Raw genomic sequence first — 230686 nt, forward strand, 5'->3', positions numbered from 1 at the left:
ATTGAGCACTGCAAGGCGAGCATCCGCGCCAAGGTGGAACACCCGTTCCATGTGATCAAGAATCTGTTTGGCCACCGCAAGGTACGCTACCGGGGCATGGAGAAGAATCAGGCCCAGCTGTTCAGTCTGTTTGCGCTGGCCAATCTGGTATTGGCAAAGCGGTGTTATGCAACGACTGATGGGGTTATTGCGTCTTGAACCCCTGTAATGGGGTGAAAACAGGCCAAAATGGCCGGAATTGAAGGCGATTTTTGGGGCATTGTCGCCAAGAACAGGCTGGTTGCATCAAAAACTCAGTTGATCGGCGCGGGTGATGCGCAAATCTGATTTGATCAGCGTTTCCCTAATCTTTGTTCAATCGCACGGTAGTATTGGATTGGCTATTGCGGTCATTTGTGTCGAATGGCTACTGGCGCTTAGTGCGGTACTATTAATAGGCATTATCTCACCCTATTCGCTTAACCCTGACGAAGGAGTCGGGAACAATGACCAATAACCCCCCTCCCCGTCAGGCGCATCTGGCATTTCTGGATACCGTGCGCACCTATGAGCTGGATGTTGCCAGACAATACTTTCCAAACAGCCTGATTCAAGGTGAGCCATGTCAACTTCTGGAATTGGGAGCCGGGACCGGAGTACAAGCATCAAGATTATCTGCCCTCGGTTACAAGGTTTCAGCTCTGGAGGTCCAGGGTAGCAGTTATCGAGAAGTACGCTGCTTTGACATAGTTGAATATGATGGTGTGCATATTCCATTTCCCGATCAATCACAGGATGTCATATTCAGTTCGAATGTTCTCGAACATATTGTTGAACTGGATCAAGTACTCAATGAAACATATCGAGTGCTGTCACACAATGGCGTATGCATTCATCTGGTGCCAACGTCATCATGCAGGGCATGGACACTGCTGGCACACTATGTCTGGCTCATCCGACGAGCAATACAAAAGCTATTGGCGACCAGAAGCTCACTTGCTGCCAAGGAAGATGTACCGCGTATGCCGGATTCCACACGAGCATGGTTTTGGACACTGATCCCCATGAGACATGGTGAGCGTGGCAATACAGTGACCGAGATCTACTATTACTCACGCCATTTCTGGTCAAAGAAATTTAAAGATGCCGGCTTTGAAATTATAAAAATTGACTCAAATAGTATTTTCTACACCATGGCCAATGGGCTTGGATTACATCTAGGCATGAAACACAGGCGTTTACTATCAAGAATAATTGGCGGATCCTGCAATATTTACGTATTGAAAAAAAAGGTCAAAAACTGATGAATTATTCTTTGGGTTCATTTTTTTTCAGAAGCTTGAGGCGCCTTGGTATATTCACGTCCTTTGATGGTCGAATAAACATCTTCAAGTCTATCCTTCGGCGTACATTCAGACTGATCAATAAAGAAGTAACTATAGACGATTTTGATGGATCACTTCATATGCGGCTGAATCTTGCAGAGCACATGCAGCGACGAATTTTCTGGATGGGCTACTACAGTACCGATATTGTTAATCTGCTGAAAAAGAGTCTTTGGCCTGGGATGGTAATTATAGATATTGGCGCCAATATCGGTGAAATTACCATGGTAGCTGCCCGGCGGGTAGGGCCTGAAGGCAAGGTTATAGCCTTTGAGCCAGTAAGCGTGATTGCAGAACGCCTCTCCGAGCACGTTATAACCAATAATCTGACGCAGGTAATTGTAAAAAAAGAAGCATTGGGTACGGAGACTGGCAGGATGCCAATTTATCCGTCATGCGGCCAATATGTAGCTGATGAGAATCAAGGGTTGGCTAGCTTGTATGGAGAAAAATCTCAGCAGCAACCAATAGAATATGTTGAAGTTAACACATTGGATAAAGTAGCTGAATTGCATGATTTTTCACGGATAGACTTGATAAAAATTGACGTTGAAGGTGGAGAGTTAGCCTGTCTGCAGGGCGCCATGAATGTGCTACAAAAATTCCGGCCTATGCTGATTGTTGAGATTCAGGAATTCTCTGCTCATCAGGCTGGCTGGGAGGTGAACGAGCTCTTCGACTATCTCCGTGGGTTCGGCTATGAGTTCTTTAGCATTGGCAAGAAAGGTCGCTTGAGTCCATTGAACTTGAATGCTTTGGCAGACTTTCAGAATGTGTTCTGTAAGGCTCAAGGAGCCTGAGGTGAATAATCCCAGCGTATGTTTTCTCCTGTCCCGTTTTGCGGCAGGAGGGCTTGAGCGTGTGCAGACACACATTGCCGCAGGGTTTGCAAATACAGGGATAAATATCGAAGTGGTGGCGCGGGCAGTGGAGATTGAGGCATGCTCTCTTTTCAGGCCAGAGGTGCCAGTACGTGAGCTCGGTGGTGGGCGATTTTGCTTCGTATACAGACTGTTACGCTGGCTCCACAAGGTTCGACCGAATGTAATAATCACCAGTGCCAACGATATTGGCTGCCTTGTCTTACTATTACGCCGCCTGCTCTGGAAAGACAGCAAAATAATATGGACACAGCACCTGTCAATTTCTGGCCCACTTCGTAGCGCAAACACAACAAGAAGAATACGTCTATTTTTTGAGAAAGTAATGATGCGTTACCTGGTCCGACATGCAGACAGTGTAGTAGCTGTCACCAGATCAGTTGCCGATGATATGAGGCGCACGCTCGATCCAAACTTGTCTATCAGGGTTATATATAATCCGGTTATTGATCAGTATTTTGATACTCGAAGCAAAGAAGAGATCAACTGGCCGTGGGAGCCCAGTGAAACTCCTGTTGTTATTTTTGTAGGTCGACTGGCACGGGTCAAACGGCTTGACCTCCTGCTTCAAGCGTTTTCACTTTGCATTAAAAAGACACCAATAAAGTTACTGATTGTCGGTGAAGGCCCGGAGCGCGGGATGGCAGAGAAGCTTGCAAAAGAGCTTTGTTTGGGAGCGTCCTGCCAGTTTATTGGCCATAGTGACAACCCGCTGCCATGGATTCGTCAGGCTGACATACTGGTTTTGTGTTCAGACTCTGAGGGCTTTGGGCTGGTTCTGGTCGAGGCAATGGGCTGCGGCACACAGATAGTTGCTACAGACTGTCCAGATGGACCAGCTGAGATACTGGAAGGCGGGCGATATGGAAGACTTGTCCCAGTAGACAATGCTGTAGAATTGGCAGCAGCCATGCAAGAAGCCCTGCACTCCCCTTTAGCTGCGGAAGCAGAGCTAATGGCACGGGCCGCTGAGTTCAGCGTAGATGGTGCTGTGACACAATACCTGGATTTGATTGACCAGCTGACAAGGAAATAACTTGAATATCATCTTCGTCTGCAAGCGCTACTATACCGGCAAAGACGTCATCAGGCACCGTTTTGGTCGCTTATACGAAATCCCTACTCAGCTTGCACGCTTAGGGCACGATATACTGGTGCTCTGTCTTGACTATCGTAACAAAAACCATCAGGAAGGCTTCACAGAACAGTTTGGTTCTGGCTCGGTAAAATGGATAATTGTGCCAATTCGGAATATCCTTAATTTTGAATTCACAGCAAACTATAGAACAATAAAAAGCATGCAAGCCACGCTAATAATAGGCTCATCTGACATACCTTGCCTTTGGCTTTCTCGACACCTATCAAATTGCCTTGGCGCTTACTACATTGTTGATTTATACGACAACTACGAAAGCTTCGGACAAGCTCGCATTCCATGGTTCAAGCGCTCATTAAGGGCCAGCATTAAAGCAGCGAACGCGATTATCGTAGTCAGCTCAACTTTAAAAACAAAGATCATGAGGGATTATTCACCAACCGGCTCAGTTCTCGTTATGAATAATGGCATTGATGCAGGCAGTTTCTCTATAGGGGATCGTCTGGAGGCACGTATTTCATTAAGGCTGCCACTCCAGGGCAGATTGATTGGCACCGCTGGCAATCTGTCCCGGATGAAAGGCCTGGATACTGTCTACGATGCTTGGCATGAACTCCAAGAAACCACTGAAAATACTTATCTCGTACTTGCAGGAAAAACTGACCCTAAGCTTCCACTACCAACTGGGGAACGTGTCATTTATCTTGGAGAAATTCTGGAGAACGAGATTGTTCAGCTATTCCGAGCACTTGATGTTGGAATTGTTCCCGGACATGATTCCGCATTTGGCCGCTATTGTTTTCCGCAAAAGCTCTTCGAGATGATTGCCTGTGGTTTGCCAGTGGTGGCTGCCAAAGTAGGAGCTATTGAAGATGCACTACATATGAATCCAGCTATACTTTTCGCCCCCGGCGATCATAAAATCTTAGCGAAAACTATAAACTTACAACTAGAATATCCTCAGCTTCCAAATATCAAGCCCATGCAATGGAATGAGCTCATTCGAGATATTGAATCAATAATTAAGAATTTAATTTAATTTAATTTAACTATAAACTAAATCATTTCAGCCACCACGCCTTTCCCAAACTCGTCCCAAGCAAATCTATTTGCAAAGCCTTGTATTTTTATTTTTTCTTCAGGCTCTCTGATTAACCTCAAAACGCACTGACCAAGTTGTGTGTAATTTTTTTTGCTCACCAAATAACCCGACACTCCACAGCTAACTGCATCTACAACACCGCCTGTAGCAAATGCAACTGTCGGCAACCCATGTGCCGCAGCCTCTATGGCAACCATCCCAAACCCTTCCGGATCATCTGGAATATGGCGCACTGGGAATACATGCACATCAGCGGCTTCATAGACTGTCGCCAGCAGTGTTTGGTCGGTAATCACGCCCAAAAACCTGATGTTATTTGCAACACCGGATTTTTCTGCCTGTTGCTGAATGCTTTCGACAGTCTGAATCCCGGCCCCGAGAGAGTCCTTGGGTGCATCGCCAACAACCAGCAAAATCGCATTGGGCTCTGCCTGAACTATGGCTGGCAGGGATTTTTCCACAAACTCTCTGAGCCCCTTGCGGGTCGTCAGGCGGCCAACGGACAGCAGGATCTTCTTGCCGGTCAGACCGTGCTGTTCTTTGAATGCATTGATACTTTCCGCAGGCTGGGGTGCTTCAGGCAAGCTGACGCCAGGATAGACAATCGCAATCTTGCGTTCAGGTACACCCGCTACAAAAGTCAGCCCCTTGGTGGGTGTGCTATTGACTATTACCCTATCCATTCGCTTGAAAAACGGCACCCACAGGTTCTGGTAGAGTTTGCTACGCACTGTTATGTCAAAGCCATGCAAATATACCACCGCTTTGGCACCACAGAGCCTTGCGCTGAGCCAGGCCAGCGGTGCGGTAAGGCCGCTACCAGCAAGAACTACATCGGGGCGCCATGACAGGGCCAGCCAAAGCGCCTTGAGCATGGAAACCAGCAGGAACAATGGTAGCGGCCTGAGTGGCGCCTCTGTCAGCGCGACCTTTTCAGGCTTGATTGCTTTTGCCCCCCTGGGGCCTATAACCCTTACTTCAGAATATTTGGCCAGTTCATCCGCCATGTGCCAGTTAAGGCGTTCCATTCCCCCAACCAGTGGCGGCAAATTACGGGTAATCAGCAGTATTCGCCTGGGCTTTGCGTTATTCATGCCAGCACCACATTATTGCCGCCTGTAAAACGTCCTCGAGTGTCGACCAGCAGCCGTGCATGGCTGTGCAGCATTTCATAATCAAACGCATCATGATCAGTTGCTATCACCAGACAGTCAAAATGCCTGATGCTTTCCTCACTTAACGGCACTGACGCAAGGTCAAAGTGATAGTCGCGCTTTCTTGGGAATTCAGGCACATGCGGGTCCGAGTAAGCTACTTCCGCGCCCTTCTGCTCGAGCAATGACATAATCTCCACCGCTGGCGACTCCCGGGTATCGTCGATATTCTTTTTGTAAGCCAGCCCCAGCACCAGAATCCGGCTGCCTTTGACAGCCTTGCCCTGCTCATTCAAGGCATCTGCCACCTTTTGCACCACCCAGTGCGGCATATAGTGGTTGATCTCGCCGGCCAGTTCGATAAAGCGGGTATTGATACCGTATTCCTTGGCCTTCCATGTCAGATAGAACGGGTCGATAGGAATACAATGCCCGCCCAGTCCTGGACCGGGGGTATAGGGCACAAAGCCAAAGGGTTTGGTTGCTGCCGCCTGAATCACCTCATGGATGTTGATTCCCATGCGATCGGCAACAATTTTCATTTCATTGACCAGGCCGATATTCACTGCCCGGTGGATGTTCTCCAGCAACTTGCTCATTTCGGCTACCCGGGTGCTGCTGACCGGCACCGTGGTATTGATCGCCTTGCCATAGAGAGCCTGCCCCAGTTCCAGACAAACTGACGTGGTACCACCGATGACCTTGGGAATGTCTGCGGTTGTGTAGTGCGGGTTGCCAGGGTCTTCGCGTTCCGGCGAATAGACCAGTGCACAGTTATGGCCCGGAACAAATCCCCTGCTGCGCAAACGCGGTTCAATAATTTCCTCAGTGGTACCCGGCCAGGTTGTGCTTTCCAGGCTGAGCAACTGGCCTTCGCGAAAATACGGCAGTATCGCTTCCACCGTATTGATGACGTAGCTCAGGTCAGGTTGGTGGTGTGCGTCCAGCGGTGTGGGAACACAGATAATCTGTGCGTCCAGCCCTACTGTCAGAGAAAAATCTGTCGTGGCCATAAAGCCGGCCTTAAGTGCTGCCTGGATTTCAGCAGGTGTGATGCGCTCTATATAGCTGTTGCCGCTGTTCAGCAGTTCGGTCTTGTTGGCATCGATGTCAAAGCCGGTAACCTTTATTCCTGTTTCGGCAAAGCGCAGGGCCAGTGGCAGACCGACGTAGCCCAAGCCGAAAATGCCGACATGTGCTGCGCCCGCTTCCAGCCTGGAGGCCAGATTCTTTAGCAAAGGCGGCATTATTTGCATGCGCTCCGAATCCTGATTGGCGCTGGCTGTAGTGGGCATGGCAGTCCTTGCTGATGTTCATGTTTGCCGTGGATGATTACAAAAAAGACAGTGCTGGACAATAATGAAGACAGCTGCCTGATCCGAAGCAGGTACAAGGGTTTTTGCGCCGGCGGGGTGACCACAATACCGTGCATGTACTATAGTCGGCACAATAAACCTATAACACTGATGAGCAAGCGCGCATAACCCATGGATACCCCTGCCCTTTCCGGACTGGCCCAGCGACTGGTTGCAGCGCAATTGCTGGATCAGCCAACAGCGCTCAAGGCCAGCCAGCAGGCCAGTCAGGACAAGATTCCGCTGATTACCTATCTGGTGCAGCACAAGCTGACCAATGCCCGTGACCTGGCCATGCTCTGTGCCGAGGAATTCGGCTACCCCTATATGGACATTGGCATTCTGGACCGCGAGGCCCAGCCAGAGCGCGACCTGGTCAGCGAAAAGCTGATCCGCAAACACAATGTGCTGCCGCTGTTCAAGCGCGGCAGCCGTCTGTATATCGGCTTTAGCGACCCGACCAACCAGCAGGCCCTCAGCGATATCCAGTTCAATACCGGCCTGATTGTCGATGCCGTGATAGTCGATGAGGACAAGCTGGCCGTCACCATAGACCGATTTCTTGACGGCCCCTCTGGCGGACTGGGGGATGTTGGCGATGCCAGCCTGGATGATCTGGATATTCAGGCCGAGGACGAATCCGGCCCCAAGGAGGCCGAAGGTGATGGCGCGGACGACGCCCCCATTGTGCGCTTCGTCAACAAGATGCTGCTGGATGCCATCAAGATGGGCTCCTCCGACTTGCACTTCGAGCCCTATGAAAAACTCTACCGCGTGCGCTTTCGCACCGATGGCGTGCTGCACGAGGTAGCCAAGCCGCCGGTCCAGTTAGGCGTACGGATTGCCGCGCGCCTCAAGGTAATGTCGGCAATGGATATGGCCGAACGGCGCAAGCCGCAGGATGGCCGTATCAAGATGAAGATTTCCAAGAACAAGGCCATCGACTTTCGCGTTAACACCCTGCCCACCCTCTGGGGCGAGAAGGTGGTGCTGCGGATTCTGGATGCCGACAGCGCCAAGATGGGCATCGACGCCCTGGGTTACGAGGACGACCAGAAAAAAATGTACCTGGATGCCCTGGCCAAACCCCAGGGCATGATTCTGGTAACCGGCCCTACCGGCTCCGGCAAGACGGTATCGCTGTATACCGGCCTGAATATCCTCAATACCCATGAGCGCAATATTTCCACCGCCGAAGACCCGGTAGAGATCAACCTGGAGGGCATCAACCAGGTTAACGTCAACCCCAAGCAGGGGCTGGACTTTGCCCAGGCGCTGCGCGCCTTCCTGCGCCAGGACCCGGATATCATCATGGTCGGCGAGATCCGCGACCTGGAAACCGCCGAAATTGCCATCAAGGCGGCGCAGACCGGGCACATGGTATTGTCGACCCTGCACACCAACAGCGCCGCGGAAACCCTTACCCGTTTGCGTAATATGGGTGTACCCTCATTCAATATCGCCACATCGGTCAACCTGATCATTGCCCAGCGCCTGGCCCGGCGCCTGTGCAAGCAGTGCAAGCAGCCGATGGATGTACCCCGCGAGACCTTGCTGGCCGAGGGCTTTACTGAGGCCGACCTGGACGCCGGCCTGAATATCTATGGCCCGGTTGGCTGTGACCAGTGCAAGGACGGCTACAAGGGGCGGGTGGGCATCTATGAGGTGGTGAAGATCACCCCGGCGATGCAGCGCATTATCATGGAGGACGGCAATTCCCTGCAGATTGGTGCAGTGGCCGAAAGCGAAGGGTTCCGCACCTTGCGCCTGTCGGCCCTGCTCAAGGTTAAGCAGGGAATGACCAGTCTGGCTGAAGTCAACCGAGTGACCAAGGATTAAGTCATGGCCCAACAAACCGCTGCCAAACGCAAGCCGGCTGCGCCGCGCAAGGTCAAGCAGGTAAAGACCGTTCCCTTCAAGTGGGAAGGCAAGGACCGCAAGGGTGCCAAGTGCGGAGGCGTTATCGAAAGCACCGACGCCGCACTGGTCAAGGCCCAGTTGCGCAAGCAGGGCGTCAACGTCACCAAGGTGGCGCGCCAGTCGACCCTGTTCAGTAAAAGCAAGCCGATCAAACCACTGGACATTGCCTTCTTTACCCGCCAACTGGCTACCATGATGGCTGCCGGGGTACCCATCATCCAGGCCTTTGACATCATTGCCGAAGGCACCGAGAACGGTAACCTCAAGCGCTTGGTCAACGAAATCAAGACTGACGTAGGCGCTGGTAATACTCTGGCAGAATCCCTGCGTAAGCACCCCAAGTACTTTGACGACCTGTTCTGCAGTCTGGTCGAATCCGGCGAGCAATCCGGTCGACTTGAATCTCTACTTGACAGGATTGCCACCTACAAAGAAAAGACAGAAGCACTGAAGAAAAAAATCAAGAAAGCTCTGACCTACCCCATTGCGGTTGTAGTTGTAGCAGTAATCGTAACTGCCATTTTGCTACTCAAGGTCGTTCCGCAATTTGAGAGCGTGTTTGCAGGCTTTGGTGCTGACCTGCCGGCCTTTACGATGTTGGTAATTGCAATATCTCATTGGCTTCAGTCTTGGTGGTTCATCATCTTGATCGGATTGATAATTGTGGGTATTGCGTACAAGCAAATACATTTGCGATCCAAACCTTTTCGTGATGCCCAGGACCGAGCTCTGTTGAAGTTTCCTATCATCGGCCAAATCATTTATGAAGCGGCTGTGGCGCGTTTTGCACGCACATTAGCAACTACCTTTGCTGCCGGTGTACCTCTGGTGGATGCGCTGGACTCAGTGGCCGGAGCTGCCGGCAATGTGGTGTTCTACAATGCCACCATGAAGGTCAAAGAAGATGTCTCGGCTGGCTCGCAGCTGAACTTCTCCATGCGTACCACCAATATCTTCCCGGCACTGGCCATCCAGATGACCGGCATTGGTGAGGAGTCCGGCTCGCTGGACGACATGCTGGGCAAGGTTGCTGATTATTATGAGGCTGAGGTGGACAACAAGGTCGATAACCTGACCACCCTGATGGAGCCAATGATCATGGCCGTACTGGGTGTACTGGTAGGCGGCCTTATTATCGCCATGTACCTGCCGATCTTCCAGCTGGGTTCAGTCGTCTGATCCATGGAAATTCTGGCATATCTGGATACGTACAATCTGCTGCTGGTTACCCTGTGCGGGCTACTGGGCTTGGTGGTCGGCAGCTTTCTGAATGTGCTGGTGCACCGCCTGCCGCGCATGCTGGAGCGCGACTGGCGACAGCAGGCGCTGGAGTTCCTGTACCCGGAGCAGGAACAACCGGCGCAGGACACCTACAACCTGGTACTGCCGCATTCGCACTGCCCGCACTGCAACAGCAAGATCAAGGCCTGGCAGAACATTCCGCTGCTCAGTTATGTGCTGCTCGGTGGCCGTTGCGGCAACTGCCGCGAGCGGATCAGCCTGCGCTACCCGCTGGTCGAGGCGCTGACAGCGGCCCTGAGTATGCTGGTGGCCTGGCAACTGGGGCTGGGCTGGCCACTACTGGCGATGCTGCTGCTGACCTGGACGCTGATCAGCCTCAGCCTGATCGATGCCGACACCCAGTTGCTGCCGGACGTGCTGGTGCTGCCGATGCTGTGGCTGGGGCTGCTGCTGAACGCACAGGCGCTGTTTACTGATTTGTCCTCGGCAGTATGGGGCGCAGCCTTCGGCTATCTGAGCCTGTGGTCGGTGTACTGGGCATTCAAGCTGCTGACCGGCAAGGAAGGCATGGGCCACGGCGACTTCAAACTGCTGGCGATGATAGGTGCCTGGGGCGGCTGGCAGGTATTGCCGCTGACCATTCTGCTGTCGTCACTGGTGGGCGCGATACTCGGCATCATCATCCTCAAGGCCCGCGGCCAATCCAACAGCACCCCCCTGCCCTTCGGCCCCTACATAGCCATTGCCGGCTGGGTGGCCCTGCTCTGGGGTGATGTGATTACCCGCAGCTATCTGCAATTTGCCGGTTTTTGAGACGCACCACCGTTGTTGAGCAATCAATACCCGGTGGCATCAGGATCAGCAATAAACAGCCCTTCCGGCAGTCGTTCGACTGCGGTTTCGATACGGCCATCCGGGTACAGGCGCAGCCAGCGGTAGCCGGGGGACAGGGTGTCGGTGGCGAAGTCGTGACTGTGGGCGGCAAACTGCACACAGGTTGACGGACTGGCCAGCAGGCGGACATTACCGCGCAGGCTGTCGTGCTCCTGATGCACATGCCCCCAGAGCACGGCACGCACCTGGTTGCTGGCGTCTATGCGTGTCCAGAAATCATCGCGGTTCAACAGGCCGATCGGCTCCATCCAGTCACTGCCAATCACCACCGGATGGTGGTGCAGCATGACCAGCACATGGCGCTCGCCGGCAGTCGCCAGCGCCTGCTCCAGTCGCTCCAGCTGATCCTGCTGCAACAACCCCGGTACTGCGCCCGGGATACTGGTATCCAGCAGCACCAGCCGCCAGTTACCCAGATCTTCCCAGGCCGGCCATAACGCCCCGGCATCAGGCAGGCGCTGCATCAGGCGGGCATCGTCATGGTTGCCTGCCAGCCAGCGGCAGGGCGCTCCGAGCACGGCAACTTCCTGCAGAAAACGGGCATAGGCCTGCTCTGTGGCATCCTGGGCTATGTCACCAGTCGCCAGAATGCGGTCTACCTGGGGCTGTTGCTCACGCACCAGCCCCACCACGGCACGCAGACTGGCGCAGGTATCCATGCCAAGCAGGTCAGCGCCCGGTGTGGAATACAGATGGCTATCGGTGAGTTGTATCAGCGTCAGTGGTTCATACTGACTCAAGGGTGCGCCGGACATCCAGACGGCTCCATATTCTGGCAATGCCGCAATAATGACAATTGCTTCCGTTACAATCCAGTAACGATGTCACATTGCAGTGATTTTTTTGTACAAACCCAGCGCACGGCTGCGCCGTGCTGGCCGACTGAAGTCGGCGCTCCCAGAGGGCCGTGCCGCCAGCCAGCCCCACGCAGACACGGTGGTTTGCTTTTTGGGACCGCCGACTTGAGTCGGCAAAGCAGCCCACAAGGCTGCCGGTTTGGCTCTTTGGGCACGCCGAATTCATTCGGCAAAGCAGCCCGAAGGGCTGCCGGGGTTGGGACTCAGCGCGGCATCAAACAACCCCAGCGCACGGCTGCGCCGTGCTGGCCGACTGAAGTCGGCGTTCCCAGCAGTTGCGCTATGAGTTGCCGGCCTCAAGCACGACAAACTTGGGGTTCGCCGCCAACTGGCGCACCTGACGAAAGATTTTCTGCAGCGTCAGGTGATAGCCCAGATGCCGATTGCCGACCACCAGCAGGCGTCCCCCCGGCACCAGCGCCCGCTGGCTCTGGCGGAACAGGCGGCGGGCGATGCGGTCGCCAACCACCTGTTGCTGGTGGAACGGCGGATTGCACAGAATAAGGTCGCAACTGGCGGCGGTTGCCTCGCTAAGGCCGTCGCTAACGATAAACTCGGCTGTCCGGTCGGGGAAGGCTGCTTGAAAGTTCTGCCGCGCCGAAGCCACCGCGGCCCAGGATTCGTCAATAAAGGTCAGCCGCGCCTGCGGGTTGCGCCAGGCGGCCATCAGCCCGAGGGCGCCATTGCCGCAGCCCAGATCGACCACCCGAGCCTCTCCAAGGTCCGCTGTAATGCACGGCAGCAACACACGGGTGCCGATATCCAAGCGCTCCCGCGAGAACACGCCGGGGTGGTTGTGCAGGGTCAGTGGCGTGCCTTCCAGCGGGTAGCGGCTGTCCAGCGGCTTTGCGGCCGGTTGCAGCGCCGGATCGCGCCGGCATTGCAGCAGGCGGGCCTTTTTCCAGGCCAGTGAGGCCTGATAGGGCCCGATCTGCGCCGCCAGCAGATCACCGGCAGTTGGTGGCAGGTGCTTGAGCATGCTGCCGGCCAGCAGCAGGGCATGGTCCTGCAACTGCGGACGCAATCGCTGCAATTGGTCCTGCAGCAGGCTCAGGCTCTTGGGGATACGCAGCAGCACCTGGGCGTAGTGCTGGTCGGGTATCTGCTGGCTGTTGAAGAACTGCACCGCCTCTGCCGCCAGCCCATTGGCCTGCAGGTTGTGCTGCAGCGCCTGCCAGGCCATCCAGGAATCACCCCAGCTATGCACCTGCCGGCCTTGCAATGCCAGGGCGGTGGCCAGGCTGCCAAAGTTGTCATTGATCACCAGCAGCGGCGTGGCGGCGGGTTGCTCCTCGGCCAGCCGCGTCAGCAGGTACTGGTCGGCAGCATCAAAGGCCAGCAGGGTTGGCTCCTGGGTCGCTGGGTAACGCTGCAGGGGCAGTTCGGCAAGCTGGATCGGGGCATTTGACATGGCAGGGTCTGCGGCACGGGAAACGCGCAGTATAACAATGCGCCGACCGGCGGGCATTGGTCGGGCTGGTCGAGGCATGCGGGCTGGGCTATGCTGCCACTTCATCTTGACGGGGTGCCGTGAAAGTCGGCTGAGATTACACCCGTTGAACCTGAACCGGTTAGTACCGGCGTAGGAATCGAGATGCGTGTCTGCTGCGCGGCTGCCCTGCGCAGTGACCCCGCCGCTTCGGTTCCCTGCCTAGTTGCCATGCAGTGGAGCATAACAATGACCAGCAAGTTGCCTGATACCGCCATCGCCACCTCCGGTGCCGACAGCGCCGCCACCAAAGCCTTCCCCAATTCACGCAAGATCTATCTGACCGGCTCGCGTCCGGATATCCGCGTGCCGATGCGTGAGATCAGCCTGGCCGATACCCCGACCGACTTTGGCGGCGAGCAGAATGCCCCGGTGCTGGTCTATGACACCTCCGGCCCCTATACCGATCCGACGGTGCAGATCGACCTGCGTGCCGGTCTGGCCGATGTGCGCAGTGCCTGGATTGACGAGCGTGGCGATACCGACATCCTGCCGGGCCTGAGCTCCGAGTTCGGTCGTGCGCGTCTGGATGATCCTTCACTGGACCCGCTGCGTTTTGCCCATGTACGCACCCCGCGCCGGGCCAAGGCCGGGCGCAACGTGACGCAGATGCACTATGCACGTCAGGGCATCATTACCCCGGAAATGGAATACGTCGCCATTCGCGAGAACATGAAGCTGCAGGAAGCCCGCGAGGCCGGTCTGCTGGCTGCACAGCACGCCGGTCACAGCTTCGGTGCCAGCATCCCCAAGGAGATTACCCCCGAGTTCGTGCGCGAGGAAATCGCCCGTGGCCGGGCGATCATCCCGGCCAACATCAACCACACCGAGCTGGAGCCGATGATCATCGGCCGCAACTTCCTGGTGAAGATCAACGGCAATATCGGCAACTCGGCGCTCGGCTCCTCGATCGAGGAAGAGGTCGAGAAGATGACCTGGGGCATCCGCTGGGGCTCGGATACCGTCATGGACCTGTCCACCGGCAAGAACATTCACGAAACCCGCGAGTGGATCATTCGCAACTCGCCGGTACCGATCGGCACCGTACCTATCTATCAGGCGCTGGAAAAGGTCGACGGGATTGCCGAGAACCTGACCTGGGAGATCTTCCGCGACACCCTGATCGAACAGGCCGAGCAAGGCGTTGATTACTTCACCATTCACGCTGGTGTGCTGCTGCGTTATGTGCCGATGACCGCCAAGCGGGTCACCGGCATCGTCTCGCGGGGCGGCTCGATCATGGCCAAGTGGTGCCTGGCGCACCACAAAGAGAATTTCCTCTACACGCATTTTGACGACATCTGCGAGATCATGAAGGCCTACGACGTGTCTTTCTCGCTGGGTGACGGCCTGCGCCCCGGCTCGATTGCCGATGCCAACGACGAAGCCCAGTTCGGCGAGCTGGAAACCCTTGGCGAACTGACCAAGATCGCCTGGAAGCACGACGTACAGGTGATGATCGAGGGCCCCGGCCATGTGCCGATGCAGCTGATCAAGGAGAACATGGACAAGCAGCTGGAATGCTGTGACGAGGCGCCGTTCTATACCCTCGGCCCGCTGACCACCGACATCGCCCCAGGCTATGACCACATCACCAGCGGCATCGGCGCGGCGATGATCGGCTGGTTCGGCTGCGCCATGCTCTGTTACGTGACGCCCAAGGAGCACCTGGGGCTGCCGAATCGCGATGATGTGAAGACCGGTATCATCACCTACAAGATCGCTGCCCACGCAGCGGACCTTGCCAAGGGCCACCCGGGTGCGCAGATCCGTGACAATGCGCTGTCCAAGGCGCGTTTCGAATTCCGCTGGGAAGACCAGTTCAACCTCGGTCTCGACCCGGACACCGCCCGCGCCTTCCATGACGAAACCCTGCCCAAGGAATCGGCCAAGGTCGCGCACTTCTGCTCGATGTGCGGGCCGAAGTTCTGCTCGATGAAGATCACCCAGGAAGTCCGTGAGTATGCCGCTGAACAGCGCATCGAGGCGGTTGACCTAGCGGTCGAGGAGGGCATGAAAGCCAAGTCCGCCGAGTTCCGTCAGGCCGGGTCGCAGCTGTACCAGAAGGTGTAAGGCACCGGTGGCCCGCGCTGGCGGGCCACGGGCCCCACCCCCTCCGTCATTGCGAAGCCCACAGGGCTGAAGCAATCCATGCGGATTGCAAGAGTGACTGTCGCTTGCCCCACCCCCTGCCTTGCTTGTAGCTTGTAGCTTGCCGCTTGAGAAAGGAAGTTGCCGTGACCTTCACCACCGCCGATGTCGAGATCATCCAGCGCGATACTGCCTTTCAGGGCTTTTATCGGCTGGATGTGTTGCGCCTGCGCCATCGGCTGTTTGCCGGAGGCTGGGGGCCGGAGTTGCGGCGGGAGTTGTTTGTCCGGCATGACGCTGTCTGCGTACTACCCTATGACCCGGTTCGCAACAGCGTGGTGTTGCTGGAGCAGATGCGTATCGGTGCCATCGACAAGTGTGATAACCCCTGGATGATCGAACTGGTCGCCGGCCTGATCGACACCGACGAGCAACCGGATGAAGTGGCGCATCGTGAAGCCGAGGAAGAGGCTGGCCTGCAGCTGCGCGAGCTGATCCCGATTACCCGCTATTTCCCCTCCCCCGGTGGCAGCAACGAACGGGTCCACCTGTACTGTGCACTGGTCGACAGCCAGGGGGTTGGTGGCATCCATGGGCTGCAGGAAGAAGGTGAAGATATCCGTGTCAGTGTCTGGCCGCTGGATGAGGCATTGGCGGCGCTGGAGCAGGGGCGTATCGACAATGCCGCCAGCATCATCAGCCTGCAATGGCTGGCGCTGCATGCTGAGCGACTGCGTCAGGCTGCCGGTGTCGGGCAATGAAACGGCCACGCCATCAGATTGACCTGAGGGGCCTGCAGGCCAGCTGCGAGGCCAATTACTGGCGCCTGTTGCGCCTGCTGCCTGCCGCGCCCGGGGTCAGCCGGGTTGTTGATGCCGAACAGTCTGGTCAGCGCAGCCGATTAGTGCTCGAAGTGCTTGAGCGATGCCCCTACACCACGCGGGTTCGGCTGCAGTCGGAGCAGTCCCACTGGTTCTGTACCTTACCGATGGAGGTGTGCCTGTACCACGACGCCGGTATGGCCGAAGTGGTTCCGGCAGCCGGTCGCCGGCAATATGAAGGCAGTTACCCCTATCCCAACCGACAGATGCTGCAACCCGACGAAAAGCTCCAACAGAACCGTTTTCTGGGTGAATGGCTGGGGTTTTATCTGAGTCATGGGCTGGCCGCCGAAAGTATCTGGTAACACCCTCAGCGCCCTTAAACCCCGGCAGCCCTCTGGGCTGCTATGCCGAATGAATTCGGCGGTCCCAAAAAGCCAAAGCGGTTAGCGCTGGGCTGCCGGTGTGCACGGTCCTCTGGGACCGCCGACTTTAGTCGGCCAGCATGGCGAAGCCATGCGCTGGGGGGGGGGGGTAGCCGGAGCGCTGAACCCCGGCAGCCCTGCGGGCTGCTATGCCGAATGAATTCGGCGGTCCCAAAGAACCAACTCGGCAGCCCTCTGGGCTGCTTTGCCGAATGAATTCGGCGGTCCCAAAGAACCAACTCGGCAGCCCTCTGGGCTGCTTTGCCGAATGAATTCGGCGGTCCCAAAGAACCAACCCGGCAGCCTCTGGGCTGCTTTGCCGAATGAATTCGGCGATCCCAAAGAACGAATTCGGCGTGCCGAAAAACCACTGGGCTGCCGGTGTGCACGGTCCTCTGGGACCGCCGACTTTAGTCGGCCAGCATGGCGAAGCCATGCGCTGGTGTGTGTTGGCCCCTCACCCCCGGCGATCGCGGAAGAAGGTTTTCAGCAGGTCGCTGCACTCCTCCGCCAGCACCCCGCCATCGACCTCTACCCGGTGATTCATCCAGGGCTGCGCCAATACCTGGGCACGGCTGACCACGGCACCGGCACGCGGCTCACTGGCACCATACACCAGGCGGCGAATACGGCTGTGCACCAGCAGCCCGGCACACATGGTGCAGGGCTCCAGGGTCACATACAGCGTGGTATCCGGCAGACGGTAATTGGCATCAGCGGCGGCGGCCGCACGCAGGGCGACCATTTCAGCATGGGCGCTGGGATCATGACTGCTGATTGGCTGATTGAATCCGCGACCGATCACCTGACCATCGCGCACCAGCACAGCACCCACCGGCACCTCGCCGAGCGCTGCGCCCTTGCGGGCTTCGGCAATGGCTTCACGCATAAAGTCGATATCGGCCGGCTTCATCGGGGTATTCCGCAGCGCCCCGGCCCGTGCAAGCACAGGCCGGGGCAAGGGCTCAGATCAGCGAACGCTGGCGCAGCAGCTCAATCACCTGACTGACGCAGCTGTCCAGATCCTGCTCAGCGGTATTCAGCAGCAGATCAGCATCGGTCGGCGCTTCATAGGGGTAGGACACCCCGGGAACCGTGCCCTCCACATTCGCCGCATACAGCCCGGACGGATCGCGGGCCTGACATACCGACAGCGGTGCATCCAGGTGCACCAGCAGGCAACGGTTGCCGAGAATATGCCGGGCAACCGCACGGCTTTCCTCGGTCGGCGCGACAAAGGCACCCAGCGCAATCAGACCCGCCTCATTCATCTGCCGGGCAATACGCGCACCCTTGTGCAGATTCTCGGCACGCCCGGCAGCGTCCTGACTCAGCCCCTTGGACAGGTCCTGACGCAGCACCTTGCCGTCCAGTACATAGCAGGCACGGCCGGTATCAAACAGCTTGCGTTCAACCGCATAGGCCAGGGTGCTCTTGCCACTGCCGGACAGACCGGTAAACAGCACGGTCACAGGCTGCTGGCCAAAGCGTTCGGCACGCTCGGCGGCGGTCACATGGGCCGAGGTGCCGTGCTTGCTGCCGGTGTTCTGGCCGATCAGGCCCTTGGCGACGATCATCCCGGCACCCACGGTGCCATTGGTCATGCGGTCGATGACGATAAAGGCGCCGGTGGTCCGGTTGCTCTGGTAGTCATCAAAGGCAATCGGCCGCTCCAGCGACAGCTCGACCCGGGCAATCTCGTTCAGTGCCAGCTCACCGGCACTCTGCTGTTCCAGGGTGTTGACGTCGATCCGGTGCACGATACGGGTAAAGGAGCCCGGACTGTAGCTGGTGGCCCGCTTGATATCGTACTTGCGGCCCGGCTGCATCGGCTGCTCGGCCATCCACACCAGAGTCGCCTCGAACTGGTCACCCAGCACGGCACGGTTGTCCACATGGGTCAGCAGATCGCCACGGGAAATGTCGATCTCGTCTTCCAGGGTCAGGGTGACTGCCTGACCGGGGCCGGCACTCTCCAGCTCGCCGTCGTAGGTGACAATGGATTTGACCCGGCTGCTCTTGCCCGAAGGCAGCGCCACCAGCTCATCGCCCTTGTGCACCACGCCAGAGGCGATGGTGCCGGCAAAACCGCGGAAGTTCAGGTTCGGTCGGCTGACCAGCTGTACCGGAAAGCGCAGATCGGTGAGATTGCGGTCAGCGGCGATCTCGACGCTTTCCAGAATCTCCATCAGGGTCTGGCCGGTATACCAGGGGCTGCGCTCGCTGCGGTTGACCACGTTGTCGCCCTTCAGCGCCGACATCGGCACGAACTGCACACTGTTACCGTCAAGCAGCTCAAGCCCCTTGGCGAACTCCCGATAGTCGGCGCAAATCTGCTCGAATACGCCCTGATCGAAGTCCTTCAGGTCCATCTTGTTGACCGCAACCACGATATGCTTGATACCCAGCAGTGAGGCGATAAAGCTGTGACGCCTGGTCTGGGTCTGCACGCCATAGCGCGCGTCGATCAGAATAATCGCCAGATCACAGGTCGAGGCGCCGGTGGCCATGTTGCGGGTGTACTGCTCATGGCCGGGGGTGTCGGCAATGATGAACTTGCGCTTGGTGGTGGAGAAATAGCGGTAGGCCACATCAATGGTGATGCCCTGTTCGCGCTCGGCCTGCAGGCCATCCACCAGCAACGCCAGATCCACCTCTTCACCGGTGGTGCCGACCTTCTTCGAATCCTTGGTAATCGCCTCCATATGATCCTCGTAGATCATCTTGGAGTCGTGCAGCAAACGCCCGATCAGCGTGCTCTTGCCATCGTCAACGTTGCCGCAGGTAAGAAAACGCAGCAGCTCCTTGCGTTCGTGCTGGGCGAGGTAAGCGAGAATGTCTTCGCTGATCAGTTCAGATTGGTGACTCATGTAATTCTCTCCGGCCGCATGCCGCGCTTAGAAGTAGCCTTGACGTTTCTTTTCTTCCATCGACCCGGCGGAGTCGTGGTCGATCACCCGGCCCTGACGCTCGGAGGTCTTGGCCAGCAGCATTTCCTGAATGATCTCCGGCAGGGTGTCGGCGCTGGATTCGACGGCACCGGTCAGCGGGTAGCAGCCCAGGGTACGGAAACGCACCATCTTCTTCTGGATGCTGGCCTTCTGTTCCGGCGTCAGGTATTGCAGGATGCGCTCGTCATCGATCATCACCAGAGCACCATTGAGTTCGACCACCTCGCGCTCGGCGGCGTAGTACAGCGGTACGATCGGAATGCTTTCCAGATAGATGTATTGCCAGATGTCCAGCTCGGTCCAGTTCGACAGCGGGAACACACGGATGCTCTCGCCCTTGTGCACCTTGCCGTTGTAGATATTCCACAGTTCCGGGCGCTGGTTCTTCGGGTCCCAGCGGTGGTGCTTGTCGCGGAACGAGTAGACGCGCTCCTTGGCACGGGACTTCTCTTCGTCGCGGCGTGCGCCACCAAAGGCGGCATCGAAACCGTACTTGTCCAGCGCCTGCTTCAGGCCCTGGGTCTTCATTACGTCGGTGTGCACCGCGCTGCCGTGGGTAAACGGATTGACGTTCTGCGCCAGCCCTTCGGGGTTCTGGTGCACCAGCAGGTCAAGGTCCATTTCCTCGACCATCTTCGCGCGGAACTTGTACATTTCCTGGAACTTCCAGCCGGTATCCACATGCAGCACCGGGAACGGCAGCTTGCCGGGATAGAAGGCCTTGCGCGCCAGATGCAGCATCACGGCGGAATCCTTGCCGATCGAATACAGCATCACCGGGTTCTGGAACTCGGCAGCCACTTCACGAATGATGTGGATGCTCTCGGCTTCCAGCTGCTTGAGGTGGGTCAGTTTTTCCAGCATGACGATCTCACTGAAGTAGGCGGACACAGGGGCCCGGAAAGTCGGCTCGCGGCATTGTAGCAAAGGCAGTTGCTTATAATAAGACGGAAAGATAGAACCTTATGGCATATGAATATATGGAAACGGCGGAGGCCGGGGCCGCTGATCGCACCCCGAATTATTGCGCCTGACTGCCACTCAAACCGGATTATCAATATCGATAAAGCGGTGTTCGATGCCGAACTGCTGCGCCAGGTGCTCGCCCAGTGCCTTGACGCCGTAGCGTTCGGTGGCGTGGTGGCCGGCGGCGAAGAAGTGGATGCCGTGCTCACGGGCCAGGTGCACGGTAGGCTCGGAAACCTCCCCGGTGATGTAAGCGTCTACCCCCAGCGCGATGGCCCTGTCGATATAGCCCTGGGCAGCGCCGGTGCACCAGGCGATGCGCCGGATCGGTCGATCGTTGCCAGGAATATGCAGGGGTGTGCGCTGCAGACGCTGGGCAAGCTGTGCGGCCAACTGCTCGCCGCTCAGCGGTGCTGACAGCCGTCCCTGAAGTCCAACCGAGCGCGGGTTGTCCGGCTCCAGCCCACCCTCAATCTGCCAGTCCATCAGTTGTGCCAGCTGCACGTTATTGCCCAGCTCGGCATGCACATCCAGCGGCAGGTGGTAGGCGACGAGATTGATGTCATGCTGCAGCAACGCCTTGATGCGCCGCTGCTTGATGCCGGTGAGTGGCGACGACTCGCCTTTCCAGAAGTAGCCGTGGTGCACCAGCAGCAGGTCGGCTTGCGCGGCAATCGCTGCATCGACCAGTGCCTGACTGGCGGTCACCCCGCTGACAATGCGCCGAACCCGCTCACCGCCCTGTACCTGCAGGCCGTTCGGGCAGTAGTCGGCAAAGGCTGCCGAATCCAGCAAACGGTCACAGTAATCCAGCAGCTCACGGGTATCGATCATCAGGCACCTCTGTCAGTCACCAATCAACGAACGTAAATGATCTCCGGACCATCCTCGTCGTCGCCATCATCCTGGTCATCCTCTTCCTCGTCGTCCTGCAGCAGCCCCTGCTTGCGCAGGGCGCGGCGGTCGTCGAGGGCCTGGATGTGGGCGCGAGCTTCCTCTTCAATGGCCTTGTCGAGGGCTGCCACTTCGGCGGCGTATTCCTCGTCCTCGACCATACGCAGATCCCGCTCGTCCAGCCAGTTCATCACCGCCTGTGCCAGCTCGTCAGTGCCCTGACGTTCGGCCGCAGAAATCACGAATACCGGCCCTTCCCACTCCAACCGCTCGACCACGTCATCCAGCACCGCCTGCTGCTCATCCTCCAGCAGCTGGTCGCACTTGTTCAGTACCAGCCAGCGCTCGCGCAGGGTCAGTGCCGGGCTGAACTTGCCCAGTTCATGGACAATGGTTTCCACCGCCTCGACCGGGTCGCCCTGATCCAGCGGCGCCATGTCTACCAGGTGCAACAGCAACCGGGTGCGCGACAGGTGCTTGAGGAAGCGGGTACCAAGACCGGCGCCCTCGGCAGCGCCTTCGATCACGCCAGGAATGTCGGCGATAACAAAGCTGCGCATGCGCCCGACATCCACCACCCCCAGGTTTGGCACCATGGTGGTAAAGGGATAGTCGGCCACCTTCGGCTTGGCGGCTGATACCGCGCGGATCAGCGTGCTCTTGCCGGCATTCGGCAGGCCCAGCAGGCCCACATCGGCCAACACCTTGAGCTCCAGCTTGAGGTCTCGCAGCTCTCCCAGGCTACCCTGGGTCGTCTGCCGTGGCGCGCGGTTGACGCTGGACTTGAAGCGGGTGTTACCCAGCCCGTGCCAGCCGCCCTGGGCAACCCGCAGACGCTGGCCTGCCTCGGTCAGATCACCAATGACTTCCTGGGTGCCCGCGTCAATCACTGTAGTACCGACCGGAACGCGCAGGGTCATGTCCTCACCCTTGGCACCGGTGCAGTCCTTGCTGCGGCCGTTTTCGCCACGCTGGGCGTTGAAACGCCGGGTATAGCGATAATCCACCAGGGTGTTCAGGTTGGCATCGGCTTCCAGCCAGATCGAGCCGCCATCGCCGCCGTCACCGCCATCGGGACCGCCCTTGGGAATGAACTTTTCGCGACGGAAGCTCATGCATCCGTTGCCGCCATCACCGGCCTTGACCGTGATGGATACCTCATCAACAAATTTCATTGCTCTCCCCTCCCTGACGGGATGGGTTTATGGAAGAAGGCCTGCACCCTTGCGGGCAGGCTACAAACAAAAAAGCCCCGTCGCAAGACAGGGCTTTTTTCGATCGGGGCGGATCAGGCAGCTACGATGTTGACGTAGCGACGACCGAACTTGCCCTTCACTTCAAACTTAACCACGCCGTCAGCCTTGGCGAACAGGGTGTGATCCTTGCCCATGCCGACGTTTTTGCCGGGGTGGAACTCGGTGCCGCGCTGGCGAACAATGATGTTGCCGGCAGCAGCAGCCTGGCCGCCAAACATTTTGACGCCAAGTCGTTTGGATTCTGAATCGCGGCCGTTACGCGTGGAACCGCCTGCTTTTTTGTGTGCCATGGATATCTACTCCTGAATCGGCTTAGGCAGAGATGCCGGTAATCTTGATTTCGGTGAACCACTGACGGTGGCCCTGACGCTTCATGTGGTGCTTGCGGCGACGGAACTTGATGATCCGGATCTTGTCGCCACGGCCATGGGCGCTGATTTCAGCAGTCACCTTGGCGCCTTCCACGACCGGTGCACCGATCTTTACGTCATCACCGTTGCCAACCAGCAGAACACGGTCGAACTCGATGGTGGCGCCGGTTTCGGCATCCAGCTTCTCGACCTTCAGGTATTCGCCTTCAGCGACCTTGTATTGCTTGCCGCCGGTAACAATCACTGCGTACATGTTGCTTTCTCCGTAATCCTGCTCACCCGGCACTTAGGTATGGTGGTTATTGGCCGGCATGGCTGCAAGTGTACCCGCCCATCGGGTGCGACCTTGCCATTGTCAAAACAGGGATGCTGTCAATCGGTTTTCAAGGCGGAGGATTCTACGCAAAGGGATGCAGCAACGCAAGACTGCAACAGGCAATTCTGCAGACTGACAAAGCCCGTGCAAAGCGCGATAAAACCCCACTGCAACAGCGGTTTTCTTGACACCGGCAGACCCGGCCCATAGCATGCCGGCAATCTTAGTGAAAGTGTGCGGCCAATGACTACCCTGCCTTTTTATACTGCCGTGAAGGATGACTTCGAGTCCGTCAACCAGCTGATCATGGACCAGCTGCACTCGCGCATCCCGCTGGTGGAAAAAATCGGCAACTACATTATCAGCGCCGGCGGCAAGCGCCTGCGTCCGCTGGTGGTGCTGCTGGCCAGCCGTGCCTGCGGCATGCATGATCCGCGTCAGCACCTGCTGGCAGCGATCATCGAGTTCCTGCACACCTCAACCCTGCTGCACGACGACGTGGTCGACACCTCCGACCTGCGCCGCGGCCGTTCCACCGCCAATGCCCTGTGGGGCAATGCCCCCAGCGTGCTGGTCGGCGACTTCCTGTATTCCCGCTCGTTCCAGATGATGGTTGACCTGGGCGACATGGACATCATGCGCATCCTTGCCCACGCCACTACGGTGATTGCCGAAGGCGAGGTACTGCAGCTGACCAAGGTGCGCGATGCCAGCACCGACGAAGCGACCTATATGAATGTCATCCGCAGCAAGACCGCGATGCTGTTCGAGGCCTCCAGCCACAGCGCTGCAGTACTGGCTGGTGCTGACGCCGAACAGACCGAGGCGCTGCGCCAGTATGGCAACGCCCTCGGGATCGCCTTCCAGCTGATTGATGACGTCCTGGATTACACCGGCGATGCAGCAACCATGGGCAAGAATGTCGGCGACGACCTGGCTGAAGGCAAGCCGACCCTGCCACTGATCTACACCATGCGCGAAGGCACTGCCGAACAGGCGCAACTGGTTCGCCAGGCCATCCAGAAAGGCGGCCTGGACGATATCGGACTGATCCAGCACGCCGTACGCGAGTGCGGCGCGCTCGATTACACCCTGCAACTGGCGCGTACCGAAGTGGACGAAGCGGTCAGACTGCTCGACTGCCTGCCCGCCTCCGAAGCCCGCGACGCCTTGCAACAACTGGCGCGCTTCGCCATAGACCGCACCCACTGACGCTGCGAGCTTTCAACTACCTGCTCGCAGCCCCAGCTGGCTGCCTTGTCACATTACCTTCAACAACTCGATATCAAACACCAGCGTGCTGTGCGGCGGAATGGAGCCGGCAGCACGAGCGCCGTAGGCCAGCTCGGACGGAATGAACAGCCGCCACTTGGCCCCTTCCTGCATCAGTTGCAGTGCTTCGGTCCAACCGGCAATCACTCCGCCCACCGGGAATTCGGCTGGCTGGCCACGACGGTAGGAGCTGTCGAACACTTCGCCATTGATCAGGGTGCCCTCATAATGCGTCTGCACTGTAGAGGATGCGCCCGGCGTAGCGCCTGTTCCGGCACTGATCACTTCGTACTGCAGACCGGACGCCAGCGTCACTACACCGTCACGACGGGCATTCTCGGCAAGAAAGTCAACACCGGCCTGACGTGCCGCCTGTGCTTCCTGCTCGGCCGCCTCCTGCATTCTTGCCTGCAACTGCTGGAAAGCTGCCTGCAGCGCCTGCTCATCAACCTGACTCGGGCGGCCGGCAAAGGCATCTTTCAGACCACTGGCCACCGCATCCAGATCCAGATCGGGGATGTTGCTGTTGGACAGCTGGTCGCCCATCTGGCGGCCGATGCCATAGCTGACGCGCAGCGCGTCATTGTCAAAGGACTGGGTCATCTCGGGTCTCCGTATAAAATTGGCGCTACAGCCTGACACAGTCATCCGGCAAATTCACTACACGCACGGCTTTTCAGGTAAAATGCCCGGCTTTTCCCGCCCACCTGCACGAGAATCCGTCATGCTGGAAAAGCTGTTCCAACTCAAGGCCCACGGCACCACTGTCCGCACCGAAGTCATTGCCGGCCTCACCACCTTCCTGACCATGGCCTATATCATCTTCGTCAACCCGATGATGATGAGTGATGCCGGCATCGACCCGGGCGCTGCCTTTGTCGCCACCTGCCTGGCCGCTGCCATTGGTTCACTGATCATGGGCCTGTGGGCCAACTACCCGATCGCCCTGGCGCCGGGCATGGGCCTGAACGCCTTCTTCAGCTACACCGTGGTCGGTTCCATGGGCTACAGCTGGGAAGTGGCGCTGGGCGCGGTATTTCTCTCGGGCTTCCTGTTCTTCCTGCTGAGCATCTTCAAGATCCGCGAGTGGATCATCAACAGCATCCCGATGGCGCTGCGTTCGGCAATTGCCGCCGGTATCGGCCTGTTTCTGGCGTTGATCGCACTGAAGAATGCCGGCCTGGTGGTTGATCATCCGGCGACCCTGGTCACCCTGGGCGACGTCACCCAGCCGGCACCGCTGCTGGCTGCACTGGGCTTTGCCATTATCGTAGCCCTGGCCTACCGCCGCGTTACCGGCGCGGTGATGATCGGCATTCTGGTGATCACCCTGATCAGCCTGGTGGCCGGTCTGACCCAGTTCACCGGCGTGGTCGCGGCACCGCCGAGCCTGGCACCGACCTTTATGCAACTGGAGCTGCGCGGCGCACTGGAAATCGGCATGATCAGCGTGATCTTCGCTTTCCTGTTCGTTGACCTGTTCGATACCTCCGGCACCCTGATCGGTGTTGCCCAGAAGGCCGACCTGGTCGACAAGGACGGCAAGCTGCCACGCCTTGGCCGCGCCCTGCTGGCCGACTCCACCGCCACCATGGCCGGCGCCGCACTGGGCACCTCGACCACCACCAGCTATGTCGAATCCGCTGCCGGCACCGCTGCTGGCGGACGCACCGGCCTGACTGCCTGCGTGGTCGCCGGCCTGTTCCTGCTGTGCCTGTTCTTCTCGCCGCTGGCTGGCACCGTACCGGCCTTTGCCACGGCGCCGGCGCTGTTGTTCGTTGCCGTGCTGATGACCAGCGGCCTGGTGCAGGTGGACTGGGATGACCTGACAGTGGCCGCGCCTGTGGTCGTTACCGCACTGGCGATGCCACTGACCTTCTCGATTGCCAACGGTATTGCGCTGGGCTTTATCAGCTGGACAGTGATCAAACTGCTGGCCGGCCGTGCCGCTGACCTGAACCCCAGTCTGTGGGTACTGGCCGGCCTGTTCGTCATCAAGCTGGCGCTGTTCAGCTAATGGGCCTGGCCTTTGCACCCGAGCAGTATCAGGCGCAACTGGATGCCAAACGCCAGCGCCTGATCGAGCTGCTGGCTCCCTTTGGCGCACCGGCACCCGAGGTGTTCGATTCGCCACGCGAACACTTTCGCCTGCGCGCCGAATTTCGCCTGTGGTACGAACAGGGTGTGCCGCACTACGCCATGTTCGAGCAGGGCGACAAGCGCAACCCGGTACTGATAGACCAGCTGCCGATCGCCAGCCAGCGCATCAATGCACTGATGGGCCCGTTGCTGGCGGCCTGCAAGGCCGACCCGCAACTGGGCAGAAAGCTGTTCCAGGTCGAGTTTCTCACCACCCTGTCCGGCCAGGCCCTGGTCACCCTGTGCTATCACCGGCCGATTGACGAGCAATGGGATGCCGCCGCCAGCCAGCTGGCCGCGCAACTGGATATCCGCCTGATCGGCCGCAGCCGTGGCCGCAAGCGCGTACTGGGCGACGACCATATCACCGAAACCCTGCAGGTAGACGGACGCGACTGGCATTACCAGCAGGTTGAGGGTGGCTTTACCCAGCCCAATGGCGAGGTCAACCGCAAAATGCTCGGCTGGGCACTGGATGTAGTGGGCGACAACCCGCAACAGGATCTGCTGGAACTCTACTGTGGCAACGGCAACTTCACCCTGCCGCTGTCTACCCGTTTTCGCCGGGTGCTGGCCACCGAACTGGCAAAACGCTCGGTACAGTCGGCGCAGGCCAACCTGGCGATGAACGCCGTGGATAACGTCACCCTGGTGCGCCTGGCCAGCGAGGAAGTTACCCAGGCACTGACCGGCGTACGCGAATTCCGTCGCCTTCAGGGTATCGACCTGAGCGGTTTCGAGTTCGGCACAGTCTTTGTTGACCCGCCGCGCGCCGGCCTTGACCCGGCCACCCTCGAACTGGTGCGCGGTTACCCGCGCATCCTGTACATCTCCTGCAACCCGGAAACCCTGGCAGCCAATCTGGCCGAACTGCACAGCACCCACCGCATCAGCCGCTGCGCACTGTTTGACCAGTTCCCCTATACCCACCATATGGAATCAGGGGTGTTGCTGGAAAGGCGTTGAGGGCTTCCAAGCCACCTGTCACTCCAGTTTTACCTTCTGTCCAGAGAAAGCTGTCTCACCGCGCCTGCTTGGCTATTTTGTACGAACCAGAAATCGCCGGAGCCCTTCATGAAACACGGCCACCAAGCAGGTGTCACGCTGCTGGAACTGATGATCCTGATCGCCATAATAGCCATCATAGTGACCATTGCAGTTCCAAATCTGAGTTCAATGACCAAAGATAATGCAGTACAGGCACAAGCCGAAGAATTCAATGCCCTGTTGCAATATGCCAGGAGCCATGCAGCCACCAATCGCAGGTCTACCGATGTGGTGATTGATGCGGCCTCAGGCAAACTGGATGTGATGTCCGGAACTGTAGTGTTACGCACGGCAACATTAAATACTGGTGGAGTAAAACTCAATCCGAGTGCAGCCAAAGTGACATTCCGTACCAATGGAACCAGTCTGACTGGTGCATTCCGGGCCACCGTATGCAGCGAGTCAGAGGCAAGCCGTGGATTCGTAATCAGTGTTCTTGCAAGTGGCAGGACAACGCTGCACCCACGGGGCAAGGATGAAAATGGCAACAACCTGGGGGGCTGCTGAAATGAACAAATGCAAAGGCTTTACCCTGCTGGAATTAATGGTAACCATCATCATCATATCGATAGGCTTGTTGGGAATGATGGCCATGCAGGGACGTGCTATCCAGTACAGCACCGACACACTCAACCGAACCCAAGCGATGATGCTTGCCAATGAAATGGTTGAAATCTTGCGTTCTCAGCCTACCAGAATGACTGCCACTGCCCCCTTGTTTACCGGCCTTCCTACCAACGGAGCCGGTAGTTGCACTGAAATTTCTGGCACTGACGTAGTTAATCAGCAGATTCAATGCTGGGGTGACCGTGCTCGCCAGTTGCTACCAGGCGCATCCACCGCAGATATCGCATCTCAGTTTTATGCCTGCCTGAGCACATCAGACGGCATCTGTGGTGCTGGCTCCGCTGTAGAAATTCAAATCGCTTGGCGTGGCACCGGTGAAGAATGCATGCTTAGTAGCGTTACAGATACAGGCATCTGCACCTATCGTGTGAGGACACAAATATGAATTCCACGGTAAAAACGCAGCAAGGCCTTACACTAATTGAACTGCTTATCAGCCTGTTAATCGGCACCATTCTAATACTAGCGATTACTCAAGTATTTATCGACAACAGGAACAATTACCTATTTCAGCAGGGGCAGTCGGACAACAATGAAAATGCACGATATACCTTGCTGGTTTTTGAAGAAGAAATAAGAAGAACAGGATACAGAATCAGCCCTGACATACCCTTTGACCAGAGCTTTCGACCAGTCACCTCAGGTAGCTGTGTCTTTGCTCGCGGACAAACTATAACATTTGACGGCACTAGCAATCGCCTGTGCCTACGTTACCAGCCGCATTTACCCAGCACACTGGCCTGTGACGGTGTTGTACAAACAGGCCCCAGCGAACCTTACTCGACTGGAAGCAGCGTACCGGAAGTTATTGTCAGGATTGAAGTTATCAACAACCAGATTCAATGCAACGGTATACCAATAACAGCTGATCTTGCGGAATTTCAGTTGGAGTTCGGCATCAGCAACAATGAATCTAGAGAGTCTGATGAGTTCAAGCTTACCCCTACTGCCAGCGATAATATTCAGTCGATCCGATATGCCGCACTTCTCAGAAGTCGTTCCAGCAATTTAACTGACTCCACCACAAGCTCAGCCTATGCAACCTGGCATAAGGTTCGTAATGGTGTAGATGGCGTAGAAGCCCCTGATCGCGCCCTCTATCTTATGACTGAAAGCACAATCAACCTGAGGAATCTATCACGATGAAAAACAACCTCAGCATAATCAGACAACAGGCAAGCCATAAGAAGCAACGGGGGGCTGCCCTTCTGCTCGGTCTGGTTTTTCTTGTGATTCTGACTGGCCTGGCCGTCACCAGTATGCGCGAAGTCGCTCTGGATGCACGAATAACCGGCAACTTGATCGGTCAGAAAGATCGCTTTCATGCGGCTGAGGCCGGCCTTAGGGATGGCGAATACCGTATTGCCGGAAAACTGGCTGTTGAAGCCCCTGGGCAGTATCCGATCATTCCCTTAACGCGTTACAGCGACAAAGTTGCGGCTATATCACGCCCTGATGCAAAAAAAGAATGCCCCGCCAGCCTTAAATTTGACGATGTTTGCGTAATCGATAAAAACCCCATTTTCGCGCAGGATTTTACTGAGGCGAAATCTTATTCACCGGACAACTCCAACACCAGCTTTACTGAAATCATTGAATGGTACGCCATTCCATATTTTGGAGGCGCCAGCGATGCAGCGTCTGAGGTACCTGAATATGGCGCAGCGGCTGCCAGTATTGGGCCTGTCAGGCATGAAATCAATGCACGAGCCTCCGACGGAACAAATGAAGTACGTCTGCGCTCGACCGTAGTACGCATCTACTACTAATGATCAGGACAAACGCCATGAGTATTAAAAACTTCTTTAAACAAACCATTTTAAGCAGCCTGGCCTTTGGTATGTGCCTGCAGGGGGCAACCGCCTACGCCTCATTGGATGTCAGTCAGCAACCACTTATGCTGGTAGACTCGGTGCCACCCAACCTGATTCTTACCCTTGACGATTCAGGCAGCATGCGCTGGGCATTTGTGCCAGACTCAATGGGTACAAACAACAACAGCATAAGAAACGCAAGAAGGAGCAAATCTTCCTCATACAACCCGATGTATTACAATCCGGCAATTGATTATCTTCTACCTGTAAAAATCAAAAGCGACGGGACAGTAGACAGCACAGGCTACACGACAAATTTTACCGCAGCCAAACATAATGGATTCAATGATCTTGGTGTAAGAAACCTATCGTCAGACTACCGAGTCTCGTGGAATGATAACATCAACGTTGCCCAAAGCTATACTTATGATAGTTCTACTGGTTATGCATCACCTACTGGCACAATTTTTAATTTAGCCAGGAACCCTGAGAGCGACTTTAGGGCCCAATGCTCAAGAAACAACGATGGTGCCTGCCCTACAATAACTACAACTGGTGGCATGATATTCAACATTTCCAGAACCAGTAGCGGCTGTACTGCAACGGCAACATTCCCTGACGGTGGATCAATAGGCGGCGTAAACTGCTCCCGGAGTGGGAGTACGATGACCGTAGACCTTACAGGACGTGGGGTACCGGCATACTACTACCGCCTGAACGACACAGCCGCCTGCCGAGCAAATCCGGATAACGACAACTGCTATACGTTGGTGCGTGTAAGCAGCAACTCAGGCGTGGCAGGTCGTGACGAGCGGCAAAACTTTGCTATCTGGTACTCTTTTTATCGGAACCGTGCTCTGGCAACCCTGAGTGCTGCGAATCTGGCTTTCAATGAGTTGCCACCATCCATTCGATTCACCTGGCAGAGTCTAGGTAACTGCACCACGCTCAACAGTAGTGGCTGTAACACAAACCGTTTCAGAGCCTATAGCGGTCAGCACAAATATAATTTCTTCGAGTGGATGAACAACCTGAATTTTGACCAAAGCACCCCACTGCGTGCCGCGCTGGATCGTGCAGGCAAGTTTTTACAGGACAATTCAACAGCCTGGGCGTACAACCCAAACCCTATTGGCGGCACCACCGTTACCAATCCGGTACTCGCCTGCCGCCCCAGCTATCACATTATGATGACCGACGGCATGTGGAACGGTGCAGACGGCAATCCATCCGGAACCTTCCGGCATGATGCACGGTCCTTTACCCTGCCCGACGGGACATCATACAGCGGCAGCAGAAACCCTTACTATGGCGCTGCAAGCAATACACTTGCTGATCTTGCCATGCACTATTGGGCAACCGATCTGCGCCCGACAATCGACAATGATTTGAAACCATTCACTCCCTTTCCGTCTGCGAACAAGACCAATGAATATTGGGACCCGCGAAATAATCCCGCTGACTGGCAGCATATGGTGAACTTCATGGTTGGTCTTGCGCTGACCAACTCGATGCAACAACCGGGGATTGAGTGGGCTGGCGGCACTTTCGAGGGCACGGGATACCAGAATCTTGCCAACGGAACTAACGATTGGCCCGTGCCCTCTGCAAACAGTGAAAATAACGTCTATGATCTTTGGCACGCTGCGATAAACTCCCGCGGCGAGTTTTACAGTGCTGACAGCCCTGAATCACTCGTACAATCCTTCAAGGACATCATCGGCAGGATTGCAGAGCGTAGCTCAGTTGCCAGCAAGCCGGGGGTGTCATCCTCGGTATCCCTTGACCCTGGCCTTGACCTATCTACAGCCACTATTCAGAACAGGATTCTCGAAGCCAAATATGACAGTCAGTCTGGCTGGTCAGGCGACCTTATCAGACGAGATGTATCACGCTTGACCGACGGAAGTATTATTTCAACACAGGTATGGAATGCAGCAAGTCAACTAACCAGTGACGCCGGGCGCACCATATTAATGGCCGGCACCAGTGCAAGCGGATTGAAAGAGTTCAATTGGAGCAACTTGAATACCGCTCAACGGGCGCCTTTCAACATCAACCCAGATGGGTTGGGAACTGTAAATGATGGCAAGGGACAGGATCGCGTCAACTTTGTACGTGGCAGCCGCGCCCTAGAAGGCACTTCAAACACAAGCTTCCGTGAGCGAGGCACCACTGTACTGGGTGATATCATCAATTCAAGTCCCGTTGTTGTAGGTCGCGCGGAAAATGTCCCATTCTTGATGGATAGGATTGACGGCTCCAGCGGCGACTATCTCCAGTATATGGACGCAACAGTCACCAGGCCTGAACTGGTATATGTAGGCGCCAACGATGGTATGCTACATGCATTCAACCTCAGTGACGGGTCAGAAGCCTTTGCCTTTATTCCAAGTGAAGTACTGCCGAAACTTCCCAAACTTTCTGGTAAAAGCTTTGTTGGTGGAGGTCACCAATTCTACGTCGATGGCACTCCGGTAGTTCGCGACGTCTATTTTGATGGCGCATGGCGAACAGTACTTATTGGTACATTGCGTGCCGGTGGTCGCTCTGTATTTGCCCTTGACATCACAGACCCAGGCGTCAATGGGGCAGGTGTAAAACTACTTTGGGAAATCAGCAACACGGACACAGACTATGCTGATCTCGGTTACAGTTTTGCCCGGCCTGAAATTGCCCGCTTGCATTCAGGCCAGTGGGGCGTATTACTTGGAAATGGCTATGACAGCACTGACGGCAAAGCAGTCCTCTATGTGATAGATGTAGCTACAGGTACACGATTGAGCCGTCTGGAAGTGGATAATGGCTCCTCCGGCGACAACGGATTATCAAGCGTTCGCGGCGCTGACAATAACAGTGACGGTATTGTCGATTACGCCTATGCGGGTGATCTTAAAGGCAATGTATGGCGCTTTGACCTGGTTAACACCGGGACATCGATAGCAGCTCAGCCTGACCCCTTTTCCAGGACAGTGCAAACTGGCATATCACCTTCCTCTTTCAAGGTGTCTTTTGGTGGTAATCCCTTGTTCAAGGCAAGTGCCGCCGGCCAACCACAACCCATCACAGGGCTACCATCGTTGGTAAGACACCCAACAGGGCGCGGCTATCTGGTGATAGTAGGCACAGGCAAATACTTTGAAACATCTGACGCCGCACCAGACACAAGCAAACCCAATACTGTCTACGGCATCTGGGACCGACACACTCGCGGAGAGAACACAAGTGCGGCCCTGGCATCTGCTACGCTCGCCAATATGGAACAACAAACCATCACACAGCAAACAAGTATGTCCGTAGCAGGAACCACACAAACTGTAAGAACTTTAAGTGATAACAGTATCAACTGGTATACAGCTGGCACTACTGCTGCACAGGAAAACAACGAATCCAGAGTAAATCGGCGGGGCTGGTATCTTGATCTAGCTGTCAGCGGTGTTCTGGAGGGCGAGATGCTGATCAATGATATGCTCGCGAGGGGTGGTGTTCTTCTCTTCAGCACTATTACACCAAATCAAGATCCCTGCGCTGATGGCCTTAACAGCATGTTGTATGCAATCAACGCCAATACAGGTGGACGCCTTCCAAGGGCTACATTTGATGTAAATCGCGATGGGAAAATAACTGAGGATGACTATCTGCCCGGTGAAACTCCCCCTTCAGCACTGGATGTTTCAGTACCTGGCGGTGTACCACTGACTAGAGATGGTTTGATCTGTGACAACACTGGCCTCTGTATAAGTTTCGAGGTACCTCCATCCGATCAGGGCCGCACCAGTTGGCAACAATTACCTGCCCCCGGCGAGGAGTAACCGATGAAACCATTCTGTAGATACAACGGTTTCACCCTGATCGAAATCATGATTGTGGTGGCTATTATCGGGATAATTGCAAGCATCGCTTATCCTTCGTACGCCGAATATGTCAGGGACGGCAAGCGAGCCGAGGGGAAGACACTGCTGGTGGATGCTGCCGCAAGACAGGAAAGATTCTATGCTCAGAACGGTAGTTACGTGACCACTAACGCCACATTGAGCCAACTTAACCTGCAGAAGGTTGAACACTATAACCTCACTGTAGCCAAAGTTGCGGATGACGGTGGTTACAGCTTAACCGCCACACCGGCTTTCAGTGATCCAAAATGCGGCAATCTGACGCTGACTGCTAACGGCACCAAGGGCAACAGTGGGACAAAAGATGCTAATTACTGCTGGTAAGGTGTAGTTCGTTCAGCAAACAAGGGGCCAATTTCTGGCCCCTTTTCTTTATCTTCAGAATTTGCATCTAAACTAGTAGCAGCTTCGGTCCGCTGATTCAGGTACGGACCAGCCGACTTAACAGGGAGCTGCACCGTATGGAAACTTCAACCAACAACGGTTTTACGCTGATAGAACTGCTGGTAGCTCTGGCCATACTCGGCCTTGCACTTGGCATAGGTTTGCCGTCACTGGACCGTCAGATCGAGCAGCGGCGGCTGGATGTCAGCAGTACGCTGCTGCAGGGTGATCTGGCCTTTGCCAGGCAGCAGGCGCTGGCGGATAACCGTGCGGTCACCGTTGGAGCTGCAGGTGGCTGGCAGGATGGCTGGCGGGTGTTTGTGGACAGGGATGGAGACGGTCGGTTTGGCAGTGGTGACCTGCTGCTGCGCAGCCAGTCAGCGCAGCCGGTGCACATCACCGGGAACAGCTCGGTGGCCGGCTATGTACGCTACAACGGCCTGGGTGAATCACAAACCTTCAGTGGCGCCTTTCAGGCCGGCACCCTGCTGTTGTGCCCGGCGAAGGAGGCAGTGGCCGGGCGCAGCCTGGTGATCAACCGCAGTGGGCGGGTACGCAGCGAGCGACTGCCCGCTGGTGATCCGCGCTGCGCCGGCAGCTGAAAGACTTCAGGTCCGATACTCGGCATTGATCCGCACATACTCATGGGACAGGTCGGTGGTCCACAGGGTTTCACTGACACGGCCACGATTGAGTTCAATACGGATGCTGATTTCCGCCTGCGCCATGACCCGCGCGCCCTGCTCTTCGGTGTATTCCTCGGCACGTCCGCCATGGCGGGTGATACAGACGTCGTCCAGGTAGACGTCGATCTTCTCGACATCCAGATTTTCGACACCGGCGTAGCCGACTGCTGCCAGAATGCGTCCCCAGTTGGGATCGGAGGCGAACAGCGCGGTCTTGATCAGCGGTGAGTGGGCCACGGCATACGCCACGTCGAGGCATTCGCCCTGCGTGGCGCCACCGTTGACGCGGATGGTGACGAACTTGGTGGCCCCTTCGCCGTCACGCACAATCGCCTGTGCCAGCTCCAGCATTACCGTATTCACCGCCTCGGCCAGCTGCCGGTATTCGGCACTGTCGTGCTCGGTGATTTCCAGCATATCGGCCTGACCGGTGGCGATCAGCATGCAGGAGTCGTTGGTACTGGTATCACCGTCGATGGTGATGCGGTTGAACGACAGGTCAGCGGCGGTGCGCAGCATCTGCTGCAGCAGCGGCTGGGCGATCTTGGCGTCGGTGGCGACATAGCCAAGCATGGTCGCCATGTTCGGGCGGATCATGCCGGCACCCTTGGAAATACCGGTGACCGTAACCTGGGCACCGCCGATGCTGACCTGCCGGCTACAGCCCTTGGGCAGGGTGTCGGTGGTCATGATGCCTTCGGCGGCGACAGCCCAGTGGTTTTCATCCAGGTCAGCCAGCGCCTGCGGCAGTACTGCAATGATCTTGTCGGCTGGCAGGATTTCGCCAATCACTCCGGTGCTGAATGGCAGCACCTGCTCCGCCTGCACGCCGGTCAGCTCCGCCAGCGCCTCGCAGGTGCGCAGCGCTGCCTGCATGCCCGGCTTGCCGGTGCCGGCGTTGGCATTGCCGGTGTTCACCAGCAGGTATTGCGGCGCATGCGCCAGGCGCTGACGGCACAGGGTTACCGGTGCGGCGCAGAAGGCGTTGCGGGTAAACACCCCGGCAATGACCGAACCCGGCGCGGCCTGCATCACTACCACGTCCTTGCGCCCGGCGCGCTTGATGCCGGCCGAGGCAATACCGAGACGAAAACCGCGAACCGGATGCAGAACAGGCAAAGGGCCGAGACCAACGGGCATGGGATGACTCCTGGAATTGGGGTGGTATCAGATCTGCCCGTGACAGTGTTTGTATTTCTTGCCCGAGCCGCAGGGGCAGGGGTCATTACGACCGACCTTGGGGCCGTCGCGGGTGACCGGAGCGCTGGGGGCCGGGGCGGCTTCGGCGGCTTCCGGCTCGGGCTGCGTCATGGCGCTGGCATCTTCGTGCTTGAACTGCATCCGACGGGCCATTTCCTCGGCCTGACGGCGCATGCGTGCCTCTTCCTCGGCTGGATCCTCCTGGCGCACCTTGACGTGGCTGAGGATACGAATGGTGTCATGCTTGATCGAGTCGAGCATTTCCTCGAACAGTCCAAGGGCTTCGCGCTTGTATTCCTGTTTCGGGTTCTTCTGCGCGTAACCGCGCAGGTGGATGCCCTGACGCAGGTGATCCATGGTCGCCAGTTGTTCCTTCCAGCGGTCATCCAGCACCCGCAACAGCATCTGCTTTTCGAACATCCGCAGATTATCGGCGCCGGCCAGCTCTTCCTTGGCCTGATATTCCTTGATCAGCTCAGCCAGAATACGCTGACGCAGACCTTCTTCGTGCAGACTGTCGTCTTCATCCAGCCACTGCTGCAACGGCAGGTGCAGGGCCAGTTCGCTGGTCAGGTGCTGCTCCAGCCCGGCCACATCCCATTGTTCGGGCAGGCTTTGCGGCGGAATGTACTGGCTGATGGCGGCGGCGACCACATCCTCGCGCAGACCCTGGATGCTGTCTTCCACGTTATCTGCGGCAAGAATGGCATTGCGCTGGCCATACACCACCTTGCGCTGTTCATTGGCCACATCGTCATATTCAAGCAGTTGCTTGCGGATATCGAAGTTGCGGCCTTCGACCTTGCGCTGGGCTTTTTCAATGGCGTTGGTAACCATGCGGTGTTCGATGGCTTCCCCCTTCTCCATACCCAGTGCCTTCATAAAGCTCTTCACCCGGTCAGAGGCAAAGATGCGCATCAGGTTGTCTTCCAGCGACAGGTAGAAGCGGCTGGAGCCTGGGTCACCCTGGCGGCCGGCACGGCCACGCAGCTGGTTGTCGATACGCCGTGATTCATGGCGCTCGCAGGCAATGATGTGCAGGCCGCCGGCTTCCAGCACCTGCTGGTGACGTTGTTTCCAGTCAGCCTTGACCCGGGCAATCTGCTCCTGGGTGGGGTTTTCCAGTGCTGCCACTTCGGCTTCCCAGTTACCGCCCAGGATGATGTCGGTACCACGGCCAGCCATGTTGGTGGCGATGGTGACTGCACCGGGCCGGCCGGCCTGGGCCACGATTTCCGCTTCCTTTTCGTGGAACTTGGCGTTCAGTACCTTGTGTTCAATACCTTCCTTTTTCAGCAACGCCGATACCGCTTCGGAGGATTCGATGGTGGCAGTCCCCACCAGCACCGGTCGGCCACTGGCCATGCAGTCCTTGATATCGGTAACGATGGCAGCAAACTTTTCCTCGATGGTGAGGAATACCAGGTCGTTGTGGTCCTTGCGCGCCATCGGTTTGTTGGTGGGAATCACCACCACGTCCAGACCGTAGATCTGGCGGAACTCGAAGGCTTCGGTATCGGCGGTGCCTGTCATGCCCGACAGTTTGTTGTACAGGCGGAAGTAGTTCTGGAATGTGGTGGATGCCAGTGTCTGGCTCTCGGCCTGGATATTCAGACCTTCCTTGGCCTCGATGGCCTGGTGCAGGCCTTCGGACAGTCGACGGCCCGGCATGGTACGACCGGTGTGCTCGTCAACCAGCACCACCTGGTTATTCTGCACAATGTATTCAACATTGCGGTGGAACAGGGTGTGGGCGCGCAATGCAGAGTGCACGTGATGCAGCAGGTTCAGGTTCTGCGCGGCATACAGGCTATCACCGTCCTTGAGCAGCCCCTCGCGCACCAGCAGTTGTTCGATATGCTTGTGGCCCTCTTCGGTCAACTCGACCTGACGGGCCTTTTCGTCGATCACGTAATGCCCGGTGGCTTCGCTCTGCCCTTCTTCCGCCGGCTCGCCACGGGTCAGGCCGGGGATCAGCTTGTTCATGGCGATATACAGCTGCGAGCTGTCTTCGGCCGGACCGGAGATGATCAGCGGGGTACGCGCCTCGTCGATCAGGATGGAGTCGACTTCGTCGACCACGGCAAAGTTCTGCTCGCGCTGGAACTTCTCTTCCAGGCTGAACGCCATGTTGTCGCGCAGGTAGTCGAAACCGAATTCGTTGTTGGTGCCGTAGGTAATGTCGCAGCGATAGGCCTCACGCTTTTCCGTCGGGTCCTGCATCGGCACCACCACGCCAACGCTGAGGCCGAGGAATTCGTACAGCGGGCGCATCCAGTTGGCGTCGCGGCGGGCCAGGTAGTCGTTCACTGTGACCACATGCACGCCCTTGCCGGACAGCGCATTCAGGCACACCGGCAGGGTCGCTACCAGGGTCTTGCCTTCGCCGGTCTTCATTTCGGCAATCTTGCCTTCGTGCAGGGTGATGCCGCCGATCATCTGCGCATCGAAGTGGCGCATACCCATGACCCGCTTGCCGGCCTCGCGCACTATGGCAAAGCATTCCGGCAACACTGCATCCAGCGTTTCGCCCCCCTGAACCCGCTCGCGCAGCTTGAACATGGCTTCGCGTAACTGGTCGTCGCTGAGGGCCACCATTGCCTCTTCATGGGAGCTGATCGCGCTGACGATCTTGCTCATGCGCTTGAGTTCGCGTTCGTTCTTGCTTCCAAACAGTTTCTTGATCAGTGGCGCAAACATAATGCTTCAGGTATCCGTTGACTGGGGGGCGGCGGCGGTCATCCCGACCGGACATGAATCACGCAAAGCGGGCATTCTACTCTGATTTTGACGCGGCAATAAACCACGCTGCCGGATCAACCGGCAGCTCAGTTGGAAGCCAGATAGCGTGCCGGATTGACCGCCATGCCGTTGCGGCGGATTTCAAGGTGCAGATGTGGCCCGGTTGAGCGTCCGGTTGAGCCCACGGTCGCGATCTGCTGGCCTTTTTCCACCAGATCGCCTTTTTCCACTTCAAGCGTGTGGGCGTGGGCGTAAATGCTGGTGTAGCCCCCGGCATGGGTGATTTCCAGCATGTTGCCGTAAGCACGGTGATATCCGGCAAAGCTGACCACACCATCACCTACGGAGTGAATGGGTGTGCCACGGGGCGCGGAAAAGTCCAGACCGGTATGCATGCTGATGCGACCGTTGAACGGATCGACACGCCGACCAAAGCCGGATGAGCGCAAACCCGCGGGTACGGGCAGGTAGTCCAGCGTGGTATTGCTGTCGATCTGCTGGGTCACCAGCAACTGCTCAAGAACCCGCATCTGCTCAAGGCGACTGTCGATACGCAGGGTCAGGCCATCCAGCAACTGCTCGATATCCGGCAGCTCGGGTGCCATGGCGGCATCGTCACCGGGGCCACCAACTGCCGGCTCATTGATAAAGTCAAACTCGCCATCATCCATGCCGGTGAGCTCGGTCAGGCGCTCGCCAAGGGCATCCAGTCGCGCCATGCGGGCCTGCAGTCTGGCCAGTTGGCGCGCCATGTATTCAACCTGTTGCTGGCTTTCCTGCAACTGGCGCTTGCTGGCGGTCTGTTCCAGCGCAGCCTGGTAGGCACCCTGCTGCTGCAGGGCGGCACTGCTGCCATCCAGCATCAGCCAGACCAGCACAGCGCCAAGTAACGGCAGGCTGACCACCAGTGCCAGCAGCGCGAACAGCGCCGTTCGGCCCAGCGTGATGCTGCGCGCAGCACCGTGCGCTGCGGTAAGTATGATTACGTTCAAGCAATTCCCCCTGGAGGATCGGTCGTGGCGGCTGTTCGCCCTGTCGATCTGTCCGTGTACACTGCGCTCTGGGCCGGTGGTTTGTTCACCGGCAGCGTCTTGAGGTCTCCGATGTCCTTCACTCCGCTGGACGCACGACGTCCCGCCGATCTGCTGCTAAATGGCAGAACGCTGAAGTCGCTGGTCAGTCAGGCGCGCCAGTTGCAGCGCCTGCAGACGCTACTGGAAACGCGTCTGGAGCCGGCTGCCCGCGAACACTGCCGGGTTGCCTCGCTGCGCGATGGCGTATTGCGGCTGGTGGTCACCGACAGTCACTGGGCAACCCGCCTTCGCTATCAGCAAAAGCGCCTGATTCGTGACCTGCAGGCCTTTACGGAGTTCGGCACCTTAAACAAAATCCAGTGCAAGGTACAACCGCCACTGATCAGAAAACAACCACCCGGGCCGGTGATGCGGCACTCTGCCACAGCCGCCGACAGCCTGCAGGAGACCGCCGAGCAGATCAGCGACCCGCAATTGCGGGCCGCCCTGGAGCGTCTGGCACGGCATCACCGCGAAGGCTGACCCTCAGCGCTGCAGTATCTGTACGATGGCTGGATCCTTGAATACCCGCGTCAGCGCATCGTTCATTACTTCGGTAACCAGACGGGTGTTGGTTGCCTGATTCGGTGCATAGCCGAAACGGTGCTGGGCCGATGCCCCGTAACGCCCCTGATACTGCTGGCTGCTGCTGCGCGCCTCGGCGACGAAGGCGGCACTGATGTCGGCCTGGGTTACATAGGCGCCATCCTTGGGCGACTGGTAACGCAGCTCGGCCAGACTGACCGTCAGCCGGTTGGCGTTCGGCGTACCCTCCGGCACCACGCTGAAGCCGAGCTGGCGCACTGCGCCTTCTACCTGCTGGCGAATCAGTCCGATGCTCTGTTCGCTGATGGTGATATTGCTCGACTCAGGATAAATCCCACCCCGAGTACCCAGCACCTTCGACGGCCGGGTGTCCTGTACCACCACCACCACCGGCTGGCGGGAAGCCACCGGATTCAGCGGTACCTGCACCTGCGGCTGCACATTCAGTTGCTGCGGACTGTGGGCACAACCGACCAGCAGCGCCGAGCCCATCAACAGCGCGGCCATAAGCCCCTTGCGAATACCCATGCAAATGCACCTCTCTGATGCCTGATTGATAATTGATCGTCGGCTTTGACCTGCCAGACGCCAAGAGTTCACGTAGCTGTCACGCCTTCGCAACAGCCTGCCGCGATTATTGCTGCCGGAAATGACCGGGAGATCACCAGCATGTTGCAGTCACTCTGGAATCGCACACCAAAACGCCACTTTGCCCTGCTCGACAACCAGGGCCGCTGCCTGGGCCTCTGGCAACTCTGCGAGGCGCCCCGCGGTCTGGCCTGGGTCGAGGTCAACGCCTGCGACCCTCGCTGGATCGGAAAGCCTTTGCCGGCCAGCGCCTGCGTTTCGTCGAATAGCCCGCCCGTGCGGCTGGTTCAGCGCGCGCCAGCCGCTTCCAGTGCCGCGATGTAATCCTCGGCCAGGCTGTGCTCGCGCAGTTGCTGCAGGAAACTGCGGCCCTGGGCGTCCGTCTGGTTCAGGTCGTGCCCGGCAGCTTTGAACATGGCCAGGAAGCGTTCGAAATCGTGAGCCCGTAGCCCCCGGTAGGCGCGGGTCAGGATAAACAGATCGACCGGCTGATCGTCGACCGGGCGGGCCTGCAGAAAGACGGCCACCTGCTCGTCACTGATCTCCTCGCCAATCACCTTTTTCTTGTCCTTGCGCATCTGTGTCGCCCTCACTGGTGCAAAAGTGCGGATTGTACCTGTGCCCTGCAATGCCCACCAGCGCGACAGCGGCTTGGCCACAGGCCGACGGCGGGCGTACACTCCCGGGGGTTACGCCAGCCAGTTGCAGGTATCCGCACGGCGGACCTGCCTGCCGCAAAACAACTCTTCCACGACAGACTCTGACTGACGCCGATCCTCCATCTGCATTCCCAGCCTAGGAGTTGCCATGGCCAGATTCAGTCTGCCGCTGTTCACCGCCCTGCGTGCCAGCCTACAGGGCGGTTATGGCCTGCACGACCTGCGCGGTGACCTGCTGGCCGGCCTGACGGTCGGTATCATTGCCATCCCGCTGGCCATGGCACTCGCCATCGCGGTCGGCGTGGCACCCCAGCACGGGCTCTACACGGCAATAGTCGCCGGCCTGCTGATCGCCCTGTGCGGCGGCTCACGCTTCAACATTTCCGGCCCTACCGCCGCTTTTGTGGTGATTCTGCTGCCGATTACCCAGCAGTACGGCCTTGGCGGGCTGCTGCTGGTGACCCTGATGTCCGGGGTGATCCTGATGGCTATGGGCATGGCACGCCTCGGCAACCTGATCCAGCTGGTGCCCTACCCGGTGGTGCTCGGCTTTACCGCCGGCATCGGTATTGTCATAGCGCTGCTGCAGGTCGGTGATCTGCTCGGCCTGCAGGATGTCGGCCGGCACAGCCATATGACCGAGCACGTCGCGGCGCTGTTTCAGGCGCTGCCCGGTATCCGGCTGGGCGATACGCTGGTCGGACTGCTGACGTTATTCACGCTGATTTTCTGGCCGCGCCTGACCCGGCGCATTCCCGGGCATCTGGTGGCGCTGCTGTTTGGCACTCTGGTGGCGCTGCTACTGGGTACGCTGGATATCGAGGTCGCCACCCTCGGCTCACGCTTCAGCTACCAGCTGGACGGTGTCGAGCATGCCGGTATCCCGCCGCTGGCGCCGCACTGGCTGCTGCCCTGGCAGCTGCCCGGCGCCGACGGCCAGCCGCTGCCGCTGAGCTTCGCGCTACTGCGTGAGCTGCTGCCGGCCGCGCTGGCGGTGGCCATGCTGGGCGCCATCGAGTCGCTGCTGTGTGCGGTAATTGCCGATGGCATGACCACTACCCGGCATGATCCCAACGGTGAACTGGTGGGTCAGGGGCTGGGTAACCTGATAGTGCCGTTCTTTGGCGGGATTACCGCCACCGCGGCGATTGCCCGCACCGCCGCCAGCATCCGCAGCGGTGCCCGCAGCCCGATTGCCGCAGTGGTGCATGCCGGTGTGGTGCTGTTGTCGGTGGTATTGCTGGCCGAGCTGTTTGCCTGGCTGCCGATGGCCTCGCTGGCAGCCATGCTGCTGATGGTGGCGTGGAATATGAGCGAGGCACCGCACCTGCTACGCATGCTCAAGGTAGCCCCCCGCCCGGATGTCGTGGTGCTGCTGACCTGTCTGCTGCTGACGGTGCTGTTCGATATGGTGCTGGCGGTGGCGGTTGGCCTGCTGCTGGCCTCGGCGCTGTTTATCCGGCGCATGGCCGGGCTCAGCAGTGGTCGCTCGCTGCCGCTGCAGCAGTCAGCGGAACTGGCCGCACTGCCGGACAGCGTGGCGCTGTACCGGATTGAAGGCCCGCTGTTCTTTGCCGCCGCCGACAAGGCGCTGGATGCGCTGGGGCGTTATGACGAGAGCATCCGCCATCTGGCGCTGGATATGCGCGCGGTGCCGAGCATGGACATGACCGCGCTGATCCTGCTGGAGAAGGCCCTGCATGGCCTGCAGCAACGCGGCGTGCAGGTCTGGCTGATTGGCGTGCGCAGTGAGCTGCGGCTGAAGCTGAAACGCGCCGGGCTGGGTGCCGTACTCAACCAGCGCCACTACTGCCGCAGCCCGGAACAGGCGGCGCGGCTGATTGAGCGGGCGCTGCAGAAAGACTAACCCCGGCAGCCCCGCGGGCTGCTTTGCCGACTGAAGTCGGCGATCCCAAACACCAGTCCGCGGTCGAGCGCGCCTTTCAGAGTATGCACGGCCACTGGGAGCGCCAGTTCAATGCCCTTTCAGGGCGAAGATGCCGGCGGCGTTGCGCCAGTAGCCCTTGTAGTCGAGGCCGAAGCCGAAGATGTAGCGGTCTTCCACATCCAGCCCGGTGAAATCGGCACGCATGCCGGCGTAGGCCTTACGATCGTGCTGCTTGTCCAGCAGTACTGCCGTCAGCACCTGCTCGGCACCGGCGTCCCTGCAGTATTCGACGATGGCTGCCAGGGTGTGCCCCTCGTCCAGAATATCGTCGATGATCAGCACGGTTCGCCCGACCAGCGAATGCTCGGCGCGCGCCTTCCAGAACAGCTCGCCGCCGGACAGCTTGTTGCGATAGCGGGTGGCATGCAGGTAGCCAACTTCCATTGGGAAATCCAGACGGGTCAGCAGCTGGCCGGCAATGATCAGGCCGCCGTTCATCACGCTGTAGACAATCGGGTTGCTGTCACGCAACTGCTGGTTGATTTCAACGGCCATGCGATCCATCGCTGCCTCGACCTGTTCACGGGTAAACAGGCAATCGGCTTCATCCATTACCTGGCGGACATGTTGCAGATCGATCGACATCGGAGCCTCCGGGGCAGCGGAAAAAGGGGCGAAAAATACTGATCCTGCCGCGCAAAAGCAAGTTTTGCACGGCTTTGCCGACGAACTGGCGGGTGACCGCACCCCCTTTGCTGGTTTACCCTATGCCGGTTTTGTCTGCCGCCCGCACGAGAGCCGCCACCATGAATGTCCAGGAAATCCGTCATCCGCTTATCCGCCACAAACTCGGCCTGATGCGTCGTTCAGACATCAGCACCAAAAACTTCCGCGAACTGGCCCAGGAAGTCGCTGCACTTCTGACCTACGAAGCCACCAAGGACATGCCGGTGGAAACCCACAGCATCGACGGCTGGTGCGGCAAGGTCGAGGTGGAAAAGCTCTCCGGCAAGAAAGTTACCGTGGTGCCTATCCTGCGAGCGGGTCTGGGCATGCTCGATGGCGTGCTGAGTCTGGTGCCAAGCGCCAAGGTCAGCGTGATCGGCCTGGCCCGCAACGAGGAAACCCTCGAAGCCGATACCTATCTGGAGAAGCTGGTCGGCGAGATGAACCAGCGTATGGCGCTGATCATTGATCCGATGCTGGCCACCGGCGGTTCCATGATTGCCACTATCGACATGCTGAAAAAAGCCGGTGCCCGCGAAATTCGCGCACTGGTACTGGTCGCTGCGCCCGAGGGTATCCAGCGGGTCAACCAGGCGCATCCGGATGTACAGATTATCACCGCCTCGGTGGACCAGCGGCTGAATGAGCACGGTTACATCATTCCCGGCCTTGGCGATGCCGGCGACAAGATTTTCGGCACCAAGCAGAAGGACGTCCACTGATGCAGGACCTCGACACCCGCGGCTGGCGTGGCGCGCTGGCCGGTTCGCAAATGCTGTTTGTCGCCTTCGGCGCACTGGTGCTGATGCCGCTGATTACCGGTATGGACCCCAGTGTGGCGCTGTTTACTGCCGGTATCGGCACGCTGATTTTCCAGTTCACCACCCAGCGCCAGGTGCCGATCTTCCTCGCCTCCAGTTTTGCCTTCATTGCACCGATTCTCTACAGCAACCAGACCTGGGGGCTACCCGCCACCCTTGGCGGTCTGCTGGCCGCCGGCATGGTCTACATCCTGCTGAGCATCACAGTGCACCTGCGTGGCCCCGGCTTTATCCAGCGCCTGCTGCCGCCGGTAGTGGTTGGCCCGGTCATCATGGTGATCGGTCTGGGGCTGGCCTCGGTGGCAGTCAACATGGCAATGGGCAAAAGCGGCGACGGCAGCACCCAACTGATCGACTATCACCTGGCGATCCTGATTGCCATGGCGTCACTGATCACCACCATTGTGGTTGCCGTGTTCGCCAAGGGTCTGTTCCGTCTGGTCCCCATCCTGGCTGGCATTCTGGTGGGCTACACGCTGTCCTGGCTGCTTGGTGTGGTGGATTTCTCCAGCGTCAACGAAGCCAGCTGGGTATCGGTGCCCGGCTTCGTGACACCTGAATTCAAGCTGGCGGCCATCCTGTTCATGATTCCGGTCGCCATTGCCCCGGCCATCGAGCATATCGGTGATGTGCTGGCAATCGGCTCGGTCACCGGCAAGGATTACATCCGCAAACCCGGCCTGCAGCGCACCCTGCTGGGTGATGGTCTGGCCACCTCGGCAGCCGCCATGCTCGGCGGCCCGCCGAACACCACCTATTCGGAAGTCACCGGCGCGGTGATGCTGACCCGCAATTTCAATCCCAACGTGATGATCTGGGCCGCCGTGATTGCCATGGTGCTGGCCTTTGTCAGCAAGTTCGGGGCGATTTTGCTGAGCATGCCGGTACCGGTAATGGGTGGCATCCTGTGCCTGCTGTTCGGCTCTATTGCGGTGGTCGGCATGAACACCCTGATCCGCCACCAGATCGACCTGTCGCAACCACGCAACCTGTGCATCGTTTCGGTGACCCTGGTGTTCGGCATCGGTGGCATGGTGGTCGGCAGCGGCGACTTCACCCTGCAGGGCATCAGCCTCTGTGGCGTTGTGGCTATCCTGCTGAATCTGGTTCTGCCGCAGGGCGCTGCGACTGAGCAATCGCACTAATGTAGCCAGCAGCCCGGCAATCCGGGCTGCCGTTGCCCCAGGTGATCCAGACTGAACGGGCCGCAGCGGTCACCCTGCATACGACCCTGCGGCTCGGCCAGCAGGCGGTAGCCAGCGGGGTCCACTTCCAGGCTCAGGCGATAACTGCCTGAGTCCAGCACACCCAACTGCAACGCCTGTAGCCCCTCGCGGCGGTATTCGCCATGGCGCAGGCGGCCCTGCTCCAGCCACCAGGCATTGTCCTGCAAACGGGTAAGCATGTCGGCCCGTTGTGCGCGCCGCAGGTGCTCGTCGTAGCTGGGCCAGGCAATGGCGCAGACAATCGCTATAACAGCCAGCACCAGCAGCATTTCGATCAGACTGAAACCGGCCTGCCTCATAACAGTTGTCGCCACTGCAAACGCTGCCAGCGGCAACTGTCGGGCAACTCCAGCAGTTGCTGGCCGCCGAGCTGTCGCAACAACAGCGGCGTTGCCGGCTGGCAAGCAGGCAGGCGACCCGAGGGCCGGGTGGATGACGCCAACGGCGTGCCCGCAGCCACCGGTAACAGCCGGTGATGGGCCGGCGTTCCGGTCGCTTGCAGCAAGGCGGCTGCCGAGTCACTGCCGGCAGTCAACACGCCCGGCAACACCCCGCCACTCCAGCCGTCCAGCAACCAGACCCAGTCCTGCCCGCTGCACCCGTCAAGGCCCATCTGCCGGGTTTGCAGCAGCAGTCGATGCCCCTGCAGCTGCGGGGTCTGCACCAGCTTCTCGGCGCGTCCGCCAACCACCGGCAGGTTCAATTGCCAGCCACGCCGGGATGACCAGTCCAGCAGCTGCTGTTCTATGTGGCGCACACCACCCTGGTCACTCAGCACCTGCGGCTGTAGCTGGCTGCGCTGCAACGGCCCCTCACCCGGTTTGTCCCAGATACCGAAGACCGACTGCGGGGTTGCGTCGTCAAAGTCCGCCGCTTCCAGCCAGCGGCCGGTACCAAACAGCAACATATGCCCGCCATGCGGGTGCGGCAAGACTTGCGCCGCCTGGGTTATCGGCTGTTCCCTGCCGGCAGCAAACAGTGGCTGGCCGGCAAAGGCAACATGCCATTGGGCGCTATCCCCGGCGAGTTCGAAACGCCACAGGTTGCCGTGCAGATCGCCGGCCCAGGCCGCCTGCAGCTGACCCTGCGCATCCAGCAGCAATTGCGGCGCAGCCAGACCGTTGTCGCCGGCACGCCCCACCGGCAGTTGCCGGATCAGCTCACCCGTGGCGGCGTCGGCAATTATCAGCATGGCCTGACCATCGCGACTGCCAAAACCGTTGCCGGTGATCAACAGCGCCCGGCTGCCGTGCCAGGCTATCCGTGGTGCTGTGTGTATGTGGCCGACCGACTCCCAGCCCTCACGCTGCGGATGGCCTTCCCAGAGTGGCGCCGGTCGTGCCCCGAGGGATGCATCAAAGAGCCGTAACACAAAGAGCCCCTTGCCGCCGGCGCCAGCACTGCCGACCACCAGCGTATGCCAGATGCCACCCAGTGGCAGATCGACCTGCATCAGCTCACCCTCGATGCCCGCTATTGCCTGATGAGTAACGACCGCCTGTGCCCTTTCCATCAGACGTGCCTGCTGGCTGGCCGGCAGAAAGGTCTGCCAGACGTCTCCGGCAGTGAGCACGCCCTGATTGCCCGCCGAGAACGCCCACAACAAGCCATGCCCATCACCAGCCAGCACCAGCGCGGGAAAGTTTTCACGCTGGCGCTGCCAGTCCGCGTCATCCGGCGATCCAGGCAGGCTTGCCGGAATCTTTGGATGGACCAGCAACAGGCTTCGGCCAACCAGTACACCCGGTCGGGACAACGCGGGCAAGTCGGCTTGCGGTTCACCACGCAGCCAGTCAAGCAGCTCCGGTATCGGCCTGCCGGTATCCTCACCCGAGGCGCGAACCGGCCACAGGTGCAATTGGTCGGCTGACAGCGGCGGCAGATCGCTGCTGTGCCACAGCTCGCCGCCGATGCCACCCTCATCGTTCAAGGCAATAGCCGTCAGCCGGCCTCGTCCTGCCGACGGGTCGCTCTGTACTGTCAACTGCACTGCGTCGGCGGCAAGCAAGCCTGGCTGCAGTGGCAGGCTGCCCGTCTCCAGCATGCCTGCGCAGGCATCCGCCATGCCGTGCAGCAGGCTAACCGGCTGATGGGCCAGAACGGCTGTCGATGCCAACAGACACAGCGACAATTGCCATCGCATCAGTTTATTGACGTATACGTGCATGCTGCACCTCCAGCAGACTGCGGCTGTTGCCGCTGATGCCCAGCGCCTGCAGCCGGTAGATGTCGGCACCTGCGCCGCCAATCATGGCTTCACCCTCGGGGATGATCCGCCAGGCCATACGCTGGGTTCCCTCGACACGGCTCTGCCAGTCACCGGCATCCTGCAGCCAGGCCCACAGATCGGTGGCATCCAGGCTTGCCAACTGTGCTGACAAGCCAGTTGCCGGTTGCCCGTCCGCCATCGGCTCCGGCGCATCGGAGTGCACCTGCCGTTTCGCCAGCATCAATGCCTGTTCGGCGGCCAGCAGACTCAGTCGCTGCAGTTGCAAATTGGTTGCGGCACGCTGTTGCAACAAGGCCGAATGCATCGCCACACTGCCGCCTGCCCCCAGCATCAACAGCATCATCAAAGTCATCAGCAGTGCCGCGCCGCGCTCACGGGGTGTCATGTTCAGCCTCCTGGGCGGCATTGCGCAGTGCGGTTACCAGTACATGCCGCTGGGCTGCGGCTCCCGGCTGGGGCCCGGGCGGTGCCTGCAGTGACAATTGCACACGGACGCTGTGCGGTAAGGCCGTAGACGCCAGTGCCGGGTGATATTCGGGATGGCCGCCGGCAGCGCCGACAACACCAAAGTCCACGGCAAAATCTGCCACCCCCTCAATCAGGCTGACCGGCGTTCCGGCGCCATTGATACGCACCTGCAAATCAGACCCCTGCCAGCGATATTCCAGTTGCCGCAGCGCCATTACCCAGTCCCCGGGCGCGACCGCCAGACGACCACCCCCCTTGTGCTGATCCAGCCACTGCTGTTGGCCACGACAGTCTGTCACCACCACCCAGCGCGCGGCATGCTCGGCAGTACCGGCGCTGCCTTGCAGCGGGCCGGCCTGGTTTACCGCCAGCGTCAGCAGCGACAGCCGCAAGGGTGGCCCAGGGTCCAGGTTGACGGGTTGCAGTAATTGCTCACGAAGATTTTGCGGGAGCGTGGGCAGGTGCAGGCAGCCCGGACTGGCTGTCATGCGTAACTCGCCAGCCAGGCGCTGCAGGACAAATCGCGCATCCTCCTGCATGCGTGCCGACTCCTGCTGCAGACGCAGCGACTGACTGCCACCCGGCAGCAACTGCACAGCGGCCATCAGCAGCCCCACGCTGAGCAGCATGGCCACCATCAGTTCGACCAGGCTGAAGCCGCGATTGGCAGGGCAGGTAAAAGGGTCAGGGAGAGAGCAAGGTTCGGGCATGGAGTTCCATCTCCGGTTCATCGGTATGCAGGCGCCGGGCAGACCAGCTCAGGTCTGACTGCAGGTAACCATCATCCACCTGCACGCGTAATCGGGCATGGGGAAGGCGGCAGGTCACAGCCTCGGTTAGATCGGCCAGATCCTGGAGCAGTCGCGCTCCATGCACTGTGGCGTGCTGGCAAGGGCCGGAAATATCAAAGCGGTAATCGGACTGCTGCCGGGGATTGGCGCGAACCCGCTCGCTGGCGTCCAGCATGATCAGGCTTGCCTGCGCGGCATGGCCGGCGGCCTCGGTCTGGCGCAGTGCAGTCAGTTGCATGGCCGCCACGCCCAGTACGCCGAGGCACAGCACCAGCAGGGCAACCAGCGCTTCAATCAGACTGGCGCCGGATGAACGGCCGGCAAATAATGGAAAGACGGCGGGCAGCATGGCTCGACTCCGGTTGAAATCGGGCTTCCGACTGCGGTACGACACGGAAAGCACAAGGGGTTCTGTTCGCCAGGAACACGAACATCAATCAACCGGCGTCGACAATTACCCTAGTCGGCGCAAAAAAAACCGGCAAGCCTCAATGCAGCCTGCCGGTGTGTTTTGTGACGCAGCACTCAGGCCTGGGCAGGCTCGGTGCGACACCAGTCGGCCAGCGTCTCTACCCAGCGTGGGTGATCGTTCAGACAGGGCACCAGCACCAGTTCCTCGCCGCCGGCTTCGATAAACTGCTCGCGGGCGCGGTCGCCGATTTCCTCAAGGGTCTCAATACAGTCAGCCACAAAGGCCGGGCACATCACCAGCAGGCGCTTGACCCCCTGGGCGGCCAGCTCGTCGATGCGTGACTCGGTGTAGGGTTCGATCCACTTGTCGCGGCCCAGCCGTGACTGGAAAGCCTGCGACCACTGGTCATCGCGCAACCCCATCCGCTCGGCAAAGGCCTTGCTGACTGCCGTGCACTGAGCACGGTAACAGGTGGCATGGGCTGGCGAGGGACGCTCGCAGCAGTCGGCACTGGCCAGACAGTGACAGCCGGTCGGGTCAGCCTTGCGCAGATGCCGCTCGGGCAAGCCGTGGTAGCTCATCAACAGATGATCAAAACCCTGCGCCAGATGCGGCTCGGCACTGGCCACCAGGGCGTCCAGGTAACCGGGGCGATTGTAGAAGGCCGGAACCACGGTCAGACGGATTTTCAGGCCATGCTTGCTGATCACCCGTTCGGCCTCGCGCACCGAGGTGGTTATGGTGCTGTCGGCATGTTGCGGATACTGCGGCATGAACAGCACCTCGCGTACACCCGGACGCTGCGCCAGCGCCAGCAGGCCGCGTTCGATGGACGGCTCGCCATAACGCATGGCCAGTTCAACCGGCATGTCGAGTTGCTGTTGCAATGCCTGCTGAACCCCGCGACTGATCACCACCAGTGGCGAGCCTTCCTCCCACCAGATCGACCGGTAGGCTTCTGCCGAGGCCTTTGGTCGACGGATCAGAATCAGTGCCACCAGCAGGCGACGCAGTGGCCAGGGCAGATCTACCACGCACGGGTCCATCAGAAACTGGTTCAGATAGCGGCGCACATCGGCCACTTCGGTACTGGCCGGAGACCCCAGATTGACCAGCAATACCGCCCTGTCAGACATGCACAGACTCCCTTGGTTTCAGTGTTTTTTCAGTACGGACGCCAGTGCGGCATCCAGATCGCTGTAATGGAATTGATAGCCGGCCTGCTGCAGACGCGCGGGCAGCACCCGTTGCCCGGTCAGCAGCAGCCGGGACATTTCTCCCAACGCCAGCTTCAACAGCGGCGCCGGCAGAGGCAAGACGGCGGGTCGATGCAACTGCTTGCCCAGGGTGCGGGCAAACTCGCGACTGCTTGCCGGGTTGGCCGCGCTGGCATTGTATGGACCGCGGCACTCGGGATTGTCCAGCAGAAAGCGGATGATGCCCAGCATGTCATCAATATGAACCCAGGACAGATATTGCTGGCCGTTACCAATCGGGCCACCCAGCCCCATCCTGAAAGGTGGCAACAAGCGCTTGAGAAAACCGCCGTTCGGCGCCAGTACCAGGCCGGTTCGCAGCAGACAAACGCGGATACCATAGGATCCGGCACGACGGGCAGCAGCTTCCCAGGCATCACAGAGCATGTGTGTGTATTCACCGTGCGGGGAACTGGTTTCATCCACCACTTGCTCGCCCTTGTCACCGTACCAGCCGACTGCCGAACCGCTGACCAGGACAGACGGACGCTGCTCGCGCTTGCCCAGCCAGTCCACCAACTGCTCCGTCAGTGTGACCCGGCTGTTCCACAACTCGCGCTTGCGTGCCTCGCTCCAGCGTGCATCGGCAATGGGCGCACCGGCCAGATTGATCACCGCATCCAGAGGCTCGCGGTCAAGTTCTGCCAACTGGCTGACACCGCGTACTCCGGTCCCGCACAACCCGGCCACCTTGGCTGGCTGCCGGCTGAGCACCACCAATTGATGTCCCTGTGCCGACAGTTGCCGACACAGCGCGCGGCCAATCAGGCCCGTACCGCCAGTCAATAATATGTTCATGTTCGACTCCTCCCGTCCATGGTGAAACCGGGACTGCGACAGGCAGTCCTGCACTCCTTCATTGTCGACCCCAGACGAACGAGAGGCAATGCTCTTGCCGCCTTGCATGGGACGCGCGAATCGGCAATGCTATACAGACCACAGCACATGTACAAGTTGATATCCATGCCCAACACACTTTCCATTGCCATCATCGGTGCCGGCCTTGCCGGCATCAGTGCCGCCCGCCACCTGAGCGAAGCCGGGCACCAGGTCCAGCTGTTCGACAAGAGTCGTGGCAGTGGTGGCCGCCTCAGCAGCAAGCGCACCGAGTTCGGCGATCTGGACATCGGCGCCCAGTACTTCACCGCCCGCGAACCGGGCTTTCGCCGCGAACTGAAACGCTGGCTGGAAGCCGGCTGGGTGGCAGACTGGGAACCGCAGTTGTACCTTTACGAGAAGGGTCAACTACGCCCCTCCGAGGACGACCAGCAGCGTTTTATCGGCATGCCGCGCATGACCGGCCTCAGCCGCCAGTTGCTGGAAGGCCTTTCGCTGACCAGCAGTTGCCGCATCCAGCGGCTGCGCCGTGATGAGCCACACTGGTGGCTTGAGGATGATCAAGGCTCTGAGCACGGCCCCTTTGACCGGGTTGTGGTCGCTGCGCCGGCGCCTCAGGCTGCCGCCTTGCTGGAACCTGCAGTGCAACTGGCTCAGGCTGCCGCTCGCATCAACATGCTGCCCTGCTGGGCGGTTGCACTGGTGTTTGAACAGCCGCTGGACACCCCGGTGCAGGCCTGTTTTGTACGTGACGGCGCGCTGGACTGGATCTCCCGCAACAGCAGCAAGGCCGGGCGCAAGGGGCCAGACAGCTGGGTGATCCATGCCTCGACCGACTGGAGCGCTGCGCATGTGGATGACAGCCCGCTACAGGTGATCGCTGCGGTGCAACAGGCACTGGCGCAGATACTGGGTTGCGATCTACCGGAACCCGTGTTCAGCCATGCGCACCGCTGGCTGTACGCCCGCCCGGCCGAGGATTGCCAGTGGGGCGCGCTGGCTGCACCCGAATTGGGCCTGTATGCCTGCGGCGACTGGTGTCTGGGCGGTCGCGTGGAAAATGCCTGGCTGAGTGGCAGGCAGGTTGCACGGGCTCTGATGGGCGCTGGTTGAATCTCTCGGGCTTACAAAATATGTACACAAAATTACGCTTGTACAATTAAAGCACTGGTGTACACTCTTTCTTGTACGAAAACGTTTTCGTGTACAAGAGAGGTGTACAGCATGCACAGCCCGCAACCTGAATTGATCCCAGTCGGCATCAGCCAGTGCCTGATCGGCGACCCGGTGCGCTTCAATGCCGGGCACAAGCATTCCACCCTGTGCACCGGCGACCTTGGACGACTGTTCCAGCTGGTGCCCTTCTGCCCGGAAATGGCCATCGGTCTCGGCACGCCGCGCCAAACCCTGCGTCTGGTCGGTGACCCGCAGGCCCCCGAAGTACGCGGCAGCCGCAATCCCGAGCTGGAAGTAACAGAACCGCTGCAGGCCTACGGCCGCGAGGTAGCTGCGCAAAACAGCCAGCTGTGCGGCTTTATCGTCATGCAGAAATCACCCAGCTGCGGCATGGAGCGGGTCAAGGTGTATGGCGACAACGGCTATCCGGTCCCCGGCGGCGGTCGCGGCGCCTTCACCGCCAGCCTGATGCGCAGCAATCCACTGTTGCCGGTGGAGGAAGAGGGCCGTTTGCATGATCCGGTGCTGCGCGAGAATTTCGTCACCCGGGTGATTGTCTACCACCGCTGGCAACAGCTGTGCCAGACCGGCCTGAGCGCCGCCGCGCTGCTCGACTTTCACAGCCGCCACAAGTATCTGCTGCTGGCGCATCACCAGTCGGCCTACCGCGAGCTTGGACGGCTGTTGGCAAAACTCGACAACAGCTGCCTTGACAGCCTCGGCCAGCGCTACTTCAGTCAGTTGATGCAGGCACTGGCCAAGCCCGCTCACCGTGGCAGCCACGGCAATGTGCTGATGCACATGGCCGGTTACTTCCGCAAACAATTGAGCCAGCCGGAGCGCAGTGAACTGGTACGCATCATCAAGCATTATCGAGAAGGCCATCTGCCTTTGGTGGTACCGATCACCCTGCTGCAGCACCACCTGCTGCGCTTCCCGCAGCCCTACCTGGCCGGCCAGGTCTACCTGCAACCGCATCCACTGGAGATGAGTCTGCGCAATGCCCTGTAACGGCAGCGTGCGACAAGGAGAATCGGGATGAACCGCGTGCAACTCTGCTGGCTGCGCAATGATCTGCGCAGCCATGACAACAAGGCTCTGAGTCGCGCCCGCGAACAGGGGCCGGTGGTGGCTGTATGGCTGGTCAGCGAGCAGACCTGGCGCGAGCATCTGGATGCGCCGATGAAAATCGACTTCTGGCTGCGCAACCTGGCCAGCCTGCAACAGCGCCTGCAGCAACGGGGCATACCACTGCGCATCCTGCACTGCCCGCGCTGGCAGGACGCCGCCGATTGCCTGTTGCAGCTGGCCGGCGAACTGCAGGCCGCCGGCCTGCATTTCAATGCTGAATACGGCATCCATGAACAGCAGCGCGATGATGCCTGCCTGATTGCCTTCCGTCAGGCCGGGCTGCAGGCAGACAGTTACCACGACCAACTACTGTTTCCGCCGGGCAGTCTGCTGACCCGCAGCGGCAGCATGTTCAAGGTTTACAGCCAGTTCCGCAAACTGGCGATAGCCACCCTGCACCAGCGCTTGCCGCGCTGTCTGGCCGAACCCGAGCCGCAGCCGCCGCTGGCGATCAGCAGCGATGCGATCCCGCAGCTGCCCGGGCTGGCCGATGCCAGTGCGTTACAGCGGCAACTCTGGCCAGCCGGCGAGGCCGCCGCACAGCAACGCCTGCAGCAGTTCTGCGAGGACAGCCTGCACGCCTACAGCGAGCAACGTGACCGCCCCGATCTGGATGGCACCAGCCGCCTGTCGCCCTATCTGGCCAGCGGCGTGATTTCCGTGCGCCAGTGCCTGCACGCTGCCATGCGCTGCAACCAGGGTGAGCTGGACAGCGGCAATCGGGGCGTCCAGACCTGGGTCAACGAGCTGCTCTGGCGCGAGTTCTACAAGCACATTCTGGTTGCCTACCCACATGTTTCCCGGCACCGCGCCTTTCGCCCGGAGACCGAGGCCGTGGCCTGGCGCAACGACCCGAAGGCACTCGAAGCCTGGCAGCAGGGGCGTACCGGATATCCGATCATTGATGCAGCGATGCGCCAGTTGCTCGCTACCGGCTGGATGCACAACCGCCTGCGCATGCTTAGTGCGATGTTCCTGACCAAGAACCTGCTGATCGACTGGCGCGAGGGCGAGCGCTGGTTTATGCAGCACCTGATTGATGGCGATCTGGCGGCGAATAACGGCGGCTGGCAGTGGAGCGCCTCGACCGGCACCGATGCCGCGCCCTACTTCCGCATCTTCAACCCAGTCACCCAGGCACAGAAGTTTGACCCCAATGGTGATTTCATTCGCCATTGGCTGCCGGAACTGGCCAGCCGTCCGACCAGCCTGATCCATCAGCCGCTGCCAGCTGCCGACCTGTTCGGCGCCAGCGACTATCCACCACCGCTGGTCGAGTTGAGCGCCTCGCGCCAGCGGGCACTGGATGCCTTCAAGAACCTTGGAGAAACCCGATGAGCAGGGAACATCTGCAAGCCTTCTGCAGCGGTTTTGCCGCGCTGAATGCCGGCAACCTCGGCCAGCTCGGCCAGCTCTATCACAGCGACATGGAGTTCCGTGACCCGCTGCACCAGTTGTACGGCCTGCAGGCGATGCACGACTACTGCGCCAACCTGTACCAGAACGTCAGCAGCCTGAATTTCCGCTTCCACCAGCAGGACATGCTCGACGAGCAACGTGGCGTACTGCGCTGGACCATGCGTTTCAGCCATCCGCGTCTGGCCGGTGGCCAACCGGTAGAGGTCGAGGGTTGCAGCTTTATCTGGCTGCGCGACGGCAAGGTTTACCGGCATATCGACTATTACGATGCCGGCGCCCTGCTCTACGAACATATCCCGCTGCTCGGCCGGATTATTGGCTGGCTGAAACGGAGGCTGGCATGAGCACACCCCTGCGCATCTGGCTGACCGGCGCCTCCAGCGGCATCGGCCTTGAACTGGCACGCCAGCTGGCTGCTGCCGGCCATCAGCTGGCACTCAGCGCCCGGCGCGCCGAACCGCTGCAACAACTGGCGGAGCAATATCCCGGACAACTGTTGGTGCTGCCCGCCGACCTGACCGATGCTGCCAGCCTGCAACGCGCGGCGCACGACATTGGCGCACACTGGGGCGCGCTGGACTGGCTGATCCTGAATGCCGGCTGCTGTGAGTATGTCGAGGTCGATGAGTTTGACCCGGCACTGTTCCGTCGGGTGATGGATACCAACCTGCACGGCAATGTCGAGTGCATTGCTGCCGCCCTGCCGCTGCTGCGCCAGGGCAATCAGCCGCGACTGGCCGCAGTCGGTAGCAGCGTGACCTTCTGCCCGCTGCCGCGCGCCGAGGCCTATGGTGCGTCCAAGGCCGCGCTGCGCTACCTGCTGCAATCGCTGGAACTGGATCTGGCCCAGTGGGGCATTGGCGTCAGCCTGATCAGCCCGGGCTTTGTCGACACGCCGATGACCGCCGTCAACGACTTTCCGATGCCGATGCGCATCGACGGCCAGAGCGCCGCCCGCCGCATCATCCGTGGCCTTGAGCGCGGTCAGCGGGAAATCCGCTTCCCCTGGCTGTTCACCCTGTTCCTGCGGCTGCTCGGCAACCTGCCGAACGGTCTGCGTTTTGCCCTTACCCGTGGACTGGCCCGACCGGCCAGCAACAAGGAGTCGTCCTGATGCGTATTGCCATTGTCGGCAGCGGTATTTCCGGCCTGGTCTGTGCCTGGCTGCTGAATCGCCAGCACGAGATTACTGTTTTCGAAGCCAGCGACTGGATTGGCGGCCATACGCACACCGTGGATATCGAACTGCAGGGCCGCCAGTATGCGGTGGATACCGGTTTTATCGTGTTCAACGACTGGACCTACCCGAACTTCATTCGCCTGCTGGATCAGCTCGGGGTCGACTCGCAGCCGACCGAAATGAGCTTTTCAGTACACGACCCGAAATCCGGCCTGGAATACAACGGCAACAACCTCAACAGCCTGTTTGCCCAGCGCAGCAACCTGCTGTCGCCGGGCTTTCTCGGCATGCTGCGGGATATCCTGCGCTTCAACCGCGAAGCCACCAACGAGCTGCAACAGGGCCAGATCGCCGCCGATATCACCCTCGGCGAATACCTCGCCCGTGGCGGCTACGGCCAGCGCTTTATCGACCACTACATCATCCCCATGGGCTCGGCGATCTGGTCAATGTCGCTGACACAAATGCTCAGCTTTCCGCTGGAATTCTTTGTGCGCTTCTTCCGCAACCACGGCCTGCTGTCGGTGAATGACCGGCCGCAATGGCGTGTGGTACGGGGTGGCTCGCGCAGCTACGTCAAGCCGCTGACCGCCAGCTTTGCCAAACGAATCCGCCTGCAGTGCCCGGTCACCTCGATCCGCCGCGATGCCGAGGGTGTGACCCTGGTCAGCGCCGCCGGCGAGGAGCGCTTTGACCAGGTGGTGCTGGCCTGCCACAGCGACCAGGCGCTGGCGCTGCTGGAGCAGCCGACCGATGCCGAACGCAGCATTCTCGGCGCCATCGGCTACGCTGACAACGAGGTGGTTATGCACACCGACACCCGGCTGCTGCCCACCCGCAAACTGGCCTGGGCCAGCTGGAATTACCGACTTGGCAATGACCCGGCTCGACCGGCAGCGGTGACCTACAACATGAATATCCTGCAGGGGCTGGCCGCCCCGCAAACCCTCTGCGTGAGTCTCAACCAGACCGAAGCGATTGATCCAAAGACCATTCTCGGACGCTTCACTTACGCCCACCCCCAGTTCAGTCTGGCCGGCATGGCCGCGCAGGCACGCTGGCGCGAGCTGCTGGGGGCCAACCGCACCTGGTACTGCGGCGCCTGGTGGGCCAACGGCTTCCATGAGGACGGCGTGGTCAGCGCACTGCGCGTGGCCTCGGCCTTTGGCGAGGAGCTCTGATGAACAGTGCCCTGTACAGCGGCTGGGTCAGGCATCGCCGGTTTGCGCCCAAGGCGCATGACTTTCGCTACCGACTGACCCTGCTCTGGCTGGACCTTGCGGAAATGCCCGAGGCCTTCAGCCAGAGCCGTCTGCTGTCGACCCGGCGCGGCTCGCCGATGCGTTTCCGCGAAGGCGACTACCTGGGCAAGCACCGCCAGCCTGGCGAAGGCCTGGCTGACTGCGCACGACGTCTGGTGCAGGAACAACTGCAGATCGACATTGACGGCCAGATCTGCCTGCTGACCCAGGTACGCAGCTTCGGCCTGCTATTCAATCCGCTGTCACTGCTGTATTGCCACGACCGTGATGGCCGCCTGCAGGCGATCATCGCCGAGGTCAGCAATACGCCCTGGCTGGAACGCTACGCCTATGTGCTGCGTTGCGACCAGACACAGGATAAACAGCACTTCCGCCTGCCCAAGGATTTCCATGTATCGCCGTTCCTGCCGCTGGCAGTGGAATACCGCATGCACTTCACTCGCCCCGCCGAGCAGATGCTGGTGCATATCGAGGACTGGCAGGGCGATGACAAACTGTTTGACGCCACCCTGACCCTGCAGCGCGAGCCACTCAGTCGCAGCCAGCTGCGCCGCCATTGCCTGAGCTTTCCGTTCATGGTGGCCAAGAGTGTTGGCGGCATCTACTGGCAGGCCCTGCGCCTGCTGATCAAACGCATTCCGCTGTTCGACCATGGCCCGCAGCTGCGTGACCGCTCGGCAGCCGACCCGCATTCAGCCAAGGAGTAAAGGATGAAAGAGTCCCACAGCGAATCAACTGCCTGTCTGACCTCAGCCGAGAGCCAAAGCGGCGAGAATGCCGGCTGGTACGCCGCCCTGTGCCGGCGGCTGGTGCTGCGTCAGCTGCAGGCGCTGCAAATGGGCACCCTGACCCTGCACGAAAACGGCGAAACCCTGCTGTTCGGCCAGCCGGACACAGATGGCCTGCATGCCGAACTGCGGGTGCACGACGCCGCCGTCTGGCCACTGGTTGCCACCCAAGGCAGCGTCGGTTCCGGCGAGGCGTATTTTCTCGGCTACTGGAGCAGCCCGGACCCGACCGCGGTGACCCGGCTGTTCGTGCGCAACCTGGATGTGCTGGACCAGATGGAAGGCGGCCTGGCACGCCTCGGCCGGCTGCCGCTGCAGTGGCTGCACCGCCTCAACCGCAATACCCTGCAAGGCTCGAAGCGCAATATTCGCGCCCACTATGACCTGGGCAACGATCTGTTCGAGAACTTCCTCGACCCGACCATGATGTACTCGGCCGCCCTGTTCCAGAGCGCCGACGACAGCCTGGAGCAGGCCCAGCTGAACAAGCTGGAACGCATTTGCCAGCGCCTGGAACTGACGCCAGAGGATCATCTGCTGGAAATCGGCACCGGCTGGGGCAGCATGGCCATTTATGCCGCCCAGCACTACGGCTGCCGGGTCACCACCACCACCCTCAGCCATGAGCAGTACCGGCTGGCCGACCAGCGCATTCGCGAGCTGGGCCTGCAGGACCGCATCACTCTGCTGCTCAAGGACTACCGTGAACTGGAAGGCCGCTATGACAAGCTGGTGTCCATCGAGATGGTCGAAGCGGTTGGTCATGAATACTTCCGCACCTATTTCGAGACCTGTTCACGCCTGCTGCGCCCGCACGGCCTGATGCTGCTGCAGGCGATCACCATGCGTGACCAGCGTTACCAGCAGGCGCGCAAGAGTGTCGACTTTATCCAGCGCTACATCTTCCCCGGTGGCTCGCTGCCCTCGGTCAGCCTGATTGGCGAGCTGACCCGCCGGCATACCGACCTGGCGGTGCTGCAGGTCGACGATATCGGCCTGCACTACGCCCGCACGCTGCGCCTGTGGCACGAGAACCTGAAGACCGCGCGCAGCCACCTGCAGCAACTCGGCTATGATGAGACCTTTTTCCGGCTCTGGGAGTTTTACCTGTGCTATTGCGAGGGTGGTTTCATCGAGCGATCAATCAGTACCGTGCAGATGCTGCTGAGCAAGCCGCAGGCACGTCCGCAACTGGGTCTGCCGCCGCAAACCGGAGGCTGACATGCCGCGCCTGCTGGTAAATGCCGTGCTGTTCCAGCTTGGCTGGCTGGCCTGTGTACTGGGTGGCAACGGCCTGTGGCTGCTGGTGCCGGTGGCTGCCTTGCTGGTGCATTTTTTCTGGACCAGCAGCTGGGCCGAGGATGGCAAGCTGGTGGTCAGTGTGTTCCTCGCCGGCTCGGCGCTGGACTCCTTTCTGCTACAGATGGGCGTGTTCAGCTTTCCCGGCGACTCGCCGCTGATCCCGCTGTGGCTGGCGCTGCTGTGGGCGCTGCTGGGCACCACGCTGAATCACTGCCTGCACTGGAGCGGCCGGCGCTGGTGGCTGGCGGCACTGGTCGGCGGCATCGGTGGCCCACTGGCCTACTTCGGCGGCGCCAAGCTGGCCGATGTTGGCCTGCCGCTGGGCATGTGGCCCAGCCTGTTGCTGCTCGGACTGATCTGGCTGGCGGTACTGCCGATCCTTCACGGTTTTGCCCGACTGTATCGCGAACAATACCGCCTTCAGGTGGCCGGCAAGCGTTGAGCAATGCTCTCTGGATTCCCGCTTTCGCGGGAATGACGGAGTACACTGCCGACCCACTGGTGATCGTCATTCCCCCGCGAAGGCGGGAATGACGGAGTACACTGCCGACCCACTGGTGATCGTCATTCCCGCGAAGGCGGGAATCCAAAAGACCTTTAATCTCAGAAATACCGGGTGTACTGCAGCGTGGTGGTTTCAATACCATTGTTCGGCTGTTTCAGTCCGGCGTTCGAATAGTGATACCAACGCAAGCCCAGTTCATGCTGCCCGGCAAAGCGCACACCCAGGCCGACCCTGTCCTCGAACTGGAATCTGGAGCCCAGGTCGGTGCGTCTGTCCAGGTTGGTACGATTAAACAGGGCCACACCGATAGCCCCTTCCAGATAGGGCGTCCACCCCCCCTGATCAGCAAACTCCAGCCGGAACACCGGTGACAGGCCAAGGTTGGTAGCGCTCTTGCCAGCCCAGTGCACTATTCCTGCGTCCCAAAAGCCTTTGAGTTTCACTGCGCCGGCATCCGACTGCCACAGGGTCTTGCCGAAGTCCCATTGCACGGCCAAACGAAAACTGTTGCTCGACTCACCGGTGCGCCCGGCTTCCAACGTCAAACCATCCGCTGCTTGGGCCGGAGAGGCACAAACCAGTGCGCCACTCAGCAACAATCCGGAAAACAGGGTGTGCTTCAACATGCGTGATTCCTTGTGTCACGTTTGATCTATCCCACTGCCGGTTTTATACCGGCAACGGCAGTACCTCGACGGCTTCACCCCAGAGTATCGGCAAGCGAGTATGCATCGCCTGCGGATCACCGCTGCTCCAGAAGCGGACCGGCGCCGGACGGTTGTCGAGCGGTGCCAGCAACTGCTGTTCCGCCAGCCGCGCCTGTAACTGGCGAGCCACTGCGGTGCCGGTATCAATCAGCACCACCTCGGCCGGCACCAGCCGCTGCAGCAGCGGTTTGATAAAGGGATAATGGGTGCAGCCGAGAATCAGTGTATCGCAGCCTGCAGATAACAGCGGCTCGACCAGCCGGCGCAGTAGCGCCTCGGTGGCAGGCGACGCCAGCTCACCGCGCTCGATGCACTCAACCAGCCCGGGACAAGGCTGGGTCAGCACTCGGGTGGTGCCGGCGAAACGATCCAGCAAGGCGGCGAATTTGGCGCTTTGTAGGGTACCTGTGGTGGCCAGCACGCCAACCACGCCGCTGCGAGTGGCGGCGGTGGCCGGCTTGACTGCCGGCTCCATACCGATCACCGGCAGATCGTATCGGCTGCGCAGTTCGTTGACCGCCGCCGCAGTAGCGGTATTGCAGGCCACTACCAGCGCCTTGGCGCCCTGCCCCAGCAGAAAGTCGGCAATCGCCAGGCTGCGGCCGCGAATAAAGTCGGTGGAGCGTTCGCCATAGGGCACATGCCCGCTGTCAGCGACATACAGCAGACTCTCGGCCGGCAACAGGCGGCGGATCTCGCAGAGTACCGAGAGCCCGCCCAGCCCGGAATCAAACACCCCGACCGGCGCCGTGCTCACGCCGCCGGCCTCGCGCCGCAGCAGCCACAGGCCGGGTCGCGGCGTACCTTCATCTCGCGAAAGCGCGTGCCCAGTGCATCCACCAGCAGCAGCCGGCCCACCAGCGGCTCACCAAAACCGGCCAGCAACTTGAGCGCCTCAAGCGCCTGCAAACTGCCGACCAGCCCGACCAGCGGGCCAACCACGCCGGCCTCGCTGCAGCTCAGTGCGGTTTCCTCGCCGGCCCCGTACAGGCATTGATAGCAGGGACTGTCGGCCCGGCGCAGGTCGAATACGCTGAGCTGGCCTTCCAGACGGATTGCCGCGCCACTGACCAGCGGCTTGCCGGCAGCAACACAGGCGGCATTCACCGCCTGGCGGGTGGCAAAGCTGTCGCTGCAGTCCAGCACCAGATCCACCTGCGGCAGCACCCGCGCCAGCGCTTCGGCATCCAGCCGCTGTTCCAGGCAGTGCAGCTTCACCTCCGGGTTGATCGCCTGCAGACGGTCAGCCGCGGAAGCTACCTTGGCCCGGCCAATGTCGGCCTGGTGGTGAATGATCTGCCGCTGCAGGTTGCTCAGGTCCACCTGATCATCGTCCGCCAGCCACAGCTCACCAACCCCGGCCGCTGCCAGATAAAGTCCCACCGGCGCCCCCAGCCCGCCCAGCCCGACAATCAGCACGCGGCTGTCGAGCAGGCGCTGCTGGCCCTCGATATCGATCTGCGCCAGCAATATCTGCCGGCTGTAGCGCAACAGCTGCTGATCATCCACGCCAGCACCCTCCCGTTACCCGTTGATGGCCACCCAGGTCCTGCCATGACTGTACCTCGCTAAAGCCTTGGTCGCGCAGCAACTGCTGCACCGCCGACGCCTGCTGCCAGCCATGTTCCAGCAGCAGCCAGCCGCTCGGCAGCAGATGCGCAGGGGCCTGCGCAACTATCTGGCGAATATCATCCAGCCCGTCGGCACCACTGACCAGCGCACTGTGCGGCTCAAAGCGCAGGTCCCCCTGCTGCAAGTGCGGGTCATCCTCGGCAATATAGGGCGGATTGGACAGGATCAGTTGAAAGCGCTGCTGGCCCAGTTCGGCAAACCAGTCGGATTGCCGGAACTGCACATTGTCCAGTTGCAGGCGCTGGCGATTGCGCTCGGCCAGCGCCACGGCCGCAGCGATACGGTCACAGCCGGTGACCTGCCAGTGCGGACGTTCGGCGGCCACGGCCAGCGCAACGGCACCGCTGCCGGTGCCCAGATCCAGTACCTGCACGGGTTCGGCCGGCCCCAGTTGCAGCGCCAGCTCGACCAGCCGCTCGGTGTCCGGGCGCGGAATCAGGGTACTTGGTTCAACCTGCAGATCCAGACTCCAGAAACCGCGCTGGCCGAGCAGGTAGGCCACCGGCTCGCCCTGCCGGCGACGTTCCAGCAGTTCCCGGTAGCGTTGGCACTGGGCCGCTGAGGGCTGGTGTTCCGGCCAGCTGCGCAGGTAACTGCGCGGCTTACCCAGCACCTCGACCAGCAGCAGTTCGGCATCCAGCGCAGGACTCGGCGAGTCGACCAGCCCGGCCGCCTCAGCCAGCAGCTCGGCGATCGAGCTCATGCCTGGTCCAGTGCCGCCAGCTGATCGGCCTGATATTCGCGCAGCAGCGGCTCGATCACGCCGTCCAGATTGCCCTGAATTACCTCATCGAGGCTGTACAGGGTCAGGTTGATGCGGTGATCGGTGACCCGACCCTGCGGAAAGTTGTAGGTACGGATGCGTTCGGAACGGTCACCGGAACCGACCAGTTGCCGACGGGTATCGGAGATTTCCTGTTCCTGCGCAGCCCGTTGCTGGTTGGCCAGCCGCGATTGCAACAGGCTCATGGCACGCGCACGGTTCTTGTGCTGCGAGCGCTCTTCCTGGCACTCCACCACCAGGCCGCTGGGAATGTGGGTAAGGCGGATCGCCGAATCGGTCTTATTGACGTGCTGGCCACCGGCCCCCGAGGCGCGGTAGGTATCGACGCGCAAGTCGGCCGGATTGATCTCGATGGCGGCCTGCTCGTCCATTTCCGGCAGGATCGCCACGGTGCAGGCCGAGGTATGGATACGGCCCTGCGATTCGGTGGCCGGCACCCGCTGTACGCGGTGCGCGCCGGATTCGAATTTCAGCTTGGCGTACACCGACTGCCCCTCGACCCGGGCAATCACCTCCTTGTAACCGCCATGCTCACCCTCGTTTTCCGAGAGAATCTCGACCCGCCAGCCCTGACGCTCGGCATAGCGCGAATACATGCGGAACAGGTCGCCGGCAAACAATGCTGCCTCGTCGCCACCGGTACCGGCGCGCACTTCGAGGAACACGCTGCGCTCGTCGTTGGGGTCCTTCGGCAACAGCAGCCGGTTCAGTTCCACCTCCAGCTCGGCGAGGCGCTGGCTGCCGCTGGCAACGTCCTCTTCGGCCATCTCGCGCAGATCCGGGTCGCTGTCCTTGAGCAGGCTGCGCGCCTCGTCCAGATCACCCTGCACCTTGCACCACTGCCGGTAGCTGTCGATGGTCGGTTCAAGTTCGGCATATTCGCGGGAATAGGCGCGAAAGCGCGTCTGTTCGCTGATCACCTCGGCATCGCTGAGCAACGCCGAGAGCTCCTCGAAACGCTCACGCAAGGTATCCAGTCGCTGCAACAGGGAGGGTTTCATGATTGACCTTGTGAACTGTCCTGCTCCGGAGCCAGCAGCTCGCGGGCCAGTACCAGGGCCTCGTTGCGGCCCTCGGCACTCATCTGCTTGAGCCGCACGCTGGGACCGTGCAGCAGTTTGTTGGTCAGGCCGCGGGCCAGTTCGGCCAGCACCTGCTCCGGCTCGGCACCCCGCTGCAGGCGCGCCATCGCCTTGGCCAGCTCCTGGTCACGCAACTGCTCGGCATCACTGCGATACTGGCGCAGCAGATCCACCGAGCCCAGCGCGCGCAACTTCTGCATGAACTCGACAACGCCATGATCGATCATCCGTTCGGCGGCATCGGCGGCGCCCCGGCGCGAGCGCAGGTTCTCCTCGATCACCTCGTGCAGGTCATCCACGGTATACAGATAGACGTCCGACAGCTCGGCGACTTCCGCCTCTATGTCACGCGGCACGGCAATATCGACCATGAACATCGGCTTGTGCCGGCGCTGTTTCAGCGCTCGCTCCACCGCGCCCTTGCCAAGGATCGGCAGCGGACTGGCGGTAGAGCTGATGACTATGTCGCACTGACCCAGTACATCAGGAATCTGGTTCAGCAGCACCGCCTGACCACCAACGGTCTCGCTCAGCTGCGCGGCCCGTTCCAGCGTGCGATTGGCCACAATCATGTGCTTGACGCCCTGCTCACGCAGGTGCTGGGCAACCAGGGTGATGGTCTCGCCGGCACCGATCAGCAGCGCGGTACTGCGCTTGAGGTCGGCGAAGATCTGCCGGGCCAGACTGACGGCGGCAAAGGCCACCGATACCGGATTTTCGCCAATACCGGTATCCGTGCGCACCTGTTTGACCGTGGCAAAGGCATTCTGGAACAGCCGGTCAAGTTGCGAACCCAGGGCGCCAGCATTACGCGCCGACTGCCAGGCATCCTTCATCTGGCCAAAAATCTGCGGCTCACCGAGCACCATCGAATCCAGGCCGGCAGCCACCCGCATCAGATGCCGTACCGCTGCAGCATCCTGATACATATAGGCACAGCGACGCACCTCATCGGCGGGCAAGTTATGGAAAGCAGCCACCCAATCGATCAGTTCATCGGCATCCGGCTGCTCGCTGCAGCAATAAATCTCGGTGCGGTTGCAGGTCGACAGAATGGCCGCCTCGCGGTTGCCGGTTTCACTGCGCAAGCGAGACAGCGCGCCGTCCAGCAGGTCGGGGCCGAAAGCCACCCGCTCACGCACATCCACCGATGCCGTCCTGTGATTGATGCCGAATGCGAGAAAGCCCATTGTGCCTCGTTTGTGCCCTGCTCAGCGGAACCCGGAAGGCGGGTTCGCTCTCGTATGACGTGCAATTGTCCTATGCTGGAACGCATCCCGCAATTCCCAGCATGTCGCAGATGGGTTTGCCCTTTGACTTGTGTCATGATTAAGCCATTGCAGCAACCGCACGGATACCCATGAAGGCCGCACTCTCGCTACTCGCCCTGTCCATTGCCAGCCTGCTGTTGAGCGGGTGTGCCGGCTCACTGCAACCTGACTCGCAGGCCGTCAGCCAGCCCCCGGCAACACCAATCGCCAGCGAACCGGACACCCAGCCACCCGTCGTCTACGGTCAGTTCAGCAAGGACACCCTGTTCTCGCTGCTCAGCGCCGAGATTGCCGGCCAGCGCAATCACTTCGATCTGGCCCTGCGCAACTATCTGGTTGAGGCACGCAAGACCCGTGACCCCGGCGTGATCGAACGCGCCCTGCGGGTCGCCGAGTACCTCGACGCCCAGTCGCAGGCACTGGAAATGGCTGTGCTCTGGCAGCAGCGCCAGCCGGACAACCCCGAGGCCTTGCGAGCGGCGGCCCTGCATCTGGCACGTGCCGGCGAATTGCAGCAGTCAATGGCCATGATGCAGCGGGTACTGGAGGCACGCGGTGAAACCAATTTCGACTTTCTCGCCCTGGCCGCCACCGACGCCGATGCCACAACCCGTGCGACCCTGCTGACCGCTACCGAAAAGTTGCTGGGCAACAACCCGGAGAACCCCCAACTGGTTTTCGCCAAGGCGCTGCTGATGCAGCAGCAGGAGCGCAGCGAAGAGGCACTGGCCTGGCTGCAAGAGCAACCTCAGCAGGCACTCAGCACCCCGTCATTACTGTTACAGACCCGCCTGCTCGGCAGCCTGGGACGCAGCAATGAAGCAATCCCCGCCTTGCAACGGGGCGTTGTCCAGCACCCTGACGACCAGCGCCTGCGCCTGTTGCTGGCACGCCTTCTGGTGAGCAGTGGCCAGCACAGCGAAGCGGCCGAACAGTTTGCCATTCTGGCAGCAGCCAACCCGGATGACAGCGATCTGCAACTGTCGCTGGGGCTGGTAATGCTGGAAGCCGGAGAGCCAGCACGTGCCGCCGAACACTTGGGCCAGGTACTCGACAGTCAGCCTGACAACGATACCGCCGCCTACCACCTTGGCCTGGCGCAACAACAGCTTGGCCTTGACGAAGAGGCACTGATGACCTGGCTGGGTATTGCCAGCGGCCCCGAGTACCTTGGCAGCCGCCTGCAGATCAGCCAGATGCTCAGTGCCGCCGGCCAGCCGGAACGGCTTGACGAGATTTTCGAACTGGAACGCCATGCCAACCCCGGCCTGCATGTCGAGCTGTTCCTGCTGCAACTTGAAGCCCTGCAGCAACAGCATCCGGAACAGGCCATGGCGGTCGCCAATCGCGCCCTGCAACAACTGCCGGGTGACAGTCGCCTGCTATACAGCCGCGCCATGCTTCACGAGCAACAGGACAACCTGTCGGGTCTCGAAGCCGACCTGCGCCGGATACTTGCCGATGACCCGCAGAATGCCATGGCCATGAACGCCCTCGGTTACACGCTGGCAGACCGCAACCTGCGCCTGGAAGAGGCGCTGGAACTGATCGAGCAGGCGCTGGCACTGGCCCCGGAAGATCCGGCCATCATCGACAGTCTGGGCTGGGTACATTTCCGCCTGGGCAACCTTGAACTGGCCGAGGAACTGCTGCGCCGCGCCTATGCCGCCTTCCCTGACCAGGAAGTTGCTGCCCATCTGGGAGAAGTCCTGTGGATGCTTGGCAAGCGACGCGAAGCGCGCGAGGTCTGGGATGCCGCATTGCGTAACGATCCGGACAGCCCGCAGGTCAGGGAAACGCGCCAACGATTGGAGCAACGCTGAGTGACCCGCGCACTTCGACTCCCGGCCCTGCTGCTCTTGCTGCTGGCACTTTCCGCCTGCAGCAGCTTCCATCAACGCGAAACCCTGGAATTCGGGGGTGATCCACGTGCCTGGCAGGCCCACCGGGCCAGTGTCGAACCACTGACTGACTGGATCCTGCAGGGCAAGCTGGGCGTTCGCGCCCCCCGTGAGTCCGGCAGCGGCACAGTGCTCTGGCTGCAGGATCAGGGCAATTACGATATCCGCCTGTCCGGCCCTCTGGGGCGCGGTGCAACGCGCATCCTTGGCGACCGCCACGGTATCCTGCTGGACATCGCCGGCCAGCCAATTCAACAGGCCGACTCCCCGGAAGAATTGCTGGAACAGCAGATCGGCTGGCGTCTGCCAGTCAACAACCTGCTGTGGTGGGTACGCGGCCTGCCGGCACCGGACAGCCCGAGCCGGCTGCAACTGGATACCGACAGCCGTCTGGCCCGACTCAGCCAGTCCGGCTGGACAGTCGAATACAGCCGCTACCAGCAGATTGACGGACGCATGCTGCCGCAGCGCCTGCAACTGTCCGGCCACGATGTACTGCTGACACTGGTGATCACCCAGTGGGAGACGCGTTAAGGGCATGCACACACTGACCCTGCCGGCGCCGGCCAAGCTCAATCTGTTCCTGCACGTCACCGGACGCCGCGCTGACGGCTACCACCAACTGCAGACGCTGTTCCAGTTCCTCGATATCAGTGACACCCTGCACTTCCAGCGGCGTGACGACGGGCAGATACGCCTGACCCCGGAGCTGCCCGGCGTGCCGGTCGAAAGCAATCTGGTTGTACGCGCCGCGCACCTGCTGCAACAGGCCAGCGGCACTTCCCTTGGTGCCGACATCCGACTGGAAAAGCGCCTGCCAATGGGCGGCGGCATCGGCGGCGGCAGCTCGGATGCCGCCACCACCCTGCTGGGACTCAACCATCTGTGGAAAACCGGTTTAAGCCTGGAACAACTGGCCGTACTGGGTTTGCAGCTGGGTGCTGACGTGCCGGTATTCGTGCAGGGTCGTGCCGCCTGGGCCGAAGGTGTCGGCGAGCAACTGACTCCGGTTGAGATCGACGAACCCTGGTATCTGCTGGTGGTACCCGACTGCCATGTGAGTACCGCTGAAATTTTTTCGGATGAGAGGTTGACGCGCGACACCTCACCCATTACATTGCAGGCCTTCCGTGAGCACGGCGGTCGGAATGATTGCCTTCCGGTGGTCACAACGCGTTACCATGAAGTTCGTAACACGTTGATCTTGCTAAACAATTATTGTGAAGCTAAGATGACCGGCACTGGCAGTTGCTTGTTTGGGGCCTTCCCAAACGAATGCGAAGCTGATAAAGTTCGCGCCCGGTTGCCAGCCACACTGCAAACCTTTGTTGCAAAGGGATGTAACGTTTCACCGTTACATATCCAGCTCGACAAAGCGGCGTATTAAAGGATGCAACCGTGCATCCGGACAGTTGTTACAGGGGCGTAGCCAAGCGGTAAGGCAGCGGGTTTTGATCCCGCCATGCGTTGGTTCGAATCCAGCCGCCCCTGCCATTTTCTCTCCGGCAGCAAATCAAGACATCGCGAGACCGAGTGATTCGGCGGATGGCTCTTGCCGTTGCCTTTTCCTCGTTCTGCATCGCATCGGCCACTACCCACAAAAGGTACTGCAGCGTGTCCAAGATGATGGTCTTCACGGGGAACGCCAACCCCGATCTGGCACGACGCGTCGTGCGTCAACTGCACATTCCGCTCGGCGACGCCTCCGTTGGCCGCTTCAGCGACGGCGAAGTCGCTGTCGAACTGAACGAGAATGTGCGCGGCAAGGATGTCTTCATCATCCAGCCAACCTGCGCACCGACCAACGACAACCTGATGGAACTGGTGGTGATGGCTGACGCCCTGCGCCGCTCCTCGGCCCATCGCATCACCGCCGTAGTCCCCTATTTCGGCTACGCCCGCCAGGACCGCCGCCCGCGCTCTGCCCGTGTGCCGATCAGCGCCAAGGTAGTGGCTGACATGCTTGACGTGGTGGGCGTTGACCGCCTGCTGACCGTTGACCTGCATGCCGACCAGATCCAGGGTTTTTTCGATATCCCGGTCGACAACATCTACGGCTCGCCGGTACTGGTTGACGACATCATCAGCCGCCGTCTGGACAATCTGATGATCGTCTCCCCGGACATCGGCGGCGTGGTTCGCGCCCGTGCGGTAGCCAAGCAGCTGGGCGTGGACCTGGCGATCATCGACAAGCGCCGGCCCAAGCCGAACATGTCGGAAGTCATGCACATCATCGGTGAGATTGAAGGCCGCAACTGTATTCTGGTGGACGACATGGTCGACACCGCCGGCACCCTCTGCCATGCCGCCAAGGCACTGAAAGAGCACGGCGCGGCCACGGTTTCTGCCTATTGCACCCACCCGATCCTGTCGGGCAAGGCAATGGACAACCTGAACAACTCATCCCTTGATGAGCTGGTAGTGACCAACACCATTCCGCTGTCAGCCGCCGCCGAACAGTGCGCCAAGGTTCGTCAGCTGGACATGGCGCCGATCATTGCCGAGGCCATGCGCCGTATCAGCAACGAAGAATCCATCAGCGCCATGTTCCGCTAAGGAACAGGCGCCGGTAATACAGCCCGGAAACGGGTTTCATCAATACCTGCCGACGCACTGGTCGCAAGAGCCCGGCAGGTCATCCAAGGAGACTACAATGGTCGACTTTACTCTGAATGCGAAAGCCCGTAACGACCTGGGGAAAGGTGCGAGCCGCCGCCTGCGTCGTAACGCGGACCTGGTACCTGCCATCGTCTACGGTGGCGACAAGGCCCCGCAGAGCGTTGCTCTGGAAGCCCGTGAACTGAAGAAGGCGCTGGAAAACGAAGCTTTCTACGCCCACGTGATCAGCCTCAACGTTGACGGCGAGAAGCAGGACGTTCTGCTCAAGGCCCTGCAGCGTCACCCGGCCAAGTCGTACGTGATGCACGCTGACTTCCTGCGCGTGGTTGCCGGTCACAAGGTCACCGTTCAGGTGCCCCTGCACTTCATCAATGAAGACGTGTGCGTCGGCGTGAAGAAGGGTGGTGGCAGCATCTCCCACACCCTGTCCGAAGTTGAAGTCAGCTGCCTGCCGAAGGACCTGCCGGAGTTCATCGAGGTCGACATGGCCAAGGTGGAGCTGGGCCAGATCCTGCACCTGAGCGACCTGAAACTGCCGCTGGGTGTGAAGCTGGTATCCCTGGCTCTGGGCGACGACCACAACTTGCCGGTTGCCAACGTTCACGCTCCGCGTGGCGCCAGCACCAGCGAAGGTGAAGCGGCCGAGTAATCGAACCGCCGAACCACGAGGGCGCCCGTTGTGACGCAGGGAATCAGATTGCTGGTGGGACTGGGGAATCCCGGTCCCGAATACGAGCTGACCCGCCACAACGCCGGCGCCCTTTTTGTTGAGCGCCTGGCGGCACGCCACAATGTGCCGCTGCGTGCCGACAGCAAGCTCTTCGGCCTCTCCGGCCGCCTGACCCTCAAGGGCCAGGACATTCGCCTGTTGATCCCCACCACCTTCATGAACCGCAGTGGCCAGGCAGTAGCCGCACTGGCCGGTTTCTACCGCATCGAACCCGAGCAGATCCTGGTCGCACATGACGAACTGGACCTTCCGCCGGGCGTGGTCAAATGCAAGAAAGGTGGCGGTCACGGTGGACACAACGGCTTGCGCGACATTATCGCGCAACTCGGCAACAACAACGGATTTCATCGCCTGCGACTGGGTATTGGCCACCCCGGCCACAGTTCACAGGTCACCGGCTTTGTACTGGGCCGCGCCCCACGTGCCGAGCAGGAGGCACTGGATGCCTGCATCGACGCCGCGATTGACGAGCTGCCCGGCATGCTCGATGGCGACTGGACCCGCGTGATGCAGCGCCTGCACAGCTTCAAACCCTGATTCATTTTTAGCCGGCAACGGTAGAGGACATCTCCATGGGATTCAATTGCGGTATTGTCGGACTGCCCAACGTCGGCAAATCGACCCTGTTCAACGCCCTGACCAAGGCCGGCATCGGTGCCGAAAACTTCCCGTTCTGCACCATCGAGCCGAACAGCGGCATTGTCCCCATGCCCGACCCGCGGCTGGATGCCCTGGCGGCGATCGTCAAGCCGGAAAAGGTCATCCCCACCAGCATGGAGTTTGTCGACATCGCCGGACTGGTTGCTGGCGCCTCCAAGGGCGAAGGCCTGGGCAACAAGTTCCTGGCCAACATCCGCGAAACCGACGCCATCGCCCATGTGGTGCGCTGCTTCGAGGATGACAACGTGATCCACGTCTCCAACAGTGTCGACCCCAAGCGTGACATTGAAATCATCGATCTGGAACTGATCTTTGCCGACCTCGACAGCTGCGAGAAGCAGCTGCAGAAGGTCACCCGCAACGCCAAGGGCGGGGACAAGGAAGCCATCGCCCAGAAGGCCCTGCTGGAGCGGCTGATTCCGCATTTCAGCGAAGGCAAGCCGGCGCGCTCGCTGCTGAAAAGTCTCAGCCCTGAAGAACGCCTGCTGGCCAAGGGCTTCCACCTGCTGACCAGCAAGCCGGTGATGTACATCGCCAACGTCGCCGAGGATGGCTTCGAGAACAACCCGCACCTCGACGTTGTCCGCGCGATTGCTGAGGAAGAAGGCGCGCTGGTGGTGCCTGTGTGCAACAAGATCGAGGCGGAAATCGCCGAACTGGATGACGACGAGGAAAAGCTCATGTTCCTCGAAAGCATGGGCATGGACGAGCCGGGCCTGAACCGGGTGATCCGCGCCGGCTACCAACTGCTCGACCTGCAGACCTACTTCACCGCCGGCGTAAAGGAAGTACGCGCCTGGACGGTCAAGGTTGGCGCTACCGCGCCGCAGGCAGCGGCAGTCATCCACACCGACTTCGAGAAGGGCTTTATCCGCGCCGAGGTGATCAGCTACGCCGACTTCATCCAGTACAACGGCGAAGCCGGTGCCAAGGAAGCCGGTAAGTGGCGTCTGGAGGGCAAGGAGTACATCGTCAAGGATGGCGACGTGATGCATTTCCGTTTTAACGTCTGAACAGAAACTTAGATCCTCTCGGATCTTAATGGACACTAAACCCCTTGAGGAATGCCGCCTCAAGGGGTTTTTCTTATCCAGCAGCGTCCATCAAACCTCTATGCGATCTACTGAACAACCGGGTACGCTACCGGGTACAGCGAAAACGTACCCACCCCATTAACCGGGTACAGCTAGAAAGGAGCAGTCATGCCGCTTACTGACACTGCGTGCCGTACCGCAAAGCCGAAGGAAAAGCCCTACAAAATGACTGACGGAAATGGGCTCTACCTTGAGGTGAAGCCCAACGGGGTCAAGGCATGGCGCTATAGATTCGAGCTAAGCGACGCTGGTGCCAAGAAAGAAAGCGTGTTCGCCATCGGGGATTACGTGATCGCTCCAAAGGGCGAAACGCCTGAGCAGACGGAGGACCGCCGCAAAGGGCGTCGATTTACTCTTTCGGAAGCCAGAGAAGAGCGCATCAAAGCACGCTCACTGGTCGTACAAGGCATCAATCCAGCCCATCACCGCCAGCAAGAGCGAGTCAAACGCGACTACGAAAAGGCCATCACCTTTGAAGCGGTCGCGAAAGAGTGGTTGGCTCTGAAGGATTGGGAGGACATCACAAAATCCAGGCGACTCAGAATGCTGGAGCGAGTTGTCTTTCCAAAGATCGGCAGCCAGCCGATCAAGGCCATCACCCCCGCCCACATTCTTGAGGTGCTCAAAGGAGCAGCCCAGGACAATGGGCCGTCCGTTGCCGCTGAGGCAAAGCGAACCATGACTGGCGTGTTCGAATTGGCGATCTCGACGCTGCGCGCCACCAGCGACCCTGTGCATCCGGTTCGCAAAGCGCTCCCAGCCAACAAGACGCAGCACAAGCGCCCACTATCCACAGATGAAATTGGCCAGCTACTGCACGATGTCGAATCCCACGGCGGGCGCCACGAAACGCTCTGCGCGTTCCGCCTTATGTGGCTGACTCTGTGCCGCCCAAGCGAAGCAGTAGAAGCTCAATGGTCGGAATTCGACCTAGAAAAGGCGCTTTGGAAAATCCCTGCCGAGCGGATGAAAAAGCGCAAGGAGCATACGAATCCCCTGCCCCAGCAAGCGGTAGAAATGCTGCGAGGCCTTCATGCCATTACCGGAAAATACACCCATGTCTTTCCGCACCGAGACGTACGTACTCGGCCAATGGTTTCCGCATCATTTCGCCAGATGCTCAACGTCTTGGGCTGGGCCGGCAAGTACAGCCCGCATGCCACGCGCACGACAGGCAGTACCCGACTGAATGAAATGGGCTTCTCAGCTGACTGGATCGAAAGGCAGCTCGCCCACATCGAACCCAATGCAGTTCGCCGCACCTACAACCATGCTGAGTACCTAAGTGATCGGGCAGAAATGATGCAGAAATGGGCTGACATGCTGGATGCATGGAAGAAGGCAGCACTAGCTACATCGAATGCTGCCGCTCAATAATGACAGACGGAACAAGTACGTTTTAGACGACTGCTTCCGGCCGATTCTGTTGAAAAAGTCCCTCTACGATTTCTGCGTGCGAAAGTAGGCCGCTGACGTTGAAATCTGAAGCAGCTCCGCACCGAGTCTGCTTCAGAATTCGCGTAGCAACGCCAAAACCGTGCGTTTTTTGAACGATTGAAAGCGGCTCCAGCAAAGACCGCCTTTTTCAACAGAATCGGCCAGAAGCTGCCGTTCACGACAAAGCCCCAACTAGCACCATGTGAAAACTCATTTCGTCGCGGTACTCAAGCCTCCAGCAGCGATGCTTTTTAAAAGAGGTGAAAATCGCTGCTCTAACTAGCATACTCTGTATCTCATTCGCCCTGCGCTTGAAGACTGGTGTACCTAGTACGAATCTAAGTTGTTCAAGACGTCGCCCTCTAGCAGCTTCAGCGCGTCGCTTGGAAAAAACCAGTCCCCTTTTCTGAACAGTACGCTCAAATTTAGGTCGGATATTGGAGAGCCTGTATGGACAGTTATTTCAAAAAGATGTTGAAGCCAGCAGTCTGGCTTTTGGGTAGTTTCTTTCTATGGTTGGGGGGCCTTTTATTAGTTATTTCATTCCCATTGGCGATTGCATCTTTTTTCGTGGCTGATCTTTCTCTGCCACTATGGGAAAGCATCCTGAGTGGAGCTCTTGGTCTCGCGTTTGCGCTTCCTGGATGGTGGTTGGTTAAAAATTCGACCGCAGTCTCCGAGAAGCTTTGGAATAGCGCCGAGAGACAGCAAACCGCGGGTTTTCGGCGGCTAATGAAACTCGAGGAATCAACCAAAATCGGAATGAAGAAGGCCTTAAATGCTCATTCTAATATGAAGTCAAAAGCTGCTAAGCAACAGCTTCTTCTTGAGGATATCGCTGCCCGAAGTAGCGGTCGCGACCTGAAGGTTGTTGTTCAAGGGGGCAGCGGCTGGGAGCAGCTTTCGGGTAAGTCGCTGGTGCTTAGCTTGGCCACGGACATCCTGTATCTCACCGATCTTGATGAGCTCCAGGAGTACTTGATTCCATATGACAGTATCACTGATCTCGGCATAAGCGGTCCTGGAACCCTCACGAAAGGAGGTGGAGCTATGGGAGGTGGCTTTGGCGTTGAAGGTTTTCTGGCAGGTGCAGCGGCAGCTACCATAATCAACATGCTCACTACTCATACCACCACTAAAACCATTGTTAGAATTTCTAGCAACCGACAAGAGCTATTCTTGTTGTCTTCTACTAAAGATCCTGAAGAGATGCGGCAGTACTTGTCTCCAATATATACCCGCTTGCCCCCAGCTGATTCGAGACCCTATTTGACTGGTAAGAGTAATGTTGTACAAGAGTTGATAAACCTGAACGAGCTACGCCAGTCTGGAGTCATCAATGAAGATGAGTTTGCCGCATTGAAAGGCCGTCTGCTTCAATAGATTGCAGCCCTTTCGTTATCGAGAGCATTGGCAGGCTCTGATCTTTCACCGGAATTCCCCCCCGGCTCAATGATATTTCTCACGTTACGCCGCCCTTCGAGCGACCTCAACTAGCGGCAAGTAGTTCAGTGAGCTGTGCGGTCGAACTTGGCTGTAATTTTCCCTCCATAAATCAATTTCCGCCCGGCCCTCATCCATCGTTCTGAACCAAGACCGATTTTTGACATTTGAATCGCTCCTAGCTTCGTAAAAAAATCCGAGCTAAAAGTGCAGACATGTTGTCATGTCTGCTTCTGGCCGACTCCGGCCCGTTGCTCCATTTGATACGCGCCTGAAAGCCGGCCATTCGATTCAAAAAAATCTCACCCACACATTACTCCAATGACATCACCACCAAGAAGGTCCACCTCATGTCATTGCAATGCCCTCGCTGTCGCTCACCCAAAGTCGCTTCCTTCCACCACGCCATGAAAATAGCCGCTGCTGTCGGCACGGTCGGCGGTGCCGCTCGTGGCATCAGTGCTGCGCTGGCTGGCGGTCAAGCGGGGGCGGCTATTGGCGCTATTGCCGGCCCTGTCGGCATTACCGTCGGCTCAATCTCCGGGGCCATCCTCGGCGGACTGGCCGGCGGCGTCGGTGGCTGCGCCCTCGGCGCTCAGCTTGGCCACAAGCTTGATCGCCACGTCCTGGCTAACAACCTTTGCCTGCTCTGCGGGCATCGCTTCAATCTGCCGACCTGATCAGGCGGCTCCACTCTCTTTCTTTTCTCTGACTCCCAGCCGGTGCTGCGCTCTGCGCAGCGCTTTATGCCGGCGCGCACCCAAAGGAATCGTTCTCATGGCTCATCTCATCGAAACCATGGCTTATGCCGGAGCTACCCCTTGGCACGGTCTGGGCAACAACCTGCCGCAAAAACAACCCATTGAGGTCTGGCAACGTGAAGCTGGAATGGACTGGCAAATCCTGGAAAGCCCCGTTCATTTCAAATCGGACGCCATCGGCCACCTCGGTACGATTCATTCCTTCCCTGAGCAGAAGGTGCTCTATCGCTCGGATACCAAAGCCCCGCTGTCAGTGGTCTCCAAGCGTTATCACACCGTGCAGCCACGCGAGGTACTGGAGTTTTACCGGGATCTAACCGAGGTCTCCGGCTATGAGCTGGAGACAGCCGGCGTGCTCAAGGGTGGGCGCAAGTTCTGGGCGCTTGCACGCACTGGGCAAGGCACGGCGATCAAGGGTAACGACCAGGTCAACGGCTACCTGCTATTGGCTACGTCATGCGACGGCACCTTGGCCACCACCGCAACGCCGACCACTGTTCGCGTGGTGTGCAACAACACCCTGACCATCGCCCTGGACGGAACCAGCCGAGCCATCAAGGTGCCGCACAACACTCGCTTCGATCCGAATCTGGTGAAGAAGCAGCTCGGCATCGCCGTCTCGCAATGGGACGACTTCATGTACCGCATGCGCCATCTGGCTGAGCGCAAGGTGCAGTGGCATGAGGCAATGGGCTTCTTTATGAACGTCATGTGCGAGGTCAGTCCGACCGGCCAGCTTCCTGAACAGCTACCCAACGAACGCGCCCTGCGCAAGGTTCAGGAGCTGTACGAAGGCCGTGGCCGGGGCAGTCAGCTGGAATCGGCAAAGGGCACCGCCTGGGGCCTGCTGAATGCCGTGACCGAATACGTAGATCACGAACGGCGTGCACGCAGCACCGAGTACCGGCTTGATTCAGCCTGGTTCGGCCAAGGCGCACAGATCAAACAACGCGCCCTGGATACCGCTCTTCAGCTCGCTGCCTAACCCCCGTCACCCCATCTCAACCGTATCGCCCGGTCAGCTTCGCGCTGGCTGGGCGTTTTTATGTCTGCAAGGTGAACAGCATGAAAGCAACCTCATTGAACCGCAGTACCAGCAAACCCCGTCCGGCTTTGCGTCTGATCAGCACCAAGGAATTGCCTCGCGAAGATTGGCTGGCAGTCCGCAAGCAAGGCATCGGCAGCTCCGATGCAGCCGCTGCCGTCGGCCTCAACCCCTACAAATCGCAACTGGAACTGTGGCTGGAAAAGACCGGGCGAGATACCGGATTGCCGAAGACCGATCCTGATGATGAGGACAGCCCGATGTACTGGGGCAACGTCCTAGAGCCCATCGTGGCCTGGCATTACAGCAAGCGCACCAAGAACAAGGTCCGCCGAATCAATGCCGTGCTGCAGCACCCGGATCCAGAGCTGCCCTGGATGCTAGCCAATATCGACCGAGAAGTAATCGGTGCCGACGACGTGCAGATCCTCGAATGCAAGACAGCCGGCATAAACGGGGCACGCCTCTGGAAAGAGGGCGTGCCCGAATATGTACAGCTACAGGTGATGCACCAGCTCGCCGTCACCGGGAAGCAGGCTGCTGATGTGGCGGTTGTGCTCGGAGGGCAGCATCTGGAGATCCATCGCATAGAGCGGGATGAGCAGATGATTGCTCGCCTGATCGAGCTCGAACGGCGCTTCTGGCAGTACGTGGAAACCGATACCCCACCCCCCGCCGACGGCACAGCTTCCGCCGAGACCGCCCTGCGCTGCCTTTTCCCAACGGATTCGGGCGAGACCGTGGATTTCAGCGGTCATGCTGGATTGTCAGCGGCCTACATTGAGCTCAAAGCACTGCGCCAAGCGATTGCCGATAAGGAAAAGCGTGAAGCCCAGCTCAAGCAGATGCTGCAACAGGCCATGGGCGAGGCCAGTCGGGCTGAGTTCACCAACGGGTACATCAGCTGGCGTAAAGCCAAAGACAGCGTCGGCTTCGACGTGGCCCGGCTACTTCAGGAGAGACCGCACCTGAAAGCCAAATACTCGCTGGTTAAACCCGGCGCACGGCGCTTCCTGGTCGGCTGATTCCAACCTCATTTCATCACTCCCTCCCCTTGGCCAGCCCATGCAGTTCGCGCTGCGTGGCTGGCCTTTTTTCATTTCCAGGAGAGCAACCATGCTCAAAGGTCTGGCTATCACCCCGCCTGTGCTCGGGCGGATTTCCATCGGCAAGGTCATCGAGAAAAACGGCAAGCGCCTGCCGGAAAAGGATGATCAGTTCACCATCACTTCCCAAGTACAGAGCCGCGACGGATGGCTGGTGCATCCGCTCAATGATGAGCTGCGCCAAGGCAAAGACAAGCTGCGCAGCATCCCAGTACGGCTGCTATTCAACGAGCCGGAACTGAATTTCCGCGCGGATTACACGCTGTTCGACCGGCAATCGGGTCGCCCTGTTTGCGTAGGCAATGGCGAGACCTGCAAGCGGGTTACCCAGGACGGCATGCAGTCTCTGCCCTGCCCTTCACCGGACGCCTGCCCAATGGCAAAAGGCGGTGCCTGCAAGCCCTATGGCCGACTGAACGTGATCATCGGCGATGAGGATCCGCTGGGCAGTTTTGTGTTTCGCACCACTGGCTTCAACAGCATCCGCACACTGGCGGCTCGCCTGCATTACTTCCAGGCCATATCGGGTAACCGCCTGGCCTGCCTGCCGCTGGAACTGCGTCTGCGTGGCAAGTCCACTCGCCAGAGCCACGGCACACCGATCTTTTACACCGACCTGACGGCACGTAGCGGCATGGACATAACTGAGGCGCTGCGCTTGGCCAGCGAGCTCGATGAACAGCGGCAAGCGGCGGGCTTCGATCAGAACGCGCTAGACGAAGCGGCAAAGCGCGGTTTCGGCAACGGCGCCTTCGAGGACAGCGAGGAAGACGTCGGCGCCATCGTCGAGGAGTTCTTCCCCGCTGAAAGCAGCAGCGATGAGCACCGCTCTAGATCCACCACTCACCCCTCGGGCAAACCCAGCCTGGCTGAAAAGCTGGAAGCCCAGCACCAATCCCTGAATGCCTGAGCTGACCACCCTGCCAAAGGAGCTGATGATGAGACTGCACAAAATCAAAGCCGGCGAGACCGCTGGCACTTACCTGATCGAATCACCGGTCACCGAAGCCGACATCCTGCTGATTGCCAAACAGCTGGCCAGCTTGCGCCTACGCCGGGGACGACAACTGACCGCACCACGGGATGTATTCAGCCACCTGCAGGCCTTGCTGGAGGCCTATGAATACGAGGTCTTCGCTCTGCTGATGCTGGACAGCAAGCACCGGGTCATTGCGTTCCACGAGCTGTTCAGGGGCACCTTGGATGGTGCAAGCGTCTACCCCAGGGAAGTCATCAAGATTGCCTTGGAGCACAACGCCGCCGCCATGATCCTGGTGCACAACCATCCCTCCGGCGATCCCGAGCCCAGCCAGGCGGATCGTACGCTGACCAACAAACTGAAGGAGGCCCTGGATCTGGTCGGAGTGCGGACGTTGGATCACATCATCGTGGGCCATGAAGGCTGCGTGTCGCTGGCGGAACAGGGCTACCTGTAGGAGACGAACAAGATGAAGCTACTGCTACGAACCTTCGTTGCCGTGTTCGTGTTTGCCGGCATCCTCGCGGGTTGTCTGGCGATGTTACTGCTGGTGATTCTGATGGTGCGTTTTCCGCCGCTGCTGATCGCGGTGGTGCTGGCGTGCTGGATCCTCAGCAGGCTGCTATCACCCAAGAAAATCCATCACCATGAACCCAAATAAAAACAGCATGAGCAGTCTGAGACTGCTCATGCCGTTGGTTCGCTCATTTCTTTTTTCTCTCTCAGCGTCAAACCAGTCCGAAATAGCGTTCGAAAAACACTGCCAGCTTGCCCAGCACTGTCTGTTTCTTGGCTGCATGACCATTGCCCTGCGAGAACCGCGATACCGGCGGCAGAATCTTGGTGATAGCCGTGCCGGCCGTGGGGATGGAGCCGTCACGGAACGCCTGTTCGACGAACTCGCGCGCCGCTTCGCCGTTGAGGTTTTCCTCCGTGATGATGCGCTCCAGTTCCTCGGTCTTCTTGGCCGCCATAAAGCTCTGCCATTGGGCGTCCACCTTGGCCCTGGTGTTCACCGACTCCACGAACTGAACGATGAGATCCTTCTTGTTGCGCAGGCTGGGGCTGGCATTGATGGCGCGCTCGATGGTGGCGCGGATTTCCTTGTCGTCGCCCGAGCCCTTTTTCTTCAGGTACTGCTCGACCAGCAGCAGGATGTAATCGACGTTGATTTCCACCTGCTTGATCAACTCGATCTCGAAGACAACGTCGTCGTTGATCGATTCCTTCTCCGCTTCGGACGTGGTGCGGAACTCGGCATACAGGTTCAGATAGACGCTCTGGTAATCCTGATACTGCCGCTCGCTGAGAATCTCGTTCCCGGCAAAATCGTCGAAGGCCGTCAGGATATTTTTCAGCCGCAGGATCGAACCAAATAGCTTGATGAATGCCTTCTGCGCCGCTTCGCCGACGATGGCCTGCCCCAGCGGGAATTTGTCGAGCAGCTCGCCGACTCGGGCCTGGTATTCAGCGTAATACTCGGCATAAGGCTTCAGCAGCACGATGCCCTTGGCGTCCTTGTTGCCGAACAAGGCCAGCGCATCGTTGGTTTCCTGCTCCAGGTTGCGGAAGGAAACGATGTTGCCGTAGGTCTTGACCGAGTTGAGGATGCGGTTGGTGCGCGAATACGCCTGGATCAGGCCGTGCGCCTTGAGGTTCTTGTCCACCCACAGCGTGTTCAGCGTGGTGGCGTCGAAGCCGGTCAGGAACATGTTGACCACAATGACCAAGTCCAACTCGCGCTTCTTCAGACGCTGCGACAGATCCTTGTAGTAGTTCTGGAACTTGTCCGCCGAGGTGTCGAAGCTGGTGGCGAACAGCGCGTTGTAATCCTTGATCGCGGCATCCAGAAAGTCCCGCGAGCTCTGATCCAGCCCCTCAGCCTCGAACTCCTCCTCGCCAAGCAGGCCGTCTTCGTCGTCCTCGTTGGCGGCAAAGCTATAGATCAGCCCAACCTTGAGCCGCTCAGCATCAGGCAGCCCCTGCTGCTGCGCAGCAAGTTCCGCGTAGTACCGCTTGGCCGCATCAATCGAGGCACAGGCAAACAGCGAGTTGAAGCCCGCCACCCGCTTGCCGTCATGGCGATAGGTGCTGGCGCGCTTGGTCTTCTGATCGAAATGCTCGCGGATATAACCGACGATCTGGCTGATGCGCTCCGGCGCCAGCAGGGCGCGCTCGGTGTCGATGGCCGAGACCTGCTTGTCCTTGATCCGCGCCTGCATCTTGAGGGTATTGATGTAGTCGATGCGAAACGGCAGGACATTCTTGTCGTTGATCGCATCGACGATGGTGTAGGTGTGCAGCTTGTCGCCAAAGGCCTGCTCGGTGGTGCGACGCAACGGGTTGCCGCCGGTTCCCGAGTTCTTCGCAAAGATCGGTGTGCCGGTGAAACCGAACAGGTGGTAGCGCTTGAACACACGGGTGATTTCGCTGTGCATGTCGCCGAACTGGCTGCGGTGGCACTCGTCGAAGATCACCACCACATGCGCGTCGTACACCGGGTGCTTCTTGTTCTTGGCCACAAAGCGCGAGAGCTTCTGAATGGTGGTGATGATGATCCGCGCGTTTGGGTCTTCCAGCTGCTTCTGCAGCACCGAGGTCGAGGTATTGGAGTTGGCCGCGCCTTTCTCGAAGCGCTCGTATTCGCGCATGGTCTGGTAGTCCAGATCCTTGCGATCCACCACGAACAGCACCTTGTCGATGTCCGGCAGGCCACGGGCGAGCTGGGCGGCCTTGAAGCTGGTCAGCGTCTTGCCCGAGCCCGTGGTGTGCCAGATGTAACCACCCGCCGCCACAGTGCCCAACTGGCGGTGATTGGTTGAGGTGGCAATGCGCTGCAGGATGCGCTCGGCGGCAACGATCTGATAAGGGCGCATCACCAGCAGTTTGCGATCCACATCAAACACGCAGTACTTGGTCAGCACGTTCAGCAGCGAATGCTTGGCGAAAAAGGTCTTGGTAAAGCCCACCAACTCGGTGATGGGCTGGTTGCGCGCGTCGGCCCACCAACTGGTGAAGGAAAAACTGTTGGAGGTTTTGCTTTTGCTGCGCTTGCCGGACTGCTCCTTCAAGTGCCCGTCGCGCACGGTGTTGCTGTAGTACTTGGTCAGCGTGCCATTGCTGATCACAAACAGTTGCACGTACTCGAACAGGCCGCTGCCCGCCCAGAAGCTGTCGCGCTGGTAACGGTTGATCTGGTTGAAGGCTTCGCGGATGTCCACGCCACGGCGCTTGAGCTCGATATGCACCATCGGCAGGCCGTTGACCAGCACCGTTACATCGAAGCGCGTGGCGTGCTTGCCGCCGTGCTCGCCGGTCGGCGTTTCATACTGGTTGATCACCTGCAAGACGTTGTTGTGGATATTGGCCTTGTCGATCAGATAAATGTTCTTGCTGCTACCATCATCGCGCTTCAAGACCTGGACGTGGTCCTCCTGCAGGCGCGCGGTTTTTTCCAGAATGCCGTCATTGGTGCCCGCAATGCAGGTGGCGAAGAAGCCCTGCCACTCGTTGTCAGAAAACTCGATCTTGTTGAGCTGCTCCAGCCTGGCCCGCAGGTTGGCGACCAGCTCGGCCTCCGAACTGATCGGCAGGTACTCGTAGGCCTGCCGCTGCAGTTGTTCGACAAAAGCACTCTCCAGCGCCGCCTCGCTCTGGTAGCCGGTCTCGCGCACACCCAGCGCATCCGGCAGAAACTCGGCCACCACGGTGCTCTCGTTGGAGAGTGCAATGGCCTCGTAGCGGTAGGGCTGGATCTCAATGCTCATGCGGCTTCCTTGAATGTGAGCAAACGGTCGCGGTAGTAGGCGTACTGCCGACGGCGAGCGGCGATCTCGGCAGGCAGACCGACTGAGATGTCATTTACCAGTGCATCGAACTTGTCGAGGATGGCGACGATGCGTGCCTGCTCCTCAAGCGAGGGAACAGGGATGGTCAGCTTGGCCAAGCTTTCTGAGGACAAGCGCTTCACCTTGGCTCGGGCGACAAACTTGTTCTTCTCCGCGTGAAACGCCGTGGTCTGGAAGTAATAGGAAACGAACCGAGGGTTCAGCGAATGTCGGAAGGCAAAGCAGTCATCATGAATCGCCACTTCGTCACGACCGAGCCAGGCCACCGCCTTGCCCACATCCTCAACCGTCTCGCCCACGCCAGCGATTATCAAATCGCCTGGCTGCGCAAAACGGAGCGACGAAGCCATATCAGCGCGCACATGTGAGACCGTCTTTTCGGTAGCAGTGCCGTACTGCGTGTAGATGTCGCCATAGTGGATACACGGCACCCCGTCTTCGACGTAGTCAGCCTTGGTAAAACGCCGACCTCGGAAGAACTCGCCGACCTCGGCCATCGCGGCCCAGCGAATATCTTGATCGCTGAAAGCGAGCAAGGCGTCGCGGTAGTACTTGTACTGCCAGCGACGCGCCTCAAGCTCCGCCTCAAGCTCCGCCTCAAGCTCCGCCTCAAGCTCCGTAAAGGCGTCAAGCACTTTCACGATTTCGCGCTGAATTTCGAGGGGCGGTAGCGGAAAACGAAACCTCTTGAATCCACTCATTTCTACCGAAGCAAAATTCGATGTAGTTGTGTTATTGCGACACCACTCTCCGAGTACAAAGCAGTAGTAGAAGGCAAATTTCATGTCTAGGAGAGAAGAAAATTCAGGCTTCAGCGCGAGTGAAGTGAACCTTTGGTTCGAGAGGTGTGGAACGGTGATGAGCGCATGCTCACCAATCGTGGCAGAGGTCGCCATGATGATGGCGTTGGCAGGAAAGAGCTTCCCCCCCTTCACTGCTTCTTCAGTGACTTGCTGGAGCGACTCGTCCAAGATTCGGCCGTTTTCACGGATATCCTCCATTCGAAACCAGGGTATGGTTCCCGCGGCCCAATAGGACTTATTGGTCGTCGAGGGCGTATAGCCATTCTTCGTGTCAAAGAGCTCTTGGAGTTCCAGGAACGCCACCCCCTCCGGGCAAAGCTCATTGATCAATGCATCGATCCGGCTCATGGCTTTTTCTTCCCGGTGATTTTCTTCTGCACCGTCTTTACGATTTCCAGATAGGCCGCTTCCACCTCGCTCGGCTGCTCGTTCAACTGGGCGCGGAACTTGGCGTATTCCGTTTCGGCGTGAGCAATGGCCTGCTGGTGGCTGACTTTGCCAGCGCCTTCCAGGGCCTTGCCGCCCATGGCCAGAATCAGTTGCTCCAGGTGCGCGAGCCAATCCTTCATATAGGTCGGCTCATGGTTCATGGCGCGGAACTCGGCGGCATCGAAATAGGCCGAAACCAGCGTATTCAGGCGTTTGAGTTCGTCGGCGTTAAGGTAATTCTTGGCATTAGTGACTTCGGCCTTGGTGGGCTGCTTGCCACTGAAGGACAGCAGGCCCATGAAGGGCTTACCGGCATCGGCACGCTGCCTGACCACTTCCGCCGCCGTCTGACCGTGGGCCGCGTAATGCAGCTTGTTCTGCACGGCCTTGAAGAACACCACACTGGCTTCGGCCTTGGGGTCGTAATCCACGCTGGTGGCGTACAGGTCGAGCACCTGACGGTAGAGCACCTTCTCGCTGGAGCGGATATCGCGGATGCGATCCAGCAGTTCTTTCCAGTAGCTGCCGCCGCCCAGGTTCTTCAGGCGCGCGTCATCCATGGTGAAGCCCTTGACCAGGTATTCGCGCAGGCGCTCGGTGGCCCAGATGCGAAAGCGCGTGCCCTGCTGCGACTTGACCCGGTAGCCGACCGAGATGATGACGTCGAGGTTATAGAAGTTGGTCGGCTTGGTAGAAAATTCGGAAATTCCGATTTTTCTCATCACCTGCTCCGGCACCAGCTCGCCTTCCTCGAAGACGTTCTTGATGTGCTCGTTGATGGTCGACTTGGCCTTGCCGAACAGCTCCGCCATCTGCTCCTGGGTCAGCCAGACCGTATCGCCGTCTAGCCGTACATCGATGGCGGTTGCATCGCCACGTTGGTAAAGAATGATTTCCCCTGCTGGTTGCTCGCTCATGCCTGGCCTCCTTCCAGATCCGCAACGATGGCGTCGATCTGCTTTCGCAACTCCGTTTGCCGGGCAACGATGCCGCTGATTTTTTCGTTGAGCTCGCGAATATCCACCACTTCACTGGTGTCGGCCTGTTCGACGTAGCTGGAGACGGCGATGTTGTAGCCGTTGGCGGCGATGTCACCGTTCTCAACCATGCGTGCGAAATGGTCGATGTTCTGGCGACCAGTGAATGCGTCGAGGATTTTCCGCTGGTGATCGAGCAACATCTTGTTCTTGTTGCCGCTGCGCACGAACAGGCTGGAGGCGTCGATGAACAGCGTGGCGTTGTCGCGCTTGGACTTCTTCAACACGATGATGCAGGTCGCGATGGTGGTGCCGAAGAACAGGTCCGGCGGCAACTGGATAACGGCATCGACGTAGTTGTTGTCGATGAGGTACTTGCGAATCTTGGCTTCCGCACCGCCGCGATAGAGCACGCCGGGGAACTCGACAATGGCAGCCGTGCCGTTAACTGCCAGCCAGCTGAGAATGTGCAACGTGAAGGCCAGGTCGGCCTTACTCTTGGGTGCGAGCACGCCGGCCGGAGCGAAGCGCGGGTCGTTGATCAGCAGCGGGTTGGCATCGCCATCCCATTTGATCGAGTACGGCGGATTGGAGACGATGGCCTCGAAGGGCTCGTCATCCCAGTGCGCTGGATCGGTCAGCGTATCGCCATGGGCGATGTTGAACTTCTCGTAGTTCACGTTGTGCAGGAACATGTTGATCCGGCACAGGTTGTAGGTGGTTAGGTTGATTTCCTGGCCGTAGAAGCCCTGACGCACCTTGTTGTGGCCCAGCACCTTGGAGAAGCTGAGCAACAGCGAGCCGGAGCCGCAGGCTGGGTCATAAACCTTGTTGACCTCCTTCTTGCCCACCACCGTGATGCGGGCCAGCAGTTCGGAGACTTCCTGCGGGGTATAGAACTCGCCACCGGACTTGCCGGCGGTGGAAGCATACATCTGCATCAGGTATTCATAGGCGTCGCCGAACAGGTCGATGCTGTTGTCGGCAAAATTGCCCGAGCTGTTGCCCAGCGGCAGATCGCCGATGGCGTCGAGCAGCTTCACCAGCTTTTCGTTGCGCTTGGCAACGGTGGGGCCGAGCTTGCTGCTGTTGACGTCCAGGTCATCGAACAGCCCTTTGAAGTCATCCTCGCTACCAGCGCCCAACGCCGAGGCCTCGATGTCCTTGAACACTTGTGACAGGGTCTCGTTGAGGTTCGGGTCATGGCGGGCGCGCTTGCGCACATTGGCGAACAGGTGCGACGGCAGGATGTAGAAGCCCTTTTCCTGAACCGTTTCGTAACGGCCCACGATAGCGTGGGCGTCTGCCAAATCGCTGTAGTCAAAATCCGCACTACCCGCGCGGCGCTCCTGTTCGTTGAGGTAGTTGGTCAGGTTCTCCGAGATGAAGCGGTAGAACAGCATGCCAAGAACGTAGGTCTTGAAGTCCCACCCATCGACGCTGCCACGTAGGTCGTTGGCGATGCGCCAGATGGTTTTGTGCAGTTCGGCGCGTTCAAGATCTCTGGTGTTGCTCATGGGACGGTAATCACTCTCAGTTTTCGTGTCGCCGGATGACTAACGCATCGCGGCGTGTATGTAATCGTTCGCTCAGGTCGCTCGGTAACCGGGCGCCAGCACCGCTGTTTCCACGCCGTAGAGCAGCAGGGGATCTTTCAGCCAGAGGCGGTACTCCGGATCACGCAGCCGATGATCTGGCGAACAGTCGACGCTCCATTTGCGCAGTACGTAACCCGCCGTGGCCCCGCGCAGCCTCAGGCGCAGCACACCGTCTTGCATGGCGTAATCCATGGCGGTGATGTCCGGATGCGGCTGGTCGGGGTGTGGCACCAATTCGACCTCCAATATCCGGCTCCACTGGACATCCTGCTCCGGTCGCTCGTGCTCGGCGACGGGAGACTCCATCAGCAGCTTCGGCCGCCTGATGCGCGTGACCACGAAGTCCCGAAATGCACCGCGCTTGCGGTCATAGCCGCGCACGTGCCAGCGCAAGCCCGTATCGATGAGGGCAAACGGCACGATCTCCCGCTGGGTCTTGCCGCTGCCTAGGGAGTAGTACTCCACACGCAGAGGGCAGCGGTGGTAAATGGCACGAGTCACGATACCCAGCGTATCCAGATCCGGCTGGGTAAGACGCCCGGACGTTACGCAGGAGATTCCCGGCGCACTGCTTGCCGGCTCGCCATCACCAAAACCCTCTGCCAGCCAGGCCAGAACCCGGTCAGCAGAGAAGGTGAAGATCGGCCGGAACTCCTTGGTCGGCGTGTAGATTTTGCTGCTGCGGTCATAGGCCAGGTTGTTGCCGGCGAGCTCACGATAGGTGGCGAGGTCACGGGTGGCGGCCGCCGTTTGAATGCCGAAGCGCTGAATCAGGTCCTGCCGGCCTATCTCCCCCACGAATCGCAGGCGCAACTCCAGGTAGGCCAGGCGATCGCGCTGGGCTTGCGTTAGTTGCGAGAGAGCTTCAGTGGTCATTCTTGGACTGGCCTTAGTTAAAGCCGGGACAGCATAAATTGCGATCACAACACCCGCAATTAAAAATCACGAACGCACCATTTACAGATCATTTTGATTCGTAATAGCCTAAGGCGATCTTCGGGCGCCCCGCTGCCCGACCCACAAACTCAGGGACGGGCATGTACATGTGGCTGTTTACCAAATTCGGCTTCTTTTCAGTCGTGAACAAGGGCGATAACGATGAACTCACGGTGCGCAGCCGCACCAAGAGTGATCTGGACCGACTCCGCAATCACTATCTGCCCTCGCTTTCGCCCTCCCGCGCTCACGAAGGCACCGACTACCCTTGGCGGGCCACCACATCATCCACCGCCTTGGGCGAGGCAATGCGCGTTATTGCGCAGGACATTGACTATGCGAACTTCAAGGACGAAGTAGCACTTGGCCTAGGGAAAGATCGTGCCAAGCGCTACGGCAAAATCCGGTCGGCGCTTTACGATATGCCGGATGATCTGCACGAACCCCAGCCCGACGGATTCGAGGGCCTACCCTGGCAAAAAAGCTCCAGCACCGGCAAAGCAGTGGCCTATGGCGGCGTGGTGATCGACCCCAATGGCTACCTGCTGATGCGCGAGGTAAAAAACCACTTCGATGGCTATGTGTGGACATTTGCCAAGGGCCGCCAGGAAAAAGGAGAAAGCCCAAGGCAGACTGCACTGCGCGAAGTCCGCGAAGAGATGGGCATAGATGCCACCATTCTCTCAGCCATACACTGCGAATTTGCTGGCGGCACCACGATCAATCGTTACTTCCTGATGCTGACAGACCGTGGAACACCAGACCTCACCTTTGGGAATCGGGAGACTGAGCGCCTGATCTGGGCAACTGCAGAGGAAGCCAAGCGACTGATCGCGCAATCAACCAACACTAAAGGGCGACAGCGTGACCTTGCCATTCTTCAGGCCGCGCTGGCTCTTCTACCCGCCGAACCACCACTCAAACGCGCCATCGCCCGACGAAACGACTGGCAAAGCAAGTTCATGCCTGCTGCGCGAGTAACCGTGCCTCTGGAAACTCGCTATTCGCTTCAGGAAATGGCCACAATCATCCGTGGTTCCTTGCCCAACAGCCAGGATGACAAGTGGTTCATCTTCTACGAAGACGGCGTGCTGCACTGTCACCGCAGCTGGACAGGTATCTGCATTTTCCGAGTTCACTTCAGGCCCTGCGATAGCGGCTGGCAAGCCTGGCAAGTGGAAATCAATCGGCACAGCGGACAATACACAGCAACCGATGAACGCGAGGATCTTGCGCTGCTGGATATGCTCATTGAGCAACTGCTGATCTTTTGCCCCGCAAGCTGACCCCAATGGTTCTGCTAAACCATCCGAATTACACGCAAGGCGAAAGCACAATGAGCGATTTTCAAAAAGAATACGCCCTGTGGGATGAATTTCTGTCTATCTGGCCTGCCTCCCGATTGGCCAGCATGACGCTGGACGAATACACCCAGGCAGGATCGAAAGACAGCTTCACCTATTGGATCGAATCACGCCTCGATGAACTGGGCAGCATCTGGGGTGGCTCGTCTTTCAAGTTCGGCGTGTTCTCGCGCAAGGACACTGAAGACAAGGGTTCGGACACTAAGCTTTCCTACTCGGAAACACACGGCTGGTATTCATCGCTTGGCACATCAGCCGAGGCTGCTTTCGACAAAGTCCGGAGTTTCGTAGCGCAGGTGGCGGACTGGGCCGCCAAAGGCGATCTGGACGCCATCGAGTCTTTTGAGCATCTGGGCGAGGCTTTTAAATGGAAGATTGCCTTCCACTACCAGGAGCGGAAGGCGCCAGTGATCGTCGATATTTTCAAGCGTGCGCCGCTGGCAGTGTTTGTTGGCGGTACCGCAAGTCAGCGCATGGCCACGCTGCAGAAGGCCACACTGGCGAAACGCCCAAGCGACCTTGGCATTCTGGAGTTCAGTCGCCAGGTATGGGAGGCCTGGAGTCTGAAAAAACTGGCTATTTGGAAGCTATCGCACGGGCTAAACGACTTTTCCGCCGAAGAGCGCAGGCAGTACCTGCAGGAAGAGCTGGGCGTGATGCATAGCGATACCGCGAAGGGCCAGGCCGAGAGTTTCCAGAAGGCGCCAGCCGGCAGCTTGTTCTACTTGTGCCACGGAAATGAAAGTCTTCAACTGGTCGGACAGTTCATCTCTGATCCTGCACCATGCTTGAAAGGGGATGGTTGGCTACAGCGCCGCTACAGGGTGTTGAAGCACGGCATCAAGCATGGTGGCTTTCAAGGCAGCCAGAAAGGCTGGACGCCCAACTACCGCTCCACCTTCAAACAAGTGCCCGCTCACGATCTGCCGGAGTTCGAGAGTGATTTACTCAAGCCGTTTTTCGGCACCGATTTAGCTGAACTGGCCGCATTGGCCGGTGACCCCATCGAGGATGTCAGCCCCCTCGCCGCAATCCAGTCATTGCCCCCAACCTCTCAGGTAAAGCATGTGGCCAGCAAACCCGTCGCAATCTGCTCCAACCGCATCTACTACGGGCCGCCCGGAACAGGCAAAACCTTCACGCTGATGCAGCTACTCAAGCACGACTACGAGGAGCATGTGGCCTCGGTCAATGCAGATGAATGGCGGGCTCAGATTATTGCTGAAAAGATTGCACCGCTGACCTGGTGGGAAGGTGCGGCCGCTGCGCTATATGACCTGAGGGGCAAAGCCAAAGTACCAGAGCTAGCAGGACACCCCTTCATCAAAGCCATCGCTAGCGCAAAAGGTCGTACCAGCGGCATAAAGCAGACACTCTGGGGCACACTTCAGCACCATACGGTTCTGGAGTCAGCAACGGTCAACACGAAACTTCGCCTGGAACCTGCCATTTTTGATAAGTCGTCAGACTCGGTGTGGCAATTTGCGGGAGCCTCTCAAGACATCTGCTCGGACATCTTCACGCTTGTCGACAAGATCAAGCAGGGCCCCGTCCCCGATACAGGCGAACAACTGCAACGCCATAGCTTCGTCACCTTCCACCAGTCTTACGGATACGAGGAATTCGTTGAGGGCTTGCGACCAGTACTCGCGGACGATCCGATTGATGGCGACGCTGAAACGGGCCAAGTGGCTTACAGGATCAAAGACGGAGCATTCAAGGAGCTCTGCCGCCGTGCACGCAACACACCTGACAAGCGTTTCGCGATGGTCATCGACGAGATCAACCGCGGCAATATCAGTAAGATTTTCGGCGAGCTGATCACGCTGATCGAGGCCGACAAGCGAGACCCACTCGATGGGACTCCACCGCCGACTGAAGTGATCCTTGCATACTCAGGAAAGCCTTTTTCAGTGCCAGCCAACGTAGACATCATCGGCGCGATGAACACTGCGGATCGTTCACTGGCTCTGCTGGATACTGCACTGCGCCGCCGTTTTGATTTCGTACCGCTGCTACCCGACACTCGCGCAACTAAATCACCTGATCAACCACACAGCGCGCCGCTGGCGGGATTGATAGTAACCACGGGAGCAGGCGCGATCGACGTGCGCCGGATGCTGGAACGTATCAATGAGCGAATCGAAGCGCTTTACGACCGTGATCATTGCATCGGTCACGCCTACTTCACTCATTTGTGGAGCAAGACGGATGGCCCAGAAAGATTCGACGCACTGGCCGACACGTTCCGCAATCGAGTTCTTCCCCTATTGGAGGAGTACTTCTTCGAGGATTGGCGCAAGATTCGCTTAGTTCTAGGCGACAACCAGAAACCCGACGCTTCCCAATTCATTACAGAGAATGACTCACATGAGCAGGATCTGAGCACTCTCTTTGGGAGCGATCACGGATTGGATAGCTATACCACCAAGCGCCGCTACCTATCGCAGTCCTCGGCTTACAGCGAACCAGCCGCCTATTTCGGCATTTACCAAACCTCGACCTGACAGGTACGGAAATGGCGGGCATTACGATTTTCGAGTTCGACGCCATGGCGGTTTTGCCGTCCGGCTCACACGATATGGTTGGGTTGCACAGGATCTCTGCCGATGTTTTTGCCTGGCTGGAGACCCAGGCATTACGCAACGCAGAAGCGGGCGAGTCGACCTGGCTGCGCCTGACTCAACGGCACGGCCTAAGGGCCATACAGGTTAAAAGCTTCGTGGGCGTGATTCGCTGCCCCGACGGCTTCCAGATTGAAGTGCTGCCTAAGCTGGGTAAAGCCAATGGCGAAGCAGATGCGCGACAGCTGCTAATCGAGATGCTGTGTTGCCTCGGTAGTTTTCGCCACATTCAAACCAATAGTGCCCAGTTACAAGCTCGCCGGATGCCTTTGCTAGAGGTGTTCATCGCTGAGTTTCTGCGAGCAGTAGATAACACCGTGAAGCGAGGCCTGCGCAGCGATTACCGCGCCCAGCAAGACAATCTGTTCGCTCTGCGCGGCAAGCTGAATATGGCACAGCATCTTCGTCTCAACCTATGCCGTCGTGACCGGTTCTATACCGAGTTCGACGAGTTTTCGCTCAACAGACCGGAAAACCGCCTACTGCATACAACCCTAAAGCGCGTATTGAAGTGGACTGCCTCGCAAGCAAACCAGCAGCTAGCACGAGAGCTGTGTTTCGTTTTCGCCGAAATTCCCACATCCGACCAGATCAACGCGGACTTTGGTCGGATACGGCCAGATCGAGGGATGGCTCATTACGACGCAGCAATGGCTTGGGCCCGACTGATTCTGCTAGATGAGTCACCCCTCACTGGTACGGGCCAACATTCCGCGCCGTCCCTGCTCTTTCCGATGGAAGCGGTCTTTGAGGCTTTTGTCGCGAAACATCTTGCCCGACAACTCAACTCAGGTCACGACCTGCGCCCCCAAACACGCAGCCTGAGGCTTGTACGACATAAAGAGCAGGACTGGTTTCAGCTCAAGCCTGATCTGCTGGTACAAACTGCCAAAACCAATCGCTTGGTGCTCGACACCAAGTGGAAGCTGGTTGATGAGCGGAAAGCCAATAGCAAGGAAAAGTACGGCTTGAATCAAAGCGACTTCTACCAGCTACATGCTTACGGCCAGAGCTATCTCGACGGAAAAGGCGATGTGATCCTGATCTATCCCAAGACCGAAACCTTCGGTCAGGCCCTGACAGTATTTAGCTTCCCTAAGTCCCCCGACCTGCGCTTGTGGGTTCTACCGTTCTGCCTGAGCACTAGACAGATGCACTTACCGCAATGCGGCAGCCTCGCTCCGTTTTTCTCATCGGTCACCTGAGCAGTCATAACTTAAACAACCGGGTGCCCCCATGATCCGTCACTACCTTGCCGGCCTGCTGCTTGGCTTCACAGCCACAGCAAACGCAGCTGATACCTCCAGCTGTTACGCAATTTCTGAGGCTGATGCTAGGAACTACTGCCAGGCTCTCGCGCACAATGACCCCGGTCGCTGCTATGCGATTCAAGACTCTGCGATGCGCAGCCGTTGCCTGGCTGAGGCCAGGCAATGAGCACCGACGAAATCAGAGAGCTTCTGCTAGACCTGCAAAGGCTCGCTTTGGAGACGGAGCAAGCAGAGCAGGCGATTCTGCGCAAAGCCAAGGAGCGTCTGAGCCAACTGCCTGAGGCACCATCCAGCGAAACTGAAAGGCGTCTGCTTCGAGGGGTGTTATATCGAGCGGAATCGGCACTAGGGCTGAAAAATCAGATCGAGTAGGACACTTCCAGGGCGCATGACTGCGCCATGCAGATTCCCTGGTTCAGCAGCACGAATTATCGCCGACGAACACGGTTCAGAGCCCCCTTACGCAGGCAGCGTGCTCCCGCAGGCTTCAAGCGCAGGTGCTGATCGTCCTTGACCAGGTACTTCATCGCGAAGTGCGTACGAGACCGTTTGGACTGATCATCCCTCTGGATCAGACCGATACCGCATTCGTCACCATACCCCTCCTTGTTGTGGTTGCAGCTGTGGGCATAACCCTGACCACGAGTGACCGCCTCCCACAGCTCGCTGATCTCAATCGCCTTCCAGACATCCCGGCACACCTGGTTGCCATTGAAGAAGTAGGCTGCATGGATGTGGTATCCCCTACCATCATTCCGATCCCCTTGCTCCACTGAGTACGTGTAGCCGATCAGGTGCTCGAAAGTCAGGTGACGGCTGTGCTCGTAGATCAGATCATCCAGGTGATCAAAGACTCGCTCGACTCGAAGTCTGGCCTGAGCTTCAGGTCGGTAATACAGATCCAGTCTGATGACCGTTGTGCGGGAGTACAGGCTCATCACAGCATCCGTGTACGCCTCCATTTCCCTCGCCTGCTGCTTGGCCAGCTCTCGTCGATCCCCTGGCCTGCGTCGATACCGTTGCTGACGAGTCAACTCTCGGATCCGTTCGGTCAGGACGTTCATGCTCTGTTGATGACTGAGCCAGTACGTACCCGTCTCACTCATGCAGACAGGGCCATTGGGTGAGCGCTGAAGGCTGATGTCTTGACAGGCCTCCCAGAACGCTTGCAGGTGCTCGCTGTAGCCGTACTCCACACGCGCATCGAAAAGGTCGTACATCTGCCGGATGTTGGTGAAGTAGCGGGAGAGCCTGGTCTTTTCGACCTGCTCATAGCCTGAGCGTTTATGCGTGATCCGGAATGCGGGTGTATCGCTGTGTTCGATAGCCTGGACGAGTGATTCGATCTTCAGGGCTATGTCGGACTGGGAGAGGTGGGTGTTGAGCTTGCGGTTGTTCATGGCTGAGTACCTAGTTGGTTATGTCGCATACCAGGTACGTGGTGTGTTTCTTTTTACTGGTCTTCTTTCCCTCTGGTGGTAGTCAGCGGTGATAGGTAGTGGTGGTTACTATTGGATAGATAGAGTAGATACTTAATGGCTATTGAATATTGGATATTGATATATCAATAGATGCAGTCCTGCCGATGCCGACCATCCCGACCAGGCCGGGCAATGGGGAGCAACATTACCCGGCCTGGCGAGAGATTTTCCGCATTGCATTCTAGGAGAGTTAGTTGAGAGCCCAGCACCCTGAGCTGCGGCATAAACGCCATGACCAGCCGAGGCCAGTCATGGCGCGATGGTTAGTCCTTCCTAGCAGGCCATGCTCAGATGACCGACTGAGAGAACGGGTGCGCCTCCAGCGAGGTCCCGCTCTTCAATTCTTGCCAGGATCCAATCGTGCACCTCGCTATCGACCCAGCCGACGCAGCGGTCGCCAAGGGATACCGGTTTCGGGAAGGTGCCTTCCGAGATGTGCTTGTAGATGGTAGACCGGGCAAGACCGGTCGAGTCGATGACTTCTTTCAGACGGATGATTCGCATGAGCAGGCTCCTCTGTGGCTCAGAGGATGTGCGGGGGAAGTAAAAGATTACTTACGCTCTATCCCTTGACCGAGTCAGCAAGCCCAATTCGTAACGCTCACCAATAGGGATCTCAGCTTCTTCGCGATACAACTCGCAAACGCGCGGAGTCACGTATTTAATAACCAAGCAACTAGCCTGGGGTATGAGGGAGCGCTCCATTAGAAGCGTGGTAATCCTAGCCTTATCCTTTTTCTTCGGAGCAGGAATAATCTGGATGCGCGTGTTACAAGTCCCACCCGAAGGCATGCGCATAAGTATCTTCCGGATCCATCGAACGTTTTCCAGCGCCAACCAACCTATATGCTCGATCACTATCGCCCAGTCAGATTCATTTATAGCGGTGCCAGCACCAGCGCTCCCGTTAGGCCTCTGAAAGTCAGAAGCGATCATCTTCTCCAGTGATTTAGCCATTTCGGGGAAGTCAGGGTTAGAAAGCTCAACCCAACGATTAGAAAGAAGGAACGACGCGTAGGCATCGAGCCGCATGCAAAAAACGTTGAAGGCCTGCTCCTCAATAGCACGTAGATATCGCTCTACAACAGGCAGAGCAGTAGCACATACTGCTTCGCGTTGATTCCACCCAAAATCCTTAAGCGCCAAGACGGAACAAACATCTCTGCCGAGCCCAAGGAATGGATGATTCAAATTCAAAAAGTAGGTCGTGCTAAGCTTGACCCCCACGAATAACGTGTTCGATGCTCCCGGAACGTAGCTTCTAATTAACCCCCGAGCCAAAAGCCCCTGCAGCTGCGATTTAAGCCTTACCCCGCCCATACCGGTTATCTGCCGAAGCTGCGACGTGGTAACGTCACGAACGACACCAAGCTCATCGGCATAACTGAATAGCACAGCAAGCAGCCATCTGCTACTAGCACTAGGCTGATCAGCCTTACTTTTGCCCGGTGGTTTTTTTAAGCCAATCTTTTTTTTCGCACAGTCGCCTTGATCGTTTTTCTCATTTCTTTCAGAAAGGAGATTCTTGATAGCCTGAGCGCAGACGGACGGACAATTTTCTCCATCCAGCTCACTCAGGTGAGCCCGGAGCGCCGCTGACAACTTGTAAGTGCTTGAAGGGCGCCCTCTGCCAGTCGAAACCTTATCAACAACCAGATATGCCTCAGCCGCCAACTTTGAAACTGCCCGCGAGACCACGCGCAGAGAAATACCTAAACGCTCAGACAACTCTCGCAAGGTCATTCGCAACGCTTCATAGCCCTCAAAATGCATCACAAAAGAGGCCAAAACGAGACGCTCTTCAGGCGACAGTCCTTTTTCTTCGCTCCGGAATAGACGCAGACAGGGCATTCGAACACCGATTTTAGATCAAACAGCTACCCTATCTCTTCTGTTTCCGTTACGCAATAACGTTATCGTCAACGAATTTCTCGCTCCCCCCTTTTTTTGCTACGATGTTTTTTAACAGTCGGAGGCATCCTGTGGGACGAAAAAGGGCTATCGGTTTGGAATGGCTAGATCCTCAAGATACGGATCAACGTTCTTGGGCAGTAGAGTTTTTATTAAAAAACGGCTTCGAGGAAATTTTTTATTATCAACAAAAAATACGCCCCGGCGAATTGCCTTCACACCAACAAATGCTACATGCAGGCGCCACAATCGAGCTAGACACTGCTAATGCAAGAAACATCTTTAAAGACATGAAAGATGCTTGGCGCCAACAGCGAAGTAGAAACAATAAAAAACAGAAAGGGCAACTCAACTGCACTTTCACGATAAATGGCGATTCGAAAAAAAACCTACACATCATGGCTAAGGATCTAAATATAAGCGCAACAGCATTAATAGAAAAACTGATAGTAAGAGCATACCAATCCCATCTAAAAAAGCGAGAGAAAGTAGCGCGCACAAAGTCAGAGAAACCTTTACTAGCGAACCATTGCGATACACCCGAAAACTCTAGGACTACTTTTAGCAAGAGGCCACATCAACTTGCCTCCCAAGCTGAACCTACCTGCGCACCCGCAGAAAATAGAAACCATGAAAATAATTCAGGCAGAAAGAATGAAATCGCAAGTGAAATCACCCCTACGGCTCATGATCTTTCCAACGAAGAAATAAATACTCACAACGCCAATCAAGGCACATACGCGACAAGAAAAAAAACGAGCTACATCGTACCTGCTACGATTCAAGAAAATATCGCAGCAAGCTATTTGGAAGATTTTGGCCCACTTGAGACCACATCTAGTCAAGACGAATAGCAACAAAGTCCTTTATAATTAAACATGAAACTCAACAAGCAACGTCGAGATAGATGAAAAGATTCATAATCAAAAAGCAATATGAGCCCCACAAAGTTAACTGACGCAATCCCGCACAAGAAACCTATCGGCGCGCAACAGCCCAAGCACCATACTAGTAATCTAAACTATGAACCGGACAACTTTCCGACAGCGCAGTATCGAACGACTCATCCTCTCCGACCGGAAGTCTTAGTCGCTCTCTGCTTTTGGGCCATAATGGCGCTGTTTGGATGCGTCGTAGTAACGCTTGAAAGCAGTCTCCAGGTTGCGCAGCGCCTCCAGCACGATACGTGCCGTGCGCTAACCGTCGGGGCGACATAGCTGCCAAGCCCGGCACCACAGCCTTTCCTGCACTAACCGCAGCCAGGCTGCCGTCCTGAAAGCTTGCGCCAGCGGAACAGTTGACTGGGTTGATACCGTTGCGACCGGAGACACCGAGATGCTATGCCCGGTTTCGAGCTAGCAGGGGCAAAATCTTGGGACTGTGTAGGCTGTATCCGTGATTGGCTGGCCAATATGCCATGAAGCCATAAACCGGGTAGAAAACCGGGTATCCTTCAAATAAGAATTGACCACCCCCCCCTAATTACCTGGCGTCCACATGGAAACTTACCGTCTAACGTCTGAGCCCTGCCAGCCCGACAACACAGCCGCGCCAGTGCGTGGCTGCGTTGCTTCTGTAACAGGTCGTACCTGCGGCAATTTGCCCCTTATCCCGCACTGGCCGCAGTCACTTGACAAGCGTCAATGCCCTGCCCAGCCTGCGTCATCGATGATGTCCGGACCGACGAAAAGCCTCTGGCCGCTGTCCGACAGCAAACCAATCCAAGCGACCATCTGGAGCAACTCCATGCAACGCCCGGCATCCCTTTTGTTTTCCTGGCTACTGTTGAGCCTTTTCGCGTTTTCCAGCATACCGGCCAACGCCGCTATCGGCGATGCAGAGGCAGTCAACCTGGCCGGCATGCAACGCATGCTGACGCAACGCATCGGTGCAAGTTACCTGATGGTTGGCGCCGAGGTACGCACACAGCAGGCCAATATGCAACTGGACGACAGCATGAGCCGTTACGAGGAAAACCTGCAGGCTCTGCGCAGCTGGGCTGCTGCCCGTGGCACACAGGAGATACAGCAACAACTGCAACAGCTGGTCAACCTGTGGCAACCCTACCGTGCACTGGCCATGCGCAGCCCCGACCGCACCGCCGCACTGCAGTTGATCGAGATGGCCGAACCCCTGCTGCAAGCCGCAGAAGAGCTTACGCTGCTGATCGAGCGACATGTCGCACAACCGTCATCACGGCTGATCAACCTCAGTGGCCGGCAAAGAATGCTCAGCCAGCGCATCAACATGCTTTATCAGGCCCGCAGTTGGGGAGTCACCGTCCCCCAGCTGGAAACCCGTCTGAAAGACAGTATCGACGCCTTTGATACGGCGCTCAACGAGCTGCGCCAATCACCGGAAAACACCCCGGAAACCTTGCTGATGCTGGATGAAGCGACCAGGCAGTGGAATTTTTCACGTCAGGGCTTCGATCTATCCACTGAGTTGCGCTTCGTACCCACGGTTATCAGCTCAACCACCAATCAACTGCTGCAGCAAATGGATCAACTGACCCTCAGCTACGTAGCGGCAGGTAGCTGATGCATGGGCGCAAGCAGTTGAAATTGAAGTTGAAAAAAACCGGCGAAAGGCTTGACAGCTTTCAACACTGATTTGATAATGCGCGCCTCGAATGGCTACATAGCTCAGCTGGTTAGAGCACAGCATTCATAATGCTGGGGTCCCTGGTTCAAGTCCAGGTGTAGCCACCATGATTTTCAAGGGGTTAGCGAAAGCTAGCCCCTTTTTTTGTGTCTGCGAAAAGCACATCAAGACCGAAGCTGACGACTAGATAAGGCCAAGACGCTTGGCCTGGGCAACGGCCTGTGTGCGACGGGCGACGCCGAGTTTGTGGTTTATTCGCCTGGCATGGGTTTTTACGGTATGCAGCGAAATGAACAAGGCCTGACTGATCTGCTGATTGGAGTAGCCCTGGGCAATACAGCGCAACACATCCAGCTCACGCTTGCTCAGCGGATCGTTGATCAGGCCACTGACACGGCCCGGCTCCAACGGCAACATGCCCAGCAGGCGATCCCGCAACGCCGACGCTGGCGCACGCTGCAGGGCGCCAGCAAGGCCGCCCGGAGCCTGTAGCAGCAATGAATGGAACGGACCCGCTATACAGTCACGATCGGCCAGTGCCAGCGCAATCAACAGGCTGTGCTCTGCCTCCTCGGGACGTTGGTTGCGGTACAGCAGTCGCACCAGACTGATCAGTACCGACAGCTGCTGTAACCGTTCACCTTGCTGTTGCAGACGCCCGGCCAACTGGCGTAACAGGCTTTCGGCTGCCAGCTGGTCTCCATTGCTGGCCAGATAACGCGCGTAGATTTGCTCAATCACTGCCGGCAGCGCGTGGAAAAATGCCGGCGGTGCAGCCGAGGGCTGCAGGCAATAGGTCTGGCGCAAACGTGGCAACCAGTGCCCGGCCAGATCAAGCCGGCCGCTGGTGATCCAAAGATCGCTCTTGATGGCCGTAACCCAGGCCAGATAAAACACCGGCGGGATATCCCACAGATGCATCAACCGCTCTGCTTCAGCCAGTGCCGCAAAGGCGCCGGCGCTCCCGCCACGCGTTTGAGCCAACAGCGCAGCACGGGCGCAGCAGCCCATTACCACATGTACATCGTGGCAACGCCTGGCCTCGTCTATCCCTTCAGTCAGCACCTGTAGTGCGGCGTCCTGGTCACCCAACTGTCCGAGCAGGTAGCCGTCATAAATAGCCAGTCGCGCTCGAATCGCCTGCGGACCCGGCATCAACAACCGGCTGCGCTGCTGCCCGATAAGCTGACGGGCCCGACTCGGCTCACCGCGCGTCTGCAGCAAGCGGGCTCGCATCAATTCAGCCTGCGCTTCAAGCAACGGACTATTCGCCCGGCGAGCTGCCTCAACAGCCTGTCGCGCCCACCCATTGGCCGAACTGCTACGCTGCCGGCAGAACTCCGCATCAGCCAGCACCAGCATGCACTGGATACGGCTACCCGTGTCGGCTGTCGGCAGACAGTCAAGCGCTGCCCTGGCATCCTCAAGGGCAGCCTGCAGGCGTCCGGCCGCCCTGCCCAGCCAGGCACGCAGAGCCAAGCCAGCACCCAGCAGCGCCTGCTGACGCTGCCGGTCCGGCTGTGGCAGAAACCGCTGTAGCGCCAGCAGCGAACCAGCGGCATCCTCCAACTGCCCAGCCAACGCCAGCGTCCAGGCGTTAATCAGCGCCAGCCTCTTGCTGCCGCCCTGCTGCAGTTCCGGCAGCCGGCTTCGCCATTCCAGCAACTCGGCCACAGGCTGTTCGGCCAGCAACTGCGCCAGTGGCAGTTGCTCCAGCAACCGCAGCGCCAACTGTCTGTCATCCGCCTGCAGCGCCTGGGCAATGGCTGGCAGCAGTGCACCCTGCTCGGCGTACCAGTCGCTGGCTCGCCGGCACAGGCTGCGCCACCGCGCCCTGTCACGACGCAGGCGGCGGCGCAGCACATCCACCAGCAGCAGATGAAAGCTGTAGCTGTCATCCCCATCCGGTTGATAAAGAAATACCTGCAGTTGCAGTAAACGCTCGATCAGTACGGCACTGTCATCCGCCTGACGCAGCCAATCACAGAGTGCGGCAGTAAAGCTGCCGGCCACTCCCGTCTGCTCGACAAACACCCGCATATCAGCCGGTAGCTGCGCCAGCACTTCCTGCAGCAGATACTCCTCTGCCCAATTACCCTCAGCTATCAGTCGCTGCAAGGCGGCACTATCGGCATTGCGCGCGGCCACTCCAAGCAAACGCAGACCCGCCATCCAGCCCTGGTTACGCTGCAACGCCAGCGCCAGCAATTCGCTATCGAGCGCACCCAGCCCGCTCTTCTGCAGCACCCAGCAGGCCTCCTGCTGATCACAGCACAATGCCTGTGCTGGCAGCTCAAACAACTGCCCTGACAGCCTCCAGCGCGCCAGCTGCCAGTCAGGCGGCTGGCGGCAGGTGAGCAACAACTGGGCATCTGCCGGCAGGCATTCGAGCACACGAGTCAATAACAGATCGGTTTCTGGACCACGCGCCAAATGGTAGCCATCCAGCACCAGCAATAGCGGCTTGTTACCAGCCGCCTGCGACAGCAGCTGCCGTAACCGGGCAGCAAGTTCCGGCGAGCCGACACGCCAGGTGCCCACGTCCGGACTGCCATCGCAGACAACCAGCAATTTTTCCAGCAATTGCCCGGGGCAGGCATCGGTGCCAGACAAAGACAGCCAGCGTACCGAGCACGCAGCGGAGCGGGCCCGGCAATATTCGATAGCCAGTGTGGTTTTGCCGTATCCGGCCGGGGCACAAAGCAGCAGAAGGCGCCGTTGCGCCGCCTGCATCAACAGGTCGACCAATCGGGGGCGCGGCAGGTGATCTTCCGGCAACTCGGGCCAGACTGAACTACCCGCAGGATGCAGCGTTATGGAGAGAGGCATTGGACAAGTCTATCGGCAGTGGCGCCGGCAAAACATGCCCAATTGTAACAGCAGGGCCGGTCGGCCCTGCTGCAGAGGTGCTACTTAGCGAACGCCAGCCTGACGCAGGGCGGCAGGAGTGAAGTCATTGGCGCTGGTACGGTAAGCGTAGTTGTAATCAGCACGCTCCTCGTTGTTCAGGCCCATGACCAGATAACGTCCGGCAATCAGGTCGTACAGGGTCTCAGCTGCATAGCTGGCCACCTGGAAGTTGTAGCGCTGCAGGGCATGGGCTTCGGCCACACGCCACAGGGTGCCACGGGCGTCGTAGTGGTCGATATGTCCAGCCTGCCAGCTGTCTTCATCAAAGAAGAAGTCGCGCTTGGCATAGATGTGACGCTGGCCGTCCTTGACGGTCGCCTCGACGTGCCATACACGATGCAGTTCGTAACGGGTGTGATCCGGGTTGATGTGGCCGGCCTTAACGATATCGTCGTACTTCAGCTCGGACGACGCCAGCTTGTAGCTGTTATAGGGAATCAGCATCTCGCGCTTGCCGACCAGTTTCCAGTCGTAGCGGTCGGGAGCGCCGTTGAACATGTCCAGGTTGTCGGAGGTACGCATGCCGTCAGCCGCGGTGCCCGGGCCGTCATAGGATACCTGCGGCGCACGGCGCACACGACGCTGGCCGGCGTTGTAGATCCACGCCATGCGCGGAGTCTTGACCTGGTCAACGGTCTCGTGAACCAGCAGCACGTTACCGGCCAAACGGCCCGGATCAGTCACTTGCTGCTTGAAGTAATAAAGGATGTTCTCATTAGTTGAAGATGAGAAGTCAGTCAGATATTCCGGCAGCACATACTCCTCGATAAAACGCACCAGCGTGAAGCTGCCGTTGGTCTGGGGAGTCGCCTGAACCACCACACGCTGCATGGAGCCACCGCGGTAACGGGTAACGTGGTTCCAGACCACCTCAACGCCACTGGACGGAATCGGGAAGGCATGGGCCAGCTGATAGCCGGTCACACCGTTGCCACCCTCGACCAGCCGGGAGTTGCGCGCATTGTGCGCCGCGGCATCATAGATCTCCTGCGGCAGGGCAACACTGCGACGGCTCTGGTAAACCGGCATGCGGAAGCTGTCCGGGTAGCGCTTGAACATGGCTACCTGACCCGGAGCCAGTTGATCCAGGTACTGCTCATGATTGGCTGCGGTAATCACAAATAGCGGCTGATCGTCTGCGTAGGGATTACCCATAAAGCTGTCTTTGACCAGCGGAGCCGCATCCTTGGCCAGACCACCGGTCCAGGCTGGAATGGTACCTGCGGCGTTACCCGCCATTTCGGCACCGATCGGGGTCAGCGACTTACCGAGTTCAGCAGCCTGCTGTTCGGTCACGGAAGCCTGGGCGACACCTGCAAACAGCAGGGCGGCAGCCAGGGACGAACGGATCATTTGTGCTTGCATTCAATCACTCACCTTCCGGTCAATACGCGCACGCAAAAACGCACCGGCAAGGCGCGCTATGGGCACAGTAGACCGGTGTAGTTATTTGGAATCCGGAATGGGTCTGACACTTCCGATGGCTGAGCAAAAGCCAGCCTCTAGCTCGGAGGTGCGACACTATAGCGCAACGCGCTGATCTGGTGAACCCGTAGTTGACGTCAATTGACCAACGGCATCAAAAAGCCCCGGCACCTGGCCGGGGCTTTGCTGATCAATACGCCAGGCTTACAGGGTAGACAGGAAGGGCGCGCCAGCCTCCTGCCACTGGGCAATCTCGCCGCGGATGCGCTTCTTGTCGAGTTTGCCGACACTGGTTTTGGGAATTTCTTCGACCACGGCAATCTGCGTAGGAATTGCCCACTTATTGATACGACCATCATCAACAAAGGGCTTCAGGTGGTCACGCAAAATACGCGCATCCATGGTTTGTCCTGCCTTCGGGACAATCAAGGCAAACGGACGCTCATCCCATTGCGGATCAGGCACACCCACCACTGCCACTTCGGCGACGGCCGAATTCAGGCTGATCAGATCTTCCAGTTCCAGCGAGGAAATCCACTCGCCACCGGTCTTGATCACGTCCTTGATGCGATCGCGAATCTCGATGGTGCCGTACTGGTCGATAGTGGCGACATCACCTGTGTGCATCCAGCCGCCAGCCCACAACTCGACACTCTTTTCCGGCTCGCGGAAGTAACCCTGGGTCAGCCAGGGTGCGTGCAATACCAGTTCGCCCTGGGTCTTGCCGTCCTGTGCCAGGAAGTTACCCTCGGCATCCATGATGCGTGCCTCGACCAGCGGCCCCGGCACGCCAGCCTTGATCAGGCAGCTCGCGCGTTGATTGTCATCAAGCTTTTCCAGTTCAAGATTCAGATAGGCCGCAGATATCAGCGGACAGGTCTCGGACATGCCATAGGCTGCCGACAGGCGCATGCCCCGCGCCTTGGCCGCGTCGAACAGGCCACGGTTCAGCGCACTACCTCCGATAATGACTCGCATGCCATTGAAGTCATGATCCTGTGCGCCCTTGGCATTCAGCAGCATGCCGAGGATGGTTGGTACGCAGTGTGAGAAGGTGACCTTTTCCTGCTTGATCAGCTGCATCAACAGTTCCGGCTCATAACGCCCCGGATACACCTGCTTCAGACCAAGCATGGTCGCGGTATAGGGAATACCCCAGGCATGCACATGGAACATCGGCGTGATCGGCATGTACACGTCACGGTTACCAAGCAGCCGGTTACTGTCCAGCGCGCCCATGGAAGCAGCCTGCGTCAGGGTGTGCAGCACCAGCTGACGATGGGTGAAATACACGCCCTTGGGGTTGCCGGTGGTGCCGGTGGTATAGAAGGTGGTGGCCACCGAATTTTCGTCAAAATCCGGGAAGTCATAGTCCGGCGAAGCAGCGGCCAACAGATCCTCGTACTCGCCGACAAAGCCGAGCATGTCACTGCCCTTGTCACTGCCATCGGTCAGCAAAATGGTCTTCTTTACTGTAGTCAGGTGATGCTCTATTCCCTTGTACAGCGGCACGAAGTCGCTGTTGACCAGCACGTAGATATCTTCGGCATGGTTCATGGTGTAGAGAATCTGGTCGGGCGACAGGCGAATATTGATGGTATGCAGGACCGCACCGATCATCGGCACGGCAAACATGCACTCCAGATAACGGTTGCTGTCCCAGTCCATCACCGCCACTGTCTCGCCCGGCTTGACCCCGGCCTCAGTCAACGCATTGGCCAGACGGCAAACCCGCTGGTACAAGGTGCTGTAGTCATAGCGCAACTGGTCGCGATAGATGATTTCCTGGGTCCGCTCATAGCGGACTCCGCTTTGCAGCAGGCTTTTGATCAGCAACGGGGTGGAGTGGGCCGATTCGGTCGGCGGAATGACACGGGTATTGAGCATGATTCTGACCTGTTTGTTGTTGGGCTTGTAGCCGGTCCTGCGGCCCTTTACGGCCGATTGGCAGGCACTATAGACAGGCCTGACAATCGACACCTATCACTCTAAAGTATGATCCGCCACGAAACCTTCCTCCCATAATTTTTGCGGGTATACTGCGCGCAACTGGTCCTTTGGTGACCAGATCAATCACCACAGTCACATCGAACGAGGATTTCCGCATGTCCGACAACAGCATCGTCATCGTCAGCGGCGTACGCACCCCTATGGGCGGCTTCCAGGGCAGCCTGTCCAGCCTGAGCGCCGTGGAGCTTGGCGCCATCGCCATTCGCGAGGCGGTGGCGCGCGCCGGCGTGGCACCCGCCGAGGTGGACGAAGTGATCATGGGCTGCGTACTACCGGCCGGTCTCAAGCAGGGCCCGGCCCGCCAGGCCAGCCTGCAGGCCGGCCTGCCGTCAGCGACCGGCTGCACCACGATCAACAAGCTGTGCGGCTCCGGCATGAAGGCGGTAATGATGGCGCATGACGCGCTGAAGGCCGGCAGCAACCGCATCATGTTGGCTGGCGGCATGGAAAGCATGTCCAACGCCCCCTACCTGATGACCAAGGCACGTGGCGGCCTGCGCATGGGGCACGGTGAAATCAAGGACCACATGTTCTTCGATGGTCTGGAAGATGCCGCCACCGGCCGCCTGATGGGCTCATTCGCCCAGGACACCGCCGAGCAGCACGGCCTGACCCGTGAAGAGATGGACGCCTACGCCATCGAATCGCTGAAGCGCGCCAAGGCCGCGATTGACAACGGCAGCCTGGACAGCGAAATCGTCCCGGTCAGCGTCAGCACCCGCAAGGGCGAGGTGCTGGTGAAGGACGACGAGCAGCCGCACAACGCCAATATCGAGAAGATCCCGACCCTCAAGCCGGCGTTCAAGAAGGACGGCAGCATTACCGCCGCCAATGCCAGCTCCATCTCCGATGGCGCCAGTGCACTGCTGCTGATGACCGCCGAGGAAGCACAGAAGCGCGGCATCAAGCCACTGGCGCGCATCGTCGGGCATGCCACCCAGAGCCAGGACCCGAGCGAGTTCACCCTGGCCCCGATCGGCGCCATGAGCAACCTGTTCGCCAAAACCGGCTGGAGCAAGGATGACGTTGACCTGTTTGAAATCAACGAAGCCTTCGCCATGGTCACCATGCTGGCGATGCGCGAACACGGCCTGGATCACGCCAGGGTCAACATCTATGGCGGTGCCTGCGCCCAGGGCCACCCGGTTGGCTCCACCGGCTCGCGCCTGATTGTTACGCTGATCAACGCCCTGCAGAAAACCGGTGGCAAGCGCGGCATCGCCTCGTTGTGCATCGGCGGCGGCGAAGCCACTGCAATCGCTATCGAGCTGCTGTAAGCCCCATCCCTCGGGGCAGCCAGCCTGCCCCAACCTTTCACCGTTAACAAATTCTATACATCTGCGTCGCTCTGAAGCTGCAATCAGTGCAACCAAACTGTCATCCAGCCGTTATAATTGCCCGCGTTTTCGCACACTGACGATCATCAGACGCAGGCCATGCTCCCAAAAACGGGAAAGCTCTGGCCGGCCAACCTGCACTCAAGCGGTGACCCATGTCCTATTCTTTGTTTGATTTCCTTCAACTGGTCGGCTCCCTGGGCATTTTCATCTTCGGCATGAAAATTTTCAGCGAAGCACTGCAGAAGGTCGCCGGCAACCGGCTCAAGGCCATTCTCGGCGGCATGACCCGCAACCGCCTGACCGGCGTACTGACCGGCTTTGCCACCACATCAATTACCCAGTCCTCGACCACCACCACGGTGATGGCCGTGAGCTTTGTCAACGCCGGCCTGCTGACCTTCGTGCAGTCCACCGGCGTGATCATGGGTGCCAACATCGGCACCACCATCACTGCCTGGCTGGTAGCGCTGTTCGGCTTCAAGTTTCAGATAACCCCGATCGCGGTTGCCGTCATCGGGGTTTTCTTTGTCTTCCTGTTCTCCAACAACAGCCGGCTGCGCAATATCGCCGAGGCCATGGTCGGTTTCGGTATCCTGTTTATCGGCCTGGAGTTCATCAAGGGCGCCGTACCGGATATCCGCAGCAACCCGGAGATGCTGGCCTTTCTGGATGGATTCAGTGACTACGGTTACCTGTCGCTGCTGCTGTTCGTGGTGGTCGGCACCGTACTGACCCTGCTCACCCAGTCATCCTCCGCTGCCAGCGCCATTACTCTGGTGATGCTGTTTGAAGGCTGGATTTCATTCCCGATTGCCGCCGCCATGATCCTTGGTGAGAACATCGGTACCACAGTCACCGCCAACCTCGCCGCCATGGTCGGCAACGTGCATGCCAAACGGGCAGCGCGCTTCCACCTGTTTTTCAATGTGATCGGCGTGATCTGGATGCTGCTGCTGATCTACCCGGTGCTGAACCTGATCGATATCTCCATTCAGTTCTTTACCGACAGCAGTGTTTCGGTATTCACCAACAGTGCCGAGGCCCGTTCCAACGCCACCCTCGCCGTGTCGCTTTTCCACACCAGCTTCAACGTGCTCAACGTGGTACTGCTGTTCGCCTTCGTGCCCTGGCTGGTGCGCCTTATCGAATATATCCAGCCTGACCGTGGCGCCAGCGACGAGGAATTCCACCTGCGCTTCATCAGCACTGGCGTGATGACCTCACCGACCCTGGCCGTGGAACAGGCACAGAAGGAAATCCAGCAATTCACCGGCATCATCGAGAAAATGCATGCCAGCGTGCATGAACTGCTGTTTGATCCTGCCGCCCAGTCCGACCGTCTGATGGAGCGCATCCACAAGTTCGAGCAGGCCACCGACCAGATGGAAATCGAGATTTCCGATTATCTGGTACGCATCAGCGAAGGCGCCAACATGGAGCACGACCTGACCGAGCGCATGCGCTTTATGCAGACCATGATCAACGACCTGGAACGGGTTGCCGACATCTATTACCAGATCTCCAAGATCTCGGTAAAAATGCACGAGGCCGAAACCGACTGGCCCGAGGAAGCACGGGCCGAGATGGTGCTGATGATGGACGCCCTGCGTAACGCCATTGCCAACATGCACATCAATGTCAGCAAGGAGCCGGAGCAGGTCAACCTGGATCATGCGCTGGTACTGGAAGATGCGCTGGACAAGCTGCGTGACAACTTCCGCGACCAGCACTACTGCCGACTGGAGCGGGGCGCCTACTCGACCCGTGCCGGCGTGGTGTTTATCGACGTGCTGAATCGTCTTGAGCGGATTGGCGACCATGTACTGAACGTCAACGAGGCCGCCGCTGGCAAGCGCCTCAAGGCCATGCGCATCCACGGCCAGAAGCAACCGGCCTGAGCCTGAGCGCCGCTGTCGACCCCGGCAGCGGCGCAGCCCACCAACAGGCATTTATGCCTGACCATTCACCGGTCGGACAGCTCTTGCCCTGCGCCTTGCGGCAGTGGACACTGGCCGGCATTTTCCCCCGATCCAGTACAGGAGAGTCCCATGAGCGATATCCGTTTTGACGACAAGGTAGTCATTGTCACCGGCGCCGGCGGCGGCATTGGCCGCGCCCATGCCCTGCTGTTCGCCAAGCATGGCGCCAAGGTCATCGTCAACGACCTGGGTGGCAGCGCCACCGGCGAAGGCGCCAACAGCGAAGCGGCGCTCAAGGTGGTCGAGGAAATCAAGGCGATGGGCGGCACCGCAGTGGCCAACCCGGACAGCGTGGTAGATGGCGACAAGATCGTGCAGTGCGCCATGGACAACTTCGGCCGCATCGACGTGGTGGTCAACAACGCCGGCATCCTGCGCGACAAGAGCTTCGTCAAGATGACCGACGCCGACTGGGATCTGGTCTACAAGGTCCACGTCGAGGGCGCCTACAAGGTCACCCACGCCGCCTGGCCGCACATGAAGGACAACAACTTCGGCCGGGTGATCTTCACCTCCTCCACCTCCGGCATCTATGGCAACTTCGGCCAGGCCAACTACGGCATGGCCAAGCTCGGCCTCTACGGCCTGACCCGCACCCTGGCCATCGAAGGCCAGAAGAACAACATTCTGGTCAACGCCATCGCCCCCACCGGCGGCACCCGCATGACCGAAGGCCTGTTCCCGGCCGGTGCCTTCGACAAGCTCAAGCCCGAGCTGGTCAGCCCGCTGGTAGTCTACCTGTGCTCCGAACAGTGCCAGGAAACCTCCAGCCTGTTCGAAGTCGGTGGCGGCTGGATGGGCAAGGTACGCTGGGAGCGTTCGCTGGGCATTGGCTTCAACCCGGATGAAGGCTTCAGCGTCGAAGACGTTGCCGCCAACTTCGAGCAACTGTGCAGCTTCGAGGGTGCGGTACACCCGAAAAACAATATCGAAGCGCTGAAAGAGCTGATGGCGAATATTCAGAAGTTCGCCTAAGCGCTGCACGCCTCAGCGTTAGCCCAGGCAGGCATGGTCACGCAGTTTGGCCATGCCTGTGGTTGGCCAAGCAGCACAAAAGCCTGCCCTCCAGAGAGTCACGCCACCCTTCGTCCATGCATAAATCCGACTGGATTGCCACGGGCTTGCAGCCCTCGCAATGACGCCGTGAATTACAGAATCTTCAGAGCAACGATCATCCCCACAACGTCTGGCGCATATCTGCCGTACTAATGCACCTAACACGCGCCCCCTCACACGTCATGGCGAGGAGCGCAGCGACGCGGCCATCCATGCGCTCAGCATGCAGCCATATCACTGGTGATGACACGTTGAAGTTGATAGCGTTCGCCCAACAGCGCCACTCTTATCCCGCCAGACAACACAATTCTTATAGGGGCAACAATGGCTAAAACATGGACGTCTGATGAACTATTGGTAGTGCTGGGTCTTTACTGCCAGCTGCCATTTGGACAATTTCATAGCCGTAATCCACTGGTCCAACAGGTCGCGACCCATCTGCAACGAACGCCTGGATCAGTTGCTATGAAGCTGTCAAATCTGGCCAGTCTTGACCCTATCATTACCGGCAGTGGTCGCAAGGGTTTGCAGGGTGCTTCAGCACTGGATCGGGAAGTATGGAACGCTTTTTCAACAGACAGCCTGAGCATGCTGCCACTCGCCGAGCAGGCCTTGCAGCTAGCGCTGGAAAGCAGCAAACAGACGACTATGCATGAAGCGGAGAATGTTGCCGCTTATCAGGAGGATGACCACTTCGCTAATGTCAAAGTGCGCAAGGGTCAAAAACTCTTTCGTGATGCCGTGTTAACCGCCTATGAAAATCGTTGCTGTGTCACAGGAGTAGCGGAACCTCGCTTTCTAGTTGCCAGTCATATCCGCCCTTGGCGGCAAGACCCTGAGAATCGTCTTAACCCGCGCAATGGACTATGTCTTAGCCTGATGATTGACAAGGCCTTTGACCTCGGCCTGATAACCTTCTCAGAAGACTACCGCCTGGTACTTTCTGCAGAACTCAAACAGCATGAAAAAAATCCCCATATAGCCGAGACATTTTTCACCAGAATGGGCCAGCCAATTACACTGCCAAGCAAATTTACCCCTGATCAGCGTTTTCTGGCTTGGCATCGAGAGTCGTATTTTGTCGGTAACCCACTACGCTGATTTGCTTGGGTAATTGAAGCCGACTTTGGCAATCAACATTCGCCAACAAAAAACCCGCCCCCGTTTCCGGTGGCGGGTTTTTCATCATCCAGCAGCCGGTTATCCGCTGCGCAACTCACCTCAGATATAGAAAGCCTCCAACGGCGGGAAGCCGTTGAACTCGATGGCGCTGTAGCTGGTGGTGTAGGCACCGGTGGACAGCCAGTACAGGCGGTCGCCGATGGCCAGGTTCAGCGGCATGCCGTACTTGTAGTTCTCGTACATGATGTCGGCGCTGTCGCAGGTCGGGCCGGCGATTACCGCTTCTTCCAGTTCGCCCTTCTTCTCGGTGTAGATCGGGAACTTGATCGATTCATCCATAGTTTCGATCAGGCCGCTGAACTTGCCGACGTCGGTGAATACCCAGCGTTCCAGGGCGGTGTGCGACTTGCGCGACACCAGCACCACTTCGCTGACCAGAATGCCGGCGTTGGCGATCAGCGAGCGGCCTGGCTCCAGAATGATTTCCGGCAGTTCGTCACCGAAGTCTTCCTGCAGGAAACGGGTGATTTCCTCGGCGTAGGTCTTCAGCGTGTTGGTCTTGGTCAGGTAGTTGGCCGGGAAGCCGCCACCCATGTTGATCATCTTCAGCTCAATGCCATCTTCTTCCTTGAGGCGCTCGAAGATCACCTTGACCTTGGCAATCGCTGCGTCCCAGGCGCCGATGTCGCGCTGCTGCGAGCCGACGTGGAAGGAAATGCCGTAGGGCACCAGACCCAGTTCGCGGGCCAGCACCAGCAGATCCATGGCCATGTCGGTCTGGCAGCCGAACTTGCGCGACAACGGCCAGTCGGCAGTGGTCGAGCCTTCGGTGAGGATGCGCACATAGATCTTCGAGCCCGGGGCGGCCTTGGCAATGTTGCGCAGGTCAGCTTCGGAGTCGGTGGCATACAGGCGTACACCCTTCTCGTAGAAGGCGCGGATGTGCCTGGACTTCTTGATGGTGTTGCCAAAGCTGATCTGCTCCGGCTTGACGCCCAGCGCCAACACCTTTTCCAGTTCGTAGATCGAGGCGATGTCGAAGTTCGAACCCTTGTTTTTCAGCAGGCTCAGCACTTCATTGGCCGGGTTGGCCTTGACCGCGTAATAGATGTTGGCAAAGGGGAAACCGTCGACCAGCTCGTCATAGGCGCGGTCGATGGTCTTCAGGTCGACCACCAGAAAGGGGGTTTCGTGCTGATCAGCGCACTCTTTGATGCGGCTGAAGGTGTCACGGTCGAAATATTCTTCCAGCTTGATAGGCATGGCTTCGGCTCCAAAGCAAAAAGTTCCGGATTGGGCCGCGTGAGGACAGGACGATCAGATGCAGGGCAGACAAGTGCATCCCCTCACCCACTGTTTCAATGGGGACGGGGATGCGCTTTCCGACGGAAGCGCTTCCGAACATGCAAGGCCAACACACAACCCAAGGGGTGCGAACGTCTGATCAGTATCCCCACTTTGGTTCGCCTACTTCCCAAGGCGTGCGCCGAAAGCAATAAGTCCGGTATCTACCAGTCTTGCTGTCTCGTCGTCAGTACTTGAGCCGTATGGATCGTGCCAGCCTCAACGTTCGGGGCGCACCATAAAACCAAGCGGCCCACGGGTCAATACCCAGCCGTTATTTGTTGAAATCTAGCCGATAAAGATGAAGCCGGCATGACAGCCGGGCGATACCCTTTGTTTTGCCCCTGACAATCGGAGACAATACGCGCCTGTCATCCTTTACCTCTGCCGGAGCCTGCTGGCGCTGATGTGCCGTGGCTCCCTGCCACAGCCTGAATCGAACAGCACATGCCCAATACCATCGAAAAAGAAGTCGGTAAACGCCGTACTTTCGCCATCATCTCCCACCCCGACGCGGGCAAGACCACCATCACCGAGCGTTTGCTGCTGATGGGGCAAGCGATCAACGTGGCCGGCACGGTAAAGGCGCGCAAGTCCGATCGGCATGCCACCTCGGACTGGATGGCGATGGAGAAACAGCGCGGCATCTCGGTCAGCACCTCGGTGATGCAGTTCCCCTACCGCGAGCACATGATCAACCTGCTCGACACCCCCGGCCACGAGGATTTCTCCGAGGACACCTACCGCACCCTGACCGCGGTGGACTCGGCACTCATGGTGCTGGACGGCGGCAAGGGTGTCGAGCCGCGTACCATCGCGCTGATGGAGGTCTGCCGGCTGCGCGACACGCCGATCGTCAGTTTCGTCAACAAGCTCGACCGCGATATCCGTGACCCGATCGAACTGCTCGACGAGATCGAAGCGGTCCTGAACATCCAGGCCGCACCCATCACCTGGCCGATCGGCTGCTACCGTGACTTCAAGGGTGTCTACCACCTGGAGGGCGACTACATCATCGTCTACCAGCCCGGCCACGGCCACGAACGTACCGAACGCCAGATCATCGAAAAGCTCGACTCGGACGCGGCACGCGCGCATCTGGGCGACCTCTACGACAGTTTTGTCGAGGAACTGGAACTGGTGCAGGGTGCCTGCCACAGCTTTGATCGGCAGGCCTTTCTGGATGGCCGCATGACCCCGGTGTTCTTCGGTACCGCATTGGGCAACTTCGGCGTTGACCAGGTGCTGGATGCGATTGTCGACTGGGCGCCGATGCCGCTGGCACGACCGGCCAACGAGCGCAAGGTGGAGGCCATCGAGGCACCCTTCACCGGCTTCATTTTCAAGATCCAGGCCAATATGGATCCGAAACACCGCGACCGCATCGCCTTTATGCGCATCTGCTCCGGCCATTACGAAAAGGGCATGAAACTGCATCAGGTGCGTACCGGCAAGGATGTGCGGATCGCCGATGCCCTGACCTTCTTCGCCGCCGAGCGCGAACATCTGGAGGAAGCCTGGGCCGGTGACATTATCGGCCTGCACAACCACGGCACCATTCAGATTGGCGACACCTTCACCGAGGGCGAAAAACTCGGCTTCACCGGCATCCCGCACTTTGCCCCGGAGCTGTTCCGCCGCGTGCGCCTGAAAGACCCGCTGAAATCCAAGCAGTTGCGCCAGGGCCTGCAGGAACTGGCCGAGGAAGGCGCGACCCAGGTGTTCTTCCCCGAGCGCAACAATGACATCATCCTCGGCGCGGTCGGTGTGCTGCAGTTCGATGTAGTGGCCAGCCGACTGAAGGAAGAATACAAGGTCGAGTGCCTGTACGAGCCGGTCAACGTCTGGTCAGCACGCTGGATCGAGTCAGATGACAAGAAGAAGCTCGAGGAATTCCGCAACAAGGCCATGGAAAACCTCGCCGTTGACGGTGGCGGCCACCTGACCTATCTGGCACCGACCCGGGTCAACCTGAGCCTGACCGAGGAACGCTGGCCGGAGATTCGCTTTCGCGCGACGCGCGAACACCACTGAAAGCAGCCACAGGGACAGGCATGAGATTCGTCGACAGCCATACCCATCTGGACTTTCCCGCCTTTGCCAGGGACCGGCAGGCGGTGCTGGCAGCGTGTGTCGCCGGTGGCGTCGAGCGGATACTGCTGATGGGTGTCAGCCGCAACAACTGGGACAGTATCCGGCAACTGGCCAGAACATCCACCTCACCCAGACTCTATGCAGCCTTTGGCATGCACCCGCTTTTTCTCGAACAACACCAACCAGAAGACCTGCATGCTCTGCGTGCTCTGCTTGACGACTGCAGGGGTGACCCGAGCTGCGTGGGTATCGGTGAAATCGGCCTGGACTATTTTGTTGAAACACTGGATCGCCAGCGCCAGCAACAGCTTTTCGAGGCCCAGTTGCAACTGACTGCCGAATACCGGCTGCCGGTCATACTGCATGTACGCCGTGCCCATGCGGCCACCATCGCCACCCTCAAGCGCTTTCGGCTGCCGCGTGGCGGTGTTGTGCATGCCTTTTCCGGCAGCCTTGAAGAGGCCCGTGAATACCAGCGTCTGGGGTTTATGCTGGGCATTGGCGGCGCCTTTACCTGGCCCCGGGCAATACGCCTGCAGCGGGTAATAAAAGCCTTGCCGGCAACGCAGTTGCTACTGGAAACCGACGCCCCCGACATGGCTCCAGCGTTTCAGGCCGACGAGCGCAACTCACCGCACTATCTGCCGGAAATAGCCCGTCAAATGGCCCTGTTACGCAATGAACCTCTCGAGCAGCTGGCCGAACAATGCTGGGCAAACAGCTGCCAACTGTTTGATTGGCAGGCGTAACAAAGCACGCAAGCGGGCTGAAGCCTCACGCGCATTCTGCTAGAGTCGGACTCGGTTACCTTTTCCGGAGTCGCACATGTTGCCACTGGGGCTGGTCGTACTGCTGGCGTGGATCCTGCTGCTGCTGCGCTTTCCGCGAATCATGATTCCCGCCAGTCTCGGTGTATTGGCGGTAGCGCTGTTGCTGGCCGTATCGGTCGGGGTGAAGCAGTGGCTCGACAGCCGCCAACTGGCGCGGATCGATATACGCATCGAATATGCACCGCAGCAGTGCGAGTTTGGCAAGCCGCTGCTGGTGCGGATAGACAACCGCAGCGAGCGCACTGCACAGCGCATCAGTTGGCAATTGCTGGCCCGGCAACCGGGCTACAGCAGCAACCTGATCGATACCGGCAGCACCGATGCCGGCTGGGAAACCGATCGTGCGCTGGCGCCCGGTGAACAATGGCAGCACTGTTTGCGTCTGCCGCGTTTGCGTAGCGGCTATCAACCCGCCGAACTTGAGTACCAGGCGCAGCGGGTTCGTGCCGTACTGGTGCGCTGATTTCATACAACAGATAAAACCATCAGGAGTTTTCATGAGCCAACCCGTCGCCTTGATTACCGGCTGTTCCTCAGGGATCGGCAAGGCACTGGCCGAGGCCTTTCTGCAACAGGGTTACCAGGTGTGGGCTACCGCCCGGCGCCCGGACAGTCTGGCCGAGCTTGAGGCGCGCGGCGCGATTGCCGTGGCCCTGGATGTGAATGATCCGCAGCAGCTGGCTGCCTGCGCTGAGCGCCTGCGCCAGCAGGCCGGACGGCTGGATGTGCTGATCAACAATGCCGGCTACGGCGCCATGGGGCCGATACTGGATGCTGACCGCGAGACCCTGCTGCGCCAGTTCGACACCAATGTGTTCGCGCCGCTGCAGCTGGTGCGCGCCTGCGCCGACCTGCTGCGCAACGCCAAAGGCCTGGTGGTGAATATCGGCAGCGTCTCCGGCGTGACCACAACGCCCTTCTCCGGCGTGTATTGTGCCTCCAAGGCGGCCTTGCATGCCTTGTCCGATGCCCTGCGTCTGGAACTGCAGCCCTTCGGCATCCAGATCCTCACCGTACTGCCAGGGGCGATTGCTTCGGAATTCGGTAGCAATGCCAGCGCCGCCATCACCATGGCCGAGGACTCCTGGTTCAAACCCTGGGAAAAAGCGGTGCAGGCGCGCGCGCGCGCCTCACAGAATGCCAGCTCGACCCCGGCCAGCGAGTTTGCCGCAGAACTGCTGAAACATGTACGCAACCCGTCACGTCCGCCCGAGGTACTGATCGGCTCGGGCAGCCGGCGTCTGGTGGCACTCAAGCGCTGGCTGCCGACCAGGCTGGTAGACAGTCAACTGCGCAAGCGCTTCGGTCTGGATCGCAGCGCCAGCTAGTCGGCCAGTAATGCGGCTGCACGCCGCTCGGCAATCGCCAGTGGCGTGCGTGCCTCGGCCCGGCTTTCAACAAACAAATCGGTCAACCGTGGGCCGATCTGCATCACCTGCGCCGCTATCTCGCTGGCACTGCGGCCCTGCCAGCCGAGCGCCACATGCAACAAACCACCAGCGTTGATCACATAGTCCGGCGCATACAGAATGCCCCGCGCCAACAGGCGCTCGGCATCCGCGGCATGCTGTAACTGGTTGTTGGCTGCTCCGGCAACCACGGCGCAACGCAGGTTGTCGATGACCGTGGCGTCGAGCACCCCGCCCAGAGCACAGGGCGCGAAGATGTCGCAGGGTGCCTCGCTTACCGCAGCCGCCGCCAGCGCACGGATACCCAGTTCCTCAACCGCCAGTTGCACCCGGCCCTCGTCAATATCACCGGCCATCACCTCGGCACCCTCGGCCACCAGCATTTCTGCCAAGGCATAGCCGACACTACCCAGTCCCTGCAGCGCCACCCTGACACCGTTCAGCGACGCACTGCCAAGACGTTCAGCCGCCGCTGCGCGAATCCCCTCAAGCACCCCCATGGCGGTCAGTGGCGACGGATCACCCGCCTGACTGGTTGCGGTGACATAGCGGGTCTGCTGTGCCACACAGTCCATGTCGGCACTGCCAGTGCCGCTGTCAACCGAGGTGATATAGCCGCCACGCAGCGACTCTATACAGCGCCCAAAGGCCTCGAACAGGCTGGCACGGTTGTCGATATGCGGGGCACGCAGGATCACCGCCTTGCCTCCACCAAAGGGCAAGCCAGCCAGCGCCGCCTTGTGGCTCATGCCCTGGGCCAAGCGCAGGGCATCCTGCAGGGCCTGATCAAAACTGGCGTAGGGTTGATAGCGGCAGCCGCCGAGCGCCGGCCCGAGCCGGGTACTGTGGATCGCCACCAGCGCTTCCAGTCCACTGCGCTGGTCGGCGAACAGGTGTACCGACTGCATGCCGGCGGATTTCAGGGTTGTAAACATGCATCCTCCACATCGAAAACCGGTAAACCTGCACCATGGCAGAGTCGCCACTGTCAAATCAGGATACAGACTGGGTAGCCGATCAGACAGTTGGGATTTGGCTATTTGGCGCTATTGCCGAATAATGCGATCCAGTTAAACACAGGAGATTCGCAATGCGCTGGTTTGTTCCACTGTTCAGCATCATGCTGATGATAGGTTTCACCATACCGGATGCCGAAGCAAGGCGCATGGGTGGCGGCAAGAGCTTCGGCAGCGCTCCGGCGCAACAGGCACCCGCACAGCGCCAGCAGGCACCCCGGCAGCAGCCGACACGCCAGCAAACCCAGCCAGCCGCTGCCAATTCCGGCGCCAGTCGCTGGCTTGGCCCGCTGGCCGGTATTGCCGCCGGCGGCCTGCTCGCCAGCATGCTGTTCGGTGATGGCTTCGAGGGCATCCAACTGTTCGACATCCTGCTGTTCGGCCTGATTGCCTTTGTACTGTTCCGCTTGCTGCGCGGCCGTCGCCCGGCCATGCAGTCAGCCGTAGCGGGTGGCGCGCCGAGCGGTTACTGGCAACCTGAGCCGGCCATGCAGCGCACTGCCGAGCCGCTGATGACTGATGCGGCCAACGTGCCGGAGCAACCATCGTGGTTCGATCAGGAACGTTTTCTGGCCGCTGCCGAGGAGCATTTCTATACCCTGCAGCGTCACTGGCGCGACAACGACCGCGCCGGCATGGCCGAGTATATGAGTGGTGAACTGCTGCAGGCCATGCTGCGCGAGCGCGACAGCAACCCGCCATCAGCCAGCGGCTTTGTCGAGCAGCTCAGTGTGCAGCTGGATGCTGTCGAGGAAGACAGTGCCGGCAATGCGGTCGCCAGCATCAGCTTCCGCGGACTGGATCATGATGAAGCCGGCGACACCGGGCAATGGTTCGAGGAGAGCTGGCGGCTTGAGCGCGATGCCGGCGACAACCAGCCGTGGATCATCACCGGGATTCGCCAGAACGGCTAGCCCCGCAGGTATTTCCATACGGCCTTGACTGGAGCCGAGGCCGTATGGATTTCCCGTCAGCGCCTCACCGGGCGTTTTTGCAATTTGCGTTGCAGGGTCCGGCGGTGCATGCCAAGGGCGCGGGCGGTGGCAGAAATGTTGCCGTCGTGCTCCGAGAGCACCCTCTGGATGTGCTCCCACTGCAGACGGTCCACAGACATAGGGTGCTCAGGCACCAGGTTTTCCGGATCAGCCTGTTCTGACAGCAAGGCCGTCAGCACATCATCGGCGTCCGCCGGCTTGCACAGGTAGTTACAGGCTCCCCGCTTGATCGCCTCGACGGCCGTGGCAATACTCGAGTAACCGGTCAGGATCAGCACCCTGAGATCCGGATACAGTTCCAGCAGGCGTGGTAGCAGCACCAACCCCGAGTCCCCCTCCATCTTCAGGTCAAGCACCGCGTAATCCGGCGTTTCGCAGGCAGCTACGCGCATTGCTTCGTCAGCATCGCTGGCCGTTACCACACGTACACCGCGTCGGGTCAAAGAGCGCGCCATAACCCGGGTAAAGGTTTCATCGTCATCCACCAGCATGATCAGCGGCTGGTCGTCCAGCCCGAGTTCGTCGCTCATGGTTGTTGCTCCTGTGCAATCGGCAGCAACACTTCGGTCAGAGTGCCCCCACCGTCCTGATTATAGAGTTTGACGCTGCCACCGAGCCGCTGCACCGCCGCCTGACTGAGGAACAATCCCAAACCAAAGCCCTTCTTGCCCTTGGTTGTGAGGAATGGCGAGCCGATCTGCTCGGCTATATGCAATGGCACACCAGGGCCATGGTCGCGAATATTCAGACGAATCTGTTTGGCATCCCAACTCAGGCGCACCTGCAGGTCATCCGGACAGGCATCTGCTGCATTATTCAACAGGTTGAGCACAGATTGACCCAGTTCCGGGCTAGCCATCACCAGCGGCGCCTCATCCTCCTGCATTGGCTGGAGTGTCCAGCTTACCTCCGGACGCATCAATTGCCAGCGCTCCAGCAACTCGTGCAGCCAGTTGTCCACCGGCTCCACATGACGCGATCCGCTGCGGCTGATCTCGGCGCTGCGCACCATTTGCTGCAGGGTGTCACGACAGAGTTTGACCTGCTCCTGCAGCAGTTCCAAGTCTTCCTGGATATTCGGATCCGAGCAATCGCAGCGCAAGTCCTTGAGCAAAACACTCATGGTAGATAACGGCGTGGACATCTCGTGCGCAGCGCCGGCGGCGACACTAGCGATCCCCAGTAACTGGGCATCTCGCAGACTTTGTTCGCGGCGCTCGGCTAAACGCTGGGCGTTCTGTCGCAGGGCGTCGGCCATACGTGCGACAAACAGGCTGATCAACGCTGCACCCATGACAAAATTCAACCAGGCACCCACCACCCTGAGGTTGCCAAACTCACCGAAGAGTACCAGTTCAAATACCTGCATTGGTGTGTAGAACAGCAATACCAGCGTACAGAGAATCACCGACAAGCTGGACAGCACCAGTGTATAGCGCCAGTTCAGGGTGGCGGCGGCAATGGTCAGAGGCACCAGATAGTAGGACAGGAAAGGGTTTCCCGGACCGCCGCTGTAAAACAGCAATACGCTGTGGATCAGCATATCGAAGAACAGTTGGCCGGCATATTCCAGATTGGTCACCGGCCAGTCACGCGACAGCCTCAGCAGCGTAAGCACCGTGACCAGCATGGAGCAACCCAGGGCACTCACCAGCGCCGTCCAATCCATTATGAACAGACCACTGTAATACGCAGCAGAAACCGACAGGGTTTGTGCCAGCAGAACCAGCATGCGGATCACGATCAAACGCCAGAGGTTCTGCCGTGATGGGGACAGGGCCAGCGAATTTGGACTCATTGAGAGCATTGCCAAGTGTTGGTGCTCCAGTATAAATAGCTGGGGGAATTCCCCTGTGCGGCACAAGGTCGCATATTCTCTCATTACTGCCATCCGGCTTCCAGCGAGGATCACCGCATGTTCCGACTCATCCATCTCCCGGGGCTGCTGCTGTGCCTGAGCCTGGCCTCGCCGGTCAGTGCCAATACTTCCAGCGACCCGCTCAATCGCGTGTCCTTGCGTGCAGAGGCGCAGCAGTCGGTGAATCAGGACCAGCTTCGTGTAGTGCTGTTCCATGAGGCAAAGGACAGCGATCCGGCACGTCTGGCCGCTGCCGTATCGGAGCGGCTCAACCGCGCCCTTGAACAGGCCCGCGCCACAGGCGGTATTCGCGTCAGCAGTGGCAACAGGCGCAGCCAACCCATCCATGATGACAAGCGCAAACAGATCATTGCCTGGCGTGAGCGGGCTGAACTGATTCTGGAGGGAACCGATTTTGCGGCACTGTCGAGCCTGACCGGCCAGCTACTCGCGGATCTGAGCCTGGCCGACATGCAGTTCTCTCTATCCACATCACAGCGCCAGCAGACTGAGGACCAACTGATAGGGGAAGCTATTCGGGCTTTCCAGCAGCGCGCCAAACTGGCCAGTGAAGCGCTGGGGGGGAACGGCTACCGACTGGTCAACCTGAACCTGAACACCCAGTTTTCGCAACCCCCCTTCATGCCACGCGCACTTAAAATGAGCAGTGCCATGGATATGGAGACGGCTGCCCCGCAACTGGAGGCCGGGCAGTCCGATGTAGTGGTCAGCGCCGACGGGGTTATCGAAGTCATCATGCCCTGAGCCGCTCAGTCATCCGCCGGATCCTGATCCAGCGGTGCCTGAAGGTAGCGATCAGCAGCAAAGGTCGCTACCCAGTGGGGGCAGTACACCACCAGGCCGGTAATCAGGGTGCCGTTGATAAAGGCCTCGGGAAACATGACCAGCAACGCATAGCCAACCAGTTCAATCACCGAGGGCAGCACCTCCAGGGCACCGCTGCCCGACAAAAGCAACAACCCGACCAGCAGGCAACCGGCGGCAGCCAGGCCGGCAGCCAGAAAACCGCTGATAAAGATATACAGAAACAAATTGCGTGGCTGCAGTCGCTCCAGTGCGTGATGAATGCCCATGCAGACAACAACCGGTACGGCGATACGCAGCAGACCATTGATCCCCATACCCGCCAGCGTATCCAATCCCAGCAACCACAAGACCGCCTGCGCCAGTGCTGCAGCCAGGATCGCCAGCGGCCAGTCCAGCAGCAAGGCCACTGCCGTCACCCCGAGAAAATGAAAGGTCAGCCCGTTATCAAACTGGTGCCTGACCAGCCAGAGCATTACCAGCATGAAGGCGCTGCCGAACAACACGTGCTGGCGACGGCTGTCTGCCAGCAACTCGAGCCAGGGCGTACGCCACACCGCCAGCAGCAGCATCGACAGATAGAGCAGCCAGGCAACAGAAAGGACTACAGGAGAGAACAACAGAGCTGACAGCATCCAGGGATCGCCTCACCAAAACAGGTGTCGATTGTGCCAGTCAACGCGGGGAAATGTGAACACAGAAAGGGATGGTGGGTCGTGTAGGATTCGAACCTACGACCAATTGGTTAAAAGCCAACTGCTCTACCGACTGAGCTAACGACCCATATGCCCAAAAAAATGGTCGGGGTAGGGGGATTCGAACTCCCGACATCCTGCTCCCAAAGCAGGCGCGCTACCAGGCTGCGCTATACCCCGATGTTCCGCAAGTTGGCTCCGCGACCAGGACTCGAACCTGGGACCCAATGATTAACAGTCATTTGCTCTACCGACTGAGCTATCGCGGAATTACCTTGAAAACGCCTCAACAGTCTTGCTTTGCCCTGTCGAGGCGCGCCATTTTACCGGTACGACGTCCAGTGTCAAGCCCTTTGCCGGGCTTTGTCGGCCATCCCTTGCTGAAAACACAGAGCCCGCCATATGGCGGGCTCTGAATACTGCAACAACGCCGGATCAGAGTTGCGGGCCGGCCGCCACAATAGCCTCAGAAACCTGAAACTTCTTGAAGTTTTCGATGAACTTGGCGGCCAGTTCACGGGCTGCGGCATCGTACTCGGCCTTGTCAGCCCAGGTGTTGCGCGGATTCAGCAGCACGGTATCAACACCCGGTACCGCCTTGGGCACATCCAGATTGATCACCGACAGATGCTCGGTCTCGGTACCGATCAGCGCACCGGACTGGATGGCGGCGATAATGCCACGGGTGGTCGGGATGCTGAAGCGGCTGCCAGTGCCGTAGGGACCGCCAGTCCAGCCGGTGTTGACCAGATAAACCTTGCTACCGAAGGCATTGATGCGCTTGATCAGCAGCTCGGCGTACTCGCCTGCCGGACGCGGGAAGAAAGGCGCGCCGAAACAGGTGGAGAAGGTCGACTTGATACCGCCGCCCGAACCCATCTCGGTGGAACCGACCAGCGCCGTGTAACCGGAGAGGAAGTGGTAGGCTGCCTGCTCGTTGTTGAGGATTGACACCGGCGGCAGTACGCCAGTCAGGTCGCAGGTCAGGAAGATGATCGCGTTCGGCTCGCCGGCACGGTTCTCCAGCACCCGCTTCTCGACGTGGGCCAGCGGGTAGGCGGCACGGGTATTCTGGGTCAGGCTGACATCGGCATAGTCGGCAACACGGGTTTCCGGGTCGATGATGACGTTCTCGATGATCGAGCCGAACTTGATGGCCTTCCAGATCACCGGCTCGTTTTTCTCGGACAGGTCGATGCACTTGGCATAGCAGCCGCCTTCGATGTTGAACACGCTGCCGGTGGCCCAGCCGTGCTCGTCATCACCGATCAGGTTGCGCGCCGGGTCGGCCGACAGCGTGGTCTTGCCGGTACCCGACAGACCGAAGAACAGCGTGGTATCGCCATTGTCGCCAACGTTGGCGGCGCAGTGCATCGGCAGTACGTCTTTGGCTGGCAGCAGGAAGTTCTGCACCGAAAACATCGCCTTCTTCATTTCACCGGCATACTGCATGCCCGCCAACAGCACCTTGCGCTGGGCGAAGTTGATGATCACGCAGCCATCGCTGTTGGTGCCGTCGCGCGCCGGATCACAAACGAAATAAGGGGCATTCATGATCTGCCAGTGTCCCTTGGACGCCGGGTTGTACTGTTCCGGGTTGATGAACAGGGTACGGCCGAACAGGTTGTGCCAGGCGGTTTCAGTGGTCATGACTACCGGCAGGTAGTGCTCCGGGTCGGCGCCTACATGCACGTGCGAGACGAAGCTCTCGCGATCCGAAATGTACTGGGCAACGCGGGCCCACAGGGCATCGAACTTGTCAGCCGGGAACGGGCGGTTGATGTTGCCCCAGGCGATTTGTTCCTGAGTACTGGGCTCCTCGACGATAAAGCGGTCCATCGGTGAGCGGCCGGTACGGGCGCCGGTCTTGACCACCAGTGCTCCATTGTCGGCGAGCTGGCCTTCGTTGCGCTGGACAGCCAGCTCGATCAGGTGGGCGATGCTCAGGTCGGAATACACGGCAGTTGCTTGCGTCATCAAACGTTCCTCTTCGGCTTGGCCGAAATCTCCTAACAACCGGTGGCGCAAGCCCCGGCATGGCGGGTTCAACGGGTCGGATTCAGCGCTGGCATAGCGCACAGGCGCGACATTATGCCAAAAAAAAGTCAAGGGTGCTAAATCCGGATGCACCGCATTCTCGATTAGACCGATAGTCCAGCTCTATGAGCAGTCAGTGCAAGCTGCGCGCATGCTCATCTGCAGCAGAGAACAGCTGCTCTACCGACTCACTGTCAAAGGTATATCGTGTGTTGCAGAACTGGCAGTCAATACCGATCTCGCCACCCTGCTCTGCCAACAGATTGCGCGCATCCTCCAGCCCGAGGCTGATCAGTGCTGTGCCACAGCGGAGCGCGGAACAACTGCAGCGGAAGCAGACAGGATGAGGGTCGAACAGCCGCACCTGCTCCTCGTGATAGAGGCGGTACAACAGCGTCTGGTTATCCAGCCCCAGCAGCTCTTCGGGTTTGAGGGTGTCAGCCAGCACATTAAGGTGCTCCCAGGTCTGGGTACGCTGTTCCGGGTCCGGCTGACGATCAACCGGCAACGCCTGCAACAACATGCCCCGAGCCTGCTGATCGTCGGCCAGCAGCCGGAACCGCGTGGCCAGCTGTTCAGAGTTTTCGAAATACCCGTTCAGCGCATCTGCCAGGCTGCTGCCCTGCAGCGACACCATACCCTGATAGCGCTGCCCCTGCTCCGGATCTATGGTGATCGCCAGAACACCGTCCGGCATCAGATCGGTAATGCTGTCGGCGCCCTGCAGATCCGGCGCAAACTGGGCGATACCGCGCACTTCCTGCCCACTGGAACATTCAACCATCAGGGTCGACAGCGGGCCACTGGAACGCGCCTGCAGCACCAGCAGGCCGTCGAACTTCAGCGTAGTGGAAAGCAATACAGCGGCGGCCAGCATCTCGCCAAGCAACTGGCGGACCGGTTGCGGGTAATCATGCTTGGCGAGGATCTCCCGGTAGCTGTGGTCGAGTGCCACCAGCTCGCCACGCACATCAGCGTGCTCGAAGATAAAACGTTGGGTGATGTCCGGTTGATGCATCTGGGCAGACTCGCTGGGAAAAGCCGCAGATTATAGCAAGTCGTTGCCACCATCGACATTGCGCTCGTCGCGAAAGCGATGAATCTGCCGACGCTGTTTCTTGGTCGGACGCTGCTCACTGATCGCCAGTCCGGCACCCAGCGCACGTCGCTGCGCGGCCAGTTGCTCACGCTGCGCCAGGCTCTCTGCGGTTTCACGGTAGAGCAAGGCCGCCTCGGGCGCACCCCGACGCTGACCACTCAATGCCAGCACCTCGACAATGCGGGTATCCGCCCCCTGGCGGATCTGCAGCAGCTCACCCACCCTCGGCTCCTTCGACGGCTTGCAGCGATCACCGGCACACTGCACCTTGCCACCCTCAATGGCTGCCTTGGCCAGCGCCCGGGTCTTGAAAAAACGTGCGGCCCAAAGCCATTTGTCGAGGCGAATTCGCTGATCGTCTGCCATAGTGTGCCCTGTGCCGCCAAAATCTTCGCGGCAGTGTAACAGTCAGGCACGCATACTTGTCGAATGCCGGCCGCTGAGCCATGATGCGCGCCACTCGGGAGACCTCCTGCGGCAATGAAGACCTTTGACCACCTGAACGTGATCGGGCTGCGCGAATGGATAGCGCTGCCGGCGCTGGGCATCGGTCTGATCCGCGCCAAGATCGACACCGGTGCGCACACCTCGGCGCTGCATGCCAGCCAGATCCAGACCTTTGAACGTGACAACCAGACCTGGGTGCGTTTTGTCGCCCATGTTGGCCAGCGCGGACAACGCACCCAGCCGTGCGAGGCACTGGTGGTGGATCGTCGCAAGATCCGCAGCTCCAACGGCCAGGTGCAGGAACGACTGACCATATGCACAACCATGGTACTGGGCGACCAGTGCCGCGAGGTCGAGTTCACCCTGACCTGCCGCAAGGCCATGCGCTACCGGGTGTTGCTGGGCTGCAATGCGCTACTGGCTGCACAACTGGTGATCAATCCCGGCCTGCGCTATGTGCAGGACAAACCACAGACATCCACTGCCCTCACCGGGCAGCCTGAAGGACTTGAACCATGAAGATCGCGGTGCTGTCGCGCAATCGCAACCTGTACTCCACCCGCCGACTGGTCGAGGCCGGCCGCGAGCGTGGCCACGACATGCTGGTGATAGATACCCTGCGCGCCTACATGAACATCACCAGCCACAAACCGTCGATCCACTACAAGGGTGAGGAGCTGATCGGCTTTGATGCGGTGATTCCACGCATCGGTGCCTCCATTACCTTTTATGGTGCGGCGGTGCTGCGCCAGTTCGAGATGATGGGCGTGTTTCCGCTGAACGAATCAGTAGCGATCAGCCGCTCGCGCGACAAGCTGCGCTCGCTGCAACTGCTGGCCCGGCGTGGCGTCGGCTTGCCGGTTACCGGCTTTGCCCACTCCCCGGATGACATTCCCGATCTGATCAGCATGGTTGGCGGCGCGCCGCTGGTGATCAAGCTGCTGGAAGGCACCCAGGGCATCGGCGTGGTGCTTTGCGAAACCGAACAGGCCGCCGAGTCAGTACTGGAAGCCTTTATGGGGCTGAAGGCCAACATCATGGTGCAGGAATATATCCGCGAGGCCGGTGGTGCCGACATCCGCTGCTTCGTGGTCGGCGACAAGGTGATTGCGGCAATGAAGCGTCAGGCCAAACCCGGCGAATTCCGCTCCAACCTGCACCGCGGCGGCAGCGCCAGCCTGATCAAGATCACCCCCGAGGAGCGCATGACTGCCGTGCGCGCCGCCAAGGTCATGGGCCTGAGCGTGGCCGGCGTTGATATCCTGCGCTCCAACCACGGCCCGGTGGTGATGGAGGTCAACTCCTCGCCTGGACTGGAAGGCATTGAAACCACCACCGGCAAGGATATTGCCGGGCTGATTATCCAGTACATCGAAAAGAACGCCCGTCCGCACCAGACGCGCACCAAGGGCAAGGGTTGATAGCTTAACCCTGCAAGCCGACGGCCAGCTCCAGATAATCCTCCACGGCGGCAAACTCCTCGGTATCCCGGCGCGCGCCCTGGCTGTCCGGCTCGCGTACCGCCAGCAACCGGGCAACGCCATAGTCACGCGCCGAACGTAATATCGGCAGGCTGTCGTCAATAAACAGCGTGCGCGCCGGGTCAAACGGCACTTCTGCCTGCAATGCCTGCCAGAAGGCCTGGGTTTCCTTGGGAAAACCAAAGTCATGCGAGCTGATCAGGCGCTGAAAATAGGTGCGCAGCTCGACCCGTTCAAGCTTCAGCGACAGCGCATCGCGGTGGGCATTGGTGATCAGGATTACCTGCTTGCCGGCCCGTTGCAGCGCACGCAGGAAAGTGTCGGCGTCCGGACGCAGGCGGATCAGGTGCGCCACCTCGCGCTTCAGTTCGACAATCGGCAGGCCCAGCTCGCGGGTCCAGTAGTCCAGGCAATACCAGGCCAGCTGGCCCTGGGTAGCGGTCATCAGCGGGTAGATTTCCGCCTTGGCCCAGTCCAGCGACTGGCCGTGATGATCGGCGTAGCGCTGCGGCAGGTATTCCAACCAGAAATGGTTGTCGAAGTGCAGGTCCAGCAGGGTGCCGTCCATATCCAGCAGCACGGTATCAATGGTGTTCCAGTCGAGCATCGGGTGCCTGATTTGGTAAAAAATGTGCGAGTATCATACGCCAACCCCCGCTCGCCCCGGAGTGCCCATGCGGAAAATGCCGGAAATCCTCGATGCACAGATTGTCGCGAAAAGCCGTCTGTTTACCGTGGAACAGCAACAGTTGCGCTTTGCCAATGGTGTTGAACGCACCTACGAACGGCTGGTCAGCCGGGGACAGGGCTATGGAGCGGTGATGGTAGTGGCGCTGCGCGATGCACGGACAGCGCTGCTGATCGAGGAATATTGCGGCGGCACTGGCGATTACCAACTGTCACTGCCCAAGGGGCTGGTCGAGCCCGGCGAAGACCTGTTGCAGGCGGCCAATCGCGAACTGATGGAGGAAGCCGGCTTCGGCGCCCGCCAACTGGAATTCATCACCCGCCTGTCACTGTCACCCGGCTACATGAGCCAGTCGATCTCGGTGGTACTGGCCCGTGATCTCTACGAAAAACGCCTGCCAGGTGACGAGCCCGAGCCGATCCGGGTCGATAGCGTCGACCTGTTTGCACTGAGCGAGCTGGCCGCGCGTGATGATTTCAGCGAAGGCCGTGCATTGGCGGCCCTTTTTCTGGTTCGCGAGCTGCTGGAGCAGCGCGGCGAACTGAGCCGTTGATTCCCCATACCGTCATCAAGGAGCTGCCCGATGTTCCACTCGATGTCCGAATTCAAACGGCGCCTGCCCAGCGCCGATGAGGCCCTGCCGGGCCGCGCCACGCCAATCCCCACCGCCGAGCGGCATGCCGTGCTGGCTACGCCGTTGAAACCGCCGTTCGCGGAGGGCAGTCAGCAGATCATTTTCGGTATGGGCTGTTTCTGGGGTGCCGAGCGGCGCTTCTGGCAACTGCCCGGCGTGCAGGTAACGGCCGTCGGCTACAGCGGCGGCCTGACACCCAATCCGACCTACGAGGAAGTCTGCAGCGGCCGCACCGGACACAATGAGGTGGTGCTGGTGGTGTTTGACCCCGAGCAACTGTCACTGGAGCAGTTGCTGGCGGCGTTCTGGGAGGCCCATGACCCGACTCAGGGCATGCGCCAGGGTAACGATATGGGCACCCAATACCGCTCCGGCATCTACGTGACCAACTCGTGGCAACGGGCACTGGCCGAGGCCAGCAAGGCGCGCTTCGCCTTTGCTCTGGAGGAGGCCGGCAAGGGGCCGATTACCACCGAAATCGTGGCGGCTGGCCCCTTCTACTACGCCGAGGACTACCACCAGCAGTACCTGCAGAAAAATCCCGGTGGTTACTGCGGCCTGGGCGGCACCGGCGTGCGCATGCCCGCTGGCTGATCAGCGCTTGCGGCTGCCGAGTGCCAGCAGGCATTCGCCGGCCAGTCGGGCAAACTGGCGGAAGGCAACAAACTGGGCGTCAGTAAGCGGTCTGCCGGTATTGCGCATATCGGCATAGAGCACACCAACCTGACGCTTGCCTGCCAGTAGCGGTGCCAGAAGAAACATGCCCTCTCCAACCTGCTGGCGCGTTTCGCGCGTGACCAGATCATCCAGACTGCTGCTCTGCGCTCGCCCCATCCACAGCGGTGTCTGGCTACCCAGGACATGATCAAAGATATGCGGATGCTGCGGGACGCGCGGCAGGTCAAAAGCCGTCAGCCAGGCCGCCGTATGCTCGCCCGCCACCCGTCGCGCGCGAAAGCGCCGCTGCTGGTCCGCCAACACCGCAAGCATCACCCGCTCCAGGCCGCTACCTTTGTTCAGGCCATTGACCAGGGCATCCAGCACCGCTTCCACATCCACCGCCGCCTGGCACATCAACTCCAGATTCTGCAGAGACAGGCGCTCAAACTCGGGATTGGGCTGCAATGCCTGTTGCATCTCGATTCGAGCTCCGCCAATAACGCCCAGGGGCTGCAGCTCCTCTCCCGGCTCCGGCAGCAACTGAGCCAACTGGCTATTACCGCTACTGCGCAACACCGCCGCCGCCTGACGACTACCATCATGCAGCAACTCCAGGGCTTCTTCTTCCGGCAAACCTGTCAAAGCAGCCACTTCTGCCTGAAGCTCGGCCAGTCTCGCCTGATCACTCCACCCCTGCTGCAATACATTCGCAATACGTGTCCCCAAATCCACACAGCGCGCAGCCGGGGCGCGCAAGGCCGGATATTCGTTGACCAGCTGATGCACCTCGTCCATGTTCCAGCTTTTCAGCAGCCCGAGGGAAAGATCGCGAAAACTGGTTCCCAGCTCATCCCGCACCATCCTGTCACGATCGACACCCGGCATGGCCAGACGCTCGGCCAAGGCCTCAATCTGACGATCATCCTGACTCCAGAAAGCCATTTCGCCCACATGCTGCAACAGGGTGGCGATAAACACCTGTTCCTTGTCACGCCGGCTGACCTGCTCCGCCAGTGTGCGAGCCTGCAAGGACGCATGAAAACTCCGGGCCAGCAACCCCAGCAACTGGACACCGGAACCGTGGCGCTGCAACCCGTCAAGCAGACTGATTGACAGACCAATCATGCGCACCTGCTCGAACCCTATCACCACAATGGCTCGCGAAATGGTGCTTATCGCCTCGCGGCGCGGATTGAAAAACGCGCTATTACTGATCCGTAACACTTGAGACGTCAGCGATGCGTCCCGCAGCAACACATCCGACAATTGGCGTACAGACGCTGTCTGGGAATCCGAGACACGCAAAAGCTCCTGCACTATACCGGCCATGGCCGGTAGTTCCGCCTCGTTAAGACGAATCATCCAGTGTCGTAAACCGCGTATCGGCTCGGCCAAGCGTTGTCTCCTGGTTCGGTTATGCAGGACTGCACTCTGTATATGATAGCAATATGCAACGACATTTCCCGCAGCAACTTTGCCGGTGCTAGAATGCGCCGTTTTGCGGCGAAACCATCATGCCTGAAATGACCCATACCCGCGCCCTGCTCGGGCTGCACGTTGCCGCACTGATGTTCGGCCTGACCGGCATCTTCGGCAAGCTGGCAGTGGCCGGCCCGCTCGCCATCGTGTTGGGCCGCGCATTGTTTGCCGTTGTCTCTCTACTGCTGTTCGCCTGGCTGATGCGCGAGCCGGTAGTGCGCGGCATTACCCGCCAGCGCCTGCTGCAACTGGGGCTCTGTGGCCTGCTGCTGGGGCTGCACTGGCTGACCTTTTTCCATGCGGTGAAGATTGCCGGGGTCGGCATTGGCACCCTTGGCTTTGCCAGCTTCCCGGCCTTTGTGGTGCTGCTGGAACTGCTGCTGTTCCGCGAGCTGCCGGGGCGCAGTGACCTGTTCAAGGTAGTGCTGGTATGCCTCGGCCTGCTACTGGTGACCCCCAGCTTTACCCTGGCCGATCAGGCCACCACGGGGCTGCTGTGGGCGATTGCTTCAGGCTTTTGCTTTGCCGCGGTATCGGTCGGTAACCGCCTGACCGCCGGCAAGCTGCATGCGGTGCAGGTAGCCGGCTGGCAGAACCTGTTTATCCTGCTCTGCCTGCTGCTGCCGGGCACTCCGGCGCTACTCGCGATGCCGGCCCTCGACTGGCTGTGGATCGCCCTGCTCGGTCTGCTCTGCACCGGTCTGGCCCACGGCCTGTTCGTCGCCAGCCTGAGCGTGCTGAAAGCGCGCATCGCCTCGTTGTTCTTTGCCCTGGAACCGGTCTACGGCATTCTGTTTGCCTGGCTGCTGTTCGCCGAGCAGCCAACCCTGCGCATGCTGCTCGGCGGCTGTCTGATCATTGCCGCCATCGCCCTGGTGCGGCGCCAGCCGCAACCGGCATGAGGCCGGTTTATCGCGCGCCATTCCGGCAGACGAAATCCATCCCCGGTCACAAGCGATACGGCTGAAGCTGTGCCAGACTGGTGGGCCACAGAACCCGTCACGGAGTCCTACCCATGTCTGCAGCACGCGAATTCGACCTGATTGTCTATGGTGCCAGCGGTTATACCGGCCGTCTGGTGGCCGAATACCTCTGCCAGCAATACGCCAACGACCCGGATTTGCGCTGGGCCATGGCCGGTCGCAATGCCGCCAAGCTGGCCGAGGTGCGCGACCAGATCGGCGCCCCGGCAGACCTGCCGCTGGTGGTCGCGGACACCTCCGACCCGGCCAGCCTGAAGGCCATGGTCGGGCGTACCCGGGTGGTGCTGACCACGGTTGGCCCCTACCAGCTGTATGGCTCGGAACTGGTTGCCGAATGCGCTGCGCAGGGCACCGACTATGTCGACCTGTGCGGCGAGCCGGCGTGGATGCGTCTGATGATAGATGCGCATGCCGAGGCGGCACGCCAGTCCGGTGCGCGCATCGTGTTCTCCTGCGGTTTCGATTCGATCCCCTTCGATCTTGGAGTGTTCTTCCTGCAACAGGCCGCACAACAGCGCTTCGGCGCACCGCTGTCACGGGTCAAGGGTCGCGTGCGCAAGATGAAGGGCACCTTCTCCGGCGGCACCGCCGCCAGCCTCAAGGCAACCCTGGTAGCGGCCAAGCAGAACCCGGAGATTGCCGGCCTGCTGGTCAACCCCTTTGCCCTGACCCCCGGCTTTAACGGCCCCACCCAGCCGCCGGCAAACCAGCCGGAGTACGAGGAGGCCCTCGGCAGCTGGGCCGCGCCCTTTGTCATGGCGGCGATCAATACGCGCAATGTGCACCGCTCCAACTTCCTGCTCGGACATGCCTGGGGCAAGGACTTTGTGTATGACGAGATGATCCTCACCGGCCCCGGCGAACAGGGCAAGGCGATTGCCGAGGCGGTCGGCAAGGACCGTTCGCTGGCCAGCGACTCGGCACCCAAGCCGGGCGAAGGCCCGAGCCGGGAAGAGCGCGAGAATGGTTACTACGATGTGCTGTTTATTGGCAGCGACACCAATGGCCATGAACTGCGTGCCAGCGTCTCCGGCAAACGTGACCCGGGCTATGGCTCAACTTCACGAATGATCGCCGAAAGCGCCCTGTGCCTGCTGCGCGACGCCAGCGACACCCCCGGCGGCATCTGGACCACCGCCCCGGCGATGGGCGAGCGACTGATCAAGCGCCTGCAGGAGAATGCCGGCCTGGCCTTCAGGCTGGAGGAATAAGCAGGCCGGGGCTGGCAAACAGTGGCCAGCCAGGGATGGCTGGCCGCAAACCTCAGGGCCCGCCCGCCAGCCACTCCAGCCGCCAGTCGCCCGTCCCGCTCTGCGCCAGTTCACCGGCCAGCCAGGGCAAGGCCGGTTCCAGCTCCTCCCACAGCGGCCAGGGCGGATTGACCAGCATCAGCCCTGAACCATTCAGCCCAAGGGTGGTATCGACCGGGCGCACTGCCAGCTCAACGCACAGCACCTTGGGCAAGCCGGCAGCAGCAACCTGCTGGTAGAAGGCGCGCAACTCGCGCTGGTTCTTGATCGGATACCAGAGAGCAATCACCGTCTGGCGCATGCGCTGGATGCCGGCCTGCATCGCCTGCAATGCACGCTGCAGATCGTCGCCCTGCTCAAACGGCGGATCCAGCAGCCACAGCGCGCGCTTCTCCGGCACCGGCAGGAAGGCCTTGCCGAGCTGGTAGCCGTCGCGCTGGTGCACCGCCACCTGCGGATCCCCGGCAAAATGCCCGCGCAACTCGGCGGCATCCTCCGGGTGCAGTTCACTGAGTATCATGCGGTCCTGCTCGCGCAACTGGTCGGCCACCAGTTGCGGCGAACCGGGATAGAAGCGCAACTGGCCATCGGGATTGTGCCGTTGCACCGCCGCCCGGTAACCGGCCAACAGCTCCGGCAGGTCAGTACGCGACCACAGCCGGGCGATACCGTCACGGAACTCGCCGGTGCGGCCCGCCTGCTCGCCGGCCAGATCATAGAGCGCGGTGCCGGCATGGCTGTCGAGGTAGCACAGCGGCGCCTCCTTGCGCTGCATAAGTTGCAGCATGCGCAGCAGCACCGCGTGCTTGAGCACATCGGCGTGGTTGCCGGCATGGTAACTGTGTCGATAGTTCATGCCTGCCCGCTCAGCTGTTGAGAACGCGCCAGGCGTCCAGCCGGCGTACCCGGGTACCCTGCTTGCGCAGTGCTGCCAGCAGCAGCGGCCGCGACTCGGCATCCACCTGCGGCAGTTGTTCGAGCAACGCCTGCAGCTTGTTCAGCTCACCAAACAGCCGGTCCGCTTCAGGAACCTCCAAGCGATGTCGCAGATTGCCCAGCAGCAGATGCAAGCGGCCCAGACGCGGCATCTGATCAACGCACTCGGCGACCCGAACATCATCATCGTTGGCATGCGGCACCTGCAGTTCGTGGACTTCCCGGGCACAGGCGGCCAGCAGCCAGCGCGGCAACTCCAGATTGCCGACCTTGTTGCCGCGCGGCGGCCGCCCCTGGGTCCAGCCCCGGGTGCGCAGCCACAGGGCCAGACCAACAAACAACTGCCCCCATGCTGGCTGCGCCAGCAGTTCGGCAAACAGTGCCGGCGCTGCATCACGGGCAGCGCGGCCATGCTCATCATCGGCCCAGCCACTCAGCACCAGGGGCCGCAACTGCGCCAACAGGGCATCCAGCGGCCCGGTGAAGGGCTGCGCACTGGAGCGCGGCAGGCCAAGGTCGAACACCCCGAACAGTGCCCGCAAATCAGCCAGTTGCCCGGTCAGCTCACGGAACAAACGCCACTGGCCAAGGTGGCGGTATTGTTCGGCCAGACGCTGACTGTTACCCAGCAACTGCCAGCCCAGTCCTTCAACCACCTCATCGACCACGGCGGTGGCTTGCCAGTCAACCGCCGGCAACCGCAGCTGGTAACTGTCCGCCTGCAGCAGCCGGTAACCGCGTTCGGCCTTGCTGATATCGCAGGGCATCAGCGGTACATCCGCTGCCAGCGCCAGCGCCAGTTCCAGCACAGCTTCGGCCGGGCCTTCGCGCAGCTCCAGCTCCAGTTCGCAGATATCTTCAACAGCCTCGCCTGCCAGCACCCGGCCGCTGTCCAGCGCCGCCTCGACGCATACCGGCTCACCCTCGCGCTCCCAGCGCAACTCGCCACGCACGCGGCGAAAATCAGTGGTAAACAGCGGCTGCAAAAGGCTCAGGTCAAGACCCGCCAAGGCAGCGGGCCAGCAGTCGTCGGTCAGCAGCGACAGATCCAGTTGCGGCTGCTGCAGGTGCCAGTCCCACTCATTGCGCTCGGACAGGCCGGCGACGCTGTTGCCACGGGTTTTCAGGGTCTGGATGATGGCATCGCCGTCACGCCGCAGGCGTAATGCCACACGGGCCGCCGCCAGTTGGCCATCCGCGGTATCGAAATACTGATTGAGCAACTCGACCGTCTGCCACTCGCCCTGCAGGCGCCCGCGCAGCAGCGGATGATCCGGCAGCTGCTGCAATGTCTCGGCGCTGACGCGCAACTTGATTTCGGTTTCGGTATTCATGCCTGTCCGCTGTAATGACGAAAAAATGTCTGTCTGATGACGGCCGATTGGCCGACCACTATACTTGCGCCCCAGCTCATCCCGGAGGCAGCATGCCCAACAATCCCTTTCTCAACCTGTTTGGCCGCTCGCCGATCGGGCCGATGCAAAAGCACATCGCCAAGGCCCACGAATGTGCGGCGCAGCTGATTCCATTTGTCGATGCGGTGTTTGCCAATGACTGGGAACTGGCGGAACAGATTCAGCAACACGTCGCGCAGCTGGAGCACGAGGCCGACAAGCTGAAAAAGGACGTGCGCATTCACCTGCCGAAAAGTCTGTTTCTGCCGGTGCCGCGTTCGGATCTGCTGGAGCTGCTCAGTGTACAGGACAAAGTCGCCAACCGCGCCAAGGATATTGCCGGGTTGATGCTGGGCCGGCGCATGACCATTCCGCAGCCCTTGCAGCCAGCCTTTATGGCCTTTGTGCAACGCTCGGTGGATGCCGCAGCGCAGGCGCTAAAGGCAATGAACGAGCTGGACGAGCTGCTCGAGACCGGCTTTGCCGGCCGCGAGGTAACCCTGGTGGAAAACCTGATCGTCGAGCTGGAAGACATCGAAAGGGATACCGACATGATGCAGATAGCCCTGCGCGCCGAGCTGTTCAAGCTGGAGCGTGACATGCCGCCGGTGGATGTGATCTTCCTCTACCAGATCATCGAATGGATTGGTGACGTAGCCGACCGTGCCGAGCGCGTTGGCAACCGTCTTGAGCTGCTGATGGCTCGCTGACTCTTTCCTCTACCCAGAGATTTCCGCCATGACCCTTATCGCAGAATACGGCACCACCCTGCTGGTTCTTGCCTGTCTGTTCGGCTTTTTCATGGCCTGGGGCGTCGGTGCCAACGACGTTGCCAACGCCATGGGCACGTCGGTTGGCTCGCGGGCGCTGACCATCAAGCAGGCAATCATCATTGCCATGGTGTTCGAGTTCCTCGGCGCCTATCTGGCCGGCGGCTCGGTAACCCAGACCATCCGCAGCGGCATTCTGGATGCCAGCCTGATCAGCCCGGAACAGATGGTGTTCGGTATGCTGGCCGCACTGCTGGCCGCCGGCACCTGGCTGATGATTGCCTCGATCAAGGGCTGGCCGGTCTCCACCACCCATTCGATCGTTGGTGCGGTTATCGGCTTCGGCGCCGTTGGCGTATCCATTGAGGCGGTCAACTGGTCCGGGGTCATCCCGATTGTCTCCAGCTGGGTCATCTCGCCGCTGCTGTCCGGCATGGTCGCCTTTATGATCTTTCTCAGCGTGCAACGGCTGATCCTGGATACCGATGACCCATTCCGCAATGCCAAGCGCTATGTACCCTTCTATATGTTTGCCGTCGGTTTTATCGTCACCGTCATGACCCTGACCAAGGGACTCAAGCATGTCGGGCTGCACCTGAGCAACCTGCAAAGCTTTGGTCTGGCGATTCTGGTCGGCCTGCTGATCACTGCCATCGGCGCAGCCCTGCTGACCCGTATCAAGCGCGACCCGCAGGCCGACAAGGACTTTCACTATGCCAGCGTGGAAAAGGTGTTTGCGGTACTGATGATCTTTACCGCCTGCGCCATGGCCTTCGCCCACGGCTCCAACGACGTGGCCAACGCGGTGGGCCCGCTGGCAGCGATTGTCGGCGTGCTGCAAACCGGTGAGATCGCCGCCCGCTCGCTGGTGCCCGGCTGGGTGCTGCTGATCGGCGCGCTGGGCATAGTCGCCGGTCTGGTCACCTATGGTTATCGGGTAATCGCCACCATTGGCCGGCACATCACCGAGCTTACACCCAGCCGCGGCTTTGCCGCCGAACTGGCCACCGCCACCACCGTGGTCGGCGCCTCCGGCATCGGCCTGCCGATCTCCACCACCCACACGCTGGTCGGCGCGGTACTGGGGGTCGGCCTGGCCCGTGGTATTGCCGCGCTCAACCTGCGGGTGATCGGCACCATCTTCAGTTCCTGGGTAGTGACGCTGCCGGCCGGCGCCGGCCTGGCGATCATCTACTTCTTTATCCTGCACGCCATTTTCGGCTGACGGGACCTGCTGCGGGGCGTAAGCTGACAGTTCGCTTGCGCCCCAAGGTACCCGTGATGCCGTTACCCAGTCTCAAGCAGCAATTTGCTGCCCTGCTCGCCTCCCCCTCGATCAGTTGCACCCAGCCGGAGCTGGATCAATCCAATCTCGGCGTGATTCACCTGCTGGCCGACTGGCTGAATGAACTGGGCTTTGCCTGCCAGATCCAGCCGATTGACGGCTATCCGGGCAAGGCCAACCTGATCGCCACCCTCGGCAGCGGCCCCGGCGGCCTGGTGCTGGCCGGCCACACCGATACGGTGCCGTGCAACCCGGATCGCTGGCAGTCCGACCCGTTCAGCCTGCGTGAGGCCGACAACCGCTGGTACGGCCTGGGCAGTTGCGACATGAAGGGCTTCTTTCCGCTGATCATCGAGGCGGTCCGCCACTACCGTGCCAGCGACTTCCGCCGGCCACTGATCGTACTGGCCACCGCCGACGAGGAAAGCTCGATGAGCGGCGCCCGTGCGCTGGTCGCCGACAGCCTGCACGCAGCGCGCCACGCAGTGATTGGTGAGCCGACCGGACTCAAGCCGATCCGCCTGCACAAGGGCATTCTGATGGAGCGCATCGACATCATTGGCCAGGCCGGGCACTCCTCCGACCCAAGCCTCGGGCACAATGCGCTGGAGGCCATGCATGCGGTGATCAGCGACCTGCTGACCCTGCGCGCCGGCTGGCAGAAACAGTGGCACAACCCGCTGTTCAGCGTGCCGGTACCGACCATGAACCTTGGCTGCATCCACGGCGGCGACAACCCCAACCGCATCTGCGCGCGCTGTGCGCTGGAGTTTGACATCCGGCCACTGCCGGGAATGGACCCGGAGCAGCTGCGCAGCGACATCCGCAGCCACCTCAGCCAGCTGGCCGCCGAACTGCAGGTGCAGATCGACTACCAGCCGCTGTTCCCCGGTGTACCGCCGATGGATACCGCCGCCGATGCCGAACTGGTGCGCCTGTGCGAACAACTCACCGGCTACAGCGCCGGCGCCGTGGCCTTCGCCACCGAAGGTCCGTTCCTCAACCAGCTCGGCATGCAGACCCTGATCCTCGGCCCCGGCGACATCGCCCAGGCCCACCAGCCCGACGAGTACCTGGGACTGGAACGGATTGATCCGATGCTGGCGATATTGCGCGGGCTGATCGAGCGGTTCTGTTTGCGGGTGGCGGACTGACGCCGGTTCAGCTTAGCGAAACGGCGGCTCATCAAAGCTGCGCAGCTTGCGTGAATGCAGCGCGTTGACCTGGCTACGCAGCAGGTCGAGGGCGGCCAGACCGATCTGCAGGTGCTGGCTGACTGCGCGCTGGTAGAAGGCGCCGGCGGCGCCGGGCAGCTTGATTTCACTGTGCAGCGGCTTGTCGGAGACGCACAGCAGGGTGCCGTAGGGCACCCGCAGCCGGTAGCCCTGGGCGGCGATGGTGCCACTTTCCATATCCACCGCGATGGCCCGCGCCTGATTGATCAGCGGGCGTTCCTGGGCCCAGCGCAACTCCCAGTTGCGGTCGTCATAGGTCAGCACGGTGCCGGTGCGCAGGCGGCGCTTGAGGGCATCGCCGTGCTCGCCGGTGACCTGCGCGGCGGCCATCTGCAGCGCCTGCTGCACCTCAGCCAGCGCCGGCAGCGGGATATGTGGCGGCAGGATGCGATCAAGGATACCGTCACGCCGCAGGTAGGCATGCGCCAGCACATAGTCACCAATGGTCTGCGACTGACGCAGCCCGCCACAGTGACCGATCATCAGCCAGCAGTGCGGACGCAGCACCGCCAGGTGGTCGGTGATGTTCTTGGCATTCGACGGGCCGACACCGATGTTGATCAGGCTGATGCCGTCACCATCCGCCGCCAGCAGGTGGTAGGCCGGCATCTGGAAGCGGTGCCAGGCGACGCTGTCAACCACCGCCTGCATGTCGTCCTCGGACATGCCGCGCTCGATCAGCACATTTCCGGGCAGCACCAGCGCCTCGAAGCGCGACTCGCCAAGCAGCATGTCCATGCCATGGCGCACGAACTGGTCGACGTAACGGTGGTAGTTGGTCAGCAGTATCCATGGCTGCACCTGCTGCCAGTCGCTGCCGGTGTAGTGCACCAGCCGGCGCAGCGAGAAATCCACCCGCGCCGCATCGAACAGCGCCAGCGGCAGTGGCCCCGGCGCATTCCAGTCATGCAGCCCGTCGACCACGCTGTCGCCGATCAGGTCCAGATCGGTACCGGGGAATACCCGCGCCAGCTCGCCGGCGGTGATGCCGGAGCGCGCCAGTTCATCGTGCGCCAGCACATAGGGATAGGGAATTGGCTGGTCGCTCAGCCCCACTTCCAGACGCACATCGAAGTCCTGCAGCAGCGGCTCCAGCTGCTGCAGCAGATAGCTGCAAAAGGCCTGCGGGTGGGTGATGCTGACCTGATACACCCCCGGCATCTGCACCCGGGCAAAGGCGCGCACAGTGACCGGCGGCTCCTGGCTGGCCGTGTAATGCAGGCGCAGTGCCGGGTAGCAGAAGGACGCCAGCTGCTCAGCCGAAGGGTGCACGCGCTGTTGCAGATAGTCGTGCAGCGCCTGCCCGAGGGCGCGCACCGCTTCCTTGTAGAGGCCGGCCAATCGATCCACCGCCTCCTGTGCAGTAGCCACGGAAACAAAACCATTGTGCTGATCGGACATACCTGCGCCTCCCTTGTGATGCTGTTCCCATCATACACTTGATGGCGACGCCGCAATCTTCCTACACTGGCGTTTTCCAGGGAACGCTGCCCATGCACGACTACGTCAACTGGTTCCGCCACTCCACGCCCTATATCAACACCCACCGCGACTGCACCTTTGTCGTGCTGTTGCCGGGCGAGGCACTGGAACATGCCAACTTCAACAACATCATCCACGACATCATGCTGCTCAACAGCCTGGGCGTGCGACTGGTGCTGGTGCATGGCTCACGTCCGCAAATAGAGGAACGCCTGAATGCGCGAGGGGTTGCCTCGCGTTATCACAATGACCTGCGTGTCACCGACCTGGACACCCTCGGCTGCGTAATGGATGCCGTCGGTAGCCTGCGCATCGCTATCGAGGCCCGCCTGTGCACCGCACCCTCCGGGCAGCGTTCGCGGCTGCGTGTAGTCAGTGGCAACTTCGTCACCGCCAAGCCGATTGGCGTGCTGGATGGCGTGGACTTCCACCATACCGGTGAGGTGCGGCGTATCGACCGCAAGGCGATCAGCCAGCATCTGGACCAGCAATCCATTGTGCTGCTGTCGTCGATCGGCTACTCACCAACCGGGGAAGTGTTCAATCTGGCCTGCGAGGATGTGGCTACCAGCGCTGCGGCTGCCCTGGACGCCGACAAGCTGATCCTTCTCGGCCCGCAGACCGGCATCTTCGACAGCGAGGGACGGCTGCAGCGTGAGCTCAAGCCCTCGCGCGCCGGCACGCTGCTGCAACAGCTCGGCAACAGCCTGCCCGGCAGCCTGCTTCGCGCCGCCTGCAAGGCCTGCGAGGCCGGAGTGCGGCGCAGCCATATCGTCAGCTTTGCCGACGACGGCGCGGTACTCACCGAGCTGTTTACCCGCGACGGCGGTGGCACCATGGTCAGTCAGGAGGCCTTTGAACAGATTCGCCCGGCCGGGATTGATGATGTTGCCGGCCTGCTGGAGCTGCTGCGCCCGCTGGAGGAAGCCGGCATTCTGGTGCGCCGCTCGCGTGAGCTGCTGGAAACCGAGATCACCCAGTTCACCCTGATCGAGCGCGACGGCATGATCATCGGCTGCGCGGCACTCTACCCGCTGGAGGATTCCAGCGCCGGCGAGCTGGCCTGTGTGGCGATTGATCCGGACTACCGTCACGGCCAGCGTGGCGACCAGCTGCTGCAGCACATCGAACAGCAGGCCCGCGAGCTGGGGCTGAACACCCTGTTCGTGCTCACTACCCGTACCGCCCACTGGTTCCGCGAACGCGGTTTCGAACCCAGTTCTGTAGAGCGGCTGCCGGCCAAGCGTGCATCACTCTACAACTTCCAGCGCAACTCCAAGGTGTTCGAAAAGGCGCTGTAATTCCACCCACAAGGAGAGTCCCATGGCATTGCTGAGACCACTGACACTGCTGTTGCTGCTGATCAGCCTGTTCGGCTGCTCGGTCACCTCCGGCCAGAAAACCGCCGGGGAGTTTCTCGACGACAGCGTGATTACCACCCGGGTGAAGACCGCACTGGTGGCCGACAAGGAAGTCCGCGCCGGGGAAATCAGCGTGGAAACCTACAAGGGCGTGGTGCAGCTGAGCGGCTTTGTCAGCTCCCGCGCCTCCGCCGAACGGGCTGTGCGCATTGCCCGCGAGGTGCCTGGGGTGCGCGGGGTCAACAACGACATGCGCCTGCGCCAGTAGCCTGCTGGCTCAGCCCGGCGGCTGACGCAGGGCTCGGCGCATGCTGGAAGCCGAGGAGAAACCTGACAGCTCGGCGATATCCTCGGCACTCAGGCTGGATGCCTGCAGGTGATGATTGGCAAAGGCCACCCGCACCTCGTGCAGAATCTGCCGGAAACTCGAGTGCTCCTGCGCCAGCCGCCGTGACAAGGCACGCGGCGCCAGACGCAGCCCCGCCGCACAGCCGGCCAGAGTCAGTGGCTGACTGGATGGCGTCTGCAAGGACAGCATGCCGCCCGCACTGTCACCATAGTCAACCCAGCTGAAACCATCAAAGGATGGATTGCCGGTGCGGGCAAAGCTGGTCCAGGCCCGGGTCATGGTCTGCGCCAGTTCGACCTGTTCCGGCGTCGCTCCGCGCGAGGCAAACAGTTCATCCGAGCCGAACAGATACTGAATCTCTGCGGCATGGGTTGCACCCAGGGTTAACCAGCTGGGTACCGTCAGTCCCGGCGACAGTGCCTCCCGATCAGCAAATTCATAAACGAACAGCGGACGGGTGCCGTTGGCTGCCAGGCGTTCGGCCTGCAGGCTGGCATTGCAGGCGAACACACCGTCGGTACCAAAAGCCGTCACCACCGCAGCGTAATCATTGCCATAGGCCGCCGGCGGATAGAAAGGCGCCAGTCCCGTTACGGCGGTAGCACCAAAGGTACCGGCCAGGATGCTCTGGTAGTTGTCAGCTGTTATCGGATTGGCTTCACCACGGCTGGCCAGAAAATAGCTCCACTCATCGGTATTGGTACCCATCAGCACCGGCACATCATTGAAGCTGCCACTGGCCAGGCTGGCACCCACCGAGGTCGGCAGTATGTCCGGGCGCAGAGTCGGCGTAATGCTGCCTGCCGGTTGTGCCATGATCTCCGCGACACTGCGGCTGCGCATACAGGCGATCTGTTCGGCAGGAGTTTCAGCCGCACACCCCAGCGCACCGGCAAAGGACGTCCCGACAGTTTCTGCAGTCGCCATGGCCGTCTGGGTCTGGCTATAGGAGCCACTCTGCACTATGGCCTTGTGGAACAGCCCGGCAGACGCCGGCGATACCAGATGCGCCAGCACGCTCAGACCACCGGCGGATTCCCCAAACAGCGTGACATTAGCGGGATCACCACCAAACTCGCTGATATTGTCACGCACCCAGCGCAACGCCTGCTGCTGATCCATGATGCCGTAACTACCGGAGGCGCCCTGCTCGGCAGTCAGCCCCGGGTGGGCAGTAAAGCCCAGCTTGCCCAGACGATAGTTGACAGTCACCACCACCACATCCTCGCCGACCAGACGCGGCGGCTGGTAGGTACCGGCCCCGGAACCGAAAATAAAGGCGCCACCATGCATCCACACCATCACAGGATGCGGACCGGGGCTGCTCGGGGTGAACACATTGAGGAACAGGCAGTCCTCGGCGGCATCGGTGGTCAGCCCGGTCTGCGGGCAGTCGCTGCCGTAGTTTTCAGCCAAGCGAATGCCAGTCCAGCTGTCCGCTTCCTGTGGCGCAGCAAAACGCAACGCGCCGACCGGCGGCTTGGCGTAGGGAATACCGAGGAACTGCAGATAATCGGCCTGTTCGCTACCGCGCACCTGACCCTGCGCGGTGGTACGAATCAACGGATTTTGCGGAACCTCGACCTTGCTGGATGAACCGCCGGAGCCCGACAGGCAACCGGTCAGCGTCAAGGACAGGCCCAGGGTCAGGGCAAGCACACCAGGTGCCGTGCGCAGGGATGAATAGGAGATGGACACAGCTGGCTTCCTCTTTGTTGTCATTATCTGGCGGCGCCTTCCAGACGCAGCTCAAGCGGAAGCATAATGCTAGGGATGCCGGCGAAGACTGGATACGACCTGACATACCGATTTGGCCGGCAAATGGCATCTGGCGTGCCAGCTCACCCGTTTGGGTGTCTTACCACACCCATTGCAATCAGTATCGGCAACCTCCCCCGTAAACACATGGTTGCTGTTACTTCATAAAGTCTATATTTTACTCACCATGAGTGAGCATAATTCAAGAAAATTAAACCGTTTATTGGCAAGCCTGGGGGATTCGACCCTGGTCACCAGCCGCTGGCTGCGTCAGCACGGTTATGCCAGCAATCTGGTTGCCCGTTACGTGGCAAGCGGTTGGCTGACCTCACCCGCCCGAGGTGTGTATTTGCGCGCTGGCGGCCATGTGACATGGCCGGCGGTAATACGTGCGTTGCAAGACGGCGAGCGCTTGGCGATGCATGTTGGCGGACGCTTTGCGCTGGCCTGGCATGGCCATGAACATTACCTGCGACTTGGCTCTGCCCCCACTGTCACCCTATACGGCTCTGACTCCCTCCCCGGCTGGGTAAGCAAGCTACCGCTCGGGGAGCGTTTCATTGGCTGCGGCAAGGGGCCATTTGCCTTTCCCGTTGAGTGTCACCGCGATGAGGACAAGGAGGGCTCGCTGAGAGATAGCGGGCTTGAACGTCTCTCACACGAGAGTGCGGCCAATGGCTTAGTTTTCGCCACACCAGAGCGGGCGATGCTGGAACTGTGCGACGCGCCGGTGAGTGCGGCTCTGATCTATGAAGTAGATGCTCTCATGCAGGGCATGGCCAATCTGCGTCCTAAACGCCTTGAGTATTTGCTGCAGCATTGCACCAGTATCAAAGCCAAGCGTATTTTTCTGGCGCTAGCAGAGCGGCACGCTCACGACTGGCTGTCGCATATCTCACTGGAAGGGGTCAACCTTGGTCGCGGCAAGCGCGGCCTGATACCGGGTGGTCGTTTACACCCTACCTATCAGATAACCTTGCCGGTGGATCTGGATGAGCAACTGGGATAAGCGCAACCCGAGATGTCAGCAACTTGATGAAGCAGTGGAGCGGACTCTGTCTTTTTGAAATCCGCCGATAACAGCACTACAAGGAGAGACCGTTGAGCTTTCAAGGCCTGCAAGCCACCTTCCGCCGTCTCCATGCCGACAGTGCCGCTTGGAAACTGTTGCGGGCGGACAACGCCCCCTACATTCTGGCCTTTATCGCCGATGTGTTTGCCGACGAGGGCGAAGTGCCGTTCAGCCGTGCCCGCGTGCGGCTGGATGCGGAAATCGAGCGCTTGCGCGAGCTGGGTATCTGGGAAACCGAGACCATGGCTGGTACCTATCTGAACCAGTGGATCGGTGCCGGCTGGCTGCGCGAGCTGGACGACAAGCTGAGCAAGACCGATGCCTGCGAGCGTGCATTGCGTTTCTGTCGCGCACTGGATGAGCACACCACCGGCACCACGGCGTCACACCTGCGCATCGTGCAGGAAGCCGTGCGTGATCTGGCCGTGGCCATCAGCCCGAATGTGGATGAGCGCGTCACCCTGCTGGAATACCGCAAGGCCGAGCTGCAGCGCGAGATTGACGAGCTCAAGGCCGGGGTAGTCAGGGAACTGGGGGAGCAGCAGCAACGCGAGCGCATCCGCGAGATCTATCAGCTTGCCTCGGTGCTGACTGGTGACTTTCGACGGGTGGAAGATGAAATCCGCCAACTGGACAAGGACCTGCGCGTGCAGCTGATTGAAGGGGGCACAACCCGTGGGGATGTGCTGTTGTCGGTGATGGAGCGCGAGGCGATTCTGGCTTCAACCGATGCGGGCAGCGCCTTTGAAGGCTTCTTTCAACTGCTCTGTGACCAGAACCGCTATACCGAACTGAGCGACCAGTTGCGTAGCATCCTCAGTCGTCCTATCGCCCAGCAACTGACCCCCGCTCAGCATCAGTTTCTGGCGCAATTGATGCGCGAATTGAGTCGTGAAAGCGAGCGTGTGTTCCAGGTTCGGCGTCGCACTGAAGAGGGCCTGCGCGCCTATATCGAAAGCGGCGCGGCAAACGAGAATCGTGCGGTGGATCAGTTACTGGCCAAGCTGGAAAAGGTCGCGGTCGCCCTGCGTGACGGGGGTTGCGACCTGCGGGCAGAAACCAGTCTGGATTTGCCGGTCGGGCCGCTGGAACTGGCCTCCCCGGAGAGCATGCGTCTGAAAAGCCCGGATGAAAAACTGGATACCCGCGGGGTGCAGGTTCAGGAAAACGCACGTGAACCCAGCGAGCAGATATTGCAGAGTCTGGAGTCGGTCAGGGTCCGGGAGGTGGCACACAGGTCCTACGTGACCTTGTGCAGCAATGGCCCGTTGACTATTGCCGGACTGTTGCAGGCGCACCCGGTGCAGGCAGGACTGGAAGAACTGGTGGCCTATGTGCGCGTGGCGAAAGCGGTGAAAGCGACACAGCTGGAGCATACCGAGCAGGTGAGCATTGCCGACAAAGGCGGTGTGCAGCTGCAAGCCACGGTGCCTGCCCTGCTGTTGAGCGCCGAGCTGTTTCCAGACAATCTTGATGAGTTGGTACTTTAGGAGCTGACATGACCGAGAATAAAGACGATCAGGCTGGGCGGGATCTCGGGTCTGGCAGCTTCTTCGATATGGTCCGCGGCAGCGATGCAGCAGAAGGAGAACAGGTGCAGAGCGTTGCATCGGGCGCGCCCGAAGATGCCATGACCGAGCTGGCTGAAGAGCCGCAGAGCGCAACGGACAGCGAAGCCGATGCAGGCGCCGAGATGCCCCATGAGGCCCGTCGGGTGCTGGTCTATCTGATGCGCCAGGGCGCCATTATCGCCACGCAGAAACCCAAACTGTATCAGTCCCTGGGTCGCTACCAAACCCAGGTGCGACGGCATCTGGCCGAAGTCTATCTGCGGCTGGTACTGGATGAAAAAGCTGGTATTGCCTTTGTTGGTCGCTATGAGCAAGAGGACGCCGCGACCACCGAGACCGACACAGAAACATCAACAGAGGGCGATGACGACTTTGTTTCGCTGATCTCCAAGCGCACCCTGTCCCTGTACGACACCCTGTTGCTGCTAGTGCTGCGGCGCCATTATCAGGAGCGGGAATCGGCCGGGGAGCAAAAGGTAACTGTGGATGTGGAGAAACTGGAATCCTATCTGACGCCCTTTTTGCCACTGACCAACCACGCCAAGGCCGACCGCAAAAAGCTCAATGCTGCCATTCAGCGGCTGATCAGCAAGAAGCTGCTGTCAGCGATACGTGGTTCGGATGACCGCTATGAAATCACCCCGATTATTCGCTATGTGGTGGATGCGGCCTTCCTGGAATCCATGCTGGAGGATTATCTGCGTTTGGCCCACGAAGAGCAGATTCCGGTTGAATCCCGGCTGTTGGAGAAGGTACCCGAGGCAGCGCCAGAGAAAATCCGTGGCAACGACCAGGGCGACTTGCTCGGAGGTAACCCATGATGGCGGGCAGCCAAGCGTTCGCGGACACTCTGTTCCAGCAGGGACAGATTCGTCTGGCGGAGCTCACAGTATTCAACTGGGGTTCTTTCGATGGCTTGCATTCGGCCAGTATCGATCCCTTTGGCACCCTGATAACCGGTGATAACGGCGCGGGCAAGTCGACCTATATTGACGGGCTGATGGCGCTATTGCTGCCTGCGGGCAAGGCCACGTTCAACGTTGCTGCGGCACAGGGCGACCGGGCTGACCGCTCCTTGCTGTCGTATATGCGCGGCAGTTTTGGCTCCTCCCATGATGGCTCGGGCACCCGGGTCAAAAGCAAGCGTGAAAAAGCAGTTGTTACCGGGTTGAGTGCGTTGTACCGGGCTGATGATGGTTCCGAAATCACCCTGGCGGCGCTGTTCTGGACCACTCAGGCATCCAATGCCCTGAGCGATGTAAGCCGTATTTATGTGGTCGCCAAGCGCAATTTACCGCTCAAGCAAATGCTCGATGCCTTTGGTGAGGGTAACGCCAGAAGCCTGAAACAGTGGCTGCGCGATGATCCGCGGATTACCTGTTGCGATGACAATTTCAGTGATTATCAGGAGCTGTATCGCACGCTCTTGCATATGGACAACCGTAACGCCCCTGCTCTGCTATCCCGGGCGCTGGGCCTGAAGAAAATTGACGACCTGACCAAACTGATTCGTGAGCTGGTGCTGGAACCGAGTTCGGTGAAGGAGGATGTGAAAAAGGTAGTGGACGAGTTTGCCGATCTGGTGGCCATCCATGACCGGCTGAGCGATGCCCGGGCCCAGGTGCAGCACCTGCAGCGCCTGCCCGGTCTTGCCGCAGACATTCAGGCGGCCAGCGACGCGTTGCACAGCCTGCAACTGGAAAAAGACCATCTGAGCGTTTACTTCGCGGAGGTTCAGGCGGGCCTGCGGGCTGCGCGGATCAAACAGATCAAGAGCGACCTGGACAAGCTCGAACTGCAGCTCAAGGATCTCCAGCGCAAGGTGGCGGATAGTGCTGAACTGGTCGAACGTCGCCACGAAGAGTACCTGCAACAGGGCGGCAATCAGGTCGAGTCGCTGAAAAAGGACATTGCCCATGCTGCTGACAAGCTGAAAGAGCTGGTGCGCAAGTCTTCGAGCTATCAGCAGGATGTGCGTTCGCTGGGGCTGGCAGAAACACTGCAAGAAAGCGTTTTTCTGGATAACCAACGTGCTGCGCAGGCGTCCTTGCAGGATATCGAGCAAAACAAGGAAGACAGCCAAAACCGCTTTGGTGAAATCAGCGGCCGTTGGAGCCAATCAAAACAGGATCTCGCTGAGATCATCGGGCAGATCAAGGAGATTGATGCCCGGCCAAACTCCAACATTGACCCGGCCTACCAGCGCTTGCGTGACGAGCTGGTTGAGGCGCTGGCTCTGCCGCCCGAGCAGGTGATGTTTATTGGTGAGCTGCTGGATGTGAAGGACGATGAAAAGCCTTGGCAAGGCGCCATTGAGCGTGCCCTGGGCGGTCATCGCACCACCTTGCTGGTACCTGCCGATGGATATTCGATGGTGACGCGCTGGCTGAATGCCCGTCATACCGGGCTGCATGTACGGGTGCAGGTTGTCCGCAACGCACAGGATAAAACGGCTCCCCCAGAGTTCCTTGCCAATGGCTTTTTGCGCAAACTGGTCTGGCGTCAGCACGCCTGGCGGGACTGGCTCAAACAGCATTTGAGTCGTTTTGATCTGCAGTGTGTTGATGGCACCGACATGCTGGATGCAACGCCCTTTTCCATGACCCGTGAAGGCCTGGTGCATCTGGAGAATGGACGCTTCGAGAAGAAGGACCAGACCCGCATTGAGGATCGTCAGCGCTGGTGCCTGGGCTTTTCCAATACTACCCGGCTGGCGCTGTTGAATTCAGAAAAGGCCGCGTTGGAGAGCCGAATTGAAGAGCAATGGCGCGAGGTCAACAGCGCTCGTCAGGCCATGGAAGAGGTGACTACCCGCAAGGCTGTGCTGGAGCGTGTTGCTGCCTGCCGCTGGGAGGATATCGATGCGCCCTATTGGCAAGCCAGGCATGATTCACTGAAGGCTGACTTGCTGCAACTTGAGTCTTCAGAGGGTGATCTTGCGTTGGCGAGGGAGCGCTGGAATCAGGCCAAGCAGGCGCTTGAGGCCTTGCGTAACGAGCAGGGTCAATTGCAGAAAGATCAGGGCGCTTTACAGAACCAGCTGAATATCGAGCAGAAGGCCTACACTGCCGCTGCAACGCTTGCGCAGCAGGGGCTTAGCGATGAGTGCCGGACTTTATTGGCCCAGCGTGTCGGCAGCATCAGCCTGGATAACGCCGAGCACCAGGCGCAGGTAGCCAGGGAACTGGATGAGCTGATTGGCAAGCAGCAGTCACGCAAAGGCACGGCGGAAAACATCGCCAATGGCATCATGGGCTCGTTCCGCGGCAGGGATCAGTGGCTGCCCATAGTCGTCGATTGGCCCGTGGGGCTGGCGGCGCTGGAGGATTTTCTGGCGCACCTGCAAGCGCTGGAGCAAGAGGGCTTGCCTGCGCTGGTTGAGCAATTTCGCGAGCGTTTGAACAAGCATGCGACGCAGTCGCTGGCGCGGATCAAGACCAAGCTGGACGCCGAGCGCGATGATATTCTTGAACGTATCGAGACGATCAACACTGTGCTATGCCGAACCGAGTTCAAGATCGGCAGTCATCTCAAACTGGGTTCCCGGCGGGAAAACTATCCGCATGTGCAGGACTTCGAACGCAAGCTGCGCGCGGTGCTGAGTCAGGTCACCAGTGATGATCATGAGCGGCGATTCCAGACCCTCTCAGAGGTGGTGGCGATACTCGACAAGGCCAGCGCCTCCGGCACATCCAGTACGATGGAAAGTATGCGCTTGCTCGACCCGCGCTATCAGATGACCTTCTATGCCGAAGAGGTCGATTCCAGCACCCTTGAGGTGCGGGACGTATTGAACTCCTCCAGCGGCAAATCCGGCGGCGAAAAGGAGTCTTTCGCAGGCATGGTGGTGGCGGCAAGTCTGGCCTATGTGCTGACCCCAGATGGCTATGACCGACCGGTGTACTGCACGGTGTTTCTGGATGAGGCTTTTTCCAATACCGCCGAATCGGTCAGCCGTCGGGTGTTGCGGGTATTCCGGGAGCTGCATATCCACGTCAACCTGATCACCCCCTACAAAAACCTCAATCTGGCCAGAGAGTCGGCCCGCTCCCTGCTGATTGCCGAGCGCAACCCGGATACCCACGAAAGCCATCTGTGCGAGCTGACCTGGGAGGAAATCGACCAGCAACGCAAGGCCGACCGGCAGGCTTCGGTAAGGCGCGAAGCGGCCGAGCTGGGCGTACAGCTCAATGATTGATCCAGGTTGGGGGCTGTTGCCTGACGCGGCGTTGCAGCAACTCAGGGCCAGGGAGTGGAGCAATCGCAAGCGCCTGAAACAGCGCCTGAAAGGCATGGAACTGCCGAACATGGAGGTCAAACTCAAACCGCCGCAAGGCTCCAGCGCGCTGAGTGATCTCGGGCATTTTCAGCGTTTTGTCGATGCCTGGCGGGATTTCCCCCATGCTACCTGTGTGCGCTGGAAAACGATTAGTTACCGCAACCTTGCTTCACAACAGCTGCCGGCAAGTCTGATGGTGGCTGACGTCGCCACCTTGGCCAAGCTACTCGGAGAAACCGAGCAGCTAACACTTCAGCTCTGGCAGGCACGCATCAGCCAAATCCTGGCCGAGCCTTTTGCCCAGGGCTCAGTGTTGCAGCGTGAATTGTTCAATCTGCTAATCGATTATCTGGAAGAGCTTGAGCGCTATACCGATCTGGATATGGAGCTGTTAATCAGCCTGATACCCCAGCTGCGCCCTGGCATGGGTGGTGACGGGTTCCTGCGAGCGTTACCAGTACGCCATGTGGATACCAAGTTTATCGAGCAGAATTACGCACTGATCGAACAGATTACGGATCTGTTGCATGACGGCGAGGTGCTGGCATCAGGTGGCTTGCTGGCCTGGCTGGACTGCCAGGCGAACCCAAGGGGTTGGCTATGGGTTCGGCCACTCTGCGAGCACTGCCGACAGGCCTTGGGCGGATTACCGTTGCTGCAGTTGGCGACGGATACCCTGCTGGGTTTTGAGCTCCCGGCGCGCCATGTGCTGGTTGTTGAAAATGTACAGTCAGGTCTGGCCCTGCCGCCGCTGAAAGACACTATCGCCGTGTTTGGTGGCGGCAAGAATCTTTCCTGGCTGGACGCAGAGTGGCTCGAACAAAAGCGCGTTGGCTATTGGGGGGATATCGATTCCGAGGGGTTGTGCATGTTGGCTGACGCCAGACGCAAGCTGCCTTCGATTGATGCATTGCTGATGGACGAGCAGACCCTGGTGCAATACCAGGAGCGCATGGTAGATGAACCCCTGTCGGTTCTGACTGAGCCGGTCGGGCTCAATGTGGAAGAGCTTCGACTATTTCGTAACTTGCGTAGCGGGCGCTTTGGAAAGGGCAGACTGGAACAGGAGCGCATTGCCCCTGACCATATTCTTGAAGCCCTGAACCTGTGGCTCAGCCAGCAGGTGCCCAGGTCATGATTTAAAATCATCCGCCGAATGCCGCTCCGGCAACTGTTCATGGGCCTCGCCCCAGTTGCGGTTGACCATCCGTCCGCGCTGCACGGCCGGACGCTGCGCCAGTTCCTCGACCCAGCGCAGCACATGGGTGTAGCTCTGCGCATTGAGAAACTCGGCCGCGCCATATACCTGATTGGTCACCACCCCGCCATACCAGGGCCAGATCGCCATATCGGCAATCGTGTAACTGTCACCGGCCACATAGCGATGCTCCGCCAGCTGCCGGTCCAGCACATCCAGCTGGCGCTTGACCTCCATGGTGTAGCGGTTGATCGGATACTCGAGCTTCTCCGGCGCATAGGCGTAGAAGTGGCCAAAGCCGCCACCCAGGAAAGGCGCGCTGCCCATCTGCCAGAACAGCCAGTTCAGGCACTCGGTGCGACCACGCCAATCCTCCGGGATAAAGGCAGCGAACTTGTCGGCCAGGTACAGCAGGATCGAGCCGGACTCGAACACCCGCAGCGGCGGGTCCATGCTCTGGTCCAGCAGTGCCGGGATCTTCGAGTTGGGATTGATCCCGACAAACCCGGAGCCAAACTGCTCACCGGCACGGATGCTGACCAGCCAGGCATCATACTCCGCGCCACTGATACCCAGCGCCAGCAGCTCCTCCAGCAGGATGGTGACCTTGACCCCGTTGGGCGTGGCCAGTGAATACAGCTGCAGCGGGTGCTGACCACGGGGCAATTCCCGCTCATAGGTAGCACCGGCAATCGGGCGGTTGATATTGGCGAATTCACCGCCATTGGCGCTGTCCCAGGTCCAGACCCTGGGCGGGGTGTAATGATCCTGACTCATGAATTCCTCGCTGGAGATATTGTGAGGCTAACACCCTAGCTGCTCAGGGGGCGTTATTGCCAGCGCTTGCTGCGAGGTCTGGGGGTGGCTCGGCAGCCGCAGGGCAATGCAGGACGTACCCAAGACACAAAAAATCGCTAAATAGAATATAAAAATATCCTTTTATTCTTTTTAAATAAAAAATGTTTCAGCTATGTTACTTCCGTCAACCCAGCGTTGATGCCGGTCATACCTGCCACTCGACCACGAAGCGCAACTGCGACCGCTCCCGCACACAACACCTTATTTTGGAGCACCAAATGAAAAACACCCTGCTTGCCGGCGCCGTGGCGTCTGCACTGACCACCCTGTCCATTCCGGCATTGGCCGGCAACGGCTTTATCAGCGACAGCAAGGCCAATCTGGCCCTGCGCAATTTCTATATCAACCAGGACAACCGCAGCGGCAGCGCCGCACCGTCGAAAAGCGAAGAATGGGGACAGGGCTTTCTGCTCGACCTGCGCTCCGGCTATACCCCCGGCACAGTGGGTTTCGGACTGGATGCGACTGGCCAGCTCGGTATTCGCCTTGATTCGGGCGGTCGTACCGACAAGCCCGGCCGCGACCGCAACCCTGGCGCCGTGTTTCCGCTCGACAGCGACAACAGCGCGGTCAGCGAATTCGGCCGGCTGGATCTGACCGCCAAGGCACGCCTCTCCGATACCGAGTTGCGCGCCGGCGCTCTGCTGCCGAAACTGCCGGTACTGACCTACAACGATGGCCGGCTGCTGCCGCAGACCTTTCGCGGCGTGCAACTGGTGTCGAATGACATCGAGCGTCTGACCCTGCACCTGGGCCAGATCGAACGGGCCAGCGGGCGAGCCTCCAGTGACTACGAGAACCTGCGAATTGCCGGTGGCACAGAGCGGGTCAATCAGTTCCGCTATGCCGGTGGCGACTACCGGCTGAGCGACAATCTGACCACCAGCTATTATTTTGCCGAACTGCAGGACTACTACCGCCAGCACTACCTCGGCGCGGTGCACAGCACCACACTGGGTGGCGGCAAGCTCAGCACCGACCTGCGCTACTTTGACAGCAATGCCCACGGCGCCAACCGGCGCAACCAGGCGGGCTACGGCGCCAGCGGCTTCAACAACAACGGCGAAGTCGACAACCGTGCGGCCAGCCTGCTGTTTAGCTACAGCCAGAGTGGCCACAGTGCCGGATTTGGTTACCAGCACCTGAGCGGCGACAGCCACTTCCCGTTCGTCAACAACGGAGATGGCGCCACCGCCTACCTGATCACCGACTCGCAGATCGGCAAGTTCCAGCGTGCCGGCGAGCGAACCTGGCTGGCGCGCTATGCCTACGATTTTGCCCAGGCAGGCATCCCCGGACTGCGCGCCAATGCCACCTACCTGCGCGGCAGCAACGTCAACACCAACGTCTCAGGTGCGGACAACGAGTGGGAACGCGACCTGCGTATCGACTACAGCATCCAGAGCGGCCCGCTGAAAAACCTTGGCTTGTCCGTGCGCCATGCCAGCCTGCGCAGCAATGTGGTAGGTCAGCGTGATCAGGACGAAGTGCGCGCCATCATCAGTTACAACCTGGTGCTGCTGTAACCCGGCCAATGGGTCAGGGCCTGGTAGACACGGACAGGTTCAATCGGCAGAGGTGGGAATACCTCAATAAAGGCTTTCTCGGTCCGCCTGCACCAGGGCAGCGACATGCCGACTTTCATGAATATGCCTGAGCTGCAGATAGCCCGCACAGCCGGAGGCAACCTCCGGCCAATTTAGCGTAACTATCGGGCGCGCCAGTCGCGCCCTAGAGAACCAGTGTAGTAAACCCCAACCCCAGCAGTGCAGACACGGCCAGCACCTTCAAAATACTGATATTGAAACGCCAGAGCGCGATAAAGGCCGCCAGCGCCAACAACCCGGAAAACCATTCGAACCCGCCGACAAAAGGCTGTTCGGCACTGGCTTGAGGCCACAGCACATGCCAGCCAAAAAACAACGCCAGGTTGAGAATCACCCCCACCACTGCTGCCGTAATGGCTGACAACGGCGCCGTGAACTTGAGGTCACCATGGGTGGACTCCACCAGCGGCCCACTAGCCAGAATGAACACGAACGAAGGCAGAAAGGTGAAGAATGTGGCTACGCTGGCAGCCACCAGGCCAGCCAGAAACAAATGATCGCTGCCAAACAGCTCGAAGGTCCAGCCACCAACAAAGCCGACAAAGGCAACGACCATAATCAGGGGGCCTGGGGTGCTCTCACCCAGTGCCAGACCATCGACCATTTGCGGGCCGGTCAGCCAGCCATAGGATTCAACCCCGCCCTGGTAGACGTAGGGCAACACTGCATAGGCGCCGCCAAAGGTCACCAGCGCGGCCTTGGAGAAAAACACCGCCATGTCGGTCAGGGTACCGGCTGGCAGCAGCAGGATCACCAGAGCCCAGAGGGCCAGTGCACTGCCCAGCAGTTTGAACAGGTGCCGATAGCTGTGGCGGGTATGCGCCAGTGGCGGCGTATCATCATCAATCACCGCCGAGCCAAAATGCTTATCTGTCGCGCCATGCCCGCCGCCTGGCTGAAAATACCCCGGCAGCCACTTGCCACCCAGCGCACCGAGCAGCGCTGCGCCAACCACGATCAAGGGGAAAGGCACGCGGAAAAAGAATATGGCAATAAAGGCCGCACCTGCGAGCAACCACATCAGATGATTCTTCAGCGCGCGGCTGCCAATACGCCAGGCCGCAAACAGCACAATCGCCACTACCGCCGGTTTTATGCCGGCAAAAATGCCTTGTACCAGCGTCATGTCGCCAAAGGCCAGATAGACCCAGGTCAGAGCAGCCAATATAAACAGGGAAGGCAATACAAAGAGCACCCCGGCGACTATGCCGCCCCAGGTACGATGCAGTAGCCAGCCCAGATAGATGGCCAACTGCTGGGCCTCCGGGCCGGGCAGCAGCATGCAGAAATTGAGCGCATGCAAAAAACGCCGCTCGGATATCCAGCGCCGCTTCTCCACCAGATCCTGATGCATGATTGCGATCTGCCCGGCCGGACCACCAAAACTGATAAAACCCAGTTTCAGCCAGTACCAGAAGGCTTCACGAAAGCCGGGATGAGCGGGACGCCCATCATTTGAATTGCCGGTTTGCAAGGCAAGCTCCTTGTCCATCATTTTCTGAAATCACTGAGGTATCCACGCGCCAGCGTCTCGCCGCCCTGCCACAGGCGCCACTCACCCGGCTGATACAGCGTCCACTGCTCGTTGCTGGTCAAGGGTTCAGTGGCAATCACACTGACGATATCGTTGGCCGTGGTGTGTTCGCCAAAATCCACCACCAGCTCCAGATCACTCAGTTGCGCGGCACCAAAGGGCGCCCGCCGGGTAATCCAGGCCAGCTTGCTGGTACACAGGGTGAACAGCCAGTTGCCATTGCTCAGCAGCAGGTTGCAGACACCCAGTCTGGCGTAGTCGGCACAGGCGCTGGTGATCGCCTGCACGAGTGTCGCTTGGGCTGGCATCTGGCTGAACTGGCTGCGCAGGCGGTTGAGCAGATCGCAGAACAACGCTTCGCTGTCGGTGTCGCCAACGGCCTGGAACGGGCCGGACCGGGCAACGAAACCCTCGAGTTGGCCATTGTGGGCAAAGCTCCAGTACTGCCCCCACAGCTCACGGGTAAACGGATGGGTATTGGCCAGGCTGACTCGCCCGACATTGGCCTGGCGAATGTGGCAGATGACATTCTCGGACTTGATCGGATAGCTTTCGATCAGCCTGGCAATCGCCGAGCTGTGGCAGGGCGCCGGATCATGAAAACAGCGAACACCCCGCCCCTCATAAAACACCACCCCCCAACCGTCGCAATGCGGCCCGGTGCGACCACCGCGCTGCATCAGCCCGGAAAAGCTGAAGCAGATATCGGTGGGCACATTGGCACTCATGCCCAGCAGCTCGCACATAGGCGTCCCCCTGTCATATGGCAAAGCCGCAGTATGCACAGGGTGACGCAGCGCTGCACGCCGGCTTCAACCTCTTTGTATTTTTTATATTTCCCAAAGATATATAAGGCGTCTTACCCATGGCTGCTGCACCCGGCAGCCCGAATTGGTATGCTTTCCAGCCAGCAAAACCCACCACGAGAATGCCGTCATGCCCGATTACCGCTCGAAAACCTCCACCTTCGGCCGCAACATGGCCGGCGCCCGCGCGCTGTGGCGTGCCACCGGGATGAAGGACGAGGACTTCAAGAAGCCGATCATCGCCATCGCCAACTCCTTCACCCAGTTCGTGCCCGGTCACGTGCACCTGAAGGATCTCGGCCAGTTGGTGGCGCGGGAAATCGAGAAGGCCGGTGGCGTGGCCAAGGAATTCAATACCATCGCGGTGGATGACGGTATCGCCATGGGCCATGACGGCATGCTCTATTCGCTGCCCAGCCGCGAGATCATCGCCGACTCGGTGGAGTACATGGTCAACGCCCACTGCGCCGACGCCATTGTCTGCATCAGCAACTGCGACAAGATCACCCCCGGCATGCTGATGGCCGCGCTGCGCCTGAACATCCCGGTAGTGTTCGTCTCCGGCGGCCCGATGGAAGCCGGCAAGACCAAGCTGGCCAGTCACGGCCTGGATCTGGTCGATGCCATGGTCGTTGCGGCCGATGACACAGTGTCGGATGAAACGGTGGCCGAGTACGAGCGCAGCGCCTGCCCGACCTGTGGCAGCTGCTCCGGCATGTTTACTGCAAACTCGATGAACTGCCTGACCGAGGCGCTGGGCCTGTCGCTGCCGGGCAACGGCTCGACGCTGGCCACCCACAGTGACCGCGAGCAGCTGTTCCTGCGCGCCGGCCGGCTGATCGTCGACCTGTGCCGGCAGTACTACAACGAAGGCAACGAGAATGTGCTGCCGCGCAATATCGCCAGTTTCAAGGCCTTTGAAAACGCCATGACCCTGGATATCGCCATGGGCGGCTCGACCAATACCATCCTGCACCTGCTGGCCGCCGCGCAGGAGGCCGAACTGGCCTTTGACCTGCGCGATATCGACCGGCTGTCGCGCAAGGTGCCGCAGCTGTGCAAGGTGGCACCGAACATCCAGAAGTACCATATGGAAGACGTGCACCGCGCCGGCGGCATCTTCTCAATCCTCGGCGAACTGGCGCGTGGCGGCCTGCTGCACACCGACGTGCCGACCGTGCACAGTCCGAGCATGGCCGACGGCATCGCCCAGTGGGACATTACCCAGACCAACGATGAAGCCGTGCATACCTTCTTCAAGGCCGGCCCGGCCGGCATCCCGACCCAGACTGCCTTCAGCCAGAGCACCCGCTGGGACAGCCTGGATGATGACCGCCAGCACGGCTGCATCCGCTCGGTCGAGCACGCCTACTCGCAGGAAGGTGGTCTGGCGGTGCTCTACGGCAATATCGCACTGGACGGCTGCGTGGTGAAAACCGCCGGGGTGGATGAGTCCATCCACGTGTTCGAAGGCCGGGCGAAGATCTATGAAAGCCAGGACAGCGCGGTAAAAGGCATTCTGGCCGACGAGGTCACCGCCGGCGACATCGTGATCATCCGTTATGAAGGCCCGAAGGGCGGCCCGGGCATGCAGGAAATGCTCTATCCGACCTCGTACCTCAAGTCCAAGGGACTGGGCAAGGACTGCGCGCTGCTGACTGACGGGCGCTTCTCCGGCGGCACCTCGGGCCTGTCGATCGGTCATGTATCGCCGGAGGCTGCTGCCGGTGGTGCCATCGGCCTGGTGCGCGACGGCGACAAGGTACTGATCGACATCCCCAACCGCAGCATCAACCTGCTGGTCAGCGACGCCGAACTGGCCGAGCGCCGCGCCGAGCAGGATGCCAAGGGCTGGAAGCCGGTTGAAGTCCGTCCACGCAAGGTCAGCACCGCACTGAAGGCCTACGCCCTGCTGGCTACCAGTGCCGACAAGGGTGCCGTGCGCGACAAGGCATTGCTCGACGGCTGAACAGCCTGACTCCCCTGGGCAGCGCCAACTGCCCAGGGTTCCTACCTGCTGTAATAGCTGGAATCCGCTAGCCAGACAGGCCGCAAGTAATCCACCGGAACCTTCGAATAAGAAGGATGGCGGATTGACGCCATAGTTCCTTCGCTTTAATGTTGCCCCTGCGGCGCACTAAAAGTTGTCAGCCTGCAACAAGGACTTGAATCAATTGAGGGATAGGCATGCTCGGCACTTTACTCCGCAACGGCAGCAGCGACGAATTCATTGCGCTAGGCGAAACCGGTCAACCGGTTTACAAGGCGGCTCTGCAGATCATTGCCGCACTGTCACGCAAGCAGCCGGAACTGGCACACTTTCTGGCAGTCCCGAAAAGTAACGATCAGGGCACCCGCATCGACTGGTACAGTCCGCTACCTGGCGATGTGATCCCCTGGGCCTCGGCAACCGAGGACGAACGGGGCAGCGCCACCAGCGCATTGCAATCATTCAAGCAGTCGCTGGCCAGCCTCAGTCAGTCACTGATCAGCCAGGGCGGCAAAAGCGGCCAGGGCGACCAGGTGATCTTTGGCAAGTTGCTGGGGCTGGTGGCGCACTGTCCGGATGCAAACTTCATCTATCTGGTCAGTACCGAGAGCACCTCTGGCCTGCCACATCTGCAACCGGTACTGAGCTTCTGGGGCTTTGTTCACAGCGAACCTGAGCGTCTGCTCGACCCGCTGTATTTCCTCGCGCCGCGCCAGGCATTCAGTAGCCCCCCTGCCAGCCCGGTGACCGCTAATGCACCGGCCAGCCTGGGCTCGCAGGCCACGGCGACGGTCCAGACCGACCTGGCGGTGATCCCGGTTACGCCCTGGTGGCGACGCTTGTGGTGGTTGCTGCTGCCGCTGCTACTGCTGTTGTTACTGCTGCTGATGTTCGGCCCCTTGCGTGGTTGCCTGCCGTCTGCCACGCCCGGTTTCGGCATCCCCGGTGTCAGCACCAAGATGACCACCCTGCCATCCGTGGATGTCCACGCCAATCCGGGCACTGGCATGGCCTCCGGGCCAGCCCGACCAACGACGTTGGCACAGCTCCCGGCAGCCGACGTCGCCGCAGGCGGTTCAGCAGCCCCTGCTGCTGAACCGCCTGCGGCAACAGAGCCCCCGGCGAACGAGCCGCAGAACGCCTCTGACATCGAAGCGGAAGCACCCACAGAAGCAGCGGAAACCAATGCTGCGCCACCGCAGCAACCGCCTGCGCCAACGGAGCCCCCGCAGCCGATGGATCCGCCCGCCCCGCCTCTGAGCATCCCGGCGGATGCGGCACAGGGACCGGCCGATTTTCTCAACGGCAGCTATCGCGCCGGCGCCGGCATCCAGGACCGTCGCACCGGCAAGCCCCTGCGTCTGGAGTACCAATTCCAGGATGGCCGCGGCAACGTAACCGTTCAGCGTCCGGATGGCGTGAATTGCAGCGGCGCCGTGGCTGCCAGCATGCAAGGCGCGCAGTTGGCGATCCGCAGCGAGGCACAGGCCGCCTGCGCCGACGGCAGCCGCTATGAAATGCCCGACATCAGCTGCACGCCGGGCACCCAGAACATAGCCGACTGCACCGGCAGTTACGGCTCCGAAAACTTCCCCATGTCCATGCGGCAAGTAGGCGAATAAGGCTGATTCCATGCTGCCAGAACTGACACAATTCGAAGAAACCATCCATCTGATCAACGACAGTGGCATCCAGTTTATGGATTTTGCCGTCCGTCTGGATTTGCCAAATGAACCGACCGGCCGTTTCGCGCTAATGGGCAATAGCCTGATCACACGACTGCTGCAAAACCGCGAAACCCGCCAGTACTTTCACCTCAGCCCGATTGGCACAGCCAACCAGAGCGGTGAGCGCCTGCAGCAATCGCTGGCCCAGCAGCGCCTGATCAGCGTAGTCGATGACGAGGACCTGACGCTCAGCATGCAGTCGAGCCTGGCACTGTTTGACGGTCTGTGGCTGCCGGCGCCGTTCTTCCGCTTCATGCAACCGGAACGCTATGACGAAGGCCCGTGCAACTGGGCACGCCTGCGCATGGTCAGGCTTGAACAGCCGGACCTTGACGGTAATACCCACCGCCTGACACTGGCCTTTGACACGCGAATCATGCCAGCCAACGGGCAAATGCATTACCTCGCGCCTACCCGGGATGACATCAATGCCGGCGCTGCCTTTCGGCTGGCCACCCACGCCCACCAGACCCGCTGGTTCCTTGACCAGAAGTGGGTACAGGACTGGCTCAGTGAAATCTATCGGGAACACCGCCGCCAGCGTCCCGCCGACGAAATCGATGAGGAACTGGCCGAGCAACGCCATATCGGTCACTACCTGAACCTGCTCAGCCTGATGGCACGCCCGCTGCCGGAAGAGCGCAGCAGTGAGCCGGCACGCATAGTAATTCCGGAAATCCGCCTGAGTGCCAATGGTGTCGACTCAATAGAACCACCAATCCCGGTTGATCTGGTACTGGATGTCGGCAATTCACGCACCTGCGGCATCCTGATCGAGAATCATGGGCAGTCCGGCGATGGTCTGAAACACAACTACATCCTGCAGGTCCGCGACCTGAGCGAGCCGGAAAGGGTCTACAGCCAGCCCTTCGAAAGTCGTCTGGAGTTTGCCCAGGCCTCGTTCGGCAAGGAAAACTTTTCCGTACAGAGCGGTCGCCACGATGCGTTTCTCTGGCCAACCATTGCCCGGGTCGGCATGGAAGCCAGCCGGCTGTCCGGCCAGCGTCGTGGCACCGAGGGCTCAACCGGCCTCTCCAGTCCCAAGCGCTACCTGTGGGACGAAAACGCCTATACCCATGGCTGGCGCTTCAACAGTGCCTATGTTCGCAGCGATACCGAACCCAAGGCCACCGCCGCACCCTTCTCGCACCGGATAACCAAGCTGGGGCAGGCCTTTTACAAGCTGAAGAACGAGGATGACCGGCTGCCAGCCTTCTCGCCGCAGTACTCGCGCAGCTCGCTGATGACCTTCATGCTGGCCGAAGTACTGACCCAAGCCCTGCTGCAGATCAACAGTCCGGCCCAACGTACCCGTATGGGTCACACCCAGCGCGCACGCCAGCTGTCCAGCGTGACCCTGACCGTGCCGCCGGGGATGCCCCAGGTCGAGCGCAGCCTGTTGAACGACCGCCTGCTACAGGCAATAGCCCTGGTATGGAAGTGCATGGGCTGGCATGACGGCGACCTCGATCCGGCCGAGGCCAAAGGCCCCAACTCGGTGGTACCAGCACCGCGTATCCCTCTGCCGAGGGTCAAGGTCGAGTGGGATGAGGCTACCTGTGGCCAGCTGGTGTACCTGTATACCGAAATTCGCGAGAACTTTGCCGGTCATCCGCAGGAGTTTTTCGATACCCTGGCGCGCCCCGACAAGCAGGACCGCGAACGCATCACCCTGGCCAGCCTCGACATTGGTGGCGGCACCAGCGATCTGGTGATCACCGACTACCGTCTGCAACGCGGCAAGGAAAACACCGCCGGCAGCAACGTGTCGATCATACCGGAACAGCGCTTTCGCGACAGTTTCAAGGTCGCCGGTGATGACATCCTGCTGGATATCATCCAGCGCTTCGTGCTTCCCGCAGTTGAAAGCGCATTGGCCGAGTTCGGGGTCAAGGCGCCACGCTCACTGCTGTCACGCCTGAGTGGTGACGAGACCAGCAGTGCCCAGGATGCCATCCTGCGCCAGCAGCTCAACCTGCAGGTATTTGTACCGCTTGGCCTGCACCTGCTGAAACTCTATGAAAACTACAATCCCGAGTTCCCCTGTACGGTTCACGACTACAGTTTTGACGAGCTGCTCGGCGAGGCTATCAGTGAACGTATCTGTGAGTACGTTGCCAGCGGGGTAAAACGTGCCGATGGCGGTAGTGACGGCTTCGACCTGCGTCGGGTGATGCTGCGCATCGATACTTCGGCGATTCACCGGGCCTTCCTCAAGGGCCAGATCAATCTGTGCAAAATCCTCGATGCACTCTGCGAAATCGTCTTCCAATACCCGTGCGATGCCCTGCTGCTGACCGGACGGCCGTCCCGTCTGCCCGGCGTGCAGGCCTATATTCGACGCAAGGTGCCACTGCCCCCGGGGCGCATAGTGCCAATGCACGGCTACCGCACCGGCGGCTGGTATCCGTTCCACAAGAACGGCCGCATCGATGACCCGAAGAGCACGGCGGCGGTAGGCGCGATGCTCTGCCTGCTGAGCGAGCAGCGCAAGGTATCCAACTTCTATTTCAGTGTTGGCCGATTGAAGCCTTACTCGACCATGCGCCATATCGGCAAGCTCGATGAAAACAACCTGATCATCGACCACGACATGCTCTATCGCGACGTGATCAAGAGCGATCCGGGCGGCAGCGAATACCTGCAACTGCATGACCCTCAGACTGACGGGCCGCAATTGCGCGTGCTTGGCAAGACCCGGCTGGGCTACCGCCAGCTGGACGCCGAACGCTGGGCGGCCACGCCACTGTACCTGATCGAGCTGACCGAATGCGGCACCCGCAAACTGGCAGGCAAGCCGACCAGTGATGGCCTGGAGGCCTGCCTGCTGCTGCGCTTCAAGGTGGAGGAGCGCGACCAGGAACGCAGCGATGCGGAGATCATCGCCGAGAAACTGGTGATTGATGACAATATCCAGAGCAACGTGGTCGGCAAATCATTTGACCGCAAGGACGTCAGGCTGCAGCTGTATACCATGCTCAGCGCAGAAGATGGCGCCTCCAACTACTGGCTTGACAGTGGGAGTGTGACCCCCAAATGAGCAGCTTAACTACTGACCAGATCGCCCTGAACAAGGCCTGGTCCTCGGTATTCACCGGCGCCGGCATGGCGCTCGAATGGCTTGGCGATGTGGTGCCCAGGGTTGCCGAAATTGCTGACAAGGCGGACGCCCTGAGCCGTGACCTGTACCGCGCACGCAACCTGTCGCGCAGCCTCAGCCGGGTATCCACCACGCCCATGGGCATCGGCTTTTTCGGTCTGTCACAGGCCGGCAAGAGCTATCTGATTTCGGCACTGGCCGCCGACCGCGACGGCAAGCTGGAAACCCAGCTCGGGCACGCCAAGTATGACTTCATCCGCGACATCAACCCGGTTGGCGGGGGCAAGGAGGCTACCGGTCTGGTAACCCGCTTTACCCGCCTTGCTGCCGCCAGCCAGGACCCCGAGTTCCCGGTAGAGGTACGACTGTTCCGCGAGATCGAAATCGCTATCATCCTGGCCAATGCCTGGTTCGAGGACTTTGATCATCAACGGCTGGACAGCGAATTAAGCGAAGCGCGCATCGCCGCGGTACTCGCCCCGTTCGAGGCGCAGCAACTCGACCAGCCGCTTCCCGGCATCAGCGCCGAGGACGTAGTTGCCCTGTGGGACTACCTGGAACACAACTACCCGACTGCAGTTCGGCCACTGGCCGCGCGCTACTGGCCGAGGGTGCTGGCGCTGGCCCCGGGCCTGAACATCCGCGAGCGTGCCAAGCTGTTCTCGTTGCTGTGGGGCGGCATTGACGAGATGACTGCCACCTATGAGCAACTGGCCGGCGCCCTGCACCGATTGGGACTGGCAGACAGTCTGTTTGCGCCGCTGCACGCGCTAATCAACCCGCGTGATGGCAGCGGCCAGGGCAACAGCATCATCAATGTCGACACCCTTGGCTTGCTCGGCAATGCCGCTGCCATGCAGCTCACGGTGCGGCCCTGCATCGATGGCGAGCTCGGTCACCCGGTGAGCATCAGCGCCCCGGAGCTGGCCGCACTGACCTCTGAACTGATCTTCCGGCTGAGCAACGAACCAACCAATCCGGTGGTGAACAAGGTCGACCTGCTTGACTTTCCCGGCTACCGCAGCCGGCAGAAACTGCTCGGCCTGCAGGATGCCGCAGAAATCAACGCCAGTGGCCAGGCCAACAACCCGGTGTCGCGCTTGCTGCTGAGGGGCAAGGTGGCCTACCTGTTCGAGCGCTATACCAACGAGCAGGAAATGAATGCGCTGGTGATGTGTACCAGCACCTTCAAGCAGAGCGAGGTGGTCAGCGTCGGTCCTGTGCTGAAAAGCTGGATCGACCGCACCCAGGGCCCCACGTCACAGCAGCGTGACGGCAAGCCCAGCGGCCTGCTGTGGGCACTGACCATGTGTGACGGCTTCGTCGCCAATGCACTCAACGGCGATGACACGCAGTTCCCCGAAGCCTGCAACAACATGCTGAAGCTGACCATGGTCGAGCGTTTTGGCAATGAACCCTGGATGAAGGAATGGGGCAGCAAGCCGTTCAACAATACCTTCCTGGTGCGCAAGCCGCGCTTTGCCACATCATTTATCAGCCTGGATGGCAGCAACGAGGAAACCGGCATCGTTGAGGGCATGCGCGATCGTCTGGCACGCCTCAAGCAATCCTTCGTTGGCAGCGATCTGGTCCTCCGCCATATTGACCAGCCGGCCGAGGCCTGGGACGCGATGCTGGCAATCAATGACGGCGGCATCAACCGCTTCAGTGCCAACCTGACCGGGGTTGCCGATATCAAGTTCAAGCTCAAGCGGCTGCATGAACAGCTGGATGAGTTACTGACCGCACTGCTGCCGCGTCTGGACACCTACTACGAAGCCGGCGGCGAGGACGAGCGCGCCAGGAAAAAGCTGCTGGCCAACATGATCGTCAAGCCGTTTGCCACCACCCGCCACGGCAAGTCGGTACTGGGCGAACTGCTGGCGGCCATGGCCCTGCCCGATGACCAGTTGCGTGACCTCTATCTGTCCGCCGAGTTCGACCGCACGGAGCCCGAAGACGATGCAATCGATAGCGATAGCGCCGCGCCGCCGGAGAACGATTACGACATATGGGGCGACAGCCCGGTCAGCGAGCCGAGTACGCAACCGGTCAGCCAGGCACTGCCGGAGTACCAGAGCCATGACCACCGCTTTGCGCGCAGCGCCTTTGACCTCTGGGTTGCCCACCTGCGCCAGCTGAGCAAACGTCAGGGACTACTTGACCTGCTGGAGCTGCCAGCCGAATCGATTGCCATCCTGACCAAGGAGCTGGTGATTTGCGCCGAGCGGCTGAAACTGCCCGAACAGCTCAGCAAGCAACTGCTCAAGCGCGCACAGAGCGGTGTGCGGCGCGAAGCCCTGATGCAGCGTCAGGTACTGACCACCCAACTGCTGTTCAATGACTTTGCCGCCTGGTTCGGCCACATGGCCCAGGCAATCGGGCAGCGCCCGAAGGGCCTGCTGGGCAGCCGCCAGCCGCTGTTTTCCTTCTACCAGCGCGAGATGCCCGGCGCCTTCCCCGAGCTGACCCCGCAGGCACTCGACCAGAGCGCAATCTTTGCCGACGACTGGCTGTCCGGGATTGCCATCCACACCCAGGAAAATGCCGGCCACCGCAAGGGCAAGGAACTGACCATCGAACAGAATGCGGCCCTGGGCCGGGTTCTTCAGGCTTTCAAGGCGAGTTGAGTAATGTCAATCAATAGCAAACTGCATCCCCTGGCGTGCGCCACCCCTGGCAAGGGCGTCCTGCGAATTCGTGGCTGGGACTACGACTGCGGCAGCCTGGAATTTGCCATCCAGCGCAGCCAGGACGACATGTACCTGCAACAGGACCGGCAATGGAACAAGACGCCATGCTGGTTTGCCCAGGACTTCGTCGAAGAGGATGACGGCCAGAGCATCAGCTGCACGGTGGGTTCGGCACTGGTCGATCCGCTGCTGGAGTGCTCCGCCAGCAGCGTTTTCAACTTCCGACTGCGTTCCACGGCAGAGGGAGTCGAGGAAGAAAACCCGATGAAACTGGAAGCCGGCCTGATGTCCTCACTGGCTGGAGGTCCCGGTGCCGCGGCTGCGGATTCCTCAGCGATCCTGGCAGTTGACCGGCAAGCGCAAGCACCGGCAGTGCCGCAGCCTCCCGCCGAACAGGCCGCACCAGCTGAACCGACCGAGCCGCCGGCGCCAGCTCCTGCCGTCAGCCCGGTAGCAACGGGCAATTCCGGCAAGAGCCCGCTGCCCTGGATAATCCTGGTGCTGGTGCTATTGCTGCTGGCGGCCGCGACCGCCTGGTTCTGGCTGTTCAACAGGCCCGCCGCCGCGGTGCTAGACGCCAGCGATTACCAGACCGCCGCCGAGTCGGTCCCGGCCACCGTTCAGCCATGCAGTACCGAGAACATGGCCAACAGCACGGAACTGGCCTTCGTGCAGGCCTGCATGCAGCAAATGCCCGACAGCAACGAACTGCTGCAGATCATCGAAGCGGCCAAGGCCGCCGGTCACTGCGGCATTGCCCAACGCCTCTACGCCCATCGGTCTCAGGCCGGCGACCTGCAGATAGCCCGCCGCTATGCCCAGGAATACGACCCCAGGTACCACCAGCCAAACAGCTGTTTTGCCGAAGCTGATGCGACCACCGCCGCCTACTGGTACGAAACCATCCTTGGTTACGCCCCGGATGACCTCGAGGCACGCCAACGTCTGGAGGACTTGCAGCCATGAACATCGCCCAGCGCCTGACCACCCTGTCCCTGTTGTTGGCCGCCTGTGGCGCCTCTGCAGCAGACCGTCCGCTGCTGCAGGAGGGCAAGCAGAGCCTGTACCAGCGCGTCCTGACCACCCCCGGCTGCCAGTTGAGCAACACCGCGGCGGGCGCCCCCGACCGGGCACTGCCAGCCTTCAGCCGTTTCTATGTGTATGAACGTAGCACCCTCGGCAGTACCGAATGGCTCAAGGTCGGCCCGGACAGCTACGGCCAGAGCAGCGGCTGGCTGCCCGCCAGTTGCACCGTGGAGTGGAAGATGCAGCTTTCGCTGGCCTTCACCAACCCGGCAAACCGCGACCGGCTGCTGTTTTTCAAGGACCGCACGACCCTGGAGAAGATCCTCGATACAGCAGACCCGGCCAGCCTGGTAACGCCACTGCGCGGCGCCCTGCAGCAGAACGGATCAGCATCCGGGGTACTGGCACAGGAACCCGAATACTTCGTCGACATGCAGAAGGAGTTCTATCTGCTGCCGGTACTGAGTGGCGAGGAAGTGATGACCGAGCAGGGTTTCCGTACGCGCATCCTGAATGTTGCCTCGGTCAGCAAGGCTGACTCCGCCAGCGCCAGCAACCCGGCCGGCAGTGCCCAGAACATCACCAGCCAGCTGAAGGAGTTCAGCGCTGCGGTGGTGTTCGTGATTGACTCCACGATCTCGATGGATCCCTACATCGACCGCACACGCGAGGTAATCAGCCGGATCTATCAGCGCATCGAAAAGGAAAACCTCGGCAAGCAGGTCAAATTTGGCCTGGTCGCCTTTCGCTCGAACACCGATGCCGTGCCTGGCCTGGAATATACCAGCCGCATGTATGCCGACCCGAATGCCGTGCAGGACGGTGCCGACTTTATGGCCAGGGTCTCAGGCCTGCGTCAGGCCAGGGTCTCCAGCAGCAGTTTTGATGAGGACGCCTTTGCCGGTGTCATGCATGCCATCGACGAGGTTGACTGGAGCCAGTTTGGTGCCCGCTACATAGTCCTGGTTACCGATGCCGGCGCCATTGAAGGCGACAACCCCCTGTCGAAAACCGGACTGAATGCCGAGCAGGTCCGCATTGAAGCAGCCAAGCCGGGCGCCGCCATTTATACCCTGCACCTGAAAACCCCGGCCGGCAGCAGAAACCACGCCAAGGCAGAAAGCCAGTATCGCACCCTGTCGACCTATGGCGGCACCAATACCTCTCTGTATTACCCGGTGAATGCCGGGGACGTGAATGCCTTCGGCAATATGGTGGATGCCCTGGCCACCGCCATCACCACCCAGGTCAAGGCGGCCTACATGGGTGAGGACGCCATCGGCAGTGCACTGAATGCCGAGACAGACAGCGACACCCGCAAACTGCTTGACGATGCGGCACTGATTGGCCACGCCATGCGTCTGGCCTATCTCGGGGAGAAAACCGGCACCCAGGCACCACCGGTATTCCAGGCATGGATCAGCGACCGCGACCTGCTCAGGCAAAACCTGCCGACCACCGAGGTGCGGGTACTGATGACCAAGTCGCAGCTGAGCGATCTGAGCGATGTACTGCGACAGGTACTGGATGCTGCCAATGAAGGGCTGATCTCGCCGCAGGAAATGTTCAACCGGCTACGCTCGGTGGCCGCCACCATGGGCGCCGACCCGAACAAGCTGAAACAGAGCGACAACCTGCAACTGGCCGAACTCGGGCTGCTTGGTGAATACCTTGAGGACCTGCCCTACCAGAGCGAAGTACTGAATCTGGACGAGGAAACCTGGAAAAGCTGGGATGGTCTGGCACAGGAGCGCTTCATCCGCAATCTGGCAACCAAATTGCGCCACTACCAGCGCTACAACGCCGATGTTGATCGCTGGGTGTCCCTGGCCGAGGGCAGCGATGCCCGTGACAGCGTCTATCCGGTACCGCTGGAGATGATGCCCTGAGTATGCTGCACATACGCAACCTGCAGGTCCAGCGCGGTGAGCACCGGGTGATACTGCCCGAGCTGGATCTGCAGCCGGGTGAAATCCGCGCCATCACCGGTGAGAGTGGCTGTGGCAAGAGCACCCTGCTGGAAAGCATCGGCCTGCTGCTGCAGCCCGAGCAGCTCGACAGCTATCAGCTGGGTCGGGACCCCGTGAATATCGGCCAGCTGCTGCAGCGGCAGCAAGCCGCAGCACTCGCGGACATCCGCGCACGCCACCTCGGCTTCGTGCTGCAGAGTGGCGGGCTGTTGCCGTTCCTCGACGTGCGCCAAAACATCAGCCTGCCGCGCCGTCTGCTGGGCCTGCCAGGGCATAGTCGAACGCTGGATCAGGCCGTCAGCGCGCTGAAACTGGAAGGACTGCTGCACAAGCTGCCGCAGGCGCTGTCGATTGGCGAACGTCAGCGGGTAGCCTGTGTCCGGGCGATTGCCCACGAACCCCAGCTGCTGCTGGCCGATGAGCCAACCGCCGCGCTGGATCCGGGTAACGCCAGACGATTGCTGCAACTGCTGCTGGAACTGGTCGAGCGGCTGCAGCTCAGTGCCCTGATCGTCTCGCACGACTGGGCTCTGCTGCAGGAGTACGGAATGCAGCGCCTGTGCGCGGTCAATCAGCAGGGGGCCACGCGCTTTGAAATCATGGCCTGAGCACATTGGTCTGCTGGGCAGGCTGGCACTGCTGGATCTATGGCACGACCGCAAGGTGTCCTTCTGCATTGCCGCCTCGCTGGTGGCGGTGATCGCGCCCCTGCTACTGCTGTTCGGACTGAAGAACGGTATCGTCAGCCAGTTGCGCAGTGACTTGCTGGATGACCCGCGCAATCTGGAAATTCGCATGCTCAGCAGCGGCAACTACGACAGCGCCTGGATAGACCAGTTACGCCAGCGCCCCGAGGTCGGCTTTGCGATCGGCCAGACCCGCTCGCTGAACACTCTGGCAGACCTGCAGCACGGCCGACGCTTTGTCGAAAATGCCGAGATCCTGCCGAGTGCCGAAGGTGATCCGCTGCTTGGCAGGCTGGCCCGCCAGCTGAATGAGCATCAGTTGATCCTCAGTGCCCAGGCTGCCGAACGCCTGCAGGCCAGCACCGGAGACAACATCCGATTGCAGGTGATGCGCCGGCTCAACGACAGTAACGAGCAGGCCCAGCTACTGCTGCAGGTGGTCGAGGTGCTCGAGGCGGCACGCTTTGCCCGTGCGGCGGCCTTCGTCGCACCGGCCACCCTGCAGCAGCTGGAGCACTACCGGGACGGTTATCTGGTAACCCAGCTTGGTGGCAACACCGGTGCTCCGCTGGTCGCCGCGGTTCCGCAGTATGCCCGGGCACGGCTGTATGCACGCAGCATTGAACAGGTTGCGCCACTGGAGCGCTGGCTGAACCAGCAGCATATCGAGACCAGCAGCCGACTGGCGGACATAGAACAGGTACGCGCAATCAGCCATGTGCTGGGAGTAATTTTCACGGTGATTGCCGCCGCAGCACTGGCCGGCTGCATTGCCTCGCTGACCGGCGCCCTGCTGGCTAATATCGACCGCAAGCGCGGCAATATAGCGATACTCCGGCTGCTCGGATTCAAGGCTCCGTCCATTGCCGGCTATCTGGTGCTGCAAGCCCTGCTGCTCGGCATGCTCGGCTACCTGGGCGGACTGGCGCTGTACCTGCTGGCTGCCCGGCTGTTTGATCGCCTGCTCGGCAGTACCAGCGCCACTGGCGAGTTCATCTGCACCATCGAACCCTGGCATGGCATTGCCGCCCTGCTGCTGAGCCTGGCGGTCGCCGCCGGCGTGTCCGTCACAGGTGCCCTGCGTGCCATCCGAATCCAACCTGCGGAGAGTTTGCGTGAGCTCTAGAAATCGCCGGCGCCTGTGCGCACTGCTGGCCCCTGTGGCTGCCCTCTGTCTGTTGCCGGCCCAGGCCGCCAGCTGGGAAGAGCGTCACTACAACCCAATGCCTGCCGACGGGGATATGGTACTGCCGATGCCATGCAATGGCGCCATGGTATTTCGCAAGGTGTACATTCCGCTGTCCGGCCCGCTGGACGACTACCCGATACATATCGGCCAGGAAACCGACGAATGGGGCTATATGGAGCAGACCCGTCCGGCCTTCATTGCCGGCAGTTTTTCCTCCGCCGACGCTGCCAGCTCGCGCTATTACCTGCTGGCCAAATACGAAATGAGCCAACTGCAGCTCAAAGCTCTGACCGATGAGCAATGCCCCGAGCCCTCGACGCGCCTGCGACTGCCTGCCGTCTCGCTGAGCTGGCACGATGCCTTGCAGGCTGCACATACCTACAACCTGTGGTTGCGCACGCATGCCGCCGACGCCTTGCCAAAGGAAGATGGAGTGAGCGGCTTTGTGCGCCTGCCCACCGAAGTCGAATGGGAGTTTGCTGCACGCGGCGGTCTGGCCGTTGGCACCGCCGAGTTCCGCGATACCCGTTACCCGATGCCGGATGGCATGCAGGCACATGAATGGTTCGCCGGCAGCCAGTCGGCCAATGGTCAGCTGCAACTGGCCGGCTTGCTGCAGCCGAACCCGCTGGGGTTGCATGACATGCTCGGTAACGTCGACGAAATGATCTTCGAACCCTTCAGGCTGAACAAGCTGGATCGTCAGCACGGCCAGGCTGGGGGTTATGTGGTGCGCGGCGGCAACTACCTCACGGCACAGGGCGAGATCCGCACCTCGCTGCGGGCCGAGCGCAGCTACTACGACGGAGCCAACAGCTTTACCAGTCGCACCACCGGACTACGACTGGCGGTAGTATCGCCGACCCTGACCAGCCGTGAGCGGGTTGCCCGCATCGAGTCCGAGTGGAAGAAACTTGGCACCCTGCCTGGTAGCGACGGCAAGGCCACCGACACGGTTCAGGAGCTGGAGAACCTGGCATCCGGCGTTCAGGACCAGCGTCTGCGCGAGCGCCTGAAAAGCCTGGAAAACGAACTGCGCGCCAGCAACCAGCAACAGGAAGAAGCCCGCGACCAGGCGATCCGTGCCAGCCTAAACCTGGGGGCTTTCCTCTGCACCAAAATGCTCGATGACGGCAAATATCTGGACTTCCTGCAACGCAACTACGAGCTGAACTGTGCCGGCGAGGATGACCAGGACCCCAGTTGCCCGATGCGCCAGGAAAAACTCAATGAACAACGCGACCGCCTGCACAAGCTCAGCCGCTATTACGCCAGCAGCCTGGTCGAGGCCGCCAGTCTCTACGGGCATCCACTGCTGTCACGGCAGGTACCGGTAATGCACGAACTGATCAACCGCAACCGCCAGTTGCAGGAACTCGGACCCTACTTGCAAACCCACTGGAGCAACCAGGAAACATTCCTGAGAACCCAGAAGATAGATACCCAGGCCTGGCTGAGCAACTGCAAGGCAGTACTCAAATAGTTACCCCAAGGAGCAGAAAAATGACCATGAAAACCCGTATTCGCTCAAAACTCGCCATCAGCCTGCTGACCGCTGGCAGCCTGTTGCTGGCCGGCTGCGCTACCACTGGCGGCAGTCAGTCGTCCAACAGTGTCAGCGCCGATCCCCGTCTGACCCAGGGCCATGATGCCAAGTTCTTCAGCCAGTCTGGCTTCCAGGCCTGTGCCGCCGCGGCTGGCGTTGGCATGCTTGCGTGTGCCCTGTCGGAAAGCAGCAACAAGCAGCAGTGCATGATTCTCGTCGGCCTCACCGCCTGCGGCGTGGCCATGGGCGCCAACTACTACCTGGACCAGCGCCGTTCAGAGTATGCCAACACCACCGAGCGCCTGCAGATCATGACCGCGGACATCCGCCAGGATACCGACCGGGTGATCGCCCGCAGTGAAACCATGCAGATGGTCATCAGTGACGACCAGCAACGCCTTGCCCAGATCCAGCAGGACATGCAGAACCAGACTCTGGATATCGATGCTGCCAGCCGGGAAATTGCTGCCATCGACAAGAACATCGCCACCATGCGCAGGGATATCAGCAACATGCAGGCCAAGGCCAATGAATATCAGCGGGTAGCCGAGCAGGAGCGCAATGACGGTGCCGGTGACCAGGTTCAGCTACTCGATCAGGAAATTGCCCGCATGAACCAGCGGGTTGCTGCACTGCAACAGGAAGTTGACGGTCTCTACAATCAGCGTTCGGCCATTACTCTGGGGTGAGGTGTTCATGAAACTGCTGCAAGCTTCAAGCTGCCTGTTGGCCGCGGCTCTGCTGGCTGGCTGTGCCAGCACTCCCCGCCAGTGCAATTCCTACAATGCCAATGCCAGCCTGCTGGAAAAGGCCAGTTGTGACTTTTCCGGCGGCTATTCCGAACAGGTCCGCCAGCAGGAGCAGGAGCTGGCCCAGGCGCGTGCCGAAAACGAGCACTTCCGCCAGGTCTACCAGCAGATTGCCGAACAGCAGGCAGCGACCAGCCTCAGTCTGCAAGAACAACAGCGCAAGCAGGCAGATCTCAACCGCTCGCTGCGCGGTCTGCTGTCACAGTTGCAGGCGCGCCATGCCAGCAAGGCCGAGGTGCAGCAGCAGATAATCCAGCTCCAGCAGCAGATGCACAGCCTCGAGCAATCGCCGGCCAGCAGCCCCGCGGCGGTAGCCACGCGGCAACAGGAACTGCGCGACTTGCAGCGCCAGGTCAGTCGACTCCAGCTGAGCCTCGGGTACGAATAGGCCGGCATGGGTGTCCCTTGCGACGCCCATGCAATTTCGGAGCATGCTCGATGCAAAGAATTGCCCGTGACGGCGTTATTGACCCGCAGACTGTAGCCCGGCTGAATGCCAGGGTCGCACTGATCAAACAGCATTTCCCGCCCAGCATCGCCAACCTGTTCGCCCTGCCACGCACCGCTGAGGATGGAGCAGTCGAGTGGTGGACTCCGCTGGCTGGTCAACCGCTGGCCTTCGCCAGCCTGGCGCCTGAAGCCCGGGACGCCTTGCTCGACAGCTGTCGCCAGCGTCAGCAGGCAATTCAGCTGCTGGCCGACAGTCTGGACGCCTCGGGCCGGCAGGAGCAGGCCAAGACCCTGCGCAGCCTGCTGGCCACGCCTGATCCGCAGCAACTGTTCAGCATCAACGGTGACCCTGTATTGATCGGCTGGGGAGACCTGCCAGGCTCGCCTGCCGCCGCCCCGCCATCGGCAGCTGACGCAGGCAGGCGCCTGTGGCCTTGGCTGTTGCTGGCATTGTTGTTCCTGCTTGCCCTCTTGCTGTGGTGGTTGGCCGACAACGGCTACCTGTCAGCGCCCGGCGAGCGGCAACCGCTCACTCCAGCCGCTTGTCGCCCTGCCGGCGCCGAGCCACCCGAGTTTACCGTGGTACTCGACACCTCAGGCTCGATGGAACTCAACATAGCCACCAGCAGCGCAGAGGAGCGCCGGTTGCTGCATGGCGGCGCACGGCTGTCCCCGGATCACCCGGACATGCGCCGGTTACTCAGCCCGCCATCGCGCCTGGATGTGGCGAAACAGTCATTCACGCAAATGATCGGCCAGCTGCATGGGGATATCGACATGCGGCTGATCACCTTTGCCGGTTGCGACAATCTGGTTGATCACGGCATTTTCCCGCGCAGTCAGCGCGCCCAACTGACTGCGCGCATTGGCCACTTCGAGGCCGATGGCGGCACGCCTCTGGGTGCCAGTCTGCAAGCCGCCGCCAAACGTATGGATGGCCGCCAGCGTGATGCCGTGCTGGTGCTGTTTATCGACGGCGAGGATGGCTGCGGCATGGATGTCTGCCAGATTGCCAGTCGCATTGCCAGAAAGCAGCCGCGGCTACGCATCAACCTGGTCAATCTTGGCGATAGCACCGAATCCAATTGCATCGCCGAGAGCACCGGGGGCCGGGTATACAGCTCCCGTGACAGCAGCGAAGTGGCGGTGCTGCTGGGGCGTGCCACCGCGGAAGTGGCTGGTAACGCCAGCTGCACGGCAGCCGGCACCCCAGGCAGCAATTAACCGCTGGTCGCCCCCGTTGGCGGCTGGCGGCGCAACGCGGCGGCACCGGCTAGACTTCTGTGGTACTCGACACGGGACAGTCCGGGGGACAGCATGAAGGGATCAGACGTCTGTGTGCTGCTTATCGGTGCCGATCGCGATTATCGTGAGCGGCTGAAATCCCTGTGTCTGGCACTGCCGGGCAACCACATCCTGATTCAGGAGTGCACTGCACCCGAACAGGCCAGCCAGCGGCTGATGCATGGCCGGGTCAGTGTCTGCCTGCTGCCGGCCAACCTGTCTTTGCTGCAAAGCCTGCGACAAACCGCCCCCGACTGCCTGCTGCTGGTTGCCGACAGCACCTCCAACCTGCGTGATGTGCAACTGATCGACGCCGGTGCCGATGAGCTGCTGGCCCTGGAGGAACTGACCCCATCAGCGCTGGAAAGGAGCCTGGCCACTGCCGCCCGGCGACATCTGCAATCCCAGCGACTGATGCAGCAGGCCCGCCAGGATCCCTTGACCGGCCTGGCTAACCGCGCACGCATGGAGGAGGAGCTGGAGCGTCTGGTATTGCGCAGTCAGCGTACCCGGCAGGGCTTCGTGCTGCTGTATATAGACCTGGATTTCTTCAAGCAGATCAACGACAGTTTCGGCCACGGCCTCGGCGATCTGCTGCTGGCAGTGATTGCCAACCGGCTGCGGCGCAGCATGCGTGCCGAGGACCTGGTGGCACGCATCGGTGGTGACGAGTTCGTCGCCCTGCTGGCTGGTCTGCAGGATCTCGATGACGCCGCACTGATTGCCGCCAAGATCATCAACAGCCTTGGCGAGCCGGTCACCCTCGGCGGCCATCACCTGCTGGTGTCAGCCAGTATCGGGATTGCCGCCTTCCCCAACCACGGGCTGAATGCCACCGAGCTGCTACAGAATGCCGACCAGGCGCTGTATCAGGCCAAGGCGCAGGGGCGTAATGGCTTTCAGCTGTACCAGCCGGACCAGCAGGACCGGGTACCGAACAATCTGTTGATCGAGCAGGAACTACGCGACGCATTGATGACCGAGCAGTTCGACCTGCACTTTCAGCCGATGCTCGACAGCCACACGGGAGAAACGCTGGCCTGGGAGGCCCTGCTGCGCTGGAAGCATCCGCGCCTGGGGCTGCTGGCGCCTTCAGCTTTTCTGGCGCAGGCCGAACATGCCGGACTGATCCTGCCGATCGGCCAGCAGGTGCTCGGTATGGCGGCGGTGGCGCTGCGCCAATGGCGCGAAACCGGCCATAGTGCGCGCCTTGCAATCAACCTGAGTGAGCGCGAGTTGCGTCAACCGCGTTTCTGCGAGCACCTGCAACGCCAGTTGCAACAGCTGGAGCTGGCACCACAGGACCTCCGGCTGGAGGTGCGCGAGGAGGTGTTACTGAAACACCCGGAGCTGGCTGAAAGCCTGTGCAATACCCTGCATGATATGGGTTTGCAGGTTTGGCTGGACAACTTTGGTGACCGCTACGGCGCCCTTGGCTTCTTTGCCCAGCTGCCGATCACCGGCATCAAACTGGACAGCCGCACCCTGCAACAGGGTGACGAACAGCAAGCCGCTGCCTGGCTGAAGAACCTGATCGGTCTGGCCCACAGCATCGGCAAGCAGGTGGTTGCCGGCCGCGTGGAAAATGCGCGGGTGGCGCGTTGTCTTGGCGACTGGGGGGCGGACGCCCTGCAGGGCTACTGGATCGGCAAGCCGCAACCACTGAACAGCCTGCTGGCTCAACTGTCCGAAACGACCCGTTCCAGCACCCGGTAACAGTGCGCCGGCTGGACATCACTGGCAGCCACCGGGCGTGCCGACAGCTCTCGCCAGTCATCCGGCTGCAACGCCGGGAACCAGGCATCGCCATCCGGTTGCAGTGCCACCTCGGTCAGATACAGCCGCTGGCACTGCGGTAGCAGCTCGGCATACAGCTGCGCACCGCCAATCAGCAACACCTCGTCAACCCCGTCCTGCACCGCCTGGGCGTTGGCTGCTGCCAGCGCCGCCGCCGGCGACTCAACCACCAGCGCACCGGGCAACTGCAATCCCGGCTGGCGGCTGACCACGATATTGGTGCGCCCCGGCAGGGCCCGGCCCAGCGAGTCGAAGGTCTTGCGGCCCATGATGATCGGCTTGCCGATGGTCACGCTGCGAAAGTACTTGAGGTCCTCCGGCAGATGCCAGGGCAGGCGGTTGTCGATACCGATCACGCGGTTCTCGGCCATCGCCACGATCAGCGCCAGGCGCGGTGAACTCATACCGCCACCGGCGCCTTGATGTGCGGGTGCGCCTGGTAATTCTCCAGGGTGAAATCCTCGTAGGTGAAGGCAAACAGGTCGTGCACCTCGGGATTCAGTCGCATGCTCGGCAACGGTAGCGGCTCACGACTTAACTGCAGGTCGGTCTGTTCCAGATGGTTGGCGTACAGGTGGCAATCGCCGCCGGTCCAGATGAACTCGCCCGGCTGCAGATCGCAGACCTGCGCAACCATCAGGGTCAGCAGCGCGTAGCTGGCGATATTGAAGGGTACACCGAGGAAGATGTCGGCGGAGCGCTGGTACAGCTGGCAGCTCAGCTTGCCGTCAGCCACATAGAACTGGAACAGCGCATGACAGGGTGGCAGCGCCATCTGATCGACCAGCGCCGGATTCCACGCCGAGACGATCAGCCGGCGCGAGTCCGGGTTGCTGCGCAGCATCTGCAGCAGCTTGCTGATCTGGTCGATCGACTCGCCGTTGGGCGACGGCCAGCTGCGCCACTGGTAGCCATATACCGGCCCCAGATCACCGTTCGGGTCCGCCCACTCGTCCCAGATGGAGACGCCATTTTCCTTCAGGTAGCGAATATTGGTGTCGCCCTGCAGGAACCACAGCAGCTCATGGATAATCGACTTCACATGGCACTTCTTGGTGGTCACCAGCGGAAAGCCCTCGGCCAGATCAAAGCGCATCTGGTAGCCGAATACCGAGTAGGTGCCGGTGCCGGTACGGTCACTCTTGAAGGTGCCATGCTCACGCACATGGCGCATCAGATCCAGATACTGTTTCATGCGTTGCGTTCCTGCTTGCGGTAGGCCCAGAGCATCATACCAGCGCCAATCAGAATCATCGGCAGCGACAACAGTTGCCCCATGGTGAACCAGCCAAAGGCCAGATAGCCGATATGTGCGTCGGGTTCGCGGACGAACTCGACCAGAAAACGGAATATACCGTAGCAGACCCCGAACAGCCCACTGACCGCCATGGTCGGACGCGGCTTGCGCGAATACAGCCAGAGGATGGCAAACAGCGCCACACCCTCCAGGGCAAACTGGTACAGCTGCGACGGATGTCGCGCCAGTTGCAGCGGATCGGTGGGGAATACCATGGCCCAGGGCGCATCGGTTGCCCGGCCCCACAATTCGGCATTGATAAAGTTGCCGATGCGCCCGGCACCCAGTCCGATCGGTACCATGGGCGCGACAAAATCCATCAGCTCGAAGAAACGCTTGTTGTTGCGCCGGGCAAACCACCAGACCGCTAGCAGCACACCGATCAGGCCGCCGTGGAACGACATGCCGCCCTGCCAGACCTTGAGCACCAATGCCGGATTCGACAGATAGCTGCCCAGGTCGTAGAACAGGATGTAACCCAGCCGCCCGCCGGCAATCACCCCCAGCGCCACCCAGAACACCAGATCGGACAGCTTGTCGCGACTCCAGGTCGGATCAAAACCGGCCAGCCGCAGGCGCGCCAGCCACCAGGCGCCACCAATGCCGATCAGGTACATCAGGCCGTACCAGTGGATCGCCAGCGGACCCAGCTGCAGGGCCACCGGGTCGATAGTCGGGTAACTGAGCATGTACGCTCCTCAAGTCAGAAAGTTGATGCCGACACCCACCAGCAACAGCGCGAACAGGCGCTTGAGCAACTGCTGCGACAACCGGTGCGCCAGCCGCGCGCCAAATCCGGCAAACAGCATGCTGGTGGCAGCGATGCCGATCAAGGCCGGCAGATAGACATAACCGACACTCCAGTCCGGCAGGCCGGCCTGCGCCCAGCCGGTCCAGATAAAACTCAAGGCACCGGCTACGGCGATCGGCAGGCCACAGGCCGCCGAGGTGGCCACCGCCTGCTGCATCGGCACGCTGCGCCAGACCAGAAAGGGCACTGTCAGCGAACCACCGCCGATACCAAAGATCGCCGAGGCCCAGCCAATCACCACGCCGGCGCCCCCCAGACCGCTACGCCCGGGAATCGCCTGCGCCGCTCTGGGGCGCAGGTCAAAGGCCATTTGGATCGCCACGCAGATGGCAAACACGCCGATGATGCGTTGCAACCAGGGCCCGCTGATGGTCGAGGCCGTCAGCGCGCCCAGCACACTGCCGAGCAGAATGCCGATTGCCATCCACAGGAACAGCGGCCAGCGTACCGCGCCCTTCAGGTGATGGGCACGAATCGAATTGATCGAGGTGAACACTATGGTGGCCAGCGAGGTGCCGACCGCCATGTGCGTCAGCACCTCGGGGGCGATGCCCTGGGCGGAAAAGCTGTACACCAGTACCGGCACTATGATCATGCCGCCACCGACGCCGAACAGCCCGGCCAGGGTACCGGCAAAACCACCCAGAATCAGATAAAGCAGAAATTCCACGTCACCAATGCTCCATAACAACAGTCGGGCATTGTAGCGGAAATGCGCCACCTACGCCGAAGCAAGGATATTCAGCACATGCATGGTGCCACGCCAAACCTGCCTGGCATGTTAGCCTGCGTAAACCAGTTCAAGGGAAAGCTTGCCCATGTGCCTTCTGGCCTTCGCCTGGCAGGTCGATGACCAGCCGCTGCTGTTGCTTGGCAACCGTGATGAATTTCACGCCCGCCCTACCCGCCCCGCCGGATTTTGGGATGACCGCGGCCACCCGCAGTTGTTGGCCGGGCAGGACCTGCAGGCCGGCGGCACCTGGCTGGGCGTGACCCGCAACGGCCGTTTCGCCTGTCTGACCAATATCCGCTCGGGCAACCGGGTCGAGGGCGTGCGTTCACGCGGCAGTCTGGTACTGGATTATCTGCTTGGCAGCACTGCGCCAGAGGTCTATCTGCAGGCATTGCAGGCGCAGGCCGGCGATTATGGCGGGTTCAACCTGCTGGTCGGCGACAGCCAACAGCTCTGGCACCTGCACAGCCATGGCGCCATAGTGCAGGCGGTTGAGCCGGGGCTGCACGTGTTATCGAATGCCGATCTGGATTCGCCCTGGCCCAAGGCTTGTGCCTTGCGTGACGGCCTGCAGCATCATCTGCACGCGAGTGACCAGCAATTGCTGGCGTTGCTGACCGACAGTCGCCAGTATCCTGATGAACAACTGCCCGATACCGGGGTACCGCTGGCGTGGGAACGGCGCCTGTCGGCGGCCTTCATTCTCGGCGAGGAATACGGCACCCGTGCCTGCAGCCTGCTGCGGCTGCAGGCCAGCGGCGAGGTCAGCTTTATCGAACGGCGCTTTGCTGCGCAAGGGATGTCTGCCGGTGAGCAACGCTGGCAGTTCAGCGTGACTGGATAAGCACTTTACCCAGACCCATGCGCTTCAACGCCATGTGCAGACTACTCTGCACCAAATAAGGGTTATCCAGCCCCAGCACTTCATCCAGCAGCGCCTTGGCATCGGTCAGACTGATCTGGCGCAGCAGCCACTTTACCTTGGGCAGGTTGGTAGCGTTCATCGACAGCACGTCGCAGCCCATCGCCATCAGCAGCACCGCCGCCGCCGGGTCGCCGGCCATCTCGCCGCAGACGCTCATCGGTTTGCCGGCATCGCGACAGGCCGAGGCAATTCTGACCAGCGCATGCAAGACTGCCGGATGCAATGAGTGGTAAAGATCCGCTACACGCGGGTTGTTGCGGTCCACCGCCAGCAGGTACTGGGTCAGGTCGTTGGTGCCCACCGACAAAAAATCGACCATCTGCACCAGCTCACGCGCCTGATAGACCGCCGCCGGCACCTCGATCATCACCCCGACCGGCGGCATCGGCACATCCACCCCCTCGTCCAGCACTTCACTGTAGGCCCGGTGGATCAGGTGCAGCGCCTCCTCGACCTCGTACACGCTGCTGATCATCGGCAGCATGATACGCAGGTTGTTCAGGCCCTGACTGGCCTTGAGCATGGCGCGAGTCTGCACCAGGAAGATTTCCGGGTGATCGAGGGTCACACGGATGCCGCGCCAGCCAAGAAAGGGGTTGTCTTCCTTGATCGGAAAATAGGACAGCGCCTTGTCGCCACCAATATCCAGCGATCGCATGGTCACCGGCAGCGGATGGAAGGCCTCCAGCTGCTCACGATAGGTGATCTGCTGCTCCTTCTCGCTAGGGAAGCGATCCTGCACCATAAAGGGTACTTCGGTGCGGTACAAACCGACACCTTCAGCACCACGATCCAGTGAACGCGCCACATCAGCGAGCAGGCCGGTATTCACCCACAGCGGCATCCGGTGACCGTCTACCGTCACGCAGGGCAGCTCGCTGAGTTCCTCCAGCCCCTGGCTGAGTTCACGTTCTTCCTGCACCAGCTCAAGGTAGTGCTTGCGCAATTCCTGGGACGGATTGGAATAGACTTCGCCATGATTGCCATCGACGATAAGTTCCAGCCCGTCCATCCGCGAATAGGGCAGATCGACCACACCCATCACCGTGGGTATGCCCATGGCGCGCGCCAGAATCGCCACGTGCGAGTTGCCCGAGCCCATCACCGAAACCAGGCCAACCAGCTTTTCCTTGGGCACCTCGCCAAGCATTGCCGGGGTGATTTCCTCACTGACCAGAATGCACTGCTCGGGGTATACCCGCTGCTCACGACCGGCTTCCTGCAGGAAGGCCAGCACCCGCCGACCGATATCCTTGATATCAGTGGCACGCTCGCGCAGGTAGGAATCCTCCATCGCCTCGAAGCGCGCCACATGTGCAGCAATCACGTCGCGCAAGGCGGCCTGCGCCCATTGCCCGCCGGCAATCAGTGCGTTGACCTCGTTACCCAATGCAGCATCGTCGAGCATCATCAGGTATACATCGAACAGCGCCAGCTCCTCACGGCGCAACTGGCTGGCCAGTTTGTCCGACAACTGCAACATGTCGTCACGCACTGCCTCGCGGGCCTCACGGAACAACTGCTGTTCCGCCTCGACATCCTCGATATGCCGGTCAGGCACCGACCCGAGGTCGGCCGGCGGCAACATCACTACCGCCTGACCTATGGCCACGCCCGGCGCACCAGGGACACCATCAAAACGGGTGTCCTGAACCACCTCACCGCCCCAGCCGAGGCCACGAATGGCGCCGGTCGCCTCGGCATGGGCAATCACGCCGGCCAACTGTGCGCTCATGGTGACCAGAAAGGCTTCATCACCCTCACTGAATTGCCGGCGCGCCTTCTGCTGTACCACCAAAACCCCCATCACCCGACGATGATGAATGATGGGCACGCCAAGGAAGGAGGCGTAGCGCTCCTCGCCGGTCTCGGCAAAATAGCGGAAGCGCGGATGCGCGGCAGCATCCTCCAGATTCACAGGCTCCTCACGGGCGCCAACAAAGCCGATCAGACCCTCGTTACTGGCCAGGCTGACCACACCAACCGCCGCCTTGTTCAGACCCTCGGTGGCCATCAGCACATAACGTCCGGTATCCGGATTGAACAGATAGACGGAGCAGACCTCGGTGCCCATTTCCTCACGCACGCGCTGCACAATGATGTCCAGCGCCGACGGCAGGTCGCGGGCGGCATTTACTTCCTGGACGACACGGCGAAGCGTGTTGAGCATGTTGAGCATCAGCGGTTATCCGTTAGGCAGTCGTGGCGCCAGTTCCTTGAGCGCCCGGCGGTAAACTTCGCGCTTGAACGAGACCACCTGACCCAGCGGGTACCAGTAACTTACCCAGCGCCAGTGATCGAATTCCGGTTTGGTCGTTGTGGTCATGCACACACGCTGCTCCTCGGCGGTCAGTTGCAGCAGGAACCACTTCTGTTTCTGGCCAATGCATACCGGTCGCGAGTTGTTGCGGATCAGTCGCTGAGGCAAACGGTAACGCAGCCAGCCTCGGGTGCAGGCAAGAATCCGCACGTCATCCGGCTGCAGCCCGACTTCTTCGTGCAGCTCACGGTATAGCGCCTGTTCAGGGCTTTCATTGTGCTGGATGCCGCCCTGGGGAAACTGCCAGGCATCCTGATTGATACGCCGCGCCCACAGCACCTGCCCCGCCTCATTGGCGAGGATAATGCCTACATTGGGACGGAAACCTTCGGCGTCGATCACTGCTGTTACCCCTGAATACGTGTCAAGGCATTGTTCCACAAAGACGCGCGCAGCAGCAATTGCGCAAGTGCCCGAGCGTGCAGCTTTTGTGCCGCCGCTGCATTATGCTTGTGTGCTGACTCACAGACAGCGGAGCACCTGCCTTGCCACTTGCAATTTTCGACCTCGACAACACGCTGCTGGGCGGCGACAGCGACCACGCCTGGGGCGAATTTATCGTTGAACAGGGCATCGTCGATGCCGCCAGCTACAAGGCGAAAAACGATGCTTTCTTCGAGGATTACCTGGCCGGTCGGCTGGATATCCGCGTGTATCTGGATTTCTGCCTGCAGCTGCTGGGCGAACACAGCCAGGCGCAACTGGACGAATGGCATGCACTATTCATGCACGAAAAAATCGAACCGATCATTCTGCCGGCGGCCGAGGCGCTGATTGCCCGACACCGTGAAGCCGGCGATACCCTGATGATCATCACCGCGACCAATCGCTTTATCACCGCCCCGATTGCGCGCCGCCTCGGCATCGACATACTGCTGGCCACCGAGTGCGAGCGCAGCGATGGCCGCTATACCGGCCGCACCACCGACATTCCCTGCTTCCGCGAGGGCAAGGTGACCCGGCTGGAGCGCTGGCTGCTGGAAAACAACCAGTATCTGGAGGGCAGCTGGTTCTACAGCGACTCGATCAACGACCTGCCACTGCTGTCGATGGTCGACCACCCGGTGGCGGTCGACCCCGACGACACGCTGCGCGCGCATGCCGAGGGTGCCGGCTGGCCGGTGTTGAGTCTGCGTTAGCAGCGCCGGCTCAGGCCGGCAGCACGCGGCAGAACAGCGCCTTGATATAGCCGGTCTCGGGAATGGCCGGATGCAGCGGGTGATCCGGGCCCTGGAAGCCGCGCTCAGTGATCACCAGATGCCGGTCGAGGTGACGTGCCGAGGCATTGACGATATCGCGCAGGCTGTCCTCGGCCAGGTGCATCGAACAGGAAGCCGATACCAGCAGGCCATCACGGTTGAGCAGACGCATGGCCTGCTCATTGAGCCGGCGATAGGCCTGCTCGCCATTGCGGATGTCCTTGCGCTTCTTGATAAAGGCCGGCGGATCGGCAATCACCACATCGAACTTCTCACCAGCGTTCTTCAGCTCGCGCAGCGCATCCAGCACATTGCCCTCGACCACGCTCATACGCTCGGCCACGCCATTCAGCGCGGCATTCTGCTCGACCAGATCGAGCGCCGGCGCCGAGCTGTCGACACACATCACTTCACTGGCACCAAAGGCCGCCGCCTGCACGCCCCAGCCGCCGATGTAGCTGAACAGATCGAGCACCCGCTTGCCCTTGACCCAGGGCGCCAGCCGCGCACGGTTGACCCGATGGTCGTAGAACCAGCCGGTTTTCTGACCGGTCCATACCGGCGCCTCGAACTGCACGCCGTTTTCCACCAGCGCCACCCGCTCGGGCACTTCGCCAAAGCCCAGCTCGACGGTCGCCGGGAGCCCCTCAAGGGCGCGCGCACCGCTGTCATTGCGCAACAGGATGCCCGCCGGTTTCAGCACCTGCACCAACGCCTCGATAATTGCATCCTGCACACGTTGCATGCCACAGGTGTTGATCTGCACCACCAGATAGTCACCAAAACGATCCACCACCAGCCCCGGCAGCAGATCCGAATCCCCATAGACCAACCGATAGAAAGGCTGCTCGAACAGCCGCTGGCGCAGGCTCAGGGCAACCTTGAGGCGATGCACCAGCAGCGACTTGTCCAGCGGATGGCTGGCGTCACGGCTGTGCAATCTGGCACAGACAAGATTGTTCGGGCTGACAGTAGCCAGCCCCAGAAATTTTCCGGAGGCGTTCTCAATCGTTACCTCCTGGCCCGACTCCAGCGCGGTCAAGGGTGTCTGGGCGATATCCACCTCGTTGCTGAACACCCACAGGTGTCCGGCCTTGATGCGCCTGTCGGCATTGGATTTGAGGCGCAAACCGGGAAGGGACATGGGCAGAAACTCCTGTGATGACGGGGCAGACAGTGCGGCAGTGTGCCGCCTGTTGTTGCAGACAATCTGCAACGATTATACAGGGTGCCAGCGCGTGCAGTCTGCGGCTAAACTGGCGCCCTGGCATCACGGAGTCGAGCAATGAGTGCGGAATTGACCGAAGAGCAGATCAAGCGAGCCCTGCAGGGCATTCGTGTACCCCCCCAACCGCAGATCATGGTCGATTTGCAGATGGAACAGATGATGCCGGAGCCGGATATGCGCAATATCGCACGGCTGATCAGTCAGGACCCCGGCCTGTCCGGCAGCCTGCTGAAAATCGTCAACTCGCCGTTTTTCGGACTGTCCAACCGCATTACCTCGATTCAGCAGGCCGTCAACCTGTTGGGCATTGCCCGGGTGGTGAACATAGTCAACGCCCAGTCCATCCGCAGCCAGTTGAGTGATGACAACATCCTCAAACTGAACCGCTTCTGGGACAACGCCCAGGATGTTGCAGCCACCTGCATGACACTGGCCAAGCAGCTCGGCTGCACCGAGCCGGACGAGGCCTATGCGCTGGGGCTGTTTCACAACTGCGGCATTCCCCTGATGTTCAGTCGCTTCGACAACTACATCGATGTGCTGGAGACGTCCTACCACTCCCCGGGCAAACGCATTGTCGATGTGGAAAACCTGCACCTGAATACCAACCATGCGGTGGTCGGCTATTTCACTGCAAAATCCTGGCTGCTGCCACCGCACCTGTGCGAAGCCATTGCCAACCACCACAACGCCCGCCAGCTGTTCATCGAGGATCGCTGCGCCGATATTGGCCTGAAAAACCGTCTGGCCATCCTGAAAATGGCCGAACACATCTGTCGCACCCACCAAATTCTCGGCGGCGGCGAACAGGACCACGAATGGGAGGATACCGGCGATGCGATTCTCGACTACATTGGCCTGACCGACTACGACTTCGAGACACTGCGTGACAACTGCCGTGAAATGCTCTCCAGCGGCACCGGCCATCAAGACTGACTTTCGGAGAACTTCCCATGAGTACACATCTGGTATTGACGGTCATTGCCGCAGACAAGCCAGGGCTGGTAGAGACACTGGCCCAGACCATCAAGGCCCACGCCGGCAACTGGCTGGAAAGCCGCATGGCACGCATGGCCGGCCAGTTTGCCGGCATCTTGCGGGTGGATATCGCCGAGGCCGACGTGGATGCACTGCGCCGGGACCTGGAAGCTCTCAACAGCCAGGGCATCAGTGTGCAACTGGCTATCAGTGCTGCCGAAGCGGAGCGTGAACCCGATCACCTGCAACTGGACCTGCTCGGAAACGACCGCCCGGGCCTGGTGCTCGAAGTGTCACAGGTGCTGGCTCGTCACGGGGTCAACGTCGAGGCACTGGAAACCGAACGCAGCCCGGCTCCCATGAGTGCCGACCTGCTGTTTCGTGCCGAAGCCCTTCTGGCTGTCGGACCGCAAACCGATCTGGATCAGCTGCGTCGCGACCTGGAAAGCCTGGCTGATGACCTTATGGTGGACATCAGCCTGGCCGGCCACTGACTCAGCGCCGACCCAATAGCCTGACTGCCTGTTGCATGGCCTCGCGCAGCTCCGGCAACTGCAACGGTTTGGTCAGATAGGCCAGCACGCCCAGATCGCTGACCCTTTCACGATCAGCCGGTAACGCGCCGGCGCTGATGACAATCACCGGCAGATCGCGGGTACGCGCGCTACTGCGCAGCGTGCGCAACAGTCGGTCACCCTGCATGTCCGGCAAATCGATATCCAGCAACAACACCTGGGGCGGCCGCTCAACGATCCGGTCCAGAGCCTCCACGCCATTGCCGATCAAGGTTACCCTGGCCATCTCCGCCAGCGCGTGCTGCACCAGCATCTGACTGGAACGGTCATCCTCGACGTACACCACATCCAGCAAGGGCGCGCCTGCCTCCTGCGTAATGGAGATCATTTCTGCAGCGACCGGCAGCTCGATCCAGAAATGACTGCCGATACTCTCCTGACTTTCAAAGCCCATCTCTGCATGCATCAGACCAGCCAACTCGCGGCATAATGCCAGACCTATACCGGTACCCTTGATGGTGCCGTTTTCGTGCCCCAGTCGCTGGAACGGCTTGAACAGCAGGTGCTGGCGTTCGGCGGCAATGCCTCGGCCACTGTCACTGACTCTCAACTGCCAGCATCCGCCTACCCGACGGCAGTCCAGACCGACTCGGCCGCCCGGGCGGTTGTACTTGATCGCATTACTCAGAAGATTGAGCAGTATCTGCCGTAGCCGTCGCGGCTCGGCAGTCACCCATACCGGTCCCGGCGGGGGCAGGCTGTCAATCTGCAGGCCGGCCGCCTCAAGATCCAGACGCACCTGTTCCAGCGACTCACGCATGATCTGCGCTGCATCGACCGTTTCCAGCCGCACCTCGGGACGTTCTGCCTCGATTCGAGCCAAATCCAGTACATCATCAATGAGCAGCGACAGATGCTGGCCGGCCCTGAGTATTTCGTTGACTTGATTGATCTGGCGGTCATCAGCCTTGGCATCCTCCAGATCCAGCGCCAACAGCTGGGCAAAACCCAGCACAGCATTCAAGGGCGTTCTCAGCTCGTGGCTCATGCTGGAGAGGAAGCGACTTTTGGCGATATTCGCCGATTGCGCCTGCTGGCTGGCGCTGCGCAACGCCTGTTCAGTCGCTTTAAGGGCATCGATATCGACATGGGTGCCGACTATTCGCTGAGGTCTGCCGTGCGAATCTGTGGCTTCAATACGTCCGCGCCCCAGCAACCAGCGATACTCACCCGCCGGGTTATGCAGGCGATACTCTGCCTGCAGGCGTTGCGATGTCGAATCCGGAAGCAGGCTGCTGCGGGCCACCCCCAGATCATCCGGATGAATCAAGCCCAGAAAACTCTCCAGTTCAAGCGACGGACGGCCGAGTCCGAGCCATTCGGCAAGTCGTCCCTGGATAGTGATCTGCCGGGTATGCCGATCGACCTCCCAGAGACTCTCGGTTGTCGAATCAAGCACTCTCTCCAGCTGTTCCAGCACCGACTGGCGCTGCTGTTCGCTACTTTCCAGCTGACCGCCCAGACGAACGGCATGCTCTGCCATCTGCTGCAGTTCCAGCAAGGCGGCAGCGGGCCTTTGCGGGTGACGCTCACCCTGACCAATACGCTCAAGCATCCGGCCCACGCCGGCAATCGGGGTCTGCAGTTGCTGACTAAGTTGACGCGAACGCCACCACATGCCGGCAAAAAACAGCAGGTAGAACAGCACCAGCCCGGCAATCAGCAGATAACCGATATTCTGGAAATGCCGGGCCAGCTGATTGGTCCGACTGAACACAGCCTCTTCATCGACCAGCGTTACCAATTGCCAGCCGGTTTCAGGGATTTCCGCCCAGGCTGCCAATTGACGGCGCCCGCCCAGACTGACCGGCTTGACACCGTCGCGTTGTGCCAGCAAGGCATCGGCAAGCCGCTGTGTATCCTCCCGACTGGCCAGGTTGAAGTCTTCAGGCTTGAATACTTCCTGACTGATGGCCTCGTCATAACTGTGACTGGTGAGTTCGCTCAATCCCAGATCCGCCTCACCTGCCGACGGCAGCGCCATGATGTTCAGCTCTTCGCTGACCAGCATGGCGTAGCCGCCCCAGGGCACCTGCAACGCAGAAATCTCCTCCAGAATCTGGCTCACGGTGATATCCAGACCTGCAACACCCTCAAGAAACTCGCCGCGATAGACCGGTGCCAGTGACGACATCATCCAGCCATGTCCGGCCGGGTCGACGTAGATATCGGTCCAGACTACCCGCCGCCCCGGGTTGTGCTCGGCATCCGCCAGGTAATAGAAGTTGTAGGCCGGGATATCCATATCGGGCGGATACTGGTCCGGCGTAAAGAACCATGGCCAGATCCGGTTGTAGCTGTCATGGGTATTGAAGTAGATGGAGGCGACCAGAGGATTGCTTTGCTCGATCGCCTTCATCAGCCCGTCCAGCTGTGTAAGGCGCAGCACCCGTTCCATATCCTGCTGCTCAGGCGGCGTAAGTCCCGAATAGAAACTCGCAGCACGACCATTATCATCCGGGCTGAAGAGCACGCCCTCTGCGTTGCGCTGTAACCGCTGGCGCTCAAGGGGATTGTCCAGATAACGCTGCGCCAGCAAGGCATCCTGCACCCGCCGGGCAAATATGTCGGTCAGTTCACTGACCGTTCTCAGACGCTGGCTGATTAACGCCGCCTCCTGGCGTGCCGCGCTTTGCAGATCCACCAGCGCCGATTCACGCAAATGTTCGATCTGGGCATCACGAATCGCCATATTGGTCAGCAAATAGGCAGCGACCAGCACCGTTTCGACCAGAATCAGCGGGATCAACGCACTCTGTACAAAGGCACGCCACATCCAGCTGCGCAGCGTCATGACTGAGGTTTTTGCGGAAGAGTCCGGTTTTGCCACGCGGAGTTGACCTTTGTCAGTAAGGATTCAGAAATGTCTGGTAGCATCAATCGAATGTAAGGATGCAAGCGACGGCGTCTATTGTGAATCATCTGCACGATTTCTGGCACACCCTCAAGCACTCGTTCAACAATCTGCTGCCGATCGTGGTGGTGGTTGGCGTGTTTCAGGCCCTGGTGATTCGTCAGGTGCCGGAAGGCCTGGTCAGCATGCTGGCCGGTCTGCTGATCGTGGTGTTTGGCGTGGCGATCTTCCTGCGCGGCCTGGAACTGGGCATTTTCCCGGTCGGCAAGAACCTGTCCAATGCCTTTGCCCGCAAGGGTTCACTGTCGCTGCTGATGGCCTTTGGCTTCTGTCTGGGGTTCTCGGCGGTGGTTGCCGAGCCGGCATTGATCGCGGTCGCCAGCCAGGCGGAAATGATCAGCGCCGGACGCATCGACGCGCTGATCCTGCGGCTGCTGGTGGCCTTCTCGGTGGGCGTGGTGGTAGCCCTCGGCGTCCTGCGCATCCTGCTCGGCCAGTCGCTGCACTGGTACATGATCGCCGGCTATCTGTTGGTGGTATCGGTGACCTTCTTCGCCCCCGAGGAAATCGTCGGACTGGCCTATGACTCCGGCGGTGTTACCACCAATATCGTCACCGTGCCACTGATCGCCGCCCTGGGCATTGGCCTGGCCGTATCGATCAAGGGCCGCAACCCGCTGCTGCACGGTTTCGGGCTGGTGGCGCTGGCAGTGATGGTGCCGATGATTGTGGTGCAGCTATACGGCATAGTGGTATTCACCCTCCTGCCGGCCCCTGCGGAGCCGGTTGTCGCCGCCGCCGAACAGCTGCTGGCGGGCGCCGGCGAGCAGGCACAGCACTGGCTTGTCACACTGCTCTACGGACTGGTCGGCATGCTCGGCGACCTGCTGCGCATGCTGATCGATGTGCTGCCGATCATAGTGGTCATCGTGTTCTTTCAGTACGGGGTGATCCGCAAGGCGATCCCCTACCTGCGGCGCACCGTACTCGGCTTTGCCATGGTGCTGATCGGCCTGTATGCCTTTGTCGTCGGCCTCAAGCTCGGCCTGTTCCCGGTCGGGCGCAGCATGGCCGAACAGCTGATCGGGCTGGATACCTTGCTGTTTGTCTACCTGTTCGCTTTCTGCATCGGCTTCGCCACCACCATGGCCGAGCCGGCACTGATCGCCATTGGCGAGCAGGCCGAGGAAGCCGCCAATGGCAAGCTGCGCGGCAACCACATCCGCCTGCTGGTGGCGCTGGGCGTGGCGATCGGCATCACCATCGGCGTACACCGCATCATTACCGGTGACTCCATCCACTACTACATCATGGGCGGCTATGCGCTGGTGATAGTGCTGACCCTGCTGGCGCCGAAGTTCATCGTGCCGCTGGCGTTCGACCTTGGCGGGGTCACCACCTCGGAGGTGACCGTACCGCTGGTCACCGCACTGGGCATCGGTCTGGCCACCCATATCGAAGGGCGCAGCGTACTGATGGACGGCTTCGGCCTGATCGCCTTCGCCTCGATTTTTCCGATCATCACGGTGATGCTCTACGCCATCGCCAGCGAACTGCTGTACCGTCTTAAAGGAGCTGAAGCATGAAATTCGCAGCACTGGTGGCCATGCTGGCCGAAGACCTTGAGGAACAGGCCATCGCCTCGGCCAAGGCCGCCGGCGCCGGCGGGGTGACCATCCTGAATGGCCGAGGACTGGGCAACGAGCAGAAAAAGACCTTTTTTGGCCTGACCTTCGAGGGCGGCCAGACGGTAATGATCTTCGTGCTGGAGAAAAAGCTGTCACTCAAGGTGATGAAGCGACTGGTTGATGATCTGGACCTGAAGAATCATTCCAGTGGCGTGGTGTTCACCCTGCCGCTGGAACATATCGCCGGCATCGATCACCAACAGATCGAGCAATTCGAACAACTGATCAAGAACGACCTCTGAGCCCGGGAGAACCGACATGCTGGTCAAAGACATCATGATCCCCAATGTGGTGACCATTTCCGCCTTCGCCTCGGTGCGTGATGCCATGCGCAAGATGCGCGAGCACAACATCAAGTCGCTGGTGGTGGACAAGGGCAACGAGCACGATGCCTATGGCCTGGTCACCTACAAGGACATTCTGAAAACCATTGTTGCCGAGGAAGGCGACATCGACCTGCTGAATGTCTACGACATCTACACCAAGCCGGCGCTGATCGTCTCGCGCGAGCTGGACGTCAAGTACGTGGCCAAGTTCATGGTCAACATGGGCCTGCACCGGGTGCTGGTGACCAATGCCAACGCACTGGTCGGCATCATCACCATGAACGACATCGTCGGCGCCATTCTGGACATGGCCAACGGCGATCAGTAAGCGGCGCCCGCTGGCGTTATCGCGCGGCGCTCAGCAACGCAGCAATCCATGCGTCGCCGACATTCGCCACCGTGTTACTGCCGTCCGATATAGCCCGGATTGAAGATCACCGCCTCGCCCTGGATCATCTCGAAGATGTCCCGTGCGGGGATCGCCGGATATTCCCAGCTGGCCGCCCGGTCCACCTCGGGGTTGGCACGCGGGCCCAGCGAGTGCCGACTGATATGGGTACGCATGCCCGCCGGAGCCGCCACGAAGACCTTGATGTTGTCCGCTGCCACTTCAGCCGCGACACTCTGGAACAGGCCATGCAAGGCATGTTTGGTCGCCGCGTAGTGGCCCATATTGGCCGGCGCGGCGCGCATGCCGAGAATCGATGACACATTCACAATGGTGCCGCCACCCTGCTCGCGCATCGACGGGATCACCTGCTGCGCCAGGTCAGCGTAGGCCCAGAAATTCACCTCCATCTGATGCCGGGCCTGCTCCAGGTCCATCTCCTCAAGGGAGGCCAGATAGGAATAACCGGCATTATTGAACAGGTAATCAATGCGGCCGTACTCGGCCAGCGCCTGCTCGATCACCCGTGCACGGGCCTGCGGCTCGGCCAGATCGGCCTCGACCACCAGCGCCTTGCCGCCTTCACTGCGGATCTGTTCGGCCAGTTCATGGGACGGTTGCGGGCGCATGTCCACCAGCACCAACGGCATGCCATAGCCAGCCGCCAGCAATGCCAGTTCCCGACCCAGTCCGTAACTGCTGCCGGTAATCACTGCCACCTTGTCCTTGAATACCGCCGGCTCGGCCAACGCCGGGCGAGCCGCCGTCAGGGCGATCACCATGAGTGTTGCCAGGGCTGCCAGTAGCACAGCTGACCAGCGACGCGTATCCAGTGTTGCAGTTGCCATGGGCTTCTCCAGTTATGCGCAAGGAAGGTTGGTCGGTTTCACGCCCAACCATAACCATTCAAAGCGGCAAATGCAGCTGCAGAAACATCCGGCAAAAAGCCCGAGGTTCAGCGCTTGCCGGTCAACGAGCCAAGCAACCCGCGCGCCAGTTGCCGGCCGATCTGGGTACCGAAGGTACGCAACACACTGCGACCAACCGAACCCAACAGGTTTTCTGTGGCAGAGGCAGGGGCGGCACGGCTGCGGGTGCTGCGTGGCGGCGGTGCAGCGTCGGCCTTTTTCTGCAGCGCCTGCTCGGCCTGGGCGCGGAGGATTTCGTAAGCCGACTCACGGTCCACGGCCTGATCGTAGACCCCGGCCAATAGTGAGCTGCGGATCAGCCGGCTGCGCTGTTCCGGGCTGATCGGTCCCATCTGGCTGGCCGGTGGACGCACCATCACCCGCTCCACCGGGGTCGGTGAACCCTTGGCGTCCAGCACCGAAACCAGTGCCTCGCCGACTCCCAGTTCGGTGATGGCCGTTTCGGTATCCAGCCCGGGGTTGCTGCGAAAGGTCTGCGCGGCGGCACGCACGGCACGCTGGTCACGCGGGGTAAAGGCGCGCAAGGCATGCTGGATGCGGTTGCCCAGCTGACCGAGCACCGACTCCGGCAGATCCAGCGGGCTTTGCGTGATGAAGTAGACGCCCACGCCCTTGGAGCGAATCAGTCGCACCACCTGTTCGATTCGATCAACCAGCGAGCGCGGGCTATCCTTGAACAGCAGGTGTGCTTCGTCGAAAAACAGCACAAAGCGCGGCTTGTCAGCATCACCGCGCTCCGGCAGCTGTTCGAACAGTTCAGAAAGCAGCCACAGCAGTATGCAGGCATAAGCCAGCGGACTGTCGCGGTAGAGCCGTTCGGCATGCAGGATATTCACCACCCCTCGCCCATCGGCGGCGGTCTGCAGGAAATCATCCAGCACCAGCGCCGGCTCGCCGAACAGCCGTTCGCCACCCTGCCCCTCAAGCGCCAGCAGTGAACGCTGGATGGCGCCCAGACTGGCCGGTGAAATATTGCCGTATCGCGGACCTATCTCGGCGCGCTGCTCATGCAGATGGTTAAGCATGGCACGCAGATCCTTCAGATCCAGCAACAGCCAGCCATTGTCATCGGCCACCCGGAAGGCAATCTGCAACACACCGGTCTGGGTTTCATTCAGATTCAGCAGGCGCGCCAGCAACACCGGGCCCAGTTCGGCCAGGGTCAGACGCAGCGGATGCCCCTGTTCGCCGAAGACATCCCAGAACACCACCGGCGCCCCCTGCAGCTGCAGGTCATCGGGACCCGTGCGCACCGCGCGCTGGCGCAGCTTGTCCGACTCCTGCCCGGCACTGGCGATCCCGGAAAAGTCCCCCTTGATGTCCGGCACCAGCACTGGCACCCCGATATCCGAAAAAGCCTGGGCCAGCACCTGCAGGGTTACCGTCTTGCCGGTCCCGGTGGCACCGGCTATCAGTCCATGGCGGTTGGCCATGCGTGCCAGCAGCGCCACGCGTCGCTCGGGGCTGGCACCAATCAGCAATTCGGGGGAGGTCGAGTCAGACATTGAAGGCATCCTGCGGTGGAGGTTTTGTCTGATGCTACACCGAAACATCTACGCTGGCAGCGACAACAATCCACAGCAGCCAGACCAGTCATTTTTGCCTATCATGCTGTCATCATTATCACCGGACACCCCTCCATGCTGTTCAAGGAAAAACTGCTGCTTTCCAACTGCGATTCCGTGCGCGGGCTGTCCCCCGAGGAATGGCGAAAACGCTTTCTTACCGGTCTGGCCTTTGCCGACGGCGTAGTGCTGTCACCCAACACCCTGATCGACAATCTGGACGTCACCCAAAGTCTGGCACAGACCAACGTCCACAAGTACTTGAACGAGGAAGGCGCCGGCAAGCTGGTGATCCGCGGTTTCAATATGGGCGGAAAACCGGATATGCAGGAGTATTACCAGCGCCTGCCTGACAACTTCATCATATCCAGCCTGCCCGGCTCGCCGTGCAAGGGGCAGCTCAGCGGCCATCAGCAAAAGCTGATGGAGCAGCGCTTGCAGCATCTGCAAGGGTGTCTGGACAGCATTTGTGCCGTCTCTCAAAGCCTGGTTCTGGGCAGCGACGGCCTGAGCCGGGAAGTGCTGCGCCGGCTGGATGAACCGGGCAGCATTGGCCACAGTTTTGACAGCGACGGCGAGCGCACGCTGTTTATGCTGGGCGCAAGTAATTGCCGATCGCGCTCAGACTGGTATGCCTATGCCCGGCAGTTCTTTGCCAACCGCGGCCAGCCGCAGGGCTTCGAGCAGCTGTGTGCCGAGGTGATAGACCCGGCTTACAATTCGCTGTATGCGATGCCCAGCGAAGGCTTTCTGCAGGACAATATCCGTCACTTGCAAGGATTGCCGGAACAGCTGCTGGATGTCGGTATTGCCTTCCGCGCGCTGCGCCGCGAAATCGCCCTGATCCAGTATCCGCTGCGCCTCTTCGAATTCATTTCCAGTGCCGGCGCTGGCGAACTGGCACGCTACCTGACGGATGAGGCAATGAATTTCATCGAGGACAAACTGGTCGACAGCGGCCACGACTACATGACCAGACGCAACTGGTTTGGCATGTACCCGCGCCTGCGCCGCCACATGGGACTGGAGATCAAATGAAAACCCTCTACGAGAACCCTTGGTTCCGCGTGGTCGCCGATAATGGCTACCACTGGATCGAGGAGGATGGTGCCAGCCAGGGGGCTGCCGTACTTGCGATTGTCGATCAGCACGAGGCGCTGCTGGTTGAGGTCTGCCGACCGGCCCAGGGCAACCGGCCAGCACTGGAGATTCCCCGTGGCTATGCCGAGCCCGGAGAAAGCAGTATTGACTGCGCCTGCCGCGAACTGCTGGAAGAAACCGGCTACCGGGCCACACCGGAACAGCTGACACGACTTGGTCGCTATCGCCCGAACACCGCCATCCTATCCTCCGGCGTTGATCTGTACCTGGCCAGACTGACCTCACAGGATGCTGTAGGGAGCCATGATCACGAGGTACAGGCAGTGCATCGGGTGGCTATTGAGCAGTTGCTGGAGCGCTTGCTGCAAGGAGAGCTGGAGGATGGTTTTACACTGGCCGCCCTGGCCTATTGGCAGGCCCGGCAACAGCCTGTCTGAGCAGCGGCAGGCGGGCGGACGTAATCCCCGGCTGAACTTGCCAGCGCTTGCGTGGTCATTTGCAGGAACCCTCAATCCACCTTGCTGATAGCCATGTCTCGACAAGGATGCCAATGACCAAAAAATCATCCGTTCGCCTTACTTCGCCCTTGCTGTCTCCTATGCTGCTCGCCACCCTGCTGCTTGCCCTGCCCTCGGCGGCCAGCAGCCAGACCACCCAGCGCTGGGTCAGCGACAGCCTGAACACCTGGGTGCGTAGTGGCCCGAGCGATGGCCACCGGATTGTTGGCACCCTGCAATCGGGGCAGGCGGTCACCCTGATCGGCAGCGAGGGCAAGTACAGTCAGGTGCGCAACGAATCGGGCAACAGCGTGTGGATTCTCAGCAGCGAATTACAGTCGGTGCCCGGGCAGGCCGAACGAATTCCGGCGCTGGAACAGCAGGTCAACGAACTGAGCAGTGAACTGGAAAACATCAACCAGAGCTGGGAGCTGCGCGTACAGGGCATGCAGGAAACCCTGGAAACCCGCAAGGCGCTGATCGAGGAACTGGAGCAACAGCGCGCCGGGCTGAATGCCGAACTGCTGGCGACCCAGAGCGAACTGCGCGAGGCTCACGCGAAGCTCGGCGACGAAAACCAGCAACTGCTGCTGCGTTACATGCTGTACGGCGGCGGCATCGCCGGTGCCGGGCTGCTGGCCGGGCTGATACTGCCGTTGTTCGTGCGCCGGCGCAAACGCCGCAGCGATGTCTGGGTCTGATGCGCATCAGTCTTGCTAGAATGGCCCTACGCCCATAACGGAAGACATTCATGCAAGGCACGCAGATCAGTACCTTTATCCACCCCAAGGGCAGCCTGGAAACCCTGTCCCAACGGGAAGTCCAGCAGCTCAGCGAGATCGGCAGCGGCAGCGCGCACCAGCTGTTCCGCCAGTGCGCGCTGGCGATTCTGAATACCGGCGTGCAGATCGACAACGCCAAGACCCTCCTTGAGGCCCACCGCGACTTTGACGTGCGCATCCACCAGCAGGATCGCGGCGTCTGCCTGGAACTGATCAATGCTCCGGCGGATGCCTTCGTCGATGGCCAGATGATCGCCAGCACCCGGGAAATGCTGTTCAGCGCCCTGCGCGACATCGTCTACAGCGCCAGCGAGTCCGGCCGCCCACGCGCCGACCTGAACAGCTCGCAGGGACTCACCGAATACGTCTTTCACCTGCTGCGCAACGCGCGCACCCTGCGCCCCGGCCTGGAACCGAAACTGGTGGTGTGCTGGGGTGGCCACTCGATCAACCAGGACGAATACAAGTACAGCAAAAAGGTCGGCCATGAGCTCGGTCTGCGCGGCATGGATATCTGTACCGGCTGCGGTCCCGGCGTGATGAAAGGGCCGATGAAGGGTGCCACCATCGCACACGCCAAGCAGCGTATTCTGGATGGCCGTTACCTCGGCCTTAGCGAACCCGGCATCATTGCCGCTGAAGCACCCAACCCGATCGTCAACGAGCTGGTGATCCTGCCGGACATAGAAAAACGCCTTGAAGCCTTTGTACGGGCCGGCCACGGCATCATCATTTTCCCCGGCGGGGTCGGCACCGCTGAGGAGTTTCTCTACCTGCTGGGCATTCTGCTGCACCCGGACAACGCCGGGCTGCCATTTCCGCTGGTACTCACCGGCCCGCGCGAAAGCCAACCCTATCTGGAGCAACTGCATGCCTTTGTCGCCGCCACCCTGGGGCCACAGGCACAGCAGCGTTACCGCATTATCATCGACGACCCGGCCGCGGTGGCAGTGGAAATGACCAGGGGCATGCAGCAGGTCGGCGATTTCCGTCGAGACCATCAGGATGCCTACCACTTCAACTGGCTGCTGAAGATAGATCTGGCACTGCAACTGCCGTTCGATCCGACCCATGACAACATGGCTGCGCTGGAACTGAGCCGTGACCTGCCAGCCCACCAGCTGGCGGCCAACCTGCGCCGGGCGTTTTCCGGCATCGTCGCCGGCAACGTCAAGGAGCGTGGCATCCGCCTGATCGAGGAACACGGCCCCTACCAGATCAATGGCGAGGCAGCGATCATGCGTCCGCTGGATGCGCTGCTGCAGGCCTTTGTCGCCCAGGACCGGATGAAACTGCCGAGTGGCGTGGCCTACCAGCCGTGCTACCGGGTGGTCAGCTGAGCCTGCAGGGCTGATGCCCGGTCATTCAGCCAATCAAGCCGGCGCTGCCCGACTGGCCGCTGGCGCAGATGCTGGCTAGAGTATCCGCAGACAACAACAATGCGGAGCTGCCCATGATGATCAAACGCCTGGCCCTAGCCACCCTTGGCTGCCTGACCCTGTCCAGTGCACTGGCCAACACGCCGGAGGTTCCCGATCCGGCGCTGTACCGGCTGGACCAGTTGCAACTGATGCAGGGCTTTCCGCCAGAGCCTGACAAGCGGGTGACCGCCGGCAACTACCTGCTGAACTTCCCCAACCTGCGCTGGGCCTTCCACCATATGCGCGAGTTGCGCCCCAGCCGAGCGGTGACGCGGGGCAGCGGCCCGGTGTCGGTATTGCCGCGGGGCGATGACCGGCGCGCCGAGATCGAGGCGCTGAGCTTCATCGGCCCCGATGGCAAAACCGGCAATTTTGCCGACTACCTCGACGGTACCTACGCCGACGCCACCCTGATCATGCACAACGGCAAGGTGATCTACGAGGCCTATCATCAGGGCATGCCGGAACAGAATCCGCACATCCTCTGGTCGGTGACCAAGTCCTTCACCGGGCTGCTGGCCACCCAGCTGATTCATGAGGGACTGCTTGACCCGGATGCCCCGGTCACCCGTTATGTTCCGGAGCTGGAGAACAGCGGCTGGAAAGGTGCCACTGTGCAGCAGGTACTGAACATGACCGCCGATATCGCCTACAACGAAGTGTATGGCGATCCGCAATCGGACGTACTGAAATACGCCATGGCCGCCGGCATGGCACCGGCACCGCACGACTATCCCGGCCAACTGACGCTGACCGACTACCTGCCGGGCATCGCCGCCGGCCCCGGCGAGCACGGTCGCGACTTTGTCTACCGCACCGTGCACACCGAAGTACTCGGCTGGATAGTGCGGCGTGCCAGCAACCGGTCGCTGGCCGAGCTGATCAGCCAGCGCCTGTGGCAACCACTGGGCGCCGAACAGGATGCCTACCTGCTGCTGGACGCGATCGGCACCGAATGGTCCGGCGCCGGCCTCAACGTAACCCTGCGCGATCTGGCGCGCTTTGCCGAGATGCTGCGCAATCAGGGGCAATTCAATGGCCAGCAGATTGTTGCCCCAGAGGTGATTGCGACCATCACCGCCGGCGCCGACCGCGAGGCATTCAAGGCCTCCGGGCGTGATTTCATGCCGGGCTTCTCCTACCGCAACCAGTGGTGGATCAGCCATGACGCCGATGGCAGCTACTATGCGATGGGCGTACATGGCCAGCTGATCCATATCAACCCGACCACATCAACCGTGGTGGTGCGGCTGTCCTCGCATCCCTATGCCTCCTCGGCGGTGACCATGCCCTGGACCCTGAAAGCCATGGCGGCACTCGCCGACCACCTGCGCTGAGCAGCCACGCGGAGCCGTGATCCCCTATAATCACGGCTCCGTTATTCAGACAGGCCGCCATGTACAGCCTCGCCAGCCCGGTCAGCAGTTACCTGGAAATCCGCAAAAGCCGCTTTATCGGCTGCGTCGAGCCAATCGCCGATCGCGCCGCAGCACAGGCGCGGGTTACACAGCTGCGTGCCGAACACCCGGATGCCACGCATGTCTGCTGGGCACTACTGGCCGGCGGCCACAGCGCTGCGGTGGATGATGGTGAACCCTCGGGAACCGCCGGACGGCCAATGCTGGAAGTGCTGCGCCACCAGCAGCTGGATGGTGTTCTGGCCAGCGTGGTGCGCTACTACGGCGGTATCCAGCTGGGCGCCGGCGGACTGGTGCGCGCCTACACCGACTGCGTGGCACAGGCGCTGCTGCAGGCAGAAAAGATCACCCCGATTGCCCTGAGCCAGATCGAGCTGCGCCTGGACTACGCCCACGAGGGGCTGGCCAGGCGTCTGATCGAGCAGGCCGGCGGCGAGCTGCTGGAGGTCCGTCACGCCAGTGCGGTACAGATCAGCCTGCGGCTGCCGGCCAGCGCTGCCGAGTCACTGCGTGAGCAACTGCAGACCGCCACCCGCGGCGAGCTGGGCTGGCGAGAGGACTAGCTCAACAGCAGCCCGCTGATCCGCCGTACCGGCGTGCTAACCGCTTCCTCGAACACCCCGGCGCGGCTTTCCAGCAAGCTGAAATGCGCACTGGCGCGGGTGATCGCGGTGTACACCAGTTCCTTGGTCAGCACCGGGTTGCGTGCCGGCGGCAGCACCAGGGCGGCGTGGGTGAATTCCGAGCCCTGCGACTTGTGTACGGTCATGGCGAATACGCTGTCGACTTGCGGCAGGCGGCTGGGCAGTACAAAGCGGATGCCGCCACTGCCATCGTTACGCGGGAAGGCCACGCGCAGGGCCGTGCGTTGCGGCTCGCCGGCGCTCAACGGTGGCTCGGCGATGCGCAGGGCAATGCCGATATCGCCGTTCATCAGTCCCAGCGCGTAGTCGTTGCGGGTGACCAGTACCGGCCGGCCTTCGTACCACCCCCGCTCCGCCGGCAGCAGGCCGCGCGCATGCAGCAGGCTGGCGACACGCTGGTTGATCGCCTCCACGCCCCAGTCACCCTTGCGCACCGCACAGAGCAGCTGAAAACGGTCGAAGGCATGCAGTACCGCACGCGCCCAGTCCTGCCAGGCATCGCTCTCGGCCGGGGTATCCGCCGCCGGGCGCCCGGCCTTCAGCTGCTGCAGATACAGCTGATAGCCCGGCAAGGTCTCGCTGCCCAGCACACAGGCAGCGAGAGCCGGATCCGTCGGCTGGCTCAGGCTGCGCTGATGGATGTCGGCAAACTGCCCGCTGTACAGCAGTTGCCGGGCGCCGGTGGCATCGCAGCGGTTGACCGCTCGCGCCAGCTCGCCGATACCGCTGTCGCTGCCAAAACGGTGGGAGAAGCGCAGCATCGCGGTTTGCTGCTCAATCGGCTGCTGTGCATCGGTCCCTTCAGTCAGGCCGGTCGCCGCCAGCGACTGACCGCTGACCGCTTCCAGCCAGTCACGGGTACGCGCGCTATAGCAGCCCTGCTCAGCCTGCCGGCACAGGTCGCCGAGCACCGCGCCGGCCTCCACCGAGGCCAGCTGGTCCTTGTCGCCAAGCAGGATCAGCCGGGCATGCGCCGGCAACGCGGCCAGTACGCAGGCCATCATTTCCAGATCGATCATTGAGGCTTCGTCGATCACCAGTACATCCAGCACCAGCGGGTTGTCACGCTGGTGGCGGAAATGCCGGCTGTGCGGCTGGCTGCCGAGCAACCGGTGCAGGGTGCTGACCGCCGTCGGAATTTCCGCGCGCACGTCATCCGGCACCGGCAACTGGCCGACCTGACGGCCAATGGATTCGGTCAGACGTGCCGCCGCCTTGCCGGTGGGGGCCGCCAGACGGATACGCAGCGGTTGTCCGGCAGCCACTGCCGGCGCCTGCAGCAGCGCCAGCAGGCGTACCACGGTGGTGGTCTTGCCGGTTCCCGGCCCGCCGGTGATGATGCTGAAGCGTCCGCGCGCGGCCAGCGCGCAGGCCAGCCGCTGCCAGTCAGGTACTTGCTGGCTGTCGGCAAACAGCTGCTGCAGTCGCTCGGCAAAGTCGTCGCTGACCGGCAGCGGTGCCTGCAGGCGTTCGGCCAGGGCGTTCACCACATCGCGCTCGTATTGCCAGTAACGGCGCAGGTACAGGCGCTGGCCAACCAGTACCAGCGGGCGCACACCAGCCGCCGGGGTGTCACTGTCGACCACCGGGCTGGCCGCCAGCGCGGCCTGCCAGTCGGCTACCTGAACCTCTTGCAGAACCTTCGAGGGCAACGGCGTGTCTTCACTGGTCGCGCCCTCCGGTGGCAACGACAGGGCAAAATCCGGGGCCTGCAGGGTGGAGGCCAGATCCAGACAGACATGCCCGTGACCGAGCTGGTGGCTGACCAGCGCCGCCGCCAGCAGCACCAGCGGCGGGCAGTCGGGCGCCTGCTCCAGCAGAAAACCGGCCAGCGCCCGGTCCAGCGGGCGCAGCCAGCCAGCGCTCTGCCAGCTGTCGAGCAGCGCCAGCAATGACCGGTTGTCCTGCAGCTCGGGACACACAGGCGTGGCCGTCAACAGCTCATATTGTTCAGGCATCTGTGGCCTCCAGCGCCTGACCGGCAAACAGCCGGTCCAGCGTCTCGATCAGTTGTCGGGACGGACGCGCCTGCCACAGGCCGGCGCCCGGCGCATCCACCCCGCGCAGGAACCAGTACACCGCCCCGCCGACATGCCGCTCATAGTCGTAGCCGGGCAGCCGCGCCTTCAGCTGCCGGTGCAGCGCCAGCACGTAAAACACGTATTGCAGGTCGTAGCGGTGCGCCTGCACGCTCCGGGTCATCGCCGCCTGGCTGTAACTGCCAGCCTCCGACCCCAGCCAGTTGGACTTGTAATCCACCACCCAATAACGGCCCCGGTGTTCGAACACCAGATCGATATAGCCCTTGAACAGGCCATTGAGCTGGTCCGCCCCCAGTGGCGGATAGTTGCCCTCACCCGGGGTTTGCGCACGCACCAGCGCATCGATGCGGGTGGCCTTGACGCCGTGGGCGGCAAACAGGAACTGCATCTCGCTCTGGTACTGCCCCGCCTGCAGCTGCCCCAGACTGAACGGCTCGCCATCCAGTGACCAGACCTGACTCAGCAGTCGACCAAGCCAGTCCTGCAGGCACTCGGTCCACTCGCCCCAGCTGCGGCGCTGGCAGCGCGGTGCCAGCCAGGCCAGTCGCTGCGCCGGCTCGGCAGAGCGAACAAAGCCGTCCTCGGCGATTTTTTCCAGCAACCCATGCAGAAACACCCCCGGCTGCGGACCGCGCGGGAAGTTGTGCGGGCTGTGCGGCCGGCCGGCACCCGGCGGCAGAAACAGCGCCGGCACATCATGGTCCAGCGAGTAGCTGTCCTGGCCGTTGACCAGCGCACTGTAGGAACCTATCCACCAGTGCTCGAAGGGGGGATGCGCCGGCTGACGCTCGCAGAGGCTGGTCGCGGCCGGCGCGGGTGGCTGATAGAGCACCTCGCTGGTCTCTGGGGCGGGCACCAGATCAATCGCCGGGGGCTGCTGCCAGGCCTGCAGCCACTGGCCGAGTTGCGCTGATGACGGCAGCCGCTCACCACCGGCGAGCAACCAGGCCAGGGCGCTCTGGTGCAGCACCGAGGCCCTGGCATTGCCGCGTTTCAGGTCAGCCACACCCAGCCAGCAGGCATGCCGGGCGCGGGTCAGTGCCACGTAGAGCAGGCGCAGGTCTTCGCCCAGACGTTCGCCATCGGCCTGCGCCAGCGCCTGCTCATCCACTGCCAGCTGCAGGCGGCGTGTTTCGCCGTCATGCAGCCACAGCGGACCTTTGCCATCCGCTGGCCGGCTGTGGGCAATAAAGGGCAGGAACACCAGCGGGTATTCCAGCCCCTTGGATTTGTGGATGGTTACCACCTTGACCAGCTCGGCGTCGCTTTCCAGCCGCAGCACCTGTTCCTCGGCACCATTGCCGGCGGCATCGTCCAGCCGCTCGGCCAGGTGGCGGATCAGCGCCTGCTCGCCATCCAGCTCGCGGCTGGCGGCCTGCAGCAGTTCGGCCAGATGCAGCAGGTTGGTCAGCCGGCGTTCGCCGTCGGCCTGTTGCAGCAGGCGGGCGGGCAAGCGAAAGCGGTGCAGCAGCTGCTGCAGCATCGGCAGCACGCCCTGACGCAACCAGACGCGGCGCAGGGCATGGAACTGCTCGACCTGCTGTTCCCAGTAACGCTCATCCTGATTCAGCCGTTCCAATTCGGCCCAGCGCAACCCCAGTCCGGGGCTGGCCAGCGCCGCACGCAGCAGGCGGTCATTGCCCGGATCGGCGCAGGCCCGCAGCCAGCGCAGCACATCCGCCGCCTCCAGGCTGGCGAACACCGAATCCTTGTCCGACAGATAGACACTGCGCACCCCGCGCGCGGCCAATGCCTGACGGATGCACTGCGCCTCCTTGCCGGTGCGCACCAGCACTGCCATGTCTGCCGGCCTGACGCCCACCAGTGCCTGCCCGGGCCGGGCAAAGCCGGCCTCACCGGCCTGCCCGGCGCGCAGCAGCTCGACCATCGCCGTGGCGCAGCGCTCGGCCATCTGCTGGCGGTATTCATCGCCGCTCAACGGCTGCTCGCTGTCCAGCTGCCACACCGTCAGCGCCGGCGCGGCCTGGCCATCACGCTGCCAGATTTCCTTGCGCCCCTGTGCCAACACCGGCAGGAACGGCAAGGGATGCTGGTCGCCCTGACGGAAATGGAAGGCCCCCCTGGGATTGTTCGCCTCGGCCAGACTGAATACCCGGTTCACTGCGTCCACCATCGACTGGCTGGAGCGGTAGTTGGTATCCAGGTTCTCGTGGCGCCCGTGCGTATCGCGGCGGGCCTTGAGGTAGGTGTGGATATCCGCACCACGGAAGCTGTAGATGGCCTGTTTGGGGTCACCAATCAGCAGCAGGGCGCTGTCCTGATCATTGCTGGCAACCCGGTACACCGCATTGAAAATGCGGTACTGCAGCGGGTCGGTATCCTGGAATTCATCAATCATCGCCACCGGGAACTGCTGGCGGATTACCTCGGCCAGCCGCCCGCCGTTCTCGCCCTGCAGGGCCGCATCCAGTCGCTTGAGCATATCGTCAAAGCCCATCTGCGCGCGGCGCCGTTGCTCCTGCTCGAAGCGCGCGGCGATCCAGCCGGCGGCGTGGGTCAGGGCGTCCTGTTCCGGGTTCGGCAGCGCCGCCAGATCCTGCTTCAGCTGGCTGATTGCGGCGATGGCCGGATGCGCCGGCGGGCTGCCCTGCTTCCAGGCCTCGGCCAGTCCTTTCTCACTGAGGCGGTGCCAGGCCGAATCAGTCAGGTTCGGCTGTTGCTGCTCCGCTGCATTGGCCCAGTCGCGCAGGCTGGCCAGCCAGGGGGCAAAATAGCGGCGTTGCAATTTTTTGCCATCCACCAGTTTTTGCTCGATGGCCTGCTCCAGCAACTGTTCCAGCTCATCGGCCCAGGCGGCCCAGGGTGATTTCAGCGCCGTCAGGCTGGCGGCACGCTGCGCCAGACTGTCGCCAATCAGCACCTGCAACTCACCGCCCGTGGCTAACGGCGGCTCCGCCAGCAACGGCCTGACCTTGTCCAGCAGGGCCTCGGGCGCGCCCCAGTGCTCGGCCACCCAGTCCAGCGCCGCGCCCGCCAGCGGGTAGCAGTGCTGCCGCCAGTAGTCGCGTGCGACCTCGGCCCGCAGCTCGCGCTGGTCGGTTTCCAGTGTCTGTTCAAACAGGCTGCCGCTGTCGAAGGCATGCTCGCGCAGCATGCGCTGGCACCAGCTGTGGATGGTCGAGACCGCCGCCTGGTCCATCCACTGGGCAGCGATCTCCAGCGTGCGTGCGCTGGCTGACCACTGCGCTGGCGGGGTCTGCTGGCACAGCCTGGCGATGATCGGATCGGGATTGGCCGCCTGCTGGCGGAAGGCATTGGCCGCCTCCACCAGTCGCGCACGAATGCGGTCGCGCAGCTCCTGGGTGGCGGCGTCGGTAAAGGTCACCACCAGAATCTCCGGCGGCAACAGGGCGCGCGGGAAATCCCCTTCGCCGCCCTGCCCCAGCACCAGCCGCAGGTACAGCGCGGAGATGGTAAAGGTCTTGCCGGTACCGGCACTCGCCTCGATCAGCCGGCTGCCGCGCAGCGGGCAACGCAGTGCCAGCGGTAAACTCGACTGCGTCATGCCTCGTCCTCCTGCGCGCTGATTACCAGCAACTGCTGATCCTGCAAATCCAGCAAGGGCCGGTAAAGCTGTTCAGCCCAGTCGTTGAAACCGGCCGCCTGCAGGCTGGCAAAGTCCGGGAAGCTGCGTTGCAGGACCACACTGCGGCCCACTTCGCCTGTCTGGCGCTCACGACCTTCATAGTATTTCGCGGCCTTGCCCGGGTCCGCGTCCCTGAGCCAGAGCATGGCGCTTTCCAGCGCCAGCGGCAGCGGCTGGCACAGGCCCTGCTGAAAACCCTGTAACCAGCGCTGCAGAATCGCCTGTGCGCTCTGTGGCTCCACCGCATAGAGCGCCAGACTGGCATCCCCGGCGATCAGGCAGCCCTGCGCCGGCACACCACCGGCACAGGCCAGCAGGTGGCGGCACAGTGCGCCCAGTACCCGGTGCCAGCGCAGGGTTTTCTGCTTACCCTTGCCATCCAGCAGACGACCGGTTTCCAGCTGCAGCAGCATCTGCCCATCCACCGCGCTGGCGCTGCGCCAGCCGCCCAGCCAGTCCTGCAAGCGGATGCCCGGTGCCGCTGCCGTCACCGCCAGCGGCTGTGCCAACGGGGTGTCCCAGAGCTCCAGCAATTGCCGGTAACGCACCAGCTGGTCGCGCAGCGGCTCAATCAGACTCTGGCGTTCGCGCTCGCCAAAACCGGCCAGCGGCAGGCTGCCGCGCTCGGTCAGGCGCACTGACTGCTGTTCCAGCACCTGCGCCCAGTCGGCATCCATCCCGCTGGCCAGGGTACGCTGCAGCAACCACTGGCTGAGGTTGTGACGCTGCAGGCCATCGAGGGCAAAAGGCTCGTCGTCTTCGGCCTGCAACTGCTCCTCAGCGAACCAGACCTTCAGCCGCCGGGTAAAAAAGTGTTCCGCCGGGCGGCGCAGAAAACCCTGCAGCGCGCTTGCATCAATCGGCTCATCCAGGCTGGCGGGCGCCAGCGGGCTGTCGGCCACCTGTGTCAGCGGTGCCTCGTGCAGTACCCGCCAGTCACGGGCATAGCTGAACAGGCGTGGCTGGCTGCCATCGAAATACTGTCGACTGAACGGCTGCAACGGGTGTTCGGTGGTCAGTGCCGCCAGCAGATCCTGCTGCGGGTCGGCACAGCGCCAACCGGCGGCCAGATGGTCGCGCAGCTGACCGATCAACACCGAGGGCGGGCGTTCACCATTGTCACGGATACTGCGCCCAACCCAGCTGATATACAGGCTGTCGCGGGCCGACAGCAGCGCCTCGAGCAACAAATAACGGTCATCCTCGCGGCGCGAGCGGTCGCCCGGGCGGTAGTCACTGGCCATCAGGTCGAAATCCAGCGGTGGCTGGGCGCGCGGGTAGTCGCCATCGTTCATGCCGAGCAGACAGACCATACGAAAGGGAATCGCACGCATCGGCATCAGGGTGCAGACATTCACCGCCCCGGCCAGAAAACGCTGGCTTAGCTGTTGCTGACCGACGCCCTGCAACCAGGCCTCAGCAACCACATTGAGCGGCAGGGCCTCCTCCAGCCCCACCTCGGCACACAGCTCCAGCCACTGGTCGAGACTCTGCTGCAGCTGGCCGATCAGCAGCTGATCGGTCTCACTGGCGGGCGTCAGAAAGTCCGCCAGCAGCTGGCTCAGGCGTTTACTCCAGGCCACCGGGGAAGCCGGGCTGGCCAGTGCCTGCTCATGCCGGTCGAGTGCCTGCAGCAGCTGATCCAGCGGGCCGATCAAGGCGGCATCCAGCCCGCCCACCTCGTCATAGGGCTCGATAGCGCCCCAGGCCGCCTGCTGGCCACTGGCATAGCCCAGCAGCATGCGTCGCCAGCCAAAGCGCCAGCTGTTGTGCTCCAACCCGGCGGGCAGCCCGCGCGCGCTGCGCCGCTGCTGGTCCAGCCCCCAGCGGATGCCGGCGCCCTCGATCCAGCGCTGCAGCGTCGGCAAATCGCTTTCTTCCAGGCCAAAGCGGTTGCGCAATGCCGGCACATCCAGCAGGTCCAGCACCTCGCTGACCGGCAGCCGGCTGTGCGGCAGTTGCAGCAGATGCTCCAGGGCAATCAGCAGGGGCTCGCGGCCACGCTGGTTCTGGTCGGCCAGGGTGTAGGGAATGTAACGCGGGTCATCCGCTGCGTACTGGCCGAACACCGCCTGGATATGCGGCGCGTAGGTGTCCACCTCGGGCAGCATGACAATCACATCGCGCGGACGCAGGTTCGGGTCACGGGCAAAGGCGTCCAGCAACTGGTCATGCAGGATTTCCACCTCGCGCTGCGCACTGTGGGCGATATGCAGGCGGATCGAGCTGTCCAGCAGCTGTGCCGGCGCCCCCGCCTGCGGCGACTCACAGGCCAGCGCCGGCCAGCGCTCGCGGGTCTCCGCCAGTGGCCGCAGCTCAAGGATATCCTGCTGCAGCTGTTGCAGCAGGCTGTTGCCCTCCGGCGCTTCAAACAGATCCACACGACCGCCATTGATCGCGGCAAAGCGCGCCTCGTAGCTGCTGCGTTCGTCGTGCACATCAAGCAGGTTGATATAGTCGCGGCCCTGTTTGCCCCAGGCCGCCAGCAACGGATGGGCATGCTGGTGCAGGGTGCTGTCGTCGAGTTGCGGCGGGCTGCCGGGGCGCGCCTGCTGGCGCCGGTACTGGTGGCTGAGCAGCTCGCGGTCGGCGACGATATCGCCCCAGTAGAACTGGCAGGGATTGAGCACCGCCAGCAGCACCTGACTGAAACGTCCCAGCGCCGCCAGCGCCTCCAGGGTCTGTGCCGGCAACGAGGAAATACCGAACACTATTACCCGCCGTGGCAGCCCCGCCGGACGCTCGTTGGCATTCAGCAACGCCTGCAGTGCCCGCGGGTGCACCCCGGCCCGGCTGTTGCTGAGCTGTTCGCTGCCAACATCGGCGAGTACCGCACGCCAGAGCGCCGGCTGCCAGTGCTCATGGGTATCCAGTGGCCGGCTGCCTTTGCGTGCCAGAGCGATACTGTCGTCTCCGGCGGCCCAGGCATTCAACCAGTCAGCCCGATAGACCTGATACTGATCGAACAGGTCGGCCAGTCGCTCGGCCAGCTGATAGCGCTTGCGGCAGTCGTCATCGTCGGCGAGAAAGCGCTGCAGCGGGGCAAACGCCGGCTCACCGAGCAGGCCCGGCAGCAGGCGCAGCAGCCGCCAGGTCAGCGGCTGCTTGTCCAGTGGAGAAGTTTTCGGAACGCTGTCCCGGCCAAGCACAGCGCGGTACATATCCCAGAGAAATTGCGCCGGCAACTGCACATCTATTGCTGCCGCAATGCCGCAGCCACCCTGCTCGCGGTCCGCCGCCAGGGCCATTTCCAGCCACTGGGCGATGCCGTTGCTCTGCACCAGCACCAGCTCATTTTCCAGCGGTGCCAGCGGGTGCTCGCGCATCCAGTCGACCAGCAGCTGGCGCAGGCTTTCCAGGCGGTTGCCATGCAGAATCATGAATCCGGGGCTGAGCTGACTGGCATCCTGCATGGGCAATTCCTGTGGCTGACGGCGACCAGCATAGTATCAGGGCCGTCTGCGACAATGCAGGTCGCAATCCACCGGCGCAAAGCTGATCAAATAGCTGTTATGCCAACGCGGTCACCGATGACTTGGCCAGCTATGCCGCCCGGCAGCGGTCGCAATTTGTTACAATCGCCGGCTTCTGCGGCACCGATCCGCCTTACCCACGACCCAGGAGCCGAGATGAGCGACTTCCCCGCCTGCCCGCAATGCCAATGTGAATGGACCTATAGCGACGGCAACCTTTTGATCTGCCCCGAATGCGCCCATGAGTGGAGCGCCGACGCCGTCAGCGCAGACGCCGATCAGCAGCGACAGATCCGCGATGCCAACGGCAACCCGCTGGCCGATGGCGACACTGTGACGGTGATCAAGGACCTCAAGGTCAAGGGCAGCTCGTTGGTGGTCAAGGTTGGCACCAAGGTGCGCAATATCCGCCTGGTGGATGGCGACCACGATATCGATTGCAAGATCGACGGTATCGGTGCGATGAAGCTGAAGTCGGAGTTCGTGCGCAAGGCCTGAGAGGACTTAACAGCACAGCGCGACCGCCAACGGCGGTCGCTGGCTGGCAACAACTCAGAACTCGGCGTTGTGGTAGACGTTCTGCACGTCGTCGAGATCGTTGAGCATGTCCATGAACTTGTCGAACAGGGCGACATCCTCACCCTCGATGGTGCAGCTGGTCTGCGGCAGGAACTGGATCTCGTCGACCGCAAAGTCGATATCACCCAGCGCATCGGTAAGCGCCTGCTTGGCCTTGGCATACTCGGTATTGGGGGTGAATACGGTGATCTTGCCGCCTTCGTTCTCGATGTCGGTGACATCCACGTCGGCTTCCATCAGCGCCTCAAGGACCTTCTCCTCGTCATCACCGGCAAAGCTGAAAATCGCGCAGTGGTCAAACATGTGGCTGACGCTGCCCGGGGTACCCATCTTGCACTTGGTCTTGGTAAAGCAATGGCGTACATCGGCGATGGTGCGGTTCGGGTTGTCGGTCAGGCAATCGACGATGACGATGCAGTTGCCCGGACCAAAACCTTCGTAGCGAGCCACCGAGAAATCTTCACCACCAGCGCCCTTGGCCTTGTCGATGGCCTTGTCGATCACGTGGGCGGGAACCTGGTCCTTCTTGGCGCGCTCGATCAGGCCGCGTAGCGTCAGGTTGCCGGACGGGTCCACGCCACCAGACTTGGCGCTGACGTAGATCTCGCGGGCATACTTGCTGTACAGCTTGGTCTTCATGTCGGCCGTCTTGGCCATGGATTCCTTGCGGTTCTGAAAGGCGCGCCCCATAAACTGGATTCCTGTTGCGGATTGAAAATGGTGCCGGGAATTCTACCCCAGCAGGGCGGCAAATTCGTGCTTTTTTCAGCGCACCTGAAACGCCTCAAAGCCACAGCCGAGTTGCGCCCACAGCGGCGCGAGTTCCTCATCAGCGATACTCTTGCCAAGCGCAGGGTCAAGCATGCGGTCACTACGCACCGGCTGCACCACCCAGTGCCGCACGCCAAGCCCGCGCAAGTGCTGCGCCAGTTGCCGCAGCGACTCGCCATTGGTTTGCTGCCAATGCACCGTGGTACGGCACTCGAAATTCACGCCGGAGGCCAGCAACAGATCCAGACTGGTCCAGTTGGCCTGCGCCGCGCCGCTGCACCCAGTCACGGCGTCCACCTGTGAGGGCAACCCCTTGATGTCGAAGCCGACCCAGTCACACAGCGGCAACACCCGCTGCAAGGCCGTCGGCTTGATACCTGCAGTATGCAGTCCGACCTTGAAACCCAGCGCACGCACCTGCCGCATGGCCTCACCCAGCATTGGCTGCAAGGTGGCTTCACCGCCACTGAATACCACGGCATCCAGTAAGCCCTGACGCTGCTGCAAAAAGGCCAGAACATCGTCCCAGCCCAGACCCGGACGACTGGCACGGGCGGCTAGCAGCTCCGGATTGTGGCAATAGCCGCAGCGCCAGGCACAGCCCTGGCAGAACACCACGCAAGCCAGCAATCCCGGGTAATCGATGGTGGTCAGCGGGGTTAACCCGCCGACCTGCACGCCATGGCTCATCCGCGCACACTGGCCTGTTCGCGGAACGGCAGGCGTTCGCGGTGTTCGGACTGCTTGCCTGGATTGAAGGCACTCACCGGGCGGTGATAGCCCATCACCCGAGTCCAGACTTCACAGGGCTGACGCAGTTCGTTGGGCAGTTGGTTAACGTTCATTTCACGCTCCTTGGGTTACGTTTGTGGGGGTATTGGCAGTTGCACTACGCTGTCGCGCCAGCAGTTCCTGGTCGCACAGTGGGCAATAGGGGTGCTCCCCGGCCAGATAGCCATGTACCGGGCAGATGGAAAAGGTAGGGGTTACCGTCAGGTACGGCAGCCGGTGACGGCTCAAGGCACGCCTTACCAGTGCCATGCAGGCCTCGGCGGAAGAAATCCGCTCGCCCATGTACAGATGCAGCACAGTCCCGCCGGTATAGCGACACTGCAGCTCGTCCTGCAGCGCCAACGCCTCAAAGGGGTCATCGGTATGCCCCACCGGTAATTGACTCGAGTTGGTGTAGTAGGGTGCCTGCTGCGTGCCGGCCTGAAGAATCTGCGGCCAGCGCTTGCGGTCTTCACGGGCGAAGCGGTAGGTGGTTCCTTCCGCCGGCGTGGCCTCCAGGTTGTACAGATTGCCGCTGCGTTGCTGGAACTCGACCAGCCGGGCACGCACGTGATCCAGCAGGGTCAGTGCCAGCTGCCTCCCCGTGGCGGTATGAATGCCCTCACGGTCGCCACTGTAATTGCGCAGCATTTCGTGCAACCCGTTAACCCCCAGGGTCGAGAAATGGTTGCGCAGGGTGCCCAGATAACGCTTGGTGTAGGGGTACAGCCCCTGCTCCATATAACGACCAATCACCTCGCGCTTGATTTCCAGGCTCTGGTAACCAAGCTCCAGCAACTGATCAAGGCGCGCCAGCAGCCCGTCCCAGTCACCGGCATGCAAATAGCCAAGCCGCGCGCAATTGACAGTTACCACACCCAGTGAGCCGGTCTGCTCGGCTGAGCCGAACAAGCCGTTACCCCGCTTGAGCAGTTCCCGTACATCCAGCTGAAGTCGGCAGCACATCGAGCGCACATGATTGGGCTTGAGTTCGGAGTTCAGGAAGTTCTGGAAATACGGCAGGCCGTAGCGCGCGGTCATATCGAACAGCAACCGGGCATTCTCGCTGTCCCAGGGAAAGTCCTCGGTGATGTTGTAGGTGGGAATCGGGAAGGTGAACACCCGACCCAGTGCATCCCCTTCCTGCATCACTTCGAGAAAGGCACGGTTGATCAGGTCCATTTCCGGCTGCAACTCGCCGTAGCTGAAGGGCATTTCCTCGCCAGCAATCACTGGTATCTGCTCGCGCAGGTCCTCCGGGCACACCCAGTCGAAGGTCAGGTTGGTAAAGGGCGTCTGGGTACCCCAGCGTGAGGGCACATTCAGGTTGTAGATAAACTCCTGCATGGCCTGACGCACCTGCTCAAAATCCAGGCCTTCACGGCGCACGAAGGCTGCCAGGTAGGTATCGAAGGAACTGAAGGCCTGGGCACCGGCCCACTCGTTCTGCAGGGTGCCAAGAAAGTTGACCATCTGTCCCAGCGCGGTACTCAGCCGCTTCGGCGGCCGCGCCTCGACCCGCCCTGGAACACCGTTGAAACCTTCGTGCAACAGGGTGCGCAGCGACCAACCGGCACAGTAGCCGGCGAGGATGTCGAGATCATGGATATGCAGATCAGCCTGGCGATGTGCCTCTGCTACCTCAATCGGATAAATCTCGTCGAGCCAGTAATTGGCAACCAGCTTGCCGGCACTGTTCAGTACCAGGCCACCCAGTGAATAGCCCTGATTGGCATTCGCCTGCACCCGCCAGTCAAGGCGGTCGAGATACTCGTTGATAGCCCCGGCAACCGCCACGCTGCGGGCCATGGGGAGCTTTACTGTTTCTGAAAGAGACGCATTCATTCACACCATCCTGTGTTTTTTTTAAACATAGACACAATATGTTGTGCACTATAGCGTCGAACACCGGGATCGCCTTGACCAAAGTCAAAAAGCGCCAACAGGCCGCAAGGGCCTGTGACGCCTGTCGAAGAAACAGAAAAATACAGGGGATCAGCGACGGCGCAGCAGCGCCACGGACACCATCAACAGCAACAGCGCATTCATCACCTGCGGCACCAGCCAGGGATAACGACTGTAGAAGGAACCGCCGGATTCGGCAGAGAACGGCAGATCCACCAGGAACTCGCCCACCTCGAAGGCCGGGGCACGGAATACCGGGCGACCACTCGGCAGCGTCACTACGGACGGGCCGTTATTGATCAGATGCACCATGGGCACGCGGTTTTCCACGCCGCGCACCACCGACATGGCAGCATGCTGCAGCGGCTGGGTGGTCTGGCCGAACCAGCCATCCTGGGAGACGAACAGCATCAGCTTGCCGGCCCCGTCAGCGCCGATACCCTCGGCCATGAATTCCGGAAAAGCCGTTTCGAAACAGATGCCGGGTACTACACGCATGCCGTTGATATCAAATACCACCTGACGCTCACCGGCACCCAGCGGACGCAGGAAATCTCCAAAAAAGCGCTCAGTGACCCTACGTATTCCCGGCAAACTCCAGACCCTTGGCAGGTACTCGCCAAAGGGCATCAGTTTTACCTTGCGATAGACATCCGCCAGCTCGCCACGCTGATTGAGCCAGGCAAGACTGTTGTAGGCTTTGGGCTGACCATCCTCCCAACTGCGTTCGACGTCATGCAGCAGTAAATGGAAATATGCATCGCCCACTTCCTGCATATAACGCATTCGTACGCTGTTCAACTCGAAATAGCCCTTGTAGCGGGCCTCAGGCCAGGCCACCCACTCGGCGCCCGCCTTGGCAAGACGCAGGCTGGCGGCCAGTTCCGGAGGATATTCGCGTGTGTAACCCTCACGAGGAGCGGGAACAGCAATACTGACCGGATCATTTGGCTGAACCAGGCCAATTCGCCGGGTGTCCCAGCGCTCGGTCTGTGCATCCCAGTACTGCAATCGCCACCAGCCCCCGACAAACCAGACCAACAGCAACAGCAGTGCCAACATGTCCGGCCACCAGGGCAGGCGCTCGCCAAGCACCCGGCGCCATTGACGCCAGACCAGCACACCGGTCATCACCATCAGCGCATCCAGCCCCTTGGCCCCGACCAGTTCAACGCCCTGTAATGCCAGCGGATACCAGGCCTGGGTTTCGGCAAAGTGCATGTGGAACAGCAGAGGGAAGTAGCTCAGGCTGAGCGTGACGGCCACAGGAAACACCAGCAGGGCACTGTTCGGCAAGCGCATCCACAGCCAGCGCGACAGCACACAGGCCAGCGCCAGTGCCAGTCCGGCCCAGGCCCAGAAAAGCGCTGCAAGCACTGCGGACAGCAGCAGGCTAAACCCGTGAAGGTTGATGGCAAAATCGATCAACCAGTAACTGGCAAGCGCGAAGGACAACACCCCGCTGACCCAGCCAACCAGCATGGCACGTTTCAGAGAGCTTCCATTGAGCGCCATCAGCAAAGGCACCCAGGCCAGCCAGCCAAGCCAGGCCAACTCAGTGCGCAACCACGGCAAACCCATCAGCAAGCCGGCCAACAAGGCCAGCAACAACGCATGCCGCAGCCCCAGTGGCTGCGGCAAGGGGGCCCGGTCAATGATCAGGTGGGAGTGGTAAGCGGGGCGCAAGGGCTGCTCCGGTTGTTTCGGCCAAGCCTCAGTATGCGCATGTCTAGCGTACTCGGAGCAATCGCCTTTTCGGGTCACAATGGCTGCCATCCACGGCAAAAAGTCGCTATCCTCCGGACATGTTCCACAGCCTCAGACGGATGTTCCGATGCCCCACTGGCTGACCGGCACCCTGACGTGCCTGCTGATTTTGCTGAACACCCTGGTAGGCATAGGGCCAATGCTGGTTCTTGCCCTGATCAAGGTGCTGATCCCCTATCGCCCGGTTCGACGCTTTTGCTCTCGCTGGGTAATGTGGATCGCCGAGAGCTGGGCAGAGATCAACAAGGCAATTTTCGCTCTGCTGCTACCAACCCACTGGGATATCCGCTGCGATACACCGCTGCACCCCCAGCATTCCTATCTGGTGGTCAGCAACCACCAGAGCTGGGTGGATATTCCGGCACTGGTGCAGGCATTTAATCGCAAGACACCTTACTTCAAGTTCTTCCTCAAGCGCGCACTGATCTGGATTCCCTTTATCGGCCTGGCCTTCTGGGCTCTCGACTACCCGTTCATGAAGCGCTACAGCAAGGAGCACCTGGCCCGGCGCCCGCAGGATCGTGGCAAGGATCTGGCAATCACCCGGCGGGCCTGCGAGAAATTCCAAGACATTCCGGTTACCGTGGTCAACTACCTGGAAGGCACCCGTTTCACCCCCGCCAAGCGGGCAGCCCAGCAGTCACCCTACCGCTATCTGCTCAAGCCCAAGTCGGGCGGCATCGCCTTTGTGATGGCGGCGCTGGGTGAGCAGATGAAGGATCTGCTGGATGTCACCATCATATACCCGCAAGGAAAACCACCAGGCTTCTGGGCATTGGTAAGCGGCCGCGTTGACCGGGTAATCGTGGATATTCGAGCGCGCGATGTGCCGTTGCCGTTGTTTCATGGTGACTACGAGAACGACCCGCAATTTCGTGCCGCGTTCCAGCAGTGGGTCAACCAGCTGTGGCTGGACAAGGACCAGTTGATCGACGAACTGCGACGCGAGACCGGGCTGGACTGAATCTCAGCCCGGCTCGGCGCGGGACGCACAATCGATGCACATCAGTGCATCCGGCATCGCCTCCAGGCGGGCAGCGGCAATCTTCTCGCCACAACCGCTGCAAAGGCCATAACTGCCATCCTGCAAGCGCTGCAATGCCGACTCGGTCTGTCTGAGACCCTCTCGCGCCTCCAGCAGCAAAGCCTCCATCACTTCGTCATTTTCACGTTCCTGAGCCTGCTCGCCGCTGTCAGCCGGATATTCCCGCGTAAGATCCCGCTGCAGTGCCTCAATACGCTGGCGATACTGTTGCTGCTGCTCCTGCAGCCGGGCCAGTGTCTGTTCAGTCATATTTCTCTCCCCCGCATGATGGTCATGTGATCAGTCTAGCCCTTACGACCACCTGCGCACTGATCAACGTCAACTCCAGGCTGACAAGTGGCCATCAATCTGCCTTGATTGACTCTTCTCAAGTCAGTAATAAGTTGTCATGCTTGGTGCACTGCCGGATCAGGGCCAGCGCGCCCACCAACAAAACAGCACAACAACCGGCCAGTCGAGCACAAGGACATTCAGGTGAGCAGTATTCCGCTGGTCGTCTGTGACGACTCCAATATGGCCCGCAAGCAGCTGATCAGGGCGCTGCCGTCAGCCTGGCCATTTGAAATAACCCAGGCTACCAATGGCCTGGAAGCGCTTGAGGCGGTGCGTGCCGGCAAGGCTCAAGTCATGCTGCTTGACCTGACCATGCCAGAGCTTGACGGCTACGGCGTACTGGCTGCCCTGCGCGAAGAAGACCTGGCGGTCAAGGTCATAGTGGTTTCCGGCGACGTGCAGGAAGAGGCGATGCGCCGGGTCAAGGCTCTGGGTGCCCGCGACTTTATCAAGAAGCCGGCCGACCCGATGCAGCTTGCGGAAGCACTGGATACCCTGGACATGCAACTGCCTGCAGCCACAGAGTCCAGCCCTCCCCCTGCTCCGCTCAAACTGCCGGATGTCAGCTTCCGTGACGCATTCCGCGAACTCTCGAATATCGCCATGGGCCGCGCTGCCGAACTGCTGGCACGGGTGCTCAAGGTATTCATCAAGCTGCCGATCCCCAACGTCAATATCCTTGAGGTCGGCGAACTGCACATGGCACTGGCCGATGCCCAGAGCGACGAAAAGCTCACGGCGATCTGCCAGGGCTATATCGGCAGCGGCATTGCCGGCGAGGCTCTGCTGATTTTCCACGACTCGGAAATAGACGATGTGGCGCGCCTGCTGAATACCAGCAAGGATGAAAGCGCCCAGCTGGAAATGCTGCTGGATCTGGCCAGTATCATTATAGGTGCCTGTCTGAACGGCCTGTCCGAGCAGCTCAACCTGCAACTGTCACAGAGCCACCCGATGGTGCTTGGGCAGCACTGCCCGATCGATGACCTGATCCGTATCAACCAGCGGCGCTGGAAACGCACCCTGGCTGTGGAAATCAGCTACGGACTGGAAGACCACGACATCCACTTCGACCTGCTGCTGCTGTTCACCGAGGACTCGGTGCCGCGCCTGCGGGAAAAGATCAACCACCTTATCGGCTGAGCGGAAACACAGGATGGCGGCACAGATTGATATCAACGAGCTGCACTGGCTGCTGGACATTGTCCAGAGCATGGACGTCGGCGTGGTGGTACTGGATCGCGACTACCGCGTGGAGGTCTGGAACAGCTTTATGCAGAATCACTCCGGACTGGATGGCGGCGACGTCATGCAACGCTCGCTGTTCGAGCTGTTCCCGGAGATTGACCGCAGCTGGCTGACCCACAAGGTGGAAACCTCGGTGATGCTCGGCACCCGCGCCTTCACCATCTGGGAACAACGGCCCTACCTGTTTCCGTTCAACAGTTACCAGCCGATTACCGGGCTGGCTGACCAGATGTACCAGAACGTCACCATCCTGCCGCTGCGCAGCAGCAACGGCGCTACCGACCATGTCTGCCTGATTGTCTACGACGTCACCGGTGTGGCAGTGAACAAGCGACAGCTGGAATCCGCCAATCTGCAATTGCGCGAACTGGCTGACCGTGACGGCCTCACCGGGCTGCTCAACCGGCGTTTCTGGGAAAGCTGCCTGAAGAAGGAGTTTGCCCGTCACCAGCGCTATGACCGCACCGCCAGCATGGTGATTTTCGATATCGATCACTTCAAGTCGGTCAACGACACCTACGGTCACCAGTTTGGCGACGACGTAATTCGCATGGTGGCGCAGATCACCCGCGAACATGCCCGGGAAAGCGACTTCGCCGGCCGCTACGGTGGCGAGGAGTTTGTGGTACTGCTGCCAGACACCGACCTGCAGGGTGCCGCGCACTTTGCCGAGCGCCTGCGCAAGGCGATCGAAACCCGCGCGCTGGATTTCCAGGGCCAACCGAAAAACTTCACTGTAAGCCTCGGAGTTGCCAGTCTGGAGCCGGAGATGCAGGCCCACCAGCAACTGATCGAGAAGGCCGACCAGGCGCTGTACCGCTCCAAGGAAAGCGGACGCAACCGCACCACCCTGGCTTGCGAGTGACGCAGGCCGGCGCCGGACGCGCCGCCCTGCTACACTGTCGCGCCAGACCATGAGGCGCCACCCTGTGACTTCCAGTTCCTTCGCCACCTTGCCCCTGTCCGACGCCCTGCTACAAAGTCTGGCGGAGCTCGACTTCCCGCAGATGACCCCGGTGCAGGCCGCCACGCTGCCACTGATACTGCGTGGCGACGATTTGATCGCCCGCTCGCGCACCGGCAGCGGCAAGACCGTGGCCTTCGGTCTGGGCCTGCTGAATCCGTTGAACCCGGCGTTTTTCGGAGTACAGGCGCTGGTACTCTGTCCAACTCGCGAATTGGCCGGACAGGTCACCGACAGCCTGCGTGCCCTGGCCCGGAGGCTGCCGAATATCAAGATGGTCAGCCTGTGTGGCGGCACTCCCTTCGGCCCACAGGCCGCCTCACTGGAACAGGGCGCGCATGTGCTGGTAGGCACCCCCGGACGGGTACTGGATCACCTGCAACGCGGCACCCTGAAGCTCGACCACGTTAACTGTCTGGTGCTCGACGAGGCCGACCGCATGCTCGACATGGGCTTTGCCGACAGCATCGCCGAGATCATCGGTCATACCCCCTCGCGTCGCCAGACCCTGCTGTTTTCCGCCACCTACCCGCCGGGCATCGAATCGCTGGCCGCACGCTACCTGCGCAACCCGCAGCAGGTCAGCATCGAGGCGGAGCCGCAAGACAACCGTATCAGCCAGCGCTTCTTCGAGGTCAGCGCCGAACAGCGTCTGCCGGCAGTGCTGCGCCTGCTGGCCGCCGAGCGACCGCAGCCATGCATTGCCTTCTGCCACACCCGACAACAGTGCCAGCAGCTGCAGCAACTGCTGAATGCCAACCGGGTCAGCGCCCTGGCCCTGCACGGTGACATGGAGCAGCGCGAGCGCGATCAGGTACTGGCGATGTTTGCCAACCGCAGTTGCAGCGTACTGGTCGCCACCGATGTCGCTGCCCGCGGTATCGACATCGAAGACGTCGCTGCGGTGATCAACGTCGAACTGTCTCCTGACCCCTCAGTGCACACCCACCGTATCGGTCGTAGCGGACGGGCGGGCAAGGCCGGTCTGGCGCTGAGTCTGGTGGCACCGGCAGAACAGGGGCGGGTACGCAATATCGAACAGCAACTCGGCGAACCACTGCAGTGGCATGATCTGGAGCGTCTGCCAGAATATATCGACCCGCCGCTGCTGGCACCGATGCGCAGCCTGGAAGTGGCCGGCGGACGCAAGGACAAACTGCGCCCCGGCGATCTGCTTGGCGCCCTGACCGGCGACGCCGGACTGCCGGGCGATGCCATCGGCAAGATCAGCATCGGCGACCATCAGGCGCTGGTGGCGATCCGCTGGGATCTGGCCCGCGACGCCTTGCAGCGACTGGAGCAGGGCAAGATCAAGGGCCGCCGCTTCAAGGTGCGGCTGATCTGAGCAACAACCCAGAGAGCCCGAACGGATGCAACAGGACCAGCTGCTGACCTTCGCCATTCTCGGTATCACCATAGGCTTGTTCCTCTGGGGCCGGTTGCGCCACGACGTGGTGGCACTGATGGCCTTGCTGGCCTGTGTTTTGCTAGGCCTGACCCCGACCGCCAACGCCTTCGACGGCTTCGCCCATCCGGCGGTGATCACCGTTGCTGCGGTACTGATCCTCAGCCATGGCCTGCAGGTTACCGGCGCAGTGGAGGCCATGGCGCAGAAGCTGCTGCCACGCCAGGGCGGCGTGCTGCTCGGCTGCAGCGCCCTGACCCTGCTTGGCGCGCTGCTCTCGGCCTTTATGAACAATATCGGTGCCATGGCACTGCTGATGCCAATTGCCATGCAACTGGCGCAGCGGCACGCCCTGCCGCCCGGCAAGATCCTGATGCCACTGGCCTTCGGCACCATCCTCGGCGGCATGACCACGCTGATTGGCACCCCGCCCAACCTGATCGTTGCCGGTTTTCGTGCCGAGCAGGCCGGTAACGGCTTCGGCATGTTCGACTTCAGCCCGGTTGGCATAGTGGTGGCGCTGTGCGGCATTCTGTTTACCGTGCTTGCCGCGCGCTGGCTGGTACCGGAACGGCGCAAGCACGACGCTGCCAGTTTTGATACCGGCAGCTACCTTACCGAGGTACATATCGGCCAGGGCAGCAAGGCCGCTGGCAAACATCTGGGCGAAGTCGAGCGCTGGCTGGATGACAGCGATGCCCAGATCGTCGGTCTGGTTCGCAACGATTTCCGCGTTACCGCACCGCACCCCGGCCGACTGCTGCAGGACGGCGACATTCTGGTGATCGAGGCCGACCCCGATGATCTGGGTGCGGTACTGACTCTGCTTGGCCTGAAACTGGAAGAGTCGGTTCGCCCGGAATCCACCCCGGCTCCTGAAGACAGCGAGATAGATGACAGCCCGCCAGCAACCCGCACAGAGCGAGCCGAGGACATCACCCTGCAGGAACTGGTGGTGCAACCCGGCTCGCTGCTGAATGGCCGCAGTGCCAGTGATGTGCAGATCCGCAGCCGCTTCGGCATCAACCTGCTGGCCATCTCGCGGCAGGGGCATCGTTCCATACGTCGGCTGCGCTGGACCGAGTTGCATGCCGGCGACGTAATTCTGATGCAGGGCCCTGCGGAAGCCATCAGCGGTTTTGCCAGCGAGTTTGGCTGTGTGCCGCTGGCCCAGCGCAGCATTCTGATTCCCAACCGGCGCAAGGCGATTACCAGCGTACTGATCATGCTCGGCGCCATAGTGCTGGCTGCCAGCGGCCTGCTGCCGGCCGCACTGGCCTTTACCGCCGGCGTGCTGGGTTTCATGCTGAGTGGCGTAGTGCCGTTACGGCGCATCTATGAGGCGGTGGACTGGCCGATCATCGTACTGTTGGCGGCGTTGCTGCCGCTGGCCGGCGCCATGGCCAGTACCGGCGCCGCCGACCTGCTGGCGAAAACCCTGCTTGAACACCTGGCTCAGGGCAGTCCGGTGCTGGCACTGGCGCTGGTACTGGTGGTCACCATGAGCCTCTCGGACTTTATGAACAATGCCGCCACCGCCGCCGTGATGTGCCCGATAGCCCTGAGTGTTGCCGCCCAGTTGCAGGTCAATCCGGACAGTTTCCTGATGGCCGTGGCAATTGGTGCCTCCTGCGCCTTTCTGACACCAATCGGCCACCAGAACAACACGCTGATTCTTGGCCCCGGCGGTTTCCGTTTCGCTGATTACTGGCGTTTGGGACTGCCACTGGAGCTGGTGGTAGTGGCTGTCAGCGTACCCATGCTGCTATGGGTTTGGCCACTCTAGGCGATTGGTCATTTGACGCTGGCATCCTGCCTGCCTATAGTCAGCGCATGCCCAGTATCGGAGCCTTCCGTACCGATTCAGGCAACCTCATGGATGACAACCCGCGTGCCCAGTTCGCAGTCCTCTCAGCGCTTCTGCCTACAGCTTCTGGCCCTGCTGTGCCTGTTGCTGGCCGGCCTGCTGCCCGGAGCCCAGGCCAACAGCCAGGTGCTGCAACTGGACGCCAGCGAAACCCGCATCAGCCTGCTGCCCTGGATCAGTTACCTGCGCGATCCGCAGGGCGAGCTTGAACTGCAACAGATCATTGCTGCCGACGACAGCTTCCGCCACGCCGGCCAGCGCAGCGACATCAACTTTGCCTATACCAGCGACCATGCGTGGTTACGCCTGAACCTGCAATCGACAGCAACGCAAACCAGCCGCTGGGTACTGGAAATGCAGTACCCCTCGCTTGACCGGGTCTGGCTCTACGACCCGCAGCAGGGTGATCGGCCGCTGGCGGTGGCCGGCGACGTCATCCCGCGGCTGCAGCGCAGCATGGATCACCTGAGCCCGGCCTTCACTCTGGAGCTGCAACCGGGCGAGCAGCGCACCCTATACCTGCGCGTCAGCTCGGCGGGCAGCATGACCCTCGACAGCGTCCTGTGGAGTGAGGCGGAGTTCCGCTACCAGAGCAACAACAGCTACCTGATGCTGCTGGCCTATTTCGGCATGGCGCTGGCACTCGGCTGCTACAACCTGTTGCTGTTTCTGGTGCTGCGCCAGGCCAGCTTCGGCTACTACGTGCTGTTTGTAGTGACCCTGGCCGGCGCGGTGATGGCGGTCAACGGTACCGGCCCACAGTTCATCTGGCCAAATGCCGGTGAAGCCGGTAACCGCATACTGCCGCTATCCTTTACCCTGGCCGCGACCTTCGCCCTGCTGTTTGCCCGTGCCTTCCTGAATACCCGTGAACTGGCACCCGGCTGGGACTGTCTGCTGCGCTGGGCCGCCGCGCTGGGCGCATTCGCCAGCCTGCTGACACTGTTGCTAAGCGTGCGCGCCGCCCTACAACTCATGTCGATCAGCGGCCTGCTGATCACCCTGTTGATCATGGCCTGCGGTATCCACTGCATGTGGCGTGGCCTGCCCGCCGCACGCATCTTCGTGCTGGCCTGGTGCATCCTGCTCGGCGGCGCACTGGTGCTGGCCCTGCGCAACTTCGCGCTGATTCCCTCCAACTTCCTGTCGGTGTATGCCATCCAGATCGGTTCGGCACTTGAGCTGCTGCTGCTGTCGCTGGGTCTGGCGGCACGTTTCAACGAGATTGAACGACAAAAAGAACAGGCCCAGCTGGCACTGCTGGAATCCATGCAGGTGCATGAAATGCAGTTGGAGCAGGGCATCGCCGAACGTACCGAAGCGCTGCAGCAGGCCAATGCCCGCCTGGAACAACTGGCCCTTGAGGATCCGCTGACCGGACTGGCCAACCGCACTGCCCTGGGCAATCACCTGCAGCAGGCCATGCTGCGCACCAGCAGACGCGGCGACCTGTTGGCCCTGCTGATGATGGATCTGGACGGCTTCAAGCCGGTCAACGATCGCCTGGGCCATGACTGCGGTGATCAGGTGTTGGTCGAGGTCGCCGTACGTCTGCGCGAGGTGGCACGCAAAAATGATCTGGTGGCACGCATGGGTGGCGACGAATTCGTCATCGTCTGCGAGAACATCGCTGATATCAACGCGGCCAGGGACTTGGCAGAACGTATTCTGCAGGCCCTGCAGCAGCCGATGAAACTGGGCTGCAGCGACCAGATCCGGATAGCCGCCAGCATCGGCATCAGTCTGAGTGACGGCCTGCAACCGACCGCCAGCACTCTGCTCAATCAGGCGGACCAGGCCATGTACCGCAGCAAGCGCGACAGCCGCGAGCCGATCAGCCTGTTCAGCGAAACACCCAGTGCCTGAGGTAATTGTCGCCAGGATGTCGATGGCGGCAGCCGGACCGTGCCCAGCCAGGGAAGGCTGGGCACGAGCTTACAGGGACGTACTTGCGGCGTGTCCGGCAGCTGCCATCGACATTCGGAGCGACCTGATCCGCTAGCGGCTGATCCGCAGCACCCGGCCCTGCGGGCTGTCGGTCAACAGATGAATTGAGCCGTCGGCGGCCACCCGCACATCGCGAATGCGCTCACCCAGCTCGCTGAACAGGCTTTCCTGCTCACGCACCTGCAGGCCATCCAGGCTGACCCGGCGCACATGCTGGCCGGCCAGGGTGGACACCAGCAGACTACCCTGCCACTCGGGGAACATCTCACCCTGGTACAGCGCCATGCCGGACGGCGCAATCGAAGGCGTCCACTGCAGCAGTGGCTGCTGCAGCCCCTCCATTTCGCTGTAGGGACTGATCACCGCACCACTGTAATCAACGCCATAGGTGATCTTCGGCCAGCCATAGTTGTTGCCCGACTCAATCAGGTTCAGCTCATCACCACCGCGTGGACCATGCTCGTGCGCCAGCAGCCGATGGTTGGCGGCATCCCAAAGCACACCCTGCACATTGCGGTGGCCAATGCTATACAGCTCGGGCCTGACGTCAGCCTGACCGACCCAGGGGTTGTCCCCGGGCACACTGCCATCGCGGTTCAGTCGCACGATGGAACCCAGGTGATTGGCCGGATTCTGGGCTTCTTCACGGTGGATAAAGGCATCGCCCAGAGTCAGCACCAGCGTCTGGTCCGGCAGGAAGGCAATGCGCCCGCCATAATGGGCACCACCGCGCTTGGCAAACTCGGCGCGGAAAATTTCCTGAACATCCTGCAGAGTGCCATCGACCAGCCGGGCGCTGGCCAGGCAGGTGTTGTTGGCCTCGACAGTGCCGCAGGCATAGCTGAGAAACAGCCGTCGATTCTCGGCAAATTCGGGGTCCAGCGCCACCTCCATCAAACCACCCTGACGCTCAACCAGCACCGACGGCACGCCGTTCAGTGGCTCGGCCTGCAGACGACCCTCGGCATCGATCAGCCGCAACCTGCCGGCACGCTCGGTGACCAGCATGCCACCCTCCGGCAGGAAAGCCAGTGACCAAGGAAATTCCAGCCCCTCAGCCAGCGTCTCAACGCGGTAATCAGCGGCATGTGCGGTCAGCCCCAGCCCCAGCCCGGCGATCAACAGCGCGCTTTGCAATGCTTTCATCGAAATGCCTCCTCAGCCTGTCACTCAACCCAGAACCCTGAGCCCCTTGCGTTTTTTCGGGCGGGTCAGGCGCGCAAACACTGCGCTGCCAATCCCCACCGCGACCATCATCGCCAGCAAACCACCGACACCACGGGTGGCTGCGATAAATACCGGCATCGGTAGCAACCAGTCGGCAATATCAAAGGCCACCTTGATTCCCACTGCCCCGGCCAGAAAGTACAGGGTGCCGCGCCACGGCCGGAAGATCCGTCCCAGCCCCTCAGCCGCCGGCAATGCCAGCAGCAGGGTCACCGCGACCATCACGGCAAACAGCGGGGCAAAACCCAGCAGGTCATGGATACTGGTTTGCAGTCTGACTGCCAAGGGTATCTGTGTATCGATCAGTTGCAGTGCCGCCAGATTGAACTGGGTCTGCACCAGCGAGCCGAGCACGCTGGCCAGCAACACGGCCAGCAGATAAAACGCGACTACGCGCAAAATTGACAAGAATTTCATGGTGTCCTTCCAGCCACAGGGGATATGCCTGCACCCAGGCGCATCCGCAAAATCATTCGCCGCTCGCGGGCAGTTCCGGCAGGTTGCGCAGCGCCTGCTCGTAGGCTGGCAGGTCAAACGGCTGGTCGTTGTCCAGCATCAACCCAATGCTGTGTGCCAGCACCTCGGCCATCAGCGACAGCGCCTCGTCACGCGGGTAACCGACCAGCGTCAGCTTGTTCAGGGTTGCCTGGGCCGCCGCCGGCTGGCCCTCGGCCAACTGGTTCTCGATGGCTTCCAGCAGTTTCTGTTCGGTGAACAGCTCGTCGCCGTCCTCGTCACTCTCATGCATCGATGTGCTCCCGCCAGAATTGCAGCGGGACGCCATCTGGCGCCCCGCTGACCGGCTCAGTGGATCTTCGGTTCCAGTTCCCGCGCCTCGTAACGCTGGAACATTTTTTCCAGCGACAGCGGACGGATCTTGCTGGCCTGACCGGCACAGCCAAAGGCCTCGTAGCGCGCCATGCAGATATCGCGCATGGCATCCACGGTTTTCGCCAGGAACTTGCGCGGGTCGAATTCACTGGGATTTTCGGCGAGGAAGCGACGCACCGCGCCAGTCGAAGCCAACCGCAGGTCGGTATCGATATTGACCTTGCGCACCCCGTACTTGATGCCCTCGACGATCTCCTCGACCGGCACGCCGTAGGTTTCCGGAATCTCGCCGCCAAACTGGTTGATCACCTTCAGCCATTCCTGCGGTACCGAGCTGGAACCGTGCATCACTAGGTGGGTGCCGGGAATCCGCTCATGGATTGCCTTGATCCGCGCAATATCCAGAATGTCGCCGGTCGGCGGGCGGGTGAACTTGTAGGCGCCGTGGCTGGTGCCGATAGCAATCGCCAGCGCATCCACATGGGTAGCCTTGACGAATTGCGCGGCCTCTTCCGGATCGGTGAGCATCTGGCTGTGATCCAGCGTGCCCTCGGCACCGATACCGTCCTCCTCACCGGCCTGACCGGTTTCCAGGCTGCCCAGGCAACCCAGTTCGCCTTCCACCGACACGCCACAGGCATGCGCCATGTCGACTACCTGACGGGTCACCCGCACGTTGTAGTCGTAATCCATCGGGGTCTTGCCATCCGGGCCGAGCGAGCCGTCCATCATCACCGAGGAAAAGCCCAGCTGGATCGAGCGCTGGCAGACTGCCGGACTGGTGCCGTGGTCCTGGTGCATGCACACCGGAATATGCGGAAACTCCTCGATTGCCGCCAGGATCATGTGCTGCAGGAAGGGCGCGCCGGCGTACTTGCGGGCACCCGCCGAGGCCTGCAGGATCACCGGCGCGTCGGCATTCGCCGCCGCTTCCATGATCGCGCGCACCTGCTCGAGGTTGTTGACGTTGAACGCCGGTACGCCGTAGCCGAACTCGGCGGCGTGATCCAGCATCTGACGCAGACTGATCAGGGCCATCTGGTTATCTCTCCGTATCGGTAAATGGGTTCAAGCCAGGGCGCGCCTCAGCGCGCCCGCTGCTGCAGAATCTCGACCGCCGGCAGTACCTTGCCCTCGACAAACTCGAGGAAAGCACCACCACCGGTGGAAATATAGGAAATCCGTTCGGCCACGCGGTACTTGTCGATCGCCGCCAGGGTATCGCCACCGCCGGCAATCGAGAAGGCCGGGCTATCGGCAATCGCTTCGGCCAGCACCCGGGTGCCATTGCCGAACTGGTCGAACTCGAATACGCCAACCGGGCCATTCCACAGGATGGTGCCGGAGGCCTTGAGCATTTCGCCAAACATCCGCGCCGTCTGTGGGCCAATGTCCAGAATCATATCGTCGTCGGCGACATCGGCAATCGCCTTGACGGTCGCCTCGGCATCCTCGGCAAACGCCTTGGCCACCACCACATCGACCGGCAGCGGCACACTGACCTTGGCCGCAATCGCCTTGGCGATATCCACCAGGTCCGCCTCGCACAGCGACTTGCCAACCTTGTAGCCGGCAGCGGCAAGGAAGGTATTGGCAATACCGCCACCAACGATCAGCTGGTCGCATTTCTCCGCCAGGGCATTCAGCACGTCAAGTTTGGTCGATACCTTTGAGCCGGCGACAATCGCCAGCATCGGCCGCGCCGGCTTGTCCAGCGCCTTGGCCAGCGCCTCCAGCTCGGCCGCCAGCAGCGGGCCGGCACAGGCCACCCTGGCAAACTTGGCCACCCCATGGGTCGAGCCCTGGGCGCGGTGGGCAGTGCCGAAGGCATCCATCACGAACACATCGCAGAGCGCCGCGTATTTCTGCGCCAGCTCATCGGTGTTCTTCTTCTCGCCGTTGTTGAAACGCACGTTCTCCAGCAGCACCAGCTCACCCGGCTGCACCTCGACACCCTCCAGGTAGTCGCGCACCAGCGGCACCTCGCGTCCAAGCGCCTCGCTCAGGTAGGCGGCCACCGGTGCCAGGCTGTTCTCCTCGCTGAATACGCCCTCCTCGGGACGCCCCAGGTGCGAGCAAACCATCACCGCCGCGCCCTTCTCCAGCGCCAGCCTGATGGTCGGCAGGGATGCCAGGATGCGCGCATCGCTGGCCACCTTGCCGTTCTTTACCGGCACGTTCAGATCTTCACGAATCAGCACGCGCTGGCCCTTGAGATCCAGCTCCTGCATGGTCAATACGCTCATTTCTGGCTCCTCGGTTAAATCAAAACATCAAACTTTAGCGGTAAACAGACTGCACAATCTTCGCCGGTGCTATTGCCAGTGCCCTGTTGTGGACCGTCGATAGCCTGGATGGCTATCGTCGAGCGCCCATGGACGGGTTCACAGCGTGTCCACAACAGGGCACTGGCAATGGCACCTTGCACCGACAAGGCAGCGCCGACAGCGTGCCAGCCAGATCGTCGATGACCCGCTCTGGACACGCTGCAAGTACGTCCCTGTAAGCTCGGCGATAGCCATCCAGGCTATCGACGGTCCAGAGCGGGTCATCGCCAATCTGGCACTTCGCACTCTGCAAGCCGGACAAAAACCGCACCAAGCGACACACTCAACCGCAACGCCGCAACCAATACCCCGCCACATCCAGCATGCGGTTGGCAAAGCCCCACTCGTTATCGAACCACACCAGCAAATTCACCATGCGCGGCCCGGACACCCGAGTCTGACTGCCATCGACAATCGCCGAATGCGGATCATGGTTGAAATCGCAACTGGCATGCGGCAACTCGGTATAGTCCAGCAAGCCGGCAAACTCGCCCTCGGCCGCCTCACGCAGCAAGGCATTCACCTCAGCCGCCGTGGTATCACGGGCGGTTTGCAAGGTAATGTCCAGCGCCGACACATTCAGCGTCGGCACCCGGATCGCCTTGGCCTGAATGCGCCCGGCCAGCTCCGGCAGCAAGCGCTCGATACCCCGCGCCAGCCCGGTCGACACCGGAATCACCGACTGGAATGCCGAGCGGGTGCGGCGCAAATCCTCATGGTGATAGGCATCGATCACCGGCTGATCGTTCATCGCCGAATGAATGGTGGTGATCGACACATAGTCCAGCCCAATCCGCTCGTTCAGCAGCTTGAGCAGCGGCACCCCGCAATTGGTAGTAC

199 protein-coding genes, 5 tRNA genes, 2 pseudogenes and 1 riboswitch (1 of these 207 cut by a window edge) are annotated in these 230686 nt (G+C 60.5%); of the genes and pseudogenes, 118 read left to right on the plus strand and 88 right to left on the minus strand.

Annotated features, from left to right (window positions below; translation table 11 throughout):
* The 5 genes from BMZ23_RS02260 to BMZ23_RS02280 all read left to right on the plus strand — a co-directional run.
* Positions 1–198: transposase (locus BMZ23_RS02260; RefSeq protein ID WP_143069551.1), on the plus strand; the 198-nt coding region annotated here is incomplete at its 5' end.
* 287 nt (positions 199–485) lie between these two features.
* Complete coding sequence (locus tag BMZ23_RS02265) at positions 486–1283, plus strand: class I SAM-dependent methyltransferase (RefSeq protein WP_093472164.1); 798 nt, start codon at positions 486–488, stop codon at positions 1281–1283.
* Between the two features lie 161 nt (positions 1284–1444).
* Complete coding sequence (locus BMZ23_RS02270; protein ID WP_177197201.1) at positions 1445–2164, plus strand: FkbM family methyltransferase; 720 nt, start codon at positions 1445–1447, stop codon at positions 2162–2164.
* Between the two features lies 1 nt (position 2165).
* The gene (locus tag BMZ23_RS02275; protein ID WP_177197202.1) at positions 2166–3281 is read left to right on the plus strand and encodes a glycosyltransferase; all 1116 of its coding nucleotides are present in this window, start codon (positions 2166–2168) and stop codon (positions 3279–3281) included.
* A 1-nt stretch (position 3282) separates the two neighbouring features.
* Positions 3283–4380, plus strand: coding sequence for a glycosyltransferase family 4 protein (locus tag BMZ23_RS02280; RefSeq protein ID WP_093472171.1), 1098 nt, complete (start codon positions 3283–3285; stop codon positions 4378–4380).
* Between the two features lie 17 nt (positions 4381–4397).
* Here BMZ23_RS02280 and BMZ23_RS02285 read toward each other — a convergent pair whose 3' ends face one another.
* Both BMZ23_RS02285 and BMZ23_RS02290 read right to left on the minus strand, forming a co-directional pair.
* On the minus strand, positions 4398–5537 hold the full coding sequence (locus tag BMZ23_RS02285; protein ID WP_093472174.1) for a glycosyltransferase family 4 protein: 1140 nt from the start codon (positions 5535–5537) through the stop codon (positions 4398–4400).
* Positions 5534–6844 carry a nucleotide sugar dehydrogenase gene (locus tag BMZ23_RS02290; protein WP_093473093.1) on the minus strand — a complete coding sequence of 437 codons (1311 nt, stop codon included), beginning with the start codon at positions 6842–6844 and terminating at the stop codon, positions 5534–5536. The genes BMZ23_RS02285 and BMZ23_RS02290 overlap by 4 nt, the downstream gene beginning before the upstream one ends.
* Before the next feature lie 240 nt (positions 6845–7084).
* On the opposite strand from BMZ23_RS02290, the gene pilB reads away from it, so the two are divergent.
* From pilB to BMZ23_RS02305, 3 genes are read left to right on the plus strand one after another with little or no spacing between them, the layout of a single operon-like run.
* Positions 7085–8791, plus strand: coding sequence for a type IV-A pilus assembly ATPase PilB (pilB, locus tag BMZ23_RS02295; RefSeq protein WP_093472177.1), 1707 nt, complete (start codon positions 7085–7087; stop codon positions 8789–8791).
* A 3-nt stretch (positions 8792–8794) separates the two neighbouring features.
* Positions 8795–10051, plus strand: coding sequence for a type II secretion system F family protein (locus tag BMZ23_RS02300; RefSeq protein ID WP_093472180.1), 1257 nt, complete (start codon positions 8795–8797; stop codon positions 10049–10051).
* 3 nt (positions 10052–10054) lie between these two features.
* A complete protein-coding gene (locus BMZ23_RS02305) occupies positions 10055–10927 on the plus strand; it encodes a prepilin peptidase (protein WP_093472183.1) in 873 nt (290 codons plus the stop codon).
* Between the two features lie 23 nt (positions 10928–10950).
* Here BMZ23_RS02305 and cpdA read toward each other — a convergent pair whose 3' ends face one another.
* Positions 10951–11763, minus strand: a complete 813-nt coding sequence (gene cpdA, locus BMZ23_RS02310) for a 3',5'-cyclic-AMP phosphodiesterase (protein WP_093472186.1) — start codon at positions 11761–11763, stop codon at positions 10951–10953.
* Between the two features lie 382 nt (positions 11764–12145).
* Positions 12146–13276, minus strand: coding sequence for a methyltransferase (locus BMZ23_RS02315; protein WP_093472189.1), 1131 nt, complete (start codon positions 13274–13276; stop codon positions 12146–12148).
* A gap of 100 nt (positions 13277–13376) precedes the next feature.
* A riboswitch (TPP riboswitch) is annotated at positions 13377–13471 on the plus strand.
* A gap of 72 nt (positions 13472–13543) precedes the next feature.
* On the opposite strand from BMZ23_RS02315, the gene thiC reads away from it, so the two are divergent.
* The 3 genes from thiC to BMZ23_RS02330 all read left to right on the plus strand — a co-directional run bounded on the left by thiC (position 13544) and on the right by BMZ23_RS02330 (position 16631).
* The gene (gene thiC / locus BMZ23_RS02320; RefSeq protein ID WP_093472192.1) at positions 13544–15427 is read left to right on the plus strand and encodes a phosphomethylpyrimidine synthase ThiC; all 1884 of its coding nucleotides are present in this window, start codon (positions 13544–13546) and stop codon (positions 15425–15427) included.
* 164 nt (positions 15428–15591) lie between these two features.
* Complete coding sequence (locus BMZ23_RS02325; RefSeq protein ID WP_093472194.1) at positions 15592–16206, plus strand: NUDIX domain-containing protein; 615 nt, start codon at positions 15592–15594, stop codon at positions 16204–16206.
* Positions 16203–16631: a DUF1249 domain-containing protein gene (locus tag BMZ23_RS02330; RefSeq protein WP_093472197.1), complete on the plus strand. Its 429-nt coding sequence runs from the start codon at positions 16203–16205 to the stop codon at positions 16629–16631. The genes BMZ23_RS02325 and BMZ23_RS02330 overlap by 4 nt, the downstream gene beginning before the upstream one ends.
* Positions 16632–17148: 517 nt before the next feature.
* Here BMZ23_RS02330 and tadA read toward each other — a convergent pair.
* From tadA to rplU, 7 genes are all read right to left on the minus strand, one after another.
* Positions 17149–17604 (minus strand): tRNA adenosine(34) deaminase TadA, encoded by a 456-nt coding sequence (gene tadA, locus BMZ23_RS02335; RefSeq protein ID WP_093472200.1) that lies wholly within the window; start codon positions 17602–17604, stop codon positions 17149–17151.
* A 52-nt stretch (positions 17605–17656) separates the two neighbouring features.
* Positions 17657–19561, minus strand: a complete 1905-nt coding sequence (cysN, locus tag BMZ23_RS02340; RefSeq protein ID WP_093472202.1) for a sulfate adenylyltransferase subunit CysN — start codon at positions 19559–19561, stop codon at positions 17657–17659.
* 27 nt (positions 19562–19588) lie between these two features.
* Positions 19589–20506, minus strand: coding sequence for a sulfate adenylyltransferase subunit CysD (cysD, locus tag BMZ23_RS02345; protein ID WP_093472205.1), 918 nt, complete (start codon positions 20504–20506; stop codon positions 19589–19591).
* A gap of 177 nt (positions 20507–20683) precedes the next feature.
* On the minus strand, positions 20684–21445 hold the full coding sequence (locus BMZ23_RS02350; RefSeq protein WP_281242298.1) for a Nif3-like dinuclear metal center hexameric protein: 762 nt from the start codon (positions 21443–21445) through the stop codon (positions 20684–20686).
* A gap of 20 nt (positions 21446–21465) precedes the next feature.
* Complete coding sequence (gene cgtA, locus BMZ23_RS02355) at positions 21466–22677, minus strand: Obg family GTPase CgtA (RefSeq protein WP_093472210.1); 1212 nt, start codon at positions 22675–22677, stop codon at positions 21466–21468.
* 113 nt (positions 22678–22790) lie between these two features.
* A complete protein-coding gene (gene rpmA, locus BMZ23_RS02360; RefSeq protein WP_093472213.1) occupies positions 22791–23048 on the minus strand; it encodes a 50S ribosomal protein L27 in 258 nt (85 codons plus the stop codon).
* A gap of 22 nt (positions 23049–23070) precedes the next feature.
* Positions 23071–23382: a 50S ribosomal protein L21 gene (gene rplU / locus BMZ23_RS02365; protein ID WP_093472216.1), complete on the minus strand. Its 312-nt coding sequence runs from the start codon at positions 23380–23382 to the stop codon at positions 23071–23073.
* A 306-nt stretch (positions 23383–23688) separates the two neighbouring features.
* On the opposite strand from rplU, the gene BMZ23_RS02370 reads away from it, so the two are divergent.
* Entirely contained in the window at positions 23689–24657 is a 969-nt protein-coding gene (locus BMZ23_RS02370; RefSeq protein WP_093472220.1) for a polyprenyl synthetase family protein, read from the plus strand.
* Between the two features lie 48 nt (positions 24658–24705).
* Here BMZ23_RS02370 and bamJ read toward each other — a convergent pair whose 3' ends face one another.
* Complete coding sequence (gene bamJ, locus BMZ23_RS02375) at positions 24706–25320, minus strand: BamJ family beta-barrel-assembly machinery protein (RefSeq protein ID WP_093472224.1); 615 nt, start codon at positions 25318–25320, stop codon at positions 24706–24708.
* A 121-nt stretch (positions 25321–25441) separates the two neighbouring features.
* On the opposite strand from bamJ, the gene BMZ23_RS02380 reads away from it, so the two are divergent.
* From BMZ23_RS02380 to BMZ23_RS02420, 9 genes are all read left to right on the plus strand, one after another.
* On the plus strand, positions 25442–26734 hold the full coding sequence (locus BMZ23_RS02380) for an NCS2 family permease (protein ID WP_093472227.1): 1293 nt from the start codon (positions 25442–25444) through the stop codon (positions 26732–26734).
* Positions 26734–27822: a tRNA (uridine(54)-C5)-methyltransferase TrmA gene (gene trmA, locus BMZ23_RS02385; protein ID WP_093472230.1), complete on the plus strand. Its 1089-nt coding sequence runs from the start codon at positions 26734–26736 to the stop codon at positions 27820–27822. The genes BMZ23_RS02380 and trmA overlap by 1 nt, the downstream gene beginning before the upstream one ends.
* Before the next feature lie 108 nt (positions 27823–27930).
* Positions 27931–28410, plus strand: coding sequence for a GspH/FimT family pseudopilin (locus tag BMZ23_RS02390; protein ID WP_093472232.1), 480 nt, complete (start codon positions 27931–27933; stop codon positions 28408–28410).
* On the plus strand, positions 28379–28915 hold the full coding sequence (gene pilV, locus BMZ23_RS02395; RefSeq protein ID WP_093472234.1) for a type IV pilus modification protein PilV: 537 nt from the start codon (positions 28379–28381) through the stop codon (positions 28913–28915). The genes BMZ23_RS02390 and pilV (BMZ23_RS02395) overlap by 32 nt, the downstream gene beginning before the upstream one ends.
* Entirely contained in the window at positions 28912–29676 is a 765-nt protein-coding gene (locus BMZ23_RS02400; protein ID WP_093472237.1) for a PilW family protein, read from the plus strand. Before pilV (BMZ23_RS02395) ends, BMZ23_RS02400 begins: the two co-directional genes overlap by 4 nt.
* Positions 29673–30299, plus strand: coding sequence for a pilus assembly PilX family protein (locus BMZ23_RS02405; protein ID WP_093472240.1), 627 nt, complete (start codon positions 29673–29675; stop codon positions 30297–30299). The genes BMZ23_RS02400 and BMZ23_RS02405 overlap by 4 nt, the downstream gene beginning before the upstream one ends.
* A 17-nt stretch (positions 30300–30316) precedes the next feature.
* Positions 30317–34156 carry a pilus assembly protein gene (locus BMZ23_RS02410; RefSeq protein WP_177197203.1) on the plus strand — a complete coding sequence of 1280 codons (3840 nt, stop codon included), beginning with the start codon at positions 30317–30319 and terminating at the stop codon, positions 34154–34156.
* 3 nt (positions 34157–34159) lie between these two features.
* On the plus strand, positions 34160–34561 hold the full coding sequence (locus BMZ23_RS02415) for a type IV pilin protein (RefSeq protein ID WP_093472246.1): 402 nt from the start codon (positions 34160–34162) through the stop codon (positions 34559–34561).
* 137 nt (positions 34562–34698) lie between these two features.
* Positions 34699–35223, plus strand: a complete 525-nt coding sequence (locus BMZ23_RS02420; protein ID WP_093473096.1) for a GspH/FimT family pseudopilin — start codon at positions 34699–34701, stop codon at positions 35221–35223.
* Between the two features lie 6 nt (positions 35224–35229).
* Here the strand turns inward: BMZ23_RS02420 and argJ are convergent, their stop codons facing one another.
* The 3 genes from argJ to BMZ23_RS02435 form a co-directional block, all read right to left on the minus strand.
* Complete coding sequence (argJ, locus tag BMZ23_RS02425; RefSeq protein WP_093472249.1) at positions 35230–36447, minus strand: bifunctional glutamate N-acetyltransferase/amino-acid acetyltransferase ArgJ; 1218 nt, start codon at positions 36445–36447, stop codon at positions 35230–35232.
* A 27-nt stretch (positions 36448–36474) separates the two neighbouring features.
* Entirely contained in the window at positions 36475–39207 is a 2733-nt protein-coding gene (gene secA, locus BMZ23_RS02430; protein WP_093472252.1) for a preprotein translocase subunit SecA, read from the minus strand.
* A 128-nt stretch (positions 39208–39335) separates the two neighbouring features.
* Positions 39336–40241 (minus strand): M23 family metallopeptidase, encoded by a 906-nt coding sequence (locus tag BMZ23_RS02435; RefSeq protein WP_093472254.1) that lies wholly within the window; start codon positions 40239–40241, stop codon positions 39336–39338.
* 111 nt (positions 40242–40352) lie between these two features.
* Here BMZ23_RS02435 and BMZ23_RS02440 point away from each other — a divergent pair, with 111 nt between their 5' ends.
* On the plus strand, positions 40353–40805 hold the full coding sequence (locus tag BMZ23_RS02440) for a DUF721 domain-containing protein (protein ID WP_093472257.1): 453 nt from the start codon (positions 40353–40355) through the stop codon (positions 40803–40805).
* A 3-nt stretch (positions 40806–40808) separates the two neighbouring features.
* On the opposite strand, the gene BMZ23_RS02445 is transcribed toward BMZ23_RS02440, so the two are convergent.
* Complete coding sequence (locus tag BMZ23_RS02445; protein ID WP_093472260.1) at positions 40809–41396, minus strand: YajG family lipoprotein; 588 nt, start codon at positions 41394–41396, stop codon at positions 40809–40811.
* A gap of 141 nt (positions 41397–41537) precedes the next feature.
* Between BMZ23_RS02445 and BMZ23_RS02450 the strand changes: the two genes are divergently transcribed.
* The gene (locus BMZ23_RS02450) at positions 41538–41780 is read left to right on the plus strand and encodes a hypothetical protein (protein WP_093472263.1); all 243 of its coding nucleotides are present in this window, start codon (positions 41538–41540) and stop codon (positions 41778–41780) included.
* Here BMZ23_RS02450 and BMZ23_RS02455 read toward each other — a convergent pair.
* Positions 41744–42034, minus strand: coding sequence for a PA4642 family protein (locus BMZ23_RS02455; RefSeq protein ID WP_093472266.1), 291 nt, complete (start codon positions 42032–42034; stop codon positions 41744–41746). The two genes, BMZ23_RS02450 and BMZ23_RS02455, sit on opposite strands and share 37 nt — an antisense overlap.
* Before the next feature lie 229 nt (positions 42035–42263).
* Here BMZ23_RS02455 and dauA point away from each other — a divergent pair, with 229 nt between their 5' ends.
* Positions 42264–43982, plus strand: a complete 1719-nt coding sequence (dauA, locus tag BMZ23_RS02460; protein ID WP_093472268.1) for a C4-dicarboxylic acid transporter DauA — start codon at positions 42264–42266, stop codon at positions 43980–43982.
* 108 nt (positions 43983–44090) lie between these two features.
* Here dauA and BMZ23_RS02465 read toward each other — a convergent pair whose 3' ends face one another.
* Positions 44091–44648, minus strand: a complete 558-nt coding sequence (locus tag BMZ23_RS02465; RefSeq protein WP_093472271.1) for a hypoxanthine-guanine phosphoribosyltransferase — start codon at positions 44646–44648, stop codon at positions 44091–44093.
* Between the two features lie 161 nt (positions 44649–44809).
* Between BMZ23_RS02465 and upp the strand changes: the two genes are divergently transcribed.
* Positions 44810–45451: a uracil phosphoribosyltransferase gene (gene upp / locus BMZ23_RS02470; RefSeq protein ID WP_093472274.1), complete on the plus strand. Its 642-nt coding sequence runs from the start codon at positions 44810–44812 to the stop codon at positions 45449–45451.
* Complete coding sequence (locus BMZ23_RS02475) at positions 45451–46695, plus strand: uracil-xanthine permease family protein (protein ID WP_093472277.1); 1245 nt, start codon at positions 45451–45453, stop codon at positions 46693–46695. Before upp ends, BMZ23_RS02475 begins: the two co-directional genes overlap by 1 nt.
* Here BMZ23_RS02475 and BMZ23_RS02480 read toward each other — a convergent pair.
* The 7 genes from BMZ23_RS02480 to BMZ23_RS02510 all read right to left on the minus strand — a co-directional run bounded on the left by BMZ23_RS02480 (position 46692) and on the right by BMZ23_RS02510 (position 52731).
* Positions 46692–47075: a type IV pilin protein gene (locus BMZ23_RS02480; protein ID WP_093472280.1), complete on the minus strand. Its 384-nt coding sequence runs from the start codon at positions 47073–47075 to the stop codon at positions 46692–46694. The genes BMZ23_RS02475 and BMZ23_RS02480 overlap by 4 nt on opposite strands.
* Positions 47072–48943 (minus strand): pilus assembly protein, encoded by a 1872-nt coding sequence (locus BMZ23_RS02485; RefSeq protein WP_093472282.1) that lies wholly within the window; start codon positions 48941–48943, stop codon positions 47072–47074. The genes BMZ23_RS02480 and BMZ23_RS02485 overlap by 4 nt, the downstream gene beginning before the upstream one ends.
* Positions 48924–49391, minus strand: a complete 468-nt coding sequence (locus BMZ23_RS02490; protein WP_093472285.1) for a hypothetical protein — start codon at positions 49389–49391, stop codon at positions 48924–48926. The genes BMZ23_RS02485 and BMZ23_RS02490 overlap by 20 nt, the downstream gene beginning before the upstream one ends.
* Positions 49378–50184 (minus strand): PilW family protein, encoded by an 807-nt coding sequence (locus BMZ23_RS02495; protein ID WP_177197204.1) that lies wholly within the window; start codon positions 50182–50184, stop codon positions 49378–49380. The genes BMZ23_RS02490 and BMZ23_RS02495 overlap by 14 nt, the downstream gene beginning before the upstream one ends.
* Positions 50159–50614 carry a type IV pilus modification protein PilV gene (gene pilV, locus BMZ23_RS02500; protein WP_093472289.1) on the minus strand — a complete coding sequence of 152 codons (456 nt, stop codon included), beginning with the start codon at positions 50612–50614 and terminating at the stop codon, positions 50159–50161. The genes BMZ23_RS02495 and pilV (BMZ23_RS02500) overlap by 26 nt, the downstream gene beginning before the upstream one ends.
* 176 nt (positions 50615–50790) lie before the next feature.
* Complete coding sequence (gene hemH / locus BMZ23_RS02505) at positions 50791–51813, minus strand: ferrochelatase (RefSeq protein WP_093472291.1); 1023 nt, start codon at positions 51811–51813, stop codon at positions 50791–50793.
* Positions 51814–51831: 18 nt separating this feature from the next.
* A complete protein-coding gene (locus BMZ23_RS02510; RefSeq protein ID WP_093472294.1) occupies positions 51832–52731 on the minus strand; it encodes a TIGR01777 family oxidoreductase in 900 nt (299 codons plus the stop codon).
* A gap of 165 nt (positions 52732–52896) precedes the next feature.
* On the opposite strand from BMZ23_RS02510, the gene BMZ23_RS02515 reads away from it, so the two are divergent.
* From BMZ23_RS02515 to BMZ23_RS02555, 9 genes are all read left to right on the plus strand, one after another.
* Positions 52897–53883 (plus strand): NAD(P)/FAD-dependent oxidoreductase, encoded by a 987-nt coding sequence (locus BMZ23_RS02515; protein ID WP_093473099.1) that lies wholly within the window; start codon positions 52897–52899, stop codon positions 53881–53883.
* A 111-nt stretch (positions 53884–53994) separates the two neighbouring features.
* Positions 53995–54957: a YbgA family protein gene (locus tag BMZ23_RS02520; RefSeq protein ID WP_093472297.1), complete on the plus strand. Its 963-nt coding sequence runs from the start codon at positions 53995–53997 to the stop codon at positions 54955–54957.
* A 36-nt stretch (positions 54958–54993) separates the two neighbouring features.
* The gene (gene phrB / locus BMZ23_RS02525) at positions 54994–56415 is read left to right on the plus strand and encodes a deoxyribodipyrimidine photo-lyase (RefSeq protein ID WP_093473102.1); all 1422 of its coding nucleotides are present in this window, start codon (positions 54994–54996) and stop codon (positions 56413–56415) included.
* Complete coding sequence (locus BMZ23_RS02530) at positions 56412–56840, plus strand: nuclear transport factor 2 family protein (RefSeq protein WP_093472300.1); 429 nt, start codon at positions 56412–56414, stop codon at positions 56838–56840. The genes phrB and BMZ23_RS02530 overlap by 4 nt, the downstream gene beginning before the upstream one ends.
* A complete protein-coding gene (locus tag BMZ23_RS02535) occupies positions 56837–57610 on the plus strand; it encodes an SDR family NAD(P)-dependent oxidoreductase (RefSeq protein WP_093472303.1) in 774 nt (257 codons plus the stop codon). The genes BMZ23_RS02530 and BMZ23_RS02535 overlap by 4 nt, the downstream gene beginning before the upstream one ends.
* Positions 57610–58857 (plus strand): NAD(P)/FAD-dependent oxidoreductase, encoded by a 1248-nt coding sequence (locus BMZ23_RS02540; RefSeq protein WP_093472306.1) that lies wholly within the window; start codon positions 57610–57612, stop codon positions 58855–58857. The genes BMZ23_RS02535 and BMZ23_RS02540 overlap by 1 nt, the downstream gene beginning before the upstream one ends.
* Positions 58857–59645 carry a DUF1365 domain-containing protein gene (locus tag BMZ23_RS02545; RefSeq protein WP_093472309.1) on the plus strand — a complete coding sequence of 263 codons (789 nt, stop codon included), beginning with the start codon at positions 58857–58859 and terminating at the stop codon, positions 59643–59645. The genes BMZ23_RS02540 and BMZ23_RS02545 overlap by 1 nt, the downstream gene beginning before the upstream one ends.
* Before the next feature lie 3 nt (positions 59646–59648).
* Positions 59649–60947: an SAM-dependent methyltransferase gene (locus tag BMZ23_RS02550; RefSeq protein ID WP_093472312.1), complete on the plus strand. Its 1299-nt coding sequence runs from the start codon at positions 59649–59651 to the stop codon at positions 60945–60947.
* Between the two features lies 1 nt (position 60948).
* A complete protein-coding gene (locus BMZ23_RS02555; protein ID WP_093472315.1) occupies positions 60949–61470 on the plus strand; it encodes a DUF2878 domain-containing protein in 522 nt (173 codons plus the stop codon).
* Positions 61471–61631: 161 nt separating this feature from the next.
* On the opposite strand, the gene BMZ23_RS02560 is transcribed toward BMZ23_RS02555, so the two are convergent.
* The 6 genes from BMZ23_RS02560 to hemA are packed head-to-tail and all read right to left on the minus strand — an operon-like array spanning position 61632 to position 66928.
* Positions 61632–62159 (minus strand): acyloxyacyl hydrolase, encoded by a 528-nt coding sequence (locus BMZ23_RS02560; protein WP_093472317.1) that lies wholly within the window; start codon positions 62157–62159, stop codon positions 61632–61634.
* 43 nt (positions 62160–62202) lie between these two features.
* Positions 62203–62997, minus strand: coding sequence for a glutamate racemase (murI, locus tag BMZ23_RS02565; protein WP_093472321.1), 795 nt, complete (start codon positions 62995–62997; stop codon positions 62203–62205).
* Positions 62994–63749 (minus strand): molybdopterin-synthase adenylyltransferase MoeB, encoded by a 756-nt coding sequence (locus tag BMZ23_RS02570; RefSeq protein WP_093472324.1) that lies wholly within the window; start codon positions 63747–63749, stop codon positions 62994–62996. The genes murI and BMZ23_RS02570 overlap by 4 nt, the downstream gene beginning before the upstream one ends.
* Positions 63742–64575, minus strand: a complete 834-nt coding sequence (gene prmC, locus BMZ23_RS02575; RefSeq protein WP_093472327.1) for a peptide chain release factor N(5)-glutamine methyltransferase — start codon at positions 64573–64575, stop codon at positions 63742–63744. The genes BMZ23_RS02570 and prmC overlap by 8 nt, the downstream gene beginning before the upstream one ends.
* Positions 64572–65657 carry a peptide chain release factor 1 gene (gene prfA, locus BMZ23_RS02580; protein ID WP_093472329.1) on the minus strand — a complete coding sequence of 362 codons (1086 nt, stop codon included), beginning with the start codon at positions 65655–65657 and terminating at the stop codon, positions 64572–64574. Before prfA ends, prmC begins: the two co-directional genes overlap by 4 nt.
* A complete protein-coding gene (gene hemA / locus BMZ23_RS02585) occupies positions 65654–66928 on the minus strand; it encodes a glutamyl-tRNA reductase (RefSeq protein ID WP_093472331.1) in 1275 nt (424 codons plus the stop codon). The genes prfA and hemA overlap by 4 nt, the downstream gene beginning before the upstream one ends.
* A 170-nt stretch (positions 66929–67098) precedes the next feature.
* On the opposite strand from hemA, the gene BMZ23_RS02590 reads away from it, so the two are divergent.
* From BMZ23_RS02590 to BMZ23_RS02635, 10 genes are all read left to right on the plus strand, one after another.
* Positions 67099–68832, plus strand: coding sequence for a tetratricopeptide repeat protein (locus tag BMZ23_RS02590; RefSeq protein WP_093472333.1), 1734 nt, complete (start codon positions 67099–67101; stop codon positions 68830–68832).
* Positions 68833–69444, plus strand: a complete 612-nt coding sequence (gene lolB / locus BMZ23_RS02595; protein WP_093472336.1) for a lipoprotein insertase outer membrane protein LolB — start codon at positions 68833–68835, stop codon at positions 69442–69444.
* A gap of 4 nt (positions 69445–69448) precedes the next feature.
* On the plus strand, positions 69449–70297 hold the full coding sequence (gene ispE, locus BMZ23_RS02600) for a 4-(cytidine 5'-diphospho)-2-C-methyl-D-erythritol kinase (protein ID WP_093472338.1): 849 nt from the start codon (positions 69449–69451) through the stop codon (positions 70295–70297).
* A 32-nt stretch (positions 70298–70329) separates the two neighbouring features.
* Positions 70330–70404: transfer RNA gene (locus BMZ23_RS02605), tRNA-Gln, on the plus strand.
* Positions 70405–70524: 120 nt separating this feature from the next.
* Positions 70525–71466, plus strand: a complete 942-nt coding sequence (locus BMZ23_RS02610; protein ID WP_093472340.1) for a ribose-phosphate pyrophosphokinase — start codon at positions 70525–70527, stop codon at positions 71464–71466.
* A 97-nt stretch (positions 71467–71563) separates the two neighbouring features.
* Entirely contained in the window at positions 71564–72178 is a 615-nt protein-coding gene (locus BMZ23_RS02615; protein WP_093472343.1) for a 50S ribosomal protein L25/general stress protein Ctc, read from the plus strand.
* A 42-nt stretch (positions 72179–72220) separates the two neighbouring features.
* Positions 72221–72796 carry an aminoacyl-tRNA hydrolase gene (pth, locus tag BMZ23_RS02620; protein WP_093473105.1) on the plus strand — a complete coding sequence of 192 codons (576 nt, stop codon included), beginning with the start codon at positions 72221–72223 and terminating at the stop codon, positions 72794–72796.
* Between the two features lie 35 nt (positions 72797–72831).
* On the plus strand, positions 72832–73932 hold the full coding sequence (gene ychF, locus BMZ23_RS02625) for a redox-regulated ATPase YchF (protein ID WP_093472346.1): 1101 nt from the start codon (positions 72832–72834) through the stop codon (positions 73930–73932).
* A 189-nt stretch (positions 73933–74121) separates the two neighbouring features.
* Entirely contained in the window at positions 74122–75390 is a 1269-nt protein-coding gene (locus BMZ23_RS02630) for a tyrosine-type recombinase/integrase (RefSeq protein ID WP_093472349.1), read from the plus strand.
* A 510-nt stretch (positions 75391–75900) separates the two neighbouring features.
* The gene (locus BMZ23_RS02635; RefSeq protein WP_093472352.1) at positions 75901–76833 is read left to right on the plus strand and encodes an SHOCT domain-containing protein; all 933 of its coding nucleotides are present in this window, start codon (positions 75901–75903) and stop codon (positions 76831–76833) included.
* Positions 76834–76917: 84 nt separating this feature from the next.
* Here BMZ23_RS02635 and BMZ23_RS15355 read toward each other — a convergent pair.
* Positions 76918–77046 (minus strand): annotated as a pseudogene (locus BMZ23_RS15355) (integrase core domain-containing protein); the annotation flags it as partial.
* 254 nt (positions 77047–77300) lie between these two features.
* Between BMZ23_RS15355 and BMZ23_RS02645 the strand changes: the two are divergent.
* The 6 genes from BMZ23_RS02645 (at position 77301) to BMZ23_RS02670 (ending at position 81445) form a co-directional block, all read left to right on the plus strand.
* Positions 77301–77573, plus strand: coding sequence for a hypothetical protein (locus BMZ23_RS02645; RefSeq protein WP_023443657.1), 273 nt, complete (start codon positions 77301–77303; stop codon positions 77571–77573).
* Positions 77574–77670: 97 nt separating this feature from the next.
* Positions 77671–78639 carry a DUF932 domain-containing protein gene (locus tag BMZ23_RS02650; protein WP_093472357.1) on the plus strand — a complete coding sequence of 323 codons (969 nt, stop codon included), beginning with the start codon at positions 77671–77673 and terminating at the stop codon, positions 78637–78639.
* Between the two features lie 80 nt (positions 78640–78719).
* The gene (locus BMZ23_RS02655) at positions 78720–79724 is read left to right on the plus strand and encodes a YqaJ viral recombinase family nuclease (protein ID WP_019341806.1); all 1005 of its coding nucleotides are present in this window, start codon (positions 78720–78722) and stop codon (positions 79722–79724) included.
* A gap of 91 nt (positions 79725–79815) precedes the next feature.
* Positions 79816–80715, plus strand: a complete 900-nt coding sequence (locus tag BMZ23_RS02660; protein WP_093472360.1) for a recombination directionality factor — start codon at positions 79816–79818, stop codon at positions 80713–80715.
* Positions 80716–80743: 28 nt separating this feature from the next.
* The gene (radC, locus tag BMZ23_RS02665) at positions 80744–81241 is read left to right on the plus strand and encodes a RadC family protein (RefSeq protein WP_093473108.1); all 498 of its coding nucleotides are present in this window, start codon (positions 80744–80746) and stop codon (positions 81239–81241) included.
* A gap of 12 nt (positions 81242–81253) precedes the next feature.
* Positions 81254–81445 (plus strand): hypothetical protein, encoded by a 192-nt coding sequence (locus BMZ23_RS02670; RefSeq protein WP_093472362.1) that lies wholly within the window; start codon positions 81254–81256, stop codon positions 81443–81445.
* A 67-nt stretch (positions 81446–81512) separates the two neighbouring features.
* Here BMZ23_RS02670 and BMZ23_RS02675 read toward each other — a convergent pair whose 3' ends face one another.
* The 5 genes from BMZ23_RS02675 to BMZ23_RS02695 form a co-directional block, all read right to left on the minus strand.
* Positions 81513–84551 (minus strand): type I restriction endonuclease subunit R, encoded by a 3039-nt coding sequence (locus tag BMZ23_RS02675; RefSeq protein WP_093472365.1) that lies wholly within the window; start codon positions 84549–84551, stop codon positions 81513–81515.
* Positions 84548–85783: a restriction endonuclease subunit S gene (locus BMZ23_RS02680; protein ID WP_093472368.1), complete on the minus strand. Its 1236-nt coding sequence runs from the start codon at positions 85781–85783 to the stop codon at positions 84548–84550. Before BMZ23_RS02680 ends, BMZ23_RS02675 begins: the two co-directional genes overlap by 4 nt.
* Positions 85780–86781 carry a virulence RhuM family protein gene (rhuM, locus tag BMZ23_RS02685; protein ID WP_093472370.1) on the minus strand — a complete coding sequence of 334 codons (1002 nt, stop codon included), beginning with the start codon at positions 86779–86781 and terminating at the stop codon, positions 85780–85782. The genes BMZ23_RS02680 and rhuM overlap by 4 nt, the downstream gene beginning before the upstream one ends.
* Positions 86778–88358, minus strand: coding sequence for a type I restriction-modification system subunit M (locus BMZ23_RS02690; RefSeq protein WP_093472372.1), 1581 nt, complete (start codon positions 88356–88358; stop codon positions 86778–86780). Before BMZ23_RS02690 ends, rhuM begins: the two co-directional genes overlap by 4 nt.
* A gap of 72 nt (positions 88359–88430) precedes the next feature.
* The gene (locus BMZ23_RS02695; protein ID WP_093472375.1) at positions 88431–89315 is read right to left on the minus strand and encodes a helix-turn-helix transcriptional regulator; all 885 of its coding nucleotides are present in this window, start codon (positions 89313–89315) and stop codon (positions 88431–88433) included.
* Positions 89316–89476: 161 nt separating this feature from the next.
* Between BMZ23_RS02695 and BMZ23_RS15040 the strand changes: the two genes are divergently transcribed.
* The 4 genes from BMZ23_RS15040 (at position 89477) to BMZ23_RS02715 (ending at position 95006) form a co-directional block, all read left to right on the plus strand.
* Positions 89477–90661, plus strand: a complete 1185-nt coding sequence (locus tag BMZ23_RS15040) for an NUDIX hydrolase (protein ID WP_218143554.1) — start codon at positions 89477–89479, stop codon at positions 90659–90661.
* A 50-nt stretch (positions 90662–90711) separates the two neighbouring features.
* Complete coding sequence (locus tag BMZ23_RS02705) at positions 90712–93246, plus strand: McrB family protein (RefSeq protein ID WP_093472378.1); 2535 nt, start codon at positions 90712–90714, stop codon at positions 93244–93246.
* Positions 93247–93257: 11 nt separating this feature from the next.
* Entirely contained in the window at positions 93258–94568 is a 1311-nt protein-coding gene (locus BMZ23_RS02710) for an McrC family protein (RefSeq protein WP_093472381.1), read from the plus strand.
* Between the two features lie 228 nt (positions 94569–94796).
* Positions 94797–95006, plus strand: coding sequence for a hypothetical protein (locus tag BMZ23_RS02715; protein WP_090514573.1), 210 nt, complete (start codon positions 94797–94799; stop codon positions 95004–95006).
* Positions 95007–95062: 56 nt separating this feature from the next.
* On the opposite strand, the gene BMZ23_RS02720 is transcribed toward BMZ23_RS02715, so the two are convergent.
* From BMZ23_RS02720 to BMZ23_RS02730, 3 genes are all read right to left on the minus strand, one after another.
* Positions 95063–96034, minus strand: a complete 972-nt coding sequence (locus tag BMZ23_RS02720) for an inovirus-type Gp2 protein (RefSeq protein ID WP_093472384.1) — start codon at positions 96032–96034, stop codon at positions 95063–95065.
* Positions 96035–96388: 354 nt separating this feature from the next.
* Entirely contained in the window at positions 96389–96619 is a 231-nt protein-coding gene (locus BMZ23_RS02725) for a helix-turn-helix transcriptional regulator (RefSeq protein ID WP_093472388.1), read from the minus strand.
* A 51-nt stretch (positions 96620–96670) separates the two neighbouring features.
* Positions 96671–97966, minus strand: coding sequence for a helix-turn-helix domain-containing protein (locus BMZ23_RS02730; RefSeq protein WP_143069552.1), 1296 nt, complete (start codon positions 97964–97966; stop codon positions 96671–96673).
* A 131-nt stretch (positions 97967–98097) separates the two neighbouring features.
* On the opposite strand from BMZ23_RS02730, the gene BMZ23_RS14785 reads away from it, so the two are divergent.
* The 3 genes from BMZ23_RS14785 to BMZ23_RS02740 all read left to right on the plus strand — a co-directional run bounded on the left by BMZ23_RS14785 (position 98098) and on the right by BMZ23_RS02740 (position 100737).
* Positions 98098–98880, plus strand: coding sequence for a hypothetical protein (locus tag BMZ23_RS14785; protein WP_143069553.1), 783 nt, complete (start codon positions 98098–98100; stop codon positions 98878–98880).
* An 892-nt stretch (positions 98881–99772) separates the two neighbouring features.
* The gene (locus BMZ23_RS02735; protein ID WP_177197205.1) at positions 99773–100567 is read left to right on the plus strand and encodes a type IV pili methyl-accepting chemotaxis transducer N-terminal domain-containing protein; all 795 of its coding nucleotides are present in this window, start codon (positions 99773–99775) and stop codon (positions 100565–100567) included.
* 93 nt (positions 100568–100660) lie between these two features.
* A tRNA-Met gene (locus BMZ23_RS02740) sits at positions 100661–100737 on the plus strand.
* Between the two features lie 76 nt (positions 100738–100813).
* Here the strand turns inward: BMZ23_RS02740 and BMZ23_RS02745 are convergent.
* The 3 genes from BMZ23_RS02745 to BMZ23_RS02755 all read right to left on the minus strand — a co-directional run bounded on the left by BMZ23_RS02745 (position 100814) and on the right by BMZ23_RS02755 (position 106852).
* Entirely contained in the window at positions 100814–103459 is a 2646-nt protein-coding gene (locus tag BMZ23_RS02745) for a LuxR C-terminal-related transcriptional regulator (RefSeq protein WP_093472397.1), read from the minus strand.
* Positions 103460–103543: 84 nt separating this feature from the next.
* Positions 103544–104905, minus strand: a complete 1362-nt coding sequence (locus BMZ23_RS02750) for a DUF1329 domain-containing protein (protein ID WP_425431651.1) — start codon at positions 104903–104905, stop codon at positions 103544–103546.
* A gap of 264 nt (positions 104906–105169) precedes the next feature.
* Positions 105170–106852 carry a fatty acid--CoA ligase gene (locus BMZ23_RS02755; protein ID WP_093472403.1) on the minus strand — a complete coding sequence of 561 codons (1683 nt, stop codon included), beginning with the start codon at positions 106850–106852 and terminating at the stop codon, positions 105170–105172.
* A gap of 218 nt (positions 106853–107070) precedes the next feature.
* On the opposite strand from BMZ23_RS02755, the gene BMZ23_RS02760 reads away from it, so the two are divergent.
* The 4 genes from BMZ23_RS02760 (at position 107071) to BMZ23_RS02775 (ending at position 112451) form a co-directional block, all read left to right on the plus strand.
* Positions 107071–108252 carry a thiolase family protein gene (locus tag BMZ23_RS02760; RefSeq protein ID WP_093472406.1) on the plus strand — a complete coding sequence of 394 codons (1182 nt, stop codon included), beginning with the start codon at positions 107071–107073 and terminating at the stop codon, positions 108250–108252.
* A gap of 215 nt (positions 108253–108467) precedes the next feature.
* On the plus strand, positions 108468–110213 hold the full coding sequence (locus BMZ23_RS02765; RefSeq protein WP_093472408.1) for a Na/Pi cotransporter family protein: 1746 nt from the start codon (positions 108468–108470) through the stop codon (positions 110211–110213).
* A gap of 150 nt (positions 110214–110363) precedes the next feature.
* Complete coding sequence (locus tag BMZ23_RS02770; RefSeq protein ID WP_093472410.1) at positions 110364–111269, plus strand: SDR family oxidoreductase; 906 nt, start codon at positions 110364–110366, stop codon at positions 111267–111269.
* 405 nt (positions 111270–111674) lie between these two features.
* Entirely contained in the window at positions 111675–112451 is a 777-nt protein-coding gene (locus BMZ23_RS02775) for an HNH endonuclease (RefSeq protein WP_093472413.1), read from the plus strand.
* Positions 112452–112571: 120 nt separating this feature from the next.
* Here the strand turns inward: BMZ23_RS02775 and BMZ23_RS02780 are convergent, their stop codons facing one another.
* Positions 112572–113735 carry a type III PLP-dependent enzyme gene (locus BMZ23_RS02780; RefSeq protein ID WP_093472416.1) on the minus strand — a complete coding sequence of 388 codons (1164 nt, stop codon included), beginning with the start codon at positions 113733–113735 and terminating at the stop codon, positions 112572–112574.
* A gap of 528 nt (positions 113736–114263) precedes the next feature.
* Here BMZ23_RS02780 and BMZ23_RS02785 point away from each other — a divergent pair.
* The 4 genes from BMZ23_RS02785 (at position 114264) to BMZ23_RS02800 (ending at position 118068) form a co-directional block, all read left to right on the plus strand.
* Positions 114264–115850 carry a peptide chain release factor 3 gene (locus BMZ23_RS02785; RefSeq protein WP_093472419.1) on the plus strand — a complete coding sequence of 529 codons (1587 nt, stop codon included), beginning with the start codon at positions 114264–114266 and terminating at the stop codon, positions 115848–115850.
* Positions 115851–115870: 20 nt separating this feature from the next.
* Entirely contained in the window at positions 115871–116659 is a 789-nt protein-coding gene (locus tag BMZ23_RS02790) for a TatD family hydrolase (RefSeq protein WP_093472422.1), read from the plus strand.
* A 76-nt stretch (positions 116660–116735) separates the two neighbouring features.
* A complete protein-coding gene (locus BMZ23_RS02795; protein ID WP_093472425.1) occupies positions 116736–117203 on the plus strand; it encodes a hypothetical protein in 468 nt (155 codons plus the stop codon).
* 34 nt (positions 117204–117237) lie between these two features.
* On the plus strand, positions 117238–118068 hold the full coding sequence (locus BMZ23_RS02800) for an SDR family oxidoreductase (RefSeq protein WP_093472428.1): 831 nt from the start codon (positions 117238–117240) through the stop codon (positions 118066–118068).
* Here BMZ23_RS02800 and BMZ23_RS02805 read toward each other — a convergent pair.
* Positions 118065–119084, minus strand: a complete 1020-nt coding sequence (locus BMZ23_RS02805) for a Leu/Phe/Val dehydrogenase (protein ID WP_093472432.1) — start codon at positions 119082–119084, stop codon at positions 118065–118067. The two genes, BMZ23_RS02800 and BMZ23_RS02805, sit on opposite strands and share 4 nt — an antisense overlap.
* Positions 119085–119239: 155 nt before the next feature.
* On the opposite strand from BMZ23_RS02805, the gene BMZ23_RS02810 reads away from it, so the two are divergent.
* Complete coding sequence (locus BMZ23_RS02810; protein WP_093472435.1) at positions 119240–120079, plus strand: Tim44 domain-containing protein; 840 nt, start codon at positions 119240–119242, stop codon at positions 120077–120079.
* A gap of 56 nt (positions 120080–120135) precedes the next feature.
* Here the strand turns inward: BMZ23_RS02810 and BMZ23_RS02815 are convergent, their stop codons facing one another.
* Both BMZ23_RS02815 and BMZ23_RS02820 read right to left on the minus strand, forming a co-directional pair.
* A complete protein-coding gene (locus BMZ23_RS02815; protein ID WP_093472438.1) occupies positions 120136–120690 on the minus strand; it encodes a response regulator transcription factor in 555 nt (184 codons plus the stop codon).
* Complete coding sequence (locus BMZ23_RS02820) at positions 120687–121958, minus strand: ATP-binding protein (protein ID WP_093472441.1); 1272 nt, start codon at positions 121956–121958, stop codon at positions 120687–120689. Before BMZ23_RS02820 ends, BMZ23_RS02815 begins: the two co-directional genes overlap by 4 nt.
* A gap of 117 nt (positions 121959–122075) precedes the next feature.
* Between BMZ23_RS02820 and BMZ23_RS02825 the strand changes: the two genes are divergently transcribed.
* Positions 122076–122783 (plus strand): SIMPL domain-containing protein, encoded by a 708-nt coding sequence (locus tag BMZ23_RS02825; RefSeq protein ID WP_093472443.1) that lies wholly within the window; start codon positions 122076–122078, stop codon positions 122781–122783.
* Positions 122784–122788: 5 nt separating this feature from the next.
* Here BMZ23_RS02825 and BMZ23_RS02830 read toward each other — a convergent pair whose 3' ends face one another.
* The 7 genes from BMZ23_RS02830 to BMZ23_RS02860 all read right to left on the minus strand — a co-directional run bounded on the left by BMZ23_RS02830 (position 122789) and on the right by BMZ23_RS02860 (position 127040).
* Positions 122789–123478 carry an energy-coupling factor ABC transporter permease gene (locus tag BMZ23_RS02830; protein WP_093472445.1) on the minus strand — a complete coding sequence of 230 codons (690 nt, stop codon included), beginning with the start codon at positions 123476–123478 and terminating at the stop codon, positions 122789–122791.
* Positions 123479–123550: 72 nt separating this feature from the next.
* Positions 123551–123626, minus strand: a tRNA-Lys gene (locus BMZ23_RS02835).
* A gap of 15 nt (positions 123627–123641) precedes the next feature.
* A tRNA-Pro gene (locus BMZ23_RS02840) sits at positions 123642–123718 on the minus strand.
* Between the two features lie 13 nt (positions 123719–123731).
* Positions 123732–123807, minus strand: a tRNA-Asn gene (locus BMZ23_RS02845).
* A 166-nt stretch (positions 123808–123973) separates the two neighbouring features.
* Entirely contained in the window at positions 123974–125515 is a 1542-nt protein-coding gene (locus BMZ23_RS02850) for a phosphoenolpyruvate carboxykinase (protein ID WP_093472447.1), read from the minus strand.
* A gap of 193 nt (positions 125516–125708) precedes the next feature.
* Positions 125709–126593, minus strand: a complete 885-nt coding sequence (hslO, locus tag BMZ23_RS02855) for an Hsp33 family molecular chaperone HslO (RefSeq protein ID WP_093472450.1) — start codon at positions 126591–126593, stop codon at positions 125709–125711.
* A gap of 30 nt (positions 126594–126623) precedes the next feature.
* Entirely contained in the window at positions 126624–127040 is a 417-nt protein-coding gene (locus BMZ23_RS02860; protein WP_093472452.1) for an RNA-binding S4 domain-containing protein, read from the minus strand.
* Between the two features lie 114 nt (positions 127041–127154).
* On the opposite strand from BMZ23_RS02860, the gene rimB reads away from it, so the two are divergent.
* Positions 127155–127640, plus strand: a complete 486-nt coding sequence (gene rimB, locus BMZ23_RS02865; RefSeq protein WP_093472455.1) for a retropepsin-like aspartic endopeptidase RimB — start codon at positions 127155–127157, stop codon at positions 127638–127640.
* Positions 127637–128542, plus strand: coding sequence for a 30S ribosomal protein S6--L-glutamate ligase (gene rimK, locus BMZ23_RS02870; RefSeq protein WP_093472458.1), 906 nt, complete (start codon positions 127637–127639; stop codon positions 128540–128542). The genes rimB and rimK overlap by 4 nt, the downstream gene beginning before the upstream one ends.
* 4 nt (positions 128543–128546) lie before the next feature.
* Here the strand turns inward: rimK and yrfG are convergent, their stop codons facing one another.
* A complete protein-coding gene (gene yrfG, locus BMZ23_RS02875; RefSeq protein WP_093472461.1) occupies positions 128547–129209 on the minus strand; it encodes a GMP/IMP nucleotidase in 663 nt (220 codons plus the stop codon).
* Between the two features lie 67 nt (positions 129210–129276).
* Here yrfG and nudE point away from each other — a divergent pair, with 67 nt between their 5' ends.
* A complete protein-coding gene (gene nudE, locus BMZ23_RS02880) occupies positions 129277–129843 on the plus strand; it encodes an ADP compounds hydrolase NudE (RefSeq protein ID WP_093472463.1) in 567 nt (188 codons plus the stop codon).
* 30 nt (positions 129844–129873) lie between these two features.
* Positions 129874–130518 (plus strand): peptide-methionine (S)-S-oxide reductase MsrA, encoded by a 645-nt coding sequence (msrA, locus tag BMZ23_RS02885; RefSeq protein WP_218143555.1) that lies wholly within the window; start codon positions 129874–129876, stop codon positions 130516–130518.
* On the opposite strand, the gene BMZ23_RS02890 is transcribed toward msrA, so the two are convergent.
* The gene (locus tag BMZ23_RS02890; protein ID WP_245748100.1) at positions 130519–131979 is read right to left on the minus strand and encodes an HDOD domain-containing protein; all 1461 of its coding nucleotides are present in this window, start codon (positions 131977–131979) and stop codon (positions 130519–130521) included.
* A gap of 128 nt (positions 131980–132107) precedes the next feature.
* Between BMZ23_RS02890 and BMZ23_RS02895 the strand changes: the two genes are divergently transcribed.
* Both BMZ23_RS02895 and BMZ23_RS02900 read left to right on the plus strand, forming a co-directional pair.
* Positions 132108–132965, plus strand: coding sequence for a DMT family transporter (locus tag BMZ23_RS02895; protein WP_093472466.1), 858 nt, complete (start codon positions 132108–132110; stop codon positions 132963–132965).
* A gap of 113 nt (positions 132966–133078) precedes the next feature.
* The gene (locus BMZ23_RS02900) at positions 133079–134257 is read left to right on the plus strand and encodes a saccharopine dehydrogenase family protein (protein WP_093472469.1); all 1179 of its coding nucleotides are present in this window, start codon (positions 133079–133081) and stop codon (positions 134255–134257) included.
* 52 nt (positions 134258–134309) lie between these two features.
* Here the strand turns inward: BMZ23_RS02900 and BMZ23_RS02905 are convergent, their stop codons facing one another.
* Positions 134310–135152: a 23S rRNA (adenine(2030)-N(6))-methyltransferase RlmJ gene (locus tag BMZ23_RS02905; protein ID WP_093472472.1), complete on the minus strand. Its 843-nt coding sequence runs from the start codon at positions 135150–135152 to the stop codon at positions 134310–134312.
* Between the two features lie 10 nt (positions 135153–135162).
* Complete coding sequence (locus BMZ23_RS02910; protein WP_093472474.1) at positions 135163–136566, minus strand: CYTH domain-containing protein; 1404 nt, start codon at positions 136564–136566, stop codon at positions 135163–135165.
* 92 nt (positions 136567–136658) lie between these two features.
* Between BMZ23_RS02910 and BMZ23_RS02915 the strand changes: the two genes are divergently transcribed.
* The 3 genes from BMZ23_RS02915 to argE are packed head-to-tail and all read left to right on the plus strand — an operon-like array spanning position 136659 to position 139835.
* Positions 136659–137336 carry a TIGR00153 family protein gene (locus tag BMZ23_RS02915; protein ID WP_093472477.1) on the plus strand — a complete coding sequence of 226 codons (678 nt, stop codon included), beginning with the start codon at positions 136659–136661 and terminating at the stop codon, positions 137334–137336.
* Positions 137337–137364: 28 nt separating this feature from the next.
* Entirely contained in the window at positions 137365–138621 is a 1257-nt protein-coding gene (locus BMZ23_RS02920) for an inorganic phosphate transporter (protein WP_093472479.1), read from the plus strand.
* Positions 138622–138677: 56 nt separating this feature from the next.
* Positions 138678–139835 carry an acetylornithine deacetylase gene (gene argE, locus BMZ23_RS02925; RefSeq protein WP_093472482.1) on the plus strand — a complete coding sequence of 386 codons (1158 nt, stop codon included), beginning with the start codon at positions 138678–138680 and terminating at the stop codon, positions 139833–139835.
* Between the two features lie 12 nt (positions 139836–139847).
* Here argE and BMZ23_RS02930 read toward each other — a convergent pair whose 3' ends face one another.
* Positions 139848–141317 carry an AMP nucleosidase gene (locus tag BMZ23_RS02930; RefSeq protein ID WP_093472485.1) on the minus strand — a complete coding sequence of 490 codons (1470 nt, stop codon included), beginning with the start codon at positions 141315–141317 and terminating at the stop codon, positions 139848–139850.
* Between the two features lie 92 nt (positions 141318–141409).
* Here BMZ23_RS02930 and argA point away from each other — a divergent pair, with 92 nt between their 5' ends.
* Together argA and BMZ23_RS02940 are read left to right on the plus strand one after the other, a co-directional pair.
* A complete protein-coding gene (gene argA / locus BMZ23_RS02935) occupies positions 141410–142699 on the plus strand; it encodes an amino-acid N-acetyltransferase (RefSeq protein ID WP_093472488.1) in 1290 nt (429 codons plus the stop codon).
* Positions 142700–142721: 22 nt separating this feature from the next.
* Positions 142722–143027: a BON domain-containing protein gene (locus BMZ23_RS02940; protein WP_093472491.1), complete on the plus strand. Its 306-nt coding sequence runs from the start codon at positions 142722–142724 to the stop codon at positions 143025–143027.
* A gap of 9 nt (positions 143028–143036) precedes the next feature.
* Here the strand turns inward: BMZ23_RS02940 and BMZ23_RS02945 are convergent, their stop codons facing one another.
* On the minus strand, positions 143037–144806 hold the full coding sequence (locus BMZ23_RS02945) for a carboxylesterase family protein (protein WP_177197206.1): 1770 nt from the start codon (positions 144804–144806) through the stop codon (positions 143037–143039).
* Between the two features lie 112 nt (positions 144807–144918).
* Here BMZ23_RS02945 and BMZ23_RS02950 point away from each other — a divergent pair, with 112 nt between their 5' ends.
* The 5 genes from BMZ23_RS02950 (at position 144919) to BMZ23_RS02970 (ending at position 152926) form a co-directional block, all read left to right on the plus strand.
* Complete coding sequence (locus BMZ23_RS02950) at positions 144919–145875, plus strand: type IV toxin-antitoxin system AbiEi family antitoxin domain-containing protein (protein WP_245748101.1); 957 nt, start codon at positions 144919–144921, stop codon at positions 145873–145875.
* Between the two features lie 92 nt (positions 145876–145967).
* Entirely contained in the window at positions 145968–147428 is a 1461-nt protein-coding gene (locus BMZ23_RS02955) for a DUF3375 domain-containing protein (protein ID WP_093472499.1), read from the plus strand.
* 8 nt (positions 147429–147436) lie between these two features.
* Entirely contained in the window at positions 147437–148330 is an 894-nt protein-coding gene (locus BMZ23_RS02960; protein WP_093472502.1) for a DUF4194 domain-containing protein, read from the plus strand.
* Positions 148327–151707, plus strand: coding sequence for an ATP-binding protein (locus BMZ23_RS02965; RefSeq protein WP_245748102.1), 3381 nt, complete (start codon positions 148327–148329; stop codon positions 151705–151707). Before BMZ23_RS02960 ends, BMZ23_RS02965 begins: the two co-directional genes overlap by 4 nt.
* Positions 151700–152926 (plus strand): Wadjet anti-phage system protein JetD domain-containing protein, encoded by a 1227-nt coding sequence (locus tag BMZ23_RS02970; protein ID WP_093472508.1) that lies wholly within the window; start codon positions 151700–151702, stop codon positions 152924–152926. Before BMZ23_RS02965 ends, BMZ23_RS02970 begins: the two co-directional genes overlap by 8 nt.
* Here the strand turns inward: BMZ23_RS02970 and yghU are convergent.
* Positions 152921–153763 (minus strand): glutathione-dependent disulfide-bond oxidoreductase, encoded by an 843-nt coding sequence (gene yghU / locus BMZ23_RS02975; protein ID WP_093472511.1) that lies wholly within the window; start codon positions 153761–153763, stop codon positions 152921–152923. The genes BMZ23_RS02970 and yghU overlap by 6 nt on opposite strands.
* A gap of 299 nt (positions 153764–154062) precedes the next feature.
* Here yghU and BMZ23_RS02980 point away from each other — a divergent pair, with 299 nt between their 5' ends.
* On the plus strand, positions 154063–155370 hold the full coding sequence (locus BMZ23_RS02980; RefSeq protein ID WP_093472515.1) for an OprD family porin: 1308 nt from the start codon (positions 154063–154065) through the stop codon (positions 155368–155370).
* Positions 155371–155575: 205 nt separating this feature from the next.
* Here the strand turns inward: BMZ23_RS02980 and chrA are convergent, their stop codons facing one another.
* Positions 155576–156943, minus strand: coding sequence for a chromate efflux transporter (gene chrA / locus BMZ23_RS02985; RefSeq protein WP_093472518.1), 1368 nt, complete (start codon positions 156941–156943; stop codon positions 155576–155578).
* A complete protein-coding gene (locus BMZ23_RS02990; RefSeq protein WP_093472521.1) occupies positions 156943–157731 on the minus strand; it encodes a class II glutamine amidotransferase in 789 nt (262 codons plus the stop codon). The genes chrA and BMZ23_RS02990 overlap by 1 nt, the downstream gene beginning before the upstream one ends.
* Before the next feature lie 190 nt (positions 157732–157921).
* Here BMZ23_RS02990 and ilvD point away from each other — a divergent pair, with 190 nt between their 5' ends.
* The 13 genes from ilvD (at position 157922) to BMZ23_RS03055 (ending at position 177977) form a co-directional block, all read left to right on the plus strand.
* Complete coding sequence (gene ilvD, locus BMZ23_RS02995) at positions 157922–159760, plus strand: dihydroxy-acid dehydratase (RefSeq protein WP_093472524.1); 1839 nt, start codon at positions 157922–157924, stop codon at positions 159758–159760.
* Between the two features lie 218 nt (positions 159761–159978).
* Complete coding sequence (locus tag BMZ23_RS03000; RefSeq protein WP_093472527.1) at positions 159979–161403, plus strand: SrfA family protein; 1425 nt, start codon at positions 159979–159981, stop codon at positions 161401–161403.
* A gap of 10 nt (positions 161404–161413) precedes the next feature.
* Complete coding sequence (locus BMZ23_RS03005; protein ID WP_093472530.1) at positions 161414–164548, plus strand: virulence factor SrfB; 3135 nt, start codon at positions 161414–161416, stop codon at positions 164546–164548.
* The gene (locus BMZ23_RS03010) at positions 164545–167238 is read left to right on the plus strand and encodes a putative virulence factor (protein ID WP_093472536.1); all 2694 of its coding nucleotides are present in this window, start codon (positions 164545–164547) and stop codon (positions 167236–167238) included. Before BMZ23_RS03005 ends, BMZ23_RS03010 begins: the two co-directional genes overlap by 4 nt.
* Before the next feature lie 3 nt (positions 167239–167241).
* Positions 167242–168267: a hypothetical protein gene (locus tag BMZ23_RS03015; protein WP_093472539.1), complete on the plus strand. Its 1026-nt coding sequence runs from the start codon at positions 167242–167244 to the stop codon at positions 168265–168267.
* Entirely contained in the window at positions 168264–170216 is a 1953-nt protein-coding gene (locus BMZ23_RS03020; RefSeq protein ID WP_093472541.1) for a vWA domain-containing protein, read from the plus strand. The genes BMZ23_RS03015 and BMZ23_RS03020 overlap by 4 nt, the downstream gene beginning before the upstream one ends.
* A gap of 2 nt (positions 170217–170218) precedes the next feature.
* Positions 170219–170905, plus strand: coding sequence for an ABC transporter ATP-binding protein (locus BMZ23_RS03025; protein WP_093472544.1), 687 nt, complete (start codon positions 170219–170221; stop codon positions 170903–170905).
* The gene (locus BMZ23_RS03030; RefSeq protein ID WP_245748104.1) at positions 170889–172109 is read left to right on the plus strand and encodes an FtsX-like permease family protein; all 1221 of its coding nucleotides are present in this window, start codon (positions 170889–170891) and stop codon (positions 172107–172109) included. Before BMZ23_RS03025 ends, BMZ23_RS03030 begins: the two co-directional genes overlap by 17 nt.
* A gap of 97 nt (positions 172110–172206) precedes the next feature.
* Entirely contained in the window at positions 172207–173655 is a 1449-nt protein-coding gene (locus BMZ23_RS03035; protein ID WP_093473116.1) for an SUMF1/EgtB/PvdO family nonheme iron enzyme, read from the plus strand.
* A gap of 20 nt (positions 173656–173675) precedes the next feature.
* Positions 173676–174407 carry a hypothetical protein gene (locus tag BMZ23_RS03040; RefSeq protein ID WP_093472546.1) on the plus strand — a complete coding sequence of 244 codons (732 nt, stop codon included), beginning with the start codon at positions 173676–173678 and terminating at the stop codon, positions 174405–174407.
* A gap of 1 nt (position 174408) precedes the next feature.
* Complete coding sequence (locus BMZ23_RS03045) at positions 174409–174915, plus strand: hypothetical protein (RefSeq protein WP_093472549.1); 507 nt, start codon at positions 174409–174411, stop codon at positions 174913–174915.
* Between the two features lie 50 nt (positions 174916–174965).
* On the plus strand, positions 174966–176201 hold the full coding sequence (locus BMZ23_RS03050; protein WP_093472551.1) for a VWA domain-containing protein: 1236 nt from the start codon (positions 174966–174968) through the stop codon (positions 176199–176201).
* 93 nt (positions 176202–176294) lie between these two features.
* Positions 176295–177977, plus strand: coding sequence for a putative bifunctional diguanylate cyclase/phosphodiesterase (locus BMZ23_RS03055; RefSeq protein ID WP_093472554.1), 1683 nt, complete (start codon positions 176295–176297; stop codon positions 177975–177977).
* Here the strand turns inward: BMZ23_RS03055 and BMZ23_RS03060 are convergent.
* From BMZ23_RS03060 to BMZ23_RS03075, 4 genes are read right to left on the minus strand one after another with little or no spacing between them, the layout of a single operon-like run.
* Positions 177941–178462 (minus strand): dihydrofolate reductase, encoded by a 522-nt coding sequence (locus BMZ23_RS03060; protein WP_093472557.1) that lies wholly within the window; start codon positions 178460–178462, stop codon positions 177941–177943. The genes BMZ23_RS03055 and BMZ23_RS03060 overlap by 37 nt on opposite strands.
* Positions 178459–179253 carry a thymidylate synthase gene (locus BMZ23_RS03065; RefSeq protein WP_093472560.1) on the minus strand — a complete coding sequence of 265 codons (795 nt, stop codon included), beginning with the start codon at positions 179251–179253 and terminating at the stop codon, positions 178459–178461. The genes BMZ23_RS03060 and BMZ23_RS03065 overlap by 4 nt, the downstream gene beginning before the upstream one ends.
* A complete protein-coding gene (lgt, locus tag BMZ23_RS03070; protein ID WP_093472562.1) occupies positions 179250–180044 on the minus strand; it encodes a prolipoprotein diacylglyceryl transferase in 795 nt (264 codons plus the stop codon). The genes BMZ23_RS03065 and lgt overlap by 4 nt, the downstream gene beginning before the upstream one ends.
* A 9-nt stretch (positions 180045–180053) precedes the next feature.
* A complete protein-coding gene (locus BMZ23_RS03075) occupies positions 180054–180836 on the minus strand; it encodes a sulfite exporter TauE/SafE family protein (RefSeq protein ID WP_093472564.1) in 783 nt (260 codons plus the stop codon).
* Between the two features lie 148 nt (positions 180837–180984).
* Between BMZ23_RS03075 and BMZ23_RS03080 the strand changes: the two genes are divergently transcribed.
* The gene (locus BMZ23_RS03080; protein ID WP_093472567.1) at positions 180985–181743 is read left to right on the plus strand and encodes an NRDE family protein; all 759 of its coding nucleotides are present in this window, start codon (positions 180985–180987) and stop codon (positions 181741–181743) included.
* Here the strand turns inward: BMZ23_RS03080 and ptsP are convergent.
* Both ptsP and BMZ23_RS03090 read right to left on the minus strand, forming a co-directional pair.
* Positions 181727–183994 (minus strand): phosphoenolpyruvate--protein phosphotransferase, encoded by a 2268-nt coding sequence (gene ptsP / locus BMZ23_RS03085; protein WP_093473121.1) that lies wholly within the window; start codon positions 183992–183994, stop codon positions 181727–181729. The two genes, BMZ23_RS03080 and ptsP, sit on opposite strands and share 17 nt — an antisense overlap.
* Positions 183995–184009: 15 nt before the next feature.
* Positions 184010–184486, minus strand: a complete 477-nt coding sequence (locus BMZ23_RS03090; protein WP_093472569.1) for an RNA pyrophosphohydrolase — start codon at positions 184484–184486, stop codon at positions 184010–184012.
* Between the two features lie 143 nt (positions 184487–184629).
* Here BMZ23_RS03090 and BMZ23_RS03095 point away from each other — a divergent pair, with 143 nt between their 5' ends.
* Positions 184630–185283 carry a histidinol-phosphatase gene (locus tag BMZ23_RS03095; protein WP_093472571.1) on the plus strand — a complete coding sequence of 218 codons (654 nt, stop codon included), beginning with the start codon at positions 184630–184632 and terminating at the stop codon, positions 185281–185283.
* Positions 185284–185293: 10 nt separating this feature from the next.
* Here the strand turns inward: BMZ23_RS03095 and BMZ23_RS03100 are convergent, their stop codons facing one another.
* Positions 185294–186487 carry a class I SAM-dependent rRNA methyltransferase gene (locus BMZ23_RS03100; RefSeq protein ID WP_093472574.1) on the minus strand — a complete coding sequence of 398 codons (1194 nt, stop codon included), beginning with the start codon at positions 186485–186487 and terminating at the stop codon, positions 185294–185296.
* Positions 186488–186628: 141 nt separating this feature from the next.
* On the opposite strand from BMZ23_RS03100, the gene BMZ23_RS03105 reads away from it, so the two are divergent.
* Together BMZ23_RS03105 and BMZ23_RS03110 are read left to right on the plus strand one after the other, a co-directional pair.
* On the plus strand, positions 186629–187507 hold the full coding sequence (locus BMZ23_RS03105; protein WP_093472577.1) for an HDOD domain-containing protein: 879 nt from the start codon (positions 186629–186631) through the stop codon (positions 187505–187507).
* A gap of 17 nt (positions 187508–187524) precedes the next feature.
* On the plus strand, positions 187525–188043 hold the full coding sequence (locus BMZ23_RS03110) for a glycine cleavage system transcriptional repressor (protein WP_093472580.1): 519 nt from the start codon (positions 187525–187527) through the stop codon (positions 188041–188043).
* Position 188044: 1 nt separating this feature from the next.
* On the opposite strand, the gene BMZ23_RS03115 is transcribed toward BMZ23_RS03110, so the two are convergent.
* On the minus strand, positions 188045–190918 hold the full coding sequence (locus BMZ23_RS03115) for a hybrid sensor histidine kinase/response regulator (protein WP_093472582.1): 2874 nt from the start codon (positions 190916–190918) through the stop codon (positions 188045–188047).
* Between the two features lie 119 nt (positions 190919–191037).
* On the opposite strand from BMZ23_RS03115, the gene BMZ23_RS03120 reads away from it, so the two are divergent.
* Genes BMZ23_RS03120 through BMZ23_RS03130 form a run of 3 tightly spaced genes read left to right on the plus strand, consistent with a single transcriptional unit; the run spans position 191038 to position 193320 of the window.
* A complete protein-coding gene (locus BMZ23_RS03120) occupies positions 191038–192564 on the plus strand; it encodes a DUF1538 domain-containing protein (protein WP_093472585.1) in 1527 nt (508 codons plus the stop codon).
* Positions 192561–192908, plus strand: a complete 348-nt coding sequence (locus BMZ23_RS03125; RefSeq protein WP_093472588.1) for a transcriptional regulator — start codon at positions 192561–192563, stop codon at positions 192906–192908. The genes BMZ23_RS03120 and BMZ23_RS03125 overlap by 4 nt, the downstream gene beginning before the upstream one ends.
* A 16-nt stretch (positions 192909–192924) precedes the next feature.
* Positions 192925–193320 carry a CBS domain-containing protein gene (locus tag BMZ23_RS03130; protein ID WP_093472591.1) on the plus strand — a complete coding sequence of 132 codons (396 nt, stop codon included), beginning with the start codon at positions 192925–192927 and terminating at the stop codon, positions 193318–193320.
* A 74-nt stretch (positions 193321–193394) separates the two neighbouring features.
* On the opposite strand, the gene BMZ23_RS03135 is transcribed toward BMZ23_RS03130, so the two are convergent.
* Together BMZ23_RS03135 and BMZ23_RS03140 are read right to left on the minus strand one after the other, a co-directional pair.
* A complete protein-coding gene (locus BMZ23_RS03135) occupies positions 193395–194228 on the minus strand; it encodes an SDR family NAD(P)-dependent oxidoreductase (RefSeq protein ID WP_218143556.1) in 834 nt (277 codons plus the stop codon).
* 107 nt (positions 194229–194335) lie between these two features.
* On the minus strand, positions 194336–195814 hold the full coding sequence (locus tag BMZ23_RS03140) for a helicase HerA-like domain-containing protein (protein ID WP_093472594.1): 1479 nt from the start codon (positions 195812–195814) through the stop codon (positions 194336–194338).
* 135 nt (positions 195815–195949) lie between these two features.
* On the opposite strand from BMZ23_RS03140, the gene BMZ23_RS03145 reads away from it, so the two are divergent.
* The 6 genes from BMZ23_RS03145 to BMZ23_RS03170 all read left to right on the plus strand — a co-directional run bounded on the left by BMZ23_RS03145 (position 195950) and on the right by BMZ23_RS03170 (position 201656).
* Positions 195950–196912 carry a hypothetical protein gene (locus tag BMZ23_RS03145; protein WP_093472597.1) on the plus strand — a complete coding sequence of 321 codons (963 nt, stop codon included), beginning with the start codon at positions 195950–195952 and terminating at the stop codon, positions 196910–196912.
* Positions 196909–197412, plus strand: a complete 504-nt coding sequence (locus BMZ23_RS03150) for an NUDIX hydrolase (RefSeq protein WP_093472600.1) — start codon at positions 196909–196911, stop codon at positions 197410–197412. Before BMZ23_RS03145 ends, BMZ23_RS03150 begins: the two co-directional genes overlap by 4 nt.
* A gap of 113 nt (positions 197413–197525) precedes the next feature.
* Positions 197526–198173 carry a TIGR04211 family SH3 domain-containing protein gene (locus tag BMZ23_RS03155; protein WP_425431652.1) on the plus strand — a complete coding sequence of 216 codons (648 nt, stop codon included), beginning with the start codon at positions 197526–197528 and terminating at the stop codon, positions 198171–198173.
* A gap of 50 nt (positions 198174–198223) precedes the next feature.
* Positions 198224–199594: a nucleotide 5'-monophosphate nucleosidase PpnN gene (gene ppnN, locus BMZ23_RS03160; RefSeq protein ID WP_093472606.1), complete on the plus strand. Its 1371-nt coding sequence runs from the start codon at positions 198224–198226 to the stop codon at positions 199592–199594.
* A gap of 113 nt (positions 199595–199707) precedes the next feature.
* On the plus strand, positions 199708–201012 hold the full coding sequence (locus BMZ23_RS03165; RefSeq protein WP_218143557.1) for a serine hydrolase domain-containing protein: 1305 nt from the start codon (positions 199708–199710) through the stop codon (positions 201010–201012).
* A 59-nt stretch (positions 201013–201071) separates the two neighbouring features.
* Positions 201072–201656: an IMPACT family protein gene (locus BMZ23_RS03170; protein ID WP_093472609.1), complete on the plus strand. Its 585-nt coding sequence runs from the start codon at positions 201072–201074 to the stop codon at positions 201654–201656.
* Here BMZ23_RS03170 and recD read toward each other — a convergent pair.
* The 3 genes from recD to recC are packed head-to-tail and all read right to left on the minus strand — an operon-like array spanning position 201653 to position 210799.
* Positions 201653–203695 (minus strand): exodeoxyribonuclease V subunit alpha, encoded by a 2043-nt coding sequence (recD, locus tag BMZ23_RS03175; RefSeq protein ID WP_093472612.1) that lies wholly within the window; start codon positions 203693–203695, stop codon positions 201653–201655. The genes BMZ23_RS03170 and recD overlap by 4 nt on opposite strands.
* Positions 203688–207305 (minus strand): exodeoxyribonuclease V subunit beta, encoded by a 3618-nt coding sequence (gene recB, locus BMZ23_RS03180; RefSeq protein WP_093472615.1) that lies wholly within the window; start codon positions 207303–207305, stop codon positions 203688–203690. Before recB ends, recD begins: the two co-directional genes overlap by 8 nt.
* The gene (gene recC, locus BMZ23_RS03185; protein ID WP_093472621.1) at positions 207302–210799 is read right to left on the minus strand and encodes an exodeoxyribonuclease V subunit gamma; all 3498 of its coding nucleotides are present in this window, start codon (positions 210797–210799) and stop codon (positions 207302–207304) included. The genes recB and recC overlap by 4 nt, the downstream gene beginning before the upstream one ends.
* A 216-nt stretch (positions 210800–211015) precedes the next feature.
* On the opposite strand from recC, the gene BMZ23_RS03190 reads away from it, so the two are divergent.
* The gene (locus BMZ23_RS03190; protein WP_093472624.1) at positions 211016–211357 is read left to right on the plus strand and encodes a zinc ribbon domain-containing protein YjdM; all 342 of its coding nucleotides are present in this window, start codon (positions 211016–211018) and stop codon (positions 211355–211357) included.
* Between the two features lie 54 nt (positions 211358–211411).
* Here the strand turns inward: BMZ23_RS03190 and BMZ23_RS03195 are convergent, their stop codons facing one another.
* The 5 genes and pseudogenes from BMZ23_RS03195 to lnt form a co-directional block, all read right to left on the minus strand.
* A complete protein-coding gene (locus tag BMZ23_RS03195) occupies positions 211412–212128 on the minus strand; it encodes a YebC/PmpR family DNA-binding transcriptional regulator (protein ID WP_093472627.1) in 717 nt (238 codons plus the stop codon).
* A 75-nt stretch (positions 212129–212203) separates the two neighbouring features.
* Complete coding sequence (locus BMZ23_RS03200; RefSeq protein WP_093472631.1) at positions 212204–212899, minus strand: anaerobic ribonucleoside-triphosphate reductase activating protein; 696 nt, start codon at positions 212897–212899, stop codon at positions 212204–212206.
* Entirely contained in the window at positions 212896–213054 is a 159-nt protein-coding gene (nrdD, locus tag BMZ23_RS15275) for an anaerobic ribonucleoside-triphosphate reductase (RefSeq protein ID WP_093472634.1), read from the minus strand. The genes BMZ23_RS03200 and nrdD overlap by 4 nt, the downstream gene beginning before the upstream one ends.
* Position 213055: 1 nt before the next feature.
* Positions 213056–214777: pseudogene (locus tag BMZ23_RS03210) on the minus strand (ribonucleoside triphosphate reductase); the annotation flags it as partial.
* A gap of 198 nt (positions 214778–214975) precedes the next feature.
* The gene (gene lnt, locus BMZ23_RS03215; protein WP_177197207.1) at positions 214976–216571 is read right to left on the minus strand and encodes an apolipoprotein N-acyltransferase; all 1596 of its coding nucleotides are present in this window, start codon (positions 216569–216571) and stop codon (positions 214976–214978) included.
* Positions 216572–216719: 148 nt separating this feature from the next.
* Here lnt and BMZ23_RS03220 point away from each other — a divergent pair, with 148 nt between their 5' ends.
* The gene (locus tag BMZ23_RS03220; RefSeq protein WP_093472644.1) at positions 216720–217616 is read left to right on the plus strand and encodes an acyltransferase; all 897 of its coding nucleotides are present in this window, start codon (positions 216720–216722) and stop codon (positions 217614–217616) included.
* A gap of 3 nt (positions 217617–217619) precedes the next feature.
* Here the strand turns inward: BMZ23_RS03220 and BMZ23_RS03225 are convergent, their stop codons facing one another.
* Complete coding sequence (locus tag BMZ23_RS03225; RefSeq protein ID WP_093472647.1) at positions 217620–217946, minus strand: TraR/DksA family transcriptional regulator; 327 nt, start codon at positions 217944–217946, stop codon at positions 217620–217622.
* A 225-nt stretch (positions 217947–218171) separates the two neighbouring features.
* Between BMZ23_RS03225 and BMZ23_RS03230 the strand changes: the two genes are divergently transcribed.
* The 5 genes from BMZ23_RS03230 (at position 218172) to BMZ23_RS03250 (ending at position 225380) form a co-directional block, all read left to right on the plus strand.
* On the plus strand, positions 218172–219173 hold the full coding sequence (locus tag BMZ23_RS03230) for a response regulator (protein WP_093472653.1): 1002 nt from the start codon (positions 218172–218174) through the stop codon (positions 219171–219173).
* A 13-nt stretch (positions 219174–219186) separates the two neighbouring features.
* A complete protein-coding gene (locus BMZ23_RS03235; protein WP_093472658.1) occupies positions 219187–220143 on the plus strand; it encodes a sensor domain-containing diguanylate cyclase in 957 nt (318 codons plus the stop codon).
* A gap of 64 nt (positions 220144–220207) precedes the next feature.
* Positions 220208–221587: an ATP-dependent RNA helicase DbpA gene (gene dbpA, locus BMZ23_RS03240; RefSeq protein ID WP_093472662.1), complete on the plus strand. Its 1380-nt coding sequence runs from the start codon at positions 220208–220210 to the stop codon at positions 221585–221587.
* 25 nt (positions 221588–221612) lie between these two features.
* Positions 221613–223433, plus strand: coding sequence for an SLC13 family permease (locus BMZ23_RS03245; protein WP_093472667.1), 1821 nt, complete (start codon positions 221613–221615; stop codon positions 223431–223433).
* A gap of 105 nt (positions 223434–223538) precedes the next feature.
* Positions 223539–225380 (plus strand): diguanylate cyclase, encoded by a 1842-nt coding sequence (locus tag BMZ23_RS03250; protein ID WP_093473128.1) that lies wholly within the window; start codon positions 223539–223541, stop codon positions 225378–225380.
* Positions 225381–225512: 132 nt separating this feature from the next.
* Here the strand turns inward: BMZ23_RS03250 and BMZ23_RS03255 are convergent, their stop codons facing one another.
* From BMZ23_RS03255 to epd, 6 genes are all read right to left on the minus strand, one after another.
* A complete protein-coding gene (locus BMZ23_RS03255; protein ID WP_093472670.1) occupies positions 225513–226607 on the minus strand; it encodes a PQQ-dependent sugar dehydrogenase in 1095 nt (364 codons plus the stop codon).
* Between the two features lie 24 nt (positions 226608–226631).
* Positions 226632–227105 (minus strand): hypothetical protein, encoded by a 474-nt coding sequence (locus tag BMZ23_RS03260; RefSeq protein ID WP_093472673.1) that lies wholly within the window; start codon positions 227103–227105, stop codon positions 226632–226634.
* Positions 227106–227157: 52 nt separating this feature from the next.
* Positions 227158–227436, minus strand: a complete 279-nt coding sequence (locus BMZ23_RS03265) for a hypothetical protein (RefSeq protein WP_093472676.1) — start codon at positions 227434–227436, stop codon at positions 227158–227160.
* Positions 227437–227492: 56 nt separating this feature from the next.
* A complete protein-coding gene (fba, locus tag BMZ23_RS03270; protein WP_093472678.1) occupies positions 227493–228557 on the minus strand; it encodes a class II fructose-bisphosphate aldolase in 1065 nt (354 codons plus the stop codon).
* 47 nt (positions 228558–228604) lie between these two features.
* Positions 228605–229765 carry a phosphoglycerate kinase gene (locus BMZ23_RS03275; protein WP_093472680.1) on the minus strand — a complete coding sequence of 387 codons (1161 nt, stop codon included), beginning with the start codon at positions 229763–229765 and terminating at the stop codon, positions 228605–228607.
* A 364-nt stretch (positions 229766–230129) separates the two neighbouring features.
* Positions 230130–230686: the 3' portion of an erythrose-4-phosphate dehydrogenase gene (gene epd / locus BMZ23_RS03280; protein ID WP_093472682.1), read on the minus strand. It continues 478 nt past the right edge of the window; 557 of the gene's 1035 nt are visible here — the last part of the coding sequence; its start codon lies beyond the right edge, outside the window — the gene reads right to left on this strand; its stop codon occupies positions 230130–230132.

Origin of the sequence: Halopseudomonas yangmingensis (assembly GCF_900114825.1) — a bacterium.
GTDB classification, from domain to species: Bacteria; Pseudomonadota; Gammaproteobacteria; order Pseudomonadales; family Pseudomonadaceae; genus Halopseudomonas; species Halopseudomonas yangmingensis.

Coding starts and splice junctions, on each gene's coding strand:
- BMZ23_RS02265 (WP_093472164.1), top strand. CDS start 486: ATGACCAATAACCCCCCTCCCCGTCAGGCGCATCTGGCATTTCTGGAT.
- BMZ23_RS02270 (WP_177197201.1), top strand. CDS start 1,445: ATGCGGCTGAATCTTGCAGAGCACATGCAGCGACGAATTTTCTGGATG.
- BMZ23_RS02285 (WP_093472174.1), bottom strand. CDS start 5,537: ATGAATAACGCAAAGCCCAGGCGAATACTGCTGATTACCCGTAATTTG.
- BMZ23_RS02290 (WP_093473093.1), bottom strand. CDS start 6,844: ATGCCGCCTTTGCTAAAGAATCTGGCCTCCAGGCTGGAAGCGGGCGCA.
- pilB (WP_093472177.1), top strand. CDS start 7,085: ATGGATACCCCTGCCCTTTCCGGACTGGCCCAGCGACTGGTTGCAGCG.
- BMZ23_RS02300 (WP_093472180.1), top strand. CDS start 8,795: ATGGCCCAACAAACCGCTGCCAAACGCAAGCCGGCTGCGCCGCGCAAG.
- BMZ23_RS02305 (WP_093472183.1), top strand. CDS start 10,055: ATGGAAATTCTGGCATATCTGGATACGTACAATCTGCTGCTGGTTACC.
- cpdA (WP_093472186.1), bottom strand. CDS start 11,763: ATGTCCGGCGCACCCTTGAGTCAGTATGAACCACTGACGCTGATACAA.
- BMZ23_RS02315 (WP_093472189.1), bottom strand. CDS start 13,276: ATGTCAAATGCCCCGATCCAGCTTGCCGAACTGCCCCTGCAGCGTTAC.
- thiC (WP_093472192.1), top strand. CDS start 13,544: ATGACCAGCAAGTTGCCTGATACCGCCATCGCCACCTCCGGTGCCGAC.
- BMZ23_RS02330 (WP_093472197.1), top strand. CDS start 16,203: ATGAAACGGCCACGCCATCAGATTGACCTGAGGGGCCTGCAGGCCAGC.
- tadA (WP_093472200.1), bottom strand. CDS start 17,604: ATGAAGCCGGCCGATATCGACTTTATGCGTGAAGCCATTGCCGAAGCC.
- cysN (WP_093472202.1), bottom strand. CDS start 19,561: ATGAGTCACCAATCTGAACTGATCAGCGAAGACATTCTCGCTTACCTC.
- cysD (WP_093472205.1), bottom strand. CDS start 20,506: ATGCTGGAAAAACTGACCCACCTCAAGCAGCTGGAAGCCGAGAGCATC.
- cgtA (WP_093472210.1), bottom strand. CDS start 22,677: ATGAAATTTGTTGATGAGGTATCCATCACGGTCAAGGCCGGTGATGGC.
- rpmA (WP_093472213.1), bottom strand. CDS start 23,048: ATGGCACACAAAAAAGCAGGCGGTTCCACGCGTAACGGCCGCGATTCA.
- rplU (WP_093472216.1), bottom strand. CDS start 23,382: ATGTACGCAGTGATTGTTACCGGCGGCAAGCAATACAAGGTCGCTGAA.
- BMZ23_RS02370 (WP_093472220.1), top strand. CDS start 23,689: ATGACTACCCTGCCTTTTTATACTGCCGTGAAGGATGACTTCGAGTCC.
- bamJ (WP_093472224.1), bottom strand. CDS start 25,320: ATGACCCAGTCCTTTGACAATGACGCGCTGCGCGTCAGCTATGGCATC.
- BMZ23_RS02380 (WP_093472227.1), top strand. CDS start 25,442: ATGCTGGAAAAGCTGTTCCAACTCAAGGCCCACGGCACCACTGTCCGC.
- trmA (WP_093472230.1), top strand. CDS start 26,734: ATGGGCCTGGCCTTTGCACCCGAGCAGTATCAGGCGCAACTGGATGCC.
- BMZ23_RS02390 (WP_093472232.1), top strand. CDS start 27,931: ATGAAACACGGCCACCAAGCAGGTGTCACGCTGCTGGAACTGATGATC.
- pilV (WP_093472234.1), top strand. CDS start 28,379: ATGAAAATGGCAACAACCTGGGGGGCTGCTGAAATGAACAAATGCAAA.
- BMZ23_RS02400 (WP_093472237.1), top strand. CDS start 28,912: ATGAATTCCACGGTAAAAACGCAGCAAGGCCTTACACTAATTGAACTG.
- BMZ23_RS02405 (WP_093472240.1), top strand. CDS start 29,673: ATGAAAAACAACCTCAGCATAATCAGACAACAGGCAAGCCATAAGAAG.
- BMZ23_RS02410 (WP_177197203.1), top strand. CDS start 30,317: ATGAGTATTAAAAACTTCTTTAAACAAACCATTTTAAGCAGCCTGGCC.
- BMZ23_RS02415 (WP_093472246.1), top strand. CDS start 34,160: ATGAAACCATTCTGTAGATACAACGGTTTCACCCTGATCGAAATCATG.
- BMZ23_RS02420 (WP_093473096.1), top strand. CDS start 34,699: ATGGAAACTTCAACCAACAACGGTTTTACGCTGATAGAACTGCTGGTA.
- argJ (WP_093472249.1), bottom strand. CDS start 36,447: ATGCCCGTTGGTCTCGGCCCTTTGCCTGTTCTGCATCCGGTTCGCGGT.
- secA (WP_093472252.1), bottom strand. CDS start 39,207: ATGTTTGCGCCACTGATCAAGAAACTGTTTGGAAGCAAGAACGAACGC.
- BMZ23_RS02440 (WP_093472257.1), top strand. CDS start 40,353: ATGTCCTTCACTCCGCTGGACGCACGACGTCCCGCCGATCTGCTGCTA.
- BMZ23_RS02445 (WP_093472260.1), bottom strand. CDS start 41,396: ATGGGTATTCGCAAGGGGCTTATGGCCGCGCTGTTGATGGGCTCGGCG.
- BMZ23_RS02450 (WP_093472263.1), top strand. CDS start 41,538: ATGTTGCAGTCACTCTGGAATCGCACACCAAAACGCCACTTTGCCCTG.
- BMZ23_RS02455 (WP_093472266.1), bottom strand. CDS start 42,034: ATGCGCAAGGACAAGAAAAAGGTGATTGGCGAGGAGATCAGTGACGAG.
- dauA (WP_093472268.1), top strand. CDS start 42,264: ATGGCCAGATTCAGTCTGCCGCTGTTCACCGCCCTGCGTGCCAGCCTA.
- BMZ23_RS02465 (WP_093472271.1), bottom strand. CDS start 44,648: ATGTCGATCGATCTGCAACATGTCCGCCAGGTAATGGATGAAGCCGAT.
- upp (WP_093472274.1), top strand. CDS start 44,810: ATGAATGTCCAGGAAATCCGTCATCCGCTTATCCGCCACAAACTCGGC.
- BMZ23_RS02475 (WP_093472277.1), top strand. CDS start 45,451: ATGCAGGACCTCGACACCCGCGGCTGGCGTGGCGCGCTGGCCGGTTCG.
- BMZ23_RS02480 (WP_093472280.1), bottom strand. CDS start 47,075: ATGAGGCAGGCCGGTTTCAGTCTGATCGAAATGCTGCTGGTGCTGGCT.
- BMZ23_RS02485 (WP_093472282.1), bottom strand. CDS start 48,943: ATGCACGTATACGTCAATAAACTGATGCGATGGCAATTGTCGCTGTGT.
- BMZ23_RS02490 (WP_093472285.1), bottom strand. CDS start 49,391: ATGACACCCCGTGAGCGCGGCGCGGCACTGCTGATGACTTTGATGATG.
- BMZ23_RS02495 (WP_177197204.1), bottom strand. CDS start 50,184: ATGCCCGAACCTTGCTCTCTCCCTGACCCTTTTACCTGCCCTGCCAAT.
- pilV (WP_093472289.1), bottom strand. CDS start 50,614: ATGCTGCCCGCCGTCTTTCCATTATTTGCCGGCCGTTCATCCGGCGCC.
- hemH (WP_093472291.1), bottom strand. CDS start 51,813: ATGTCTGACAGGGCGGTATTGCTGGTCAATCTGGGGTCTCCGGCCAGT.
- BMZ23_RS02510 (WP_093472294.1), bottom strand. CDS start 52,731: ATGAACATATTATTGACTGGCGGTACGGGCCTGATTGGCCGCGCGCTG.
- BMZ23_RS02515 (WP_093473099.1), top strand. CDS start 52,897: ATGCCCAACACACTTTCCATTGCCATCATCGGTGCCGGCCTTGCCGGC.
- BMZ23_RS02520 (WP_093472297.1), top strand. CDS start 53,995: ATGCACAGCCCGCAACCTGAATTGATCCCAGTCGGCATCAGCCAGTGC.
- BMZ23_RS02530 (WP_093472300.1), top strand. CDS start 56,412: ATGAGCAGGGAACATCTGCAAGCCTTCTGCAGCGGTTTTGCCGCGCTG.
- BMZ23_RS02535 (WP_093472303.1), top strand. CDS start 56,837: ATGAGCACACCCCTGCGCATCTGGCTGACCGGCGCCTCCAGCGGCATC.
- BMZ23_RS02540 (WP_093472306.1), top strand. CDS start 57,610: ATGCGTATTGCCATTGTCGGCAGCGGTATTTCCGGCCTGGTCTGTGCC.
- BMZ23_RS02545 (WP_093472309.1), top strand. CDS start 58,857: ATGAACAGTGCCCTGTACAGCGGCTGGGTCAGGCATCGCCGGTTTGCG.
- BMZ23_RS02550 (WP_093472312.1), top strand. CDS start 59,649: ATGAAAGAGTCCCACAGCGAATCAACTGCCTGTCTGACCTCAGCCGAG.
- BMZ23_RS02555 (WP_093472315.1), top strand. CDS start 60,949: ATGCCGCGCCTGCTGGTAAATGCCGTGCTGTTCCAGCTTGGCTGGCTG.
- BMZ23_RS02560 (WP_093472317.1), bottom strand. CDS start 62,159: ATGTTGAAGCACACCCTGTTTTCCGGATTGTTGCTGAGTGGCGCACTG.
- prmC (WP_093472327.1), bottom strand. CDS start 64,575: ATGAGCTCGATCGCCGAGCTGCTGGCTGAGGCGGCCGGGCTGGTCGAC.
- prfA (WP_093472329.1), bottom strand. CDS start 65,657: ATGAAACCCTCCCTGTTGCAGCGACTGGATACCTTGCGTGAGCGTTTC.
- hemA (WP_093472331.1), bottom strand. CDS start 66,928: ATGGGCTTTCTCGCATTCGGCATCAATCACAGGACGGCATCGGTGGAT.
- BMZ23_RS02590 (WP_093472333.1), top strand. CDS start 67,099: ATGAAGGCCGCACTCTCGCTACTCGCCCTGTCCATTGCCAGCCTGCTG.
- ispE (WP_093472338.1), top strand. CDS start 69,449: ATGCACACACTGACCCTGCCGGCGCCGGCCAAGCTCAATCTGTTCCTG.
- BMZ23_RS02615 (WP_093472343.1), top strand. CDS start 71,564: ATGGTCGACTTTACTCTGAATGCGAAAGCCCGTAACGACCTGGGGAAA.
- ychF (WP_093472346.1), top strand. CDS start 72,832: ATGGGATTCAATTGCGGTATTGTCGGACTGCCCAACGTCGGCAAATCG.
- BMZ23_RS02630 (WP_093472349.1), top strand. CDS start 74,122: ATGCCGCTTACTGACACTGCGTGCCGTACCGCAAAGCCGAAGGAAAAG.
- BMZ23_RS02635 (WP_093472352.1), top strand. CDS start 75,901: ATGGACAGTTATTTCAAAAAGATGTTGAAGCCAGCAGTCTGGCTTTTG.
- BMZ23_RS02645 (WP_023443657.1), top strand. CDS start 77,301: ATGAAAATAGCCGCTGCTGTCGGCACGGTCGGCGGTGCCGCTCGTGGC.
- BMZ23_RS02650 (WP_093472357.1), top strand. CDS start 77,671: ATGGCTCATCTCATCGAAACCATGGCTTATGCCGGAGCTACCCCTTGG.
- BMZ23_RS02655 (WP_019341806.1), top strand. CDS start 78,720: ATGAAAGCAACCTCATTGAACCGCAGTACCAGCAAACCCCGTCCGGCT.
- BMZ23_RS02660 (WP_093472360.1), top strand. CDS start 79,816: ATGCTCAAAGGTCTGGCTATCACCCCGCCTGTGCTCGGGCGGATTTCC.
- radC (WP_093473108.1), top strand. CDS start 80,744: ATGAGACTGCACAAAATCAAAGCCGGCGAGACCGCTGGCACTTACCTG.
- BMZ23_RS02670 (WP_093472362.1), top strand. CDS start 81,254: ATGAAGCTACTGCTACGAACCTTCGTTGCCGTGTTCGTGTTTGCCGGC.
- BMZ23_RS02675 (WP_093472365.1), bottom strand. CDS start 84,551: ATGAGCATTGAGATCCAGCCCTACCGCTACGAGGCCATTGCACTCTCC.
- BMZ23_RS02680 (WP_093472368.1), bottom strand. CDS start 85,783: ATGAGCCGGATCGATGCATTGATCAATGAGCTTTGCCCGGAGGGGGTG.
- rhuM (WP_093472370.1), bottom strand. CDS start 86,781: ATGAGCGAGCAACCAGCAGGGGAAATCATTCTTTACCAACGTGGCGAT.
- BMZ23_RS02690 (WP_093472372.1), bottom strand. CDS start 88,358: ATGAGCAACACCAGAGATCTTGAACGCGCCGAACTGCACAAAACCATC.
- BMZ23_RS02695 (WP_093472375.1), bottom strand. CDS start 89,315: ATGACCACTGAAGCTCTCTCGCAACTAACGCAAGCCCAGCGCGATCGC.
- BMZ23_RS15040 (WP_218143554.1), top strand. CDS start 89,477: ATGTACATGTGGCTGTTTACCAAATTCGGCTTCTTTTCAGTCGTGAAC.
- BMZ23_RS02705 (WP_093472378.1), top strand. CDS start 90,712: ATGAGCGATTTTCAAAAAGAATACGCCCTGTGGGATGAATTTCTGTCT.
- BMZ23_RS02710 (WP_093472381.1), top strand. CDS start 93,258: ATGGCGGGCATTACGATTTTCGAGTTCGACGCCATGGCGGTTTTGCCG.
- BMZ23_RS02715 (WP_090514573.1), top strand. CDS start 94,797: ATGAGCACCGACGAAATCAGAGAGCTTCTGCTAGACCTGCAAAGGCTC.
- BMZ23_RS02720 (WP_093472384.1), bottom strand. CDS start 96,034: ATGAACAACCGCAAGCTCAACACCCACCTCTCCCAGTCCGACATAGCC.
- BMZ23_RS02725 (WP_093472388.1), bottom strand. CDS start 96,619: ATGCGAATCATCCGTCTGAAAGAAGTCATCGACTCGACCGGTCTTGCC.
- BMZ23_RS02730 (WP_143069552.1), bottom strand. CDS start 97,966: ATGCCCTGTCTGCGTCTATTCCGGAGCGAAGAAAAAGGACTGTCGCCT.
- BMZ23_RS02735 (WP_177197205.1), top strand. CDS start 99,773: ATGCAACGCCCGGCATCCCTTTTGTTTTCCTGGCTACTGTTGAGCCTT.
- BMZ23_RS02745 (WP_093472397.1), bottom strand. CDS start 103,459: ATGCCTCTCTCCATAACGCTGCATCCTGCGGGTAGTTCAGTCTGGCCC.
- BMZ23_RS02750 (WP_425431651.1), bottom strand. CDS start 104,905: ATGCAAGCACAAATGATCCGTTCGTCCCTGGCTGCCGCCCTGCTGTTT.
- BMZ23_RS02755 (WP_093472403.1), bottom strand. CDS start 106,852: ATGCTCAATACCCGTGTCATTCCGCCGACCGAATCGGCCCACTCCACC.
- BMZ23_RS02760 (WP_093472406.1), top strand. CDS start 107,071: ATGTCCGACAACAGCATCGTCATCGTCAGCGGCGTACGCACCCCTATG.
- BMZ23_RS02765 (WP_093472408.1), top strand. CDS start 108,468: ATGTCCTATTCTTTGTTTGATTTCCTTCAACTGGTCGGCTCCCTGGGC.
- BMZ23_RS02770 (WP_093472410.1), top strand. CDS start 110,364: ATGAGCGATATCCGTTTTGACGACAAGGTAGTCATTGTCACCGGCGCC.
- BMZ23_RS02775 (WP_093472413.1), top strand. CDS start 111,675: ATGGCTAAAACATGGACGTCTGATGAACTATTGGTAGTGCTGGGTCTT.
- BMZ23_RS02780 (WP_093472416.1), bottom strand. CDS start 113,735: ATGCCTATCAAGCTGGAAGAATATTTCGACCGTGACACCTTCAGCCGC.
- BMZ23_RS02785 (WP_093472419.1), top strand. CDS start 114,264: ATGCCCAATACCATCGAAAAAGAAGTCGGTAAACGCCGTACTTTCGCC.
- BMZ23_RS02790 (WP_093472422.1), top strand. CDS start 115,871: ATGAGATTCGTCGACAGCCATACCCATCTGGACTTTCCCGCCTTTGCC.
- BMZ23_RS02795 (WP_093472425.1), top strand. CDS start 116,736: ATGTTGCCACTGGGGCTGGTCGTACTGCTGGCGTGGATCCTGCTGCTG.
- BMZ23_RS02800 (WP_093472428.1), top strand. CDS start 117,238: ATGAGCCAACCCGTCGCCTTGATTACCGGCTGTTCCTCAGGGATCGGC.
- BMZ23_RS02805 (WP_093472432.1), bottom strand. CDS start 119,084: ATGTTTACAACCCTGAAATCCGCCGGCATGCAGTCGGTACACCTGTTC.
- BMZ23_RS02810 (WP_093472435.1), top strand. CDS start 119,240: ATGCGCTGGTTTGTTCCACTGTTCAGCATCATGCTGATGATAGGTTTC.
- BMZ23_RS02815 (WP_093472438.1), bottom strand. CDS start 120,690: ATGAGCGACGAACTCGGGCTGGACGACCAGCCGCTGATCATGCTGGTG.
- BMZ23_RS02820 (WP_093472441.1), bottom strand. CDS start 121,958: ATGAGTCCAAATTCGCTGGCCCTGTCCCCATCACGGCAGAACCTCTGG.
- BMZ23_RS02825 (WP_093472443.1), top strand. CDS start 122,076: ATGTTCCGACTCATCCATCTCCCGGGGCTGCTGCTGTGCCTGAGCCTG.
- BMZ23_RS02830 (WP_093472445.1), bottom strand. CDS start 123,478: ATGCTGTCAGCTCTGTTGTTCTCTCCTGTAGTCCTTTCTGTTGCCTGG.
- BMZ23_RS02850 (WP_093472447.1), bottom strand. CDS start 125,515: ATGACGCAAGCAACTGCCGTGTATTCCGACCTGAGCATCGCCCACCTG.
- hslO (WP_093472450.1), bottom strand. CDS start 126,593: ATGCATCAACCGGACATCACCCAACGTTTTATCTTCGAGCACGCTGAT.
- BMZ23_RS02860 (WP_093472452.1), bottom strand. CDS start 127,040: ATGGCAGACGATCAGCGAATTCGCCTCGACAAATGGCTTTGGGCCGCA.
- rimB (WP_093472455.1), top strand. CDS start 127,155: ATGAAGACCTTTGACCACCTGAACGTGATCGGGCTGCGCGAATGGATA.
- rimK (WP_093472458.1), top strand. CDS start 127,637: ATGAAGATCGCGGTGCTGTCGCGCAATCGCAACCTGTACTCCACCCGC.
- yrfG (WP_093472461.1), bottom strand. CDS start 129,209: ATGCTCGACTGGAACACCATTGATACCGTGCTGCTGGATATGGACGGC.
- nudE (WP_093472463.1), top strand. CDS start 129,277: ATGCGGAAAATGCCGGAAATCCTCGATGCACAGATTGTCGCGAAAAGC.
- msrA (WP_218143555.1), top strand. CDS start 129,874: ATGTTCCACTCGATGTCCGAATTCAAACGGCGCCTGCCCAGCGCCGAT.
- BMZ23_RS02895 (WP_093472466.1), top strand. CDS start 132,108: ATGACCCATACCCGCGCCCTGCTCGGGCTGCACGTTGCCGCACTGATG.
- BMZ23_RS02900 (WP_093472469.1), top strand. CDS start 133,079: ATGTCTGCAGCACGCGAATTCGACCTGATTGTCTATGGTGCCAGCGGT.
- BMZ23_RS02905 (WP_093472472.1), bottom strand. CDS start 135,152: ATGAACTATCGACACAGTTACCATGCCGGCAACCACGCCGATGTGCTC.
- BMZ23_RS02910 (WP_093472474.1), bottom strand. CDS start 136,566: ATGAATACCGAAACCGAAATCAAGTTGCGCGTCAGCGCCGAGACATTG.
- BMZ23_RS02915 (WP_093472477.1), top strand. CDS start 136,659: ATGCCCAACAATCCCTTTCTCAACCTGTTTGGCCGCTCGCCGATCGGG.
- BMZ23_RS02920 (WP_093472479.1), top strand. CDS start 137,365: ATGACCCTTATCGCAGAATACGGCACCACCCTGCTGGTTCTTGCCTGT.
- argE (WP_093472482.1), top strand. CDS start 138,678: ATGCCGTTACCCAGTCTCAAGCAGCAATTTGCTGCCCTGCTCGCCTCC.
- BMZ23_RS02930 (WP_093472485.1), bottom strand. CDS start 141,317: ATGTCCGATCAGCACAATGGTTTTGTTTCCGTGGCTACTGCACAGGAG.
- argA (WP_093472488.1), top strand. CDS start 141,410: ATGCACGACTACGTCAACTGGTTCCGCCACTCCACGCCCTATATCAAC.
- BMZ23_RS02940 (WP_093472491.1), top strand. CDS start 142,722: ATGGCATTGCTGAGACCACTGACACTGCTGTTGCTGCTGATCAGCCTG.
- BMZ23_RS02960 (WP_093472502.1), top strand. CDS start 147,437: ATGACCGAGAATAAAGACGATCAGGCTGGGCGGGATCTCGGGTCTGGC.
- BMZ23_RS02965 (WP_245748102.1), top strand. CDS start 148,327: ATGATGGCGGGCAGCCAAGCGTTCGCGGACACTCTGTTCCAGCAGGGA.
- BMZ23_RS02970 (WP_093472508.1), top strand. CDS start 151,700: ATGATTGATCCAGGTTGGGGGCTGTTGCCTGACGCGGCGTTGCAGCAA.
- yghU (WP_093472511.1), bottom strand. CDS start 153,763: ATGAGTCAGGATCATTACACCCCGCCCAGGGTCTGGACCTGGGACAGC.
- BMZ23_RS02980 (WP_093472515.1), top strand. CDS start 154,063: ATGAAAAACACCCTGCTTGCCGGCGCCGTGGCGTCTGCACTGACCACC.
- chrA (WP_093472518.1), bottom strand. CDS start 156,943: ATGGACAAGGAGCTTGCCTTGCAAACCGGCAATTCAAATGATGGGCGT.
- BMZ23_RS02990 (WP_093472521.1), bottom strand. CDS start 157,731: ATGTGCGAGCTGCTGGGCATGAGTGCCAATGTGCCCACCGATATCTGC.
- ilvD (WP_093472524.1), top strand. CDS start 157,922: ATGCCCGATTACCGCTCGAAAACCTCCACCTTCGGCCGCAACATGGCC.
- BMZ23_RS03000 (WP_093472527.1), top strand. CDS start 159,979: ATGCTCGGCACTTTACTCCGCAACGGCAGCAGCGACGAATTCATTGCG.
- BMZ23_RS03005 (WP_093472530.1), top strand. CDS start 161,414: ATGCTGCCAGAACTGACACAATTCGAAGAAACCATCCATCTGATCAAC.
- BMZ23_RS03010 (WP_093472536.1), top strand. CDS start 164,545: ATGAGCAGCTTAACTACTGACCAGATCGCCCTGAACAAGGCCTGGTCC.
- BMZ23_RS03015 (WP_093472539.1), top strand. CDS start 167,242: ATGTCAATCAATAGCAAACTGCATCCCCTGGCGTGCGCCACCCCTGGC.
- BMZ23_RS03020 (WP_093472541.1), top strand. CDS start 168,264: ATGAACATCGCCCAGCGCCTGACCACCCTGTCCCTGTTGTTGGCCGCC.
- BMZ23_RS03025 (WP_093472544.1), top strand. CDS start 170,219: ATGCTGCACATACGCAACCTGCAGGTCCAGCGCGGTGAGCACCGGGTG.
- BMZ23_RS03035 (WP_093473116.1), top strand. CDS start 172,207: ATGCCTGCCGACGGGGATATGGTACTGCCGATGCCATGCAATGGCGCC.
- BMZ23_RS03040 (WP_093472546.1), top strand. CDS start 173,676: ATGACCATGAAAACCCGTATTCGCTCAAAACTCGCCATCAGCCTGCTG.
- BMZ23_RS03050 (WP_093472551.1), top strand. CDS start 174,966: ATGCAAAGAATTGCCCGTGACGGCGTTATTGACCCGCAGACTGTAGCC.
- BMZ23_RS03055 (WP_093472554.1), top strand. CDS start 176,295: ATGAAGGGATCAGACGTCTGTGTGCTGCTTATCGGTGCCGATCGCGAT.
- BMZ23_RS03060 (WP_093472557.1), bottom strand. CDS start 178,462: ATGAGTTCACCGCGCCTGGCGCTGATCGTGGCGATGGCCGAGAACCGC.
- BMZ23_RS03065 (WP_093472560.1), bottom strand. CDS start 179,253: ATGAAACAGTATCTGGATCTGATGCGCCATGTGCGTGAGCATGGCACC.
- lgt (WP_093472562.1), bottom strand. CDS start 180,044: ATGCTCAGTTACCCGACTATCGACCCGGTGGCCCTGCAGCTGGGTCCG.
- BMZ23_RS03080 (WP_093472567.1), top strand. CDS start 180,985: ATGTGCCTTCTGGCCTTCGCCTGGCAGGTCGATGACCAGCCGCTGCTG.
- ptsP (WP_093473121.1), bottom strand. CDS start 183,994: ATGCTCAACACGCTTCGCCGTGTCGTCCAGGAAGTAAATGCCGCCCGC.
- BMZ23_RS03100 (WP_093472574.1), bottom strand. CDS start 186,487: ATGTCCCTTCCCGGTTTGCGCCTCAAATCCAATGCCGACAGGCGCATC.
- BMZ23_RS03105 (WP_093472577.1), top strand. CDS start 186,629: ATGAGTGCGGAATTGACCGAAGAGCAGATCAAGCGAGCCCTGCAGGGC.
- BMZ23_RS03110 (WP_093472580.1), top strand. CDS start 187,525: ATGAGTACACATCTGGTATTGACGGTCATTGCCGCAGACAAGCCAGGG.
- BMZ23_RS03115 (WP_093472582.1), bottom strand. CDS start 190,918: ATGACGCTGCGCAGCTGGATGTGGCGTGCCTTTGTACAGAGTGCGTTG.
- BMZ23_RS03125 (WP_093472588.1), top strand. CDS start 192,561: ATGAAATTCGCAGCACTGGTGGCCATGCTGGCCGAAGACCTTGAGGAA.
- BMZ23_RS03130 (WP_093472591.1), top strand. CDS start 192,925: ATGCTGGTCAAAGACATCATGATCCCCAATGTGGTGACCATTTCCGCC.
- BMZ23_RS03135 (WP_218143556.1), bottom strand. CDS start 194,228: ATGGCAACTGCAACACTGGATACGCGTCGCTGGTCAGCTGTGCTACTG.
- BMZ23_RS03140 (WP_093472594.1), bottom strand. CDS start 195,814: ATGTCTGACTCGACCTCCCCCGAATTGCTGATTGGTGCCAGCCCCGAG.
- BMZ23_RS03145 (WP_093472597.1), top strand. CDS start 195,950: ATGCTGTTCAAGGAAAAACTGCTGCTTTCCAACTGCGATTCCGTGCGC.
- BMZ23_RS03150 (WP_093472600.1), top strand. CDS start 196,909: ATGAAAACCCTCTACGAGAACCCTTGGTTCCGCGTGGTCGCCGATAAT.
- BMZ23_RS03155 (WP_425431652.1), top strand. CDS start 197,526: ATGACCAAAAAATCATCCGTTCGCCTTACTTCGCCCTTGCTGTCTCCT.
- ppnN (WP_093472606.1), top strand. CDS start 198,224: ATGCAAGGCACGCAGATCAGTACCTTTATCCACCCCAAGGGCAGCCTG.
- BMZ23_RS03165 (WP_218143557.1), top strand. CDS start 199,708: ATGATGATCAAACGCCTGGCCCTAGCCACCCTTGGCTGCCTGACCCTG.
- BMZ23_RS03170 (WP_093472609.1), top strand. CDS start 201,072: ATGTACAGCCTCGCCAGCCCGGTCAGCAGTTACCTGGAAATCCGCAAA.
- recD (WP_093472612.1), bottom strand. CDS start 203,695: ATGCCTGAACAATATGAGCTGTTGACGGCCACGCCTGTGTGTCCCGAG.
- recB (WP_093472615.1), bottom strand. CDS start 207,305: ATGACGCAGTCGAGTTTACCGCTGGCACTGCGTTGCCCGCTGCGCGGC.
- recC (WP_093472621.1), bottom strand. CDS start 210,799: ATGCAGGATGCCAGTCAGCTCAGCCCCGGATTCATGATTCTGCATGGC.
- BMZ23_RS03190 (WP_093472624.1), top strand. CDS start 211,016: ATGAGCGACTTCCCCGCCTGCCCGCAATGCCAATGTGAATGGACCTAT.
- BMZ23_RS03195 (WP_093472627.1), bottom strand. CDS start 212,128: ATGGGGCGCGCCTTTCAGAACCGCAAGGAATCCATGGCCAAGACGGCC.
- BMZ23_RS03200 (WP_093472631.1), bottom strand. CDS start 212,899: ATGAGCCATGGCGTGCAGGTCGGCGGGTTAACCCCGCTGACCACCATC.
- nrdD (WP_093472634.1), bottom strand. CDS start 213,054: ATGAACGTTAACCAACTGCCCAACGAACTGCGTCAGCCCTGTGAAGTC.
- BMZ23_RS03220 (WP_093472644.1), top strand. CDS start 216,720: ATGCCCCACTGGCTGACCGGCACCCTGACGTGCCTGCTGATTTTGCTG.
- BMZ23_RS03225 (WP_093472647.1), bottom strand. CDS start 217,946: ATGACTGAACAGACACTGGCCCGGCTGCAGGAGCAGCAGCAACAGTAT.
- BMZ23_RS03235 (WP_093472658.1), top strand. CDS start 219,187: ATGGCGGCACAGATTGATATCAACGAGCTGCACTGGCTGCTGGACATT.
- BMZ23_RS03245 (WP_093472667.1), top strand. CDS start 221,613: ATGCAACAGGACCAGCTGCTGACCTTCGCCATTCTCGGTATCACCATA.
- BMZ23_RS03255 (WP_093472670.1), bottom strand. CDS start 226,607: ATGAAAGCATTGCAAAGCGCGCTGTTGATCGCCGGGCTGGGGCTGGGG.
- BMZ23_RS03260 (WP_093472673.1), bottom strand. CDS start 227,105: ATGAAATTCTTGTCAATTTTGCGCGTAGTCGCGTTTTATCTGCTGGCC.
- BMZ23_RS03265 (WP_093472676.1), bottom strand. CDS start 227,436: ATGCATGAGAGTGACGAGGACGGCGACGAGCTGTTCACCGAACAGAAA.
- fba (WP_093472678.1), bottom strand. CDS start 228,557: ATGGCCCTGATCAGTCTGCGTCAGATGCTGGATCACGCCGCCGAGTTC.
- BMZ23_RS03275 (WP_093472680.1), bottom strand. CDS start 229,765: ATGAGCGTATTGACCATGCAGGAGCTGGATCTCAAGGGCCAGCGCGTG.